At 62.4% G+C, this 224,571-nt stretch carries 221 protein-coding genes, 4 tRNA genes, 1 pseudogene and 3 riboswitches (2 of these 229 running past the window's edge); of the genes and pseudogenes, 106 read left to right on the top strand and 120 right to left on the bottom strand.

The genetic code is table 11. The features are described from left to right. From infC to ACRANW_RS05790, 3 genes are all read left to right on the top strand, one after another. On the top strand, positions 1-131 hold the 3' portion of the coding sequence (gene infC, locus ACRANW_RS05800) for a translation initiation factor IF-3 (RefSeq protein ID WP_479433582.1). 388 nt of this gene lie to the left of the window's left edge; only the last 131 of its 519 coding nucleotides appear in the window; the start codon falls outside the window, past its left edge; it ends in the stop codon at positions 129-131. A gap of 570 nt (positions 132-701) precedes the next feature. Further along, positions 702-2,141 (top strand): SLC13 family permease, encoded by a 1,440-nt coding sequence (locus ACRANW_RS05795; protein WP_479433581.1) that lies wholly within the window; start codon positions 702-704, stop codon positions 2,139-2,141. Between the two features lie 71 nt (positions 2,142-2,212). Continuing rightward, positions 2,213-2,929 (top strand): rhomboid family intramembrane serine protease, encoded by a 717-nt coding sequence (locus tag ACRANW_RS05790; protein ID WP_479433580.1) that lies wholly within the window; start codon positions 2,213-2,215, stop codon positions 2,927-2,929. A gap of 15 nt (positions 2,930-2,944) precedes the next feature. On the opposite strand, the gene ACRANW_RS05785 is transcribed toward ACRANW_RS05790, so the two are convergent. Beyond that, positions 2,945-3,478, bottom strand: coding sequence for a J domain-containing protein (locus ACRANW_RS05785; RefSeq protein WP_479433579.1), 534 nt, complete (start codon positions 3,476-3,478; stop codon positions 2,945-2,947). Between the two features lie 179 nt (positions 3,479-3,657). Here ACRANW_RS05785 and ACRANW_RS05780 point away from each other — a divergent pair, with 179 nt between their 5' ends. After that, positions 3,658-3,807: a hypothetical protein gene (locus ACRANW_RS05780; protein ID WP_479433578.1), complete on the top strand. Its 150-nt coding sequence runs from the start codon at positions 3,658-3,660 to the stop codon at positions 3,805-3,807. A 3-nt stretch (positions 3,808-3,810) separates the two neighbouring features. Here ACRANW_RS05780 and pal read toward each other — a convergent pair whose 3' ends face one another. The 13 genes from pal to hisB all read right to left on the bottom strand — a co-directional run bounded on the left by pal (position 3,811) and on the right by hisB (position 12,103). Beyond that, on the bottom strand, positions 3,811-4,329 hold the full coding sequence (pal, locus tag ACRANW_RS05775; protein ID WP_479433577.1) for a peptidoglycan-associated lipoprotein Pal: 519 nt from the start codon (positions 4,327-4,329) through the stop codon (positions 3,811-3,813). 26 nt (positions 4,330-4,355) lie between these two features. After that, entirely contained in the window at positions 4,356-5,735 is a 1,380-nt protein-coding gene (gene tolB / locus ACRANW_RS05770) for a Tol-Pal system beta propeller repeat protein TolB (protein ID WP_479433576.1), read from the bottom strand. Between the two features lie 22 nt (positions 5,736-5,757). After that, positions 5,758-6,654 (bottom strand): energy transducer TonB, encoded by an 897-nt coding sequence (locus ACRANW_RS05765; protein WP_479433575.1) that lies wholly within the window; start codon positions 6,652-6,654, stop codon positions 5,758-5,760. An 11-nt stretch (positions 6,655-6,665) separates the two neighbouring features. Continuing rightward, entirely contained in the window at positions 6,666-7,118 is a 453-nt protein-coding gene (locus ACRANW_RS05760; RefSeq protein WP_479433574.1) for an ExbD/TolR family protein, read from the bottom strand. Then, on the bottom strand, positions 7,118-7,822 hold the full coding sequence (gene tolQ, locus ACRANW_RS05755; RefSeq protein WP_479433573.1) for a protein TolQ: 705 nt from the start codon (positions 7,820-7,822) through the stop codon (positions 7,118-7,120). Before tolQ ends, ACRANW_RS05760 begins: the two co-directional genes overlap by 1 nt. A 4-nt stretch (positions 7,823-7,826) precedes the next feature. After that, on the bottom strand, positions 7,827-8,276 hold the full coding sequence (locus ACRANW_RS05750; RefSeq protein WP_479433572.1) for a YbgC/FadM family acyl-CoA thioesterase: 450 nt from the start codon (positions 8,274-8,276) through the stop codon (positions 7,827-7,829). A gap of 89 nt (positions 8,277-8,365) precedes the next feature. Further along, a complete protein-coding gene (locus ACRANW_RS05745) occupies positions 8,366-8,746 on the bottom strand; it encodes a histidine triad nucleotide-binding protein (RefSeq protein ID WP_479433873.1) in 381 nt (126 codons plus the stop codon). Continuing rightward, entirely contained in the window at positions 8,746-9,060 is a 315-nt protein-coding gene (locus tag ACRANW_RS05740; protein WP_479433571.1) for a phosphoribosyl-ATP diphosphatase, read from the bottom strand. Before ACRANW_RS05740 ends, ACRANW_RS05745 begins: the two co-directional genes overlap by 1 nt. A 14-nt stretch (positions 9,061-9,074) precedes the next feature. After that, positions 9,075-9,839: an imidazole glycerol phosphate synthase subunit HisF gene (gene hisF / locus ACRANW_RS05735; protein ID WP_479433570.1), complete on the bottom strand. Its 765-nt coding sequence runs from the start codon at positions 9,837-9,839 to the stop codon at positions 9,075-9,077. Continuing rightward, positions 9,836-10,117, bottom strand: coding sequence for a hypothetical protein (locus tag ACRANW_RS05730; RefSeq protein ID WP_479433569.1), 282 nt, complete (start codon positions 10,115-10,117; stop codon positions 9,836-9,838). Before ACRANW_RS05730 ends, hisF begins: the two co-directional genes overlap by 4 nt. Positions 10,118-10,119: 2 nt before the next feature. Beyond that, positions 10,120-10,848 carry a 1-(5-phosphoribosyl)-5-[(5-phosphoribosylamino)methylideneamino]imidazole-4-carboxamide isomerase gene (gene hisA, locus ACRANW_RS05725; RefSeq protein ID WP_479433568.1) on the bottom strand — a complete coding sequence of 243 codons (729 nt, stop codon included), beginning with the start codon at positions 10,846-10,848 and terminating at the stop codon, positions 10,120-10,122. Positions 10,849-10,875: 27 nt separating this feature from the next. Continuing rightward, on the bottom strand, positions 10,876-11,502 hold the full coding sequence (gene hisH / locus ACRANW_RS05720; RefSeq protein WP_479433567.1) for an imidazole glycerol phosphate synthase subunit HisH: 627 nt from the start codon (positions 11,500-11,502) through the stop codon (positions 10,876-10,878). Beyond that, complete coding sequence (gene hisB, locus ACRANW_RS05715; protein ID WP_479433566.1) at positions 11,495-12,103, bottom strand: imidazoleglycerol-phosphate dehydratase HisB; 609 nt, start codon at positions 12,101-12,103, stop codon at positions 11,495-11,497. Before hisB ends, hisH begins: the two co-directional genes overlap by 8 nt. 134 nt (positions 12,104-12,237) lie before the next feature. Between hisB and ACRANW_RS05710 the strand changes: the two genes are divergently transcribed. The 3 genes from ACRANW_RS05710 to gmk all read left to right on the top strand — a co-directional run bounded on the left by ACRANW_RS05710 (position 12,238) and on the right by gmk (position 13,798). Beyond that, positions 12,238-12,717: an SspB family protein gene (locus tag ACRANW_RS05710; protein ID WP_479433565.1), complete on the top strand. Its 480-nt coding sequence runs from the start codon at positions 12,238-12,240 to the stop codon at positions 12,715-12,717. A gap of 94 nt (positions 12,718-12,811) precedes the next feature. After that, on the top strand, positions 12,812-13,099 hold the full coding sequence (locus ACRANW_RS05705) for a hypothetical protein (RefSeq protein ID WP_479433564.1): 288 nt from the start codon (positions 12,812-12,814) through the stop codon (positions 13,097-13,099). 42 nt (positions 13,100-13,141) lie between these two features. Further along, positions 13,142-13,798 carry a guanylate kinase gene (gmk, locus tag ACRANW_RS05700; RefSeq protein WP_479433563.1) on the top strand — a complete coding sequence of 219 codons (657 nt, stop codon included), beginning with the start codon at positions 13,142-13,144 and terminating at the stop codon, positions 13,796-13,798. A gap of 127 nt (positions 13,799-13,925) precedes the next feature. On the opposite strand, the gene ACRANW_RS05695 is transcribed toward gmk, so the two are convergent. From ACRANW_RS05695 to ACRANW_RS05680, 4 genes are all read right to left on the bottom strand, one after another. Beyond that, positions 13,926-14,096: a hypothetical protein gene (locus ACRANW_RS05695; RefSeq protein WP_479433562.1), complete on the bottom strand. Its 171-nt coding sequence runs from the start codon at positions 14,094-14,096 to the stop codon at positions 13,926-13,928. A gap of 172 nt (positions 14,097-14,268) precedes the next feature. After that, complete coding sequence (locus ACRANW_RS05690; protein ID WP_479433561.1) at positions 14,269-15,078, bottom strand: SDR family oxidoreductase; 810 nt, start codon at positions 15,076-15,078, stop codon at positions 14,269-14,271. A 3-nt stretch (positions 15,079-15,081) separates the two neighbouring features. Next, positions 15,082-16,221, bottom strand: a complete 1,140-nt coding sequence (locus tag ACRANW_RS05685) for an acyl-CoA dehydrogenase family protein (RefSeq protein ID WP_479433560.1) — start codon at positions 16,219-16,221, stop codon at positions 15,082-15,084. 123 nt (positions 16,222-16,344) lie between these two features. Further along, positions 16,345-17,538 (bottom strand): acyl-CoA dehydrogenase family protein, encoded by a 1,194-nt coding sequence (locus ACRANW_RS05680; protein WP_479433559.1) that lies wholly within the window; start codon positions 17,536-17,538, stop codon positions 16,345-16,347. A 270-nt stretch (positions 17,539-17,808) separates the two neighbouring features. Here ACRANW_RS05680 and ACRANW_RS05675 point away from each other — a divergent pair, with 270 nt between their 5' ends. From ACRANW_RS05675 to ACRANW_RS05645, 7 genes are all read left to right on the top strand, one after another. Further along, complete coding sequence (locus ACRANW_RS05675) at positions 17,809-19,191, top strand: MFS transporter (protein WP_479433558.1); 1,383 nt, start codon at positions 17,809-17,811, stop codon at positions 19,189-19,191. A 91-nt stretch (positions 19,192-19,282) separates the two neighbouring features. Beyond that, on the top strand, positions 19,283-20,620 hold the full coding sequence (locus tag ACRANW_RS05670; protein WP_479433557.1) for an acyl-CoA dehydrogenase family protein: 1,338 nt from the start codon (positions 19,283-19,285) through the stop codon (positions 20,618-20,620). A gap of 123 nt (positions 20,621-20,743) precedes the next feature. Beyond that, on the top strand, positions 20,744-21,832 hold the full coding sequence (locus ACRANW_RS05665; protein WP_479433556.1) for a Zn-dependent alcohol dehydrogenase: 1,089 nt from the start codon (positions 20,744-20,746) through the stop codon (positions 21,830-21,832). After that, positions 21,832-22,902, top strand: coding sequence for a phosphotransferase family protein (locus tag ACRANW_RS05660; RefSeq protein WP_479433555.1), 1,071 nt, complete (start codon positions 21,832-21,834; stop codon positions 22,900-22,902). Before ACRANW_RS05665 ends, ACRANW_RS05660 begins: the two co-directional genes overlap by 1 nt. Before the next feature lie 144 nt (positions 22,903-23,046). Next, on the top strand, positions 23,047-23,883 hold the full coding sequence (dapD, locus tag ACRANW_RS05655) for a 2,3,4,5-tetrahydropyridine-2,6-dicarboxylate N-succinyltransferase (RefSeq protein ID WP_479433554.1): 837 nt from the start codon (positions 23,047-23,049) through the stop codon (positions 23,881-23,883). 125 nt (positions 23,884-24,008) lie between these two features. Then, the gene (locus ACRANW_RS05650) at positions 24,009-24,245 is read left to right on the top strand and encodes a hypothetical protein (RefSeq protein ID WP_479433553.1); all 237 of its coding nucleotides are present in this window, start codon (positions 24,009-24,011) and stop codon (positions 24,243-24,245) included. An 83-nt stretch (positions 24,246-24,328) separates the two neighbouring features. Beyond that, positions 24,329-24,490: a hypothetical protein gene (locus ACRANW_RS05645; protein WP_479433552.1), complete on the top strand. Its 162-nt coding sequence runs from the start codon at positions 24,329-24,331 to the stop codon at positions 24,488-24,490. 15 nt (positions 24,491-24,505) lie between these two features. Here the strand turns inward: ACRANW_RS05645 and ACRANW_RS05640 are convergent, their stop codons facing one another. Further along, positions 24,506-25,786, bottom strand: a complete 1,281-nt coding sequence (locus tag ACRANW_RS05640) for a dipeptidase (RefSeq protein WP_479433551.1) — start codon at positions 25,784-25,786, stop codon at positions 24,506-24,508. A gap of 76 nt (positions 25,787-25,862) precedes the next feature. Between ACRANW_RS05640 and ACRANW_RS05635 the strand changes: the two genes are divergently transcribed. From ACRANW_RS05635 to ACRANW_RS05625, 3 genes are read left to right on the top strand one after another with little or no spacing between them, the layout of a single operon-like run. Further along, positions 25,863-26,303: a cupin domain-containing protein gene (locus ACRANW_RS05635; protein ID WP_479433550.1), complete on the top strand. Its 441-nt coding sequence runs from the start codon at positions 25,863-25,865 to the stop codon at positions 26,301-26,303. Beyond that, positions 26,300-26,698 carry a DoxX family protein gene (locus ACRANW_RS05630; RefSeq protein ID WP_479433549.1) on the top strand — a complete coding sequence of 133 codons (399 nt, stop codon included), beginning with the start codon at positions 26,300-26,302 and terminating at the stop codon, positions 26,696-26,698. The genes ACRANW_RS05635 and ACRANW_RS05630 overlap by 4 nt, the downstream gene beginning before the upstream one ends. Continuing rightward, on the top strand, positions 26,695-26,928 hold the full coding sequence (locus tag ACRANW_RS05625; RefSeq protein WP_479433548.1) for a DUF3253 domain-containing protein: 234 nt from the start codon (positions 26,695-26,697) through the stop codon (positions 26,926-26,928). Before ACRANW_RS05630 ends, ACRANW_RS05625 begins: the two co-directional genes overlap by 4 nt. A gap of 42 nt (positions 26,929-26,970) precedes the next feature. On the opposite strand, the gene ACRANW_RS05620 is transcribed toward ACRANW_RS05625, so the two are convergent. Together ACRANW_RS05620 and ACRANW_RS05615 are read right to left on the bottom strand one after the other, a co-directional pair. Then, complete coding sequence (locus ACRANW_RS05620) at positions 26,971-27,222, bottom strand: SWIB/MDM2 domain-containing protein (RefSeq protein ID WP_479433547.1); 252 nt, start codon at positions 27,220-27,222, stop codon at positions 26,971-26,973. A 27-nt stretch (positions 27,223-27,249) separates the two neighbouring features. Continuing rightward, entirely contained in the window at positions 27,250-27,852 is a 603-nt protein-coding gene (locus ACRANW_RS05615; protein WP_479433546.1) for a YbhB/YbcL family Raf kinase inhibitor-like protein, read from the bottom strand. A 224-nt stretch (positions 27,853-28,076) separates the two neighbouring features. Here ACRANW_RS05615 and ACRANW_RS05610 point away from each other — a divergent pair, with 224 nt between their 5' ends. Further along, complete coding sequence (locus ACRANW_RS05610; protein ID WP_479433545.1) at positions 28,077-29,579, top strand: S41 family peptidase; 1,503 nt, start codon at positions 28,077-28,079, stop codon at positions 29,577-29,579. Between the two features lie 100 nt (positions 29,580-29,679). Here ACRANW_RS05610 and ACRANW_RS05605 read toward each other — a convergent pair whose 3' ends face one another. Both ACRANW_RS05605 and ACRANW_RS05600 read right to left on the bottom strand, forming a co-directional pair. Beyond that, positions 29,680-30,120, bottom strand: coding sequence for a COG3650 family protein (locus tag ACRANW_RS05605; RefSeq protein ID WP_479433544.1), 441 nt, complete (start codon positions 30,118-30,120; stop codon positions 29,680-29,682). 127 nt (positions 30,121-30,247) lie between these two features. Continuing rightward, on the bottom strand, positions 30,248-30,820 hold the full coding sequence (locus tag ACRANW_RS05600; RefSeq protein ID WP_479433543.1) for a fasciclin domain-containing protein: 573 nt from the start codon (positions 30,818-30,820) through the stop codon (positions 30,248-30,250). 196 nt (positions 30,821-31,016) lie between these two features. Between ACRANW_RS05600 and ACRANW_RS05595 the strand changes: the two genes are divergently transcribed. Further along, on the top strand, positions 31,017-32,252 hold the full coding sequence (locus tag ACRANW_RS05595) for an FAD-binding domain-containing protein (RefSeq protein WP_479433542.1): 1,236 nt from the start codon (positions 31,017-31,019) through the stop codon (positions 32,250-32,252). A gap of 44 nt (positions 32,253-32,296) precedes the next feature. Here the strand turns inward: ACRANW_RS05595 and ACRANW_RS05590 are convergent, their stop codons facing one another. From ACRANW_RS05590 to ACRANW_RS05580, 3 genes are all read right to left on the bottom strand, one after another. Further along, positions 32,297-32,662, bottom strand: coding sequence for an HPF/RaiA family ribosome-associated protein (locus tag ACRANW_RS05590; RefSeq protein ID WP_479433541.1), 366 nt, complete (start codon positions 32,660-32,662; stop codon positions 32,297-32,299). Positions 32,663-32,752: 90 nt separating this feature from the next. Then, the gene (locus tag ACRANW_RS05585; protein WP_479433540.1) at positions 32,753-32,965 is read right to left on the bottom strand and encodes a hypothetical protein; all 213 of its coding nucleotides are present in this window, start codon (positions 32,963-32,965) and stop codon (positions 32,753-32,755) included. Between the two features lie 84 nt (positions 32,966-33,049). After that, positions 33,050-33,259 carry a cold-shock protein gene (locus tag ACRANW_RS05580; protein ID WP_160760285.1) on the bottom strand — a complete coding sequence of 70 codons (210 nt, stop codon included), beginning with the start codon at positions 33,257-33,259 and terminating at the stop codon, positions 33,050-33,052. A 264-nt stretch (positions 33,260-33,523) separates the two neighbouring features. Between ACRANW_RS05580 and ACRANW_RS05575 the strand changes: the two genes are divergently transcribed. Together ACRANW_RS05575 and ACRANW_RS05570 are read left to right on the top strand one after the other, a co-directional pair. After that, complete coding sequence (locus ACRANW_RS05575; protein WP_479433539.1) at positions 33,524-34,276, top strand: GGDEF domain-containing protein; 753 nt, start codon at positions 33,524-33,526, stop codon at positions 34,274-34,276. A gap of 309 nt (positions 34,277-34,585) precedes the next feature. Beyond that, positions 34,586-35,065 (top strand): YaiI/YqxD family protein, encoded by a 480-nt coding sequence (locus ACRANW_RS05570; protein WP_479433538.1) that lies wholly within the window; start codon positions 34,586-34,588, stop codon positions 35,063-35,065. A gap of 5 nt (positions 35,066-35,070) precedes the next feature. On the opposite strand, the gene ACRANW_RS05565 is transcribed toward ACRANW_RS05570, so the two are convergent. After that, the gene (locus ACRANW_RS05565) at positions 35,071-36,072 is read right to left on the bottom strand and encodes a reverse transcriptase domain-containing protein (protein WP_479433872.1); all 1,002 of its coding nucleotides are present in this window, start codon (positions 36,070-36,072) and stop codon (positions 35,071-35,073) included. A gap of 186 nt (positions 36,073-36,258) precedes the next feature. After that, positions 36,259-37,047: an IS5 family transposase gene (locus tag ACRANW_RS05560; protein ID WP_479433537.1), complete on the bottom strand. Its 789-nt coding sequence runs from the start codon at positions 37,045-37,047 to the stop codon at positions 36,259-36,261. A gap of 831 nt (positions 37,048-37,878) precedes the next feature. Between ACRANW_RS05560 and ACRANW_RS05555 the strand changes: the two genes are divergently transcribed. The 3 genes from ACRANW_RS05555 to ACRANW_RS05545 all read left to right on the top strand — a co-directional run bounded on the left by ACRANW_RS05555 (position 37,879) and on the right by ACRANW_RS05545 (position 40,066). Then, positions 37,879-38,013, top strand: a complete 135-nt coding sequence (locus ACRANW_RS05555; protein ID WP_479433536.1) for a hypothetical protein — start codon at positions 37,879-37,881, stop codon at positions 38,011-38,013. 283 nt (positions 38,014-38,296) lie between these two features. Then, positions 38,297-39,357, top strand: a protein-coding gene (locus tag ACRANW_RS05550) for an IS630 family transposase (RefSeq protein WP_479431320.1) whose coding sequence is annotated in 2 segments (ribosomal slippage) — positions 38,297-38,789 and positions 38,789-39,357 — 1,062 coding nt in all. Because the reading frame shifts where the segments join, the coding sequence is not laid out codon by codon here. Positions 39,358-39,418: 61 nt separating this feature from the next. Next, positions 39,419-40,066, top strand: coding sequence for a hypothetical protein (locus ACRANW_RS05545; RefSeq protein WP_479433535.1), 648 nt, complete (start codon positions 39,419-39,421; stop codon positions 40,064-40,066). 11 nt (positions 40,067-40,077) lie between these two features. On the opposite strand, the gene ACRANW_RS05540 is transcribed toward ACRANW_RS05545, so the two are convergent. Together ACRANW_RS05540 and thiC are read right to left on the bottom strand one after the other, a co-directional pair. Continuing rightward, positions 40,078-40,656 carry a DUF3833 family protein gene (locus tag ACRANW_RS05540; RefSeq protein WP_479433534.1) on the bottom strand — a complete coding sequence of 193 codons (579 nt, stop codon included), beginning with the start codon at positions 40,654-40,656 and terminating at the stop codon, positions 40,078-40,080. Continuing rightward, the gene (thiC, locus tag ACRANW_RS05535) at positions 40,649-42,553 is read right to left on the bottom strand and encodes a phosphomethylpyrimidine synthase ThiC (protein WP_479433533.1); all 1,905 of its coding nucleotides are present in this window, start codon (positions 42,551-42,553) and stop codon (positions 40,649-40,651) included. The genes ACRANW_RS05540 and thiC overlap by 8 nt, the downstream gene beginning before the upstream one ends. A 40-nt stretch (positions 42,554-42,593) precedes the next feature. Next, a riboswitch (TPP riboswitch) is annotated at positions 42,594-42,703 on the bottom strand. 174 nt (positions 42,704-42,877) lie between these two features. Here thiC and ACRANW_RS05530 point away from each other — a divergent pair. After that, entirely contained in the window at positions 42,878-43,330 is a 453-nt protein-coding gene (locus ACRANW_RS05530; RefSeq protein ID WP_479433532.1) for a hypothetical protein, read from the top strand. Continuing rightward, positions 43,327-43,629, top strand: coding sequence for a transcriptional regulator (locus ACRANW_RS05525; protein ID WP_479433531.1), 303 nt, complete (start codon positions 43,327-43,329; stop codon positions 43,627-43,629). Before ACRANW_RS05530 ends, ACRANW_RS05525 begins: the two co-directional genes overlap by 4 nt. A 58-nt stretch (positions 43,630-43,687) precedes the next feature. Here ACRANW_RS05525 and ACRANW_RS05520 read toward each other — a convergent pair whose 3' ends face one another. Continuing rightward, entirely contained in the window at positions 43,688-44,998 is a 1,311-nt protein-coding gene (locus ACRANW_RS05520; protein ID WP_479433530.1) for a metal-dependent hydrolase family protein, read from the bottom strand. A 131-nt stretch (positions 44,999-45,129) separates the two neighbouring features. Then, the gene (locus ACRANW_RS05515; RefSeq protein ID WP_479433529.1) at positions 45,130-46,113 is read right to left on the bottom strand and encodes a MipA/OmpV family protein; all 984 of its coding nucleotides are present in this window, start codon (positions 46,111-46,113) and stop codon (positions 45,130-45,132) included. Between the two features lie 144 nt (positions 46,114-46,257). Here ACRANW_RS05515 and crtY point away from each other — a divergent pair, with 144 nt between their 5' ends. From crtY to ACRANW_RS05480, 7 genes are all read left to right on the top strand, one after another. Then, positions 46,258-47,520 (top strand): lycopene beta-cyclase CrtY, encoded by a 1,263-nt coding sequence (gene crtY, locus ACRANW_RS05510; RefSeq protein ID WP_479433528.1) that lies wholly within the window; start codon positions 46,258-46,260, stop codon positions 47,518-47,520. Next, positions 47,517-49,091 carry a phytoene desaturase gene (locus ACRANW_RS05505; RefSeq protein WP_479433527.1) on the top strand — a complete coding sequence of 525 codons (1,575 nt, stop codon included), beginning with the start codon at positions 47,517-47,519 and terminating at the stop codon, positions 49,089-49,091. Before crtY ends, ACRANW_RS05505 begins: the two co-directional genes overlap by 4 nt. Beyond that, positions 49,088-49,510: a hypothetical protein gene (locus ACRANW_RS05500; protein ID WP_479433526.1), complete on the top strand. Its 423-nt coding sequence runs from the start codon at positions 49,088-49,090 to the stop codon at positions 49,508-49,510. The genes ACRANW_RS05505 and ACRANW_RS05500 overlap by 4 nt, the downstream gene beginning before the upstream one ends. Next, positions 49,507-50,088, top strand: a complete 582-nt coding sequence (locus ACRANW_RS05495; RefSeq protein ID WP_479433525.1) for an LOG family protein — start codon at positions 49,507-49,509, stop codon at positions 50,086-50,088. Before ACRANW_RS05500 ends, ACRANW_RS05495 begins: the two co-directional genes overlap by 4 nt. A 9-nt stretch (positions 50,089-50,097) precedes the next feature. Continuing rightward, positions 50,098-51,048, top strand: coding sequence for a phytoene/squalene synthase family protein (locus ACRANW_RS05490; protein WP_479433524.1), 951 nt, complete (start codon positions 50,098-50,100; stop codon positions 51,046-51,048). Between the two features lie 137 nt (positions 51,049-51,185). Next, positions 51,186-53,054, top strand: a complete 1,869-nt coding sequence (locus ACRANW_RS05485; protein ID WP_479433523.1) for an acetyl/propionyl/methylcrotonyl-CoA carboxylase subunit alpha — start codon at positions 51,186-51,188, stop codon at positions 53,052-53,054. A 107-nt stretch (positions 53,055-53,161) separates the two neighbouring features. After that, a complete protein-coding gene (locus ACRANW_RS05480) occupies positions 53,162-54,664 on the top strand; it encodes an acyl-CoA carboxylase subunit beta (RefSeq protein ID WP_479433522.1) in 1,503 nt (500 codons plus the stop codon). Here ACRANW_RS05480 and ACRANW_RS05475 read toward each other — a convergent pair. Beyond that, a protein-coding gene (locus tag ACRANW_RS05475; RefSeq protein ID WP_479431320.1) for an IS630 family transposase occupies positions 54,610-55,670 on the bottom strand; the annotation gives its coding sequence in 2 pieces (ribosomal slippage) (positions 54,610-55,178 and positions 55,178-55,670; 1,062 coding nt in all). The two genes, ACRANW_RS05480 and ACRANW_RS05475, sit on opposite strands and share 55 nt — an antisense overlap. 46 nt (positions 55,671-55,716) lie before the next feature. On the opposite strand from ACRANW_RS05475, the gene ACRANW_RS05470 reads away from it, so the two are divergent. After that, a complete protein-coding gene (locus ACRANW_RS05470; RefSeq protein ID WP_479434003.1) occupies positions 55,717-55,881 on the top strand; it encodes a hypothetical protein in 165 nt (54 codons plus the stop codon). 3 nt (positions 55,882-55,884) lie between these two features. Here ACRANW_RS05470 and ACRANW_RS05465 read toward each other — a convergent pair whose 3' ends face one another. Beyond that, positions 55,885-57,159 carry a multidrug effflux MFS transporter gene (locus tag ACRANW_RS05465; protein WP_479433521.1) on the bottom strand — a complete coding sequence of 425 codons (1,275 nt, stop codon included), beginning with the start codon at positions 57,157-57,159 and terminating at the stop codon, positions 55,885-55,887. A gap of 129 nt (positions 57,160-57,288) precedes the next feature. Here ACRANW_RS05465 and dinB point away from each other — a divergent pair, with 129 nt between their 5' ends. After that, positions 57,289-58,428, top strand: a complete 1,140-nt coding sequence (dinB, locus tag ACRANW_RS05460; RefSeq protein ID WP_479433520.1) for a DNA polymerase IV — start codon at positions 57,289-57,291, stop codon at positions 58,426-58,428. A 3-nt stretch (positions 58,429-58,431) separates the two neighbouring features. Here the strand turns inward: dinB and ACRANW_RS05455 are convergent, their stop codons facing one another. The 5 genes from ACRANW_RS05455 to ACRANW_RS05435 form a co-directional block, all read right to left on the bottom strand. Beyond that, positions 58,432-58,905, bottom strand: a complete 474-nt coding sequence (locus ACRANW_RS05455) for an NUDIX hydrolase (protein ID WP_479433519.1) — start codon at positions 58,903-58,905, stop codon at positions 58,432-58,434. Beyond that, positions 58,905-59,531, bottom strand: a complete 627-nt coding sequence (locus tag ACRANW_RS05450; RefSeq protein ID WP_479433518.1) for a 6-phosphogluconolactonase — start codon at positions 59,529-59,531, stop codon at positions 58,905-58,907. Before ACRANW_RS05450 ends, ACRANW_RS05455 begins: the two co-directional genes overlap by 1 nt. Positions 59,532-59,603: 72 nt before the next feature. Further along, positions 59,604-60,065, bottom strand: coding sequence for a Dps family protein (locus ACRANW_RS05445; protein WP_479433517.1), 462 nt, complete (start codon positions 60,063-60,065; stop codon positions 59,604-59,606). 123 nt (positions 60,066-60,188) lie between these two features. Then, positions 60,189-60,752 carry a hypothetical protein gene (locus tag ACRANW_RS05440; protein ID WP_479433516.1) on the bottom strand — a complete coding sequence of 188 codons (564 nt, stop codon included), beginning with the start codon at positions 60,750-60,752 and terminating at the stop codon, positions 60,189-60,191. Between the two features lie 10 nt (positions 60,753-60,762). Then, on the bottom strand, positions 60,763-62,121 hold the full coding sequence (locus ACRANW_RS05435; protein ID WP_479433515.1) for an alkaline phosphatase PhoX: 1,359 nt from the start codon (positions 62,119-62,121) through the stop codon (positions 60,763-60,765). Positions 62,122-62,359: 238 nt separating this feature from the next. On the opposite strand from ACRANW_RS05435, the gene ACRANW_RS05430 reads away from it, so the two are divergent. From ACRANW_RS05430 to ACRANW_RS05405, 6 genes are all read left to right on the top strand, one after another. After that, positions 62,360-63,154: an SDR family oxidoreductase gene (locus tag ACRANW_RS05430; RefSeq protein WP_479433514.1), complete on the top strand. Its 795-nt coding sequence runs from the start codon at positions 62,360-62,362 to the stop codon at positions 63,152-63,154. 272 nt (positions 63,155-63,426) lie between these two features. Then, positions 63,427-64,383, top strand: a complete 957-nt coding sequence (locus ACRANW_RS05425) for a DUF6733 family protein (RefSeq protein WP_479433513.1) — start codon at positions 63,427-63,429, stop codon at positions 64,381-64,383. A gap of 323 nt (positions 64,384-64,706) precedes the next feature. Next, positions 64,707-65,657, top strand: a complete 951-nt coding sequence (locus ACRANW_RS05420) for a TorF family putative porin (protein WP_479433512.1) — start codon at positions 64,707-64,709, stop codon at positions 65,655-65,657. A 143-nt stretch (positions 65,658-65,800) separates the two neighbouring features. Continuing rightward, positions 65,801-68,089, top strand: a complete 2,289-nt coding sequence (locus tag ACRANW_RS05415; protein ID WP_479433511.1) for a penicillin acylase family protein — start codon at positions 65,801-65,803, stop codon at positions 68,087-68,089. 163 nt (positions 68,090-68,252) lie between these two features. After that, a complete protein-coding gene (locus tag ACRANW_RS05410) occupies positions 68,253-68,948 on the top strand; it encodes a type 1 glutamine amidotransferase domain-containing protein (protein ID WP_479433510.1) in 696 nt (231 codons plus the stop codon). Beyond that, positions 68,948-69,406, top strand: a complete 459-nt coding sequence (locus ACRANW_RS05405; RefSeq protein WP_479433871.1) for a VOC family protein — start codon at positions 68,948-68,950, stop codon at positions 69,404-69,406. The genes ACRANW_RS05410 and ACRANW_RS05405 overlap by 1 nt, the downstream gene beginning before the upstream one ends. Before the next feature lie 41 nt (positions 69,407-69,447). On the opposite strand, the gene ACRANW_RS05400 is transcribed toward ACRANW_RS05405, so the two are convergent. Together ACRANW_RS05400 and ACRANW_RS05395 are read right to left on the bottom strand one after the other, a co-directional pair. Then, positions 69,448-69,521 (bottom strand) — tRNA-Gly (locus ACRANW_RS05400). Between the two features lie 100 nt (positions 69,522-69,621). Beyond that, the gene (locus tag ACRANW_RS05395) at positions 69,622-70,593 is read right to left on the bottom strand and encodes a zinc transporter ZntB (RefSeq protein ID WP_479433509.1); all 972 of its coding nucleotides are present in this window, start codon (positions 70,591-70,593) and stop codon (positions 69,622-69,624) included. 129 nt (positions 70,594-70,722) lie between these two features. Between ACRANW_RS05395 and ACRANW_RS05390 the strand changes: the two genes are divergently transcribed. Then, a complete protein-coding gene (locus ACRANW_RS05390) occupies positions 70,723-72,096 on the top strand; it encodes a M24 family metallopeptidase (RefSeq protein WP_479433508.1) in 1,374 nt (457 codons plus the stop codon). On the opposite strand, the gene ACRANW_RS05385 is transcribed toward ACRANW_RS05390, so the two are convergent. Next, on the bottom strand, positions 72,093-73,055 hold the full coding sequence (locus tag ACRANW_RS05385; protein ID WP_479433507.1) for an SMP-30/gluconolactonase/LRE family protein: 963 nt from the start codon (positions 73,053-73,055) through the stop codon (positions 72,093-72,095). The genes ACRANW_RS05390 and ACRANW_RS05385 overlap by 4 nt on opposite strands. Before the next feature lie 150 nt (positions 73,056-73,205). On the opposite strand from ACRANW_RS05385, the gene ACRANW_RS05380 reads away from it, so the two are divergent. Both ACRANW_RS05380 and ACRANW_RS05375 read left to right on the top strand, forming a co-directional pair. Continuing rightward, entirely contained in the window at positions 73,206-74,699 is a 1,494-nt protein-coding gene (locus tag ACRANW_RS05380; protein WP_479433870.1) for a CoA-acylating methylmalonate-semialdehyde dehydrogenase, read from the top strand. A gap of 157 nt (positions 74,700-74,856) precedes the next feature. Continuing rightward, positions 74,857-76,182, top strand: a complete 1,326-nt coding sequence (locus tag ACRANW_RS05375) for a lipopolysaccharide biosynthesis protein (protein ID WP_479433506.1) — start codon at positions 74,857-74,859, stop codon at positions 76,180-76,182. Between the two features lie 17 nt (positions 76,183-76,199). Here the strand turns inward: ACRANW_RS05375 and gcvPB are convergent, their stop codons facing one another. The 12 genes from gcvPB to ACRANW_RS05315 all read right to left on the bottom strand — a co-directional run bounded on the left by gcvPB (position 76,200) and on the right by ACRANW_RS05315 (position 90,685). Then, positions 76,200-77,768, bottom strand: coding sequence for an aminomethyl-transferring glycine dehydrogenase subunit GcvPB (gene gcvPB / locus ACRANW_RS05370; RefSeq protein WP_479433505.1), 1,569 nt, complete (start codon positions 77,766-77,768; stop codon positions 76,200-76,202). Next, positions 77,765-79,141, bottom strand: coding sequence for an aminomethyl-transferring glycine dehydrogenase subunit GcvPA (gene gcvPA / locus ACRANW_RS05365; protein ID WP_479433504.1), 1,377 nt, complete (start codon positions 79,139-79,141; stop codon positions 77,765-77,767). Before gcvPA ends, gcvPB begins: the two co-directional genes overlap by 4 nt. Positions 79,142-79,396: 255 nt before the next feature. Further along, positions 79,397-79,765 carry a glycine cleavage system protein GcvH gene (gcvH, locus tag ACRANW_RS05360; protein WP_479433503.1) on the bottom strand — a complete coding sequence of 123 codons (369 nt, stop codon included), beginning with the start codon at positions 79,763-79,765 and terminating at the stop codon, positions 79,397-79,399. A 3-nt stretch (positions 79,766-79,768) separates the two neighbouring features. Then, positions 79,769-80,938, bottom strand: a complete 1,170-nt coding sequence (gene gcvT, locus ACRANW_RS05355; protein WP_479433502.1) for a glycine cleavage system aminomethyltransferase GcvT — start codon at positions 80,936-80,938, stop codon at positions 79,769-79,771. A 62-nt stretch (positions 80,939-81,000) separates the two neighbouring features. After that, positions 81,001-81,116: riboswitch (glycine riboswitch) on the bottom strand. Further along, a riboswitch (glycine riboswitch) is annotated at positions 81,117-81,213 on the bottom strand. 80 nt (positions 81,214-81,293) lie between these two features. Further along, a complete protein-coding gene (locus ACRANW_RS05350; RefSeq protein WP_479433501.1) occupies positions 81,294-82,241 on the bottom strand; it encodes a sulfite exporter TauE/SafE family protein in 948 nt (315 codons plus the stop codon). Between the two features lie 3 nt (positions 82,242-82,244). Further along, the gene (locus ACRANW_RS05345; protein ID WP_479433500.1) at positions 82,245-83,447 is read right to left on the bottom strand and encodes a serine hydrolase domain-containing protein; all 1,203 of its coding nucleotides are present in this window, start codon (positions 83,445-83,447) and stop codon (positions 82,245-82,247) included. 11 nt (positions 83,448-83,458) lie between these two features. Next, positions 83,459-86,068 (bottom strand): methionine synthase, encoded by a 2,610-nt coding sequence (gene metH, locus ACRANW_RS05340; RefSeq protein ID WP_479433499.1) that lies wholly within the window; start codon positions 86,066-86,068, stop codon positions 83,459-83,461. A 58-nt stretch (positions 86,069-86,126) separates the two neighbouring features. After that, positions 86,127-86,411: a hypothetical protein gene (locus ACRANW_RS05335; RefSeq protein WP_479433498.1), complete on the bottom strand. Its 285-nt coding sequence runs from the start codon at positions 86,409-86,411 to the stop codon at positions 86,127-86,129. Continuing rightward, positions 86,408-87,451, bottom strand: a complete 1,044-nt coding sequence (locus tag ACRANW_RS05330; RefSeq protein WP_479433497.1) for a homocysteine S-methyltransferase family protein — start codon at positions 87,449-87,451, stop codon at positions 86,408-86,410. Before ACRANW_RS05330 ends, ACRANW_RS05335 begins: the two co-directional genes overlap by 4 nt. Continuing rightward, positions 87,448-88,410 carry a methylenetetrahydrofolate reductase [NAD(P)H] gene (gene metF, locus ACRANW_RS05325; RefSeq protein WP_479433496.1) on the bottom strand — a complete coding sequence of 321 codons (963 nt, stop codon included), beginning with the start codon at positions 88,408-88,410 and terminating at the stop codon, positions 87,448-87,450. The genes ACRANW_RS05330 and metF overlap by 4 nt, the downstream gene beginning before the upstream one ends. Continuing rightward, on the bottom strand, positions 88,410-89,393 hold the full coding sequence (locus ACRANW_RS05320; RefSeq protein WP_479433495.1) for an ArsR/SmtB family transcription factor: 984 nt from the start codon (positions 89,391-89,393) through the stop codon (positions 88,410-88,412). Before ACRANW_RS05320 ends, metF begins: the two co-directional genes overlap by 1 nt. Positions 89,394-89,791: 398 nt before the next feature. Beyond that, complete coding sequence (locus ACRANW_RS05315; protein ID WP_479433494.1) at positions 89,792-90,685, bottom strand: NAD(P)H-binding protein; 894 nt, start codon at positions 90,683-90,685, stop codon at positions 89,792-89,794. A gap of 184 nt (positions 90,686-90,869) precedes the next feature. Between ACRANW_RS05315 and ACRANW_RS05310 the strand changes: the two genes are divergently transcribed. The 3 genes from ACRANW_RS05310 to ACRANW_RS05300 are packed head-to-tail and all read left to right on the top strand — an operon-like array spanning position 90,870 to position 94,536. After that, the gene (locus ACRANW_RS05310) at positions 90,870-91,370 is read left to right on the top strand and encodes a 2Fe-2S iron-sulfur cluster-binding protein (RefSeq protein ID WP_479433493.1); all 501 of its coding nucleotides are present in this window, start codon (positions 90,870-90,872) and stop codon (positions 91,368-91,370) included. After that, positions 91,367-92,347: an FAD binding domain-containing protein gene (locus tag ACRANW_RS05305; RefSeq protein WP_479433492.1), complete on the top strand. Its 981-nt coding sequence runs from the start codon at positions 91,367-91,369 to the stop codon at positions 92,345-92,347. The genes ACRANW_RS05310 and ACRANW_RS05305 overlap by 4 nt, the downstream gene beginning before the upstream one ends. Continuing rightward, positions 92,344-94,536 (top strand): xanthine dehydrogenase family protein molybdopterin-binding subunit, encoded by a 2,193-nt coding sequence (locus ACRANW_RS05300; RefSeq protein WP_479433491.1) that lies wholly within the window; start codon positions 92,344-92,346, stop codon positions 94,534-94,536. Before ACRANW_RS05305 ends, ACRANW_RS05300 begins: the two co-directional genes overlap by 4 nt. A gap of 82 nt (positions 94,537-94,618) precedes the next feature. Here the strand turns inward: ACRANW_RS05300 and ACRANW_RS05295 are convergent, their stop codons facing one another. The 10 genes from ACRANW_RS05295 to ACRANW_RS05250 all read right to left on the bottom strand — a co-directional run bounded on the left by ACRANW_RS05295 (position 94,619) and on the right by ACRANW_RS05250 (position 110,039). After that, positions 94,619-96,550 carry a CshA/CshB family fibrillar adhesin-related protein gene (locus ACRANW_RS05295; RefSeq protein ID WP_479433490.1) on the bottom strand — a complete coding sequence of 644 codons (1,932 nt, stop codon included), beginning with the start codon at positions 96,548-96,550 and terminating at the stop codon, positions 94,619-94,621. A 3-nt stretch (positions 96,551-96,553) separates the two neighbouring features. After that, positions 96,554-101,692, bottom strand: a complete 5,139-nt coding sequence (locus ACRANW_RS05290; protein ID WP_479433489.1) for a hypothetical protein — start codon at positions 101,690-101,692, stop codon at positions 96,554-96,556. 20 nt (positions 101,693-101,712) lie between these two features. Next, on the bottom strand, positions 101,713-102,762 hold the full coding sequence (locus tag ACRANW_RS05285; RefSeq protein WP_479433488.1) for a hypothetical protein: 1,050 nt from the start codon (positions 102,760-102,762) through the stop codon (positions 101,713-101,715). Between the two features lie 71 nt (positions 102,763-102,833). After that, the gene (locus ACRANW_RS05280) at positions 102,834-103,316 is read right to left on the bottom strand and encodes a hypothetical protein (protein WP_479433487.1); all 483 of its coding nucleotides are present in this window, start codon (positions 103,314-103,316) and stop codon (positions 102,834-102,836) included. A 41-nt stretch (positions 103,317-103,357) separates the two neighbouring features. After that, positions 103,358-104,350 (bottom strand): hypothetical protein, encoded by a 993-nt coding sequence (locus ACRANW_RS05275; protein WP_479433486.1) that lies wholly within the window; start codon positions 104,348-104,350, stop codon positions 103,358-103,360. A gap of 365 nt (positions 104,351-104,715) precedes the next feature. Then, positions 104,716-106,698, bottom strand: a complete 1,983-nt coding sequence (locus ACRANW_RS05270; protein WP_479433485.1) for a S41 family peptidase — start codon at positions 106,696-106,698, stop codon at positions 104,716-104,718. A gap of 68 nt (positions 106,699-106,766) precedes the next feature. Further along, positions 106,767-107,897: a helix-turn-helix domain-containing protein gene (locus tag ACRANW_RS05265; RefSeq protein WP_479433484.1), complete on the bottom strand. Its 1,131-nt coding sequence runs from the start codon at positions 107,895-107,897 to the stop codon at positions 106,767-106,769. A gap of 501 nt (positions 107,898-108,398) precedes the next feature. Next, complete coding sequence (locus ACRANW_RS05260; RefSeq protein ID WP_479433483.1) at positions 108,399-108,632, bottom strand: hypothetical protein; 234 nt, start codon at positions 108,630-108,632, stop codon at positions 108,399-108,401. Positions 108,633-109,378: 746 nt separating this feature from the next. After that, positions 109,379-109,675, bottom strand: a complete 297-nt coding sequence (locus ACRANW_RS05255) for a hypothetical protein (RefSeq protein ID WP_479433482.1) — start codon at positions 109,673-109,675, stop codon at positions 109,379-109,381. 58 nt (positions 109,676-109,733) lie between these two features. Beyond that, positions 109,734-110,039 (bottom strand): tyrosine-type recombinase/integrase, encoded by a 306-nt coding sequence (locus tag ACRANW_RS05250; protein ID WP_479433481.1) that lies wholly within the window; start codon positions 110,037-110,039, stop codon positions 109,734-109,736. Between the two features lie 168 nt (positions 110,040-110,207). On the opposite strand from ACRANW_RS05250, the gene ACRANW_RS05245 reads away from it, so the two are divergent. The 4 genes from ACRANW_RS05245 (at position 110,208) to ACRANW_RS05230 (ending at position 113,749) form a co-directional block, all read left to right on the top strand. After that, positions 110,208-110,552 (top strand): hypothetical protein, encoded by a 345-nt coding sequence (locus ACRANW_RS05245; protein ID WP_479433480.1) that lies wholly within the window; start codon positions 110,208-110,210, stop codon positions 110,550-110,552. Next, positions 110,549-111,910, top strand: a complete 1,362-nt coding sequence (locus ACRANW_RS05240; protein WP_479433479.1) for an alpha/beta hydrolase family protein — start codon at positions 110,549-110,551, stop codon at positions 111,908-111,910. Before ACRANW_RS05245 ends, ACRANW_RS05240 begins: the two co-directional genes overlap by 4 nt. Next, positions 111,907-112,494 carry a hypothetical protein gene (locus tag ACRANW_RS05235; RefSeq protein WP_479433478.1) on the top strand — a complete coding sequence of 196 codons (588 nt, stop codon included), beginning with the start codon at positions 111,907-111,909 and terminating at the stop codon, positions 112,492-112,494. Before ACRANW_RS05240 ends, ACRANW_RS05235 begins: the two co-directional genes overlap by 4 nt. A 643-nt stretch (positions 112,495-113,137) precedes the next feature. Continuing rightward, positions 113,138-113,749 (top strand): helix-turn-helix domain-containing protein, encoded by a 612-nt coding sequence (locus tag ACRANW_RS05230; RefSeq protein ID WP_479433477.1) that lies wholly within the window; start codon positions 113,138-113,140, stop codon positions 113,747-113,749. Here ACRANW_RS05230 and ACRANW_RS05225 read toward each other — a convergent pair. Next, positions 113,720-113,795 (bottom strand) — tRNA-Thr (locus ACRANW_RS05225). The two genes, ACRANW_RS05230 and ACRANW_RS05225, sit on opposite strands and share 30 nt — an antisense overlap. 51 nt (positions 113,796-113,846) lie before the next feature. Then, positions 113,847-113,920, bottom strand: a tRNA-Cys gene (locus tag ACRANW_RS05220). A gap of 152 nt (positions 113,921-114,072) precedes the next feature. Here ACRANW_RS05220 and ACRANW_RS05215 point away from each other — a divergent pair. Next, entirely contained in the window at positions 114,073-114,852 is a 780-nt protein-coding gene (locus ACRANW_RS05215) for an acyl-CoA thioesterase (protein WP_479433476.1), read from the top strand. A 178-nt stretch (positions 114,853-115,030) separates the two neighbouring features. On the opposite strand, the gene ACRANW_RS05210 is transcribed toward ACRANW_RS05215, so the two are convergent. From ACRANW_RS05210 to ACRANW_RS05180, 7 genes are all read right to left on the bottom strand, one after another. Then, positions 115,031-115,849 carry a crotonase/enoyl-CoA hydratase family protein gene (locus ACRANW_RS05210; RefSeq protein ID WP_479433475.1) on the bottom strand — a complete coding sequence of 273 codons (819 nt, stop codon included), beginning with the start codon at positions 115,847-115,849 and terminating at the stop codon, positions 115,031-115,033. A 71-nt stretch (positions 115,850-115,920) separates the two neighbouring features. Then, positions 115,921-116,307, bottom strand: coding sequence for a helix-turn-helix domain-containing protein (locus ACRANW_RS05205; protein WP_479433474.1), 387 nt, complete (start codon positions 116,305-116,307; stop codon positions 115,921-115,923). 5 nt (positions 116,308-116,312) lie between these two features. Then, positions 116,313-116,741 (bottom strand): JAB domain-containing protein, encoded by a 429-nt coding sequence (locus ACRANW_RS05200; RefSeq protein WP_479433473.1) that lies wholly within the window; start codon positions 116,739-116,741, stop codon positions 116,313-116,315. 60 nt (positions 116,742-116,801) lie between these two features. After that, positions 116,802-117,311 (bottom strand): hypothetical protein, encoded by a 510-nt coding sequence (locus ACRANW_RS05195; protein WP_479433472.1) that lies wholly within the window; start codon positions 117,309-117,311, stop codon positions 116,802-116,804. Beyond that, complete coding sequence (locus ACRANW_RS05190; RefSeq protein ID WP_479433471.1) at positions 117,311-117,655, bottom strand: hypothetical protein; 345 nt, start codon at positions 117,653-117,655, stop codon at positions 117,311-117,313. The genes ACRANW_RS05195 and ACRANW_RS05190 overlap by 1 nt, the downstream gene beginning before the upstream one ends. 26 nt (positions 117,656-117,681) lie before the next feature. Beyond that, positions 117,682-118,284 (bottom strand): hypothetical protein, encoded by a 603-nt coding sequence (locus tag ACRANW_RS05185; RefSeq protein WP_479433470.1) that lies wholly within the window; start codon positions 118,282-118,284, stop codon positions 117,682-117,684. A 119-nt stretch (positions 118,285-118,403) separates the two neighbouring features. Beyond that, on the bottom strand, positions 118,404-119,603 hold the full coding sequence (locus tag ACRANW_RS05180; RefSeq protein WP_479433469.1) for an LL-diaminopimelate aminotransferase: 1,200 nt from the start codon (positions 119,601-119,603) through the stop codon (positions 118,404-118,406). Positions 119,604-119,775: 172 nt separating this feature from the next. On the opposite strand from ACRANW_RS05180, the gene ACRANW_RS05175 reads away from it, so the two are divergent. From ACRANW_RS05175 to ACRANW_RS05145, 7 genes are all read left to right on the top strand, one after another. Continuing rightward, positions 119,776-121,680 (top strand): PHA/PHB synthase family protein, encoded by a 1,905-nt coding sequence (locus ACRANW_RS05175; RefSeq protein ID WP_479433468.1) that lies wholly within the window; start codon positions 119,776-119,778, stop codon positions 121,678-121,680. A 179-nt stretch (positions 121,681-121,859) separates the two neighbouring features. Beyond that, the gene (locus ACRANW_RS05170; RefSeq protein ID WP_479433467.1) at positions 121,860-122,654 is read left to right on the top strand and encodes a phasin family protein; all 795 of its coding nucleotides are present in this window, start codon (positions 121,860-121,862) and stop codon (positions 122,652-122,654) included. 210 nt (positions 122,655-122,864) lie between these two features. Continuing rightward, positions 122,865-123,263, top strand: a complete 399-nt coding sequence (gene clpS / locus ACRANW_RS05165) for an ATP-dependent Clp protease adapter ClpS (RefSeq protein ID WP_479433466.1) — start codon at positions 122,865-122,867, stop codon at positions 123,261-123,263. Positions 123,264-123,303: 40 nt separating this feature from the next. After that, the gene (locus ACRANW_RS05160) at positions 123,304-123,810 is read left to right on the top strand and encodes a DUF427 domain-containing protein (RefSeq protein WP_479433465.1); all 507 of its coding nucleotides are present in this window, start codon (positions 123,304-123,306) and stop codon (positions 123,808-123,810) included. Positions 123,811-123,904: 94 nt separating this feature from the next. Beyond that, positions 123,905-125,155: an LptF/LptG family permease gene (locus ACRANW_RS05155; RefSeq protein ID WP_479433464.1), complete on the top strand. Its 1,251-nt coding sequence runs from the start codon at positions 123,905-123,907 to the stop codon at positions 125,153-125,155. Between the two features lie 7 nt (positions 125,156-125,162). Then, positions 125,163-126,266 carry an LPS export ABC transporter permease LptG gene (gene lptG, locus ACRANW_RS05150; RefSeq protein WP_479433463.1) on the top strand — a complete coding sequence of 368 codons (1,104 nt, stop codon included), beginning with the start codon at positions 125,163-125,165 and terminating at the stop codon, positions 126,264-126,266. Beyond that, positions 126,263-126,775: a GNAT family N-acetyltransferase gene (locus ACRANW_RS05145; RefSeq protein WP_479433462.1), complete on the top strand. Its 513-nt coding sequence runs from the start codon at positions 126,263-126,265 to the stop codon at positions 126,773-126,775. The genes lptG and ACRANW_RS05145 overlap by 4 nt, the downstream gene beginning before the upstream one ends. A gap of 16 nt (positions 126,776-126,791) precedes the next feature. Here ACRANW_RS05145 and ACRANW_RS05140 read toward each other — a convergent pair whose 3' ends face one another. Further along, a complete protein-coding gene (locus ACRANW_RS05140) occupies positions 126,792-127,889 on the bottom strand; it encodes a fatty acid desaturase family protein (protein WP_479433461.1) in 1,098 nt (365 codons plus the stop codon). 115 nt (positions 127,890-128,004) lie between these two features. Between ACRANW_RS05140 and ACRANW_RS05135 the strand changes: the two genes are divergently transcribed. Both ACRANW_RS05135 and ACRANW_RS05130 read left to right on the top strand, forming a co-directional pair. After that, positions 128,005-129,210, top strand: a complete 1,206-nt coding sequence (locus ACRANW_RS05135) for an N-acetyltransferase (protein WP_479433460.1) — start codon at positions 128,005-128,007, stop codon at positions 129,208-129,210. A 307-nt stretch (positions 129,211-129,517) separates the two neighbouring features. Then, positions 129,518-130,318, top strand: a complete 801-nt coding sequence (locus ACRANW_RS05130) for a response regulator (protein ID WP_479433459.1) — start codon at positions 129,518-129,520, stop codon at positions 130,316-130,318. Between the two features lie 19 nt (positions 130,319-130,337). Here ACRANW_RS05130 and ACRANW_RS05125 read toward each other — a convergent pair whose 3' ends face one another. Continuing rightward, positions 130,338-132,119, bottom strand: coding sequence for a CHASE domain-containing protein (locus tag ACRANW_RS05125; protein WP_479433458.1), 1,782 nt, complete (start codon positions 132,117-132,119; stop codon positions 130,338-130,340). Positions 132,120-132,283: 164 nt separating this feature from the next. Between ACRANW_RS05125 and ACRANW_RS05120 the strand changes: the two genes are divergently transcribed. Both ACRANW_RS05120 and ACRANW_RS05115 read left to right on the top strand, forming a co-directional pair. After that, the gene (locus ACRANW_RS05120) at positions 132,284-132,514 is read left to right on the top strand and encodes a NepR family anti-sigma factor (protein ID WP_479433457.1); all 231 of its coding nucleotides are present in this window, start codon (positions 132,284-132,286) and stop codon (positions 132,512-132,514) included. Beyond that, positions 132,511-133,134, top strand: a complete 624-nt coding sequence (locus ACRANW_RS05115; RefSeq protein ID WP_479433456.1) for a sigma-70 family RNA polymerase sigma factor — start codon at positions 132,511-132,513, stop codon at positions 133,132-133,134. The genes ACRANW_RS05120 and ACRANW_RS05115 overlap by 4 nt, the downstream gene beginning before the upstream one ends. Before the next feature lie 97 nt (positions 133,135-133,231). Here the strand turns inward: ACRANW_RS05115 and ACRANW_RS05110 are convergent, their stop codons facing one another. Together ACRANW_RS05110 and ACRANW_RS05105 are read right to left on the bottom strand one after the other, a co-directional pair. Further along, positions 133,232-133,840, bottom strand: a complete 609-nt coding sequence (locus tag ACRANW_RS05110) for a superoxide dismutase (protein ID WP_479433455.1) — start codon at positions 133,838-133,840, stop codon at positions 133,232-133,234. A 74-nt stretch (positions 133,841-133,914) separates the two neighbouring features. Next, entirely contained in the window at positions 133,915-135,195 is a 1,281-nt protein-coding gene (locus tag ACRANW_RS05105; protein WP_479433454.1) for a dicarboxylate/amino acid:cation symporter, read from the bottom strand. 98 nt (positions 135,196-135,293) lie between these two features. Here ACRANW_RS05105 and glmM point away from each other — a divergent pair, with 98 nt between their 5' ends. Then, positions 135,294-136,631 carry a phosphoglucosamine mutase gene (gene glmM / locus ACRANW_RS05100; RefSeq protein ID WP_479433453.1) on the top strand — a complete coding sequence of 446 codons (1,338 nt, stop codon included), beginning with the start codon at positions 135,294-135,296 and terminating at the stop codon, positions 136,629-136,631. A gap of 13 nt (positions 136,632-136,644) precedes the next feature. Next, the gene (locus ACRANW_RS05095; protein WP_479433452.1) at positions 136,645-136,869 is read left to right on the top strand and encodes a DUF1272 domain-containing protein; all 225 of its coding nucleotides are present in this window, start codon (positions 136,645-136,647) and stop codon (positions 136,867-136,869) included. Between the two features lie 117 nt (positions 136,870-136,986). Here ACRANW_RS05095 and ACRANW_RS05090 read toward each other — a convergent pair whose 3' ends face one another. From ACRANW_RS05090 to ACRANW_RS05080, 3 genes are all read right to left on the bottom strand, one after another. Beyond that, the gene (locus tag ACRANW_RS05090; protein ID WP_479433451.1) at positions 136,987-138,225 is read right to left on the bottom strand and encodes a hypothetical protein; all 1,239 of its coding nucleotides are present in this window, start codon (positions 138,223-138,225) and stop codon (positions 136,987-136,989) included. A gap of 460 nt (positions 138,226-138,685) precedes the next feature. After that, positions 138,686-139,222, bottom strand: coding sequence for a group I truncated hemoglobin (locus tag ACRANW_RS05085; RefSeq protein ID WP_479433450.1), 537 nt, complete (start codon positions 139,220-139,222; stop codon positions 138,686-138,688). Positions 139,223-139,244: 22 nt separating this feature from the next. Further along, entirely contained in the window at positions 139,245-140,261 is a 1,017-nt protein-coding gene (locus tag ACRANW_RS05080) for a DUF3034 family protein (protein WP_479433449.1), read from the bottom strand. 142 nt (positions 140,262-140,403) lie between these two features. Between ACRANW_RS05080 and ACRANW_RS05075 the strand changes: the two genes are divergently transcribed. From ACRANW_RS05075 to thiD, 3 genes are all read left to right on the top strand, one after another. Then, a complete protein-coding gene (locus ACRANW_RS05075) occupies positions 140,404-140,988 on the top strand; it encodes a cupredoxin domain-containing protein (RefSeq protein WP_479433448.1) in 585 nt (194 codons plus the stop codon). Continuing rightward, a complete protein-coding gene (locus ACRANW_RS05070) occupies positions 140,985-143,324 on the top strand; it encodes a putative bifunctional diguanylate cyclase/phosphodiesterase (protein WP_479433447.1) in 2,340 nt (779 codons plus the stop codon). Before ACRANW_RS05075 ends, ACRANW_RS05070 begins: the two co-directional genes overlap by 4 nt. A 148-nt stretch (positions 143,325-143,472) precedes the next feature. Further along, entirely contained in the window at positions 143,473-144,294 is an 822-nt protein-coding gene (thiD, locus tag ACRANW_RS05065; protein WP_479433446.1) for a bifunctional hydroxymethylpyrimidine kinase/phosphomethylpyrimidine kinase, read from the top strand. Here thiD and ACRANW_RS05060 read toward each other — a convergent pair. From ACRANW_RS05060 to ACRANW_RS05040, 5 genes are all read right to left on the bottom strand, one after another. Further along, a complete protein-coding gene (locus tag ACRANW_RS05060; RefSeq protein WP_479433445.1) occupies positions 144,291-145,163 on the bottom strand; it encodes an LOG family protein in 873 nt (290 codons plus the stop codon). The two genes, thiD and ACRANW_RS05060, sit on opposite strands and share 4 nt — an antisense overlap. A gap of 516 nt (positions 145,164-145,679) precedes the next feature. Then, positions 145,680-147,068, bottom strand: coding sequence for an MATE family efflux transporter (locus ACRANW_RS05055; protein ID WP_479433444.1), 1,389 nt, complete (start codon positions 147,066-147,068; stop codon positions 145,680-145,682). A gap of 34 nt (positions 147,069-147,102) precedes the next feature. After that, positions 147,103-147,645 carry an enoyl-CoA hydratase-related protein gene (locus ACRANW_RS05050; protein WP_479433443.1) on the bottom strand — a complete coding sequence of 181 codons (543 nt, stop codon included), beginning with the start codon at positions 147,643-147,645 and terminating at the stop codon, positions 147,103-147,105. A gap of 26 nt (positions 147,646-147,671) precedes the next feature. After that, entirely contained in the window at positions 147,672-148,289 is a 618-nt protein-coding gene (locus ACRANW_RS05045) for a DsbA family protein (RefSeq protein WP_479433442.1), read from the bottom strand. Between the two features lie 10 nt (positions 148,290-148,299). Then, entirely contained in the window at positions 148,300-149,043 is a 744-nt protein-coding gene (locus tag ACRANW_RS05040) for an SDR family oxidoreductase (protein ID WP_479433441.1), read from the bottom strand. Positions 149,044-149,138: 95 nt separating this feature from the next. Between ACRANW_RS05040 and ACRANW_RS05035 the strand changes: the two genes are divergently transcribed. The 5 genes and pseudogenes from ACRANW_RS05035 (at position 149,139) to ACRANW_RS05015 (ending at position 153,189) form a co-directional block, all read left to right on the top strand. Continuing rightward, positions 149,139-149,936 carry an oxidoreductase gene (locus tag ACRANW_RS05035; RefSeq protein WP_479433440.1) on the top strand — a complete coding sequence of 266 codons (798 nt, stop codon included), beginning with the start codon at positions 149,139-149,141 and terminating at the stop codon, positions 149,934-149,936. A 33-nt stretch (positions 149,937-149,969) separates the two neighbouring features. Further along, positions 149,970-150,971 (top strand): annotated as a pseudogene (locus ACRANW_RS05030) (NADP-dependent oxidoreductase). A gap of 105 nt (positions 150,972-151,076) precedes the next feature. Further along, entirely contained in the window at positions 151,077-151,670 is a 594-nt protein-coding gene (locus ACRANW_RS05025; RefSeq protein ID WP_479433439.1) for a TetR/AcrR family transcriptional regulator, read from the top strand. Positions 151,671-151,749: 79 nt separating this feature from the next. Then, a complete protein-coding gene (locus ACRANW_RS05020) occupies positions 151,750-152,058 on the top strand; it encodes a DsbA family protein (protein WP_479433438.1) in 309 nt (102 codons plus the stop codon). 57 nt (positions 152,059-152,115) lie between these two features. Next, positions 152,116-153,189, top strand: a complete 1,074-nt coding sequence (locus tag ACRANW_RS05015) for a molybdopterin-binding domain-containing protein (protein ID WP_479433437.1) — start codon at positions 152,116-152,118, stop codon at positions 153,187-153,189. Here ACRANW_RS05015 and ACRANW_RS05010 read toward each other — a convergent pair. The 8 genes from ACRANW_RS05010 to ACRANW_RS04975 all read right to left on the bottom strand — a co-directional run bounded on the left by ACRANW_RS05010 (position 153,164) and on the right by ACRANW_RS04975 (position 162,544). Next, positions 153,164-155,518 carry a glycosyltransferase family 2 protein gene (locus ACRANW_RS05010; RefSeq protein WP_479433436.1) on the bottom strand — a complete coding sequence of 785 codons (2,355 nt, stop codon included), beginning with the start codon at positions 155,516-155,518 and terminating at the stop codon, positions 153,164-153,166. The genes ACRANW_RS05015 and ACRANW_RS05010 overlap by 26 nt on opposite strands. Next, a complete protein-coding gene (locus ACRANW_RS05005) occupies positions 155,515-155,907 on the bottom strand; it encodes a GtrA family protein (RefSeq protein ID WP_479433435.1) in 393 nt (130 codons plus the stop codon). Before ACRANW_RS05005 ends, ACRANW_RS05010 begins: the two co-directional genes overlap by 4 nt. Next, positions 155,904-157,979 (bottom strand): hypothetical protein, encoded by a 2,076-nt coding sequence (locus ACRANW_RS05000; protein ID WP_479433434.1) that lies wholly within the window; start codon positions 157,977-157,979, stop codon positions 155,904-155,906. The genes ACRANW_RS05005 and ACRANW_RS05000 overlap by 4 nt, the downstream gene beginning before the upstream one ends. Further along, on the bottom strand, positions 157,972-159,132 hold the full coding sequence (locus ACRANW_RS04995; protein ID WP_479433433.1) for an NAD(P)/FAD-dependent oxidoreductase: 1,161 nt from the start codon (positions 159,130-159,132) through the stop codon (positions 157,972-157,974). The genes ACRANW_RS05000 and ACRANW_RS04995 overlap by 8 nt, the downstream gene beginning before the upstream one ends. Next, a complete protein-coding gene (locus ACRANW_RS04990; protein WP_479433432.1) occupies positions 159,132-160,154 on the bottom strand; it encodes a hypothetical protein in 1,023 nt (340 codons plus the stop codon). The genes ACRANW_RS04995 and ACRANW_RS04990 overlap by 1 nt, the downstream gene beginning before the upstream one ends. Further along, positions 160,147-160,992, bottom strand: a complete 846-nt coding sequence (locus ACRANW_RS04985) for a sugar phosphate isomerase/epimerase family protein (protein WP_479433431.1) — start codon at positions 160,990-160,992, stop codon at positions 160,147-160,149. The genes ACRANW_RS04990 and ACRANW_RS04985 overlap by 8 nt, the downstream gene beginning before the upstream one ends. Before the next feature lie 8 nt (positions 160,993-161,000). Continuing rightward, complete coding sequence (locus tag ACRANW_RS04980; RefSeq protein WP_479433430.1) at positions 161,001-161,981, bottom strand: Rossmann-fold NAD(P)-binding domain-containing protein; 981 nt, start codon at positions 161,979-161,981, stop codon at positions 161,001-161,003. Positions 161,982-162,470: 489 nt separating this feature from the next. Next, positions 162,471-162,544: transfer RNA gene (locus ACRANW_RS04975), tRNA-Gln, on the bottom strand. A 182-nt stretch (positions 162,545-162,726) separates the two neighbouring features. Here ACRANW_RS04975 and ACRANW_RS04970 point away from each other — a divergent pair. Then, positions 162,727-164,031, top strand: coding sequence for a Ppx/GppA phosphatase family protein (locus tag ACRANW_RS04970; RefSeq protein ID WP_479433429.1), 1,305 nt, complete (start codon positions 162,727-162,729; stop codon positions 164,029-164,031). Continuing rightward, a complete protein-coding gene (locus tag ACRANW_RS04965) occupies positions 164,028-164,687 on the top strand; it encodes an RlmE family RNA methyltransferase (RefSeq protein ID WP_479433428.1) in 660 nt (219 codons plus the stop codon). Before ACRANW_RS04970 ends, ACRANW_RS04965 begins: the two co-directional genes overlap by 4 nt. 48 nt (positions 164,688-164,735) lie before the next feature. Here the strand turns inward: ACRANW_RS04965 and ACRANW_RS04960 are convergent, their stop codons facing one another. Continuing rightward, positions 164,736-165,476 (bottom strand): c-type cytochrome, encoded by a 741-nt coding sequence (locus ACRANW_RS04960; protein WP_479433427.1) that lies wholly within the window; start codon positions 165,474-165,476, stop codon positions 164,736-164,738. Positions 165,477-165,595: 119 nt separating this feature from the next. Between ACRANW_RS04960 and ACRANW_RS04955 the strand changes: the two genes are divergently transcribed. From ACRANW_RS04955 to bla, 8 genes are all read left to right on the top strand, one after another. After that, a complete protein-coding gene (locus ACRANW_RS04955; RefSeq protein WP_479433426.1) occupies positions 165,596-166,489 on the top strand; it encodes a prephenate dehydratase in 894 nt (297 codons plus the stop codon). Between the two features lie 84 nt (positions 166,490-166,573). Then, complete coding sequence (locus tag ACRANW_RS04950) at positions 166,574-167,284, top strand: hypothetical protein (protein WP_479433425.1); 711 nt, start codon at positions 166,574-166,576, stop codon at positions 167,282-167,284. Beyond that, positions 167,281-168,585 carry a DUF4350 domain-containing protein gene (locus ACRANW_RS04945; protein ID WP_479433424.1) on the top strand — a complete coding sequence of 435 codons (1,305 nt, stop codon included), beginning with the start codon at positions 167,281-167,283 and terminating at the stop codon, positions 168,583-168,585. The genes ACRANW_RS04950 and ACRANW_RS04945 overlap by 4 nt, the downstream gene beginning before the upstream one ends. Positions 168,586-168,587: 2 nt before the next feature. Next, on the top strand, positions 168,588-169,550 hold the full coding sequence (locus tag ACRANW_RS04940; protein WP_479433869.1) for an AAA family ATPase: 963 nt from the start codon (positions 168,588-168,590) through the stop codon (positions 169,548-169,550). A 3-nt stretch (positions 169,551-169,553) separates the two neighbouring features. After that, positions 169,554-170,912 (top strand): DUF58 domain-containing protein, encoded by a 1,359-nt coding sequence (locus ACRANW_RS04935; RefSeq protein WP_479433423.1) that lies wholly within the window; start codon positions 169,554-169,556, stop codon positions 170,910-170,912. Positions 170,913-170,919: 7 nt separating this feature from the next. Then, a complete protein-coding gene (locus ACRANW_RS04930; protein WP_479433422.1) occupies positions 170,920-171,999 on the top strand; it encodes a stage II sporulation protein M in 1,080 nt (359 codons plus the stop codon). Beyond that, the gene (locus tag ACRANW_RS04925; protein ID WP_479433421.1) at positions 171,996-172,934 is read left to right on the top strand and encodes an RDD family protein; all 939 of its coding nucleotides are present in this window, start codon (positions 171,996-171,998) and stop codon (positions 172,932-172,934) included. Before ACRANW_RS04930 ends, ACRANW_RS04925 begins: the two co-directional genes overlap by 4 nt. Next, positions 172,931-173,863 (top strand): class A beta-lactamase, encoded by a 933-nt coding sequence (gene bla, locus ACRANW_RS04920; RefSeq protein ID WP_479433420.1) that lies wholly within the window; start codon positions 172,931-172,933, stop codon positions 173,861-173,863. The genes ACRANW_RS04925 and bla overlap by 4 nt, the downstream gene beginning before the upstream one ends. Before the next feature lie 108 nt (positions 173,864-173,971). Here bla and ACRANW_RS04915 read toward each other — a convergent pair whose 3' ends face one another. Then, on the bottom strand, positions 173,972-175,072 hold the full coding sequence (locus ACRANW_RS04915) for an isoaspartyl peptidase/L-asparaginase family protein (protein WP_479433419.1): 1,101 nt from the start codon (positions 175,070-175,072) through the stop codon (positions 173,972-173,974). 75 nt (positions 175,073-175,147) lie between these two features. Here ACRANW_RS04915 and ACRANW_RS04910 point away from each other — a divergent pair, with 75 nt between their 5' ends. The 6 genes from ACRANW_RS04910 to ACRANW_RS04885 all read left to right on the top strand — a co-directional run bounded on the left by ACRANW_RS04910 (position 175,148) and on the right by ACRANW_RS04885 (position 179,818). Then, complete coding sequence (locus ACRANW_RS04910; protein ID WP_479433418.1) at positions 175,148-175,672, top strand: N-acetyltransferase family protein; 525 nt, start codon at positions 175,148-175,150, stop codon at positions 175,670-175,672. A 63-nt stretch (positions 175,673-175,735) separates the two neighbouring features. Further along, on the top strand, positions 175,736-176,893 hold the full coding sequence (gene ispG, locus ACRANW_RS04905) for a flavodoxin-dependent (E)-4-hydroxy-3-methylbut-2-enyl-diphosphate synthase (RefSeq protein ID WP_479433417.1): 1,158 nt from the start codon (positions 175,736-175,738) through the stop codon (positions 176,891-176,893). A gap of 11 nt (positions 176,894-176,904) precedes the next feature. Further along, positions 176,905-177,402, top strand: coding sequence for a thioredoxin family protein (locus ACRANW_RS04900; protein WP_479433416.1), 498 nt, complete (start codon positions 176,905-176,907; stop codon positions 177,400-177,402). Between the two features lie 13 nt (positions 177,403-177,415). After that, positions 177,416-177,961, top strand: a complete 546-nt coding sequence (locus ACRANW_RS04895; protein ID WP_479433415.1) for a manganese efflux pump MntP — start codon at positions 177,416-177,418, stop codon at positions 177,959-177,961. Between the two features lie 162 nt (positions 177,962-178,123). Beyond that, positions 178,124-179,047, top strand: coding sequence for a histone deacetylase family protein (locus ACRANW_RS04890; protein WP_479433414.1), 924 nt, complete (start codon positions 178,124-178,126; stop codon positions 179,045-179,047). Positions 179,048-179,116: 69 nt separating this feature from the next. Next, complete coding sequence (locus tag ACRANW_RS04885; protein WP_479433413.1) at positions 179,117-179,818, top strand: murein L,D-transpeptidase catalytic domain-containing protein; 702 nt, start codon at positions 179,117-179,119, stop codon at positions 179,816-179,818. 46 nt (positions 179,819-179,864) lie between these two features. On the opposite strand, the gene ACRANW_RS04880 is transcribed toward ACRANW_RS04885, so the two are convergent. Further along, positions 179,865-181,286 carry a L,D-transpeptidase family protein gene (locus tag ACRANW_RS04880; RefSeq protein WP_479433412.1) on the bottom strand — a complete coding sequence of 474 codons (1,422 nt, stop codon included), beginning with the start codon at positions 181,284-181,286 and terminating at the stop codon, positions 179,865-179,867. 171 nt (positions 181,287-181,457) lie between these two features. Here ACRANW_RS04880 and ACRANW_RS04875 point away from each other — a divergent pair, with 171 nt between their 5' ends. The 6 genes from ACRANW_RS04875 (at position 181,458) to ACRANW_RS04850 (ending at position 187,281) form a co-directional block, all read left to right on the top strand. Continuing rightward, positions 181,458-182,348 carry a DMT family transporter gene (locus tag ACRANW_RS04875; RefSeq protein WP_479433411.1) on the top strand — a complete coding sequence of 297 codons (891 nt, stop codon included), beginning with the start codon at positions 181,458-181,460 and terminating at the stop codon, positions 182,346-182,348. A gap of 128 nt (positions 182,349-182,476) precedes the next feature. Next, positions 182,477-185,149, top strand: coding sequence for an aconitate hydratase AcnA (acnA, locus tag ACRANW_RS04870; protein WP_479433410.1), 2,673 nt, complete (start codon positions 182,477-182,479; stop codon positions 185,147-185,149). 8 nt (positions 185,150-185,157) lie between these two features. Continuing rightward, complete coding sequence (locus ACRANW_RS04865) at positions 185,158-185,673, top strand: rhodanese-like domain-containing protein (RefSeq protein WP_479433409.1); 516 nt, start codon at positions 185,158-185,160, stop codon at positions 185,671-185,673. 324 nt (positions 185,674-185,997) lie between these two features. Further along, on the top strand, positions 185,998-186,531 hold the full coding sequence (locus tag ACRANW_RS04860) for a hypothetical protein (RefSeq protein ID WP_479433408.1): 534 nt from the start codon (positions 185,998-186,000) through the stop codon (positions 186,529-186,531). 60 nt (positions 186,532-186,591) lie between these two features. Further along, positions 186,592-186,858: a hypothetical protein gene (locus ACRANW_RS04855; protein ID WP_479433407.1), complete on the top strand. Its 267-nt coding sequence runs from the start codon at positions 186,592-186,594 to the stop codon at positions 186,856-186,858. Positions 186,859-187,050: 192 nt separating this feature from the next. Next, complete coding sequence (locus ACRANW_RS04850; RefSeq protein WP_479433406.1) at positions 187,051-187,281, top strand: hypothetical protein; 231 nt, start codon at positions 187,051-187,053, stop codon at positions 187,279-187,281. A 155-nt stretch (positions 187,282-187,436) separates the two neighbouring features. On the opposite strand, the gene ruvB is transcribed toward ACRANW_RS04850, so the two are convergent. Both ruvB and ACRANW_RS04840 read right to left on the bottom strand, forming a co-directional pair. Beyond that, positions 187,437-188,468 (bottom strand): Holliday junction branch migration DNA helicase RuvB, encoded by a 1,032-nt coding sequence (gene ruvB / locus ACRANW_RS04845; protein WP_479433405.1) that lies wholly within the window; start codon positions 188,466-188,468, stop codon positions 187,437-187,439. Further along, positions 188,465-188,608 (bottom strand): hypothetical protein, encoded by a 144-nt coding sequence (locus ACRANW_RS04840; protein WP_479433404.1) that lies wholly within the window; start codon positions 188,606-188,608, stop codon positions 188,465-188,467. Before ACRANW_RS04840 ends, ruvB begins: the two co-directional genes overlap by 4 nt. A 92-nt stretch (positions 188,609-188,700) precedes the next feature. On the opposite strand from ACRANW_RS04840, the gene ACRANW_RS04835 reads away from it, so the two are divergent. Further along, positions 188,701-189,063: a GIY-YIG nuclease family protein gene (locus ACRANW_RS04835; protein WP_479433403.1), complete on the top strand. Its 363-nt coding sequence runs from the start codon at positions 188,701-188,703 to the stop codon at positions 189,061-189,063. A gap of 50 nt (positions 189,064-189,113) precedes the next feature. On the opposite strand, the gene ruvA is transcribed toward ACRANW_RS04835, so the two are convergent. Continuing rightward, the gene (gene ruvA, locus ACRANW_RS04830; protein ID WP_479433402.1) at positions 189,114-189,722 is read right to left on the bottom strand and encodes a Holliday junction branch migration protein RuvA; all 609 of its coding nucleotides are present in this window, start codon (positions 189,720-189,722) and stop codon (positions 189,114-189,116) included. 78 nt (positions 189,723-189,800) lie between these two features. Here ruvA and aroC point away from each other — a divergent pair, with 78 nt between their 5' ends. Further along, complete coding sequence (aroC, locus tag ACRANW_RS04825) at positions 189,801-190,874, top strand: chorismate synthase (RefSeq protein ID WP_479433401.1); 1,074 nt, start codon at positions 189,801-189,803, stop codon at positions 190,872-190,874. Positions 190,875-190,952: 78 nt separating this feature from the next. Here aroC and ACRANW_RS04820 read toward each other — a convergent pair whose 3' ends face one another. Beyond that, positions 190,953-191,387, bottom strand: coding sequence for a hypothetical protein (locus ACRANW_RS04820; RefSeq protein WP_479433400.1), 435 nt, complete (start codon positions 191,385-191,387; stop codon positions 190,953-190,955). A gap of 68 nt (positions 191,388-191,455) precedes the next feature. Continuing rightward, positions 191,456-191,671: a helix-turn-helix transcriptional regulator gene (locus tag ACRANW_RS04815; RefSeq protein WP_479433399.1), complete on the bottom strand. Its 216-nt coding sequence runs from the start codon at positions 191,669-191,671 to the stop codon at positions 191,456-191,458. A 262-nt stretch (positions 191,672-191,933) separates the two neighbouring features. Between ACRANW_RS04815 and ahpC the strand changes: the two genes are divergently transcribed. The 3 genes from ahpC (at position 191,934) to katG (ending at position 196,759) form a co-directional block, all read left to right on the top strand. After that, entirely contained in the window at positions 191,934-192,500 is a 567-nt protein-coding gene (gene ahpC, locus ACRANW_RS04810; protein WP_479433398.1) for an alkyl hydroperoxide reductase subunit C, read from the top strand. A gap of 242 nt (positions 192,501-192,742) precedes the next feature. Continuing rightward, the gene (gene ahpF / locus ACRANW_RS04805) at positions 192,743-194,332 is read left to right on the top strand and encodes an alkyl hydroperoxide reductase subunit F (RefSeq protein ID WP_479433397.1); all 1,590 of its coding nucleotides are present in this window, start codon (positions 192,743-192,745) and stop codon (positions 194,330-194,332) included. Between the two features lie 213 nt (positions 194,333-194,545). Further along, positions 194,546-196,759, top strand: coding sequence for a catalase/peroxidase HPI (gene katG, locus ACRANW_RS04800; RefSeq protein WP_479433396.1), 2,214 nt, complete (start codon positions 194,546-194,548; stop codon positions 196,757-196,759). An 80-nt stretch (positions 196,760-196,839) separates the two neighbouring features. On the opposite strand, the gene ACRANW_RS04795 is transcribed toward katG, so the two are convergent. After that, complete coding sequence (locus ACRANW_RS04795; protein ID WP_479433395.1) at positions 196,840-197,652, bottom strand: LytTR family DNA-binding domain-containing protein; 813 nt, start codon at positions 197,650-197,652, stop codon at positions 196,840-196,842. A gap of 213 nt (positions 197,653-197,865) precedes the next feature. Here ACRANW_RS04795 and ACRANW_RS04790 point away from each other — a divergent pair, with 213 nt between their 5' ends. Next, positions 197,866-198,405 (top strand): DUF2306 domain-containing protein, encoded by a 540-nt coding sequence (locus ACRANW_RS04790; protein ID WP_479433394.1) that lies wholly within the window; start codon positions 197,866-197,868, stop codon positions 198,403-198,405. A 10-nt stretch (positions 198,406-198,415) separates the two neighbouring features. On the opposite strand, the gene ACRANW_RS04785 is transcribed toward ACRANW_RS04790, so the two are convergent. The 3 genes from ACRANW_RS04785 to ACRANW_RS04775 form a co-directional block, all read right to left on the bottom strand. Then, complete coding sequence (locus ACRANW_RS04785) at positions 198,416-200,428, bottom strand: hypothetical protein (protein WP_479433393.1); 2,013 nt, start codon at positions 200,426-200,428, stop codon at positions 198,416-198,418. 179 nt (positions 200,429-200,607) lie between these two features. Next, the gene (locus ACRANW_RS04780; RefSeq protein ID WP_479433392.1) at positions 200,608-200,856 is read right to left on the bottom strand and encodes a hypothetical protein; all 249 of its coding nucleotides are present in this window, start codon (positions 200,854-200,856) and stop codon (positions 200,608-200,610) included. A gap of 45 nt (positions 200,857-200,901) precedes the next feature. After that, positions 200,902-202,902 (bottom strand): TIR domain-containing protein, encoded by a 2,001-nt coding sequence (locus tag ACRANW_RS04775; protein WP_479433391.1) that lies wholly within the window; start codon positions 202,900-202,902, stop codon positions 200,902-200,904. A 175-nt stretch (positions 202,903-203,077) separates the two neighbouring features. Between ACRANW_RS04775 and ACRANW_RS04770 the strand changes: the two genes are divergently transcribed. Both ACRANW_RS04770 and ACRANW_RS04765 read left to right on the top strand, forming a co-directional pair. After that, entirely contained in the window at positions 203,078-203,980 is a 903-nt protein-coding gene (locus ACRANW_RS04770; protein ID WP_479433390.1) for an SPFH domain-containing protein, read from the top strand. 9 nt (positions 203,981-203,989) lie between these two features. Beyond that, entirely contained in the window at positions 203,990-204,205 is a 216-nt protein-coding gene (locus ACRANW_RS04765; protein ID WP_479433389.1) for a type II toxin-antitoxin system antitoxin, read from the top strand. Between the two features lie 82 nt (positions 204,206-204,287). Here ACRANW_RS04765 and ACRANW_RS04760 read toward each other — a convergent pair whose 3' ends face one another. The 11 genes from ACRANW_RS04760 to ACRANW_RS04710 all read right to left on the bottom strand — a co-directional run bounded on the left by ACRANW_RS04760 (position 204,288) and on the right by ACRANW_RS04710 (position 216,151). After that, complete coding sequence (locus tag ACRANW_RS04760) at positions 204,288-205,106, bottom strand: hypothetical protein (protein ID WP_479433388.1); 819 nt, start codon at positions 205,104-205,106, stop codon at positions 204,288-204,290. A gap of 10 nt (positions 205,107-205,116) precedes the next feature. Then, a complete protein-coding gene (gene tssH / locus ACRANW_RS04755) occupies positions 205,117-207,786 on the bottom strand; it encodes a type VI secretion system ATPase TssH (RefSeq protein ID WP_479433387.1) in 2,670 nt (889 codons plus the stop codon). Then, positions 207,783-208,826 (bottom strand): type VI secretion system baseplate subunit TssG, encoded by a 1,044-nt coding sequence (gene tssG, locus ACRANW_RS04750; RefSeq protein ID WP_479433386.1) that lies wholly within the window; start codon positions 208,824-208,826, stop codon positions 207,783-207,785. Before tssG ends, tssH begins: the two co-directional genes overlap by 4 nt. Beyond that, positions 208,790-210,646 (bottom strand): type VI secretion system baseplate subunit TssF, encoded by a 1,857-nt coding sequence (tssF, locus tag ACRANW_RS04745; RefSeq protein ID WP_479433385.1) that lies wholly within the window; start codon positions 210,644-210,646, stop codon positions 208,790-208,792. Before tssF ends, tssG begins: the two co-directional genes overlap by 37 nt. Beyond that, positions 210,646-211,176, bottom strand: a complete 531-nt coding sequence (tssE, locus tag ACRANW_RS04740) for a type VI secretion system baseplate subunit TssE (protein WP_479433384.1) — start codon at positions 211,174-211,176, stop codon at positions 210,646-210,648. Before tssE ends, tssF begins: the two co-directional genes overlap by 1 nt. 2 nt (positions 211,177-211,178) lie before the next feature. Next, positions 211,179-211,970, bottom strand: a complete 792-nt coding sequence (locus ACRANW_RS04735; RefSeq protein WP_479433383.1) for a type VI secretion system accessory protein TagJ — start codon at positions 211,968-211,970, stop codon at positions 211,179-211,181. A 30-nt stretch (positions 211,971-212,000) separates the two neighbouring features. Beyond that, positions 212,001-212,483: an Hcp family type VI secretion system effector gene (locus ACRANW_RS04730; RefSeq protein WP_479433382.1), complete on the bottom strand. Its 483-nt coding sequence runs from the start codon at positions 212,481-212,483 to the stop codon at positions 212,001-212,003. Between the two features lie 42 nt (positions 212,484-212,525). Next, entirely contained in the window at positions 212,526-213,650 is a 1,125-nt protein-coding gene (gene tssC, locus ACRANW_RS04725; protein WP_479433868.1) for a type VI secretion system contractile sheath large subunit, read from the bottom strand. Positions 213,651-213,720: 70 nt separating this feature from the next. Then, positions 213,721-214,245 (bottom strand): type VI secretion system contractile sheath small subunit, encoded by a 525-nt coding sequence (gene tssB, locus ACRANW_RS04720; protein ID WP_479433381.1) that lies wholly within the window; start codon positions 214,243-214,245, stop codon positions 213,721-213,723. Between the two features lie 92 nt (positions 214,246-214,337). Continuing rightward, positions 214,338-215,366 (bottom strand): type VI secretion system protein TssA, encoded by a 1,029-nt coding sequence (locus tag ACRANW_RS04715; RefSeq protein WP_479433380.1) that lies wholly within the window; start codon positions 215,364-215,366, stop codon positions 214,338-214,340. Positions 215,367-215,395: 29 nt separating this feature from the next. Then, positions 215,396-216,151, bottom strand: a complete 756-nt coding sequence (locus ACRANW_RS04710) for an OmpA family protein (RefSeq protein ID WP_479433379.1) — start codon at positions 216,149-216,151, stop codon at positions 215,396-215,398. A 227-nt stretch (positions 216,152-216,378) separates the two neighbouring features. Here ACRANW_RS04710 and ACRANW_RS04705 point away from each other — a divergent pair, with 227 nt between their 5' ends. The 3 genes from ACRANW_RS04705 (at position 216,379) to tagH (ending at position 220,777) form a co-directional block, all read left to right on the top strand. Then, entirely contained in the window at positions 216,379-218,367 is a 1,989-nt protein-coding gene (locus tag ACRANW_RS04705; RefSeq protein WP_479433378.1) for a type VI secretion system Vgr family protein, read from the top strand. A 92-nt stretch (positions 218,368-218,459) separates the two neighbouring features. After that, a complete protein-coding gene (locus ACRANW_RS04700) occupies positions 218,460-219,035 on the top strand; it encodes a DUF6931 family protein (RefSeq protein WP_479433377.1) in 576 nt (191 codons plus the stop codon). After that, positions 219,032-220,777: a type VI secretion system-associated FHA domain protein TagH gene (gene tagH / locus ACRANW_RS04695; protein ID WP_479433376.1), complete on the top strand. Its 1,746-nt coding sequence runs from the start codon at positions 219,032-219,034 to the stop codon at positions 220,775-220,777. The genes ACRANW_RS04700 and tagH overlap by 4 nt, the downstream gene beginning before the upstream one ends. Positions 220,778-220,785: 8 nt before the next feature. On the opposite strand, the gene ACRANW_RS04690 is transcribed toward tagH, so the two are convergent. The 4 genes in view from ACRANW_RS04690 to tssM are tightly spaced (at most 3 nt apart) and all read right to left on the bottom strand, a layout consistent with a single transcriptional unit that may run on beyond the window. Then, entirely contained in the window at positions 220,786-222,774 is a 1,989-nt protein-coding gene (locus tag ACRANW_RS04690) for a serine/threonine protein kinase (protein WP_479433375.1), read from the bottom strand. 3 nt (positions 222,775-222,777) lie between these two features. After that, positions 222,778-223,497 carry a PP2C family protein-serine/threonine phosphatase gene (locus tag ACRANW_RS04685; protein WP_479433867.1) on the bottom strand — a complete coding sequence of 240 codons (720 nt, stop codon included), beginning with the start codon at positions 223,495-223,497 and terminating at the stop codon, positions 222,778-222,780. A gap of 2 nt (positions 223,498-223,499) precedes the next feature. After that, positions 223,500-224,039 carry a type VI secretion system-associated protein TagF gene (gene tagF, locus ACRANW_RS04680; protein WP_479433374.1) on the bottom strand — a complete coding sequence of 180 codons (540 nt, stop codon included), beginning with the start codon at positions 224,037-224,039 and terminating at the stop codon, positions 223,500-223,502. Further along, a protein-coding gene (gene tssM / locus ACRANW_RS04675) for a type VI secretion system membrane subunit TssM (RefSeq protein ID WP_479433373.1) crosses the window boundary here: on the bottom strand, positions 224,021-224,571 show its end. 2,947 nt of this gene lie beyond the right edge of the window; only the last 551 of its 3,498 coding nucleotides appear in the window; the start codon falls outside the window, past its right edge; the stop codon is at positions 224,021-224,023. Before tssM ends, tagF begins: the two co-directional genes overlap by 19 nt.

The following is a 224,571-nucleotide window of genomic DNA, read 5'->3' as shown; positions in this document are numbered from 1 at the left end:
AAATGGCACACCAGCACCTCGGCATGGATCTGCTGAAAAAGGTTCAGGAAGACGTCGCCGAAGTGGCCAAGGTTGAAGCCTTCCCCCGGCTGGAAGGCCGCCAGATGCTGATGGTGCTCGCACCCAAATAGGCAACGGGCAATTTCATGCGATGAATGGGGGTGGATCAGCACGATTCGCCCCCTTTGTTGTTTTGGTCAGAATCTGATGCAAGCGCATCGTGAACAACATCTTGCAATCAATCGGTGCCACGTAGTCCTCCAACAAAAGGGAACGACCGATTTCAGGTTAAACTCGGCCCCGCCTAGGTCCCGTCTTGCCCCGTCCCGATGGCCTCTAGACCCACATCAGGTGCCCTGCTGGGATGCCTGCCGCGACATAAAATACCGACCTCTGGCCGTTAATGCTCTCACGCCACCTTTGCATCGCGCCAAACCAAGTGGCGCTGCTGGAACGGGCTGCCGCTGAATAGCCAATTCTCCGGCCGCGCACAGCCAAACGGCACAATAGTTGGTTCGCGAAGCCATAGCTTTGCGGCAATATGCTGCTTAATTTCTGACAGATGCCGGAATTGTAAGGAATTTGCCCTTCACATTCGGCGAAAGGCGTTGATCGGAAGGGCTGGCCGGGCGAACCTTGCGGATTGACAAATAGCCGAGTAGCCCAAGTGAGATAAACGGCACGAGGGGAGTTCGCAGCGCATGACAGCACGCCGGATCGGCCTGCTCCTTGGCCCGCTAGCGCTTGTCGTCACCCTGCTTGTCGCTCCGCCCGCTGGAATGCCGCCGGGTGCGTGGTTGGTTGCGGGCCTTGTGGTGTGGATGGCGGCCTGGTGGATGACCGAGGCGGTCCCCCTTGCTGTCACGGCGCTTCTACCCTTCGTGGTTCTTCCCTTGGCAGGCGTGTCGAATGCCAATGATACCGCGAGCACCTATTACTCGCCCATTCTTTTCCTGCTGCTGGGCGGCGCCTTCATTGCCCTCGCGATCGAGCGCACCGGACTTCACCGGCGGTTGAGCCTTGCCATCCTCAGGATGGTAGGGGCGGATGGTGGGCCTGCACGCCTGCTGCTGGCGTTCATGATCGCAGCGGCGCTTTTATCGATGTTCATCTCGAACACATCGACCGCCTTGATCATGATGCCGATGGCGCTGGCTGTGCTGGAGGGGGGGGCACCGCGCTCGGGCAGCGCAACAGGCGGACAAGAGGAGCCGCCGTTCCAAGACGGTATCTTCGGAGCCTTGCCCATGGGCATTGCCTTCGCCGCCAACATCGGTGGCCTTGGCACCATCGTCGGTTCTCCTACCAATGCCATTGCGGTTGGCCTGATGGACGAAATTGCTGGCGTACAGATCACGTTTGTGGAGTGGGCGCTCTACGGCATTCCTCTGGTGATGTTGAGTGTGCCTTTGGCTGCTGCAATCGTCGGCCGGGTGCTTCGGGTGGCAGACCACCCGTTCGATCTTGTCGCCGCGCGCGCTACGATTGCAGATCACGCACCATGGACGACGCCCGAACTGCGCCTTGTACCGTTATTCGCCCTCACCTTCGCCGCTTGGGTTACACAGCCGCTGATCGCACCACTGCTACCGCCCGGATCGTGGACGGACGGCACCATCGCCGTCATCGCCGCGCTGGCGCTGTTCCTGCTGCCCGACGGCACTGGGCGCCCGCTGCTGGTGTGGAGGGAGGCCGAGCGTGCCCCCTGGAGCGTGATCTTCATGTTCGGCGGCGGCCTGGCACTGGCTGCCGGGATGCAGGCTTCAGGCCTTGCCACCTGGGTGGGCCAGGCGCTTTTGCCGCTGGCAGATTGGCCGCTGGTGCTGGTCGCCTTGGCGGTGGTTGCGCTGGTGATCGTGGTGACCGAGTTTGCCAGCAATGTCGCAACGGCCACGGGGATCGTGCCGGTGGTTGCCGCGCTGGTCGTGGCGCTGGGCGCGGATCCGGTGCTGCTCGCTCTGCCCGCAGCGCTGGCATCGAGTTGGGGGTTTATGCTTCCTGCCGGGACGGGGCCAAATGCGATCGCCTGGGCAACCGGGCGCATCAGGATCGGGGCCATGGTCAAGGCTGGCGCTCTGCTGGATGTGGCCGGCATCGTTTTGATCGTCAGCGTGGTGTGGGGGATCGCGGCGGTGGTCTGAGGCGGACCAGGCTAAAAAGGATTGAGCCTGCGCGCCTAGTATCTCGCTCGTGCATCCTTACAATATCAGCCATGCGCTTTCGCCAAAACGACAAACCCCAACGCACGGCTGGCCCGCTGTTCCAGCCGGAAACCTATGTGGATGCCGCCACCCGGCAGCGGCGGCGGGTTCCGGGACTGGCGTTGATGGCGCCTATGATAATCGCTTTCGTCTGGATGATGTGGGAACACGGCGGCATGATCGCATGGGCCGTTTCGCCATCCCGCCTGTCCGAAGGTCGCTTCGAACTGATCGTGCTGCATATCTTTGCCCACGGCGGACTGCTGCACATCGCGTTCAATCTGTTCGCGCTTGCGGTGCTCGGGCCGGTCGTCATGGAGCGCCTCGGCCCCCTTCGGCTAACCAGCTTTGCCTCTTTCATGGTGCTGTTTTTCGGCGCTGGCCTCGGCGGTTTTGCCTTTTGGCTTGCGCTCAATCAGAACAGCGACATCCCCATGCTCGGCGCGTCCGGTGCGATCTTCGGGCTGCTGGGCTTTTTGATGCGTCAGCCTGACCCCCAGGGTAATCCGGTGCCGCTTTTCAGCCCGCAGCTTGCTCGCGCCATGGTCGAATGGATCAAACTTCATGTGCCGCTGCTGGTGCTGTTCGCGATCCCGCTGCTATTTGGCGCCAGCAATTTCGGCCTGGCATGGGAGGCGCATCTGGGCGGCTTTATCGCCGGACTGCTGCTCTGCGGCCCCATGCTGCGATGGACCGGTGGCGGGCCGGATTGGGTGGTGGTCGAGTGAAGGCAGCCTGGTGCCCTATCCGCGCCACTCCCGACGCTCTTCAGCGGCGCGCAAGACTTCATAGCTGGTCTGGATCAGTTGGAACTGCTTGGCAGCATCAGCATCGCCGGGCTTCACGTCGGGGTGTACTTCCTTCGCACGAGCACGGTAGGCCTTCTTCACCGCGTTGAAATCGGCATCCGCTTCCAGTCCCAGGACCTCGAGCGCGCGCATCTCATCGGCGGAACGCGATCCATCGCCTGATCCGGCCCAGCCATAATGCGCCGATTCGGTGTAGCCAGCGCTTTCCTGCCGCTCGGCATTGGCGCGCTCCTCTTTTTCGGCCTTGTCGAGACCTTCGAAGTAATCCCACTTGGAGTTGTATTCGGCCGCGTGCTTCTGGCAAAAATACCATCGGTCACGGCTATTGGGCGCCTTCGGCGCAGGGCTATTGCCCGGTTCGTCACAACCGTGGCGATCGCACATCCGCACATTGGTCGCCTCCTGCGAAGACCCGTAAGGACGCCAGCGCGGGAAGCCCCAGTCAATCGAACGACGCGCGCCGCTCATGCGAAGGTCCGGAAGTGGCAGGGCAGAATGTTGTTGGTCGATTTTTTCACACGCCCAACCTAGGCGCAGTGGCGCGCAATGGGAAGGCGTGAGAAGCGGGAACGGGTTGCGATGTGAAATGTTGCATTGCAGCAAGGTCCAAAAGGACTTGCCGACCGCCGCATACGAAAGATCGCCCGATGAGCCAGCAATTGACCCTTTCCAGCCTGTTCTGCGTCCTTGCGCTGGCCAGTTTGTGCGTCGTTACCGCGGCGCGCGAGCTTGGTGGTGCGAATGCACCGGTGATCGTGGAACAGGCAGCGGTCGCGTCCGGCCTGTTCCACGGCTGACGATCAGTTGATGATGACCGAAGCGGCGCGGCGGTTCTGCGCCCATGCCGATTCGTTTGAGGCGAGAGCGACCGGGCGCTCCTTGCCGTAACTCAGCACCGAAATGCGGTTTGCGTCCACGCCGAGGCTGACCAGATAGGCCTTGGCCGCGTTGGCCCGGCGCTCACCCAAGGCAAGGTTGTATTCCCGTGTGCCGCGCTCATCGGCATGGCCTTCGATGGTGAACGTGATCTGCGGAAAGCGCGCGAAATACTGCGCCTGCGCCTGCAAGGCTGCGGCATCCTGCGTATCGACATTGTAGCGATCGGTATCGAAATAGATCGTGGTTGACGATCCGACCGCCCCGGCGAAGTGCGCCTGCGTACCAACACCGGCGCCAGTGGGCTGCATGGGGCCTGTGGGCTGAGTCGAAGCGGCGGTATCGATCGGAGCCGGCGGAAGCGCTTCGGGTGCCTTCTTCGAACAGGCGGCAAGGCCCGTCGCCGAAGTCAAAAGCAGGATTGTCGCAATCTTCATATTCATCGCTTGTTGTCCTTTCACGTGAGTTATCAAGGCCGGATCGGGCCCCAGGCAGGGTCGGAGGCATCGACCGGGGTTGGCAGGCGCCGTTCGTTCTGACCGGTCAGATCGACCTGCCAGATGCCTGATCGCCCCGTGTTTCTTTCCGTACGGAAGAACTGGATGATGCGGCCGTTGGGCGCCCAGGTTGGCGCTTCGTCCTGCCAGCCGCGGGTCAAAACGCGCATCCCGCCGCCACTGGTGTTCATCACCGCAACGTTGAAATCACCTGCGATCCGCGTGAACGCGATCTGATCGCCGCGCGGGCTCCATTCGGGCGTGGCGCAACGTCCTCCAAAAAAGCTGATGCGCTTCTGATTTTTGCCGTCGGCATCCATCACATAACACTGCTGGCTGCCCGAACGGTCGCTTTCAAACACGATCTTGCTGCCATCAGGCGAATAGCTACCGCCCACGTCGATGCCGGGATTGTCGGTCAACTTGACGCTCGCCCCGCCGGTCGCCGGCACTCGGTAGATGTCGGTGTTGCCCGAGACCGCCATGGCGTAAAGGATCGACTTGCCATCGGGTGACCAGCGCGGGGCGATGGTGGGGTTGCGGTTTTCAGTCACCAGCGTCTGCTTGCCGGTTCCGATGTCATAGACATAAATGCGCGGATTGCCGTCGACATAGCTGAGATAGAGGATCTTGGAGTAGTCAGGCGAATACCGCGGGGTGAGCGCGGTGGCGCTGCCCAGCGTCAGAAAGCGATGGTTTGCCCCGTCGCTGTCCATGACCGCCAAACGCTTGACCCGGCGGTCCTTGGGACCGGTTTCCGCGATATAGGCGATGCGGCTATCAAAGAACGGGCTTTCACCGGTGAGGCGGCTGAAGATGAGGTCGGAACACTTGTGCGCCGCGCGCCGCCAGTCACCCGGCGCGACCACCCAGCCTTCGCGCACCAGTTCGTTCTGTAAGGCAACGTCATACAAGTAGCAGCCGACCACCAGCCGGCCATCGTCGCGCGCGCGGACATAGCCATGCACCAGCATCTCTGCGCTGCGCCCGCTCCATGTGCTGAAGGCAGGCGCCGTAATCTGAGTGAATTCGGGTTGTGGCAGGCTATCGGGGCCGACGGGCTTGAACAGGCCATTATTTTGCAGATTGGCGGTGATGACGCGAGCAACCTCGCGGCCCAGCGCGCCGGTGCCCGCTTCATTCGCGGGTGTGGCGCGGTCGCGGTCGGTAGCGAAGGCGGGGATGGCGATGCCGATGTCCGACCAGGCGCTTTCGTCGGTGACGGTGCCGCGGAGCGGGCCTTCGCCGTCGTCGCCCTCGACAGCCACGCTTTCGACAGGCTGGTCCACACCAATGGGAGCGCCAAGATCCTGTGCGCCAGCGGAGGCAGCCATCAGCGCGACAGAAGTCATCAGGAGAAGTTTTTTTGTCATGTCAAAGCCTTCGATCGAATACCCATTCCAGCGCTTTCCAGCGATCATAGAATTGGTCAGGAAGATTAAAAGGAGCAGCGCGCTGCACCGCCCGGATAGCACGTTCACAATGCAGGGCTGATTGCGGACGATTACTGTCGTTGATACTCGCCGCATCAGTCCGGCAACGGGGCGTGCCGCGCAGTGTCCCGTCGGTATTAAGATCCCAGGATACAGTAGAAACCAGCAATTCCGTGTCTAGCCCGGACGGCGCCGCCCAATGCGGGCGCAATTGGCGGGTAATGGCCGATGACAGGGCGGCACGTTCCGCACTGCCAAATCGGGCGGCTGGTGCGCGGGTTTCCTGCGTGGACGTCGAGGCGCCTTGGCCCTCAAGAAAATCATCCCCGATACGGCTGCCGCCACTGCGTTGAACGGGACGCGCGGGCACTGGACTGCTGGCAGGGCGCGGCGCGGGCGCGGAACTGGCGCGCGCTGCCGGTGCACGCTCTGACCGGGACTGAGCGGGCGCAGGCGCCGGGGTGGGCCGAGCTGCCCGCGAAGGCTGAGGTTGTGGCTGGGCGGCGCGGGTTGGCTGCGCGCGCGGCTGCGGTGCGGGCGCACGTTCGGCCCGCTGGGGCGGGGTTGGCGCGGGTTCGGAAGCAGGTTCAGGCGCGGGCACTGGTGCGGGCACATCCGAAAGGGTGGGCGCAATCGCGGCGCGGCTCTCGGCGACAGGGTCCGGCGCGGTGGCTTCAAGCCCTACGTCGGAGGCAAGACTGACCGTCATCCGCTCTGGATAGACCGAAATCTCGCTCCGCACGGTCTGCATCAACAGCACGGCCACCAGCGCGCCATGGAGCACCACGGCAGCGGCGAGGCCGAGCTTTTCCTCATTGCGGAACGCTATCTCTCCCATCACTTCACCGACTATGGGGCCGAAACTGAACCATCGGTGACCAGCGAAATCGAAGTGAAGCCCGCCCTGCCCAGTTCGCCCATCACGGCCATGACGCGGCCATAATCCAAGCTGCGATCCCCACGCAGCACCACCAGCGGTTGTTCGCCGCCGCGATCAAGCGCTTCTAGCGCGCGCGGGAGGCGGCCAGGCTCCACCGCTTCGTCCTCGATATAGATCACGCCCGCCCGGTCGATCGAGATCGTGATCTGATCGGGTGCCTCCTCCACCGGCGCCGCGCGGCTTTCCGGCAGTTCCACCGGCACGCCGACAGCAGGCAACGTGACTGTCAGCATGAAGATGATGAGCAGCACCAGCATGACATCGACCAGCGGCGTGACGTTGATCTCGGCCATGGCGGCACGGCGTTTGCGCTTTCCCCGGCGGCGGGAGGCCCCACCCTTGCCCATCAGCCCCATACCCATCAGGCGCGGTCCAACTCGCGGCTCAGCCCCGTATGGAGCTTGTCAGCGAACCGCTGAAGCACCGCTTCATAACGGTCCACCGCGCCGCCGAAGCGGTTGTAGGCGATCACTGCGGGGATCGCGGCAAACAGGCCAATTGCGGTTGCAAACAGTGCCTCGGCAATGCCGGGCGCGACCACGGCGAGCGAGGCGCTTTGCTGGGCGCCGATCTGGAAAAAGCTGTTCATGATGCCCCACACCGTGCCGAACAGGCCCACAAACGGCGCCACTGACCCAACGGTAGCGAGGAAGTTCAGCCGTCCTGCCAGCTCATCGGCTTCTGCGCCGATCTGGCTGTCCATTGCAGCGGCAATGCGCTGGCGGGTAGCATCACGGTCGACGGGCTGCTTGGTCGTGGACTTGCGCCATTCATCCAGCCCAGCGGCGGCCACGCGCGCGGCAGGAATGTCCTTGCGCGCCTGTTTGGTGAGCAGGCTGTCGCGATCGCGCTGTTCCCAGAACTCGTCTTCGTAGGCGCGGGATTTCGTCGTCAGCGCCCCGATCCGAAGCGAAAAGGAGACGATGATCATCCACACCCAGATGCTGGCAAGGATCAGGCCAACCATCACGGCCTGCACGATGATGTCGGCCTGCAGGAACAGTTCGACCGGATCGAGCCGGGTGGGCGTTGTAGCAGCAGCAGCACTGAGCAAATCGAGCGTCACAGGTTCAGTTTTCCTCGTTCATGAAAGTCTGAAAAGACTCGCGCCAGGGCGCAGGCTGGCGGCGGGGACGGCCATCCAGAGTGATGAAGCCGACGCGCAGATTCGCCTCGCAAAGCGTCTCTTCTCCCCGGCGCGCAATCTGGTGCATACGGCAGGACGCAGCGCCCAATTCCGTGCAGCGCGTTTCGATCACCACGTCGTCATCCAGCTTGGCCGGGCGCACATATTTGAGATTAACTTCAGACAGCGCATAGGCGCCCATCCCGTTCTCGATCGCAGCACGCTGATCGATACCGAGCAGACGCAGAAGATCGCTGCGTGCGCGTTCAAACCAGCGCAGATAATTGGCGTGGTACGTGATCCCCGAAAGGTCGGTATCCTCATAATAGACCCGCACGGCATAAAGGTGCCGCGGGCCATCAAGGACGCCGCCAGGGGGGTTGGGAGAGATCATCACAGGCCACCTAGCGCAGCGGCGAATCGCTGCAAAGTCGGCAGTTGCAATTTGTCGATGAACAGCGTCGGAACGAGGGCTGAGCGCCTTCAGCGCGGTGCGATCATCGGTCCCAGCGGCTGCCCACCGAAAATGTGAACATGCAGGTGCGGCACTTCCTGACCGCCATGTGCGCCGATATTGGCCATGAGGCGGTAACCCGGTTCCACCAGTCCCCTGGCGCGCGCCACCTCGCCCACGGCGCGCACGAAGCCGACGATTTCTTCGGCGCTGGCTTTGGCGCTGAAGTCGTCCCAGCTGACATAGCGTCCCTTGGGGATCACCAGCGTGTGCACCTCGGCCTGCGGGTTAATATCTTCAAAGGCGAAGGCCCAGTCGTCTTCGTAAACCTTCTTTGCAGGGATTTCTCCGCGCAGGATCTTCGCGAAGATATTGGCGTCATCATACGGCAAGGTCGGGTCGATCGGCATCATTTGCTCCGTGAAGCTTTTTCGGCGAGGCCGGACAGGCCTTCACGCCGGTCAAGTTCAGCCAGCACCTGTTCGAGGGCAACACCCTTTTCTGCGAGCAGCACCATCAGATGAAACACCACATCCGCCGCCTCGCCCACCAATTCGGCCTCGTCACCAGCCAAAGCGGCGATGATCGCTTCGGTCGCTTCCTCGCCCAGTTTTTGCGCGATGGTTTTCAGACCCTTGGCATGAAGCTTCGCGACGTAGCTTTGTTCTGGCGGAGCCTTGAGGCGCTGGACAATCGTGGCTTCTAGACGGGTCAGGGTATCCATAGCGCTCTTTTCGATCAAACGCCGCGCGCAGGCAAGCCTGCCGCTCGCAAGGCGGCGTGCGCTTCGGCGATAGTGTGGGTGCCGAAGTGGAAGATGCTGGCAGCCAGCACCGCGCTGGCATGGCCCTTCGTCACGCCTTCCACCAGATGATCAAGGCTGCCCACACCGCCGCTTGCAATGACCGGAACGCTGACAGCATCGGCAATCTCGCGTGTCAGGGCCAAGTCATAGCCGCGCTGAGTCCCATCCCCATCCATGCTCGTCACGAGTAATTCCCCTGCGCCCAGCGCAGCGACCTTCAGCGCATATTCCACGGCATCGATCCCGGTTGGCTTGCGTCCGCCATGCGTGAAGATTTCCCAGTTTCCGCGAGGGGTCCGACGCGCATCGACACTGGCGACCACGCACTGACTGCCAAAGCGTTCGGCAATATCGCCGACCAGTTCTGGCCGGGCAACAGCAGCGCTGTTCACGGCCACCTTGTCCGCCCCTGCCAGCAAGAGCGCACGCGCGTCCTCCGCGCTGCGCACGCCGCCGCCCACAGTCAGCGGCATGAAACACACCTCCGCCGTGCGCCGCACCATATCGAGCAGCGTGCCGCGCCCTTCGTGGCTGGCAGAAATGTCGAGGAAACACAGCTCGTCCGCACCAGCCGCGTCATAGGCACGCGCCTGCTCGACCGGATCGCCAGCATCTTTTAGGTCGATGAAATTGACGCCCTTGACCACGCGACCATCAGCCACATCGAGGCAGGGGATGACGCGGATGCGGACAGTCATCGGGCAGGGCTTAGGGTGACGGTCATTTCGGGTTCCTTGGGCGCGACGGGGGTATCACGCGACGCGTGGATCGCGGCGGGCCACAGGCAGCTAACGAAGAAGGCTCCTGCCATGCCATAAACCAGTCCGTTCTTGCCGTAGCGCGGCGAGAGGTAGCGATCCGCCAGCAGCGCGAGGCCAAGGAAGACCACAATGTTGATCAGCGCAATGGTGGCCGTCCCGACCGTGATACCGGCAAGGAAGGTGAGGCTGAGAAACATGAAGCCCATCAGGCGCATGATCAGGACCGCGAGCCGATTGCGAGCGCCGCCGCCAGATCGAGCCGTCCTTCGTACAATGCGCGGCCTGTGATCACTCCCTCGATCCCCTCATGCGCGTGCAGAGCGAGCATATGGATGTCGTCCAGCCCTTTCACGCCGCCGCTGGCGATCACCGGGATGTCGACGCGGCGGGCGAGATCGACGGTGGCTTCGATGTTCACGCCCTTGAGCAAACCGTCACGACCGATGTCGGTAAACAGCAAGGAGGCGACGCCTGCGTCCTCGAATCGGTGGGCAAGCTCGGTCACGGGCACATCCGAGACCTCGGCCCAACCCTCGGTCGCAACCATGCCGTCCTTCGCGTCGACCGCGACGACAATGCCGTTTTCCCACTCTCGCGCCATGTCCTTGACGAAATCGGGATTCTTGAGCGCCGCCGAGCCCATCACCACTCGCGCCACGCCAAGGTCGAACCAGCCCTCCACCGCTGCTGCGTCGCGGATGCCGCCGCCCAGTTGCACGTAGCCGGGGAAAGCCGCCACAATCGCCTCCACTGCCGCGCGGTTGCGGCTTTCGCCAGCAAAGCTGCCATCAAGATCGACCACATGGAGGTGCTCTGCCCCCGCATCGGCGAAGATCAACGCCTGCGCCGCCGGATCGTCGCCGTAGATTGTCGCACGGTCCATATCGCCTTCGGAAAGGCGCACCACCTGGCCGCCTTTGAGGTCGATGGCGGGGAATACGATCATGCCAAAATCCTTCTCACGCCAAAATCCTCACGGGCGCCACTCCAGAAAGCGGCGGAGCATGGCCAGACCGAACGCCTGACTTTTCTCCGGGTGAAACTGCACGCCAAGGATGTTGTCCCGCGCAACCGCGGCCACCAGCCCTGCGCCATGGTCGGTCATCGCCGCAACATCTGCGCCATTATCCGCGGCGAAATGATAGGAGTGCAGGAAATAGGCCTCACCTTCGTCGATGACCGCGTGATCGCGTGCATGGGGCATCACCGCGACATCGTTCCAGCCCATGTGCGGCACCTTGATCGCAGGGTCGGTCGGTACAATCAAACGCACTTCGCCCGGCACCCAGCCAAGGCCGGGCGTCGTGCCATGCTCAAGCCCGCGATCCGCCAGCAATTGCATACCCACGCAGATGCCCAGGAACGGCGCGCCTCCGACAAGGACGCGCTCGGCCATGGCTTCGACCATGTGCGGGATCGCGTTCAGACCTTGCGCACAGGCCTTGAAGCTGCCGACGCCCGGAAGCACGATCCGGTCTGCCGCACGCACCACGGAAGGATCGGCAGTGACCGTGACACTTGCATCGGCGGCTTTCAGCGCATTGTGAACCGAGTGTAGGTTGCCCGCGCCGTAATCGACCAAGGCAACGATCTCACCCACCGAGCTGCCCCTTGGTGCTTGGGATTGCCTCGCCCTTGCGCGGATCGCGTTCCACCGCCTGCCGCATCGCGCGGGCAAAACCCTTGTACAGGCTTTCGCAGATGTGGTGATTGTTACTGCCGTACAGCAGTTCCATATGCAGTGTGATCCCGGCCGCCTGTGCGACCGAATGGAACCAGTGCTCGATCAGCTCGGTATCCCATTCCCCCAGTTTTTCCTGCGTGAACTTGGCTTTCCACACCAGATAGGGCCGCCCGGAAATATCCAGCGCCACCCGGCTCAGCGTCTCGTCCATGGGCGAATAAGCCGCGCCGTATCGCCCGATGCCAGCCTTATCGCCCAGCGCCTGCGCGATCGCCTGTCCAAGGGCAATGGCCGAATCCTCGGTCGTATGATGCTGATCGACATGAAGATCGCCTTTCACCTTCATCGTCACGTCGATGAGCGAATGGCGGCTGAACTGTTCGACCATGTGATCGAGAAAGCCAATACCGGTCGACACATTATAAGTGCCGGAACCGTCAAGATTAACGGCAATGGCGATGCCGGTCTCGGTGGTGTTGCGCTCTACCGAGCCAGTGCGGGCGGGGATGTTGGGCATGTGCGGCGCTATAGTCCGCTGGGCTCGCAAGACAAGCATGACGCGCATGTCCCAGCGAAGCCGGGCCAAACCCGTGCGGTGGTGGCGCTTGGGGCTTGACCTCGTGCCCGTGCGGCGTCACCACTTGCCGCGACATGAACAGCGACGCGCCCGATAGCCTCATCCCCTACGACGAAATCGTGCAGGAAGCCCTGCGTGCCGTAGTTGGCCGGGTGCTGGGCTCGATTGTAAGCAGCGGCAGCACCCTGCCCGGCCCGCACCATTTCTACATCACATTCAAGACCGGCGCGCCCGGAGTTTCGATCCCGCCCCACCTTCGTGAGCGGTTTCCGGACGAAATGACCATTGTTCTGCAGAACAAGTTCTGGGATCTTGAAGTTCTGCCGCACAGCTTCTCGGTTGGCCTCACATTCAATCAGGTGCCGGCCAAGCTTTCGATTCCCTTTGCCGCGATCACCGCATTCGTTGACCCAGCGGTGGATTTCGGCCTCCAGTTCCAGGCTGCGGTCGAAGCGCTGGAACCCGAAGTCCATGACGACGCTGAGAACGACGGACCGGATACCGATCCGAATGGTTCGAATGTGGTCTCCGTCGATTTCGGACGGAAGAAGTAGGGCGATGGCGCGGCGCAAGTCTGTTGGCAGGCCCACCGCCGCGCCTCGGAAAGCAGGGGAAAGTCGAATGCCTTCGCCCAATCCCATCACAAATATGGTGATCGTCGACGTCGTTCTGCGAGGTGCCAGCGTAATCCTGCGTCGACGGGTCGAAAAGGGATTGCTGACCAACTCGTTCGCTGCCGATCAAGCGACAAAGCTGGTCGACAAGCGCGGCATTGTCAGCACATTTGCCTTGTGGGGCGCAAGCCGGCTCGCGATGCGCTCACCAATCGGGCTGGCTGTTGTCGCTGGCGGGCTCGCCGCCAAAGTGTTCTACGATCGGGGCAAACTGCTTGAACCCAAGCGTCGCTCCAGCAAACGGGTAAAGCCCGATTCCTGATCGCCGCTTGATTTAGGCCGCTGTGTTGGTGCAACGGAGCCTATGGGCGACATAACAGATCAATCCGAAGATCGGCTTCACCGCCGCGGCCTCATGTTTATTCTGTCCTCGCCATCGGGCGCAGGCAAGACCACCTTGTCGCGAATGCTGCTGGCCAAGGACACCGAGATCAAGCTCTCGGTCTCAGCCACCACGCGCACGCCACGCCTCGGAGAGATCGACGGCGTGCATTACCACTTCGTGAGCGATGCCGAATTCGATCAGATGGTCGAAGAGGACGATTTCTACGAGTGGGCCCATGTATTCGGCCATCGCTATGGCACGCCCAAGGGCAAGATCCGCGCCGCGATGAAGGATGGCCAGGATTTCCTGTTCGATATCGACTGGCAGGGCACGCAGCAGCTGTACCAGAAGGATCAGCAAGACGTGGTGCGGGTGTTCATTCTCCCGCCCTCAATCGACGAACTGCACCGCCGCCTGGCCGGCCGCGCAACCGACAGCGACATCGTGATTGCTGCCAGAATGGAGCGCGCCCGCGCCGAGATCAGCCACTGGGACGGCTATGACTATGTCATCATCAACGATGACGTGAACCTGTGCTTTGAAAAAGTGCACGCGATCCTTGAGGCTGAACGCATGAAACGCGCCCGGCAGACAGGCCTCATCCCGTTTGTACGGGGCCTGATGGGCGGCAACTGATCGCAGCACGCTGACATTCTTCAACGCGCGCAGCAGTACGATCATAAATGCCATTTCGGGTACAGGGCGCTGGGCCCGCGTCAGCGGCCCCAGCAATAATCCCTGATCTCACGAATTTTCAACCGGATTATTCCGGCGGTATCTCATCAGGCCCGCGACCTGGTTCGTCGATATCCGGCGGGGTCGGTTCGGTTTCGGGGGGTGTTGGCTCGACCGGCTCGGTCATGGGCGGCGGCGTTTCGATTGGCGGTGTGACCGGCTCGATCGTGTCGGGTGAAATTGGGGGAATTGAGGCCATGAATTGTCTCCAATGGTTTCGGGACAGTAGCTTGTATCAAGCATTCCGAACGCGGAATGTGCCACGAGCCTCGGCAACTGATCCCACACGGGCGCCGCTTTGGCCGTTGGCGATGCAAAAAGGACCGCCGGATTGCTCCGACGGCCCTTTACCTATTTCCTGGCGAAGGGCGTCAGCCCTTCCCACCGGGGTCAGCAAAGTGGTTCGGCAACAGCGCATTGACGATACCACCATCGACCGTCAGCGTTTCGCCCACCACGTAATCGCCTGCGCGGCTGCACAGGTAGATGGCAGCCGCAGCCATGTCTTCCGCCGTGCCGATACGCTTCGACGGGATCCCGGCCGCGCTGGCATCGGGTGCGTCCTTGGCGGCCTTGTTCATCTCGGACGGGAATGCTCCCGGCGCGATTGAGGTGACCACAATGTTGTCTTCGATCAGCCGCGCCGCCATGCGCCGGGTCAGCTGGATCACCGCAGCTTTCGACGCCTGATAGGCATAGGTTTCCCACGGATTGATCCGCAGGCCATCAATCGACGAAACATGGATCACCTTGGCGGGATGCCCGCTTTGACCCGCTGCAACCAGAAGATCGTGCAACTTCTGCGTGAGGAAGAACGGCGTCTTGACGTTGAGGTCCATGGTGCGGTGCCAGCCAGCCTCGTTGAAGTCGAGGTACGGCTGGCCCCAGGCAGCGCCCGCGTTGTTGATGAGGATATCGAGCTGCGTTTCGCGCGCTTTCAGTTCATCGGCAAGGCTGACCATACCCTCCATCTGGCTAAGATCGGCCGGAATGCCGATCACGCGGTCCGCGCCAAGCTCATCAATCGTGGCCTGCATCTGATCACGCTTGCGCGCCGAGATATAAACCCGCGCGCAGCCCGCCGCGAGCAGGCCTTCGACGAACATCTTGCCAATCCCGCGGCTGCCGCCAGTGACCAAGGCAATGCGCCCTTCAAGTCCGAAAAGTGATTGAATGTCCATGTGTCAGTATCCGCTCAAGGTCGCCACGCGGTTTGCGTGAAAATAGGCATCGCCCAGGAATTCGGCCAAGGCGCGGTCGCGCTTCATGTAGAGGCCGATGTCGTATTCGTCGGTCATGCCGATGCCGCCGTGCATCTGTACGCCTTCCTGCACCGCGAGCCGCGCGGTCTTGGCGACCTTGGCCTTGGCGACGCTGATCATCAGATCGGCGCTGGGCGCTCCGGCGTCGAGCAGTTGCTGCGCCTTGATCGTGGCGGCACGGGCGATCTCGACCTCCGAATAGAGGTGGCTGGCGCGGTGCTGAAGCGCCTGAAACTCTCCGATCAGCTTGCCGAACTGCTTGCGCTGCTTGAGGTAATCGACGGTCATATCCATCGCCCCGCGCGCCACGCCGACACCTTCGGCAGCGGCACCGGCGCGGCCCGCCAGCAACATTGCATCCAGCACGGCGCGCCCGCCGTCGATCTCGCCGATCACAGCATCGCCATCGAGCTCCACGGCGTCAAACCTCGTATGGGTCGCCATCGACGAGTCGACCAGACGAACCCCGTCATGGCTCATGCCGCGCGCGTCCTTGGGGACAGCAAACAGCGTAATACCATCCTCATCATCAACCCCGCCGCTGGTGCGCGCTGCGACCACGATCATGTCGGCGCTGCCACCGTACACAACGTAGCTTTTGGAGCCGGTCAGCTTGAACCCGTTGCCCGACTTTTCGGCGCGGGTGGTGATGCGGCTGGGGCGGTGCTTGGCGGTTTCGTCGATCGCTACGGCAAAAACGCTATCACCAGCGATCAAGCCCGGCAGATAGCGCCCCTTCACATCGTCTGATCCGTGCTTCAGCGCCGTGGCGGCCAGCACAGACGAGGTAAGGAAAGGCGAAGGCGTGAGGTTGCGGCCGATTTCCTCCAGCACGATCCCGGCTTCCACATGGCCCATGCCGAGCCCGCCGTCGGCTTCTTCCACCAGCATCCCGGTGAAGCCCATTTCCGCCATCTGCTTCCATAGCCCGTGGCCGAAACCGTCCTTGCAGTTGCGGTCACGCCAGTGGCGCAGTTGCTTGGCGATATTGCCTTCCTCGGCAATGAAACCGCGCGCGGTATCCGCCAGCATCGCCTGATCGTCGTCATGATACAGGGGCATTGGGTTCCTCTCCCGAATTCTGAATAGCGTCACGGACTTGATCCGCGATCATTGTTATCTGGATGGATGCTAACTTGATGACAGTGGCAAAGCGGCCCCGGACCACGCCCGGAGCCGCCTGTCTCAGGCGCCCGGAAGGTCGAGAATGCGCTTGGAAATCACGTTGAGCATGACTTCGCTGGTGCCGCCCTCAATCGAGTTCGCCTTGGTCCGCAGCCAGCTGCGCGATGGCTTGCCGCCTTCCGTCTCATCGCTCTCCCATTCAAGCGAGCGTGAACCGCCGACCGCCATCATCAGCTCGTGGCGGCGCTTGTTTAGTTCAGTCCCGGCGTACTTCATCATATTCGGCTGCGCCGGGTGCGCTTTTCCGACCTTGATCTCGTCGAGAAACTTCTCGCCCATCGCGGTGTAGGCCAGCGCGTCCACATCGAACATCGCCAGCTCGGCACGCAGCACCGGATCGAGCACGTCACCCAGCTTTCCGGCGTGGCGCTTCATCGCCGCGCCAATCCCGGCGGTGCGATCGCCGCCCTCTGCTCCGGAAATCATCTCGCGCTCATGACCGAGCAGATACTTCGCCACATCCCAGCCGCGGTTGATCTGGCCAACGTAGGCCGGGCAATCCTCGCCATAGGACTTCGGCACCGCGACATTGTCGAAGAAGGTTTCGCAGAATGGCGAGTTGCCGCTGATTAGCAGGATCGGCTTGGTGCTGACCCCTTCGCTCGCCATATCGAACAGCATGAAAGTGATGCCCGAATACTTATCGGCCTTGTCGGTGCGAACCAGACAGAAGATCCAGTCGGCCTGGTCGGCGTAGCTGGTCCAGACCTTCTGGCCATTGACGACCCAGTGATCGCCCTGATCTTCGCCAAAGGTCTGCAAGGACACCAGATCGCTGCCTGAGCCAGGTTCTGAATAGCCCTGACACCAGCGGATCTCGCCGCGCGCGATTTCATTGAGGAATCGCTGCTTTTGGCCTTCGGTTCCCAGATGGAGTAGCGCCGGGCCGAGCATCCAGATGCCGAAGCTGCTGAGCGGCGGACGCGCATTGATGCGGCCCATTTCCTCGCGCAGTACCTTCGCCTCGGCAGGCGCTAGGCCCGCGCCGCCATAGGCTTGGGGCCAGCTTGGCACGGTGTAGCCCTTGGCCACACAGGCTTCGAGCCAGGCTTTTTGCGCGGCGTTTTTGAACGTGGCACGGCGGCCACCCCAGTAGATATCGCTTTCGTCGCGAACGGGTTCCCGCATTTCGGGCGGACAATTCGCCTCTAGCCAAGCACGCGTTTCGCTGCGGAATGTTTCTAAGTCAGCCATTGACCGATTCTCCTCTCGTTCAAGCTCCCACTTGACGCTTACGTTAGTGGCATTTGCGCGTCGCCTGCAAGCGCTGTTCGCCCAATCTGCGATGCCGTAGCGTCAGTCCGTGCCCGATTGACGAGGCACGCAATCGGTCTAGGTTTGCTCTCTAAGCAGGAGAGAACACTTGGCCGAATTCGGCAAATCGCCACGCGGCAAAAGCCCGAAAGTAAAGGGCGGGCGCGGATGAGTATGATTAGCGGGCCGCTTCCAGGTAGGCTCAAATTGATGCACGGTTTTGGTGCCGTGGCCTTCGGGGTGAAGGACGGCGGCTTTTCGTTCTTTCTCCTGCCCTTCTACAATCTGGTGCTGGGCGTCGACGCGGGGATCGTCGGCGCGGCGCTGGCCACCGCGCTGGTGATTGACGCAATCGCCGATCCGCTGATTGGCCACTTGTGTGACCGCACCTACACCCGCTGGGGTCGGCGTCTGCCATGGCTTTATATCGCACCGATTCCGCTGGCGATGGCCTGGGCGTTGCTGTGGTCCCCGCCCTTCACCGGTGTGCCAACCTTCTGGGAAATCGTCGCGCTGGCGGTGGGGGTGCGCTTGCTGCTGTCGGCTTGCGAGGTGCCTTCGATCAGCCTGGTGCCCGAAATCACCAATGATTATGTCGAACGCACGACCTTGTTCCGCTATCGGTTCTTGTCGGGCTGGGTTGGCGGGCTGACGATGTCCGTACTGGCGTTCACAGTGTTCCTCCCGACCCCGGAAGCGCAATTGCAGCCTGATGGCTATGCAGTGTTCGGTATGGTCGGAGCGGTGATCATGCTGGTGTCCGTAACAGGTTCGGCGCTGGGACAACATCGCTACATCGCGCGCCTGCCCGATCACGCGCCGCCGCCCTTTTCGCTGCGGCTGGCCTTCGCAGACATCGCTGATGCCTTTCGTGAGCGTGCATTCGTGATCTTCGCCGCCGGGGCGCTTGCCGCCTATATCAGCCAAGGCGTGACGCTATCGATCACGCTCTACGTCATCCGCTATGTCTGGCAATTCAGCGAACTGGCCTTCAAGCTGTATCCTTTGGCGCTGGGCATATCGGTTGTGGCGATGTTCCTGATCGTCGGCCCGCTGCACCGCCGCTTTGGCAAGCCGGCCAGCGGAGCAGGCGGATCGCTAGCGACGTTAGCCATAGCGGGCACGCCTTATGTGCTGTTGCTGGCCGGGCTCTGGCCGCCGACGGGATCGACGCTTTCGACCGCTTTGTTCATTGGCTTCATGGTTGCGGCCAATACCGCAGGGGTGGTGTCGATCATTTCGGCCACGTCGATGGTCGCCGAAATTGTTGAGGCCTACGAAGAACGCACAGGCAAACGCGCTGAAGGGACATTCTATGCCGGCAACTGGTTGGTACAAAAATCGGCCACTGGCGGCGGCATCTTGTTGACCAGTCTGATCGTCGAAGCCATCGGGCTGGAGCCCGGCACCGCGCAGGCTGCGGTTGCCCCCGACGTGGTGACAAACTTGGCGCTCGCCTACCTTGTCGTTTCAGGAGTGCTGGCCTTGACGGCCGCCTTCTGGCTTGCCCGTTTTCCCATCACGCGCGCCGATCACGAAGCCCGCATCGCGTCGCGCTTGCAAGCCGAACGCACCGCGCCCGCTGTGCCCTAGCCTCCCAAATCAGAGCTTGGCGCAGGAGCGATGCTCTGCCACGGTCTACGCGAGAGTCGATTGCATTTAAGGACGAGAGAGGAACCTCCCTATGGATTTCGAACCCACCGAACGTCAGCTTTACTGGCGCAATCGCGTGCGCGATTTCATCGAAGCGCATGTCCGCCCCAACACGGCCGTGTATAACAGCCAGGAGCATGAAGGTGAGCGCTGGAAGGTGCTCCCCATCGTCGAAGAGACCAAGGCGAAGGCCAAGGAAGCCGGCATCTGGAACCTGTTCATGCCACCGCGCAACGACAGCCATCACCATGTCGATGACAGCTTCGAATTTGAAGGCCCCGGCCTCACCAACCTCGAATACGCCATGTGCGCCGAAGAAATGGGCCGCATCGGCTGGGCGAGCGAAGTGTTCAACTGCTCCGCGCCCGATACCGGCAACATGGAGGTGTTCCACCGCTATGGCACGCGCGAGCACAAGGAAGCGTGGCTGCGTCCACTGATGAATGGTGAAATCCGTTCGGCCTTCCTGATGACCGAGCCAAACACGGCGTCGTCGGATGCGACCAATATCGAAACCCGCATTGAGCGCGACGGCGATCACTACATCATCAACGGGCGCAAGTGGTGGTCTTCCGGCCTTGGCGATCCGCGCTGCAAGATCGCGATTGTCATGGGCAAGACGAACCCGGATGCGCAGCGCCACGCGCAGCAATCGCAGATCCTGATGCCGATCGACACGCCCGGCGTGAACATTCTGCGTCACCTGCCAGTGTTCGGTTATGACGATGCACCGCACGGCCACATGGAAGTGGAAATGGTCAACGTACGCGTTCCGGCAGAGAACATCTTGCTGGGCGAAGGACGCGGGTTCGAGATCGCGCAAGGCCGCCTCGGGCCGGGCCGCATCCACCACTGCATGCGCACCATCGGGACAGCGGAGGAGGCGTTGGAGAAGATGTGCCGTCGCCTTCAGGAACGCGAAGCCTTCGGCAAGCCGGTGTATAAGCATTCGGTCTGGGAAGAGCGCGTCGCGCGCGCGCGCATCGATATCGAGATGACCCGTCTGCTGTGCCTAAAAGCGGCTGACATGATGGACAAGGTGGGCAACAAGGCGGCCAAGCAGGAAATCGCGATGATCAAGGTGCAGGCCCCCAACATGGCGCTGCGGATTATCGACGATGCGATCCAGGCCCATGGCGGCGGCGGCGTGTCGGATGATTTCGGGCTGGCACGGGCCTACGCCAACCAGCGCACCTTGCGCCTTGCCGATGGGCCGGACGAAGTCCACGCCCGCTCGATTGCCCATATCGAGTTTTCCAAGCACGCCCCGCGCTCCGGTCCTACCGCCAACGCGCTGCGCGGGGACCACGGGCGAGCCGCCAATGACGCCACGAGCTTCAGTTCGGGCGACATGGGCGTGGCCCGCTAGGCCAGCGTTCCTTAGGAAGCAGATTGTGAGGGCGACTTTGAACAAGAGTCGCCCTCAAATCCTGCATTGGGCTTCCTGCGGGAACCGCCCAGTGGCAATCTAATACAAGAGAAGAGGAATCGCATGGCCAAGGCAGCCATCCTTGAACAACCCGGCCAGGGCCTGAAAATCGCAGAGGTCGCCTTTGCCGATCCGGCCCCCCATGAGGTGCTGATCGACACCAAGGCGTGCGGCCTTTGCCATTCGGATCTGCATTTCATCGATGGGCATTATCCCCATGCACTTCCGGCTATTCCGGGGCATGAGGCGGCAGGGATTGTCCGTGCAGTCGGCAGCGAAGTGCGCACGGTCAAACCGGGCGATCATGTCGTATCCTGCCTTTCGGCGTTTTGCGGCCATTGCGAGTTCTGCGTGACCGGCCGCATGGCGCTGTGCCTTGGCGCAGACACCCGCCGGGCCAAGGGCGATGCGCCCCGTATCACCTTTGCTGATGGCGGCTCGGTGGCGCAAATGCTCAACCTATCGGCGCTGTCGGAACAGATGCTGATCCACGAACACGCCTGCGTCGCGATCGACAAGGACATGCCGTTCGACCGAGCCGCGCTCCTCGGTTGCGCGGTTACAACCGGAGCGGGCACGATCTTTAACGCCTGCAAGGTAACGCCGGGCGAAACCGTGCTGGTGGTCGGCTGTGGCGGCGTGGGCCTGGCTGCGATCAACGCGGCCCGGATTGCCGGCGCGGGCAAGATCATCGCTGCCGATCCGCTGCCCGAAAAGCGCGAGCTTGCAAAAGTGCTGGGCGCGACTCACACCGTCGATGCCCTGGCGGACGATGCCGCCAAGCAGATCATCGCGATCAGCGGCGGCGGGGTCGATTGGGGCATCGAGGCGGTCGGGCGGCAGGCGTCTGCCGATCTCGCAGTCGCCAGCCTCAAGCGCGGTGGCACTGCTGTGATCCTCGGCATGATGCCCCTGGACTGCAAGGTCGGCCTTGGCGCGATGGATCTTCTGGGCGGCAAGAAGCTGATGGGCGCGATCATGGGGATGAACCACTTCCCCGTCGATCTGCCGAGCCTGGTCGATTTCTACCTGCGCGGGCTGCTCGATCTCGACACGATTATCGCTGAACGCATTTCGCTGGAAGAGGTCAATGAAGGCTTCAACACCATGCGCGCAGGTCATTCCGCGCGCACCATTGTGGTGTTCGATTAATGGACATTGATTACGACAAGGAAATGGTCGGCACGGTCGAGGTGACCGAGAAAGATCAGCTTGATCTGCCGGTGCTGACTGCATGGTTCGAAGCCAACGTCGAAGACTTTGCTGGCCCGATCAGCTACACCAAGTTCAAGGGCGGCCAGTCGAACCCGACCTATCGGATCGACACGCCGCACGCGTCCTACGTGCTGCGCCGCCAGCCTTTCGGAAAACTGCTGCCATCCGCACACGCGGTCGACCGCGAATACGCGGCAATGACGGGGCTTTATCCCACCGGTTTCCCGGTGCCGCGCACCTTTGGCTTGTGCGAAGACGCTGGCGTGATCGGGTCGAAGTTCTTCGTGATGAGCATGGCCGATGGCCGCTCGCTCTGGAATGGCGCACTGCCCGGCATGGAGCCGGATGAACGCCGCGCGCTCTACCACGCGCTCATCGATACGATGGCCGATTTGCACCTCAACCAGCCCGACGCCATCGGCATGGGCGATTATGGCAAGCCGACCGATTATTGCGCACGTCAGATCGCTCGTTGGTCCAAGCAGTATAAGTTGTCCGAAACCGAGTTGATGCCCGAAATGGAGCGGCTGATCGAATGGTTGCCGCAGACCATTCCGCCGCAGCACGGATCTTCTGTAGTCCACGGCGACTACCGGCTCGACAATGTGATTTTCCACAAGGACGAAGCCCGCATTATCGCGGTGCTCGATTGGGAGCTGTCGACGCTGGGCGATCCGGTTGCCGACTTCAGCTACCTGATGCTCAACTGGTATCAGCCTGCCGATGGGCGCGCCGGGCTGATGGGTCTTGATCTGGAGGCTCTGGGCATCCCATCGGTTGAGGACGCGGTGGCACGTTACGTGGCGCGCACCGGCTATCCGGTGCCGCCGATGGACTGGTATTTCGCCTATAATCTGTTCCGGCTCGCAGGCATTATGCAAGGCATCAAGAAGCGGGTGATCGACGGCACCGCATCGTCCTCTCACGCGCAGGCGATGAGCGAGCGCGTGCGTCCGCTGGCGGAACGGGCCTACCAGTTCGCCTTGGCCGCCGGGATGCCTGCCTGATTTTCAGGCAGATTTGCGAGACTTACGTATGCGTGCCCCTTAAGCGTGCCCCTTAAGCGTGCCCCGTAAGCCTGCAGCGCATGCTTGCCGCTGCCAGCAAGTCAAGCTACGCGCAACGCCGCATTTTGACCGCCGGAGAACGTCATGAGTGACAAGCTGATCGCCGCCATTGAAGAAGCGTGGGAAAACCGTGCCGAGATCGCCCCTGGTAACGAGGTGCGCCATTCCGTCACAGATGCGCTGGCGCTGCTGGACAGCGGCGAGGCGCGGGTGGCTCAACCGGACGGCAATGGCGGCTGGATTGTCAACCAGTGGCTTAAAAAGGCTGTGCTTCTGAGCTTCCGTCTCAGCGACAACCGCGTGATGGAAGGCGCAGCGGCCGGGGAATCGGCGTTTGACAAGGTGTCCATCAAGTTCGCCGGTTGGGGCGATAACCGCTTCAAGGAAACGGGTTTCCGCGTCGTTCCCGGCGCGGTGGTGCGGCGCGGCGCCTTCATTGGCAAAGGCGCGGTGCTGATGCCCAGCTTCGTGAATATTGGCGCCTATGTTGGCGAGAACACCATGATCGACACCTGGGCCACAGTCGGCTCGTGCGCTCAGATCGGCGCGAACGTCCATATTTCGGGCGGCGCCGGGATTGGCGGCGTGCTTGAACCGTTGCAGGCCGAACCTGTCATCATCGGCGATGGCGCATTCATCGGTGCCCGCTCAGAAGTGGCGGAAGGCGTGCGGGTGGGCGAAGGCGCGGTGCTGTCGATGGGCGTCTACCTTGGTGCGTCGACCAAGATCGTCGATCGCGCAACCGGCGAAGTGCACATGGGCGCCGTGCCGCCCTATGCGGTGGTGGTTCCCGGATCGATGCCGGGCAAGCCCCTGCCCGACGGTTCGCCCGGCCCCAGCCTTTATTGCGCGGTGATCGTCAAAACCGTAGACGCGCAAACCCGGTCCAAGACGGGTATTAACGAATTGCTGCGCGACTAGCGTTACGCCGCGCGCCCTTTGCAGGTTCGCTCTATCCCATTTCCGCGTCTGCTTGACCGGTCCGCACGAAACACCGGAACCCTGGCGGACGCAGGCGCTTAATCTTGAACAAGCAGGAGACCTAAGTGCAGAATAACGAGCCCGACAACCGCATCAGCGATACAGACGCAAGCGCAGGCAGCAAAACCGGGACGGTACGCTGGATCCTTCTTATCAGCCTCAGCCTTGCTATTGTTGCGATGACCGTGATCTGGGTGACTGGCGCCTTGACGCAGGACGATGTCGAAAGCCAAGGCACCACCACCGGCCGCGTGGAAGCCGAAACCGAAGCCGGCGCACAAGGCGCTACTGACCCGAACTGATTGGCTCGAATCCGCTCCGCTTGACTCGATTGACCTAACGGAAGACACTTCCCTTACGTCAATCAAGGTCAGGGAGGGCAAAAATGGCCGATCAGGACGACATCATCCGCATCAGTGACGACGCTGCGCGCGGCGCAGTGAGCAACACCGGCCTGCGTTATGTGCTGGCCTTCAGTCTGGCCTTCGCTGTGATTGCGATGAGCCTGGTCTGGATTATCCCGGCTCTCGCCCGCGCTAGCCATTGATGACGCAGCCGCGGCCTAACTGCCGATCAGCGTTTCGATCGGTGGCTCGCCCGCCACGCTTGCGGCAAAAGCTTCCGCCGCACGCATAACGCGCAGCGCGTTGCGGCTTGCGATCATTTCCAGCTCGACTTGCGAATAGCCGCGCCGCGCCAATTCGGCGAAAAGCAATGGATAGCCGCGCACGTCTTCAAAGCCGACTGGCCCTGACGGCAACCCATCGAAATCACCGCCGATGCCGATCGATTCGACCCCCGCGACCTTGCGGATGTGGTCGATGTGATCCGCCATGTGCTTGATGGTGGTGGCAGGCTCAAGATTGGCTTTGTCCCACGCCGCCATCATCGTTTTCACCGTGTCAGGCTGGCCCTGATACAATGCCTTCAGCCGTGCTTCCTCGGCCGAGCGCTTGGCGAACCATTGCCGCCGCTCCTCATTGAGAAAACCGGGCAACGCCACCACCATCACTATACCGCCATTTTCGGGCAAGCGCGCCAGCGCACTGTCAGGCACGTTGCGCGGATGGCCGTTGATTGCTCGTGCGCCCGAATGGCTGAAAATCACCGGAGCGCGTGCCACATCCAGCGCATCCAACATGGTCGTCTCGCTCACATGACTTAGATCGACCAGCATCCCAATGCGGTTCATTTCGCGCACCACGTCCATCCCGAATGCGCTAAGACCGCCATGTATCGGTGTATCCGTCGCCGCGTCGGCCCACGGCGTGTTGCTGTTGTGGGTAAGCGTCATGTAGCGCGCGCCCAGCGCGTGAAGCTGGCGCAGCACCGCAAGGCTTGATCCGATCGAATGGCCGCCCTCCATCCCCAGCAGCGACGCGACCTTGCCTTCATTCATCGTGCGTTCGACCTGATCGGCAGTCGTCGCGAAGCGCAAGGCATCGGGATAGCGGGCAATCAGGCGCTTGGTCACGTCGATCTGTTCTATCACTTGCTGCACCGCTTCAGGCTCGTCGGGGTTGGACGGAACATAGACCGACCAGAACTGCGCGCCCACCTTGCCTTCCTTCAACCGCCCCAGATCGGTCTGCATCACCGCCCCTTGCGGGTGCGCCTCGCCCGTATCGGTGGTATCCGCAAAATCGAACGCGTTGATCTGATTGGCGACCCGCGCGCGCAGCTGATTGGGGACATCATTGTGCCCATCGAAGATCGGCGCGGCATCGAGCGCCGCATTGGCCGTCGCGGTGGCGGCATCGACAGGTGCCTCCTGCGCAGCCAGCGGACTGGCCAGCATGAGCGCGGCGGCAAGGGCGGCAAGCGAAGGCGCGAAAGGTTGCATGGATGAAGCTCCCGAAGCTAGTGCGCCCGCACCCAATGGTGTCATGCAATGACATGGGGCAGGCAAGGACAGGTACATGGATAGCGCGGCTGCATTGATCGAACAATTGGACCTGATCGCTCACCCCGAAGGCGGTTGGTATTGCGAAACATGGCGAGGCGAGCCTGGCGATGATGGGCGGGCGTGCGGTACGGCGATCATCTTCCTGTTGCGCGCAGGCGAAGCGTCGCACTGGCACAAAGTCGATGCTGCGGAACTGTGGTTGTGGCAGGCAGGCGATCCGTTAGAATTGCGGCTGTCGGCGCGCGATGAAGGCTCGGCTCGCGCCATAACGCTCGGCAGCGATATAGCTGCGGGCCAGCAATTGCAGGGCGTTGTCGCACCGCACGAATGGCAGGCGGCGCGCCCATCGGGTGCGTCCGTCCACGGCTACAGCCTTGTCTCCTGCGTGGTGGTTCCGGGGTTCGACTTTGCGGGCTTCACGCTTGCTGCGCCGGACTGGGAGCCAGGCGCATGATGCGCGCTGTCCTGCGGTGGGTGCTAGCCGTGTTCTACTTCGTGGCAGGCGTCATCCATCTTGTTCGCCCTGACCCGTTTCTCACCATCATGCCCGCATGGGTGCCCGCGCCCTATTTCGTAGTGCTGCTGACAGGCGTGGCGGAGATCCTCGGGGCAATCGGACTGGTGCAGCCATTTTCCAAGCGATTGCGGCAGGCGGCAGGGTGGGGGCTGGCGCTTTATGCGCTGTGCGTGTGGCCGGCCAACATCAATCACATGATGATCGACCTCGCCCGTGCAGACAGCGGATTGGGCTTGGGCTATCATGTTCCGCGTATGTTTGCGCAGCCGGTTATCATCTGGCTGGCCCTGTGGGTGGGAGAATGCCTGCCACTGCGCCGCAAAATTGCATGACACCCGACGACGCGATCCTGACGCTGCTGGCGGAACGCGCTGTCGGCGCCACCATTTGTCCAAGCGAGGCCGCACGCCGCCTCGCCGGGGCTGACGGCGATTGGCGCATGCAGATGGACGCCGTACACACCGCCGTCGACACGCTGGTGGCATCAGGCGCGATCAGTTTGTTCTGGAAGGGAGCGCCAATGCAAAAGCGGCGCGGACCCTATCGGATCGCGCGCCGCTGATACGTGGCAAACCGCCGGGCGCTGCACGAGCGCCCGATGGCGTTACGTGAGATGCTTAGAGACCGCTGCGGTCATCTTGAACATCGAGATCTGCTCTTTGCCGATCACCGCGCCAAGCTTGTCATCCGGATTGATCTGACGCTTGTCCTTGGTATCCTGCAGGTTGTTCCCCTTGATGTATTCCCACACCTTTGAGGTCACCTGAGCGCGGGTCATCGGACCCTTGCCAATCACCGCTTCGAGATCCCCCGAAAGCGTCACCGGCTTCTGCAATGCGTTGGTCGTGCCAGCCATCATCTACTCCCTTATGTAAGTGGCAGGTTATTCGAGAACATCGTCTTCCCAACCCGCATCATCATTTGCGCCACCTGTAAAGGTGGCGTGAAGCACTGCGCAGGCCGTAACGGTCCCTTGCAATGATGCGAGCAGTTCCGCTCGTCCCGCGCCGGGCATTAGCGCCAGCGGCAGATCGGTCGCGAACAGTTGAAACAGATAATGGCGCGTCTCACCCTGGGGCGGATCGGGTAGCAGCCATTCGGAATTGCCGACAGCGTTCTTGCCCGTGCGAGGCGGCACTTCACCTTCCAGCAGCTTGCCACGCTGACCGGCCAGACCCCACACAAGCCAATGGCAGGCCGGCTCGGCACCATCCTTGCCCAGCGTCCCGGACGCGTCTTCCACCACCAGCACCAGTTCCTGCGAACCGGGGGGCGGCGCGCTCCATTCCAGCGGCGGGGCGACAGCATCTTCTTCGGTCGCGGTAAAGCTTGGATCCAATGCTTCACCGGCGGCAAAGGCGGGACTGGTAAGCGCGAAACCCCCGCGTGCAAAAGCCTGCGCCGAACCCAGCTTTGCAATCGCGAGTCCGGGGTGACGGGCAGGTACGGGCACGTGGGGTGCAAGCCAGGCGGGAAATTCAGTCATGATTCTGTTGGTTCCTTGCTGTTGTGCTAGTCCGTTCGGGGGCGCGATACGAGACTTGGCGCGCCAATTTTCGGCACTTTCTGAGGAAAACCCTGCAAATGCAGACAAAAAGGTCACGCTTTTATGCGTTTTGGATCTTTTTCGCGGTGCCGTTCTTGCTCTCAACCCCTCGCCATTGCATCCCTATGACGTAGCCCCCTACTCTCCGGCCACGCCATCCCCCCATGGAGTTGCACAGATTCATGAACCTTGGTCGCACTGCTTTGAGCCTTCTCGTGTCTGTCAGCCTGGTGGCCTGCGGTGGCGGCGGCTCTTCACCAACTCCCCCGGCAACCGGCGGAGGCGGAAGCCCCACACCGACACCCACACCAACACCGACGCCGCCCTCAACCGCGTGCGCGCTGCGTGCGCAGCAGGACTTTGCGAATGCCGTGCTGAACGATTGGTACCTGTTTCCAGATCTGCTCGCTCCAGCCGATCCTGCAAGCTTCAACTCTGTCCAATCCTTTCTGAATGCCCGCGTCGCCCCCGCCCGTGCGCAGGGCCGCGATCAGGGCTTCACCTTCGCCACTTCGATTGTCGAAGAAAACGCGCTGGTTAATTCAGGCTCCAGCGCCGGTTTCGGCATACGGCTTTCGTTCGATAACGTGGCGAGACGCCTGTTTGTGGCCGAAGCTTACGAAGGTGCGCCAGGGTTTGCTGCCGGTCTCGACCGAGGGAGCGAGATCACGGCGATCGGCACCACCAGCGCCAATCTGCAGACCGTTTCGAGCCTTATCGCAGGTGGCGGAACGCAGGCGGTGATCAATGCGCTCGGGCCATCGGACGCCGGTGTTACGCGGGTGCTGCGATTTGTGCAGCCAGGCGGCGCCGCGATTGAAAGCAGCGTCGTCAAGAACGACTTCTCGCTCGACCCGATTTCCAACCGCTATGGCACGCTGATCCTCAATGACGGCGGACGGCGGGTCGGCTATCTCAACCTGCGGACCTTCATCGTCGCGGACGCGGCAGACCAGCTGCGGGAAGCTTACGGACAGTTTGGCGCGCAAGGTGTGACCGATCTGATTATTGATCTGCGTTACAACGGCGGCGGGCTTGTGTCCGTGGCCGAGACGATGGGGGATCTGATGGGGCAGGGCCGCGTCGGCCAGGTGTTCAGCCGAACCGTCCTTCGACCTTCGCGCGCATCGGAAAACAGGCAGCGCGATTTCCGCAGCGAAGTTAATGCCATCGCCCCAACGCGCATTGCCTTCATCACGACCGAGGCGAGCGCTTCGGCGAGCGAGTTGGTCATTAACGCGATGCTGCCGTATCTTGGCAACAACATCGCGCTGATCGGCTCGGACACTTCGGGCAAACCGGTCGGACAATTTGCCTTCGATCTGGCCGCCTGCGATCTGCGGGTGCGCGCTGTGACGTTCCAAACCGTGAATGCTGCGGGACAGGGCGATTACTTCTTCGGATTGGGGCCATTCGTTCCCAATACCTGCCGCGCCGGTGATGACGTGACCCGTCCCTTTGGCGACCCGCGTGAAGCTTCGACGGCTGTAGCGCTCGATTTTCTGGCGGGACGCTCATGCTCGGCGTTCCCTACATCGGCTGTAGCTACGCAAAGCGGAGCGGATTTCAGCCAGAGCGGTAGCGGCACGGCACGAATACCAGCGCGGCGGATGCTACAGCCAGACCAGCCGAACCGCGCACAGCAGGACATTCCCGGCCTGTTCTAACGTCTTTGAGAGTAGATCACCTTACGAGATTTCACACCCATACTTCCCATTGTGCATATCGGCCTGGCCTCCGGGGATGCGAGCGCTTGCCTAATTCCGCTTAAGGCGCTTCGCCGCCGGTGAAAGGCTGCTGCGTAGTGTAGGCGCAGCCTTCCAAGGTCGCTGCACCCATGGCGAGCGTGGCCACGTAAGGGAACCGCCGGTCACTCATCCCGTCGCTGCATTCGCCGGGGGTGAGTGTGGCGGTAACGTTCTGGCCATCAAGCGCACCAGAAAAGCCGAGCCCATTGTTGCCAGCAAAGCGCGTGATCGCAAACGGAGTGCCAGACGGATTTTCAGGTGTGGTCCAGACGCCTTCCTCGTCTTCAATCACAAGACTCCAGAACGGCTCGGTCCCGGTGAGCGTGATAACCTCGTCGGCGGCGACATCATCGAAGGTTTTGCCTTGCGGGTCGATCCCTTCGCCAGCCTGACTGCAGGCCGCCGTCAGACTGGCGGCAATCAACAGGGATATGGCAGTAGGGCGTTTGTTCATTGTCATGGCGCGGCTCCTTTGTCTGCGAAGTTTAAGCGCCGTTCGGGGCGATGGCAAAGGGCTACAAAAACAAAAGGCGGGTCCCGCTTTCGCGGCGCCCGCCCTTGTTCAGGCCTCTTGTGAAGCCCGAAGCTTACATCGGCATCAAAACGGTGTCGATCACGTGGATCAGACCGTTGGAGGCTGCCACGTCGGTCGCGGTGACCTTCGAGGCGTTGCCAGCCGCATCGGTCAGCACCACGCCGCCGTCGACGATCGTGGCGGTCAGATCACCGCCGTTGACAGTCTTGACGACATAACCGGCTTCGCCTGCTTCGGTGATGGCAGTGGTCAGCGTTGCGGCATCAACCGAACCTTCGACCACATGGTAGGTCAGGATCGACTTGAGCGTTTCCTTGTCTTCAGTGGTCAGCTTTTCCACGGTGCCGGCGGGCAGCTTTTCAAAGGCCGCGTTGGTCGGCGCGAACACGGTGAACGGACCGGCGCCCGAAAGCGTTTCGCCCAGTTCAGCGGCCGTCACGGCGGTCACCAGCGTCGAGAAATCGGCGTTGCCCTGAGCCACTTCAACAAGCGTGCCAGCAGCGGTGGCATCGTCAGCGACGGCGGTGGTGTCTGCGGTGGTTGTGTCTTCAGCCGGGGTTTCGGCGGCGCATGCCACCAGAGCGATCCCAGCAACCGAAGTGAGCATGACATTGATGATCTTCATAGGGTATTCCTTGATGTAGGCCCGAAAGGCCAGGGATTCCCCGGATGCGTATAGATCCGAGGCGAGCGCGCGTATCGCCAAGGCGGCGCGCACTCATACAAGAACGAATGGTTTTGACGGTTGGATGTTCCGGCCGTTTTATTTTTAGGCCTCCATTCGTCTGGAACTATGACCGGTTCAGCGGGTTCGCCTTTTTATGAACGCAAAAACCACTCGCGCTGCTGCGCTTGAACGCCTCGCACAGTTTCTTCCCTCCGCAGGACGCCGCTATGCCGACACTCGCAATGCCGATGGCGGTCCGGCGCCTGCTGGGCGTGCAAATGTCAGCGAACTTTCACCCTGGCTTCATGCCGGCGTGCTGAGCGAAACCGATGTGCTAGAAGCGGTGCTCGCCCAGCACACCCCGCGAACAGCCGAAAAGTTCATCGCCGAAGTATTCTGGCGCATTTATTTCAAGGGCTATCTGGAACAGCGCCCCGCGATCTGGGACGATTATCGGGCCGGACGTGATGATGCGCTGGCCGCGCTTGCACGCAACGCCGGTCTGCAAAAAGCCTATGCCGAAGCAACCGAAGGCCGCACCGGGATCGAGGCCTTCGATGTTTGGGCGCAAGAGCTGCAGGACACAGGCTATCTCCACAACCATGCCCGCATGTGGTTCGCGAGCATCTGGATCTTCACCCTGAAGCTTGATTGGCGGCTGGGCGCGGATTTCTTCCTGCGGCACCTTATGGATGGCGACGCGGCGTCGAACACGCTGTCGTGGCGTTGGGTTGCGGGGCTGCACACCAAGGGGAAGAACTATCTTGCCCGAGCCGACAATATCGCCCGCTACACGTCCGGTCGGCCAGGCGGAGCCTTGGCGGCGAAGGGGCTGGCAGGCGATGCCGAGCCTTTGTCTGAAGCGAAAGAATATGGCCGGCAAAAGCTTGATTTGCCCGGTCCTGTCCGTGCGGACCATCTGGTCGGGCCGTTTGCGCTGCTGCTGCATGACGAGGCGGCCCACCATATCCCGCTCGCCCTGCCATCCGCACCGTCGCTTGTCATTGGTGCAGCGCGACCCTCAGCCCGCTCGACGGGCTCGGTCGGCGGTTTGGCCCACAATTTCGCCGAAGGGGCCGTTGCCCATGGCATGGCCGACGCAGCCGCGGCCTATGGTTGCCCGACGAGCGAATGGCGCAGTGGCACGTCGCTTGCCCCACTGATGGCTGATGCCGGTGTTACCCGGATCGCCGTTCCATATCTGCCAACAGGCTGGACGCGTGACGCGCTGTGGCCAGATTTGGCCGATCTTGCAGCGCAGGGCCGGGTTGTCACCATTCTGTCCGATCTTGATCGCGCAACATGGCCTCTCGCCAAAGCTGGGTTCTTTGGCGTTGCCAAGGCCATCGAGGGCGTTTTGGGAGAATGTGCTATAACCGGGCACAAGTGAGGCGGTAACGCGCTCTACGGTTGCGTGCGGCCTGAACGCCTAGATCAGAGAAGCTTGTGTGGGGACGCATCATGGCGGTGGCGCTCAGCCTTGCCGAGCACCCGCTCAAGCCGTTCGGCCATGGTGTTGGCAGCGATCCGGGCCGCGGCATCGACGTCGGACGCTTTGCCGGTTACGCCTATCGGGCGGCTGCCGCGCGGCCGCGCCTCAATTGTACAATGCTTGTCATCCGCACCATGCTTGCGGCCATTCACGTCCGACACGTGCACTTCAATCCGGGTCAATCGCGCAGAAAAGCGCTCCAGCCGCTTGCGCACCTGCGCTTCGATCCGCTGGGCGACCTCTTGCGTACCCATCACCGAACTATCGGTGTTGAACTGGAATTGCACATTGCTCATGGGTGTGCTCATGAATATCTCTCCTTTGGCACCAGTATCCGGTTGCTCAAGAAGAGTGTGGTCCGCCGCGTTTCACCAATCCAGCGAAATCCGGCGAAACGTTCAAGACAGGAGTTGATCGCTCGCCCGCTTTTCAGCGCGAACGATGTCAGCCTTCACGCGCTCTTCAGCGGTCTTGCGCGCCTGCTCGGCGAGGCCGCGCCAGGTCTTTTCCGAGCGCAATTCGCGATCACGCACGTTATCGAGCGTTGCTTTATCGGCCAGCGTCGCGGCTTCATCAGCGCGTTCGTTGTAGAATTCGTAAGTCTGGGCCATCGGTGTATCCTGCATTGAGAGGGAGTCGCTGGGGACCAGGTGGCTGGCGGGACGCTGGTAAGCGCCCCGCCCCGCCGGTATTATTTAGGCAGCTGCCAAGTTAACGGCGCTTTCCTTGCCGTTGCGTCCGCGCTCGAGATCGAAGCTCAAACGCTGATCCTTTTCGAGGCTGTGCATACCAGCAGCCTGAACGGCCGTGATGTGGACGAAGCTGTCCGACGAACCGTCGTCAGGCTGGATGAAGCCATAGCCCTTGTCGGTGTTGAAGAACTTTACGGTTCCGGTCTTGCTCATAACGTGTTCCTTTCAAGAACATTGTAGTGCCCCGCCGCAACGCGCAGCAGGGTTAGTGCGTCGTATCGTCCGATGAAAGGAAGTCGTCGTCTGGTTAACGCCGGGGGCCGTGAGGCCAAGCGGCGGAGCGCAAATTTCGAAGTCCGTCGCAAATTTCGACGTCAGCGGGGATCATGTAGCACGCTTTGCCCGGATTACCTAATCACTGCTTCTGCCCGCGCCGTTAAGACATTCGCCAGAGGTCGCTATTATGCTGCGACAGCCATGGCACCGCGCCCCTCCTTTTGCGCCGCGCGCGCTGATTCCGCCCTGCGCTTGCAGCTAGGGCGCACCGGGCTGATCGTGGTTGGCGGATCAGTGCTGGCCTCAACCTCTTTTGCCCATCTCGCCTTCGTCTGGTTGGGCGATGTCGATTATGCCGGCACCATGCTGGTCGCGGTGCTGATCCCGCTGATCGTGGCGAGCCTTGCCTTTGGGTGGATCGCCGCGCTGACCCTGCGGCTCGATGCGTCCCGCCGCGAGCTTGAGCTGCTGGCCTTGCAGGATGCGCTCACTGCCCTTGCCAACCGCCGCGCGGCGATGGCGCAGCTTGACGCTTGGGGGGCGCACCTGCCGGAGGGCGGCATTGCGCTGGCCATTGCCGACATCGACGATTTCAAGCGCGTCAACGACCGGCTCGGCCATGACGGCGGGGATGCGAGCCTGATCCATTTTGCCGCCATGCTCCGCAACCTGCTGCCCGCCGATTGGCTGGTGGCGCGGATCGGGGGGGAGGAGTTCCTGATCGCCGCGCAGGCCTGCGATTTTGCCACCTTCGCCGCCCGGATCGAAGCCTTGCGCGCTGCGGTGGCCGATACGCCGCTGATCACCGCCGCCGGTCCCCAGGGCCTCACCGCCAGTTTCGGTCTGGCCGAGCGGCGCGGGGCTGAAGCGATCGACCGGCTGATCACCCGCGCCGACACCGCGCTTTATGCCGCCAAGCAAGCGGGCCGCAACCGCACCGAACGCGCGGCCTAGAGGGGGTCTAGCGGGGCCAAGAGGGGGTCTAGCGCGACCTAACCCGGGTCTAGCGGAGCCTGGCGCGGGGCTGGAGCGCGGTGTTTATCGGCTATCCCCCCTGAAATTGCGAAGCTTTGAATGTTTCACGCCTGAAAACAATCCCCAGCGTGTCGCGCCAGCGCCTGTGCGGCAGCGGACCTGATTGGCGCGGGCCGGGCGCGTAGGAAAGCGCGCCGCCCTATTTACCGCAAGGCCCCATTTACCGCGAGGCCCCATTTACCGCGAGGCCCATTTACTGCGAAGGGTCTGCACGGCTAAACAGAGGGCATGGCCCCCCTCACCATCCTGATCGACGCCGATGCCTGCCCGGTCAAGGACGAGATCTATCGCGTGGCCGAACGGTTCCGGGCCGAAGTGCGCGTGGTCAGCAATTCGCCGTTCCGCATCCCCGATAGCCCACGGGTCAGCCGCGTGGTGGTGAGCGACAGCTTTGACGCCGCGGACGACTGGATCGCGGACGCCGCCGCAGCCCTGCCCGCCAACACCTGCGTGGTCATCACCGGCGACATCCTGCTGGCCGACCGCTGCCTGAAAGCGGGGGCGCGGGTGCTGAAACACAATGGTGACGAATACACCGCCGCCAGCATCGGCGGCGCCATCGCCACCCGCGCCATCATGGCCGACCTGCGTGCCGGGATGGACGGACCCACAGGGTCAGCGGGAGGCGGCCCTGCACCATTCAGCAAGGCGGACCGATCACGGTTCCTGCAGGCGCTGGATCGGGTGCTGGTGGGGTTGGCGCGGTAATTGGATCAATCGATCCCTAAAAACTTCTTCCGCTTGCCTGTCAATTTTTTGATTGCAACGCCAAATATTTCTTCAAGAACGTTCTCGACAATCGGATCAGAGACGCCTGCAATTCTCTGCTTCAAATGAGATAAGTTTTCAGCCCCATGATAAGCCGCAATATATCCGCGCTTCATTTCTGCAATTCTCGCACCAAGGAAGGGAAGTGTGATATTTTTCTGCAACAAGTTGTCTATGTCACACATTGCTGCCAAGTTTGACTCGACGCCTTGAATAGTCTTTTCACTTACACTCAGTAAGCAACGGCCATTTTTGTCAAATTTCATTTCCATTCCAAGGAAATCTGCAGGCTGTTGAGGAGTATATATCAAGGTCTTCGATCTCGGAGCCCCTATCAATCCCAAGGTTAAATGCAATTCAGAAAGCTTTTCACGTAGATATTTGTCAAAGCTTTCGCACTCAGCTTGAGATCTAAAAAAACCAATGATATCGTCGACATACCTGATTACCGGTAGTCTGCGCTTTTCTAAATCTCTGTCTAAATCTCGCAGAATGATCCCTGCGAAATAAGGCGACAATGGCATCCCCTGTCGCACGCCCTCACCAACCTTAATGCCAGCGGCCTGAACGATTTGCTGCCAGTTAGGGGCGAATCCATCGCCTATCTCGACGTTGACGAAAGCGTCCAAAACGGAATGAAGTGAGCGATCTGCCACCACTCGCCGCAAATCTCTGTGTAGTATCTCTCTCGGGATTCTATCAAAGAACTTTTGAATGTCCGTTTTATAAACGAATTTTCCCGATTCCCTTAGATGGGATGCTCTTAGCCGAGCATCTTGGACAGTACGCGCTGAATGTGCAGTTAGTCCGTAACTTATCTCATTTAAGAGACCCCTATGCTTCAACTTTTCCCGAATCTCAAAGAGTATCGAAAACTGTATGATCCGATCTTCAACGGTTGGGACGCAAATGATGCGATACCCTCGGTCTTTCTTCGGCCTAGCAATTGCAAGCAGAGAATGGGGCAGGAACCCGCCATTCAGACGCCGCTCTTTAATAGAAGGAATGCGCCAAGCGCGTTCGGCACCGTACTGCTTGCCAGATATTCGATCTAAGCCATAGCAACTCGAAAGAAATCGACTCCGCTCCGCGCTCCAAACTTCGTGGAGTTTAGAGCCCGATTCAAAAGTTTGTCATGCGTAGCAGTATCTTGCGGTTCTGCGTGTGAGCATACGGATGCTGGCGATGTGCGCCCAAGCGGTTGACGAGGCGATGGATGTTTCCCAGTCTTTGGCCAATCGGCGACATCTGCCTAGCCAGGCGAAGGTGCGTTCGACGACCCAGCGGCGGGGCAACAGGACGAAGCCTTTGGCGGTGTCGGACCGCTTGATGATTTCCAGCGTCCAGTCTCCATGCCCCCTGAGGGCGTCCCGAAGCTTGTCGCCAGCATAGCCGCCATCGGCGAACACGTGGCGCAGCCAAGGGAAGCGATATCTGATCGCCTTGAGCACATCGACGGCGCCATCGCGGTCCTGAATATCGGCGGCGTGGACGAGAATGAAGATCAGATAGCCGCAGGTGTCGGTGACGATATGGCGCTTTCGGCCCTTGACCTTCTTGCCTGCGTCATAGCCGCAAACCCCGCCGCTTTCCGTGGTTTTGACGCTCTGGCTGTCGATCACGCCAGCGCTCGGCGAGGCTTCGCGTCCCTCGACCTCGCGCAGGTTCATCACCAGCACCGTGTTGATGCTGGCGAACAATCCGTTGTCACGCCATGCGTAAAAATAGCGCTGCACGGTCGACACCGGCGGGAAACATTTGGGCAGCATCCGCCAAGCACAACCACCCGAGCCGATGTACAGCAGCGCGTTCAACACCTCGCGCATGTCGGTGCTGCGTCGTCGGCCCCCGGTTTTGGCGGGCGGAATGAACGGCGCCGTCAGCGCCCATTCTCGCTCCGTCAAATCGCTTGGATACCGCAACCCATCCCGGCTATGTTCTCAACGGGCAATACCAGTCCATGTCATGTGCCACTCCATCTGCTCGCACAGACGGCTGAATCACATATGGCTGGTATTGCTCAACAACTTTCGGATCGGGCTCTTAGACGCATCAAAAACCCGATTAAGAGTATTTCTTCGCTTAGCTGCCGCCAGCTTCACCTAAATTACCCAGACCGGCGGTTCACCAGGAGCCGACCTTCAGCAAGCGGAGTGTCGGTATTTGCCATGTGCCCCAGCACCCGGCTTACGGCCACAAGACCGCGTCGCGCCGTGTCCTGAACCTGACTCTCAGCGAAATCCGCCGCCAGAGTCAGAGCACACCATAGCATCAAGGCCACCGCGAAGACAAGGACGCTTTGGAACAAACCAAGAACGGTGCCCTGACTGGGCGCGGTGGCCCTTGGCGATCCGGCATTGTGCGCCGGAAGATTCGGCTTCCCTCGAGAAGGCCCCTCATGGAATTGGCTCCGAACCTCGCCGGTTCTGGTGGTAAAGCGAGGCATGTGTCGTTCCCTTTCATCAGTCTGACTCCGACCTTCCGCAAGCGGAGTGTCGGTATTTGCCATGTGCCCCAGCACCCGGCTTACGGCCACAAGACCGCGTCGCGCCGTGTCCTGAACCTGACTATTGGAACGGGTGAACCGCATCCACAGGCCAACCCATAAGGAGTCGTCTGCCTAGTCAACTATGCGAGCTTTTGAGCGACTTTCAAGGGGTCTGGCTCAATTGGTCGTGAATGAACCCACATTGACACCTCCCCCCATCAGGCGCACCCCTCGCTCTAATCAACCCACCTGACAGGAGCATCCCATGGCCAAGGGTCAACAGAAGAAATCCAAGGAAGCCCGCAAGCCCAAGGCGGACAAGGGCCCCAAGACCAACGCCAGCCAGCCCAGCCTCAAGGCCGGCGGGATCAAGGGCCTGGAGAACATGAAGAACAGTTGAGGGGTTTCAGCCCCTTCCCTCGGGGGGAAGCGAAGCTGACGCGCTGCGTCAACGGGTTGGGGATGGGTTTGCGACAGTTGCTCTGTCGCGTTGCCTCGTCACCGTTGAGCCCCCACCCCCTGCCCCTCCCCGCCGGGGAGGGGAGTTAAGGGCGCCCCTCCTGTTGCAGGAGAGGATTGTACCGGCGTTTCGATTTATACCAAATCCCGATGAGGCTGACTCATGGGGGATTTCCAAGGCGCTGATTTTCTGATTCACCGGAGCAAGCACGAGGAGGCTTGCGATGGCGACGGCGATTGGTGTTCGATCAGATTTCACTTCGCGGGATTTGAGCCGATTTTCCCGACGATGTGACGATCCGGATCAGGTACGGCGGTTGTTGGCGTTGGGCTTGATCCTGGACGGCAGCAGCCGGAGCGAAGCGGCCAAAGCGGCTGGCGTGACGCTGCAGGTCGTGCGGGATTGGGTGATCCGCTTCAATGCTGATGGCCCGGACGGGCTGATGTCACGCAAGGCCCCCGGCAAAGTCTCGATTCTGAGCGATGAGCAGCGCCGCGCTCTTGCGCAGCAAGTTGAAGCAGGCCCGATTCCTGCGGCGCACGGGGTTGTCCGCTGGCGTCTCATCGATCTGGCGCAGTGGGTGTGGGATGAGTTTGGCCTGTCGATTACCAAACAGACGCTGAGCCGTGAGATGCGCGCGCTGGGCTTCCGCAAGCTCTCGGCCCGCCCTCGTCATCGTGGCCAGAAAGCGGATGACATTGCCGATTTTAAAAAAACTTCGCAGGCCAGTTGGCAAAAATCCGACTATCCTTGCCGCACGGCACCGCGATAGAACTGTGGTGGCAAGATGAGGCGCGCATAGGCCAACAGACCAAGCTCACCCGCCGCTGGGCCAAGCGCGGAACCCGGCCCTGTGCGCCCAAAGACCAGCGCCGGGCCTCAGCCTGGATCTTCGGGGCCATCTGTCCCGCCGAGGGCAAGGGTGCTGGCATCGTCATGCCCCGTTGCAACAGCGAGGCCATGAGCATGCACCTCGAAGAGATCGCCTTCCACGTCGCGCCGGGGGCGCATGCCGTCTTGATCCTCGATCAGGCCGGATGGCATGGCTCGGCGGAACTGGTCGTGCCCGCCAACATCACTCTCATGCCGCTGCCGCCCAGGTGCCCGGAGCTCAACCCCGTCGAAAACGTCTGGCAGTTCATGCGCGACAACTGGCTCTCCAACCGCATCTTCTCATCCTACGACGACATCGTCGACCATTGCTGCTTCGCTTGGAACAAGCTCGTCGATCAGCCCTGGCGCATCATGTCCATCGGCATGCGCCAATGGGCGCATGGGTTCTGATCAATGGGACTTGGTATTAGCCCCGTTTGCGTTTTGTGCGCGCTGTCGTCACGGTGGTGGCATGAGACATTCCGTCACGCTCCGCGCTTCGCTTCGTTCCGCTGCCGTGCTTGCGCTGCTGGCGCTGGGGGCTTGCGTTTCGCCCACGTCAAGCGAGCGCGCTTCGGCCGACGCTTCGGCCATCACCGACGCGCAAGGGGCGTTCATGGCCACGCTCGCCCGCCATTGTGGCAAGGCCTATGCGGGCCGCCTTGTCTCCAGCGATGCTGCCGATGCCGATATGGCGGGCCGCGCGATGGTGGTGCATTTCCGGACATGTTCGCCCACCCGCATGGCGATCCCGTTCCATGTCCAGAACACCGATGGCACGTGGGACCGGTCACGCACCTGGCTGATTACCCGCAACGGTACCGGCCTGACGCTCAAGCACGATCATCGCCATGCGGATGGCTCCGCCGATGTGGTCACGATGTATGGCGGGGATACGGCGGGCAGCGGCAGCGCGGGCGCGCAGGACTTTCCGGTGGATGCGGAAAGCATCGCGCTGTTCCGCGACAATGGCCTGACTGCGTCGGTCACCAATGTGTGGCGGGTGGAGGTGGATGCGACCACCTATGCCTATCAGCTCAGCCGCGAAGGGCGCTTGTTCCGGGTGGCGTTCGATCTGACCCAGCCCGTGACGCCGCCGCCCGCGCCGTGGGGGTGGTAGAAGCGCGCAGCCTAATTGCGCACGATATCCTCGACAAACACCGCCGCAGTCACGCCCAACTGGCTGGCGCGCATGACATTATGGGCGCGGCGGCCATCGGGTGACAGGGTGAGTTCCTGGCGCACTTTGAAGCTGCCTTTGACCGGGAACTCCAGCACCAGCTGGTTGCCATCGACATGGCCCGTCACCGGCCCGATCGCGCTGGACAGCGTGCCCTCGTACATCCCCGGCGCGGTTTCGGTGAGGCGCCACTGGCGTTTGCGCGGGGGCTTGTCCCCTTCATGCACCACCTGATCGAGCACCATCACCCGGCGCGGCGGCGCGGCCCAACTGGACTCGCGAAAACCTTCAGTCACGATTGTGCCGTGGCTTTCCACCCGCACCGGGACCGGATCGGTGAAGGCCTTGGTCAGCACCCCTTCCCCGCGGCTGGTGCCGAGGAAGAAGGTGAAGGGATCGAACTGCGGTGCCTCGGCCCGGGCGATGGGCGCAGGCGCTTCGGGCGCGGTGATGCATCCGGTCAGTAGCAGAGCGGGCACGGCGAGCGCCGCCGCGCCCGCCCGCGCCAAGGCCTTGCGCAGGTCAGTCATGCTCACGGTCGCCTGGGCCCACATAGAGCTGTTTGCCGGCTTCGCGGTACTTGGCGCTCATCTGAGCCATGCCCTTGAGCGCGGCCTGACGGCTGGCCTCGGCGGTGTCAGCGCCCAGCTTTTCCGAGGCGAGGAAGGTTTCGGGGCTGGCGTTCTGCTTGGCGGCAAAGTCGCGCACGTCCTGGCTGATCTGCATCGAGCAGAACTTGGGCCCGCACATGGAGCAGAAATGCGCGGACTTCGCGCCTTCCGCCGGCAGCGTCTGATCGTGATATTGCTCGGCGGTTTCGGGGTCCAAGCTGAGGTTGAACTGGTCGCGCCAGCGGAATTCGAAGCGGGCTTTGGAGAGCGCATTGTCGCGCACCTGCGAGGCGGGGTGGCATTTTGCCAAGTCCGCCGCGTGGGCCGCCAGCTTGTAGGTGATCACGCCGACCTTCACGTCGTCCCGGTCGGGCAGGCCCAGATGCTCCTTGGGCGTGACGTAACACAGCATCGCACAGCCATACCACCCGATCTGCGCCGCGCCGATGCCGCTGGTGATGTGGTCGTAACCCGGCGCGATGTCGGTGACGAGCGGCCCGAGCGTGTAGAACGGGGCCTCGCCGCAGACCTGCAGCTGCTTTTCCATATTCTCCTTGATCTTGTGCATCGGCACGTGGCCCGGCCCTTCGATCATCACCTGCACATCGCGCGCCCAGGCACGATGAGTGAGCTCGCCCAGCGTGTAGAGCTCGGAGAATTGCGCTTCGTCATTGGCATCGGCGATGCTGCCGGGGCGCAGACCATCGCCGAGGCTATAGGCGATGTCATACGCCTTCATGATCTCCGTGATCTCGTCGAAATGCTCGTAGAGGAAGCTTTCCTTGTGATGGGCAAGGCACCATTTCGCCATGATGCTGCCGCCGCGTGACACGATCCCGGTGACGCGCTTGGCCGCCATCGGGACATAGGCGAGCCGCACGCCGGCGTGGATGGTGAAGTAATCCACGCCCTGTTCGGCCTGTTCGATCAGCGTGTCGCGGAAGATGTCCCACGTCAGCTCCTCGGCCACGCCGCCAACTTTTTCGAGCGCCTGATACAGCGGCACGGTGCCGACCGGGACGGCAGAGTTGCGGATGATCCATTCGCGGGTGTCGTGAATGTTGCGGCCCGTGGACAAATCCATGATCGTGTCCGCACCCCAGCGGGTCGCCCACACCATCTTGTCGACTTCGGTGGCGACATTCGATGCCACGGCAGAGTTGCCGATATTGGCGTTGATCTTGACGAGGAAATTGCGCCCGATCGCCATCGGTTCGCTTTCGGGGTGGTTGATGTTGTTAGGGATGATCGCGCGCCCGCGAGCAATTTCATCGCGCACGAATTCCGGCGTAATGATCGTGGGGATTGTCGCGCCCCAGCTTTCGCCGTCGCGCACCATGTCGGCAGCGATTTCGCGGCCCAGGTTCTCGCGTTCCGCCACATATTCCATTTCCGGCGTGATGATGCCGGCCCGCGCATAGTGCATCTGGCTGACGTTCATGCCGGCTTTGGCACGCAAGGGGCGCTTGACCGGATTGGGAAATTGCGGGACGCCGCCTGAACGATCGGGGCCAAGTTGTCCGTTGTCCTCAGGCTTGATCTCGCGGCCTTCGTAAGCCTCGACATCGCCGCGGGCCATGATCCAGTCACGGCGCAGCTGAGGCAGGCCGGCGTTGATGTCGATATGGGCATCGGGGTCAGTGTAGGGGCCGGAGGTGTCATAGACGCGCACGCTCGGCTCGCCGCCCTCAAGATCAATCTCGCGCATGGCGACGCGGATGCCGGAGCCGGTGCGCGCACCGACATGGATCTTGCGGCTGCCCCGGATTGGCCCGGTGGTGACGCCGATTTCGACGGGGCTATTGATGTCGGCCATGTTACGCTCTCTCCTCAAGGCGGAAAGCGAGCGGGGTTTTGGCGCGACGACCAGCCCACTCCCTCCGCCGATGCTAATCGGTTCAGGTTCAACGGGTCGGGCGATGCTAACCGCCCCTCTCAGCGCGAGCGCGCTCCCCGGGGATTGCGCTTTATTAGAGGCTGTTTGCGGCCATGTCGAGGCGATTGCAGGCGCATCAAGCGAAACTTTCCAGTATGGAAACTTATCACTTTCCGAATCGGAAAAAGATGACTATCTCACTTTCCATCATGGAAACTGACGAGCAGCCGCGCCCGGCCAACCGTCCCCTGAAAGGAGCATAGCGTGACCGATATCGACGAAGCCCGCGCCGCGATGGCCGAAATTCGCGCCACCGAGCAGCGCCTTGCGCAGCGGATGGTATGGCCCTTCTGGCGGCATCTGGCTGTGGGCCTTGCCATGGGCGCGCTGATGGTCAGCCAGACGCTGGACAGCGGATTATCGGTTGTCGCCAGCTTTGGAGTGGTTCTGTTTGCGCTTTACCTCAAGAACCACGACAGGAAGCGTTACGGGATGTTCGTCAGCGGCTGGACGCCGGGCCGGACCCTGTGGGTCTCCTTTCTTTTTCTCGCCCTCGCGGTGGCTGCGTGCCTCTATGTACGGCTGGGCATGTCCGAGCCGCAGCGCGAACAGCCGGTGTTCTGGATCCTGCTGGCGGCGGTGATCATAGGCGCCACCGCGCTCAGCTACTTATGGCAAGGGTTCTACGGCCGCGACCTACGGGGCGAAACGCTATGACGGGCGAAATCGACACGGTCCTGCACGCGCCCGCCCGGCTCCAGATTGCGGCTGTGCTGGCGCAGGTCGAGGACGTGGAATTCGCGACCTTGCGCGACATCACGCAGGTCAGCGATTCAGTGCTGTCCAAACACCTCTCGGCCCTTGCAGAGGCGGGCTATGTCACCTTGCGCAAGGCCGCTCAGGATGGGCGGCAGCGGACCTGGGCGGCGTTCACTCCCAAGGGAGCCAAGGCTTTCCGGGCACATATGGCCGCGCTGCAGGCATTGGTCGACAGCGCGCAGGCGGCGATTGGCTAAGCTTTGCGCAGGACGGCCGGTCCCAGCCATGAAGGCATGAAGGACAGCGTGTCACGCCTCACTCGATCACCCGCCCCCGCACCATCACGAAATCGACCTGCTCCAGCACGCTGACATCGGCCAGCGGATTGCCGTCCACCGCGATGATGTCCGCCGAGTAACCTGGGGCGAGCTTGCCGATCTGGTTTTCCATGCCGAGCACCTTCGCCGCGGCAGTGGTGGCGCTGGCAAGGACTTCGCGGTCGGTCATGCCCTGCTTCTTCATCAAGGCCAGTTCTTCGGCATTGCGGCCATGCTGATACACGCCCGCATCTGTGCCAAAGACAACCGTCACGCCGAATTGGCGAGCGCGGCTTACCAATGAGGCCATCAACGGCTGCACGGCGCGGATCTTGTTTTCGACCACGGGGGTGTAGATGCCTTTGCCCAACCCTTCGGATACGCCCTCCAGCGCCATCAGGGTCGGCACCAGCACCGTGCCATTGGCCTTCATCGCGCGGGCCGCAGCTTCATCAAGATAGGTGCCATGCTCGATCGAATCGATCCCGGCTTCGGCGGCCTGCTGGATGCCGCGTGCGCCGTGGGCGTGGGCCATGACTTTCAGGCCGAGCGAATGGGCGGTGTCGGCAATCGCCTTCATTTCCTCGGGGGTGAAATGCGCTTCAAGGCCGCGGCCCTGCTGGCTCAGCACGCCGCCGGTCGCGGTGATCTTGATCACGTCCGCGCCGTTCTGGCTGGCGAGCCGCACTTTGCTCGCACATTCCACCGCGCCGGTGCAGGTAAAGCCGCTGTCGAGCAGTTCGTTGACTTCGGGCCGGAACCCGTTGACGTCGGCGTGCCCACCGATGATCGCCAGCGCCGGGCCGGCGGCCAGGATACGCGGGCCGGGCACCATGCCTTCCGCCGTGCCGCGCCGCAGCGCAAAGGCGGTGTCGCGCCCGCTGCCCGCTTCGCGTACGGTGGTGAACCCGGCCAGCGCGGTCAGGCGCGCATTCTTGGCGCCCACGACCACGCCCCATTCGTCGGCCTCAGTCGCTTCCTTCCAAAAGTCGCCGCCCGGATCGCCGGTCAGGTGGGTGTGGAGGTCGATCAGGCCGGGCAGCACGGTCTTGGTCTTGAGGTCGATCTCGCGGTCAGCGGTTACACCGTCTGCGAGCGGGCCGTGACCCGGCGTGATCGAGACGATCGTGCCATCAGTGACAAGGATCGTGGCCGCGCCCGTGGGATCGGCGGCGGCGTCGGTCAGCACACTGCCCGCGCGGATCGCCACGGTTTCGGCGGCGAGCGGCGTGGCCACCAGCGTCGTTCCGGCCAGCATCGTCCCGGCCAGGGCCAACCCTGCGATAATCCTGTTGCGCACTGCCTGCATGATCGTGTCTCCCCTTGCCATACGGTAACTCGGCCCCCTGATGGCGCGAGTGTATCGGCAAGGCAAGCGGGTCGGGACGAATCGCGGACCGGGGCATAGACACGCCTCGCCTGCCCTACGTCAGCACAGCATCAGAAGGTGTAAGCCAGCCCCGCGCCGACGATGAACTGGTCGGCATCGCCGCGCAGCCGGGTGTAAGGCGTGTTGGCGCTATCACCGATCAGGCGGGAATAGCCGCCGACACCGGTCAGGCTCCACCCACCATTCAAGGGGTTGCGGTCAAGATCATAGGCGAGGATCGCGACCGTGCCGATCCGATTCAATCCGCCATCAGCCCGGAATCCCGCAAGTCCCGTGGCCGCCGCCTGCGCGGATCCGACGGAGAAATAGTAATCGGCAAAATTATTGTCGACGACTTCAGCACTGACCTGTGCCTGCAAGGTGATCGCCTTGCCGACCAGCGCGCGGTAACCGATTTGCGGTTCGATGATCATGCCTTCATGCGCGCCCAGCACATCCCAGCGCGCCTGCACGCCAACGCTGACCTGATCGAACGGCTTGAACACGCCCGGAAAACTGACCGCGACATTGCCGCCAACTTCCAGCGCCGCATCCAGCTTGCCCGCGCGGGCCACCACTTCGTCACGGATGCGGTTGTTGCGATCATTGCGGAAGCGGAAGGCAGGGCCAAAGCTGAGCCGCGGGCCCTTGCGCGGCACAAGGCCGGGCTTGCCGGGGTTCAGGTCGAGCACGAAGCCGGGGCCATTGGGGCTGATCCCCACTCCGCCCAACCGGCCTACAATCAGGGGCAAGGGGAACGCTATGTAATCATCCGACCCGGCATAGCTTGGTACCATGCCGACACCGATGCCGATCGTGGCCCACGTCTCATCAAACACCGGCTTGCTGAATGTGAAAGGCGGAGCACCGGCAGGCGAGGTTTGCGCCGCAGACTGCACCGATACTGCGACCGTTTCGGTATCGGTGTCGGTAGCGGCTGCGGCCACGCGTGTCTCGGTCGTTGCCTCGCCTTCGGAGGCAAAAGCTGGGCCGGCGCAGAAAGTGGCACACCAAAGTGCAACGCCAGCAGGGCCGATAGAGAAACGATGCTTCACGGGTGCGATCCTTGGCAAGGGGGTTTGGGGACAGAAACCCGGCTCCGCTCTATTGTTTCCGCGTTATGTTGCAACATGCAATTTGCGAAGGTCTAGCGTGCGAGCGATTGCCGTATGCCGCGCCCTCGCGTAGGGCATAACGAGATGGTCGATTCACCGCAAACCAATGACACGCCAAACACGGCCCCTCATGACGTTATCATCGTCGGCGGCGGGCTTGCTGGCGGATTGATTGCACTCGCGCTGCATCGTCATGCCCCTGATTGCCGTTTTGTCGTGATTGAGGCCGGGCGCAGCTTGGGCGGGCACCACCGCTGGAGCTGGTTCGAGACCGACATTCGCCCCAAGGCGCGTGGATTGATGGCAGGCTTCGATCTCAATGGCTGGGATGAAGGCTATGACATCACCTTCCCCAGCCTGGGCCGTACGTTGCCGACCGCCTATCGCTCGCTAGCCAGCGCTGAATTCCATACCAAGCTTATGGCCGAACTGCCGGCTGACCGCGTGATGCTGCACACCAAGGCCGCAGCGCTCGACGCCAGCGGCGTGACCTTGGCCAACGGCACGCGTCTTGCCGCGCAGCGTGTGATTGATTGCCGTCCGTTCAAGGCATCGGCAGCGCTGTCGGGCGGCTGGCAGGTGTTTCTTGGCCAGCAATTCCGGTGCGAGACGCCGCACGGCCTCACGCGGCCCATCATCATGGACGCCAGCGTCGACCAGCTCGCCCCGCACGGCAACGGCGCGGCTTACCGGTTTGTCTATGTCCTGCCGCTGTCACCCACCGATGTGTTCATCGAAGACACCTATTATGCCGATCAGCCCAAGATGGATGCCGATGTGCTGAAGGGCCGGGTGGCCGAATATGCGCATCGCAACGGCTGGAAGGGCGAAATTGTCGATTCCGAGGCAGGCATCCTACCCGTGATTTCAGGCGGAGATTTCAATGCCGCGCTGGCCGAAGTCGCGATCCCCGGCGTCGCGCTGGCGGGCGCACGCGGCGGCTTTTCGCATCCGCTGACCAGCTACACCTTGCCCTTCGCGGTGGATAATGCGCTGGCGATTGCACACCTTATCGCCAGCCGTCCGGCGCTGACCGGCGCGGAACTGGCGGCCTTTTGTCAGCGCCGGTCCAAGCGCCACTGGAGGGCCACCGCCTATTACCGGATGCTCAGCCGGATGCTGTTCGAGGCCGCGGAACCGGCCAAGCGGGTGGTGGTGTTCGAGCATTTCTATGCCTTGCGCGGCGCGCTGGTCGAACGGTTCTACGCGGGCCGATCAACTTGGTCTGATCGCCTGCGCATCCTCACAGGCAAGCCGCCCGTAGCTGTTCCGCGTGCTATCCGTGCGCTATTTTCCTCCGGGAAACCCCTGGACACCAAGCCTTACAACATGGAGACCCCGGCATGAACGCCGATGCAAAGCTCAACCTTTCGGGTGCAACCACGGGCAAGGGTGTGAACCCGATCCTTGCCGAACGCTATGCGGGCAAGACCGCCTGCGTGATCGGTTCGGGCTTTGGCGGCATGGCGCTCGCACTGCGGCTGCAGTCCGCGGGGATTACCACTACCGTGATCGAAAGCCGCGACAAGCCGGGCGGGCGCGCCTATTTCTGGGAACGCGATGGCTTCACCTTCGATGGCGGCCCGACCGTGATCACCGATCCGCCCTGCCTTGAGGAATTGTGGCAACTGACCGGCCACGACATCGCCGAAGATGTCGAACTGATGAAGGTCATGCCGTTCTATCGCCTCAACTGGCCCGATGGCACTAACTTTGAATATTCGAACGACGAAGACGAACTCAACGCCGAAATCGCCAAGCTGAACCCGGCGGATGTGGCAGGCTATGCCCGCTTCCTCGAATATTCGGCGCGGGTGTATGAGGAAGGCTATCTCAAGCTAGGCACCAAGCCGTTCCTCGATTTCAAATCGATGCTGAAGGCTGCCCCGGCCTTGATCAAGGAGCAGGCCTGGCGCTCGGTCTATTCGATGGTATCGAGCTACATCGAACACCCCAAGCTGCGTGAAGCCTTCAGCTTCCATTCGCTGCTGGTGGGCGGCAACCCGATGAACACCTCATCGATCTATGCCTTGATCCACAAGCTGGAGAAAGATGGCGGTGTCTGGTGGGCGCGCGGCGGCACCAATCGCCTGATCGCCGGCATGGTGCGCCATTTCGAGCGGCTCGGCGGCACGATGCGGGTCGGCGATCCGGTGGTGCAGGTCCACACGCTGGGTACCAAGGCCACCGAAGTCGAAACCAAGAGCGGGTTTCGCCAACGCTTTGACGCCGTGGCATCCAACGCCGACATCATGCATTCCTACAAGGATCTGCTGTCCGGTTCAGAGCGCGGCAAGAAGATGGCCAAGAGCCTGAACCGCAAGAGCTACTCGCCTTCGCTGTTCGTGGTGCACTTTGGTCTGGAAGGCACCTGGCCCGGTATTCCGCACCACATGATCCTGTTTGCCAAGCGGTATAAGGGTCTGCTCGACGACATCTACAAGAACGGCGTGGTGCCGGAAGATTTCGCGATCTATCTCCACCATCCCACCGTGACCGATCCGAGCATGGCGCCTGCGGGCAAGAGCACGTTCTACGCGCTCGTCCCCGTCAGCCACATGGGCAAGATGCCGCTCGATTGGGACGAAGTCGGGCCGAAGCTGGAAAAGATGATCCTCGATGAACTCGGGCGTCGCCTGATCCCCGACATCCACGACCGGATCGTCACCAAGTTCAGCTACGCGCCGAAGGACTTCAAGCAGGACTTGAACGCCCACATGGGCAGCGCCTTTAGCCTTGAGCCGGTCTTGTGGCAAAGCGCCTACCTGCGCGGCCACAACCGCGATGACGTGATCGACAATTACTACCTCGTCGGCGCTGGCACCCATCCGGGCGCGGGTATTCCCGGTGTCGTCGGCAGCGCGAAGGCAACCGCCGGTCTGATGCTGGAGGATCTGGCGGTCAAGGTGAACGCATGATCGGTGCGCTGCTGGCGCTGGCCGCTTCGGCGGCGGCGCTGGGCCCCTCGCCGCTAGCTGCCGGAAGCCATCAGGCAACATGGAAACCTGTTGCGATCGACGATGCCGGCGAAGGTTGGATCGACTCGGCATGGCATGACAGCGGCGCGGTGGACGGCCGCCCGGTGGCGCTGGTGATGATGCGCATGAACCTGACCGACAGCGACGGCGCGCCGATGGTGTTTGATGCGATCATGGCGGTGGATTGCGCGGCGCAAACGATCGGAATGAAAGAATCCTGGTTGTTCCAGTCACGCTATGGTGACCAGTTCCGGCCTGCCATGACGAAGGTGACAATGGACTTCAACGATACACCGCTCTCGCAGGGCGATCTTGCCATTCTGGCCCATGCCTGCGCCGAGGCAGAGCCGACGAAATGAAACGTCTCGCCGTCTATTGCGGTTCGGCTTCGCCCGAAGATCCGCGCTATATCCAACTGGCCTACGATGTCGGCGCACAGTTGGCCGGGCGCAGAATCGGCGTTGTCTATGGCGGGGGCAAGCTGGGTCTGATGGGCGCGGTGGCGAAGGGCGCCAAGGACGCCGGCGGTGAAGTCATCGGCATTATCCCTGAACATCTGGTCAAGGCCGAAGTCGCCAATCACGATTGCGATGAACTCCTCACGGTCAGCGGGATGCACGAGCGCAAGCAACGTTTTACCGATCTGTCGGACGGCTTTGTCACCATCCCCGGCGGGGTGGGCACGATGGACGAGCTGTGGGAAGCGATGAGCTGGTCGCAGCTGGGCTATCACTCCAAGCCTGTGGGCCTGCTCAACGCGTTTGGCTTTTATGACGATCTGCTCGCCTTCAACGCGAAGATGGCCGCGGTAGGTTTCGTGCGGCCCGCGCATCAGAACATCCTGATCGCAGCGACCTCGATCAACGAACTGCTCGCCAAGATGGCCGATTATCAGCCGCACAGACCGATCTTCCACATGAAGGCTGAGGAACTCTAGGTTCGCACAATGGCGGTTGATGCCACCACCCGCGCCGCGCTGGTCGAACATGCGCGGCTTTCGATCAAGCGCGGATCGCAGAGCTTTTCGGCGGCTGCCCGCCTGTTCGACAAGCAGACGCGCGAGCGGGCTTGGTTGCTTTACGCATGGTGCCGCCGCGCAGATGACATTGCCGACAATCAGGACATGGGCGGGGAACTGGGTGACCAGACCGATCTGGCCGAGCGCCTCGCCCGCATCCGCCGCCTGACCGCGCTGGCGTTTGCGCAGCAGCCGACCGGCGATCCGGCGTTTGACGCGCTGGGCGTGGTGGCTCACGAAGTGGGTCTGACCCCGCAGATGGCCGAGGACGTGATCGCCGGGTTCCAGCTCGACGCCGAAGACTGGCGCCCGCGTACCGAAGCCGACATGCTGCGCTATTGCTATCACGTGGCCGGCGCGGTCGGCGTGATGATGGCGGTGGTAATGGGCGTTTCGCCGGACGATAAGGAAACGCTGGACCGTGCCAATGATCTGGGGCTGGCCTTCCAGCTTTCCAACATCGCCCGCGATATTGTCGAGGATGACGCGGCGGGGCGGTGCTATCTTCCCGAAATCTGGCTGGTCGAGCAGGATATCGAGCCGGGCCAGCACACCAAGCCGCACCACCGCAAGGAACTCGCCGCGATGACCGCGCGGCTGGTGGCGCTGGTGGAAAAGCACGAAGCCGCAGCGCGAGTGGGCGCGGCCAAGTTGCCGTTCCGCAGCCGCTGGGCGGTGCTGTCCGCGGCGCGCATTTACGGCGCGATCGGGCGCAAGGTGCGCAAGCGCGGTCCAGAGGCATGGGCGACCCGCACTTACGTGCCGCGGGCCGAGAAGGCGCTGTATGGCGTGCGCGCGTTTCTTTCGGCGGTGATCAACCGTGAGAAGATGCCGCAAGGCGGGATCGACTGGGGCATCGTGGATTACCGGCCGAGCTAACCCCCATCCATTCATGCTGAGCTTGTCGAAGCACTGGTTTTCTGGGCTTGCGCGCTTGATCAAAAAGGAAGGGCAGCCCTTCGACAAGCTCTGGGCGAACGGTTTTCTTTTGGGGAAAGCTGGACTACTCCCCTCCCATGATCACCAAACTCCTCATCGCCAATCGCGGCGAGATCGCCTGCCGCATTATCCGCACTGCGCGAAGCATGGGGATCGCGACCGTCGCGGTCTATTCCGATGCCGATGCCAAGGCGCTGCACGTGCGCCAAGCGGACGAGGCAGTGCATATCGGCCCCTCGCCCGCTGCTGAGTCGTATCTGGTGGGCGCGAAGATTATTGCGGCGGCCAAGCAGACGGGGGCTGATGCGATCCATCCGGGCTACGGCTTCCTCTCCGAGAATGCCGATTTTGCGCAAGACGTGCTGGACGCAGGCCTCATCTGGGTCGGCCCCAAGCCCGCCAGCATCCGCGCGATGGGCCTGAAGGATGCAGCCAAGGCGCGCATGATCGAGGCGGGCGTGCCGGTGACGCCGGGCTATCTCGGCGCGGACCAGTCGCTCGAACGCCTCACCGCCGAGGCCGAAGCGATCGGCTACCCGGTCCTCATCAAGGCTGTCGCGGGCGGCGGCGGCAAGGGGATGCGCAAGGTCGATGCGCCGGAAGATTTCGCCGCGATGCTGGAAAGCTGCCGCCGCGAGGCCAAGGCCAGCTTTGGCAATGATGATGTGCTGCTGGAAAAGTGGATCACTGCGCCCCGCCATATCGAGGTGCAGGTGTTCGGCGATACCCACGGCAATGTCGTCCACCTGTTCGAACGCGACTGCTCGCTCCAGCGCCGCCACCAGAAGGTGATCGAAGAAGCCCCCGCCCCCCGCATGGACGCGGCCACCCGCGAAGCAATCTGCGCCGCTGCCGTGCGCGCGGCACAAGCGGTGAATTACGAGGGCGCGGGCACGATCGAATTCATCGCCGATGCCAGCGAAGGCCTGCGCAGTACCCACATCTTCTTCATGGAGATGAACACCCGGCTTCAGGTCGAGCATCCCGTCACCGAGGAAATCACCGGGGTCGATCTGGTCGAATGGCAGTTGCGGGTCGCGAGCGGGGAGCCGCTGCCCCTCGCCCAAGAGGAGCTGTCGATCAACGGCCATGCCATCGAGGCGCGGCTTTATGCGGAGGACCCTGCGAAGGGGTTTCTGCCGAGCATTGGTCGGCTCGAAATGTTCTCGATCGACGATGGCCACAGCCGGATCGAGACCGGTGTTGAACAGGGCGACGAGATTTCGCCTCACTATGATCCGATGATCGCCAAGCTGGTGGTTCACGCAGATGACCGCGAAGCGGCGATCTGGCGGATGGAGGACTGCCTCGAAGAACTGCTGGTCTATCCGGTCAAGACCAATGCGCCGTTCCTGCTGCGGGCGCTGACGTCGGATGAATTTGAAGGGGGCCTGCTCGATACCGGGTTAATTGCGCGGCACCCGCACTGGGCCGAGGCGGTTGAACTTTCGCCTGCCGCGATCGATCAGGCGGCCTTGCCGTTTCTTCGGCGTGGGAGCGATCCCGCTGGTCTTGCCCCGACCGGGTTTCGATTAAACGCGACCCCGCGCACGGCCGTGGCAATGATGCATGGCAGCAATGTCGTGATGGGCGATCCTGCGCGTCCGTTCGATGGCGTGCTGCAATATGATGATGGCGCAACGGTGTGGGTCAACGAAGCGGCCGAGACCTTCGCATTGCGCCCGTTCGCCGCACGCGGCACCGGCCAAGCCTCCGCCGCAGACGGCGCGATCATCGCGCCGATGCCGGGGAAGGTCATCGCGGTCGATGTCAGCGAAGGCCAGACCGTCACCAGCGGGCAGCGGCTCATGGTGCTCGAAGCGATGAAGATGGAACACGCGCTGGCCGCGCCGTTCGACGGGGTGGTCGAAGGGCTGTCAGTCACAGCGGGCGGGCAGGTGCAGGTTGACACAGTCCTGTGCCGGGTGGTGCCTGCTAGCGAATAACCACCTCGTCACCCTGAACTTGTTTCAGGGTCCATTTCGCCCCATGCACCATGGCGCGAAGCCGAAGGATGGATGCTGAAACAAGTTCAGCATGACGGGAGTGGGCGTTGAGCTGGCAGAAAGAACTCGAAGAACTGCGCGCCCGCGAGGCGCTGGCCGAACAGATGGGCGGCGCGGACAAGGTTGCGCGCCAGCATGGGCGCGGCAAGATGGACGCCCGCGCGCGGCTTGCGGCATTGTGCGACGAAGGCTCCTTCCGCGAGATCGGCAAGATCGCGGGCTCGGCGAAGTATGACGCCAACGGCGATTTACAAAGCGTCACCCCCGCCCCGTTCCTGTTCGGCAAAGCGCTGATCAATGGTCGCCCGGTCGTGGCCACCGCCGACGACTTTACCATTCGCGGCGGCGCGGCGGATGCAGGCATCGCGCGCAAGATGGTGCAGGCCGAGATGATGGCGCACCAGCTGCGGCTCCCGATCATCCGCATGATCGACGGGACGGGCGGCGGCGGCAGCGTCAAGACGCTCGAACAGATCGGCGCAACCTATATCCCGGCGGTGCCCGGCTGGGGCGATGTGGTGACCAACCTCGATACCGTGCCGGTGGTGGCGCTGGCGCTGGGGCCGACGGCGGGCCTCGGCGCAGCACGCACCGTGGCCAGCCACTATTCGATCATGGTCAAAGGCCTCAGCCAGATCTTCGCTGCCGGCCCCGCTGTGGTCGATGGCTTGGGCGAGGCTTACAAAGGCGGTGCGGCCAATCACGAGGAGGCCAAGGAAGCGCTCGGCGGCAGCGCGATCCACACCCGCAACGGCGTGGTCGATGACGAGGTTGCCAGCGAGGCCGAAGCCTTCGCCCGCGCGCGGCATTTCCTCAGCTTCATGCCCGAATATGTCGGCCAGCCCGCGCGTCGTTCGGCCTGCGATGATCCGGCAGATCGCCGCGAGGAGGCGTTGCTGAGCCTCGTCCCGCGTGACCCCAAGCAGGTCTATTCCATGCGCCGCTGCATGGAGATGCTGTTCGACACCGGCACCATGTTCGAAATCGGCAAGCACTGGGGCCGCGCCGCGATCACTGCCTTTGCGCGGCTCGATGGCTGGCCGGTGTGTGTGGTGGCGAGCGATCCGAGCTATCTGGGCGGATCATGGGAAGCCAAAACAGCTGAGAAGGTCGAACGCTTCGTCCGCCTCGCCGACCAGTTCCGCCTGCCGATCGTGCATCTGGTGGACAACCCCGGCTTCATGATCGGACGCGAGGCGGAAATGGCCGGCACGATCCGATACGGGGTCAATGCCATGAATGCGATCTACCGCGCCACCGTGCCGCTCGCCAGCATCGTGCTGCGCCGCGCCTATGGCATTGCGGGCAGCGCGATGAGCAACGCCGACCGCTACCAGTACCGCTATTGCTGGCCGAGCGGCGATTGGGGAAGCCTTCCAATCGCGGGGGGCTTGGAAGTCGCTTACAAGGCCGAATTGGAGGCCGCCGATGATCCCGCTGCGCTGCTGGAGGAGATCCACGACCGGCTGGGACGCGTAATACCAAGTCCCATTGATCAGAACCCATGCGCCCATTGGCGCATGCCGATGGACATGATGCGCCAGGGCTGATCGACGAGCTTGTTCCAAGCGAAGCAGCAATGGTCGACGATGTCGTCGTAGGATGAGAAGATGCGGTTGGAGAGCCAGTTGTCGCGCATGAACTGCCAGACGTTTTCGACGGGGTTGAGCTCCGGGCACCTGGGCGGCAGCGGCATGAGAGTGATGTTGGCGGGCACGACCAGTTCCGCCGAGCCATGCCATCCGGCCTGATCGAGGATCAAGACGGCATGCGCCCCCGGCGCGACGTGGAAGGCGATCTCTTCGAGGTGCATGCTCATGGCCTCGCTGTTGCAACGGGGCATGACGATGCCAGCACCCTTGCCCTCGGCGGGACAGATGGCCCCGAAGATCCAGGCTGAGGCCCGGCGCTGGTCTTTGGGCGCACAGGGCCGGGTTCCGCGCTTGGCCCAGCGGCGGGTGAGCTTGGTCTGTTGGCCTATGCGCGCCTCATCTTGCCACCACAGTTCTATCGCGGTGCCGTGCGGCAAGGATAGTCGGATTTTTGCCAACTGGCCTGCGAAGTTTTTTTAAAATCGGCAATGTCATCCGCTTTCTGGCCACGATGACGAGGGCGGGCCGAGAGCTTGCGGAAGCCCAGCGCGCGCATCTCACGGCTCAGCGTCTGTTTGGTAATCGACAGGCCAAACTCATCCCACACCCACTGCGCCAGATCGATGAGACGCCAGCGGACAACCCCGTGCGCCGCAGGAATCGGGCCTGCTTCAACTTGCTGCGCAAGAGCGCGGCGCTGCTCATCGCTCAGAATCGAGACTTTGCCGGGGGCCTTGCGTGACATCAGCCCGTCCGGGCCATCAGCATTGAAGCGGATCACCCAATCCCGCACGACCTGCAGCGTCACGCCAGCCGCTTTGGCCGCTTCGCTCCGGCTGCTGCCGTCCAGGATCAAGCCCAACGCCAACAACCGCCGTACCTGATCCGGATCGTCACATCGTCGGGAAAATCGGCTCAAATCCCGCGAAGTGAAATCTGATCGAACACCAATCGCCGTCGCCATCGCAAGCCTCCTCGTGCTTGCTCCGGTGAATCAGAAAATCAGCGCCTTGGAAATCCCCCATGAGTCAGCCTCATCGGGATTTGGTATAACATCACCGTTTCGCTCGGCCGAACGCTTCAATGTCGAAGACATCATCGACCCGCGCGACACGCGCCCGTTGCTGTGTGAATTTGCAGGCCTTGCGTGGCGGCGGTTAGAGAGCGACGGCTGACCGCTACTCGAACACCTTCGCGGCTCTTTGTCCCTCGGCCATGTCGGGCGACGACGCCCCGAACAGCTTGCCCTTTTCGCTGAACAGCACCAGCAGCAGACAGGCAAGCCCGCTTGCCAGCAGCGCCAGCGCTAACGGACGGGCCGTGCCATCAAACGCATAACCGATGCCAGCGCCCAGAACTGCGGCCATTGTCATGCGCACAAAGCCGTGCGCCGAACTGGCCGCGCCCGCGATAGTGAAGAACGGGTTCATCGCAATCGCGCCGAAATTGCTGCCGATAAAGCCCAGCAGCGCCATGTTGATCGCCATCATCGGCACGAACAGCCACAGGCTGTCATTGTCACGAAACGCGAAAACCACCTGCAACGATGCCACCGCGATAAAGGCAAACAGGGCCGTGTGGCTCACCCGGCGCGCGCCGAACCGTTCGACAATGCGTGAATTTGACCAACTGGCAATCGCCATGGAGCCGGCGCAGATGCCGAAGATCTGCGGGAAGATGTCGCCTGCGCCAAAGGTTTCGGAAATCAATTGCTGCGAGGAATTGATGAAACCGAACAGCGCACCAAACACCAATGCGCTGCCAAAAACGTAACCCACCACGCTGGTCATGCTCAACGCGGTTCCCATGTTGGCCGCGATGGCGCGAATTTCGATCTTCTGGCGATTTTCGGGCGACAGGCTTTCGGGCAGGCGGAAATACACCCACGCGCCGATCACCACGCCTTGGATTGCCATGGCGGCAAAAATCGCGCGCCAATCCGCCACCAGCAGAATCAATTCCCCAAGGGTGGGCGCAATCGCAGGCACCATCAGGAAAATCACGAAGATCAGGCTCATCATGCGGGCCATTTTGTCACCGCCGACGCGGTCACGGATAATGGCAGGCGGCAGCGCGATGATCGCCGCGCCAAAAAACCCCTGCATCGCACGGATCGTGATCAATTCGGCAAACGTGCCGGCCAGCGCACTTGCCAGCGACAGCGCGATATAGGCTGCAATCGAGGCCAGCAGGATCGGGCGACGGCCAAACCGGTCGGCCAGCGCGCCGGGCACCAGTGCGCCGATGCCCGATGCCAGCAGATAGGCGCCAATCACGAATTGCCGGTCATTGCCCTCGACCGACAGCGCGACGGCAAGCCGATCAAGCGCCGGCAGGATTGCGTCAATGCCAAACGCCTGCAACGCCATCAACATCGCCATCATCCAGATAAGCTCACGCTCACCCAGCGGCTTGTGCGCCGCATCAGCGGGAGATGATGCCTGGGTCGCCATACCGCCCCCCTTGCCCAATGGCGCACCGCTTGCACAGACTTCTTTTCGCATGTGCAGAAAAGTGATGGAAACCGCAAAGGTTCCGCCCCCGTGGTTTCGTGCAGGCGTGCGCGCCGCTATTGAGGCACTATGGTTTCGCGCAGCTTGGACGAGGATGACGAAAACGTCAGCGGGCACGGCAGCGGGCTCAGCGGCTTGCGCAAGATCATCCATGTCGACATGGATGCCTTCTTCGCCAGCGTGGAACAGCGCGACGACCCATCGCTCAAGGGCAAGCCGGTGGCGGTGGGCGGCGCGGGCGGGCGCGGCGTGGTGGCCGCCGCCAGCTACGAAGCGCGGGTGTTCGGCGTGCGCAGCGCCATGCCGTCGGTCACCGCCAGCCGGTTGTGCCCCGATCTCATCTTCGTGCGCCCGCGCTTTGATGCCTACAAGGAAGCCAGCCGCCAGATCCGCCGTGTGTTCGAACATTACACGCCGATCATCGAGCCGCTGAGCCTGGATGAAGCTTATCTCGATGTGACCGAAGACCGCCTCGGATTTGGCAGCGCAACGCGCATCGCCACCCTGATCCGGCAGGAAATCCGCGCCAAGACGCGGCTGACCGCCAGCGCAGGTGTGAGCTACAACAAGTTCCTCGCCAAGCTCGCCAGCGATCAGAACAAGCCCGATGGGCTGTGCGTGATCCGCCCGGGCGAAGGTGCGGCTTTCGTCGCGGGCCTGCCGATCCGGCGTTTCCACGGGGTCGGCCCCAAGGCGGAGGCCAAGATGCAGGCGCTCGGCATCGCCACCGGCGCGGATCTGGCGGGCAAGGACATCGCGTTTTTGCGCAGCGCCTTCGGCAACATGGCCGATTACCTGTACCGCGCCGCCCGCGGCATTGATCTGCGCCCTGTATCCGCGCACAGGGTGCGCAAGTCGGTGGGCGGGGAGCGGACCTTTTCGGACGATATCGGCAGCGGCGCGGCCTTGCGCGATACGCTGGAGACGATCATCGACATTGTCTGGGACCGGATTGAAACAGCGGGGGCACGGGGGCGCACGGTCACGCTGAAACTGAAGTTCACTGATTTTCAGATCATTACGCGCAGCACGTCGCTGTCTGATTACGTCAGCGGCAAGGCGCAGTTTGCAGGCGTGTCACGCGCACTGCTGGAGGCCGAACTGCCGTTGCGCGGGCCGATCCGCCTGATGGGGCTGACGCTGGGAAATCTGGAAGGCGCGCAAATGGAAAAGCCCGCCCGCGATACGGCGCAGCTGTCGCTGCTCTAGCTTTTATCCCGTTCCCCGCGCCCGCCACGCCGCAATCCGCGTTCGGGTGGTGCGTCCCAGAGGTTCAGGCAGCGAATGCGACGGGAAGAATCGCGCCTCCAGCACTTCGCGCCGATCGGGCTGTGGTCGATGATCACACACAGCGGCAAACACGTGGGCGGTGTGGGGCGATCCGGACAGCACTTCTTCAAGAATGCCGATCGGCTCAATCCGGGCGAGTTCCACGCCCAATTCTTCGCGCACTTCACGCCGGGCCGCGGCCTCCGGATCTTCACCGCGAGCAAGGCCGCCGCCCGGCAGGCTCCAGACATCGGCACCGTAAGAATGTTTCAGCAGCAGGACATCGCCGGTCAGATTGGTGATCACCACGCTGACCCCCGCAATCGGTGTTTTGCGCCAACGCCGCCAGCGATGCCGCACCCGATGCGCGATTGGCATGAGGGCGCGGTGCAGCGCGGCAGGGAGCAGGTTTGCCATCAGGTGAAGACAGTCACCGGGATGCCGCGCGCCTGCGCGGTGCGCAGCAGGCGTGCCACGGGAAGGTCGTTCTCGCCCGCGAGCGCCGCTTCGAACACGGGGCGCTTGTCCGCCGCGCCGCCCAGCGTGAACAGGACTTCGCCCGTCGCCGCAAGCGCGGGGATGGTCAGCGTGATCCGGTCAAACGGCGCGTGTGGGGGAAGCGGATCGGGGGTCAGGCGGCGGATCGCCTGGGTGTCATCAGCTTTGGGATCGGTGTTAGGAAACAGCGAAGCAATGTGCCCGTCCGGCCCCATGCCAAGCCATGTCAGGGCAAAGCGCGGCGGCACCGCACCTTCGCTGAGCGCCATGATCCGCGCGCCCGCAGGCTCCAGCAAGGCGCGCATTTTTCCGGTGTTGGACGCCTCATGCGCCTCGGGCACGATCCGGTCGTCATTGAGCCAGACCTGCCGCCGATGCCAATCGACAGAGCCGCCATCAATCAGCGCACGCATGATCGGAAACGGCGTCGAACCGCCGGGGACGGTGATGGCACTCTCCGCCGCATCTGTCCCGTTCAGCCGCGACGACAGCCATTCCGCAATCGCGGCGTTATCTGCGCCGTCAACAATCGTCACACTTTTCATAGTCGCAGCATAGCAAACGGGCCGCCCCCGGCAAAGGGGACGGCCCGTTTGTGAACCGCTAATGCAGTCGTATTAGCCCAGGATTGAGGACAGGAACCACACGCGCTCTTCCGCCATGTCGGTCCAATCATCCAGCAAGCCATCGGTGGCGTTGTCGCCTGCCTGTTCGGCAAGATCCTTCATCGCCTTGAGACGATCAATAACCTTCTGGTTATCGTCCCGCAGTTCGGTGACCATGTCATCAGGCGAAAGCGATGTGCTGTCCTGATCCTTGATCTTGGTGTGCTTGGCGATTGAGCCAATCGAGGTCAGCGTTTCGCCGCCCTGCTTGCGCACGCGCTCACCGATCACGTCAATCTGGTCGCGGATTTCGATGGCGTGTTCGTCAAACAACAGGTGAAGATCGCGGAAGCGCGGGCCTTTCACATGCCAATGAAAGTTCTTGGTCTTGGTATAAAGCGCGAAGTGATCCGCGAGCAGGCCGTTGAGTTCGGCAATCAGCGCGGTCTTCGAATTGGTTTCGGTTTTAGCCATAGGGGGCTCCTGTACGATTATGGCGGCGCCAAAGCATCGGCGCCGCACCGGTGTTGGTAAGAATAAGCGCAAACTTGCGCGAATGTTTCATGATGGGCGCAATTTTCTTCACCCCATCAGCAATCAGTAGGCGGCGAAACGTGCGTTCAATCCGGCGAAGATGGCTATGAGCATCAGGCCCGCAGCCAGCGCCCACCGCACCGGGCGCAAGGGCCAACGGGCAAGGCCCGCAGCACCAGCCGACCAGCCGATCGCCACCGCCGCCGCGCCGCCCAGCGCTCCGCCGATGGCGGCGGTCACCGGCACCACCGTCCACGCGGCGAGCGCGAATACCGCAAAGCGCGCGCCGTCTCCCATCTGGCGGGCCAGCAAGACGATCGCGATGGCCCCCAGCGAACGGGTCGGCTCGCGCGGCGGCGTGATCCGCACCGGCAGCGCCAGTTCCACCGCCGCCACGCCCAACGCGAAGGCGACCAGCATCTGGGCGGCGCGGCGCGGTAACAGGGCGGCAAACTCGGCTCCCAACCACGCCATGGCGCCGGCGCTGAGGAACGCGCAGACCTCGGCGACCACCAGCAGCGCGGTGCTGCGATTCAGGCTGTCCGCCCACTGCGCCACCAACCCCTGATCGCGCCCGCCCATCGCCAGCGAAAAAACCAGCACAAATGCGAGCAGGAACCCGTCCACGCCTAAACGATCACGCCGCCCAAGGCCCCGTGATCGCCAGCGTTGCCGTCGGCCCATAGGCATTGACGAACAGCAACGCGCCATCGGGTGAGAAGCAGGCCCCGGCCAACTCGCACTGCGCGGTCAGACGCGCCAGGGTATAAGCCTCCCCTGCCGGGGTGATGCCGCGAATGTGGTTGTCGACCACGTCGGTATACTGGTCTTCACACACGATCAGGTGGCCGTTGGGGGCAACGGTCAGATTGTCGCCGTAATCGAACTGCGCCTTGTTTTCGCTTTCGAAGAACAGCTCGATCGTGTCGCCTGCCCCGGCAAGGCCCGGAGTGAGCTTGAGGATCTGGCCCAGATGCTGCGCCCCGCCGCTGGTGCAGCAGGCGAAAACGGCGTTGTCCCCCATGTGCAGGCCTTCACCGCGCGCAATCATTGTCGCCCCCTGCATCGCCGCGCGGAGGCGCAGATCATCCTTGGGCGCTTCGGGTTCGTCAAGATCGACCCAGGTGACAGGATAGCCTTTGCGCAGCGGCATCAGCCCGGTCGCCCAATTGCGCGAATCCGGCAGGCCTTCGATCACCATTGCCTGAAAGCGCCCGCCTCCGGCCAGCCTGCCCGGCACCTTGGGGACAAAGCGGTAGAGCACGCCATCGTCGCGGTCCTCGGTCATATAGACGATGCCGGTGGCCGGATCGACGGCGGCGGCTTCATGATTGAAGCGGCCCATTGCGGTCAGCGGCACGGGATCGACCAATCCGCGTGCGGATGCCGGGACTTCAAATACCCAGCCGTGGTCACGCTCCAACCCGTCGCCATAAGGCTGGCCGGGGCCGGTGGGCGCTTCCTCGCACGTGAGCCAGCTGCCCCACGGCGTTACACCACCCGAACAATTGCGGATCGTCCCACCAAGGCTGCGGAACTGGCGCTTGACGGTGAGGGTCGCGGCATCAAGCACGATGGTGGTGGTGCCGCCGGGCACAAACTCGCCATTGCGCTTGCCGAACCCCTTGGCGATTGGTCCGCCCGCATCGTGCTTGGGCTGAAGCTCGTGATTGCGCACCAGCGCGATCTCACCGTTACCAAGGTCGAAGCAGCCCATCCCGTCGGCCCGGTCAGGCACAGTGCCGCCATCATCCATCGCATCGCCCAGGCGCGAAATCACCCGGTAGGAAAAGCCCTCGGGCAGATCGAGAAAGCCCGCCGGATCGCGCACCAGCGTGCCGTAACCCGCAAAGCCGCCCGCTGCGGACCGCGAGGCGGCGCTCGCCGTGGCCGCGCCGCGTGTCATGCACCCGCTTGCCGTCAGCGCGGCAAAAGCGGAAGCGGTCGCGCCGAGAAACCGGCGGCGATTGGGTGCAAATGCAGGAGCCTTGTTCATGCCGCGCGGATTACAGGCCCGCCTTGTGTGCCGCAAGCACTTCGTCCCAGCGGAGGTAAGCGGAAGGTCTGCGTGCAAAGCGGATTGTTCCCGCCCGGCCCGGTTTGGTGCAAGGCCTTTGCGCGGGTCAGCAATGCGCCAGATCGCCATCGTAATTCAAATGCGGCAGATGAGGAGCTAGCGCCGGGCAAACGATCAGGATAGCGATCGTCAAAACACATCGAGGGAGAGAAGTGTCATGAAGATCGAACCCGGCATGGCCGCAGTGGTCACAGGCGGCGCAAGCGGGCTAGGCAAGGCGAGCGCCAAGGCCTTTGCCGATGCGGGCATGAAGGTCGCCATTTTCGACATCAATGATGACGCGGGCGAAGCGCACGCAAGGGATATTGGCGGCACCTTCAACCATGTCGACATCATGGACGAAGACTCGGTCGAGGCAGGGTTCGCCGCCGCCCGCGCCGCCCACGGGCAGGAGCGCGTGACGCTGCACTGCGCTATGGCATCGCGGCGCGGCAAGACGCTGGGGTGGGACAAGGAAACGGGGGCCTACAAGCGGCTCTCGACCGAAGATTACGCCTTCGGCGCGCAAGGCATTCTGGTCGCCAGCTACCGTATCGCCAGCATCTCCGCGCTGGGGATGGCCAATGCCGATGCGGTGAATGATGATGGCGAGCGTGGCTGCATTATCCTCACCGCCAGCGTGGCCGCGCAGGACGGACAGATCGGTCAGGTGATCTATGGCAGTTGCAAGGCCGGCGTGAATGGCCTCGTCCTGCCGATGGCGCGCGATCTGATGGACATGGGTATCCGGATCAATTCGGTGATGCCGGGCATTTTCGCCACCCCGCTGATGCTGGGGATGAAAGGCCGCAACCCGCCGATGTGGGCGCAGCTGAACGCCAGCGTCCCGTTCCCCAAGCGGCTTGGCGAGCCGGAGGAGTTTGCCTCACTGGTGCTGGAAATTTCGCGCAACAGCTACATCAACGGCCACCAGTTCCGGCTGGACGGGGCAATCCGGATGCCGCCGAGGTGATTTGCCATCAGGGTGCGGATTGATGAATAGAAATCTTCAAAGATATTAATATATGCTTATTTATATCTGTAATGATAAGTGAAATTGAATTTGTTTCTTCGGCGCAACAATGAAGCCGTAATGTGACAGCATCCAGAACATAATGAATTGTACGAAGCGCATCTGACGTTATGTCACATTCTTGCTGCGGATGAGGCTCGCTCGAAAGAAAAAGAAGCCAAAGTGCAGCACGCAGGCGGAACGGTCCCACCTCTCTTACAGGAGCGTTCCTTATGACAGTTCGTTTTGCTTGCGCCGCATCGGCGCTGACTTTGGCATCAGCCCTGTCGGCCCCGGCCTTTGCGCAGGGTCCGGACCTGGCCATTGACGCCGCCGCTACCACTGCGGTCGTCACAAAGACGGCCAATGCCGCCGAAGACGATGCCGGCCCATTTGATCTCACACTCGCTGCTGCTCCCGCAAGCCCGGGCATTGCCGTGGGTAATGGCGAAATCACCGTTTCGAGCGCGGCCATCGCCACCGCCGCCGCCGCCGCGGCGCAGGGCAGCGCAAACGGGGGTCGTTCAGACTCCTTTACCGTAACGCTCAATCAGGATTCGTTCTTCGGCTTCTATCCGGCATTCAACGGCCTGATCCCGGTCAGCGAGAGTGTTGATTTCAGCTTTTACGGCATCATCTGGACCACCGACGCCTTCGGCACGGCCCTGGGTTCTGACCTGTGGACCGAATTCGGCGTTGGCGCTGCGATCTACAGCGGCAATTTCGTCATCAAGCCGCAGGTCGGCCTCACCAACGGGTCGCTGCTGTCGGGCGGCGCACGTGACCCCAACGGCGTTCCGAACGGAACGGGCGGCAATTTCGCTGACGGCATCGTGCCGAGCCTCACCGTCAACTATTCTGACCCGACGTTCGAAGCGGAATATTACGGCGGCTATTACGCTGCGCTGCGCAACCGCAACGATGACGCCGCGCTCGACTTCCTGCACACCTGGATCAATGCAGGCTACAAATTCAGCGACAAAGTCTCAGCCGGCGCGCACTACGAATTGCTCAGCAACACCCGCAACACCTTCCCCGGTGGCGCGACTGCGCGCGCGTACCAGTGGCTTGGCCCTTACGTGCAGTTCAAGACCAGCAACGGCTTCTTCGCCCGCTTCACTGCCGGTGCCGACATCGAAAACGGCAACGACGGCGACTTCTACAAGCTGACCGCTGGCTTCACGTTCTGATAAGCTGACAGTTCGACACTACCGGACTCCACACCAACGGGGGCGTTGCGACCGAAATCGGGTCGCAGCGCCCCCTTTTGCCGCGAGGAACAGAAGCACAAGCAAACCACATATCTCCAGATTATTGAATCTTCATATATGCAAACTGTTGCAGCAAAGACACGCAATAAGATAATATGGCAGCCCATTTTCACATAAGCTTTGTGCGCGCATTGCGCTTGGATGATTATGATCGCGGCGTGATGGGGACCCGATCTATCGGACAATAATTCCTGCACGCCGCGCAGGTGGAACGATCCAAACCTCTCTATGGAGCGTTCCTTATGTCCATTCGTTTTGCCTCGGCCGCATCGGCCGTTGCCCTCATCGCCTGCTTTGCCACGCCTGCCTTTGCAGGCGATACGCAAGCCGCCTCCGCTGGCCCGGTTGACGACACTGAAACCGTTCTCCCCAGAAGCGAGCCGACTGCCGCCTCGCAGCGCGCCATCGCGCCGATCGATCTTGCCACCGCCACCGGCCAGGAAGATGCCGCATCCCCGATCACGGTTTCGGGTTCAGCCACGCTCACCAGCGACTACCGCTTCCGCGGTGTATCGCAGACCGATGAAGGCATGGCGGTGCAGGGCGGCTTCACCATCGGCCATAAAAGCGGCTTTTATGTCGGCACGTGGGGTTCCAACCTCGCCGGCTGGGGCACCTTTGGCGGCGCCAACATGGAACTGGATCTCTTCGCAGGCTACGCCATGCCGGTGGGTGAAGGCACGCTGGATGTCGGCCTGACCTGGTTCATGTATCCCAGCGGCGCGGATACCACCGACTTCGCTGAACTCTACGCCAAGCTTTCAGGCGATGTCGGCCCACTCGGACTGACAGCCACGGTTGCCTATGCGCCGCAGCAGGAAGCGCTGGGCAATGTCTTTCCCGTCGGTGGCGGCTTTGATCCGGGCGACAAGGAAGACAACCTCTATCTTGCGGGCGATGCGGTTTATGGCATCCCCGACACGCCGGTCAGCCTGAAAGCCCATATCGGCTATTCGGACGGCAACCCCGGCCTTGGCCCCAACGGCACCAGCATCGCGCCCACCGGCACCTATTTCGATTGGCTGATCGGCGCCGATATTTCGCCGCTTGATGGCCTGACGCTGTCAGTCGCCTATGTCGATACCGACATTAGCGAAGCCGAAGCCAGGCTTTACCGCCCCAACTTTGCCACGCTGGCGGGCAACTCCATCTCGGACGCCACAGTGGTGTTCTCGGTCACCGCCGCGTTCTGATCGTGCCCGCCTGACATAACGGCCTGACAGAAAGGCCTGACAAAAGGGGGCGCCCTGCCATGCGGCGGGGCGCCCCTTTACTTTGCCCGCCCCCTTGCCGATAGGTTGCACACGACAACCGGAAACAAGTGTGCGGGAGAGCAATGATGAAGCGGATGGCGGTTCTGGCAGCAAGTGCGGCTGCGCTGACACTGATCCCGGCAAGCGAGGCGCTGGCGGGCAAGCGTTATGACGCCACGATCACGCGCACCACCTACGGCATTCCGCATATCGAAGCCAAGGACTGGCGCGGCGTGGGATACGGCGTCGCCTATGCCTATGCGCAAGACAATTTGTGCCTGCTGGCCGAAGAGTTTGCGACCGTCGCGGGCACGCGATCGCTCCATTTCGGTCCTGAAGGCACCGCCACGCTGGGGTTCGAGGAAGTCGATAACCTGTCCTCGGACGTGTTTTTCCGCACGATCATCGATCTGCCCGCCCTGCAGGAAGGCGCCAAAACGCTGACCCCTCGGGTACTCGGCCTGTTGGACGGCTATGTCGCAGGCTACAACCGCTTCCTCAAGGATGCCGGCGCTGACGGTATTCCCGCGGATTGCCGGGGCAAGGCCTGGGTCCGCCCGATCACCCGCGACGATATGCTGCGCCTGAATGAAAAGCAGATGCTGCTGGCCAGCTCGCTCAACCTGGCATCCGCCATCGCCAATGCGGCGCCTCCGGGCAGCGCTGTGCCCGCGCCCACGGCCGCCATCACCATGCCCAAACCCGGCGAACTGGGCATGGGCAGCAACGGCTGGGCCTTTGGCGGCGATACGACCGCAGACGGACGCGGCATGGTAGTCGGCAATCCGCACTTTCCTTGGAAGGGCCCCAACCGCTTCTGGCAGATGCACGTGAAGGGGCCAGACGGTTACGAAGTGATGGGCGTGGGCCTGGCCGGCAACCCGATGCCGACGCTGGGCTTCAACAAGGACATTGCCTGGACTCATACCGTGACCGAGGCAAAGCACTTCACGCTGTATCAGCTTGCGCTCGATCCGGCTGATCCCACCCGCTACATGGTCGATGGGCAAAGCATGGCAATGACGCCGCAGACCATCACCGTGCCGATGCCCGAAGGCACCCCGGCGGTGACGCGAACGCTCTATTCCACGCGTTTCGGCCCGGTGTTTGTGGTCCCCGGGCGCGGCATCACCTGGAGCACGGCAAACGCCTTCGCGGTGCGCGATGCCAATCGCGGCAACCAGCGCGGGATCGAGGCATGGTTGCAGATCGGTGAAGCGAAAAACGTCGGTGAGATCAAAGCCGCTGTAAGCGAAACGCTCGGCATCCCCTGGGTCAACACCATCGCGGCCGATCGCTACGGCGATGCGCTGCACGCCGATGTCACGGCGATCCCGAATGTCTCCGCCGAAATGATCACCACCTGCTCGACGCCGATTTCGGGCCTGTTTGCCGAACTTGCGGTGCTGCTCGACGGATCGAAGCAGGCCTGCGACTGGGCCGTGGCGGAAGGCACGCCTGCGCCCGGCCTGATGCCTGCCAGCGATCAGGCAACAACGATCGTGCGCAGCTACCTCACCAATTCAAACGACAGCTACTGGATCAGCAATCCGGCGATCCCGCACCGGCAATTGTCGCCGATCCTGGGCAAGTACGAAACGGCGCGCAGCCTTCGCACCCGGTCCAACTTCACGGAAACCGCTGCGCTGCTGGCGGGCGGCAAGGTCGATCATGCGCGCGCGCAGGCCCACGCCTTTGCGAACAAGAGCCTTGCTGCCGACATGGCGATGGATGCGATCACAACCTTGTGCGCTGGCGACGCTGGGCTGCCCGAAGCAGCGGTGCGCGGCTGCAAGACGCTGACCGGCTGGGACCGCCGCTTCGAGGCGAGCAGCCGCGGCGCGGCGCTGTTCCGCGCCTTCTGGCCCAGGGCAGCCAAGCTACCCGGCTTGTGGGCGGTGCCTTTCGACACGACCGACCCGGTCAATACCCCGCGCAACCTTGCCACCGATGGGGCGAAGCGCGAAAAGCTGCTGGCTGCGCTGGGCGAAGCCGTGGAGGATCTCGAAAAGGACGGAGTCGCGCTTGATGCGCCATGGGGTGATGTGCAGCGGGTGATGGCGGGCAATGACGCGATCCCGATCCATGGCGGCCCCGGCACGCTGGGCATCCTCAACATGCAGGAATCCGTGCCGACACCGAACGGCCTGACCCCACGCCACGGCACCAGCTACATCCAGATCGTCGGCTTTGACGAAAACGGCCCGGTGGCAGACGCGATCCTGAGCTATTCGCAATCGACCGACCCGGCCTCCCCCCACGCCGCCGACCAGACCCGCGCTTATGCCGCCAAGCAATGGCATCGCCTGCCGTGGCACCTTGCGGATATTCGCAAGGCCCGCATCGGCAAGCCCAAGCGGATCGCGCAGTAGACTGGTCACTGGGGACCGGCGAGCCGCTCGGCACGCCGGAAACCACCAACACCCCGCCGCCGCCGCGCCGGCCCACGGAAACATTCTCGGCCTATGTGGCTTTTGTCTTGCAGATGCTTGGGCCTGCGGGCCCAGTAACCAATCTGTTCAAGGATATTATCCCATGCCCCGTATTTTGATGATCGCCACCTCCGCCGACCGGATGACCCCCGGCACCGAACCAACCGGCGTCTGGCTTGAAGAACTGACCACCCCCTATTACGCTTTCCGCGATGCGGGCGCGGATGTGAAGCTGGCCTCGATTTCCGGGGGCGCGATTCCGATCGATGCGCGCAGCCTCAATGCCGACGGCAAAAACGATGCGTCAGTCGAACGCTATTTTAAAGATGAGGCGTTTCAGGCCGAGGTTGCCAATACGCTCGCTTTTACCAGCATCGACACCTCCGGTTTCGATGCGGTCTTCCTGCCCGGTGGGCACGGCACCATGTTCGATTATCCCGATAACGAGGAACTCGCGCGCCTGATCGAGCGGCTTGACCGGCAGGGCAAGATCGTTGCGGCCGTGTGCCACGGGCCGGCCGGACTGGTTTTGGCCATTGGGCCTGATGGCAAGCCGCTGGTCAATGGACGGCGCGTTGCGGCCTTCACCGACAGCGAAGAACGTGCCGTGGGTCTTGCCGAAGCCGTGCCGTTCCTGCTCGAAACCCGCTTGAAGCAGCTGGGCGCCAAGCATGAAAGCGGCCCGGATTTTGAACCCTTTGCGCTGCGCGATGGCAATCTGATTACCGGCCAAAACCCGGCCTCCGCAACCCGCACCGCCGAACTGGTGATGGACGTTCTGAAGACCCAGGCGCGCTGATCATGCACTATCTTCACACCATGCTGAGGGTGTCCGACCCGGACGCTTCGGTCCGCTTCTTTGAACTGCTGGGGCTGAAAGAAACCCGGCGAATGGAAAGCGAAGCCGGACGTTTCACCTTGATCTTCCTGGCCGCCGATGAAGATTATCGCGGCGAAGGCGAACGCGCCCAGGCCGAGGTCGAACTGACCTATAACTGGCCGCCCGAAGATGGCAGCGCGCCGGAAAGCTACACAGGCGGCCGCAATTTCGGCCATCTCGCCTACCTGGTGGACGATATCTACGAAACCTGCGCCCGGCTGCAAGCCGGGGGCGTGACGATCAATCGCCCTCCGCGTGATGGCCATATGGCATTTGTCCGCTCGCCCGATGGCATCTCGGTGGAACTGCTTCAAATGGGCGAACACAAGGCACCGGCAGAACCGTGGGTGTCAATGCCCAACACCGGCGCGTGGTGACAGCGCGACAATCCGTCAGCGCAGTTTGAGGTGCAGGATTGTGGAGCGGGTGAAGGGAATCGAACCCTCGTCGTCAGCTTGGGAAGCTGCTGCTCTACCATTGAGCTACACCCGCATGGCGGCCGCGGCTGTACGCCTGCGGTCACGATCAGCGCCGTTGCCACGATTCCCCGCGGCTGGTCAACACCGGATCGCTGCCCTATCGCTGCCAACGCTCAGTCCTCAAGCCAATGTCGCCACGCGAACCAGCCCATCACGACGGCGCCGATCAGCAGGCAGAAACCCACCACGCCCCAGAATGCCCAGGGGTGAGAGGCAAAGGGAATGCCTTCGACATTCATGCCGAGCAGCCCCGTCACGAAGGTCAGGGGCAAAAAGATAAACGCCGTCACGGCAATGCCCAGACTGCGCTGGTCGATCTTTTCTGCGCGCAGATCGGTCAGCTGCTCGTGCAGCAGCGCGGCGCGCTCGCGCACGGCCTCCAGTTCCTCGGCCATGCGCGCAAAGCGGTCTGCCGCCTCGCGCAGATGCATCCGGTCCTCCTTGCTGATCCAGGCGAATTCCAGTTGCGCCATCGCGCCCAGCGCATCGCGGTCGGGCGCGACAAACCGCCGCAGGACAATCGCCTGACTGCGCAGCCCGGCAATCTTGCGTCGCAGTGCATAGATATCGCCACCATCGAGCATCCCTTCGCAATCATCAAGCTGGTCACCCAGATCGGCCACTTGCGGATCGAGCTCGGTCGAAATCGCCTGCGCCAGCGCGGCCACGAAATCGCCGCCGTCCATCAGCCGCCCGGCGCGCATAGCGGCGTCGACCTTGCCCAGCGCGGCGAGGCGGTGACGGCTGACCGATGTGACCCGCCGCCCTTCGACCCACACGCGAATCGACACCAGCCCGTCGCTGTCCTGCATCGTGTCCGCTGCGGTGCCACGCAGGTTGATGAGTGCGGCCTCGTCCACCTCGTCACAACGCGGGCGGGTCTCCTGCGCCACCAGCGCGTTGGCTGCCATCGGCGGGACATAGGCGGGCAGATCGTCACGGCTGGCCTGCGCCGCGCTCTCGGCATGAAGCCATACGAATCCCAGCCCCGCATAGGTCACAACCGCGTGCGGCGGGATTTCGGTGACATTGCCGTTTTCGGCAACCAGGGCGTGCAGGCGCGGCGCGGCGGACGGCTGTTTCATGCCGCCCGCGTTAGCCCCGGCCCACGGCCAACGGCAAGCGCCGACACACCAGCGCGCCGATCGCGCAAACGCTTGATCCTGCGTTGTGCCTTCGCCAGAACACTGATTTTAAGGCAGAGGGACTTCGGCATGATCGGGCAGCACGTTATTTCCGTAGGCGCAATCGCAGGCCTGCTGGCGGCTGCGGCGGTCCCGGCGGGCGCCCAAGCGCAGGCGCCGCTGACACTCAGCCAAACCGAGGTCGCGGCGCCCGAATTGCCACCAATCCTCAGCCCACGCGCGCGCGCTACACTCGAAAACCGCATCCTGGCCGAGCGGCTTGACACCCTGATCCCGCAGATCATGCGCGAAGAGGGGATCGACCTGTGGCTGCTGGTGGCGCGCGAATATTTCGAGGAACCGGTGGTCGCCACCATGCTCGATGCCGAAAACATGCACGCCCGCCGCCGCACGATCCTCGTGTTTCATGATCCGGGCGAAGGCCAGCCGGTCGAGCGGTTGACAGTCAGCCGCTATGGCCTTGGCGGACTGTTCGCGCCAACCTGGAACCCTGACGCGCAGCCCGATCAGTGGCAGGCCGTCTCCGATCTGATCGCGGCGAAAAACCCGGAGAAAATCGCGATCAATTCCTCCGATCTCACCCAGTTCGCCGACGGTATGACGCTGAGCCAATATGATCGCTTCATGGCAAAGCTGCCCCCTGCCCTGCATGACCGCGTGGTCAGCGGCGAGGGGCTGTCGATCCGCTGGCTTGAAACCCGCACGGCCAGTGAGATGGCGCTGTATCCCACCATTGTTCGCACCGCCCACGCGGTGATTGGTGAGGCATTTTCGCGGGCCGTGATCACGCCCGGCGTCACCACCGCACAAGAGGTACAATGGTGGTATCGTGACCGGCTGATGGGACTGGGCCTTGATCCGTGGTTTCATCCTTCGGTGGCGATCCAGCGCGCCGGCGTGACGGGCATGATCGAAGGCGACGAAGTGATTCAGCCGGGCGATCTGCTGTGGACCGATTTCGGCTTCACCTACCTGCGGCTCAACACTGATACCCAGCATCTCGCCTATGTGCTGAAGCCGGGTGAAACCGAAGCCCCCGCCGGACTGCGCGCTGGCCTTGCGAACAGCAACCGGGTGCAGGATTACCTCACCCGCGCCTTCAAGGTGGGGATCAGCGGCAACGACGCGCTTGCACAGGCCCGCGCCGATGCGATCGCAGCGGGGCTTGATCCTTCGATCTACACCCACCCCATCGGCTATCACGGCCATGGCGCGGGGCCGAGCATCGGGTTCTGGGACAATCAGAACCCCGACCCGCGTGGGCAAGGCCCGATCCGGGCCAACACGGCATGGTCGATCGAGCTAACATCCTATGCGTCGGTGCCCGAGTGGGGCGGGCAGCGGGTCGATTTCCGGACTGAGGAGGACGCCTTCTTCGATGGCGAAACCGTGCGTTACATCGACGGACGCCAGACCGCGATTACGCTGATCCCGTCAGACTAGCGGCTCGACGATCCAATCCCGCGCGCGCGGGTTTTCACGCGGTACACATCGGTCAGCGCGGTGATGTACAGCTCCGACAGGTCCGGCCCGCCCCATGCCAGATTGGTGGCGCGCTTGGGCGTTTCCAGCCGCGCCAGGACGGCGCCTTTGGTCGGATCGACCACGCAGATGCCGCCGGGGCACGTGAACCACACCCGCCCATCCGTATCCACCCTGACGCCATCGACCCGGCCGGGCTTGCTGTCATCGGTCACATCGACAACCACACGCTTGCCCGACGCGGTGCCATCCGCCGCGATGTCATAGGCCCACAGCGTCTGGGTGGCGGTGTCTCCGACATAAAGCACGCGCTCGTCCGGCGAAAAGGCGAGGCCGTTGGGCCGCGAAAGCGCATTGTCGATCAAGGCCATGCGACCACTTGCCTCGTCAAAGGCAAAGACGCCCGAGAAATCCAGCTCTGCCGCGCGTTGGCCAAGGCCGTAGGGCGGATCGGTGAAAAAGATCATCCCGTCGCGGCGCACCACCACATCATTGGGGCTGTTCAGGCGCTTGCCCTGATAGGTGGAAACGATGGTCTGGCGGCCGTTTTCTGGCGTCCAGCGGGTGACTTCGCCACTGGCGTGTTCGGCGTTGATGAGGCGCCCGTCGCGGTCAAAGGTATGGCCATTGGCCATCGCGGACGGCGCATAGAGCACTTTGGGCGCGCCCTCTGACAGGACGAGCGCATAAACGGTGTCCCCCGGAATATCGCTGAAAATCAGCCGCGATCCATCCCACGCCGGACCTTCGGTGAAGGTGTATCCGGTAGCAGCCAGTTCGAGGCTACCGGGTACAAACAGCGCGTCGTCATCAGCGATGGATGCCGGAGGGGAGGTGGGCGGTGATGCAGAAGGCGTCAGGGCGCAGCCTGCCAATGCCGCCGCCATACCGACCATCAACTGCCATGTCTTGCCCATCATCGCTTCCCTCTCGACCTGTTCAGCGCACAACCTGCCCGCCCGCCCCCTTGCGCGCCAGCATTTTCGCGAAGGTCGCAAGACTTGCCAGCGTAGGTCCGCATCGCCATTGGAGGGCCAGAGACAGGAGAGTTCCCCCCCATGACCCAGACCCTGCGTCAGATCGACCACTTTATCGTCGGCGATACGCCCGCCCCCACCCGCAAGCACGCCATCTGGAACCCATCGACCGGCGAAGTGCAGGCCGAAGTCGCACTGGGCGATGCCGCGCTGCTGGCGCAGGCCGTTGCCGCCGCCCGCCGCGTCCAGCCCGAATGGGCCGCCACCAACCCGCAGCGCCGTGCGCGGGTGATGTTCGCCTTCAAGGCGCTGGTCGAAGCGAACATGCAGTCGCTGGCCGAAATGCTGTCGTCCGAACATGGCAAGACCGTGCCCGACGCGCGCGGCGATGTGCAGCGCGGGCTCGAAGTGATCGAATATGCCTGCGGCATCCCGCAGGTGATGAAGGGTGAATATACCCACGGCGCGGGGCCGGGGATCGATGTCTATTCGATGCGTCAGCCACTCGGTATCGGGGCGGGCATCACCCCGTTCAACTTCCCGGCGATGATCCCGATGTGGATGTTCGGCATGGCCTGCGCGGCAGGCAACGCCTTCATCCTCAAGCCTTCGGAGCGCGATCCAAGCGTGCCGATGCGGCTGGCCGAACTGTTCCTGGAAGCGGGCGCGCCTGAAGGGCTGTTGCAGGTCGTCCACGGCGACAAGGAAATGGTCGACGCGATCCTCGACCACCCTGATATTGCCGCGATCAGCTTCGTCGGCTCGTCCGACATCGCGCAATATATCTACAGCCGCGGCAGCGCCAATAACAAGCGGGTGCAGGCCTTTGGCGGGGCGAAGAACCATGGGATCGTGCTGCCCGATGCAGACTTGGATCAGGTGGTGAACGACCTCACCGGCGCGGCCTTTGGTTCGGCCGGGGAACGCTGCATGGCGCTTCCGGTGGTGGTGCCAGTAGGCGAGGAAACGGCAGAACGGCTCAAGGCCAAGCTGTTGACCGCCATCGCAGGCTTGCGCATCGGCGTCTCCAACGATCCCGATGCGGATTACGGCCCCGTCGTCACGCCCGAACACAAGGCGCGGATCGAACAGTGGATCGACGTGGCCGAGGCCGAAGGCGCGGAGATCGTCGTCGACGGTCGCGGGTACACGCTGCAGGGCCATGAAAAGGGCTTCTTCGTCGGCCCCACCCTGATCGACCACGTCACCCCGCAGATGAAAAGCTATCAGGAAGAAATCTTCGGGCCCATGCTCCAGATCGTGCGCGCCAAGGACTTCGAAGAAGCGGTACGGCTGCCGTCGGAGCACCAGTATGGCAACGGCGTCGCGATCTTCACCCGCAACGGCCACGCCGCGCGCGAATTTGCCGCGCGGGTCAATGTCGGGATGGTCGGCATCAACGTGCCGATCCCGGTGCCGGTTGCCTACCATTCCTTTGGCGGATGGAAGCGATCGGGCTTTGGCGATATTGACCAGTATGGCACCGAGGGCCTCCGGTTCTGGACCAAGAACAAGAAGATCACTCAGCGCTGGCCCGATGGCTCACCGGATGGGTCAAACGCCTTTGTGATCCCAACGATGGGGTGATGATCAAAAGCGTCTGCCGCTCAGGCCACCGCATTTGTTGCTTCTGATGCGCCGTCGATGCTTGGCGGGATGCGTGATTTGCGGCAGAGGCTTGCGCGCTATGGTCACCCCGCCCCTGATCGCTTCGGCAACCCAATAAGGCCGTCCTGGACACCGCATGAAGCAGGTCTTCGCAAACATGGGCTGGCTGCTGGGCGGGCGCGGTTTCAACGCGGTGCTCAGCCTTGTCTATCTCGCCATCACGGCGCGCACGCTGGGCACGATCGGCTTTGGCCAATTTGCGCTGATCATTGCGCTGGGGCAGGCGGTCACCGGGTTTTCCAGTTTCCAGACCTGGCAATTCATCGTGCGCTGGGGCGCGAACCCGTTCGAACCGGGGGTCGATATCGCCCGCGCGCGCGAAGCGACCGGGTTCGCCGTGGCGCTCGATGGGGTGTCGATGGCGGTCGGCACGCTGGCGTCAGCGGTGCTGGTGCTCACCGCGCCGCTATGGCTGGATGTGCCGCCCGAACTGATGTGGCTGACTTTCATCTATTGCGTGGTCTCGCTGCTGGCGATCCGCACGACGCCCACCGGGATGCTGCGGCTGCATTCGGAATACGGCAAGGCCGCCGGGGCCGAAGCGGTGCAGCCGGTCATCCGCACCGGGGGCACCCTGCTCGCCTGGTGGCTCATGCCCGATGTGATCGGCTTCATCCTCGCCTTTGCGCTGTCCGAAGTGACAACCGCGCTGACGCTGTGGGTGGTCGCCTTGCGCGTCCAGCCGGTCACGCTGGCCTCGATCAGCCTGCGCGCTATCCCCTCGCGCCACAAGGACGCGTGGAAGTTCGTGTTGTCGACCAATATGTCGGGTAGCCTCGCGGTCGCGGGCAAGCAGGTGATGATCCTGCTGGTGGGCACGTTCGGCGGGGCGTATCTTGCGGGCGGATTCCGTATCGCCAACCAGCTGGGCGTGGCGCTGATCGCGCTGGCGCAGACCATCTCCAAGGCGATCCTGCCCGAACTGGTGCAATCGCGTGACGGCGCGGTGGACATCGCGCGGCGCATGGCAAACATTGCCGCGCTGGCGGGTGTGACCGCCGTGATCACCGCGATCATGCTGGGCCGACCGGGCATTGCCCTGATTGCGGGCGAGGAGTTCACCGGGTTCTATTGGGCGATGATCATCCTCAGCATCGCGGGCGCAGTGGAGCTGGTGGGGGCGAGCCTCGAATCCCTGCTGGTATCGGCAGGCAAGGCGCACGTGGCCTTCCTGGTGCGCCTGTTCCCGACGATCCTTGCACTGGTCATGCTGGAAGCCGCGATCGGCTGGAAAGGCGCGCAAGGCGCAGGCTTTGCCGTTCTGGGATCAAGCGTGCTGACCGTGGTCGGCTTTTATCTGGCAATCATGAACCTCAAGCAGTTCAGGATCGTCGTGGTGCCGGAAAACGGGCCGGAGATAACCGAAGGGGCGGACAACACGCCCGCCCCTCCCAAATCCTGATCCGAACCTAGGTTCGATTACCCCTCATACGCCAGCTTGGGCTTGCGCGCCGCGCCCGTTTCATCAAGCCGCCGCCGGGGCGCGTAATAAGGCGCCTGCTTCAGCGCCTCGTCACCCGCCAGCGCCCGTTCCACGACACTGCGGAAGGCGGTGATGAATTGGTCGATGGTCGCCTTGCTTTCGGTTTCGGTCGGCTCGACCAACATCGCGCCATGGACCACCAGCGGGAAATAGACGGTCATCGGGTGATAGCCTTCGTCGATCAGACCCTTGGCAACATCGAGCGTGGTGTGGCCATTGGTGAACTCCTTGTCGCCAAACAGCGCCTCATGCATGCAGGGGCCAGAGCCTGCGAAGGGCGCATGGAGAATATCTTCCATGCCGCGCAGGATGTAGTTGGCGTTGAGCACTGCGTCCTCTGCCACCTGCTTCAACCCGTCAGCGCCGTGGCTGAGGATGTAGGTAAGCGCGCGGGTGAACATGCCCATCTGCCCGTGGAACGCGGTCATGCGGCCAAAGGTCGGCCCGCCTTCCTCCCGGTTCTCCTCTTCGACGAGGTAGAACGCGCCGGCACCGTCTTTGCGCACGAAAGGCAGCGGCGCATAGGGAGCCAAGGCCTCGGACAAAACCACCGGACCTGAACCTGGCCCACCGCCACCATGCGGGGTGGAAAAGGTCTTGTGCAGGTTGATGTGCATCGCATCCACGCCCAGATCTCCCGGGCGTACCTTGCCAACGATGGCGTTGAAGTTGGCGCCATCGCAATAAACATATCCGCCAGCAGCATGCACGGCATCTGCGATTTCACGCAGATCAGCTTCAAACAGGCCGCAGGTGTTGGGATTGGTGATCATCACCGCTGCCACATCCGGGCCAAGCCGGTCTTTCATCGCTGCCAGATCGACGCGGCCTTCGGGAGTCGCGGGAATATTTTCGACCCGGTAATTCGCAAAAGCGGCCGTGGCAGGATTGGTGCCGTGCGCGCTTTCCGGCACCAACACAACCTCACGCGCATCACCGCGCGCTTCCAACGCGGCGCGGATGCACAGCATTCCGCACAATTCGCCGTGCGCCCCTGCCTTGGGGCTCATCGCGACGGCATGCATGCCCGTCAGCGTAACCAGCCAGTTGGCAAGCTCGTTCATCACCTCGAGCGCGCCCTGCACCGCAGATTGCGGCGCGAGCGGGTGGATGTCGGCAAAGCCGGGCAGGCGCGCCATCTTCTCGTTCAAGCGCGGATTGTGCTTCATGGTGCAGCTGCCGAGCGGGAAGAAGCCCAGGTCAATCCCGTAGTTCTGGCGGCTGAGGCGGGTGTAGTGGCGCACGGTTTCCGGCTCAGTCAGACCGACGAGGCCGATTGGCTCTGCCCGGCCAAGTCCGCCAAGCCGATTGGGTGCGTCCGGATCAACCGCAGGCAGATCAACGCCGGTCACATCGACACGGCCGATTTCAAACAGCAGCGGTTCTTCCAGCATCAGCGCGCGGTTGCCGGTGGTGGTAGTGGGGCCGCCTGCAACTTGGGTGTTGCCGTCATGATCGGCCAATTCCATCGCGGGCTTCCAGCCAGACTTGTTCGGGGCGTTCATTGCACGGTCTCCTTGATGCTGGCTTCCAGTTCCTGCGCGAGGCGCTCGATATCGTCTTCGGTGGTGGTCTCGGTCACAGCAACCAGCAGCGCATGTTCCAGCGCCGCAACGCCCGCATACAACCGGCCCAGTGACACCCCGCCCAACACGCCGCGATCCGCCAGATCGCGCACGATTTCGCGCGCGGGCTTGCCTTCGAGGATCAGGGTAAATTCGTTGAAGAACGCAGTGTTGAGCAGGCGTACCCCCGGCACCTTTGCCAGACGGTCGGCGGCCTGGCAGGCCAGGCGGTGGTTCTCCGCTGCCAACTGGCGCAGGCCCTTTTCTCCCAGCAGCGTCATGTGGGCGGTAAAGGCCAGCGCGCACAGGCCGGAATTGGTGCAGATATTGCTGGTCGCCTTCTCGCGGCGGATGTGCTGTTCGCGGGTGGACAGCGTCAGCACGAAGCCGCGCTTGCCTTCGGCGTCGGTGGTCTCGCCGCACAGGCGGCCCGGCATCTGGCGCACATGCTTGGAATCGCGCACCGCAAACAGGCCAAGGTAAGGACCTCCGAATTGCAGGCCGACGCCCAGCGATTGCCCTTCGCCCACCACAATATCCGCGCCCATTTCACCGGGGCTCTTGATTGCCCCCAGCGCCACAGGCTCGGTGTTGACCACCACCAGCAGCGCGCCCTTGGCGTGCGCGGCTTCGGCCACGGCGGTCAGATCGCTGATCCGGCCCAGAATATCGGGGTATTGCACCACAACGCAGGCGGTGTCCTCGTCAATCCGCGCCATCAGGCCGTCCAGATCGGGATCGGCGCTGATCGCAGGCTGCGCGTCGGCGATGGTGTCCCCGGTGAAGTGCGCCATGGTCTTGACCACTTGGGCGTAATGGGGATGCAGCGCGCCTGACAGCACCGCGCGGCTGCGCTTGGTCACGCGGGTCGCCATCGCCACCGCCTCCCAGCACGCGGTCGATCCGTCGTAAAGCGAGGCATTGGCCACTGCGCAGCCATAGAGGCGCGCAACCTGAGTCTGGAACTCGAACAGGACCTGCAGCGTGCCTTGCGCGATTTCGGGCTGATAAGGCGTGTAAGCCGTCAGGAACTCGCCGCGCTGGATCACTGTGTCAACGCTGGCGGGGACGTGGTGGCGGTAAGCGCCTGCCCCGAGAAAGAAGGGGACGTCGCCCGCCACCAGGTTCTTGGCCGCCAGCTTTTTCATGTGCCGTTCCACCGCCATTTCGCTGGCGTGCATCGGCAGTCCATGGATCGGGCCATCGAGGCGCGCCACTTCAGGCACATCGACGAACAGATCGTCGACCGTGGCTGCGCCAATCTTCGCCAGCATGGCCTGCCGGTCGGTGTCGGTGAGAGGAAGGTAGCGCATGGGAGAGGTGCTTCCGTGGCTGGGGGTGAAAGGGTCAGGCGTGGCCCGCGCTGTGCGCGGCAAAATCGGTGAGCGCCCCGGCGAAACGTGCAAGGCCGCTATGAGTGGTACGTATCCACGGGGCGAGCCAGATGCGATGAACCGCTCTTGCGCCCCTATCAGACTGCCCCGGACGGTCCATTGAGTGGCCACCACCCCGCCAACCCTCCTGCGAGGCGGCGGCGGTCACGCGGGTCGTCAAGGCCGCAAGGTTCCTCACAGGCTTTCGACGAACGCCTTGTACGCGGCGTCGTCCATCAGCCCGTCAAGCTGGCCTGCATCGGCGATGGTCATCTTGAAGAACCAGCCTTCGGCCTCAGGCGCGGAGTTGACCAGCGCAGGGTCTTCTTCGAGCGCGGGGTTGGTTTCGGTCACTTCGCCGGTGATCGGCGCATAGACGTCCGATGCCGCCTTGACGCTTTCGACCACGGCGGCGTCCTTGCCCTTTTCGACGCCGGTGCCCACCACGGGCAGTTCGACGAAGACGATATCCCCCAGCTGGCCTTGCGCATAATTGGTGATGCCGACTGTTGCGACGTCACCGTCAACGTCGATCCATTCGTGTTCTTCCGTGAAATAGCGCATCGGTCAGGTCCCTCGGTGATAGCGGTGGGGTACAAAAGGTGTGGGCGAAACGGCGGCGGCAAGACGCTTGCCCCGGACTTCGACGTCAAGTGCGGTGCCGGGCGCGGCATGGCCACTGGCGACATAGGCCATGGCGATCGGCGCGCCCAAGGTGGGGGAAAAGCCGCCGCTGGTGACAGTGCCGACATGGTCGGCGCCGCTGAACACCTCGGCGCCTTCACGGGCAGGCAGGCGGCCTTCGAGCTTGAGGCCGACCCACCGGCGCGGTGTGCCGTCCGTGATCTCGCGGATGATGCGGTCTGCGCCGGGGAAGCCGCCTTCCGTTCTGCGACGCTTGTTGATGCCGAAGATCAGGCCCGCTTCAATGGGCGAGGTTTCGGGCGTCATGTCATGGCCGTAAAGCGGCAAGCCCGCCTCCAGCCGCAACGAGTCCCGCGCGCCAAGGCCGATGGGCTGCACTTCCGGCTCGGCGCACAGCAGGTCCGCAATCTCGGCGGCAGCTTCGGCGGGGAGCGAAATCTCAAACCCGTCCTCGCCGGTGTAGCCCGAGCGGCTGATCCACACATCGACGCCGGCGCCCGTAAAGGCAAAGGTCGCGCCCTTCATGAAGGTCAACGCGCCCAGTGGTGTGTTACCGGCCACCAGCCGGTCAAGCGCCGCAAAGGCCTTTGGCCCCTGCAACGCCAGCAGCGCGGAATCGTCCATGTGGCTGATCGTCACTTCATCGGGCAGGTGTTCGCGCAGATGAGCGATATCGTCCCACTTGGTCGCACCGTTAACGACGAGGTAGAACCCGTCTTCCCAGCGCGTGACCATCAGATCGTCAAGCACACCGCCGTGTTCGTCCAGCAACAACGAATAGCGTGGATTGCCATGCTTGAGTGTCGAAAGATCGATGGGGAGCACCGCTTCCAGCGCGGCTTCCACCCCTTCGCCGCTGATGAGCAATTGCCCCATGTGCGACACATCGAACAGGCCTGCGTTTTCCCGCGTCCAATTGTGTTCAGCCACGATGCCGCCGTGGGGCCCAGCATACTGGATCGGCATGTCGTAACCTGCAAACGGCACCATCCGCGCGCCGCGCGCCCGGTGCCAGGCATCCAGCGGCAGCGCGTCCAGCGGCAGGTCTTCCAGCTGCTCGTCACTATGGGCTTGGGTATCGTGGTCAGTCACAGAAAATCACCCCGGCAAGCAGAAACGGCAAGGCCAGCGGAGCCGAACGGCGCCGCTATGAACCTGCCCCCTCTGTCGGGTGAACCTGAGAGACTGAACCCGCGACGCAAATCCTGCGCGTGGGCCTTACCCCTTCGGTGGCCGCGGGCGATGGCCCGAGACGCTTTCCAGAGTGTCACGCAGCCGAGCGGTCCGGTGGCCTGAGAGTTTCCGGGGCGGTTGCTCCTTCGGCGCCGCTACTTTAGAAAAGCAACGAGCTCTCCCGCTCGCCTGCCCGAAACAGAATCGCTTCTGCCGCGGAAGACCCCTGCGCGATGCGCGATTTGCTGCACCGCGTCAATCGGGCGAATGGCGGTTATTGCGCGTTCAGCCACAGCAAATAGAGCGCCGAGAGCACAATCCAGCTGCCATCCATGGTTTTCAGCCGTTTTGCCCCCAGCCACAGCGCAATCGGCCGTGCCAGAAAGCCGCCCAACACCGCCGTAGGCGCAGCGAGCAACAGCACCTCCCACGCGATCGTTCCTGCGTCGATATGCCACACCACCCCGGCAATACAGCTCACCGCTGAAATCACGCAGGCTGCGCCGGTGCACAGCAGCACCGGATAGTGGCGGATGAACAGGTACAGCGCGACCAGTTCGCCCATCCCGACCGAGAACAGCGCAGTCAGCACGCCGCCGGGAATGGCCAAAACAAGCAGCACGATCAGATCGCCGCGCGCCAATCCGTTTCGTTCAGGCCGGGCGGCGTTGATGGTCCAGGTCGCGGCAATCAGCGCCAGCCCTAGGGCAATTGAAAATGCCTTGTAGCCATAGAGCACGGTCTGCTGATCGAAGCTGCTGAGCCGCTGGGTCGCCAGCATGGCCGGGAGCGACAACGCCAGCACGCCCAGCACCACTGTGGCAAAGTCTTTCAGCCGCACCTGCGCCTCCAGTGGACCGGGCGCGGGCTGGTGCAACAGTCGGTCAGTCCAGCGCAAGCTGCCCATGGTCATACCGAAGCTCTGAATCGCCATCGACACGCCTACTACGCTGAGCGGGGTAAGTGTCATCACGCCCAATTCGCGCAAAGCGTTGAACACCGGCACGAACACCACCCCACCGCCTGTACCCGACGTGTTGGCAATGATAGCGCCGATTACGCCGACACCGGGGAGGAACCACAGCTTGGCGAGCAACGCCGGATCGGCAGGGACGAGCACCGCAAGCGCGATATAGGCGGCCAGCAGCACCGCGCTGCCCACCCAGACGATGCGCCCGGGCGGCAACACGAGGCCAGGCCGGGTTTCAGCGATTGCGGTCACGGCCTAGTCGTCGCTTTTCGCCAACAGGGCTTGCGCCCGCGCCATCAACGCCTTTTCGCGCTCCGTGAACCCGCCGGTGTCCTCACCGCCTGCCGGGGGCGGGACTTCGGTCGTGAAATAGGCAAAGCCCTCTCCTCGCTCGAAATCAATCCATAAACCCGATTGCAACCCGTAAGCTTCACCCGAATGGCCCATCCGCGCGCGGCCATCGCTGAACAGCTTATCGAGACAACCGTCAGGCACAGCCTCGATCATGTGGACGCCAAGACCGTAGGAGCAGAAGAATTCCTCCCCCTCATTTTCGCGCGCCATTGAAAACAGCCATTCACCGAAAGGAACATCGGACAAAAAGCCGCCACGCGGCCCTGCCATCAGTGCCTGCCCGATCTTTGCCAGATCCATCATCCCGATCCGCACCCCGCCCTGCGGTGAGAAAATCGAAGCATTGGTACCGGGCTTATAGGCTTCAATGTCACACGCCTGCCCTTCAGCAAGCGGGATCGCGCAGTTCGGGGGCATATCCGCCGGATCGTCACGCGCCACTTCGCCGGTGTCACGATAAAGCGTCACCGCGCGCGCTTGCATTTCGGCGTCGCAACCGATCCAGTTGAGGCAGGCCTTCACTCCCAGCGGCGCGAACACCAGCCGCTCCACCAAGCGGTCATACCGCTCGCCCGACGCCGCTTCGAGCGCAGTGGCGACCAACGGCGCGCCCAGATTGGCATATTCAAACGAGTCCCAGTTCGGCGAGCCTGTTTCGCGCCATGCCGCCGGGTCCGACAGCTTGGCCTCCAGACTGTCTCCAAGCGAAATGATATAGCCCGCCCGGTCGCTCAACCCGGCGCGGTGCATCAACAGATGCAGAAGCGTGATCGGATCATCCGGGTTGGAAGGCGCGCGCAATTTCCACCCGAGATAGTCCGAAACATCGCGCTCCAGATCAACCTTGCCTTCGTCCGCTAGCCTAAGCGCGGCGAGCGCCATGATGAGCTTCGAGATCGAGGCGATCCGCACCGGATCATTCGCCTCCACCGCGCGCCCGCTGTCCTTGTTCGCCAACCCTTCGACGATCAACGGGCGAATGGTGTCGCGATCGAAAGCGACCACAACCGTCGCGGGCGGCGGGGCAGCATGGGTTGCGACAGGGGCGAACAACGCAAGAAGGGCGATGATGCAGCGGACCATGCCGTGCAACATCGCCGCCATCCCGTCTGCAATCAATCCAAATTCGGCCGTAGCCAGCGCTCGGCGGTCGCCATGTCGACCTCGCGGCGGCGCGCATAGTCCTCAACCTGATCGGGGCCGACACGGGCAACCCCAAAATATTCGGCCTGCGGATGCCCGAAATAGAAGCCCGATACCGCCGCCGTCGGCCACATCGCAAAGCTTTCGGTCAGGGTCAGGCCGGTGTTCTTGGGCGCATCGAGCAGATCGAACAGGATCGGCTTGATCGAGTGGTCGGGGCATGCAGGGTAACCCGGCGCTGGCCGAATGCCGCGATACTGCTCCTTGATCAGCGCCTCGCCGGTGAACTGTTCGTCCGGCGCATAGGCCCACAGCGTGGTGCGCACGTGCTGGTGCAGCGCTTCGGCAAAGGCTTCGGCAAAGCGATCCGCCAGCGCCTTCAGCAGGATGTCCGAATAATCGTCCTTGTCTGCCTGGAAGCGTTCGGAGTGCGAGTCGATCCCGTGAATGCCGACCGCAAAGCCGCCGATCCAATCGCCAGATGGGTCGATGAAATCGGCAAGGCACATATTGGCCCGGTCACGCGACTTTTTCACCTGCTGGCGCAGCATCGGCAGGCGCACGCCGTTGTCGAGCACAATGTCATCGCCGTCGCGCCCGCATGGCCACAATCCGGCCACGCCGCGCGCGGTCAGCCACTTTTCGGCGATAATCTGGTCGAGCATTGCGTTGGCGTCGGCAAACAATTGCGTTGCGGTTTCGCCCACCACCTCGTCGGTCAGGATCGCGGGGTAATTGCCATGCAATTCCCAAGCGCGGAAAAACGGCGTCCAGTCGATGAAGTCCCGCAGGTGCGCCATGCTCCAGTCGTCGAACACGTGCAGGCCGGGCTGCGCGGGCGCGGGCGGCTTTTGCGCGATATCGCAGGGGAAGGCATTGGCGCGGGCATCGGCGAGGCTCAGCAGCGCGCTGACGGTCTTGCCCGCACGCGCATCGCGCACGGCGATATATTCGTCTTCAACTTCCGCGACGTAGCCATCGCGCTGCGTGTCGGACAGCAGTTTGGACGCGACGCCCACGGCGCGGCTGGCATCAAGCACGTGGATCACCGGGCCTTCATAGGCGGTGTCGATCTTGAGCGCGGTGTGCACCTTGGACGTGGTCGCCCCGCCGATCAGCAGCGGCATGGTCATGCCGGCGCGCTGCATTTCCTCAGCGACCGTGACCATTTCGTCGAGCGAGGGGGTGATGAGGCCTGACAGCCCGATCATATCGACCTTGTTGTCGTTGGCCAAAGCAAGGATCGTCGGCCACGGCACCATTACGCCCAAGTCGATCACGTCATAGCCGTTGCACTGCAACACCACGCCGACGATGTTTTTGCCGATGTCGTGTACATCGCCCTTCACCGTCGCCATGATGATCTTGCCCTTGGCCTTCCGCTCGGCTTCAGGGAGCAGGTCCTTCTCCGCCTCGATATAGGGGATGAGGTGCGCGACCGCCTTTTTCATCACGCGGGCGGATTTCACCACCTGCGGCAGGAACATCTTGCCGCTGCCGAACAGGTCACCGACCACGTTCATGCCGTCCATCAACGGGCCTTCGATCACTTCGATCGGTCGACCACCGGCCTTGGCAATCGCGGCGCGCATGATTTCGGTGTCGTCCACGATATGCGCGTCGATCCCCTTGACCAGCGCGTGCTCAAGCCGCTTTTCCACCGCCCAGCCGCGCCATTCCTCGGCGGCTTTTTCATCCGCAACCGACTTGCCCTTGAAGCTTTCAGCCAGCGCGATGAGGCGTTCGGTCGCATCGGGATCGCGGTTGAGGATCACATCTTCGCACGCGTCACGCAGCGCCGGGTCGATCTGGTCGTAAACGTCCAGTTGCCCGGCATTGACGATCGCCATGTCGAGGCCTGCCGGTATCGCGTGGTAGAGAAACACCGAATGCATCGCGCGGCGCACGGTCTCATTGCCGCGGAAGCTGAAGCTGAGGTTCGACAAGCCGCCAGAATAGTGTGCGTGCGGGCACAGTACGCGCAGTTCCTGCACCGCTTCGATGAAGTCGACGCCGTAGTTGTTGTGTTCTTCAATTCCGGTCGCCACCGCGAAGATGTTGGGATCGAAGATGATGTCTTCAGGCGGGAAGCCCTCGGCCATCAGCAGATCATAGGCGCGCTTGCAGATCTCGATCTTGCGCGCCTTGGTGTCGGCCTGGCCTGTCTCGTCAAAGGCCATGACAACCGCGGCCGCGCCATAATTCATGCAGACGCGCGCGTGCTGGAGGAATTGCTCCTCACCTTCCTTCATCGAAATCGAGTTCACGATCGGCTTGCCGCTGACGCACTTCAACCCGGCCTCAATCACGTGAAACTTGGAACTGTCGACCATCACTGGCACGCGGGCGATGTCGGGTTCGGCGGCGATCAGTTTCAGGAAGGTCGTCATGGCGTGAACTGCATCAAGCAGCCCTTCGTCCATGTTAACATCGATCACCTGCGCGCCGTTTTCGACCTGCTGGCGCGCCACTTCGACCGCCGCCGGATAATCGCCCGCCATGATCAGCTTCTTGAACGCGGCCGAGCCGGTGACGTTGGTGCGCTCACCGATATTGATGAAGTTTGAAGCCGATGTTGTCACGTTCGTCACTGCTTTCTTGAAAACTGCCAACTAATTAAAACCATGCGTTTGCGCGCCATCACCACTGCTTGCGGACAAGGCAAAGGCCGCCTGCCACAACAGCGACCACCATCAGCGGGATGATCGCGAAGGATGCGAACATGGCCGCAAGCCAAGCCCCAAACAGCAATTCGGCCACCTCGGGGCTGGTGTAATAACAATGCGCCCCGCCAAAGCCGACACCGCATTCCAGCACATTGTTCATTCCCGTGAATAATAACGCCATACCAGCGATCACCAAGCTGATCAGAACCGTAACCTTACAGACGCGGCCCGCCCTCGTTTGCGGCCGCAGCAGGCTCATGCCGCAATAAATGCCTCAAGCCCGGCGAGCCGCATTTGCGGTTTGGGCGATGGCACCACGCGCGGGGTCGATTGGGCCACCGCCTTGGCAATTGCACCAATATGCGCCGGACTCGATCCGCAGCAGCCGCCCAGAATATTGACCTGCCCGTGGTCCGCCCAATCCGCCACTAGCGCCGCGGTGGTTTCGGGCTGTTCGTCATATTCGCCCAGCTCATTAGGCAGTCCGGCATTGGGATAAATCATCAGCAGCGTATCGGCGATCTGCGACAGCACCTTGACGTGCGGGCGCAGCTGTTCTGCGCCAAAGCTGCAATTGAGGCCGATCGTCAGCGGCTTGGCGTGGCGCACGGCATACCAAAACGCTTCCACCGTATGGCCCGAAAGGTTGCGGCCCGAAAGATCGGTCAGCGTCATCGAGATCATCAGCGGAATGTCCCGCGCCAGATCATCCTCCAGCTGCTTGACCGCCATGATCCCGGCCTTGGCGTTGAGCGTGTCGAACACCGTCTCGATCAGGATGAAATCCACCCCGCCCTCAACCAGCGCGGCGGCCTGTTCCTTGTAGACCGCGACGAGTTCATCGAAGGTGATCTCGCGGTAGCCGGGGTCTTCGACATCGGGGCTGAGCGACAGCGTCTTGTTGGTCGGCCCGATCGCGCCAGCGACAAAGCGCGGGCGGCCATCCCGGTGCGAATATTCATCCGCCAGCGCGCGGGCGATCTTGCCGCTCGCGATGTTGATGTCCGCGACCAGGCCCTCGGCGGCGTAATCTGCCTGACTGATGCGGTTGGCCGAGAAGGTGTTGGTCGAAACAATATCCGACCCTGCATCCAGATAGGCGCGGGTGATGTCCCCGATTACGTCCGGGCGGGTTAGCGCCAGAATGTCGTTATTGCCCTTTTGATCCGCCGGAAGGCCCAGATCGCCCGCGTAATCGGCTTCGGTCAACTTGCGGTTCTGGATCTGCGTGCCGAACGCGCCGTCGGAAATCAGGACGCGTGCCTTGGCGGCTTCGAGAAGTTGCTGGCGAGCGCTCATGCGGCTTGCTCCGTGCCACGATCGGCGGTGTGAGGGCGTTTGCCGAGCATATGGCAGATTGCATAGGCCAGCTCGGGGCGGTTCAGGGTGTAGAAGTGGAAATCGCGCACACCGCCCGCATACAGGCGGCGACACAATTCGGCAGCCACGGTGGCGGCGACCAGCTGGCGCGCTGCGGGCTTTTCATCCAGCCCGTTGAACAATCCGTCCATCCACGCCGGAAATTCCGTGCCGCAAGCTTGCGAAAACTTGCGCGCCTGCGCCACATTGGTGACCGGCAGGATGCCGGGCAGGATCGGGGCATCAATGCCCGTTGCGGCGCAGGCATCGCGGAACCGGAAGAACGCTTCGGGCGAGAAAAAGAACTGGCTGATCGCACGGGTCGCGCCGGCATCCAGTTTGCGTTTCAGATTGTCGATGTCGGCCTGCGGGCTCTGTGCATCGGGGTGCGTTTCGGGGTAGGCCGACACCGAGATTTCGAAGTCGGCGATTTCTTTCAGACCCGTCACCAGTTCCGCCGCACTGGCATAGCCTTCAGGATGCGGGGTGAAGGGTGCGCCCGGCTCACCCGCATCGCCGCGCAGCGCAACGATGTGGCGCACGCCTGCTTCCCAATATTGTTCAGCCACGTCGCGGATTTCCGCCTTGGAGGCGGCTACGCAGGTCAGGTGCGCCGCGGCGGGCAGACCTGCTTCGCCGATAATCCGCGCGACCGTGGCATGAGTGCGTTCCCGCGTGGAGCCGCCCGCACCATAGGTGACGGAAACGAAGCTTGGCTCCAGCGGCTTCAACTGCGTCACCGCGTCCCACAGCTGTTCTTCCATCTTTTCCGATTTGGGCGGAAAGAATTCAAAACTCACCGCAACATCGCCCGGCAGGCCGGAAAACAGCGGGGTGTCCGTGGCGGTGCGGTATTCGTGAAGCTGGTGAAGGCTAGGCGAAGATTGGGTCGGGGTCATCAGACGGTTTCCGTAAGGCTTGCAGGGGTTTTCAAAGCGGGCGCGGCGCGGCGTTTGGCCGTCCAGATCTTGACGACAAGCGGGCCGCCATCAAGCGCGAGCGGCGGGCTGGAAATGAACCCGGCGGCGCGAAGCAATTCGGCCATCTGGCGATCGGAAAAGCCCAGCCGCACGTGCTGGTGCCGGGTGCGCAGATCTTCGTGATCGTGGCTGGCAAAATCGACAATCGCGATCCGCCCGCCCCCGCGCAGCACCCGCGCCGCTTCGGCCAGGACCGGGGCAGGATCGGGGGCGAAGTGCAGCACCTGATGCAGCACCACCGTATCGAAGCTGGCATCGGCAAACGGCAAGTCGGCAAAATCGCCCTGCACCAGTTCGATCTGTGCGGTGGGCAGATGTTGCAGCTTGGCGCGAGCCACGCGCAGCATTTCGAGGTTCTTGTCGAGCGCGACGACGCGTTCGGCCCGGTCCGCAAACAATTCCGCCATGCGGCCCGTGCCGGTCCCGATATCGAGCATGGCGCCCAACGGCGCGTCGGCCAGGGCTTCGGACAGGCGGCGTTCGACATCGGCGTCAGCGCTATGGAGTGCGCGCAATTCGTCCCAGTCTCCGGCATGGCGGGCAAAATAGGTTTCGGCCGCCGCCTCGCGGGCGTCACGGATCGCGGCAAGTTTGCGCCGGTCGGCATCGCACAGCGCGGCAAAGGCAGGCTCGTCGATCTCGGCGAGCGCGAGCAGGCGCTGCACCGCCTCGATCAGAGGCGCGCTCGATTCGCTTTGGCGCAGGAACACCCAGCTGCCTTCACGGCGGCGTTCGGCCAGGCCCGCATCGCACAGAATGCCAACGTGACGCGACACACGCGGCTGGCTTTGCCCCAGCACCTGCGCCAATTCACCCACGGCCAGCTCCATCGCGCCCAAAAGGCGGGCGATGCGCAGCCGGGTGGGATCGCCCAGCGCCTTGAAGATGTCCTCGATCACCATTGCGAGACCATCATATAAAGATATTTTTATATCTGTAAATCGTCCGCCGAGGAAACACCCTTGCGAAATTTGCGCAACCGCTCTGTTGGCCAGCCCTTGCCCTATCCATGGTGCAACACGCCAAGGCCCAGCAGCATGGAGGATGCCCGGCGATAGCCCCGACATTTTCCTACGCGGCAGCGTCGGTGCTAGCAACGCCGCCGATCGATCAACGCTTTGCCCATTCGCGAATGCCATACTTGGAGTGTTCGGCATGCAGGCAAAGAAAGATGCAGCCGTGTGCTTGCGCGCCGGTAGCACCTAGACCCGCGCTAGCCTCGTCTAGCCCCCCGTTAGACCCCGGCTAGACCCCGGCTAGACCCCGGCTAGGCCCCTGTTAGACCCCCGTTAGACCCACCCTAGCCGTCTTCCAGAAGCGTCCGGTAGTGATCTTCCAGCGTGTCCTGCCCGAATTCCGGGGTGAGATCGGCGGAATAACGGCCGTTCACCGGATCGCGCACCAGCATCGATTCCGTGGCATAATAATGCGCGATGCGGGCATATTCGGCCTTCTCGGCAAACCAATCGGAAAACGGCGCGCCCAGGCTCAGCGCCCGTCCGGCACCGACGAAAAGCCTGGGCGAGATCGCCTTGAACCGGGCGGGTTTGCCTGAGATTTCGAACAGCAATTCGCCCTGCTCGCGCAAGGAAATCGCCGGGCCGGGACCGCCGATGGGCAGGATTTTTCCTGACATATCAACATTATCAATGGCCGAAACGATAAACCGCGCCAGATCGCGATCGCTGATCGGCTTGCAGCGCGTCAGCCGACCATCACCAAAGATCAGGAAGGGCTTGCCCGCCTTCACCCGCTTCACCTGCCCCGAAAGCGACTTGAAAAAAGCCGTGGGCCGGATGATCGTGAAACCGATCCCGCTCGCCGCAAGCGCCGCCTCAAACGCAAGCTTCGCGTGCTGAAACGCCAGCAGCGGCTTTTGCACGCAGATCGCTGACAGCAGGATAAACTGCGTTGCACCCGCGGCTTTCGCGGCCTCAAGCAGGGCAATATTTATCTCGTAATCAACAGCTTGCGCATCCCGAGGCGAGCCCGAGCGTGAGGCAATGCAGGAGATCACGACCTGCGCCTCAGTCAAGGCCGCTGCGAGCGTTTCGCGATCCACCAAAGCGGGGCGGCTTAGCACCGTGACGACGTGTCCTTGCGCTTCAAGCTCGCGTTGCACCGCCTGCCCGATCGTCCCGCTCGCTCCGGCAAGCGCAACACGGCGCGATGTGGTGGCAACAAGGTGCGTCATGCCTATCCCCTTAGCGCGAGCTGGCTGGATGCAATAGTGTTCACCGCCCAATTGCGCCGGGGGGCTCCTGGACCGCAGGCTCACACGGGCCGCCCCAAAAGATGATAGAGGTTAATGCGCGAAGCGGACGGATGCGTAGTCTTTTTTGCAACCGAAGCGCTTCGCCAGACCTATAGGGGGCTCCATGACCATTTCGATCAATGGACACGATTACCCGCTGCCCGCAGATCCCCGCACAAGCCTGCTGGACTTCATCCGCCGGGACGCAGGCCTGCCCGGCACCAAAAAGGGCTGCGATCACGGGCAATGCGGCGCGTGCACCGTGCTGGTCAACGGGATCAGGATCAATTCCTGCCTGTCGCTGGCCGTGACGAACGACGGCGACGAAGTGACCACCATCGAAGGCCTCGGCACGCTGGCGGCACCCGGCGCAATGCAGAAGGCATTTGTGATGCATGACGGCTTCCAGTGCGGCTATTGCACGCCCGGCCAGGTCTGTTCGGCGACCGCGATGTTGCAGGAACTGGCGGTGGGCTGGCCCAGCGATGCCACCGCCGATCTTGAAGCCGCGCCGCAGCTGACAGACGAAGAAATTCGCGAGCGGATGAGCGGCAATCTGTGCCGCTGCGGCGCCTATGCCAACATTGTTGCGGCGATCCGCGACGTCGCCGGAGAACCCGTATGAGGCCGTTCGATTATCAGCGGGCCGAGCGGCTCGCCCACGCAGCGCAGCTTACCGCGCAGGCCGGCACATTGGCGCTGGCCGGAGGCACCAACCTTGTCGATCTGATGAAATTGCAAGTGGAGACTCCCAGAGTACTGGTCGATATTGGACGGCTCTCGCTCGGCGGCATTGAACCTGATGGCGAAGGACTGCGGATCGGCGCGCTGGCGAGCAACACCGAAACAGCGGTGCATCCGCGCGTGCGCGCACACTACCCGGTGCTGTCGCGCGCAATCCTGGCGGGCGCCACGCAGCAGCTGCGCAACAAGGCCACCACCGGCGGCAACCTGTGCCAGCGCACGCGCTGCTATTATTTCACCAATATCGACCAACCCTGCAACAAGCGCGAGCCGGGCTCAGGCTGCGGCGCGATTGACGGGGTTGCGCACATCCATGCCGTGCTGGGCGCAAGCGTAAACTGCATCGCGACCTATCCCGGCGATATGGCGGTGGCGATGGCCGCGCTTGATGCCACGGTGGAGATCGCGAGTGAAACGTCCCGCCGCAGCGTACCGGTGCGCGCGTTCCACCTGCTGCCGGATGCAACGCCGGAGCGCGACAACGTGCTGGAACCGGGCGAAATTATCACGGCAGTTACCCTGCCCGCGCCGGTCGGTGGTACCCAGCTTTATCGCAAGGTGCGTGAGCGTTCGTCCTATGCCTTTGCCCTGTGCTCGGTTGCTGCGGTGATTGCCCTTGAAGACAATCGCTTCACCCGCGCCGATCTCGCCTTCGGCAGCCTGGCGCACAAGCCGTGGCATGATCCACGCATCGCCGACCTGCTGGTCGGAAGCGAACCTTCGCTATCGCTGTTCGACAAGGCGGCAGACCTTCTGCTGGAAGACGCGCAAGGCTATGGCGAGAATGATTTCAAGATCCCGCTCGCCCGCCGAACGCTTGCCGCAGTCCTGTGCGAAGCGACGGGAGTGGACAGATGACCGCGCATCTGAAACAGGATGCGCCTGACAATCGCAATGTGCTCGACACCACCGTTCAGGGGGTGATTGGCGCGCCGCTGCCGCGTCCCGAAGGACTGCTCAAGGTCACCGGCACCGCCACCTATGCCGCCGAATACGAGGTTGAGGGCTGCCTTGAAGGCGTGCTGGTAACGGTGCCGATCGTCCGCGGCGAAGTGCTGTCCATCGACGAAGCGTCCGCGCTCGCTTTTCCCGGCGTTGTGGCCGTGATCTCGGATAGCCGCATGACCGGGCGCGCTGCGCAAGGCACTGCGGGCGAAGCGCCGTTCCAACCTGCGCAAACGGTTTGCTACTGGGGCCAACCGGTCGCGTTGGTGGTTGCCGAGACCTTTGAACAGGCCCGCGATGCGGCCAAGCATCTGGTGATCGAGACACGCAGCGAGGACGCGCCGCTCGATCCTGCTGCGGTGGATACCGAGGTCGAGGAAACCACCCGGACAGGCGATCTGGCGCACGCGATGGCCGAGGCCGCGCACAGCGTCGATGTGACGTTCACGACCGAAGGCCACGCCTCTGCCGCGATGGAGCCACATGCGGCGATCGCACAGTGGGACGATGAAAGCCTGACAGTCTACGCCTCGCTCCAGATGCTCAAGTTCAACCGCGCTGAACTGGCGGACGCGCTGGGGCTGAAGGAAGACCAGGTGCGGCTGATTTCGCCCTATGTCGGTGGCGGATTCGGATCGAAGCTGGGGGTGAGCCAGGAGGTCGTTGCCGCCGCGCTTGCTGCGATGCATCTGGGCCGCCCGGTGCGCGTGGTGATGAGCCGCCAGCAGGTGTTCCAGACGATCATGCGCCGTTCCGAAACGCACCAGCGCGTTCGTCTCGCTGCGGGTAGCGAAGGCCGCCTGACCGGTTTTGGCCACGAGGCGCGCGTGTCGAACCTCCCCGGTGAGAGCTTTGCCGAGCCGGTGCTCCAATCGAGCCAGTTTCTTTACGCAGGCGAAAACCGCCTGCTGCAACTCGAAATCGCGCGCGTTCACCGCATGACCGCCGGATCGGTGCGCGCACCCGGCGAGGCTGTCGGCGTGCAGACGGTCGAACAGGCGATGGACATGCTGGCGGAAAAGGCGGGGATCGATCCCATCGAACTGCGCCTGCGCAACATTCCCGATAAACACCCGGCCAATGGCAAGCCGTTCAGCTCGCGCAAGCTGGCCGAAGCCTTGCGCGAAGGCGCGAAGGCGTTCGGTTGGGAGCAGCGCCCGCGCAGCCCGCGCCACACCCGCGAAGGCGAATGGTGGATCGGCACTGGCGTGGCCAGCGCCGCGCGCGTCCACTCTGCGATGGAGGCCAAGGCCCGCGTCACCCTGCGCCCTGACGGGACTGCGGTGGTGGAAACCGACATGACCGACATCGGCACGGGCACTTATGCGATCCTTGGCCAGGTTGCCGGTGAGATGCTGGGCCTGATGCCCGGCGATATTGATGTGCGTCTGGGCGATACGGATTTTCCAGCCGGTTCAGGGTCCGGCGGCAGCTGGGGCGCAGCGTCCTGCGGTTCCGCAGTGTTCCTCGCTTGCGAAGACCTGCGCAAAACGCTGGCAGGACTGGTCGGCATGGTGCCCGACGCGGTCACCTTCAAGAACGGCTTTATCCGGTGGGACAGCGGCGAAAAGGCACTGTCCGATGTTCTGGCGGGCACGCGGCTGGTCAGCACCGGACATTATGAACCCGGTGCCTCCACCGAGGACAAGGCGATTTCAAGCTACGGCGCGTTTTTCGCCGAGGTCGCAGTCAACCACTGGACGGGCGAGACACGGGTGCGTCGCATGACAGGCGCCTTCGGCATCGGGCGCGTGCTCAACGCACGCACCGCCCGGTCGCAGTGCCTTGGCGGGATGACCTGGTGCATCGGCAACGCGTTGACCGAAGCGCTGATGTTTGACCCTGTCGATGGACACTTGGTCAATTGCGATCTGGCCGAATATCACGTGCCCGTGAACCGCGACGTGCCGGATCTGGAGGTTCTGCTGCTCGAAGAGCGCGATGCCTCGGCCAGCCCGATCCAGGCCAAGGGTGTGGGCGAGCTGGGCCTGTGCGGCGGCGCGGCGGCCATAGCCAATGCGATCTACGACGCCTGCGGCGCGCGGGTGTTTGCCTATCCGATGACGCCCGGCAAAGTCATTGCCGCTATGCCGCAAGACTGATTGCGGGGCGGTTGCAGGCCGCCCTTCAAACCAATCGCGCAAGGAGATATTCCAGACCAAAATTTCGCCCTTGCCCACGAGGTTATTGCACGCGGGCCCTGAAGCGGATCGTGAAGCTGGACGGGGCGCTTGTGGAAGCCGCGCGCATCGTGCCGGTTGGCGCGATGCGGATGCCGCGCACATTGCTATCAAACTGTCCGGTGGGCGCGTAGGCGTAGGGTGCCAATCCGCCCGCTTCAGAAGAAAAGCGCACCATCGTTGCGGCATTGAATGCGCTCAGCCCGCTAGACCTGCTGCCGTTGGTGAAGGTTATCGGCGTGCCCGTGGCAAAGGCCATGTCAGGCGGCATGATATCGATGATAACGATCGAGCTTGAATCCACGGAGCGCGTTCCGACGTTACTCACGGTAATAGCATATTCGACGATCGCACCGGGAATGGCCTTCGGATTGACCGTGCCGTTGATCGGATCAGAAATGATCGTGCCGATTTTGTCGACGATCAGAAGGGCCGTGGATGGGCGGGTGTTGGTGATGACACACGTAACGGCGTCGCCGGGGCGAAGCGTGATCGTCCCGCCAACGCTGTCTGGTAATGCCGTAGCCGACCCGCTCGTGGCATTGGTGCAGGCGATGGTTGCGGTGTAATTGCCAAGGGTAGCAGATCCAGCCGCAATCTCGTCGACGGTATAGGCCACGCCGCTGACGACTTGAATCAGGTTGGTGTCGCCTGCGCCAACTGTGCCAGAACTCCCGGTCGTAGTGGAGGACGCTACAACCGTATCTCCATCGCGGATGCGCACAGTGAACTGGTCAAGGCTGAATAAGCGTCCGCCTGATCCCAGCAGCTTGCGCACCCGCAACCGGGGCTGCGCGCCGTTGGCGAAGGTGCATACCAGATATTCTCCAAACTCCAGCGGGCCGATGCTGACGCTGGTGGCCGCCACATTGTTCGGCAGGTTGGCGCGGGTGGTCCCGGCGGTGTTCACGCAGGTCAGCGTCGTGGCGTATTGGGACAGGGTGCTCGCGCTGCCGGACGCCATCACCTCTCTCAACGTGATAGGAACACCAGCAGAAAGGCTGAGCGGCGATGTCGAAAACGGTCCGCCGCCCGATCCGGTGGTGGTGCCACTGGTCACAGTCGCACCGTTTGCCGTGTTGACGATCTGATAGGTGAATTGATCCGCGGCGTTCAGGCGCGCGCCGCTGACCGTCGTCTGAAGCCGGATTGTGGCAAAGCGGATTGCGAACATTATCCCTTGCAGCCCGCCCGCTTGCGTCTGCACCGTAACGCTGGTGGGGCTGTTGCTGCCCAGAATATAGGCGCCGACGGTGCCCGATGCGCCGGTAATGTTCACATTGCTGGTGCCAACTCCGGTGATCGGTGGGAAAGCCGATCCGCCAATGGGTGCCACGGAATCGAGCAATTGCCAGCTTCCCCCATTGGTCGAAAGGCGCAAAGCTTCGTTTTCATTGATGGATTCCGCGTCCGCAACAACGAAGGAGTAGATCGTTGCACTCGCACCTACAGGCGGCGTCACCGTGATGTTCGTCAAGGCGATGGTCCGCGTACCTGCTGCGGCCGTGTACAGCACAGGCCGACCAGGAATGCCAACGAACGCCCCATTGCCGACCGCCGATCCCGTCCACGAAGGCGATGTGACCGCATTATAGGCCGTAGTGGTCCCGCCGGTCACGCGGGCGTTAAAGGTCAAGATCGAACCATCCGGGAGCGTGAAGCTGAGGTTCTGGCCCGCGGCTGATCGTGCCGTGACATCGTTGTAATTGGTGAGGTTGAGCCAGCAATAGGTCTCCCAGCTGGCAGGCGCTCTGCCTTGCACGGTAGCCTGACCGCAATTTTGCGCCTGCACGGCCGGGCTCCACATCAGTCCGCACATCAACACCGCAAGGCCAATCAGGCGGCGCAAGGGGAACGGTGCAGCAATCATCCGTTGGATGTAAGAAAACGTGGTAAATACCGCGTTAGCGCTGAGGCGAAGGCTGGTGTTTTGCATCGCTTAGCGCCCCAATCCGAGGAAGCTGAAGCTGTCGGTATCGAAGGCCATCCGCACGGCGGCAAACGCGCCCTCGCTGGTGTTGCGGGCTGCGCCAAAGTCGCCGTCGCGAAAGCCTTCGATGTTGTATCCTACGGTCACCAACATCCCCTTTGCCGGGACCACGCCGAGCGTCGGGCCAAAGGCAAAGCTTGTGACCTTGTCGGTCAGGTTGGAGCGCACCGTGGCGCTGGCGCCAAGCTCAAAACGCTCACCGATCCCGATGCGTGCATCGGACCCAACCAGCACACTGGTTCCGGAAAACTCGGTATCTTCGAACAGATCGAAATTGTGGCGTGCGCCAAGGAACAGTGCGACCTCATGACGGCGAACCTCGGCTCCGCCTTCTTGACCGCGTGGACTGAAATTGGTGGAAAGGCTGGCGACCATGCGGCGCGCGGTTGCATCGCCACTGACCACCAAGGCGGTCCGCCCGGCACCCGCGCCGCCGCCGATTTCGCCTGCCACGCCGCCCGTGATCTGGTCGCTGCGATATTCAAGCCGCCCCAGCATGGCGAGCGGCGACGCCGATGGGCGGTGTGCGAAAGCGATGCTGGCATCAAGGATCTCAGCCCTTGCCCCGCCAGCAGCTTGTGAAAGCGTCCAAGTCGCCCCCGAACCAACGAGGCTGCCTTCGCCGAGTTGGCGGATCGCGCCGAAGGTGACACCCTTGCGGTCGGCCATTTCGCCATCGCGCAATTCGCCGCGGGCGATGACGCTCCAGCGGTCCTTGCGCCACGCGGCGCCAAAGGTGACTGCGGTGAAATCTTCGAACAACAGCCCACCGGTGATCTGGCCGCCGCTGGCTGTGGGCTGGCCAGGGTTGACGACGCTACCAGTTCCCGGATTGCTGCCAAGTGTGCGATTGCCGTCAATCGTGGCATCGATCGTCAACGCCGGACTAAGAGCAAGCGTCTGCGACAGGCCAAAGGCAGCAAAGCTGCGGTTGCCGTTCTCCCCGATGGTTTCCTCACCCAGCGTGGTGACGACCTGCCCGCCCTGCCACGGCGAAACCTCGATCCCTCCGCGCAGCTGACGCGCCTTGAGGGTTTCACCATCGGCAATCTCGTAAGTGCCGACCAGGCGCACATCCTGCGTCACAGCATAACGCGCGCCGAGCCGGTGCCGCGCTGGTAGATCAAGGCTTTCGGCCTTGCCTAGCGCGACGGCCGTGCCCGCCGAAAGCTCCAGCTTGTTGTCAAACAGTCGTTGAGTCGCGCCGGCCTCCAGCACCGTGGATGCTGCGTGGGTGCCACCGGCCAGACGGTCGTTGAAATGCACAAGGCCAAGCCGCAGGTCTGTGCGCTGGCGAACCAGAAGCAATTGGCCCTGCGCTGCGCGGCGGCGGCTGCTGTCGCCTAGCGTTTCGTCCTGCCACAGGCTGCCGACAAAGCTCAATTCCTGGCTCAACAGCACCCGCCCATCGATACCGGCCTTACGGCGCCCACGCTCAGCGGCGTTCTGCTGGCCGATGCCATAATCGTTGTCGACCTCGCGGGCGTAAGCCAGCAGATCGAGCGTCCCGGTCTGGTGTTGCGCTTCAACCAGCCAGCCGGTTGCAGCTTCCCCCTCGCGGCGGCTGATGCCGAGTTCGGCGCGGATTTCGGTATTCTCGTCTACCCGTGCAAGCACATCGACCGCGCCTAGATCCGTGCGCTGCGCCTGACCGTTGCGTCCTGTCAGACCCGCATCGCTGATTGCACTGGCACCGACGCGGATGGCCCCATCATCGGTGGTCCAATCGGCGCGCACCCCGGCGTTCCATTCCGCATCGCCTGCACCATCGACCTCAAATTCGATCACAATAAATTGCGGATTGAGGTTCTCGTCGCGGCTGAGAACCGGCGCGGCAAAGCTGATCGCGCCCGACAACAGATCGATGTCATAATCGGAAAAGCGGGTCAGCTCGCGGGTTGAAACAATCAGTTCAGGACGGAAGCGGTCGCGCACTTCAATCGTAACGCGTTCGGAATTGGCCAGAATCCGGCGGCTGGCGAGGCTATAGGGGCCAGAGATACCCTGCCCCTGGATTTCCTGACGCTGGAACCGGCTGGCGATCTGGGCGGCAAAGCCCTGCGTCTTGATTTGCCCGATCCGCGCTTCGCCCTTCACGCCCGTGGCGGTGCGGTTGTAATTGGCCAGCAGGGTCTGATTAAAGGCCGTCTGGAAATCGCCGTAGAGCGCGTAGAAGGTCGCGGTTTCGACGCGGACATACAGTTTTTCGCGGCTGGCGGCATCAAAGCGCCGAGCCGATGCATCGCCGAAAACGGTGTAATAGGCCTGCGGGTCGATTGCGCCCAAAACGCGCTGATCCTCGCGCTGCTTGGCACTGTCATAGGCGAGCGTCAGCAGATACTTCCCCAGCACCCGGCCCTTGGCATAGAGCGCAATACGCGCATCATCGCCAAGATCGCTGTCAAACTGGCCGGCCCGCTCCATGTTGTCGGCCACCGAACGCGCGCCGAGCGTGCCTTCGGCCAAGCCCACCACGGTCCATTCGACATCACCGGGCTCGATCCAGGCTTCCAGTTCCTGACGGCGGGTGATGGTGCCATCATCGAAAGCGAAGGCGAGGCGCAGCGATCCGCTGACCATGGTGGGCGCCAGTTCGATCCGGGCAACGCCGTCTTCGCCTTCTACCACCCAGCGCGCGGCCATTGGCGCCATCCCGGTAAGCTGATTGAGCTGCTGGCGATCGATCTGCTCGGCGCTTTCGTAAGGGGCGTTGAGTGTGAAGCTGCCCGAAATCCCTTCGCGCAGCGGACGGCCGTTGCGATCAAGCACACGGATGGCGATCACCGGGCGGGTGCGACCATCGGCAATCAGGTTGGACTGCGCGGGCAGAAACGCGACCTTCGCCGGTGTGCGGGTAAAGAACACCTCGCGCGTGAAGCTCTTGGTCATTTCACCAAAGCTGTTGATAATGCGCGCCTCGATCACCGTGCGATCATTGATAAGCGGCACCCCGCGCCACTGGCTGACAGCAAACTTGCCCTTCTCCGGGTTCTGCGTTCCATCGAAGGCGAGCGGGTCGACAGGCTTGCCATCCACCAGCAGTTCGACGCTTTGCCCGCGGCGATGGCGGATCGCAACGCGTACGGCGGGCGCGCGCGGATTGGCATCTTCGGCCGGAGCGAGGAAGCCGTCTTCCCCATCACCAAGCGCGAGGAGATCCGCAGGAGCGGTAACGCGATCGGTGGGCGCAGCGGGCACGACAGGTGCAGCTTCTGGGGCCGGGGCGGCAGGGGGGGTGAGCGCGCCTTCGGGCAAGGCCACATGGAAATCCGCCACCACCAAGCTGCCACCCTGACCGATCGCGAAGCGGGAAGACGCGCTGCCCGCATTGCGGGTTGAACGCGAGCAATCGACCAATCGTGCGCCGTCGGGTAAAGTGATGCGAGACACCTGCACCAGATGGGAACCCGGCACGACGCCTTCGAAATGGTAGCGGCCGTCGGCATCGGTGATTGCGAAGCTGCCGTCTTCCAGCATCACGCGAATGCCCCCCAGTCCTCGCCTTTCAGCGTCATTAAGGTGGCATGCGCCCGCGGTGATACGACCGATGATGGTCATCCGGTCGGAAATACCATCGCGCACGAGGTCGACCACGGCACTTGCGCGCGACTGACGGCCCAGCGCATCACGCACGCTTGCTGCATTCACCGCACGGCCCGGCCGCGCGTCTGGGCGCACGGTCATGGCATAGGTCACCCGCACGCTTGCGCCACCCGCCACGTCGCCAAGCGCGATGGTCAGCCCGCGACCATCGGGCGATACCGTCACCGCCTGCGGGGCAGCTACGCCGTTGATGCGGATCGTATCGCGGCGCAAACGCAGCCAGCGTGACGGCATATCGGTCAAGACGACATCGCGCTTGATCCGTGCAGGATCAGCGTTGCGCACGACCACGGTGTAAAAAATCGCGTCGCCCGGCGCCGCATTGGTGCGCGAGGCCGACTTGGTGATCGCCAGATCAAGGCTTGGCCGATCGATCGGAATATCGACTTCGAAGGGCACCGGGTTGTCGAGCACGAAGGCGTCACCGAAAGATCCCTCACGGATGACATAAGGGCGCCCGTCAGGCCTGTTGACCCGCGCCAGCAATTCGCGCGGCGCGGCAGATGGCGCGGTGTAAGGTGCAGGCGCTTCAACGGCGAGGCGGAACCGGCCCTGCGCCGTGAGCGGGAACCAGAATTCTCCCGGCCCCATCGGCACAACCCGGCCTGCGCCGTCAGTCACTGCCGTGCCGGTTGTCACCGTTGAAGGCCATGCGGTTATGCCGTCCTCGGCAAACACTGTTGCAGGCGCGCCTGTGGCGGCGTCCACCAGCGTTACGCGCACGTCATCGACCGGCTCTCCGGTCTCGCTGTCAAAGACAACGCCAAAAGGGTCAACCAGCACGCGGATATCGGCCTGAACCAAGACAATGTCGGTGTCCTGGCGCATCGCGGCCACCGTCACGCGCGAATCCGGCCCGACGCTGAGGCGGCAGTCCCCCTGCACCAGTGCCGGAGGCAGGCGGAAGGTGTTGATCACACCGGAGAACACACCACTGTCGAAAGCGGTTTCGAACACTGTCATGGTCTCGCGGTCGCCATCGGCGGAGGTCAGCACCACGGTCAGGCTGTCGATCGCACCCGGATCGCGATTGGCGCCGGCTGCGGTCACTTCGAAATACAGCGGTTCGCCCCCGCGCAATTCGTCAGTCTGCTGAACGATGGCTGTGGTCACGACCGAAACGGCGTTGGATCCGGGGGTTGTGCTGGCCGTGGCGGCACCGCGGTTCAACTGATCGGGCGCGGTCGTTACCCCGCAGCTTGGCGGTCGATAGACCAGTTCGGCGCCGCCACCTTGCGCGCGGCGAAACACCAGTATTTTCGGCGGGTCAAACGCAGCCGCGCTGACATCAAATCGGACCGGATTGCTGACAATCCTGCGGCGTGACCCAGCTTCGTCCCACGTAGCTTCCGCGATGTTGGTGATCGCGCGGATCACCTGATCATCAGAGCTTTGCGCGTTTACTCCCTCCTGGATCAGGCCAAGCGACAACAGCACTGCAAACAGTACCGCAGCGATCCGCCGCCAAGAGGGAGTAACACACAAGACCTAAATCCAGATCGCGATTAGTCGATCACGACTTGGAAGTAGAGCGAGCGGGTCTGGCCGCCAGCGACGTCGCTCAGGTCGCCCGTAACCCGATCTTCTCTGTCCGGGCCTGCTTCGGGTGTGAAGGTTCCGCCAGCGGTACCGTTAGCGCAGTTCGCATCGCCATCGACGAAGATCGAATTGGTCACGAACGTCACGTCGAACGGCAGGTCATCGGTCACGTCCACACCGGTCGCCGTCGCAGCGCCGCTGGCATTGGCCACGGTGATGCAATATTCGACCGTCGCCCCCGGAATCGCCTTGGGATTGTTCGTTCCGTTGACCGTATCACTGACAACGCGGCTCGACTTGGCGACTGTCACCACAGCGCCTGCCACGGTGTATGTACCCGTATCGGAGAACGCACCGTCACGCAGCGCGTCGGTATCGCCCCGCCCGTCAAACAGCACGGTATCGATACCGTCGGTATTGGTAGCGGATTCGACCAATTCGTCACCCAGCGTACCCACAGTATTGCCTGCATGGGCATTGGCGGTGAGCGTTACGCCGAAGGTATCGGCATTGTCCGCGTTGAGGCCGATGTCAGCGAGTACGATGACTGAGATAGTCACCCCCGCGGCTGCCGTGCCAACCTCATCGAGATAGGTGATGGCGCCTGCTTCCGATTCTGCCGCGCTGAGAACACCGTCGCCATCGGTATCACGATAGATGCGGAAATTGCTGATATTGGCTTCTGTCCCGCTTTGAAAAGCGGCCCTCAGATCAAGGTCGACCGTGCTGTTGGACAGGTTGGTGACATCGAACGCGATCGCTGCATTGTTTTGGCCGGGATTCACGGTGGTCGCGGTGCCGACAAAGTTGACGTTCACATTGACGCGCTGGTCGACCATGAATGTATCGGTCGCCGTTTCGGCATTCTGTGTTACGCCGCCGACGTCATAGCTGACGGTGACACTATTTCGAATGGTGGTGCCCGCGCTGGTCCCTTGGGCCAGAGCAGGCGCGCTGGACATTGCGACGAGCGCAAACGCGCTCACCGCACCCAGCAGCTGCTTGGTGGTCTTCATGGTTTTGGTCCTGAGTGTGTGCCCCGCGTGATCATATCCGCCCGCAGGACGTGGCGGTTATCTCCCGCTTGTCAGCGGATGATGGCTGGATAGGTAAGCCTGCCGGTTTCACCGGGCGCGATGCTCGCCAGCACCCAGCGGATGTGAGTCACATCGGCATGTGCGGCGGGACGCACGGTTCCGTCTGGGTTGGTTACGCCCAGCGCGGCCAAGGCGCCAAAGGTCTCGCCGGCGTCGACCGACACCATGAGCGCTGGATCGGCATCAGGTGCAAGGCGAACAGCCGCGGGCAAAGGATTGGTGACGACGAAATTGCTCACCGCTTCGGTCCCGGTGTTGGCGTAATCCGTGCCGAAAACCAGCCGGTCTCCCGGAATAATCGCGGTCGGCTCGACCAGTGCAATGCTTTCCTTGCCTTCTGGACTGATCACGACCTTTTCGGCCATAACGTCGCCAGTAAGCGAGATGGGCGAACTTGCGGTTTGCGCAGCAAGCGGCGAGGCAAGCGTTAAGGATGCGGCAATCACGATTGCCAGCCGGTTGATCCGATTCATGTTTTAACCCCTGATGATATTGTTTTTTGTAATTTATTTATTCAATCGACGATGACGTTGAAGGTGACCCTTTGCGTGACTTCTGCGGCCACCGTCCCGAGCGTGACGAAAATTCCTGATGTATCCGATGCGGCCCCCGCATCCCCATCGGCGGCATCGCTCAAGCCGACACCATCCAACGCCAGTGTGCCCGGCGCATAAGTGGTGCCTTCGGGGATGACGTCGGTGACAATGAGGTTTTCAATCGTGCCGGTCCCGCTGACCCGCGCTTCGATGGTGAAGGTCGCGACTGTGCCGGGCACAGCGCTGGTGCCTCCGAACGGATCGCTCAGAACCACAGACTTGACCAACGCAACATTGGCGATCCCGGCGATCATCGTCCCGCGGGCCGTGGCCTGTGCACCTGTAGCACCAACGATAGCATTGCCGCCGTCCACACCGGCGCCTGCAAAGGCGGTCCCGGGCGCGCCGATCCCGGTTACAGCTTCGGCCGAAAGGGTAACTGCGCTGGTCTGTTGGTCGCCAACGCCATCGGGAACCGTGACCAGCACGAACAGCGTCAACCGTTGATCGGGCGCCAAGACAGCGGTGGTTTGAGGCTGCCCGAGAATTTCGTCGATGCCTTCGTCATAGATCCCATTGCCATTGCTATCGTTTGCAATCGCACGAAATGAAGCATCAAAATCGTTGCCCCCAACGGCCGCGTTAGCGACCAGCCTCAACGCCTCGGGGCCGTTACCCTGATTGGTCAATTCAAATGAATGAACCGCCCCGCCCGCCCGCGATGCGACAGGTCCGGGATCGAGCGAGGTCAATGTGACATTCACGAGTTCGTCGACGCGCACGGTGACCGTATTGGAATTGATGCTCCGGACCACGCCGCCTTCATCATAACTTGTGACGGCGGTGTTTTCGATCAGCGTTCCCGCGGTTACGCCACCTGCAAGTAGAGGCGCAGACACCAGAGTGGTTGCGACCGTGACCCCGGCGAGAGCCGTGGAGAGGAAATGCTGAATGGATGTGTGCGTGTTCATACCACGGTTGAAATACGGGGAGATCGTTAGTTTTTCGTTAGTGACGTTCGCACTTTGATTACCCGCGACTGATCGGTTTGGCCGCAGGCGTATCCAACCACACCCGAGCGAGCATGCATTTTTCTTATTTTCCGGTTAGATGTCAGTTCCTTGCATCGCAAACTGTTGCAAAAGCGCCTCCCTAATCACCGTTTGCAATAAGCGCCTTATTTTAGTCGACCGCGCCCTAGCATTCAGAAAAAATGAAATCTCGAGGTCGGATGGCGGGCCGCGGACGCGCAGAAAACGAATTGCAGCCCTTCGCTCCCAACCCTGCGCACCCGATTCACACTCAGAGAGGGACGGATGACTGGCAACGACAGCGTTCACTGCCGCAGTTCATAGCTTTGCCGCATCAAAAACGGCTCGCCCGCCGCACGCGTCTGCTTTGTAATCCGCAGCCGATTGCTATCACGGGTAAGGATCTTGCGGGCAATCACCTCGCGCCCGTTCTCCGTGCCTGTCCCGTCCAGCACGATAGTGAGCGAGGCTCCGTCGGCAGAGGTGTGGGCTTCGACCACGCGCCATTGCTCGGGCGCGTTGGTGCCGGCGGTGATGGTAAGCATTTGGCCCGCAGCATCAAAGGCCCAGGTCTCGGACGAACGAATGGTCTTGCCCGGGCCATCGTCAAACGTCCAAGCCAGCACCGATCCATTGCTTTGCATCAAGGTGGGCAGCGTTTCACGCGTGTCATCACTGAAATCCCGGTAATCGAGCGTTCCGTTCCAATCGCCCACCAGTGCTTTGGCGACTGCGGCAGGCGTATCAGCGAGGGCGGCCAGCAGGCCTTGGGCAACGGCAATTGTGCGGTCTCGCCCCGCCTCGAAATCGGCCATAGTGGGCACGACAAGCTGGTCGACCGCAACGCCCTTGCCCGGATCAAAGCTGGCTATCGCCGTGCGGTTCCAGGCGTTGGGCACACGCACCTTGATGCCGCTTTCAGGAAGTGTGAACAGCAAGCTTCGCCCCGCGGTCGGCCCTTCGGCACTACCGCCGCTATTTTCCCCGATAATGGTGGCACCTGCTTTTTCCTTGAAATGCGCCATCGCCATGGTGGTGGCAGAGCCAGCGCGAGGGCCGCTGAGGAGCGTGATCCGCCCGCCAAATCGGTTTTCGCTAACAGGCTGCTGTTCGAATTCGGTGTCGCTTTCACTGACCGCGTCACCCTGCATCACCGGGATGCGATCGTACCAGCCGTCCGCCGTTTGCGTGAAGCCATCGAGCGGTGGGTTGAACAACGCATCCCGGTCGCCATAGGCGCTGATATATTGCGGCAGATCGCCGTACCGCACGGCCTTCAATCGCTGTGGCTTGGCCCAGACAAACGGTTGATCGATCAGGTACCGTCCCAGCGCCACCGGCACACTGTCCGAACCACCGCCATTCTTGCGCAGGTCGATAATCAGGTGCTCGGTCCCGGCCTCTTTCATCGCGGCGAAAAACCCCCCGAGAAACGCGGTTGCTTGCACCGGGTTGCGATAACTGACGAAGGTATCGATGCCGAGCCGCGCGGTCTTGCCGTTCATTCTCCAGCTGACACTGTTGTAAAACTCGCTGCGATATTTCGCGCCCGGCGCGGTAAAGGCAGTCCATTGCGCAAACCGGATGGGCTGGAGGGAGGCGGTGGTTGGCTCGGTGCCGCCCACAGGCTTCCATTCGACCCGCCAGTGATCGGGAAAGCCGAACAGCGCCGGGTAGTTCTCGTTGAAATCATCACCCATAAGGTCACTATCGTCGGCAAGCTTGGCCGCAATCGCCTGATCGGTGCTGCCATCATAAGACACCAGCGGAGCGAGCTTGAGCAACAGCGCAGGCACCGCCATGTCATTGATGCCGAGGATCTCGCTCCCAACCGGAGGCGCACCGGCCTGACCGTCGTTCGACACCACGATCATCCGCCCCTCAATCAGTTGGAACCGCAGCGGCAGGTGAGTGGGGTTGGTGGTGCGATAGGCCGTCAGACTGTCTGACATTTCCGCCTTGGTGTGATCGCAATGGATTACGGCGAGCAGGCGGGCCACCTCCGCGTGCAGCGCCAGATCGGTTATCGGCTTGGCGGCGGCCGCTTCGAGACGCGTGAACGCCAACGCGATGTCCGCTTTGGCGGCGTAGCGATAAAGGCCAGGATGCACGGTCTCCAACGCGCGTCGCAGAATGGCAACATCGCTGGTCGCCTGCTGCGCGTTGAGCAGGCGCGGCACAAAACGCGAGGCAACAGGGGTCTGGGCCGCACCCGATTCCACCTGACTGGCGGCAAGCGGCAAGGGCAACGACATGAGCGTTGCGGCAACAAGATAAAAGCATTTCATCACGATCACTCCAAGGGCGAGAACACACCTTGAAGTGACCCAAACACCGCGCCGCCGCGCCTCAATCGTCAGGCAGCCAACGATTTTTGTGATTTGAGCCGCCATGCACTCGGGCTCATGCCAGTAAAATCCTGAAACGCGCGGTTGAAGCTTGCCTTGGAATTGAATCCAACCTCGAACGCCAGCGATAGCAGATCGCGGTGCTCGCCGGGCGCAGCAAGCAAACGCTGCAATTCGGCTACACGGTGGCGGTTGATGATGGCGTTGAAATTTTCACCTGACGCTGCGCTCAGCCCGCGTGACAGATAGGTGGTGTTGGTGCCGATGATCCGCGCAAGACCCGCCAGCGTCAGCGTCGGATCGCGCCACAATTGCTCTGCTTCAATGCGTGTCAGCCAAGCGCTGCCTTGTGCGGTCCAGTCACGCCCGGTTGGCGAGGGCGCTGTCTGGAGCGGCAATTCTGCGGGATCTGGCAGCGCGTCTGGTCGGGGGAATTGCGCGTCGGAATGCCGCCATCCGCCGATGCCAAGGTACAGCACCAGCACGGAAAATCCGAGATACAGCGGGAACTGATCAAAATAGTCGCGCGCCGGATCAGCCCACTTTGCGATCAGGAACCCAGCCCAGATAATGGCGATCAGGCCCAGCGCGGCGAGGAAGTTGCGGATCCAGTTCGGCTCGAAATCAGCGCCGTCTGTACGATTTTCGCTCAACCACATACGGTAAGCGCGGTATCGGTGATAGGCAGCCATACTATATACCGCGATGCTGACCACAGCAGCAACATCCAGCGCAGGATCAATGATCGGCCCGTGCGCCACCACATTCCACCAGTCCTTGGTCGCAAGCGGCAAGGGGAATACGGCAGAATAGGCGAGGAATTGCCCCGCCACAGGTACAAAATGCAGCCACACCACCGCCGGGCGTGCCCCAGTCAGCGTAACCGTGTAAAGAAAAAGTAACGGACCAAAGGCGAGCGTGTAGGAAAATGGCGCAAAGCTCAGCCAAGGAAACTGATCGTAGAACCCTGCAAAACCAATAATGTAAGGCGTCATGAGCGCGGCCACCGCCGCGATCAGCAGCGCCAGGCAACGGTTCGCCGTGCGGTTAACATTCCCCCGCCAAAGCAGGGCCGCCAGAACCAAGCCCTGCACCGCGCATATCAACAGCGTGATGCTTAAGGGCCCGAGCGAAATCATCGTCGCCTCCATGCCGCAACATGAGCGATTTTGAAATGTCGATTGCGTGGTCGCAACCGGGAAAATCCGGCGTTGCTGATATAGCTTGCGTTATGCCAACTCGGCAGGAAAGCCCTCCCCTCCAATCCCAAGCGCCCACCACAGGGAGCCTATGATTTTCCTAAGGAAAGTGCGGAAAAAAGGTGGTGCCGCTTACAGGATTCGAATCTGTGACCCCATCATTACGAAAAAGGCTCTTACTTTCGGTAATTTAGATGCATTTCTTGATCTTGCAGAACCCAATTCACACCAAAAACCGCGCTGCCCAGTTTCTGCCCAAATTCGCTTAGAGCGGCTCGCCGGGAGATCAAGGGGAACGATCGTTCGGAAGGCAAAGCTTTGGTGGGGTGACCCACGCCAGACCCACAATCGGGCAAGGTCACGAGGGAAGCTAAGCCCACGTCGTCTCTGCGCTTTTGCTCGGCAGTGCAGACCATGGAATGAGCAACTTCAAGGGTGAGCCTAAACGGGAAGCTTTGAATTCGTCAGGATCGTTTCAGCCTCGGCAAAAATGCTCTTAGCCCATTGCTGCAGTTCGTGGGCCCTTCGATCGGCGGCTAGCGACAACCGATGAATAGACAGAGAAGCGATAAAACCATCATCATCCTGTGACCAGCCCTCTGGCGGCGGGTGATCAGTCGTAAGGCAACCAGAATCCGACATGATGATCACTGCGAAGTGCGGATGCTCTGACATCAGCAATTCCTGATATCACTGTGAATGCTCAGGAAATCGAAGAGCAAGAGCTATGTACGAACGATCAGGAGTACGATCAGCAACACCATATCTGTATTGCCAAAAGAGCCCACCCTCGATGTGAAATGCTAGGTCGGAGGTCCTCGGCCTAAGGAAACTCCTGCAAACTTCGTCTGCACTCGACCACATGGTGGAGAATGATGAACGCCAGCGTTCCATGGTCGGCAGCATCAATGAGGCTGCAGCCAGATCCGCCGACGTAAAAACTTCACTGTTCAATTTCTTCTCCTTGAGAAAATCGACAAGGTCCCCGGCCAAGCTCTTCCAAGGGGCTAGCCCACTTACGCTGGATTGAGTCTCTGCCTGCAGCCATCGCCCGAAAGCGGCCCACGTCACTTGAGCGCGGGACGCCACGGCGAACTTATCGTCGGCATGGTAGCCCTCCGGAGCCTCGGTCGTACCGGTAATGAGCAACATTGCTCTCGGCCCCGCTTTGTCCGCCGCCGACCTTAGCCAATTGCAATAAGTGGTAACCTGTGTCGCTGGCTGGTCATTGGTGCCATGGTCTTGATACCCGCTCCAAGTCTTGTTCTCGATTACGAGAACCGGCTTGCCACCGACGAATAGAGGCCTTGACCGCACTTGCCGAGCAGGGTTCGATCACAACAACGGCAAAAAATAGACCGTTCCCCCGCCCTCGAACGCGAACGCCAGCAAGGCGAACACATCCGGATCGGGGGCATTGCTCAGGCAGCTTCGGGATGCTTCTGGTAGGTGGCCTGATCGTCACGGTAGCAATAATGTAGCTCGGGGTCGGAACCTGTTAGCGTGCGCAACAGAAGGCCGATGTAGCGCGGGTTGAAATCACGGTACTTCAAGACTTGGATGATGCGCGTGCCGGTATTGATGCCGTGCTCGATGCAGAGGCGAATGCAAATGACAGCTTTGTCGTGTTTGCTGGTCCCCTTGAGGGCCTCTAGGAGGGCATCAAGCTTGCCGAAGATCGCATTGCGGTCCTTGGGGTGCGGGTTTGTAGGGTTCATGCTCATTCCTCCAGAAAATGGGCCGCACGCGCGAGAACGAACGGCCAGGTGGGGTGGGTTATGCGGGGCTGGTTTCGGCATCAGCCGGGGTGGCCCGGCTGACATTCATTTTTGCTGCCCCCGCCTCGACCGCCCGCAACAGCGTTTCGTTGGCAAGATGGAAGTAGCGCATGGTCGATTGATGGTCGGCGTAAGCGAGAATCCGGCCCACGGCGAACAGATCGATCCCAGCGTTGATCATGAACGACGCCGCCGAGTGGCGAAGGTCATGGATCCGGAGCCCATCGAGCCCAGCCGCCTCTTGCGCGGTTTGAGGCCTGCCCCCTCCCCCTGCCCATCCGCGCCAATCGATACCCTGAGGCACGCCGCCCGCGCCGTGGTCAGAACAAGCATTGGTATCTCCAAAACAAAAAAGCCTCCGGAAGTCATCCGAGGGCGTGGTGGGCGGCACCCACTTCGGCGCAGTGCGTCATGATCGGACCGAAGAATTTTGAATCGACAGCGAGGGAGCTAGTAATATAATACTTGCACTATGTTGATCATCTCGCCCCAAGCATATTCGGCGTTCACATCGGCGAAGCAGACTGCCTTCCAGAGAGAGCTTTGCTCGTCTCTATGGGCAGATTTCAAAGCACAGATACGAACACCCGAACTGCTCTCGGACTTTGTCGCTGAACAAGTTGAAGCGGCGAGCCGAATGGGGATTACTTCAGCTCGAACTACCGCGCTTTTCACTTTGGCTGCCCTGCTTTTGGGGACGGAACTAGAAGCCGATTCTGGATTCCAAGACAGGATGGCAGGATTCGGTACAGATGAAGCGGCGAAGGCGGAGTGGATCGCGGCGTTGCTCATCAGCCTCGATGAAATTTTCGCATGAGCGTGATCCTCGGTTGGCTGACGCGGAAGACGGTGGCTAAGATTGCTCAATCCGAGACGGCGAAGATTGCCGGACGGTGGCTCGTGGAAAAGGCTTCGCAAGCCACTGACTACGTCATAAAACAAGCCAAAGCGGCCGCCGACGCAATCGATACTAAGGCACGAGAAGTCGTTCGTCAGACGTTTAACGATATCGGGACCGGCCTTGCAGATACAGCAGGTGAAGCGTCCGAGGCCTACCACGGCGGCAAGGATGCTGCGTTAGCCACGCTCGATCTAGCCAAGCAGACGTATGGCAAAGTCGAAGGCGCCGTCGTTAATCTCGCTAAGAAATTTGGCTATGAACCGGTTGCGAGTCCAATCGGAGAGTGCCCATATGCAGCGGCAGAGAACCCTTCAGCGGGCCCGACCGACGGCGGCTTCTTGGTACCGACAGACTCTTGTCCGGCAGATCATGTGCCGATCGAGCCAACCAATACTGGTGTGGTGGAGGCTCTGGCAAAGGCGAAGGGTTTATCGGCCAGAAGCAAATATGATGCAAACAAACAAAAATCGTCCATTCCACCCAGAGATTGCGGAGCGACAAATTGCGCTGAGGAGAAGAATAAGCTTACCCTTTATGTCAATGGAATTAACACGAATGCCCAAACTCATTGCAAGACATTGCAAGACATTCAGTCGATGACTTGCAATACTGTAGTAGGAGTGCTCAACGACACTGAAGGCGGCGCTGTAGATGTAATGAGGGCAGCCGACGCCAAGCGAAAAATCGCCAAAGAAATAGGCGCGTCGCAAAAGCGGATTGCAGACGAGGAAATCAGGTCATCTCTAGAGGACAAAAAACATCCAAAGGATTATGCCGGTTTTTCTCCGTCAGTGAAAACAATACATGACGCGATTTACTCGGAAATGATAGCCGGGCGCGAACTGAACATAATAGCCCATAGTGAGGGAGGGGCCATCGCTAGCTTGGCAACATTAAGGGCGAAACAAACCTTGAGGCAAACAGGTCACGGTGGCAAAATAGTTAATCTTTCGGTGACGTCGTTAGGTTCGGCTGCACAGGCTTGGACCGATGGCCCTCGATACACACACTACCTTCATGTCGAGGATCCGGTGTCCCACTTCGTTGGACTGTCCGATGCCGCGACACACCCCGGGGCCAACGCGATTATCGAGAGGTTCGGCGGGAAGGAAGGCTCATTCTACAACGACGCTGATCGAACTAAACGCCCATACCTACCAATCGGAGAGGGATTGAAGGGGGCGATTGATCCGCATTTGGCAGACACATCGTACCTGCCTTACATGACCGAAAAACGAGGCAAGGAAGGCAAAATCTGCATGGCAGCGAAGTGAGGTCATTTCAAAAGATTGCGGCGTCGGTACTTTTCGTTCTGGCGATTTGCTCGATCTACAGTTTTGCTGCCGGAAGCCCCAATCAAGGTAAAGATATGACAAATCGCGAAAGGGCAGAGGCGCTCGTCATCCAGGTGGAGAAGCTCCGCGACTACAAAGTGAGAGGCCTATCCGAGCGTGGAACGGTAGCGTATGGCAGCGTCCAGTTCGGGCACGATGGTGACAATGAGTATATATACGTCGCTGTTATGGTTTCCCAGAATTCGCTTTGGAACTCGGTCGGCGAGGAGGTAGCCAACCGTCAGCTTGAATTTGTTAGGGCGCTTAGCGATCAGCGCACCGGTGGCATGTTCGATGACGGGGGCGGCACTTGGTGGTTCGACGAGGGCAGTGGCAAGCTTTTTCTGTTTAGAAATTTTCCGCTGGACGCTCCTCCGAAACAGATTTCCGCTTCGCTGGATGTCCTTCTTGATGTGGCGACGCAGTGGATTTCGGTGTGGACAGATGCTCTAGCCAACATCTTGTTCCATGGTGCTCAGCCGCCCCAGCGGAAAGTGACGGTCCAAAACAATCCATTTCGATGACAGCGGCTGTCACGTATCACGGGCGCTGTGGTCGAAATGAGCATGGGGATTTCTCCAACAAAAAGCCTCACGCAAATCATCCGGTGACCTGGTTCAGGGTGGGAGGTGGCAGCAGCTTAGGCTACTTCACATATGATACCCACGTTTGCGCGGTTACTCCGGCTGGGACACGTCTAAAATTTCGAATGCACCCACCGACTATTTGTGGCTGGATGGTCGATTGGCAATGAGCACGGGATGCCCCACCCTTCCCGGTCGGCGGCCACCGCCTCATAGAGGCCGAGGACGTAAGCCAGGTGGTCGGTAATGGTTTTGTACTTTTTGCTCGAGCCTGCCGAAACCTGCGTCGCGGATCCGCTGGCTTAGTCCGATGAGCCGGAAGACCCTCCGGTCGCTTTCGCGCTGGTTGCCGTGAGCTGCTCAAGCAGCAGAAGATGCTCGCCGTACCCCTGAATTCCCCTGCGTTCGGGTCACGCTGCCGGACCCTCATTCGTGACCCATACCTGCAATGGCGTCGACAGTGGGCTGGGCACCAGCCGCCGTCACACGAGAAATCCCTCGCCGGGGCACAGGGAAGTTGCCTCGCCGGAAAGGCCTACACCGCGCACCCTGACTGTACCCACAGCAAGGAGGAGCAGCAGCGATGGAGCGGATTTACATTTCGATCAGTGAAGCTGGCAGCGCGCTTGGGGTCAGCCGGTCAACGATCTACCGCCTGATGGATTACGGCGAACTGGAAGCGGTCAAGATCGGGCGCAGACGGCTGGTCAAGCGGGAGGAAATCGAAGCGCTTGCAGATCGGGGTTCGATCGACACGACCGCAAAACAAGAAAGGCACTCCCGCCCCACACACGACGGCCCACAAGGCGATCGCGTTCGGGGCGGGAGCTTGGGTCAGGCAACTTCGGGATGGCAGCGCAGAAGGCCGTCAGCGTCGGCGAACCAATGGTCAACGGGAAATGCCAACCGCGGTGCAGCTATGACCCAAGCTCAACCCACTTTGGCGGCTGGTACAAGTGAAAGCCTAGCTGGCTTTAGTGAGCGTATGGGACCAGCCGTAAGTGCCTTCAACAGCACGTTTTGCATGAGTAAGGCTAGCGCCTTTTGGCTCATTTACAGGCTTAAAATGGGTTTGGGCCATTTCAGCAGGCAAAACCGCCCCACCAAGCCCAAAGGCCTTCCACAGGGAGCCTATGATTTTCCTAGGGAAAGTGCGGAAAAAAGGTGGTGCCGCTTACAGGATTCGAACCTGTGACCCCATCATTACGAATGATGTGCTCTACCGACTGAGCTAAAGCGGCATTCCCACAATCGGCCCTAATAAAGAGGGCACGCTCGCGCAAATGCAAAGGTGGAGGCCCGAGCCGGAATCGAACCGGCGTGCGAGGATTTGCAGTCCTCTACGTAACCACTCCGCCATCGGGCCGAGCCTAGGGAAGCCTACGCCTCTCAAGGAAGCGGCGGATTAGCGATTCGGGGGCAACTTTGCAATGCATGTTTCTGCCGCGCGCTTGGGGTGACCTGCTTTACGCAACGTCGGTCTGGACCCCGCGCTCATCTCGCGGCAAAGATTTGCGTATGACTATTGCCAGCCTGCTCGAACCCGTCACCGGCCAGCCCGGACCGATCCACCTCGCCCACGCCGCTGACTGGATGCAAGGCCGAACGCTGTACGGCGGCGCGTCGGCGCTGGTGGCTTACACCATGGCAACACGCGCCTTCACCGGGCTGCCCCCTCTGCGCGCAGGCCAAGTCGCCTTTGTCGCGCCGGTGGGCGAAAAAATTACGATGACCGCCGAGATCATCCGCCAAGGGCGCAATGTCACCCAGGTCCGCAGCGAAATCATAAGCGATGGCAAAATCGCCCTGAGCGCGTTCTGGCTGTTTGCCGAAGGACGCGAGACCAACGCAGAGCAAGCACCGGCGCAGCCCGAAGACTGGCCCGGACCGCCCGAGGATCACGAGGTGGCAACGCACCAATTCGCTCCGCAATTCATCCAAAGCAATTTCGAATTGCGCCGCGGTCAGGCCAAAGGCGCGGACGTAGGGGCGACGATCCGGCGCTGGGCGCGGCTGACCGAGGCTCATGATCTGGATCCGGTGTCCCGCCTGGTACTGATGGGCGATGTGATGCCGCCGGGCGCAATGCGCGTGATGCAACGCAAAGGCCCGATCAGCTCGATCAACTGGTCGTTCAACGTGCTCGACCCGGAAAGCCGTTCACGCGATGGCTGGTATCTAGCCGAGAACGCGAGCCAGCATGCGGCGGCAGGCTATTCTTCGGAGCGGCTGCGGATGTGGGACGCCGATGGCCGTCAGGTGCTTGACGGCATTCAATGCGTGGCGGTGTTTGGCTAACGGCAGACCGCGAGGCGGTCATATGGCGGAAGCATTTGGCTGACCGCGTTTATCTGCGCCGGCTAAACGTACCTGTCACTGCCCGTACAAAGGCCGAAATTAGCGGTGTGTGCTCATGAAAAAAGCCGGCGTCCCGTGACCATTGCCGCGCGTCTGCAAGCGAGTGGTCGCAGCCATCCTAAATGTCCTCGAATTTGGGCGTGCGCCGCTCCATTTCGGCCATCACCGCTTCCACCTGATTGCGGCTGCGCATGATGCCGTGCTGCTCGATGCTTTCTTCGAGCAGGATCGCATCGGTTTCGCGCTCCAGCATTCCGGCCTGAAGGCGCTTGGCAGCGCGGATTGCGTGGGGGTTCTTACTGGCAATCTGGCGAGCGATGGCAAAGGCCCGATCGCGAGGATTTTCGTCCACGTAAGTCGCAAGGCCGAGCGTCTGGGCTTCGGCTCCAGTGAATTCGCGGTTGGTGTAGATTAGCTCGCGCAGCACGTCATCGCGCACCAGCCCCCGCCACAGGGCATAGCCGCCCATGTCAGGGACCAGGCCCCAGCGTAGTTCCATGATCGACATGCGGGTTTCCGGGTGCGCGATGCGGATATCCGCGCCGCTGGCAATCGCCAGTCCGCCGCCAAAGCATACGCCATGCAGCGCAGCAATCACGGGCACGGGCAGCTTTCGCCATTGCATCGACACCTGCTGAAACTTGTTGGCGTTTCCATAGGTGCGCTCGGTGAGGCTTGGTTCGTCCTCAGCGGGCCTGCGCGAGAAGTTCGACAAGTCGAGCCCCGCGCAAAACGCGCGGCCTTCCCCGGATAGCACGACGGCGCGCAGACCCTTCATCCGCTGGAGTGTGCTGCCTGCCTCGATAATGCGCTGAAACATCTCCGGATCGAGCGCATTCATCTTGTCACCGCGCGTCAGGCGTACGTCGGCGACACCATCGTTGCCCAGTTCGATAGCAATGCGGTCATTGGCGGTCGTCGTAGGACTGGCGGACATGACGAGGTAATCCTTTGATGCGTGGTAGAGCCAAGAAGATTACCCATCCATCCCCTCCTGTCCAGCGCCGCCTAATCGGTGCGCAGACCATGAGGCAACGACAGGTCGCTAGCAGTTGTTAGATCGAGGGCGTAGAGGCCATCAGGGCTTTGGGCGATGACGCATGAAAAGCCGCAAGGCGCAAGTTTGGCGCGCAAGCTTTCGATTTGCAGAGAAAGGTTGGGGGTGTCCGGTTCGACACCGAGGCCCCACATCACAGCCACAAGTTGCTCGGGTGCAAGGGCCTTCCCCGGGTCCTGCGCCAGCCGCCACAACAGCTCAAATTCCTGGCGATTCAGGGCGAGCCAGCGATCTTCGACCCGGCCATCACTGTAAAGCAGATCAAGCGTGAGATCACCTGCCTCTCGAAAGCGCGGGGTCGATACGGTATTATCGGTGAATGGGTGGGGGGGCGACATCGCGTTCATAGCACCCCTCCGGCTCGCATCGAATAGGTCTCATCAGTGGTAAAGATCAGATGGTCGATCAGCACGATATCCAGCGCGCAGGCCACATCGTTAAGCCGGCGCGTGGCCGCGATGTCGCAGCCGCTCGGTCGGCAATGGCCCGACGGGTGGCTATGCGCCAAAATCATGCCCGCCGCATCGCGGCGTAGCGCCTCACCCAGCAAGCTCCGCATCCGCACGGTCAGCGCGCTCATGGTTCCAACCCCACAGGGTGCATCGCCGCGCCAGCAGCCCTCACCGTCCACAAACACCGCATGAGCGCGCTCATGCGTTACCGGAGAGGCCAGGATCACATCGCGCAAATAGGCAACCATGGCGCCCGCGCGCTCTTCCTGGAATCGCCCCCGCGTACGCGAAACTGCCCGCGCCAAAGTCGGGATCGGCATTGAAAAAGGGATCCAGCCAACGCGCGCCGTCGCAACAGGCATCTGCAATCTCCCCGATGATTATACCCGCAGCCAGCGCAAACCCGGCGAGGATAGGCGCCAGTCACGATAGGCCCCGAAGCGCCGCTCACGCTGTCGATGGCGCACAAACCCCACAAGCAGGGCGAACAACTGGCAATAGGAAGGCCCGATCACCATGATCGCCAAGGCCAGCGGCGATATGCCGTCAAACATCGTTTCCGCCAGATGCCCCCCCAAAGCGACAAACTGGAACCCGGCGATCCACAGCGGGTAATTGCGGTTCGCCTGCAGTGCGATGGCCGTAAACAGCGAGGCCGCAATCACATCGACTGCAAACGCCATCGACCAATAGGTCGCGACTTCGACAGACCCTAGGCTCAGCCATCGGATCACATAGATCGGGATCACCATCGTTGCCAGGAAGGATCCGATCAGCCAGCGCTCCGGGCCACCGCCCCGTCGCCAGATCGCGCCTGCCAGAAGGATGGCGACGATATGTTGAGTGGTGGCCCGGTACAGGTTGAAGAATTCGACGATGTCGCCCAGCATCAGGCCTGCATACGCTCGGCGATGGCGGGAACCGCATTGAGTTCCGCATCGGGAATTTTGGTGGGCATTCCGGTATCACCCGCCGCATGAACGCGCGCGACCTTGCTCAATTCATCATGCACTCTGAGCAGATTGGACGACATCGCCAGCGCCTGGCTTTCCGCCTCGGTCAGCCGAACCAGTGCGCGCTGTCCGGTATGGACCTCGATCAGCGGGTTTTGCCGCGCGGCGAGCATGGCCTGCTTGAGCCGCGCCATGGCGATGATTGATTCATCGGCAAGCGCTTCGGCTTCACGGATCAGTTTCTTGAGATTGTGCGCGTCAGTGAAGATACGATTTTCCATCAATTTTTCTCCAGCGAACCCGGCGCTCACCCGGCCTCGGCCCCAATTTCCGCGGAGTAGGTCGCCTTGCCGTCGGTTGCTTCGCTGAGCGTCTTTGCGGCCAGTCCCGCAAGAATTACAGCGGCCAAAATGCCCGATGCAATTCCGACGATCGCCCCCAAGCGAAGCAGGGCGGCATGCTCCCCATCGAGCACTCCCGGGACAACCTTTGGTTCACCTTGGCTCAGCCACGGCGCCTGCTGGAACAGAGGCATCGAATCGCTAAGAACAAGGTGTCCCGGATCATCCTGCCGCCGCAATTCGGCCAGAACAGGCGCCTGGCTAATCTGCGAATTTCTGTATGCAGCTTCACTCAAGGGCTTATGCAAACCTGTACCCGCAGAACCGCTCAGATCTATTTCGTCTAAAATATCAATCATTTCGACGCTTAAAGTCGCACGGTAATTTTCGACAAGCTCCCCCAGGCTTCCCGCTTCGTACAGGTTCTTAAGCGCACGAATATGCTGATTGATGCGGGTTTCGGACACGCCGAGATCCTGGGCAATCACCTTGATTGGCACCCTCCGATCAATGCGCTCCATCACGGCACGCTGTCTGTCGGTCAGCCGCCGTGCGGCTCCGGACGTCATGTCTTTCTCCCCTAGTGCCCCTGCGGAACTACAACATGACTAACGCAAATTGGACAAGATTGCTCCCATTTTGGACGAGTAAGCATTTCCGCCCGTCGAATCACATCAAGACAGGGCCGTCAGGCAGCTGAGCTGTTGATGCCCTTGGACTGGAGATAACGCTTGATGTTGCGGGCGGCCTGCCTGAGCCGCTGTTCGTTTTCGACCATCGCGATGCGCACGAAACCCTCGCCGTTTTCGCCGTAACCCACACCAGGTGCAACAGCGACCTGCGCCTCGGTCAGGAGTTGCTTGGAGAATTCGAGACTGCCCATACTCTTCAGCGCAGGCGGCAAAGGTGCCCAAGCAAACATTGAAGCGGGCGGCGCAGGAATGTCCCAGCCAGCGCGTCCAAACGCTTCAACCATCACGTCACGGCGCTTGTGATACAACGCGCGGTTGGCATCCACGATGTCCTGCGGCCCGTTCAGCGCCGCGCAGGCCGCCGCCTGCACCGGCGTGAAGGCACCATAATCAAGATAGGACTTCACCCGCGTCAGCGCTGCGATCAGCTGCTTGTTGCCGACCGCGAAGCCCATCCGCCAACCGGCCATCGAATAGGTCTTGGACATCGATGTGAATTCGACGGCCACGTCCTTCGCGCCGGGCACCTGCATGATCGATGGCGTCGGCTTGCCGTCGAAATAGAGCTCAGAATAGGCCAGATCGCTGACGACCCAAACCTGATTGTCTTTCGCCCAGGCCACCAATCGTTCGTAGAACGCCAGGTCTACGATTTCCGAGGTAGGATTGGAAGGGTAACTCACCACCAGCACGCTCGGGCGCGGGACGGTGTAGTTCATCGCCCGCTCCAGCGATTCCCAGTAATAATCATCCGGCGTTGCCGGCACTGACCGGATCGTGGCGCCGGCAATGATGAAGCCGAAGGTGTGGATCGGGTAGGACGGGTTAGGCGCCAGTACGACGTCACCCGGAGCGATGATCGCTGTGGCGAGGCTGGAGAGCCCCTCCTTCGATCCCATCGTCACCACCACTTCGCTGTCGGGATCAAGATCGACACCAAAACGGCGCGCATAATAGCCTGCCTGTGCGCGGCGCAGACCGGGGATGCCCTTGGACTGCGAATAGCCATGTGCATCGGGCTTTGCCGCCACTTCGCACAGCTTGTCGATGACGTGCTTGGGCGGGGGCTGGTCAGGGTTGCCCATACCCAGATCAATGATGTCCTGCCCCGCCAGTCTTGCGGCATGGCGCATGGCGTTGACTTCGGCGATGACATAGGGCGGCATGCGCTTCATACGGTAGAATTGGTCATTCATCGTCTGTCATCACCTTGTTTCGTGCGGGGTCTTCAACTGGCCCGATCATACCGCCGCGCTGTCTTCCTAGGCTAAACCTGCGGATTGTGGGAAGGCGTTTTCGGCAATTGCGGCTTGGCCCGGTTGCCGACGCTGGTATGACAGTGCGGTAGCAAAGGGATAGTTTGACGCAATGGCACAGGATACCGACCTTACGGTGGCAGCGGGCGAGGGTCTGAAGGGCTTCTTCACCATGCAGGGTGACGCCATGCGCGAAATGCTGTCCGGCAAGGGTTTCGAATCGCTGCCGATAAAGAGTATGGACGCTGGCGAAGTGTCCGAATGGGCGGCAACCGCAACGCAGCTTCAGCAATTGTGGTTCGACTTTGCGACCCATCAGGCACAGGCCGCCGCCGAAAAGGCGGCCAAGGGCACCAACATGCTGGACCCGGCGCATTGGCTGGTCATCTCGCAGTCGATGCTTGGACAAATGCCCAAAGGCATTGTCGAAGCCTCGGCCAAGATGGCGCAAGACCAGATGCAATTGTGGTCGGGTGTGATGCAGAGCTTTGCTGCAGGTGCGACCGGCGGCAAGCTAGCCGAAGCGCCCGACGCCGCCGCCCTGCCAAAAAGCGACCGCCGCTTTGCCGACCCGGCCTGGCGCGAACATCCGGCGTTTGTGTTGCTGCATCAAACCTATCTGATGCTAGCGGACTATTTCCGTTCAAGCGTGCGGCAGATGGACGGTCTCGACCGGGCCAAGCGCCAGCAGCTGGAATTTGCCGTTTCGGCCCTTGCCGAAGCGATGAGCCCGGACAATTTCATCAGCCTCAATCCGGTGGTGATGAAGCGCACAATCGAAAGCCGCGGGGCCAATCTCGTACGTGGGATGCAGCATCTCATCAACGACTTGAAGCGCGGTCAGCTGACCCACACGGATCCCGACGCGTTCAAGCTGGGCGAAAACCTCGCTGCAACACCGGGCAAGGTGGTGCACGAGACGCCGCTGTTTCAGCTGATCCAGTACAGCCCTTCGACCGAGGAGGTGCTCGACGTACCGCTGCTCATCTTTCCGCCATGGATCAACCGCTTCTACATCCTCGATCTCACACCCAAGAAGAGTTTCATCAAGTGGGCGGTGGATCAGGGGCTCACCGTGTTCGTGGTCAGCTGGAAATCGGCTGACGAAACCATGCGCGATGTGGTGTGGGACGATTACATCCGCGCTCAGATGGAAGCCATCGACCACGTCCGTGCGCGGCTCGATGTGCCTGCGGTACACACCATCGGTTACTGTGTGGCCGGCACCACGTTGGCCGCAACGCTCGCGATCCTGAGCCGCCGGGGCGAGGCAGACAAGGTCAAAAGCGCGACCTTCTTTACTGCCCAAGTCGATTTCGAGAAGAGCGGCGATCTCAAGAACTTCATCGATGATGGCCAGATGGAGATGATCGGCCAGCTATCACCCCACGGCTATCTTGACGGGCGCTATCTGGCAGCGGCTTTTAACGCGCTGCGTGGGCGCGATTTGATCTGGAACTATGTCGTCAACAACTACATGATGGGTGAGGATTACCCCGCCTTCGATCTGCTGCACTGGAACGGCGATGTCACCAACCTGCCCTCCAAATGGCACAATGCCTATCTGCGCGATCTCTACCGTGACAACAAGTTGGTGGTGCCTGATGCGATGGAAGCGGATGGGACGCCGATCGACTTGACCAAGGTCACTACGCCCAGCTTCGTGCAGGCAGGGCGCGAAGATCACATTGCGCCGGCGGAAAGCGTATGGCGGATCACGCGACATTTTGCCGGACCGATAGAGTTCCTGCTGGCCGGCTCCGGCCATATCGCGGGCGTGGTCAACCCCCCTGCGGCGGGCAAGTACCAGTACTGGGTTGGCGACAGCGCCGCACCGTCGCTGAAGGCCTTTGTCGAAAGCGCAGTCGAACATCCGGGCAGCTGGTGGCCGCATTGGCTGGAGTGGCTCCAGCGCCAATCTGAAGCCCGCGTTCCCGCCACCGGCAAGCGCGCGCCCGGCGGCAAGGGTGACACGGTGATCGAAGACGCACCGGGAGGATATGTGAAGACGCGATGATCACGTGCATCTTCAGCAAGGGGATTTCAGCGCCAGCGCCAAGCCTCTAATTTTCGGGCAACTTCATCATTATGGTGCAGCGCACAAAAATGCTTGACTTCGCATCCGCATTCACTATTTTGTGCAGTGCAACATGAAGCGAGGTCATCATGCCCGAAACCGAAACCAATGCAGTCCCAATGAAGCCCCCGATCTCCAAGATCGATGCGGCTGCCGAAAAGGCGATTGCGCAAGCAGCCGCCAAGGTGATTGAAGCGCCAAAGGCGGATGCTGTTCCGGCACAGACGAAGGCCCCCGCTTCCGAGGATGTGACGACGGCTTCTTCTCCGAAGGCGATCATCGCAGCCAAGACGGCGCCAGCCGCAAAGACAGCGGCCAGTGCCAAGAAGCCTGTTGCCAAGCCCGCCAAGAAGGTGGGCGCTGCAAAGACTGCTGCGAAGAAGCCGGTGTTGGCCCGAAAAGCTGCCGCCAAAACGGGCAAGCCCACCGCCGCACCCAAGACCAATCCCGTCATCAAGCTGAAGGATACCATCATGGCCACTGCCAAGAACACCGACATCACCGCCACCACCAAGAACGTCATCGCCGACGTCCAGACCCGCGCCAAGACTGCTGCCGCCAAGGGCACCGAACTCGCGTCAGAAGCGACCGAGTTTACCAAGGCGAACGTCGAAGCGGTTGTTGAAAGCGGCAAGATCTTCTTCACCGGCGCGCAGGAACTGCTCAAGGACAACGTCGAAACCGGCAAGACTGTGATCGAAACCGTGACGCAGGACGCCAAGAAGGTCGCCGCCGTCAAGTCGCCGACCGAACTGATGCAGCTGCAGAACGAAATCGTTCGTCGCAACTTTGATGCGATGGTTTCCTACGGCTCGAAGCGCACTGAAGCCTGGGTGAAGCTTTACAACGAAGCCTTCGCACCGATCTCGAACCGCGTCAGCGTTGCCGCCGAGAAGATCAAGACGGCTGCATAAGCAAAACGTTTCTGAACCGGGCCTCTCTCCTCTCTCTCCCAACCCGGTTCACGAAAGAGCGCTGAAAAGCGCGGGCCGAGCAAGCATCGCTTGTTCGGCCCTTTTTCGTTCCGGCGCGGGATACGCCGCGCGCTACCAATGGTCCGGAAAGAGAATCGCATCAAGCGCTTGCGATTACCGGCGCGGTTCCCATAAAGAAGGCTCATGCCAATGCCGCCGCTCCCTTGTCTGCCCGCCCTCGCCGCGCCGGATGTCCGGCTGACCATCAGCGTGCGCGCTGAAGATGACAAGGACGGTAAGGATGGGGATGGTCAGGGCCAGGTCGGCATCGCCACCAAGACCCGCGCCAAGCCGAAGAAGCCCAGCCAGTACAAGGTGCTGATGCTTAACGACGATTATACGCCGATGGAATTCGTGGTGCTCGTCCTGAAGCGGTTCTTCAGCATGGACCTGGAACAGGCCACCCGCGTTATGCTGCACGTGCATCAACGCGGTGTCGGCGTTTGCGGAATCTTCACTTACGAAGTGGCTGAAACCAAGGTCAACCAGGTGATGGATTTCGCCCGCCAGAACCAGCATCCGCTGCAATGCACGCTGGAAAAGGCGTGACGGGGAACAGCGCGTCTCGGCAAAGACTGGGCGTGCGTTGATGCGTCAGCCGCATCACCCCAAACCCGATACCGTCGCCCCAGGTCAGGAAAGCGTGTGGGATTATCCCCGCCCTCCGATCGTTGAGCCAGCAGCCCGCCAGATCCGGATTATCCATGCCGGCATTGCGTTGGTCGACACACGCGACGCTTGGCGCACGCTCGAAACCAGTCACCCACCGACCTACTATATCCCTCAGTCCGATATTGCGATGGCGCATCTTGTGCCCAATCCGGCGCGCTCGATCTGCGAATGGAAAGGTCAGGCGGTCTATTGGGACGTGGTCATCGGTGACTCCGCGATTGCCGCTGCCGCCTGGAGCTATCCTTCGCCCACGCCCGCTTTTGCCGGGATAAAGAATCACATCGCCTTTTACGCGCAGCCGTTCGAACATGTCCTCGTCGATGGCGAACAGATCACGCCTCAGCCCGGCGGCTTTTATGGCGGCTGGATCACTTCGCGTGAAGCGGGCCCATTCAAGGGCATTCCTGGCAGCCGTTTCTGGTAAATCGGCCTATTCGGCTCGCGGCCTGCCGCATTGGGGGCATGACGCCGCCGCGCGACGGCGCTATGGCCGTGTTGCAATCGACGGAAAGCCTCTCTTGTTCAACCTGATCCCCAGCATTGACCGCTACATTTTGCGGCTGGTCATCGTTCCGATGCTGGGCGTGTTCGCGCTGGCGGCGTCGCTGCTGACTCTCGACAAGATGCTGCGCCTGTTCGATTTTGTCGCGGTTGAAGGCGGGCCGGTGGGCGTGGTGTTCAAGATGCTGGGCGCCCTGATCCCGGAATATGCCAGCCTTGCGATCCCGCTGGGGTTGCTGCTGGGCGTGTTGCTTGCTTTCCGCAAGCTGGCGACATCGTCCGAACTCGATACCATGCGCGCTGTAGGCCTGTCCTATAACCGGCTGCTGCGGATGCCCTATCTGATCACGGTCGCCATGGTCGCGCTTAACATTGCGCTGGTGTTCTACATCCAGCCGATCAGCCGCTATTATTACGAACAGATGGAATATGATCTGCGCTCGGGCGCGCTGGGCGCATCAATCAAGGTGGGGGAATTCACCACCATCGCGGATCGCATGGCGCTGCGGATCGAAGAAAGCGAAGATGACGGGCGCCGCCTCATCGGCATCTTCGCCCGCGTCGCCAATGCCAAGGGGCAGGTGTTGTCTATCTCCGCGCGCGAGGGCGCGTTCCTGTCCACCAGCGACAATCCCGACACCATCATCCTGCGGTTGACCGAAGGGACCATCATTCAGGATACCGGCGGGAACGCAGACGGTGATCAGACCCCGCGCGTGCTCAGCTTCAGTCGCCACGATCTGCCGATTGATCTGCCCGCCATCGAGAAGTTCCGCGCGCGCGGCGATGCGACGCGGGAATATATCCTGCCCGAACTGCTGCGGATGGGCTGGGACCGCGACGGTGCGCCCGATCAACGCGATGCGAGCGTCGCCAGTTTCAATTTCCGCCTGGTGGAAGTGCTGATGATGTTTCTGATGCCGCTGCTGGCGGTGGCGCTGGCGATCCCGCCCAAGCGGTCCACCAGCGCGCTTGGCGTGTTCCTGTCCATCGTGATGGTGGTCGCCTATCACAAGGTCAATCAATACGGGGAGGACGTGGCCTCACTTGGTCGGCTTGATCCGATTGTCGCCTTCTGGGTGCCCTTCGTACTGTTTGCGAGCCTGATCCTCTGGATGTATTACCGGGTCGCCTTTGTCCCCGGCGGGCAGGCGATCGGCGCGCTGGAGGCGGTCTTTGCCAAGCTGGCGAAGGGGGTCGGTAGGCTGTTCAGGCGCCGCCGTGCGCACGCCGGCAAGCCAGCGGCCGAAGCGGCACCGGCAGAGTAACGGGGCCATGCAGTTCGACTTCTTCCCGTCGCGCACGCTGACCGTGTATCTTGCCAAGACGTTCGTGGTGCGCATCCTTGCGGTGCTTGTCATGCTGGTGCTGGTGCTGGTGGCGCTCGATCTGCTGTCGGCAACCGGCGATATTCTGGCCGCGCCCGGCAATGGGCAGGCCGAAATCCTGCAATATGCCGGCCTGCGTCTGCCGCAACTGGCCTCACGCTTCCTGCCCTATTCGGTGCTGCTGGCGACGTTAATCACGCTGGTGACGCTGAACCAGAACAGCGAGGTGGTGGCCATGAAAGCCGCAGGCCTCAGCGCGCATCAGGTGCTTGCCCCGTTGCTGTTGACGGCAGCGGTGATTGCTGTCGGCAGCTTCGCCTTCAATGAAAGCGTGGTGACCCGCGCCAACGCGACGCTCAAGGCATGGGAGGCTGCGGAGTTCGGCCCGATCCCCCCTGCGACAAGCGGCGGTGTACGATCCAGCGTCTACCTCACCGATGGCGATAATATCCTGACAGCCGCGACGCTGATCGGAACAGGCCGGGACATCGAGCTGTTCGGCGTGACATGGTACGCCCGCGCGCCCGGCGGGATCATCCGCGAACAGGTGCGCAGCCCGCGGGCCACCTTCGCCGCGCCCGGCTGGACATTGGAAAGCCCCGTGCGCTTCGATGTTGCCGGGGCCATCACTGAACGCCCCGCCACGCTGATCGTCGGCGAAGGCCTGACGCCAGAAGGGATCATGCTGCAATCCTTCGATCCCGATGCACAAAGTTTCTGGGAGCTGAGCGACAGCATTGATACCTACGCCGCCGCCGGCCGCAACACCGATGAGATGCGCGCCAAATGGTGGCACCGCGTGTCAGGCCCCTTGTCTGCCCTGCTGATGCCACTGCTCGGCTCGATCGCTGCCTTCGGGCTGGCGCGATCGGGGCAATTGTTCGTGCGCGCCGTCATCGGCATGGCGTTGGGATTTGCCTACTTCGTGGTCGACAATGCTGCGTTGGCGATGGGCAGCTTTGGCGGGTATCCGCCTTTCCTAGCCGCGTGGGCGCCGTTCCTGCTGTTCTTGCTGTTAGGTGAAACCGTGCTGATCCGGACCGAGGAATGAAGGGCCAATGGTCGCTTCGTCTTGCACGTCTGCCGGATGCCGAAGCGATGCCGGGGATCAAGCGCGCCGCTGCGATTGCCTTTGCCGATGAGCCCGCCATCGCCCCGGAATCGACCCGCGTGAGCGCCGACTATGCTCGCCTGATCCGTAAGGGGCACAGCCTCGTCGCCCATGTCGGCGAGGCAATGGCGGGGTTTCTGGTGGCAGAGCCCTTCCGGCGCGAACTGCACATCTGGGAGATGGGTGTAACACCGGCGTTTCAGCGGCGCGGAATCGGTGCAGGGCTGGTTCGCGCCGCCGTGATCGACGCGCGCAACACCGGCTTTAGCGCGCTCACCCTCACCACCTTCCGCGATCTGGGTTGGAGCGCGCCGTTCTACGCCCGACTCGGCTTTGAAGAAGTCACCGCGCTTGACGCCCATTTGCGCCTATCGGGGGAGCTTGCGAACGAAGTGGATGACGGCCTGCCCGCCGACAACCGCTGCGCCATGATCTATTTCTGCGATTGAGCAAGCGGACGCAGGCTCAGGCTCTCTTGCCCATCGTGCTCTTGGCGATCCGTCCAACCAGCACCAACATACCGGGATGGTTCGCCCCGTCATAGCTTGACCCTGTGCCAAGCTCCCGCGCCAGACGGCGGTGCGCTTCGGGCAGATCATGATAAGGCATCGACGGCATCAGGTGATGCAGCGCGTGATACCGCAGGCCCACCGGCGCCCAGATTTCGGCCAACGGGCCGGGCGGAGGCACATTCACACTGTCAAGGAACTGAGCGGTCACGGTCATCGCCACACCCTCGTTTTCCCACAGGTGGGCAACAAGCGTGCGCAACTGGTTCAGCAGCGCGGTGAGCGACAGGATCGCTAAAGCGATGACAAGCGGCTTCCATCCGATAACGAAGGTGCTGCCAATCAGCGCGACAGCCCATAGGCTTGCGCCCGCCTGTTGCCAGCGCACACGGCCTACAAAGTCACCCTCGGGCGCCTTGCGGCGGAAGACCGGGTTGATCGACAGGGCCGAGAACCGCTCCCATGTGAACGTCCGCACCGCCGGAATCACCAGACCCAGCGGATAGAGCACGCCAAACCGCACCAGCAGGGCCACCGGCGCCAGCAAGGCGACCGCCACAAACAACGGCAGGCTCCACGGCTTCATCAGCGCGAGCGGCAGATATTCCGGATCTTCTACCGTGCCGTATTGCGTGCGCTTGTGGTGGATCGTGTGGACGCCTTCATACATGAAACTGGGGGTGAGCAGCGGTATCCCGACCAGCAGGTTCCAGCCAGTCCGGAAGCCCGGCAGGGCATCGCGGTGAATGTGCGTCAACTCGTGGATGAACATCAGCGCGCGGTACATTGCCAGCGCTGCCACCAGACCTGCCACGATCTGCACCGCAAGATTGACTGAAAGGATCGCGGTCGCAATCCCGCCGTAGCCGACACCGGCCGAAACCAGCATATCGGTCCAGTAAATCGCGGGCTTCGCCTCGCCCAATCCCTTGGTCAGATCACGCGCGGCGCGCAGCATCACCTTGTCATCCGCAGCCATGAACTGGGCGCGGGTTGCCTTGACGGGCGGTGCCGCTTGGGTGCGAGCAGGGTCAATGGTCTGGTGCATGGTCATAATGGGCAATTCCTGGGGCCTGCCCTACTCCAAATCGAGGGCCGAGCCAAACACGCGTTGTTGGTGACAGTGATCGACAGCCTTGCGTCAATGGCCTTGGCGGGACACAGACACCTTGATCAAAAGCAAATACGAGGATGGCACCGTGACGGATGTGGCACGCTGTGACGCAGAAATAGAGATCGAACCCGTCATCGACAAGCAGGGACGGGCCGCTTTCGTCGATCTGGGCCGCGCTTTTTCTGACCGGCTGGCACATTTCGTGCCGCAGATCCGCTCGGAACAGATCGAATTGGTTGATCCGGCCAAAAACCCGTTCTTCGGTCATGCGCGGGTGCAATTGTTCATGGCAAAGCGCGGCGGCAAACCGGTGGGGCGGATTTCCGCCCATATTGATGAACTGGCGCTCGCGATGCCGGCGGATCAGGGCTTTGGGCCCGGCACGGGCTTCTTCGGCTATTTCGATGCTGAGGACGAAAATGTGGCCCGCGCGCTGCTGGCCGCAGCCGAGGCATGGTTGGCAGGCGAAGGCATGACCCGTGTGCTTGGCCCGATCTCGCTCTCGATCTGGGAAGAACCAGGCCTGCTGGTGCGCGGTCAGGATCACGCGCCGATGCTGTTGATGGGCCATCACCCTGCGCATTACGCGGGCTGGATCGAAGCGGCGGGCTTCACCCGCGCCAAGACGCTTTACACCTATAACCTCGATATCACACACGGCTTTGGCCCGCTGGTAGACCGATTGGTTCAAACCGGCAGGCGGAACCCCCGCATTCATCTGCGCCGCGTCGACAAGAGCCGCTGGGACGAAGAGGTTGCAACCATTCTGGCGATCCTCAACGATGCCTGGTCGGACAATTGGGGCTTTGTCCCCTTCACCCCCGCCGAGGTTAGCTATGCCGGAAAGAAGCTGCGCAAGATCATCCACGAGGAGTTGAACGTGATTGTCGAGGTCGACGGGCGGCCTGTGGCCTTCATGCTGACCTTCCCCGATGTGAACGACGCGCTCGCAAAAATCCGGGGCAAGCTGCTTCCCTTTGGCTGGATCCACATGCTGCGTTGGCTGCGCCATCCCAAGGGCGCAGGCATGCGTGTGCCGCTGATGGGCGTGCTCAAGGAGCTTCACAACACCCGGCTCGCCGGGCAGCTCGCTTTCATGATGATCGAAGCCATCCGGATGGAGGCAATCAACACGTTCCATTCGACCCGTGGCGAGCTGGGCTGGGTGCTGGACGACAATCAGGGCATGTTGGCGATTGCCGACACGATCAAAAGCAAGGTTAATCGCGAATATGCGATTTACGAAAGGAAGCGGGGTTGATCGGGTTGACTGTTCGGTAAAGCACAAGCGCTTTGAACGGAAAAAAGGCCTCCGCTCAGTTCAGAGCGAAGGCCTTTCGGGATCGTGCCACCAGCCGCTTGGACGGGAGGGGGGTCGCGGTGGTGACGAAGACATAATGCTCGTGCCAAATCCCAGTTCCCGACCGCCGAGAAATAATTTTGGACGTAACGGAAGCCTCAATTATATCACGGCAGATCAATATATTGACAGATAGCCGCGACGGCGATGCGGAGAACCGCTATGGCGGCACATCTATTGTGTCGTCACACCCATCGAAAGGTGCCTCATGTCTTTAGGAAGCCAGATTGCGGCCCGCCTGCCCTTCCTGCGTCGCTATGCCCGCGCATTGACCGGATCGCAAACCAGTGGCGACGCCTTGGTGCGCGAGATGCTCGAAGCGGTGCTTGCCGACGAGAGCCTTATGGAAAGCGTCGCTGGCGGGCGCGTGCCGCTGTATCGCGCTTTCAGCAAGGTCTGGGCCAGCGCGTCGGGAACGGCGGCGAGTGGTACTGCACCGGACGACATCGCAAGCGAACACGAAGCCGGTGCGCAAGCACGACTAGGGGCAATCACCCCGCCCACGCGTCAGGCGCTGCTGCTCACCACGCTTGAAGACTTTACCACAGCCGAAGCCGCCGCGATCCTTGATCGCACCCCCGCAGAGATCGAACACATGGTCGCCGAAGCCATCGCCGGGATCGAGCGTGAACAGACCACCTCGGTGCTGATCATCGAGGATGAGCCGCTGATCGCGATGCAACTGGAAGATGTGGTCACCAGCATCGGCCATACCGTCAGCGGCACCGCCGCGACACGCACCCAGGCCCGCGACGCCGTGGCAAACGCCATGCCCGGGCTGGTGCTGGCAGATATCCAGCTTGCCGACGGATCATCGGGCCTTGATGCGGTGGACGATATTCTCAGCGTCGGCGCGGTGCCCGTGATTTTCATCACCGCCTATCCCGAACGCCTGCTGACGGGCGACCGGCCCGAGCCGACCTATCTTGTGACCAAACCGTTCCAGGAAGCCGCCGTGCGTGCGGCGATCAGTCAGGCTCTGTTCTTCGGATCGACACGGCCGCTTTAGAGCGGATCGAAGTTCCAGCCTACTTTTCGCGGATTCGGAAGTCGGCAAGGCGGCGCACGGGCACACGCAGCACGCAGCGCACGCCGCCAGGTGCGAAATCCAGCGTGACCGGCTGGCGCAGTTCATGCGCGACGATCTTCTCGATCAACTCAGTGCCGAAGCCACGGCGGCGCTGACCGGCAACGGGTGGGCCGCCGGTTTCCTGCCATTCTACCTCGGCCCAAAAGGCTTGGGCGCCGTGCTCGTCTCCGCGTTTCCAACGCACTGAAACCTGCCCGCCCGCCACACTGAGCGCGCCGTATTTCGCAGCGTTGGTCGCAAGTTCATGCATTGCAAGGCCAAAAGAGAGCGCATCATTGGGCGCCAGTTCGAGGTCCGGCCCTTCGAGCAAAATCGTGTCGTCGATTGCAGAGCGGAACGCCTGGACTTCCGCCTCGATCACGGCGCGGATCGGGGTGGCGCCCCAATCCGTGACGGTGAGCAGGTCGTGCGTTGCCGACAGCGCCCGGATGCGGCCTTCCAGACTGTCAGCGAAATCATCGAGCCCGCTTGCCCGCCGGCGGGTGAGTGACAGGATCGACAGCACGTTCGCCAACGTGTTTTTGACCCGGTGATTAAGCTCGCGGGTTAAGGAGTTGCGGATCGAATGCTGTTCCTCGAACATGGCGAGCCGCGCCTGATCCTCGTACGCCTGCTGGGTCAGGAGCCGCGACAATAACATCAGCAGGCTCGCCAGCGCCAACCCGAACACCAGCGTCACCATCGACAACAAAGACAGCACCTGATGATCGGCCCGTTCGATCACCAGCATCAGTTCGCGATCTGCGATCGTGACTTGCTGCTCAACCGTCTCTGTTGCAGACCCGCCGACAGATTGCGCGACCAGCAGGTGCCCCGTGCTGGACTCACCATCATACAACCGCACGCCAAAGCGGCCCCCGCCCTGCCGATCAATGGCTGCTTCCAGAAACTCGCGGGCCCGGAACGGCGTGTAGACAAAGCCCATCAGCCGCCCCTCGCCCGGCGCGCCCCGCCGGAACACCGGCATATAGATCGCAAAAGCCGGCGCAGTGCCGCTGGTTTCCTGCACCAGCACGATCCGACCGGAGGCCGCAGGACGCAACGTCAGTTCGGCCTCGGCCATCGCAGCGGCGCGGGCGGGGTCGGAATACATGTCGTACCCCAATGCGCGGCGATTATAGGGCGCGGCCGGAGCGAACATCGCCACCGGCGCGACCCGCCCGGTGTTACTGGCAGGCCGGGGAAAAATATCGGGAAAGGCGGGCTGGGTTTGGCGGGCCTCGGCAAGAAATTCGGGCAGCTCGCGCGCTTCCAGCACCGGAATCCACCCGATTCCTTCTGCGCCTGAATATTCAGTATTCAGTTTCAGCGCCCGGACGAAACTGTCGAAGGTTTCGGGGCTGACATTGTCCATGCTGGAAAACAGCGCCGCGCCCGCCCTGAGGTAGGAGGCAAAGCCACTGCCGCTGCGATCCAGCCCCGCCGCCGTCCCCTGCGCATATTCGCGCATCACGGCCCGCTCACGGGCGCGGGCGTTGCTCTCGATGGCAAACACGCTGAGCGCCGTGATCGCGGCCAGTGCCAGGAAGATCACCAGTGGGATCGCACGGGGATACAGCACCAGCCAGCGGCGCGCTCCTCCGGCTGAGGCTGGCGGCGGCGCGGTTGCATTATCAAGGTAAGAACGATGTGCGTGCGGGTCGATAGGTCGAAATCCTGTCAGGATCATGGCGGGAGGCAAAGCACCCATGCCGCAGCCGGAACCAAACTGATAGCGCATCGTTCCCAACCCGTCCAAATACGGGCCAGACGTATGCTCAGATTCTGGCTCGGACTCAGGGCGTGCCAAAGCACCAATAGGCGTGCTATTGCATAGCGAGTAGACGGTGAAATCAGCACCATCGAGGTACTCAAACCACGCGATTAGGAACATACTGCAATATCATGGCCTCAAACCACAGACAGGACGGCAGCAAGGACGGGGGCAACGCCAATCCCCAGCGCCGCACACCAGAATGGGCCGATGGGCTGAAACAGCTTTACGATTCTGTGGTCGAAGAGGCGCTTCCCGATAATTTCAAGGATCTGCTCGACCGGCTCGACGCGCAAGACAACGGCGGCCCCCCGCCCGGTAGCAACGACAATGGCATACGCGTAGCGGGTGACGCCACGTGAGTGACGCGGACGGTCCCGGCGCAAAGCTGTCGGCGATTGACAAGGCGAGCTTCAAGCGGGAGCTCACGCAGGTCGTCCCCCATCTGCGCGCTTTTGCTCGCGGGCTGTGTGGGCGGCCCGATCTGGCTGATGATCTGGTGCAGGAAACCATGCTCAAGGCCTGGGCCGCGCAAGACCGCTTTGAACCGGGCACCTCGATGCGCGCCTGGACCTTCGTGATCTTGCGCAATGCCTATCTCACCGACATGCGCCGCAACCGTTTTCGCGGTGAATATGATGAAGGTGTGGCCGAGCGCATCCTGACAGCGCCAGCCGGGCAGGAGGAACCGATCCACCTGTCCGATCTCCACCGCGCACTACTCACGCTGCCAGCCGAACGGCGCGAAGCCTTGCTGCTGGTGGGCGCCGGCGGTTTTTCCTACGAGGAAGCCGCCCAGATCTGCGGCTGCGCGGTTGGCACAATCAAGAGCCGTGTGGGCCGCGCCCGCGCGGCGCTGACCGAAATGCTTGCCAGCGGTAACATCCCGCGCCGATCGATTGACGATGACATTGCCCATCGCGCGATCCTTGAGGAGTTGGACACGGTGGCCGCAGGCAAAGGCGTCAGTTCGAGGAGCTAGAAAAAATCCGCGCCATTTCGTCATCATGTCCGGACAATAAAAAGGCCCGCCTGCGTCACCGCAGGCGGGCCTTTCGCAATCTCAAGACGATAAAGACTTAGGCGTAGGTCCACACCGTGCCGCGCGCGAGATTCTCGCTGGCGAAGGCCCAGTTGAGCTTGTTCTCAACCACGGCGTCAAGATAGGCAGGACGCTTGTTCTGGTGATCGAGATAATAGGCGTGCTCCCACACGTCGAGCACCATCAGCGGGTTCATGTCGCCATCCGCCAGCGTATCGGCATCGTGGCTTTCTTCGATCGAAAGCTTGCCGCCCTTTTCCGCGAGCCAGACCCAGCCCGATGCAAAGTGGCCTGCGCCACGGTCCTTCAGCTTCTGCTTCAGTTCGTCCACCGAACCAAAGGAGTCGTTGATCTTAGCGAGCAGATCGTCAGACGGCGCGGTGGTCGAAGGGGCCAGCGAATTCCAGTAGAACGCGTGGTTCCAGGTCTGCGCTGCGTTGTTGAATAGGCCATGGTTGCTGCCGCGCGCAGCGGCGATGATCGCTTCGAGCGACGCGTCGGCGTGATCGGTGCCTTCAATCGCCGCGTTGGTCTTGTCGACATAGGCCTGATGGTGCTTGCCGTGGTGAAACGACAGCGTGTCGGCCGAAACGGCGGGATCGAGGGCGTCAGCGGGGTAAGGTAGTGGGGAAAGTGCGAAAGCCATAGTATTCTCCAAGGTTTGGGTGAAATTAGAAGATCTTGTTGAGGTAACGCAGATGTGGCCGTTTTGTTCACGCTTCAAGACGCTGCGTCTTCCAATCTTGCGGCGCGGTCGACGGCGCTGGTCACGGCGACGTTCATAGTGACATTGCCCAGCGTGCGCATGAGGTCGGGTAGCATTTCCACCGCCACCAGCAGCGCCAGCGGCTCAACCGGCACGCCCATCGCCAGCGCAATCGGCCCGATCGAGACCACGAAGCTGATCGATCCGGGCAGGCTGACTGCCGATAGGCTGATGACGCTGGCGATCAGGATACCCGCCACGGCCACGCTCACCGGCACGTCCAACCCTGCCAGCGCGGCGATGTAATAGACCACGGCCAGGTTCATGGCCGCGCTGGTTGCCCGAAAGATCACGACAGCCAGCGGCAGCACGAACTCGGCGGTCGAAGCCTTCAGCCCGAGCCGCCCTGCACTGTCGAGCATCGCGGGCAGGCTGGCGAGCGAGCTTTGGGTGGACAATGCCACCGCCTGCGCCGGCAGCACCGCGCCCGCAAAGCCCAGCAGACGGGTGCGGCCCAGCGCCGCAGCCACGACATAGGCCAGCACAAGGATGAAGGTGCCCATCGCGGTCACGGTAAGCACATAATGGCCAAGCGCGGTGAAGGCCCCGCCTCCGCTCTGCACGCCCACGCCGTACGCTAGCGCAAATACGCCGGCCGGCGCGATGGCTAGCACCCAACCGATAATCAGCAGCATCGCATTGCCCAGCGCATGAAAAAAGCCCAGCAGCCGCTCGCTCTGGTCGCCCGGCAGACGGGTGATGGCGACCGCGAACATCACGAAGAACAGCGTCAGCGGCAGCATCGCGGTTTCGGCGGCGGCGGCAACGATATTGGGCGATACCAGCGACGCCATGAAGTCGAGCACGCCCGGAACCTCGCCCACGGTGTCCGGCGTCTGTGCCAGAAACGCGCTGGCGCCCGCCGGAACCGGAAAAGCGGTCAGCAATGCGGGCATAGCAACCGAGGCGAAGGCAGCGCCTGCCAGTTGCACCGCGACCATGATCAACAGCATCCGCCGCGCCACCGTGCCAACCCGCGCGGCCAGGATCATCTGCACCAGCCCCAGCACCAGCAGCGCCGCCACCAGCGGGATGATCGTCATCTGCAAGGCGCGCAGCCATAGCCCGCCCAAAAGACCCGCAATATCGGTCACAGCCGCCGGCGCATCTGCCGCTGCGCCCACGATGCCTGCCAGCAACCCGCCGATCAGGGCGGCGAATGTCAGCGCCACCGGCAGGCGGATCGACACCAGCGCAAATTTGCCCTGACCGCCCGCGTCTTCACTTTCCAGCAATGGCCTATCCTTAAACGGGCCACGCGCCCTTCACATTGCGCGATAACCGCGCCAGAAGCGCGACACAATCGTTAGAGCGGGCGTAAAGGCGGGATATAATGACACGCAAATTGTTCGGGACCGACGGAATCAGGGGCCGCACCAATGCCGGCGTGATGACAGCGGCAACCGCGATGAAGGTCGGGCAGGCCGCCGGACGCCATTTTGTGCGCGGTGGACACCGGCACCGCGTGGTGATCGGCAAAGACACGCGGCTTTCGGGCTACATGATGGAAAGCGCGCTGGTGGCGGGCTTCACCAGCGTCGGGATCGACGTGATCATGACCGGGCCGCTGCCCACGCCTGCGATCGCGCTGCTCACCCGCGAAATGCGCGCCGACATGGGCGTGATGATCTCCGCCAGCCACAACCTCTTTGCCGATAATGGCATCAAGCTGTTCGGCCCTGATGGCTTCAAGTTGTCGGACGAGGCCGAAGGCGAAATTGAGCGGTTGATGGATACCGACATTCCGCTCGCGCCCGCCGAGCGCATCGGCCGTGCACGCCGGATCGAGGATGCGCGCGGGCGCTACATTCACGCGGTCAAGCAGTCGGTGGCCTCCGAAATCCGTTTCGATGGCCTCAAGGTGGTGGTCGATTGCGCCAATGGTGCGGCCTATCAGGTGGCGCCGTCTGCGATCTGGGAGCTCGGCGCGGAAGTGGTGGCGCTGGGCGTGTCGCCCAATGGCATCAACATCAATGACGGGGTGGGCTCCACCGCCATCGCCGCGCTGCAAGCCAAGGTGGTCGAAGAAGGCGCAGACATCGGCATTGCGCTGGACGGCGATGCGGACCGGCTGATCGTGGTCGATGAAAAGGGCCGCGCGGTGGACGGTGATCAAATCATGGCGCTGATCGCGGGACGGATGCAGGATCGCGGGTCTTTGCGCGGCGGCGGCGTTGTGGCGACCGTGATGAGCAATCTTGGCCTTGAACGATACCTAGCCGGTCGCGGCCTCGATCTGGTGCGCACCAAGGTGGGCGACCGCTATGTGCTCGAAGCGATGAAGACCGGCGGCTACAATATCGGCGGCGAGCAATCGGGCCACATGATCCTGCTCGATCACGCCACCACCGGTGATGGCACGGTCGCGGCGCTGCGGGTGCTGGCGAGCCTGATCCGTTCGGGCAAGCCGGCGAGCGAACTGCTGCACGTCTTCGATCCGGTGCCGCAATTGCTCAAGAATGTCCGCTACGAAGGCGGCACCCCGTTGGGCAATCCGCAGGTGCAGGCCGTGATTGCACAGGCCGAGGCTGCGCTGGCGGGCAAGGGCCGGCTGGTGATCCGCCCGTCAGGCACCGAGCCTGTCATCCGCGTGATGGCCGAAGGGGACGATCAGGGCCAGGTCGAACAGGTGGTGGACGCCATCTGCGCAGCGGTCCACGCGGCGGTCTAGAAAGGCGTACCCCATGCTTGAAATGCGCCCCGATTGTGAATTGTGCGGCATCGGCCTTCCCGCCGACGCGCCGGGCGCCTTCATCTGCTCGCTGGAATGCACCTATTGCGCCGAATGTGCCGAAGACCTCGACGACCGCTGCCCTGCTTGTGGCGGCGAATTGATGGACCGTCCGACCCGCGCGCGGACACTCCACGCAAAGTACCCGCCCTCGACCGAGCGCAGGCACAAAGGATAGGGCAGAGCGAAGGCGTCTGTTGTGACGACGTTTTGGAGATCAGCTGCCGTTTGTGAAGCGACCTCGAAGCTGCTTCCTCCAAACCCCTTCGGGCCGTAAGAAAGAAGACTGAAATCATCAAACTTGGCACCACTCCCAACCGCCGCAAAGAGCCGACGAGGCTTCTGGCGAGCGGACCCGGACAAACAGGTTGCCCACAAGTTCAGTGCCGTCACCGGAGCGCATTCGGTACCGGACCGATGTCAGTCCGGTGTAGTTACCCGATCGACGAATGGTTAACGCTTGCCCTTGCAGGGTTACAGCCAATGCCGCCGGGTCAAAACTTACGATTTCGGTCAGGGGAGGAGGGTTTGGATCGGTTGCCCCGCCGTCCCGGTCATTACATGTTGGCAAGGGCGTCGATCGTTCTTCGCAACCGTTTAGCGTCAGTTGATAGGATATCACGGTCCTCCCGACAGGGTTACGGGTCTTTTCGACCAATTCGACGTAGTCCGGCGCAGCGAAAAGCGCCCCTCGCGACTGCGGAATGATTTGGCCCAGTTGTGTGGCCATCGCCGTCATTTCTTGCGCCGACAGGGGGGCAAAAGCGTTACTGGCCTCGACGTTTGAGCTTCCCAAAGCCAGGTAATCAGGGAAGATCACATATCGGAAAAGGTAAAGCCATCCACGCGCCGTTGCGGCATCTGAAATGCGAGGAGGGACTGCAGACATGTAGCGAGCTACCAGCTCGGCTCGCCGACGAAAATTGGACAGCGGAAATTCCGAAAATCGACGTTGCAGCAGAAGATCAATATCGTCTGGATTAGCTAAGTCTATGCTGCGCCCACCTTCAAGAGTGCCAGCCACGACCCTCCCCATCGTGTCGAACTCGTATCCTGAATTCAGCGGGTCACCGCTAAACCTTCGCAAGACGCCAGCCAGCGCCACCAGCTGGATGTTCAAGCTTATCAGCCGGCCGGCATCGCGAGCGATAATGGCGTTGCTATTGCCAAGCTCTGCCCAGGGATTGATACCAAGCGCGTCGGTAGCTTGATCAAGGGCAAATGGACCCTGGTTAAGGCCGAGCTGCTCTCTTGCACCAAAACCCCGATAGAACGTGATCGCCGACAATGGTGAAACCACACGAATTAGGTTGGGAGTCTGAAGTTCCGAATAAGACATACCCGTCAATGAATCGGTGCCGTTTAAAATTCGCACCTCGCGCGAATTCACGCGAGGCAGTTCGGATCCGAAACGTGCATCAACCGGAGCGACACCGGGCCCCACTAAACCACCCGCCGAAGTAAATTGCTGAGGAAAGCGATCAGGAATAGTGCTTACGCCTGAAGGCTCTAGCCATGTAAGAGTTCCGATCAACGGCCCACCCGCCATGGCGAAAAAGATCGCAGCTGCCGGTGCAGGAGATGGTGTCGGAGCCGGAGTGGGGGTGGGTGATGGACCCACCGACGCTCCTCCGCCTCCAGAGCCAGAAGATTCGCCTCCGCCGCAGCTGGCAAGAGAAATCGCCAACGCGCTCGCCCCCAAAACGCGCAGCATGTGTCGCGCCAAAAAAGGCTGCATCGAACTCAACATTTCTTACGACCCCTGGAAGAATCTCACTTGAGACGCCCAAACTCACGCGCACTTTCAAAGCACTACACACGGCAGGGGAATACCGGCTGTTCTCTTGGCGGATAAGATCCAATTCGACTGCGGTTGCGTTTTCCTGTGCAAAACCAGTTATTTTGCTTCCTCTTCAACTCCCGCCATTCGAAGCGCCGTTGCGAGATCTGGAAACCTGCCGGGCCGCTCAGCCTACTCGGCATGATCGCCAAGCCTATCGTTCGACCACCTTCCCCGACATCGGCGCGAGTTTCGCCAGCAGGCGGTTCTGCGCGGCGAACGGCACATCGGCTTCGCGCATGGCAGCTTGCAGGTTTTCGACCAGCGCATTCATGTCGGCCTTGGTGACACCCATGTCGGCGTGGGCGGTGCGCATGTCGCGGCCGGAATAGTCGCAGCCTGCGCCCAGGAGATAGCAGAACTGTTCGCCCAAGGTGCGCTTGAGCCGCACCATGTCATGCGCGTCGAAGATTGCGGCGATGCGCGGATCGGCGTGCGATAGGTCCACCGTGCGTGCAGCGATCCGGGCAATGCCATCGCGCCCACCAAAAGCGCGCACCAGCCCGGCGCTGTCATAGGGCGTGGCCCCGGCATTGGCGTTGGACTGTTCGTAAGGGTCAACCGGAAACTCGCCGGTGAGAGGATCGCGTTCCTTGACCTCGACCCCGAACTCTGAGTCCCAATCGATCCCTTCGGCAGGCGTCTGCTGGAGCATCATGAGGGCAGCGGCAGCGGTGGCAGTCAACGGCATGGGAAAGGCTCCGGGGACAGGATCAGAACGCAACCTGCGCGGACACGAAGCCGCCGCGCTGGTTAGGGAAAGTGGCGATTGAGCCGAGATCGACATAGGCCGCGCTCAGCGTCAGATGGTCGGTCAGCGCGTAGGCGGCAAACAAGTCCATCCAGTCATCCTCCCCCAGCCCGAGATTGTCGGGCTTGGAGCGATATTCCGCGCCCACCACCGCACGGCGTGACAGCTGGTAGCCCAGTGACCCTTCAAATTGCAGCCTGTATCCCGCCCCTGCCGCTGACCCGAAGCCAAGCAGGCCCAACTGGTTCGCTTCGGTGTAGCGCAGCGTCGCGTTGACCAGCAGGCTGCGCGCCAGCAGCAGCTTGGTTGCGCTGATGGTGATATCGGTGCCTTCGTCATCGGCAGCGCCCAGCGCGCGCACCAGAGCGCCATCGCGGCTTTGCTTGTGTTCGATGCCGACAGCGATCTGCGGCAGCCAGGCCGCGCCATAGACAAGGTCGCCTGCCACCCTGACTTTGGCGCCGTAGGTGTTGACGTTGAAGGTGTAGCCCTGTCCGATCCCCAGCGCAGCGCCGACATCGCGGGTGTCGAAATCGGCGCGGGCAACGCTCAGTTCCAGCCGATCGCCAAAGCCGATCGCCGCGCCATAGGATCGCCAACCAAAGTCCGGCAGTTCAATGGCGGTGGCATGGGCCGAGGCACCGATCCCGCCCGGCATCTGCCGCCCGGCAATGGTGGCCCAGCGCGCAATCCCGCCGCCGGACGAACCTTCGACGGTGCTGATCCCATTGGTCAGCAGCAGCTTGTCACCACGCACACGGCGGGGCTTGCCGATTGGTTCGCCGTCTTGCTCGCCCAGCGCATTGGTCGTGCCCAACGGCGCCACTGCGCGCGCGGTGGCCTTGGCCGCTGGATCAGGTGCCGGATCATGGGCATCGGGCACCGCATGATAGGCAATCTGTGACGGCTCTTCAGAGCGAACGGTCGCTGTGACCGTGGCGGTTTGGGCAAGGGCGAGGAGGGCGTGCGGCAGGCTCATGCAACACGAGGTAAGCGATCAAGGTAAATGCGCCTTAAAGGATGGTACGACAAATTCTTAAGGTATGGCGCTTATGCGATGCCCCAACATGCCGCGCCCCCGGAAACCTCCTCGTCTGTTTATCCTGGGACTCGTTTCTCTCGTGGCGGTTCCCGGCACGATGGTCGTCGCTGCGGTGGCCGGGCCTGCAAGCCTGCGCGTACAGATTGTCGACGACGCGGGCTTGCCGGTGCGCGACGCCGTGGTTGAACTGCACGTCACGAACGCCGCACCAGGCCCGATCCGCTTTCCGTGGAAAATGGGCATGGCGCAAAAAAACCTGCAATTCACCCCCGGCACACTGGTGATCGCCAAGGGCAGCACCGTGGCCTTCCCCAACCTCGATAATGTGCGCCATTCGATCTACAGCTTTTCCAAGCCAGCTCGCTTCGCGATCGAACTTTATGGCCGCGATCAGACCCGGACCCACACCTTTGCCGTGGCTGGCAGCGTCAAGCTAGGCTGCAATATCCACGATCAGATGCGCGGCTATATCCGCGTCACGGATACGCCTTACGCGGCCAAGACCGATCACAACGGCTATGTCACGCTGTCGGGCCTGGCTGCCGGTGGAGCAAAGGTGACGGTGTGGCACCCGCAGCTGCGCGCGCCCGGCAATGAGACCACATCCGCAATCACGATCAACGGCGCTGCGCACACGCACAAAGTGAAAGTCACGTTACGATGAGCCTCGTCAAAGTGCTTGGCACCCCCGCCAAGGGGTTCCTCGCACAGCTTTCGGATCTGCGCTTTGGTTCTCTCAGTACCCGCATTGCGCTGCTGTACGCCGCGCTATTTGCTTTGGTGCTGGGACTGGTGGTGGCGCTTGCTGCAGGCGCGCTGGTCCGTTTCGGAGAAGCGAGCGCGGCGCGCGATCTCTCTGCCAATGCCCGCGTGTTTGACGAAATTCTCGGCGCGCGCGCGCGCCAAATGGGCGATCAGGCGGGCGTTCTTGCCCATGATTTCGGCTTCCGCGAGGCTGTGGCCACAGACGACACGCCAACCATCGCCAGCGCACTGACCAGTCTGGAAGGCCGCGTCCGCAGCGACATGGCATTCGTGGTAACTCTGGAAGGCGAAGTGCTGGCCGCCGATACCACCGGCGTGCCCGCAGCACAAAGCCTGTGGGCGCAGCTCGATCAGGGCGGCAAGCGCGGAATTATTCTTTCAGAACGTGGCTTTGCACTGGCGGCAGCAGCACCGATCGAAGCGCCCGATTTGATCGGCTGGCTGGTGATCGCTCAACCGCTTGACCGCAATGAACTGGACCGGCTGGTCGAACTCGCGCCGATCGCGCTTGATGCCACAGTAGTTGACGCCGCGCGCCAGCCCGCCTGGCTGCGCGATGCCGGCACCGATACCGTGTTTGAGCGCGATGAACAGGGCCGCTTTCTCTATCACGTGTCCGATCTTGCCATCTTGCAGGATGGCATTTCTCCGCGTTTGGTGCTGCGCCATTCGCTTGATGCTTCGATGGCCGCCTATGCCAGCCTGAAGTGGTGGCTCGCGATTCTGGCATTCGGCGGAATCGTGTTGGTGCTTGGCCTGGGCTGGAAGGTGGCGCGCAGCGTCACCGAACCGCTCCTTCAGCTTGACGAGGCGACCCGTCTGATCGGTGAAGGTCGCGAGGTCAGTCTGACGGTCGGCAGCGATGACGAAATCGGGCGACTGGCGCAAAGCTTCAACACAATGGTTGCCGCCATTGAAGAGCGCGAGCGTGAGATCATCCACGTTGGACTGCACGACGGCTTGACCGGCCTGCCCAATCGCAAGCTGTTCACCGAACAACTCGCCAATACCCTCGCCCGCCGTCGCAAGGACGAACAAGTGGTGGTCGCCTATGTCGATCTTGATGACTTCAAGATGGTCAACGATACGCTTGGCCACCCCGCCGGTGATGCGCTGCTGCGGAAAATTGCAGAACATCTTACAGAGGACCTGCCCGATGCAATGATCGCGCGGCTGGGCGGCGATGAATTTGCGATGCTGTTCGCCGGGATCGATCCCGATCAGAACCTCGCCACCATCGCCGAATGCCTGCAACGCAGCTTTGATCGGCCGGTAACGATCAACGGTCAGGCCGCAAGATGCGGCGCAAGCATCGGTATTTCCGTCGCGCCAACCGATGGCACAGATGGCAACACATTGATGAAGAACGCCGATCTGGCGCTTTACCGGGCCAAACACGAAGGCAAATCAACCTACCACTTCTTTGAACCCGCGCTGGACGAAGCCGCTCGCTGTCGCCGGCAGCTGGAATTGGACCTGCGCGCCGCGATCAAGGAGGGCGGGTTTGAACTCAATTTCCAGCCGCTTTACAGTCTGGCCGAACGGCGTCTGACCGGGTTTGAGGCTCTCATCCGTTGGAACCATCCGACGCGCGGGCGCATCAGTCCGTCCGCGTTCATCCCGCTGGCAGAAGAAACCGGCCTGATCGTTCCCATCGGTGAATGGGTGCTGCGTGAAGCATGCCATCAGGCCACCACCTGGCCGGCCGATGTCTCGGTCGCGGTCAATGTCTCGCCCAAACAATTCGCTGCAACCGGCATCGCCAGCACAGTGTTGTCCGCCCTGTCCGCCAGCGGATTACCGCCAGGGCGCCTGGAGCTGGAAATCACCGAAAGCGTCTTCATCGCCGATGTCGATACCACAATGGCGACGCTTCACTCATTGCGCAATATCGGCGTGCGCATCGCGCTGGATGACTTTGGTACAGGCTATTCGTCGCTCAGTTATCTGCGCTCCTTCCCGTTCGACAAGGTCAAGATCGACAAGAGCTTTGTCGAGGATCTGGGAACCAGTGAAACCGGCCACGCCATGATCCGTGCCATCACGACGCTGGCCAACGCGCTCGGTATGGAAACGCTGGCTGAAGGGGTGGAGGACATCGCGCAGTTCGAAGTGCTCGAACGCGAAGGCTGCCAACATATTCAGGGCTACCTGTTTTCCAAGCCTGTCGCCGCCGATGCTGTCGCCGGATTGCTGCAAAATGGCGCTGGCTACCAGCAGCGGTTGCGATCCTGACAGCGCGCACGTTTGACCCAAACAGTCGCGCAAATTCGGCCTGTCCCGTCTCTTTCTGCTGCGCGGTAACCTTCTTGAACGTGGTCCTTCGACGCCGTGCGTTCAAAAACCGTGACCGGTATGGGGTGGGCTTGCTACAGCGCCAGATATGACCACCCCCATACCACCGCGCATCCTCAGCATTGCCGGATCCGATTCCTCTGGCGGCGCCGGGATTCAGGCCGACATCAAGACTATCACGATGCTCGGCGGTTACGCCATGACCGCGCTAACCGCGATCACGGCGCAAAATACCGTCGGCGTTCAAGCAATCACGGCCATTGCGCCTGATATGGTGGCGCAGCAGATCACGTCATGCCTCAGCGATATCGGGATTGATGCAATCAAGATCGGAATGTTGCACGATGCCGCAGTCATTGCTGCGGTCGCCAAAGCGCTGGAGGGCGTGACAGCGCCGATCGTGCTTGATCCGGTCATGATCGCGACCAGCGGTGCAGCGCTGATTGCACCCGACGCCATCGCTGCCATGCGCGCGCATCTGTTCCCGCGCGCGGCGCTCATCACCCCCAACCTGCCCGAACTGGTCACGCTGGCCGGTCGCCCGCTGACGAGTACCCAAGATATTGCCACAGCCGCTTCGGTGTTGGCGGAAACGACGGGTGCCGCGGTGCTGGCCAAGGGCGGACATGGCGAAGGCGGCCGGATTGTGGACGTGTTGTTCCTGCCAGCAGACGCAGATCAGGGGGAACGCGCCGTCGCCTTCGACCACGCCCGGATCGACACGGTTCACACCCACGGCACCGGCTGCACGCTATCCTCAGCTATCGCGACGTTGATCGGTCATGGCCAATCGCTGGAGCACGCCGTGCGGCTGGGGCGGCAATTCGTGATCCGTGCGATTGAACACGCCCCCGGCCTTGGCGCAGGCCACGGCCCGCTCGGCCATCAGGCGGTACGCAGTCTTGGCTAAGCCGTGATTTCGTAGAAGTCGGCGATGCAGGCCCACGCATCTTCGGCCGTCTCGCACCATTGGAACAGGTCCAGATCGGCTTTGGAGATGGTGCCTTCCTCGGCCAGCGCCTCGAAATCGATCACGCGGGTCCAGAAATCCTTGCCGAACAGGATGATCGGGATCGGCTTCATCTTGCCGGTCTGGATGAGGGTGATGAGTTCGAAAAATTCGTCGAACGTGCCGAACCCGCCGGGAAACACCGCCACCGCGCGGGCGCGCAGCAGAAAGTGCATCTTGCGCAGCGCGAAATAGTGGAACTGGAAGCTCAGGTACGGCGTCACGTAGGGGTTGGGCGCCTGTTCGTGGGGCAACACGATGTTGAGGCCGATCGATTCGCTGCCAGCATCCGATGCGCCGCGGTTGCCTGCTTCCATGATCGAAGGCCCACCGCCGGTGGTCACGACAAATTGGCGCAGGCCGTTCTCTATAATACCTTTTTCGCTGACGAGGCGCGCCAGTTTGTAGGCTTCATCATAATACTTCGCCTTCTCGGCCAGGCGCTGAGCGACCTTCTGGTCATATTCGCTGCCGCTCTGCGCCGCCTCCAGCCGCGCTTCCGCCTGCGCCGGGCTGGGAATGCGGGCCGATCCATACATCACCAGCGTCGACCCCACCCGCGCTTCGTCCAGCAGCATTTCAGGCTTGAGCAGTTCAAGCTGGAAGCGCACCGGGCGCAGTTCATCGCGCAGCAGGAAATCAGTATCACGGAAGGCCAGCTTGTAGGCGGGATGCGCGGTTTGCGGCGTGCGCTCAGGGCCGGCTTCGGCAAAACGGGTTTCTTCGCCAGCGCGATAGAACTTGCGGTCGGACAGATCTTTTTCGGTCATGGGCAGGCCCCTGCCAGACCCCGGTTAGAGCCGCAATAGCCTTGGGGTCGCGCAGTGTTCCACGTGAAACATTTGGCCAGACACCAAGCTGAAATGCGCCAATTGCGAAACAAGCGTGAATGCTTCAGCGCGTTACAGTCTCGCGCGGGCGTTCGCTCCCCTGGACGCATCGTGAACGAAACGGTGCCGCAAACTTGCCTAACACCCTCCGCCAAGTCGTCTGCGTGAATGCTAACCTTTGGTACAGGCCCACTTCTTGGCGCTGCGTATTCACACCGTACAAAAGGTTCAATATCGAAACGTGGCTTCATGCAGAGTTGCCTGCATTGGCCGAGATCAAGCTGGTGTTGCTACACCAAGACGTCAGTCGGCAGACGTCTTCTCGGTAGCCATTATGGCCAGAAGAGAACAATCAAGGAGATGCGGCCGGCGGTGAAGGCCTTTTCGGCCCATGAATTGCCTACTTCCACGGGCACGTTGACGCAGCACGATCAGCAATGCGGACGTTGGATAATGTCATCGCCACTTGGCGACCTTTACCGCCAGAGCGGTGCAGAGCCCCATCACCACCATCGCGATTGCCGAAAGCAGAAAGACCTCTTCTGCCCGAGCATCAGGACCGAGAATCAAGGTGCCGCCCGCCACGATGATCCCGAATCGGGCCGCTTGCGCAAGGATCACGCCGCCCATGCGCCCCGCGCCCTGCGCGGCGAAATAGAGGCACAAGCCAAGCCCAAAGAAGCCAAAGCCATAGCCCGCAATCCCGAGATAGGCATAAGCCGCCTCTCGCACCGGCGCGGCGTCTGTGAACAGATCGACCCACAGGCCAGGCATCCAAGCCATCACGAGGCCGATCATGGCCAAAACGGCAAAGGCCATCGCGCCCGATGTCCACGCGACTTTGCGGGCACGCTCCCAATTGCCTGCCCCCAGCGCAGTTCCGACCATCGGCACGGACGCCACGCCGACGGAAAAGGCGATAGGAATGAGAAGGAACTCCAGCCTCACCCCGATCCCGTAACCCGCCAATGCTGCCGGCCCCACGTCAGCAACGAGGCGCGTCAGTACCAGCACTGAGCCAACTGACAACAGGGGGGAGAGCATGGCGATGCACCCTACCCGCAGCAGAGCCGCAAAATGGGAAGCCTTGAGTGCGTTGGCATCAAACCTGAGACCGACCGTAGCACGTCCTGACCTCAAATAGATGAGCAGGAACAGCGCCGCCGCCCAGAACGCCGCCACTTGGCCCAAAGCCACACCTGCCATCCCGAGTTTCGGCAACGGACCAATGCCAAGGCCTAAAGCCCCGCCCACCGCAACCTGTAGCAGCCCTGCGAGAAGCAGCGTCGACGCAGGAATACCCATGTTCCCCGATCCGCGCAGGATCGAAGACAGCGTATTGGCCAGCCAGATTCCGGGGATCGCCCATGCTGCGACATTCGAGAAGGCGAGCGCCTGATCCAGCACGGCGGCGCTCCCGCCGAGAGCGCTGAAAATGGGCTCTCCGAAAACCCGAACCAGCAGTGCCAATGTCAGGCCTAGAGCGATGCCGATCACCACAGCGCACAGCGCAAGGCCGCGCGCCGCATCGGTGTTTCCCGCCCCCAACGTGCGGCTGATGGCGCCGGAAATCGTGCCGCCCATCGCGCCTGCCGAAAGCATCTGCATCAGCATGAAGATCGGGAATGCCAGCGCGATCCCTCCCAGTGCTGCGACTCCGATGCTGCCGACATAGGCTGTCTCAGCGATCGAAACGATGGCAGACGACCCCAGCGCGATCAGATTGGGCAAGGTTAGCAACAGCAGCGTCGGGACGACCGGTCCGGATTTGAGCATTTCCGCCCGCTTGTCTGCTGGCAAGACGGCCACAGCTACGGGGGTTTGGGAGGGCAAGGGCCGCGTCATAGCGCGTTCGCCTGCACAGCCGATGCTCTTGTCGTCAATCTCTGATGCCTCCACTTTGCTGACCGGCCTCCAGCTCACGGTTCCGCGTCTTCAATGCGCAAAGTCTCGCCCGGTCGCCCTCCGCCGGATCGAAGGCCGCGCCCATTTCCGTCATAAACGCCGCGGGTCGCTGCCAGATCGATATCTTTCCGCTATCCTGCCCCATCGCCATAGCGTCCCTTGAATCACGGCGACGCGGCGGTCGACGGTAGCAGACGCCCCGCACCGCCGTAATGATTGGCTTGGTGCACTGGTTGGCAAGGCCGAAGGGATCGATGTTGCCTTCCGGATCGGGCTTGATCGTCGCAGTCGGCCCGAAGAACTTGGGCATATCGAGCCCGGCGGTAAAGGCGCTGCCTTCGGCGCACAGTACGCCCACCCACAGATTGTCGTCACACTCAAGCGCGGGTAGCGCGTTGGACAATTGTGCCATCATCTCGCGGCTGAAGGCGTTCTTTTTCGCCGAATTGTCGATCACGCTCTTGAGGATGTGGCCGTGCGTCTCGGTCCGCACACAGCCAATGGTGGGTTCGCCCATGGTCTCACTCCCTTTGTGCAGCGCCGTCAGACCGCAGCCAGTTCGGCCAGCAAGTCATCGATTTGGCCAAGCCGCTCCTTGCCGAAGAACATTTCATCGCCGACGAAGAACGTCGGAATGCCGAACGCCCCGCGCGCGACCGCAGCATCGGTGTTAGCGGCGAGTTCACCCTTGATTTCGGGCGTTGCGGACAGCGCGATAAGCTCTGCCCCATCGATTCCTGCACGGTTCAGCACAGTAAAGAACGCGTCGGGGTCATCAAGCTTCTCGCCATCCTCCCATATCCCGCGCAGCACAGCGTCGAGATAGGCCTCAGCCACCCCCATAGGCTGGGCCGCCACCATCCCGCGCATCAGCGCAAGCGTGTTGATCGGGAAGTGCGGGTTCATGCGGAAAGCTGTGAGGCCATGGCGTTTGACAAAGCGCGCCAGTTCCAGACGCTCGTAATCAAGCTTGCCCTTGATCCCGGCAAAAGCATTGAACGGCGCTTGATTGCCGGTCAGCTTGAATAATCCGCCGAGCAAACAGGGGATCAGCTTGATTTCCGCCCCATGGCGCACCGCGATACCGAGTAGCACCTTCAGCGCGAGATAGGCATTGGGGCTCGCGAAGTCGAAGATTACATCAATGCGCGGCGTAGTCATGGCGGGTTCCTCACCAGGCTTCGCGCCAGGGGCGCAGGTCGAGTTCGTGGGTCCAGGCAGACCGCTGCTGGCGATGGAGCATCACGTAATTACGGGCGATTTCATCGGGCTTGAGGATCAGATCCTCGTCGAGCAGCGGCTGCACGTCATCAAAGCGCGTACGAGTAAAGGTGCCATCGATTGCCCCGTCGCAGATGACGTGGGCGACATGGATACCCTGCGGCCCTAGCTCGCGCGCCATTGATTGCGCCACAGCGCGCAGGCCGTTCTTGGCGGCAGCAAAGGCGGCGAGGTTTTCGCGGCCCCTGATGCTGGCCGTCGCGCCGGTGAAGATTACCGTACCAGCGCGGCGCGGTACCATCACCTTCGCGGCTTCTCGTCCGGCGAGGAAGCCGGCAAAACATGCCATTTCCCACACCTTGGTAAACACCCGCGCGGTGGTTTCGCGGATTGGGAATTGCACGTTAGCGCCGATGTTGAAGACAACCACGGTGATGGGACCGATGTCGCGCTCGATCGTCGCGAACAGATCGGCGGTCTCGGCCTCGGACCGGGCATCAACCCCAAAGGCATGGGCGGTGCCGCCCTGAGCCCGGATCGTTTCCGCCAGAATTTCAAGCTGAGGAAGATTGCGCGCGCGGCGGGTGACGCAAACGGCCATGCCTTCGGCAGCAAAGGCGCGGGCGATTGCACCGCCAACGCCCTCGCCCGCGCCGATGACGAGACAGACGTCCTTTGATGTTGCTTGCGGCAAATGCGCCTCCCTTGACGTTCTGTATGACGATTATCATATTGACCGTCAAGCGCTCAACCTTAGTGGCTAGAGCATCGCAAAAGAGGGATACTACTATGCCCGTCGCTATCGTCACTGGCGCTTCGTCAGGGATCGGCAAAGCCACAGCCGAGGCGCTCGCAAACGCCGGCTACCGGGTTTACGGCACGAGCCGCAAAGACGGCACAGCAGACGGCGGAGTGACCATGCTCGCTTGCGAAGTCACTGACCAAACCTCCATCGAAGCACTGGTGGCCCGCGTACTGGCCGAGGCTGGGCGCATCGATCTGCTGGTCAACAACGCAGGGCTGGGCCTGATCGGCGGAGCAGAGGAGTCCTCGATCGCGCAGGTGCACGCGCTGTTCGATGTCAACTTCTACGGTGCGGTGCGCCTGATCAATGCGGTGCTGCCGGAGATGCGCAGGCAGGGTGCGGGACGGATTCTCAATGTCAGTTCCGCGCTCGGCATCGCGGCCGGGCCTTATCTGGCGCACTATTCCGCGACCAAATATGCGCTGGAAGGTTACTCCGAAGCGCTCGACCACGAAGTGCGCGGCTTTGGCGTGCGCGTCTCGCTGATCGAGCCCGCCTATACCCGCACGTCAATGGAGGCGAACTCGTCGAAGGGCGATCGGCCCTTGCCTGAATATGCGGAGGCCAGCGCGCGGATGTTTGCGCTGAATGCCGAGTTTCTGGAGAAGGGTGATGATCCCGCGGTGATCGCCGCCGCCATCGTCGGTGCCGCACGCGACCGCGCGCCGCGCATCCGCTATCCTGCCGGAAAAATCGCCAAGCAAATCAGTATTTTGCGTAAGTTCATGCCCGCGCGGATGTTCGACAAGGCACTGCGCAAGAACCTCGGCCTGACTTCCTGAAAAATCTGCCCGCCTGATACGGATACCGACCGCATGAAAGCCTTCATCCTCGATAAATATGCCCGCGGCGCGAAGCTGCGGCTGGGCGAATTGCCCGATCCGGTAGTGACCGCTACCGGGGTGCTGGTGGAAATTCATGCCGCCGGATTGAACCCGCTCGACTACAAGATCCGCGATGGCGAATTCAAGCTGATCCTGCCGTTGAAGCCTCCTTTCGCGCTGGGGAGCGACTTGGCAGGCGTGGTGGTGGCTGTCGGTTCCAAGGTCAGCGCCTTCAAACCCGGGGACGAGGTTTTCGCCCGGGTCAACGCGCAAACTATTGGCACGCTTGCCGAATTTTTCGTGGTCGATCAGGCTGATTGCGCGCTAAAGCCCGTTTCGCTGTCGATGGAGGAAGCAGCGTCCGCACCGCTGGTCGCGCTCACCGCATGGCAGGCCCTGTTCGACACAGCAGACGTGAAGGCGGGCGACAAGGTGTTCATTCAGGCAGGGTCAGGCGGCGTCGGGACCTATGCTATCCAGCTCGCCAAGCACGCCAAGGCCTTCGTTGCGACGACCGCTAGCGCGAGCAGCACCGAGCTGGTCAAAGGCCTGGGCGCAGACCTAGTAATCGACTATCGCAACGAAGATTTCGGCGTGATCCTGGATGGTTACGATATTGTTCTGCACAGTCAGGGTGCACCGGAACTGACGAAGTCACTCGCCATTCTCAAGCCCGGCGGACGGCTGGTGTCGATCTCCGGCCCACCCGATCCGGCCTTTGGCGAGGCGAACGGTGCAAACTGGGTGATGCGGCAAGCGATAGGGCTGCTCAGCCGCAAGGCGCGCAAGCAGGCGGCGCGGCGCGGGGTGAGTTAAAGCTTCCTGTTCATGCAGGCCAATGGTGCGCAGTTGCAACAAATCGCTGCGCTGTTCGATGCGGGCATGCTGCGCACGGTCATTGACCGCGTGTTCCCGTTTGCCGACACCAACACGGCCCTGGCCCATGTCGAGAGCGGGCGAGCCAAGGGCAAGGTGGTGGTGAAGCTGCGCTAGCGGCAGGCTAAGGCCCTCTGATGAGCACTCGTGGTGCGTCAAGGCTGGAATTCTGGATGTCATATATCATATGGTGCAATGAACCGCCGCTGATGGAGACTGCAAGTGGGCCATTCCAAAGCTGACAAAGCATTGAGTCGAAAACGGATTTTGTCCGCTGCTGCGACCCGTATCCGCGAAGTTGGTCTGGACGGCGTCAGTGTTGGAGAGCTCATGAAATCGGTCAATCTGACCCATGGTGGCTTTTACGGACACTTCGAATCCCGCGATGGCCTGATTGCCGCCGCGCTTGAACAGGCGTTGGCTGAAAGCGAGAGGACCTCAGCCGATTATGCCGGTGGACCCGGCAACATGACGGTTAAGGCGTTCGTCAACAATTACCTGAGCCCCGCCCACCGTGATCGCCCAAGCAGCGGCTGCGCGATTGCGGCGCTGGCGGGTGATGTCAGCCGCGCCGATCCCCAAGTGCGTGCAATCTTGACAGAACAGCTCAAAAAATCATTTGGCCAGCTGGGCGACACGCTGGGCGCGGGGGATGACAACGCTGAGCAATTTGCGGTGTCTGCCTGGGCGATGATGATCGGCGCGCTCATGATGTCGCGGGTGATGGCTGATGATCCGGCGGCGGACAAGGTGCTCTCACTTGCCCGCAAATCAGTGCTGGAACTGGCTGAATTGCACGCCGCGCCCAAGGAATAATGGCTGCGCCCGAGCCACTTGCGCGAGATCATCCTTAAATGTGCATGATATAAATCATACAGATCGGTGATCATCGAGGATGGGGAGGCGACTCGTTGCCAAACTGGCGTTCCATTTCGATTACCGCAGCCCTTATTCCTATCTCGCGATAACGCAGTTGCGCGATGTCGAGATGGACTTGCACCCTTTCGATATTGTCGATGTGATGCGCCGGGTGGGCAACATGCCGACCACCGTCATGTGCAAGGCCAAGGGCGCCTATGCGACCCGGGATATTCATCGCTGGGCCGCCCGCGATGCAGTGCGGCTTGATGCTCTGGCAGCGGAATTGCCCGATGCCTTCGCGATGCCTTGCGATGTGAGCGGCGGGTTTGACGAAATCGGCTAGGATCAGGCGATCGGCGAGATTGCCGAAAAGCTGAACCACATCCGCGCCGCCCACGGCGTGCAGGCCTTCGGCAATTATGGCGGCGGCGGGCAAGACAGCGTGATGGGCGGGGTGTTCGGTCAGGCCTTGCGCGGGGTGATGGGCAGCGGGCCTTACTTCAGCGCGGTTAGCCAAGAGAAGTCCGGTGATTTCTGGGTCAACGGCCACATGTTTGGCGCACACAATATCCACACCGCAAAGGATGTGCACGGTGCAGAATTGACGATCGTGCTGGGCTGCAACCCGTGGATGGCGAACGGTTTTGTTCGGGCACGCGATGCGATGAGCGCGATTGGCAAACATGCCAGCCGCCGGATGATCGTGAGCGACCCGCGCCGCACCGAAGTGGCCCATCTTGCCGATATTCATCTGGCGCTGCGCCCCGGCACCGATGCCTTTCTCCTGGGCGCGCTACTGGCATTGATCGTGGCACGCGGGGGCGAGGATACGGCGTTTCTGGCGGAGCGCACCAATGGCTGGCACGCGGTGAAGGCGGTGCTGGAACGCGTGCCGGTCGATGAATGGGTCGCCGCGGCCGACATTTCCCGCGCTCAGGCCGAAGCGGGGACGGACATGATCATGGCGGCAGCGTCGATGACTGTGCGTGCTGATGTGGGCGTGCAGCAATCACGCAATTTGACACTGAACGCTTACCTCGAAAAGCTGCTGTTCCTTGTCACCGGCAACTTCCTCAAGCCGGGCTGCAACGCGTTGCACACCTGGCTCGCGCCCATGTGGGGCCATTCGCGCCCCGGATCGGTGGATCTGGCGACGGGGCAGGCGCGGATAGCGGGCCTCTCACCGCCCAATGATCTGCCCAAGGCAATCTTACGCGACAAGTTCACCCAGTGGCCGGGCGTGGGCGGCGATTTCGAGATTGGCGCGACTTCGGCAGGGCGGCGTTACCGCCAGCAGACCGGGAGCGAAGTGATGGGCGCATTCGTGCCGAGCGCGAGAACGCCCGCCGCCACCTTGCCTCAGGTAAGCCCCCTCGGCAATTCGGCAGCAGCAGCCGTTGAAAAATGTACCATCGCAACAGCCCCTGTGGCCCTGAGGCACGGAGGTATCACCTTGCAACCTGATAAAGCGTGAAGTCGCAGCCAGTCACTTCGACAACGGGAAGGTTCACCTCTGCCCATTGCGCTCGTGCCGGGCTTGTGGGGAGTACGTAATCGACGTGCCACTCTGAAACAAATGCGCGGCTGCCCTGCGGGCCAAGCCGTCCGTCCGCCATGTTGCGCGGCTCCATCAAGGTCGCAAACCCGCCCAAAGCTCCGGCACGGGCGGCGAATGTGTCATCGCCCAGCACCAGAATTCGCGCAACCGGGCTATCCTTCAGGCAGGCCTTCAATGCGCGCAGATCGTCGGGTTCGCTGAAACGGGCCCATTGCGCATGATCCATTCGGCCCGCACTCACCGCGTGAACGACCTGCATGCCTGTCAATGCTGTCATCGCCAAAGCTACGCTTGCAAAGCCCAACCGCGCGGCGAGCCTGCGCTGATGAAGCGTGCGTCCCTGAGCAAGGCCCCAGCATCCTGTCGCCAGCAGGCCGGCCCAGATCAGCGCCGCGAAATAGCGGTATTCAAGATAGCCGGTCACCACCTGTGGCACCAACAGCAAGGCGGTGATCACAGCAAAACAGATTAGCACCTTCAGGCTATCATCTCCGCGCGGCCGTACAACGGCGAGGGCAGAGAGCGCCGCAGGGGGCGCCAGAAACGCCGCAGCAGTCAGGCCCATCGCCGTCGCCAGCAGCGCGGCAAATGTATAGAAATACCCCCATACATTGGCAGCTACACGCGCAGCCCATGCCGCAGGGTCATCGGCCATTACCGGCTGCGGCGATGGCCACCAATCGGTCACAAAAGCGGCCGGGTCCAAAGTGGTGGCAATCCCGCTGTTGTCGGTCGCAAACGCCGTGCCGAAGGTTATGAGCGAATAGGCCACCCACGGCGACACAGCGACCCCCGCCGCCGCCACAGCCGCCAAGGCACGCTTGGGGCTGCGCGTCAGCCACAAGATCATTGCCGTGATAAGGAGTGGCAGCAGTACCGCATCAAACCGGTTGAGCACTGCAAGGCCGGCGAGGAACCCGATCCACCCCGCGCCAACCAGACTGATCCGTGCACCGTGCAGCAGGCCAGTCAGGATCAGCGCAAACAGCAGCAATTGCAGCGGAATCGTGCGGCCCGCACCCAGTTCAGCAAACAGCATATTGGGGCCGAGCAGCCCGATCAAGGCGGCTCCCAGCCCGATCCAAGGCACGCCGATGACAGACCGCCCAATCCGTTCCGACACCAGCGCAAACCCAGCGAAGGCTGCGAAGGCGAGATACAGCCCGGTGCGCGGCCCCGTGCCGAGTAGTGCGTCGATGGATGCGATCAATACGGGGGTCAGAGCCGGGAAGCTGGCGGAATAGGGCGCGGTGCTGGCATAGCTGCGCCAGTGGTTGAAGCGATAGAAATCACCGAACACCGTCTGCGACAATTCGTAAAGCGCCCAGGAATCGGGTGAGTAAGGTGGCGAGGTGGCCACGCTCATCAACAGTGGGGCCAGCACCAGCAGCAATGCCAGAAGCGCCCAACCGAAGGAGGTCTGCCTGCGCATTGCAGTATCGGGTGTGTAGCCACCGGTCGCAGCGGTCACGGTTTCCTTGAGCAGCGCCAGCTTGGACGCAAGGCCGCCGATCTTGGTCGGCACCTTGCCGTCTTCAGGATAGCGCCGCACCACCGGCACCTGCGCGACCTTCAACCCGAGCTGTCTGGCGCGAACGGTAAGGTAGAACAGCAGGTTATAGACCTGGAATTCCGCGCGGAACGGGCGCACATCGGGGTGGGTCAGGTAGGCGGCGGAATAAGCGCGGAACCCGTTGGTGGTGTCGGTGAACCAGTGCCGCCCCGACAGGCTCAATAGCGGGGCGTGGATACCCCGATTGGCGATGGTGCGTTCCAGCGGGGTATTCTCTGCTGCGCCTCCGGGCAGATAGCGCGAACCCTGCACATAATCGCAGCCTTCCTCCAGCGCCGCGACCATGTCGGCGATCGCCTCGACCCCGTCCTTGCCATTACCGTCGATGGTGACGATCCCGGCGTATCCCTGCCGCAGGCACCAGGCATAGGCCATGCGCAACTGCGCGGAGAGCTTGCCCGGCCCGGTCTTGGTCAGCACCGCGCGCACGCCTGCGCCCGTCACGAAATCGGCATCAAGCGACCCGTCAGTCGATCCGCCATCGGCCACGATCACATCCACCGGCAGGGACGCGGCCTGAATGCGCCGCAATTGCCCGCGAATCCGATCGCCTTCGTTGATCACCGGGATCACCAGCGCATGGCGGTGCCGCCGATCGGCGTAAATCGCGGTTTCGTGAGTGGGCACGTTCCAATCGCTATCGTCGAGGACCGGGGCGGGATGCATGGTCATGGCGTATCCGATGCTGCCGTAAAGACGACAAATTTGCTCAAGGCAAAGTTGACGAAAAACGATCCGCCCGCCCCCGCAATCAGGATCGCCAGCGGGTATGCTCCGGCCATGGTGCGGTCGAGCAGGGCGACAATCGCCACCCGGACCGCCAGCGTGGCGAGCGCGACGGCTGCGTAAAGCCCGGCGCGCCGGGCCGAAAGGCCGCGCGGGCCGCGCTGGAAGCTCCAAGTCTGGTGAATGACGTAATTCGCAGCTGCCGCCACGGTAAAACCTATAGCAGCCGCCAGCGATAACGGCACGCCGAGCCCGGTGTGCAAAGCAAAGGCGATGGCGAGGTCGATCATAACCCCCAGCACTGTCACCACGAAGAAGCGCGCCATTTCGTTCATGGTGCACCTTGCGCCAGATAGCGGGCGATGCCTTCAGGCAGGCGCGGCAGCGCGGCGGTATCGACCGGGGCAATGACCTGCGCAGTGCAGGTGGCTGCGCCGATGGCCGACCCGTCCAGCACGTCCAGCGTAAGCCTGCTTGTGGTGCCCGCAGCGACAGGCGTAACCAGCGACACAAGCGCAGTATTGCCAATGCCATAGCGCGGGAAATCAGCCCAGCGGTCGGCGTTGGTCACGGTATCTGGCGAAGCCTCACTGACGGTCAGCATCGCGCTGCGCCCGGTCGCGAAAGGCGCTTGGCGGGAGAGATCGACCGAGGCCAGCCCCGTGGTAGGCGCTGTTATCTCGACCGCCAGTGTGCTTCGCGACAAGGCAGACACGCGGCAAGCGGCAGCGGGGCCGGGCGGTACAGATTGCTCTGCCAGCACCCACAGCACCTGCTGATCATTGCGGGCGATGGGGGTGTAGTTTTCGTGCAAGGCGCGGAAAAACGGCCAGTTGGCGCGGCGTATCCACCCCTCCCACCCGCTGTAATCGGGCGCGATGGTTGTGACGGCGGCGACCTTGCGCTGCGCCACCATCGCGGTGAAGTCGGCACGGGGTTGCGGCCCCAGCGCATGGATCAGCGATCCGACCGGGGCGGGGCTTTCCACCCCGGCAACAATATCCAGCGGCGAGGTATAGACCGACAGCAGGCGGCGATCCTGCGGGATGGCTTGCGCATCCCACGCCGCCGCCAAACGCCGCATCGCCGCCAGATCCGCCGCATATTCGGGCGTCACATGAAACCCCAGTGCCACGTCATGGACCGTGCGGTCGGTATTCGCCCAGACGTTCGCAAAGCGCTCCGCCTCAATCCCCACCATCGCCAGCGCCGCCACACCAACAGCAACGCCGGTCTTTGCTGGAGTGAGCCACCGCAGCACCGGCTTGGCCCACCGCATCAACACCCGCTGGCCCACCATCAGCGGCGCGCAAAGGCCCAGCACAAAGGTGATGGCGTTATATTCCGCCCCGATATGCCCGCCGATCTGCGGGATCAGCGCGGTGCCGATCACACTCGCGCCGACAAATACAAATGCGGCCCCGCGCACTGGCGCACCCCGCCCGCGCATTCGCTGGAGCATCGCCCACAGCACGCACGCGGTCAGCACGATCAGGCTGGCGGTGGACAGCGGATCGCCGTGGCGCAGGATGTTGGGCAGGTCGGCGAGGCCAAGGATGCGGGTGCTGCGATCCCACGGGGCGAAAAACCAGAACTGGTCGCCCGCGACGTCGCGGAAGTTGTATTGCAGCCACGGACCCGGCGCACCGTGGGTCACCGCCAGCAGGATCGCGCTGGCCGACGCCATGACGCCCAGCCCGATTGCCGCCAGCGCGCGCGCCAGCAGGCCGATATGCCGATGCAGCGCGAGTCCCAGCCCCAGCACCAGCGCGATGATCAGCGGAATCCCCGCATCATTCGACCACAGCAGCCCCGCGCCCGCAACCAGTCCCAGCGGCAATCCGCCCGCCAGCGCCCGACGTTGCAGTAGCACCCGACGCACCAGCGTGACAAAGAACGGCAGCACGATGAACGGCAGAAACCCGCGCAAGGGCCGCAGCGAAACGCCCGGATCGAAAGTCGCAGGCCAGCGCAGGCCCACGCCTTCGGCCACCAGTGGCGCGGCGTAGTAGAACCCGAAAACCAGCATTGCCGCCGCCTGCCACCGCCCCCGCGGCGGCACCGCCCGGATCAGCCACACGGTCGCATAGGCCGCGCCAAAGGCTCCCGCCACCACCGCCACATTTGCCGCCATTGTCGAAGCGAACAACGTCTGGCCAAAGGCCACAAACACCGGCAGCAGCGCCAGCACTATTGTTATGCCCAGATAGGACTGGAACTCTGTCCCCAATTGATCGCCATCAGCAAAGTGATCGAGCGCAAACCATGTCTGCAGTGCCCCGTCGATCGAATTGAGGCTGTGGTCGAACAGCAGAATGCCTGCACGCAAGACGCAGATTAGCGCCGCCAGCCCCGCCAGCGCCCACCACCCGCGCGCGGGCGCACCTGTTCGCATCCGATCAGGCATAGGCGTGCCCGAACACGAAACCCGAATTGAGGGATGCGAATTCGGGCGCTGTATCCTTTACCGCTTCAAACAGGTCGTAGATATTGTCGATCTTGCCGCCGAGGATCGAAATGACCCGGCTTGTCTCCGGCTTCTGATGATACAGGATCGGGCGGCCATCATCGGCCTCGTTCTTGATCAGAATGGTCTTCACATCATAAATCGACCGGCGATATTCGGCCCCCGCAAGGCACGGCAGATAGCGCTGGGCATCGCGCTGCATGAAGGCAAAGCGGGTGTCGGGATCAAGGCTGGCGAAATGGCGATAGGGATCGCGCCGCGCCGGATCATCGGCCCAGCTTTCATGCGGGGTGTAACGCACATGGGTGAGTGAATAGAGGCTTTCCGACGGGTAGGGCATGGCCGAAAAGAACGGCCCGTCCATCACGGTCACGCCAATTTTGTCCAGCTCTTGTGGCGGTTCGATCAGCGCCAGTTCGGCGATTTCGTGCTTCAGTTGCGCTTGCGGCAGGCCCGCCTTGGCCAGCACCGCATTGATCTGGGCATAGGTGATGTTGAAGGCATAGCGCGCGGTGACCTCGCTGCCGTCCGACAGCGCCGCGATCACGCCGCTGTGGTGGTCAGCCAGCCCGACCAGTTCGGTTGCAAGCCGCACCTCGATGCCGGCATCGGCCAGTCGCGCAGCGACCTGCCTGCCGAGGATCGCGTGATCGAAGGCGACTTCGTGACAGGCGAACACGTCTTCCACCATGTCCGGATTAAACAGCGCCCGCTGGCTTGCTGTGGCCAGGTCGATCGGGGCGCCCATGTCACGAAACATGCGGTGGAATTTCTTGGCCGTCACCTTCGACCGGCGCCGGGCGATGGCATACAGCATCTGGAAATCGTCCACCACGGCTTCGGGGAAATCGGCCAGAAAGCGGCGGTGCAACAGCATCGATTTCACCGCCGTCGCGGCGGATCGGGGATAGTGGAACCCGGTATGCACCCGCGCCTGATTGACCCGCGAGGCGCGGTTCATCAGCCGTGGCCCGGCCTCCACCACCAGCACCCGCGCCGCAATCGAGCGCAGATACAGCGCAAGGCAGCAGCCATAAAAGCCGCCGCCGATCACGACGTAATCATATTGGGTGGGGGCGGTTGTGGGCGGCATCAATCCGGCCCTGCCGGGCCCGTGCGGACATCGCTTTCCAACTCGACATTGAGATCAAAGGCAACCTGATGGAACAGATCGATCCGGTTGACTTCCTCGGGCACGATTCCGCCTTTCAACCGCCGCTGCTGCTTCAGCAGGTGTTGCAGGCCAAGGCTGAGGCCCAGCGTCGACATCCCCATGAACACCGCGCTGATCGCCAGCATCGCATTGGTGGTCAGCCAGCCGGGTGCAAGGGTGTCAACCACAAACACCGCGCCCACAATCCAGGCGGCATAGGCCATGCCAAGCAGCGTCAGGATGGTTGATGAGATGGCCACAACCGACAGGATCGTCGGCGTAAGATAGACAAGCAGCGTTTGGAGCAACTGCACGCGGCGGCCCACCCCCATGAAGGCGGTGCGCGCGGGCACATTGCGGTCGGTGCGGAACCAGTCGAGCGGCAGGCGCGGATCGCGCGGGGGGAAACGCAGCGCAAGGCGCGGCTCGTCATGCGCCAGCAGCAGGTTGATCAGCGTGCGCGGCACGGCGATGGATTGAAAGTCGCTCGGATCGACATTGAACCCGGCCAGCTTGCCCAGCGCGATAAACGGCCAGGCCAGCAGCCGCTTCACCGGGCGACGGACGGCGCGAAAGGCCATCGTCACAGTGTTCTCACGCTCGGCATGGCTCAGGAAGGCGATCAGGTCGATCTGCGCGATTTCATCGAGATTGCCGATCACCACCAGATCGCCGATGGCTTCCTCGGCGGCGATAACCCGCCGGTCGTAATATTCGGTCCCCCGGCGGACGACGAACAGGCGGCAGTTGGGCACCTCGGCAATCAGCGGCAGGAAGGCCTCACGCTGGGTGTCATCAACCACAAGGATGATCTCGCGGAAACGGAAAGCGCGGTCGAGCGTGGCGGCGACATCGCGCAAGGCGGCGAAGGTTGCGCAGGTTGCCGCAAGGTCGGAAAAGCACACCGAGACGACCACGTCCTCGCGCGGTTTCTTGAACTGCTGGGCGTCGGGTTCACGCATGGATTGCCCCCTCCGTCCGATGCGCTGCCGTTTGTGCTTCGACCAAGCGGGCCACGGCATGCCGGACATCGGGTAGTCCGCCCGCCGGGCGCTTCATTTCAATCGACACCGCCTTGGCATAACCCGCGCTGCGCAAGGCTCGCAGCACCGGCGCCAGGGCCGCGGCATCGGCCGGGGCCGGGGCCAGATCAGGCTCGCTGACATGGACATGATTGAGGCGCGGGGCGAGGTCAGGCAGGCGCGCAGGAACGCTGGCAAAGTTGCCATTCATGTGCATTGCGCCCAGATCGAGGATCAGGGCAATCGCAGGGTGATCGACGCGGGCGACAAACGCCTCTGCCTCCTCCAGCGTAGTGAGGAAATTGGTGCCATAGGCAGCCGGATTGGCTTCGATGGTGATGCGCGTCCCAGCGGCAGCGGCGGCATCGCCCAGACGGTGGAACACGGCGGCGGCCTCTGCGAGCGCGTCAGCCATCACCATGTCCGCAGGCACGCGGCGCTGCGTGGGGGAACCGAACACCAGATTGGGAATGCCAAACCGCCCAGCAAGCGTGATCGCGCGGTGCATCCCGCGCTCGAAGGCTGCGCGCTTGTCTGGCCCTTCAAACAGGGCCGCGCCAGTCACGCCGAACAACAGCGATTGCATCGATACCAGCGAAAGCCCTGCGTCTGCCGCCTCGCGCAACGTCTCGCGGGCGATCGCCGCGTCAGGCACAAACGGATCGGCGGCGGCGTGGAAGAAGATGCCCGGCGCGATTTCAAGGCCCGTGATCCCGGCTTGTGCCAGGATCGTATAGGCATCCAAGCGCTCCGCAGCCGACCAGGCGATGTTGGACATGGCCAGCCTCATGCTGCCGCCCTTTCATTGGCGAAGAAGGCGGTCAGCCGATCGAGCGTCGTGGCGGCGCTGAACTGATAGGCCCCTTCAGCCCCCCACAGCGCAGCGTGGCGCGTGCGCATATCCTCGTGGTGCAGGCGTGCAGGCGTTGCGGGCATGGGCCGCCCCATCAGCCGCGCATGGATCGCGGCGGCGGTAAGCGGTTCTGCCACCAGATGCAGGTGCGACAGCCCGGCTTCCAGTGCGGTCCCGATGTCCTGCCACAGCCGGTCGATGGGATAATATTGGTAGGTCGTATCGGGGTGGTGGAACTGCGTCGCCGAAGCGCCCAAAGCGACCGCCGCATCTTCCAGCGCCGCACGCCGACGGTCGGCATTCAGCGCCGCGCGGTCGAGCCGCAGCAGTCCGGTGGCCGGATCAGGGGCGTAAAGCGTGTCCGTCCACACAGCGAGACCGGGATCAAGCGCGCCGATCAACGCGTCGCGCTTCGCCTCGGTCAGCATGGAAGGCACCGGGTTCAGCAGATCGAACAGGAAATTCTTGCGCAATCCCGGCCCGAACAGCGCGGGCAGGCGGATGATCAGGCTGCCGGGAAACGCGCTTTCGACAAAGGCTTCGAGCGCGCGGCGATGGCGGCCATAGGCCAGTTCCTGCTGGAACGCTTCGGTGGTCTCGTCATCGCCTCCGGCAAAATCCGCCAGCACCGCGATAGAGGAAATCAGCACGAACCGTTCGGCCCGCACATTCACCAACCGCTCGCTGAGCGCGTCGATCTGCGCCGCATCGCGTTCGGGCGCGCGATTGGCTTCGAGCATGGAGCCTGGTGCTGCAGCGCAGACCAGCGTGCCGAAAGACTGCCCCTCGATGGCAGCAATGTTGGTGCTATTGTAGCGGACCGCGAAGCGGGTTTGCCGCAGCAGCGCGCCGCCGACAAAGCCGGAGTGGCCGATCAAGCCAGTATCGTAGCGGGCGTTTCCGAAACTTTCCATCGCGTCTTGGACCCATTATCGCTTTCGTGTTTAGGGTACTGGCCTCTTCGATCAGGCAAAGGCAGGTCGGCTGCTATCCGAAGGATTGCGTGGTCTTGCTGATAATTAAGAATGATATCCATAAGGTTAACTAAACCTCTTCGCGATTGGGATGCGGATTGCGAGCCGGTAGGACTGGTTCTCGCTTTGCTGGCCGACACAGCATAACTTCGTGGTGCCGCTCAGGTATATTCATGAGCGGGACCGATGCGCGGTTTCGACAACAGCCTGAGGCTGTCTACCAGTCGATGAGATCGTGCCAGAGCGCTCTCGATCCGCCCGATGGAACGCTTAGGCGCTGAAACAGCTCAGCGTGTTGCACCAGTGTTGCATCGAGCCACCGAGACAGCGCGGGAATCGATGAGAAACCGCAGAATTCTGCGGGAAATGACAGGACAGCCCCGCGAGGGGCTGTGACGCAGATAAATAACTGATTTTTCGAGAAAAGGCTGGATGCCCCGCAAGGATTCGAACCTTGATTGACGGAGTCAGAGTCCGCTCTCTTACCATTAGAGGACGGGGCATGAGCTTTCGGGCGGACGTGGTCCAGCAGCGTCAGCACGCATGGTCCCTAGTTTCACGCAAGGCCAAGGTCAAGCGCCGGTTGTACCTGCGTCGCTTGCTCTTGATCCATGCTTGGGTTAGCGTGACGCCAAGTGCCATGCACCCGACGCGGAGTGCATGGTGATATGAAAGTATTGTGATCATGGCGGACACACTCCCGCCGGACAAAAATAGAAGAACTGGGAAAAACCGGGGCGGCAAGTCCGGCAAGGTAGCCGATTTCCGCTACAAACGCCCTCCCCAGCCCGATCCTCGCGCAAACGGTCGCACCGGCCGAGCCAAAAGCGCCGACGCCGGTCTCCCTCATACGGCGCGGTCCGGCCATGGCGAAGCCAATGGCGCCGGTAATGCCGCCGGCCGCCCTAGGCCCGATCTGGCAGACATCGGCGCGATGAAGCCCAATGGTCACGGGGAAGCCTATGCCGCGCTGGACCTGGGCACCAACAATTGCCGCTTGCTGATCGCCCGCCCATCGGGCCGCGATTTCACAGTGATCGACGCCTTCAGTCGCGTGGTGAAGTTGGGCGAAGGCTTGGCCACCAGCGGGCGATTGTCCGAGGCAGCGATGGACCGCACGCTGGGCGCGCTCAATATCTGCGCCGACAAATTGCAGCGCCGCAATGTCCGCCTTGCCCGATCGGTTGCGACCGAGGCGTGCCGCCGCGCGGAGAATGGTCTCGAATTCATCGAGCGCGTGCGCCACGAAACCGGCATTGCGCTCGACATCATCAGCGCTGAAGAAGAAGCCCGGCTTGCGGTTCTGGGTTGCCACATCCTGTTGGAAGAAGGCACCGGCCCTGCGATGATCTTCGATATTGGCGGCGGCTCAACCGAACTGGTGTTGGTTGAAGCGAGCGGGGCCGAGGCGAGCCGCGTGCCCCGCATTCTCGATTGGCAAAGCGTACCGTGGGGCGTGGTCTCACTCACCGACACGGTTGGCCGGACCGAAGACAGCGAAGCCGCCCGCGTCGTCCGGTTCGCCCGCATGAAACAGATGGTGGCAGACAGTTTCGCGCCCTTTACGGCTCGCGTGGCGGACGCGGCGAGGGACGCGGATATCCGCCTGCTCGGCACCAGCGGCACGGTCACGACACTGGCGAGCCTCTATCTCGAATTGCCGAGCTATGACCGCAAGGCGGTCGACGGGTTGATCGTTCCCGCGTCTGAAATGCGCGGGATCAGCGCGCGGCTCTCTGTGATGACGCCTTATGAACGCTCCACCTTGCCCTGCATCGGGCAGGATCGCGCCGATCTGGTGGTCGCAGGCTGCGCGATCCTGGAAGCGATTCTGGACCTGTGGCCCGCGCGGCGGCTGGGCGTGGCGGATCGCGGAATTCGCGAAGGCATCCTGCGCAGCATCATGGCAGCCGAACGCCAATCGGAGCGCTCCTTGAAAGCGCTGCACAAGCAACGCTGCCGCCAAACGCCGGAAAGGCCCGCTCAATGACCCGCGGCGAAAAGGCTCCCAGCAAGCGGGTAAAGACCGCCAAGGGTCGCACCGCCAGCCAGGTGCGCTGGCTCGAACGCCAACTCAACGATCCCTATGTGCGGGCCGCCAAGGCTGATGGCTATCGCAGCCGCGCAGCCTACAAGCTGATCGAGCTCGACGAGAAGTTCGGACTGCTCAAAGGCGCCAGCCGCGTGGTCGATCTCGGGATCGCGCCGGGTGGATGGAGCCAGGTGGTGCGTGCCAAGCGTCCCAAGGCGGAAGTCGTGGGGATCGACCTTCTGGAGGTCGAGCCACTGGAAGGGGTCACAATCCTCCAGATGGATTTCATGGCCGATGACGCACCGGGCAGGCTGGCCGAGGCACTGGGCGGACCGCCAGATCTGGTGCTGTCCGACATGGCGGCCAACACCGTCGGCCACAAGCAGACCGATCACCTGCGCACGATGGGGCTTGTTGAAGCAGCCGCGTGGTTTGCGACCGAGAACCTCGCACCCGGCGGCGGTTTTGTGGCCAAGGTGCTCGCAGGCGGGACAGACAGCGATCTGCTCATGCTGCTCAAGAAGCATTTCACCACGGTCAAGCATGCCAAACCTCCGGCGAGCCGTAAGGGCTCGTCGGAATGGTACGTTATCGCTCAGGGATTCAAGGGCTAGGCGAGGCGGGCAGCGGGAAGCCGCTGCCGCCCTGCCATCTCGCCTGTCTTACTGGCCTGCGCCGGGGTTCGAGGGAACGGGCTGGTCAGCGCTGGCACCGCCAGCAGCTTCGGCTGCACTGGCATCTTCACCTTCAACCGGCGCTGCCGAATCGGCTGGGTCAACCACAGCAGGATCGGCTTCTTCAGCCGGCGCTTCAGGGGTGAAGGCCGGAACCGGAATGTTGCCGCCCTTGGAATTGAGATAAGCGGCAATGGCCGCGCGGTCTTCAACCTTGGAAAGCCCCGCAAAGCTCATCTTGGTGCCCGCGACATAGCCTTTGGGATTCTTGAGCCAGGCATCCATCTTGTCCCAGTCCCAATTGCCGCCAAGTGCCTTCATTTCGGCGCTGTAGGCAAAGCCACCCTTGGCCGCGATTGGTCCGCCCATCACGCCGGCGAGGTTCGGGCCGATACCATTGGCGCCGCCTGCATCGATTGTGTGGCAGCTCTGGCACTTGGAATAGGCTTTCTCGCCTGCAGCGACCAAATCGGCGACTGGCATGGCGTTGAGCGCTTCGGCAATCGTAACTTCCGCCGGGCCAGCGCCAGCTTCCACCACGCCTTCGATCACGTAGCCAAGCTGTTCGGGCCGATCCGGCTTGTCACCGTGAAAATAGCCTTTTGAAAGCTGCGCAAGGCCAAGGCCCACGACTCCAGCAAACAGCACCCAGCCTGCGGCTGTATTGAAAAGATCCCCGCCTCCGGTCTGGGCTGCGGGGGTTTCTTGCGTCGAATTGTCCTGTGTCATCCCGAGCGTCCAATAGTGGTGGTGGCCCGTACGCGCAAGACCGATCGTGGCACGAATTCTTGCGCCGTTTGCAAGCGGACTTGTGTGCCTGCGTATGCAGCTCTAGGCGCGCAGCCATCATGCGATCCTTTCCGGCCCCTGCCCTTGCTATTGTTGATCGGATGCGCGCGGTTGCCGTATCCGAGCCTGCGCGCGCGATTGCGTTTCAGGGCTCGCCCGGCGCCAATTCGCATCGCGCCGCCACCGAAGCGCGTCCTGACATGCATCCGCTGCCCTGTTTCAGCTTCGAAGACGCGCTGGAAGCGGTAAAAGACGGGCGGGCGGGCCAGGCGATTATCCCGATTGAAAACTCGCAGCACGGACGCGTGGCGGATATCCATTTTCTGCTGCCTGAAAGCGGGCTGCATATCATCGGCGAATATTTCATGCCGATTCACCATGCCCTGATGGCCTTGGGGGACGGCCCGTTTGAAGCGGCGTATTCTCATCCGCAGGCGCTAGGCCAATCGCGCCATTATCTGCGCGCCCGCGGCATTGTGCCCCTGAGCCATGCCGATACCGCCGGCGCGGCGGCCTATGTGGCCGAACGCGGCGATCTCGATGTGGCCGCCATCGCCCCGGCGCTTGCAGCGGAACTTTACGGGTTGCGGATCATCGCCAACAATGTCGAAGACAGTGCGGACAACATGACCCGTTTCGTCATCCTCGCCAGTGCGCCGAATGACGTGCGAGCGCTGGAATCAAGGCCAGTGATGACCACTTTCATCTTCGAGGTGAAGAACATTCCGGCAGCGCTGTACAAGGCGCTGGGCGGGTTTGCCACCAACGGGGTCAACATGACAAAGCTGGAAAGCTACCAGCAGGGCACCAGCTTTTCCGCGACGACTTTTTATGCCGACATCATCGGCGCGCCAGGTGACGCGGCGGTGGACCGCGCGCTGGAGGAATGCGCATTTCATTCCAAGGAACTGCGGATTCTGGGTAGTTACGAACTGGCCCGCGCCAGAGGTTAGGACGCGGCCAAGGCGGCCCTGACGCGAGCGGCAGGCGCTTTCCCGTTGCGTGAGGGCAGCCACCGTGCCACCACTTGTAGTGGAATGACCGCAACGGCCGCTTCTTCACCAACCGAAACATCAGCCAATTCAGGCGGATCGCCTCCCGCCGGATGGGAGGCGTTGCGTGCTGATGGCGATGTGCAATTCGCTCCGGTCGAAATACCTCCCACGCCCCCGGTCGAGCCGGGCTGGCTTGAAATCATGCTGTCCCGGCTGGCCGATTTTCTGGCCGAACTGTTTGCGCCGCTGGGACGCGCGCTAGGCGATTCGTGGTGGTGGCTACAGTGGGTGATGGTGGGCGTGGTGGCCGTGTTTGCGCTGGTGCTTCTGGCTCGTCTGATCGATCCTGCTCTTTTCCGTTCAGGGAAGGCTGACCCGCAAACCGCAGGCGACACGTGGGCACCGGATGAAGCGGCAAGCCTTGCGCTGCTGGAGGATTCCGACCGGTTGGCTGCGGAGGGGCGGTTCGATGCGGCAACGCGCCTGTTGCTCCAGCGCAGTGTCAGCCAGATCGCCACCGCCCGGCCCGATTGGGTGGAGCCATCGAGCACCGCGCGCGAATTGGCAGCCCTGCCTGCTCTGCCCGATGCTGCGCGTAAGGCCTTCGCGGTGATTGCGGAACGGGTCGAACGCTCGTTGTTCGCACTGCGGGCGCTTGACCGCGCCGATTGGGAAGCCGCCCGCACCGCCTATGCGCAGTTTGCGCTCACCCGGATTGATCCGCGCATGACAACGCAAGCCCGCGCCGCGTGAGTAACGGCGCGGCCTTCTCACGCAGCGGCGTGCTGGCGCTGGTGCTGGGCGGCTTTGCCCTGTTCCTGGCCGCGCTCTATCTGATCGGCGCGGGCGCGGATCTGGGCGGCGAGCGCGGCACAGGCCAGGCCCATGCCGCCAGCAATGGGCTCAACGGCTATGCCGGGCTGGTGCGCTTGGTTGAAGCGCAAGGGTATGACGTGGAGCGTTCGCGCAACCCGCAAGGGTTGGAAACCGATGGCTTGCTGGTGCTCACCCCATCGGCCTTTGCCGAACCCGGTGAGATCGACGAAATCCTCCAGGACCGCAGCTTCACCGGCCCCACGCTCGTGATCGTGCCCAAGTGGCGGGCGACCCCGCCGACCGACCAAATACCCGCCGAAGCGCGCGCGAAATTCAAGCGCGGCTGGGTCATGCGCGGCCCGGCCTTCGCAACGCGCTGGCCCGAAGAATTGTCGGGACCCTATCGGTTCCGGCATGGCATCTTCCCCGCGCCGGTGATCGACCAGGACAGTCCACTTTCACCCACGCGCCCCACACGTCCCGGCCGCTGGCGTGGTCTGGGCCTTGCTGGCGCATTGCCGAGCGCACCGACCCTGTTTGCCGAGCCTGCCGACCCAGCACATGATGCCCTCATCAGCGATGCTGCCGGACGGACGCTTGCGTTCTCCGTCAATCCTGGTGACGGGAACGACACCGACAGCCCTGCCTATCCCGTGATCTTTCTTGCCGAGCCGGATCTGGCGAACAATTACGGTCTGGCAGACCCCGCCCGCGCGGCAGCGGCGATGGCGCTGGTGGATCTGCTGACCGAGGATGGCAACATCTACGAAGTCACCTTCGACATGACCCTGAACGGCTTTGGGGCGTCGGAAAACCTGCTGACGCTGGCTTTCCGGCCACCCTTCCTTGCCGCCACGCTCAGCCTGCTGGTGGCGCTGTTGATCGTAGGCTGGCGGGCTTTCCAGCGTTTCGGCCCGCCCGCGGCACCCGCCGGCCCCGATATCGCGTTTGGCAAACGCCAACTGATCGCCAATGGCGCTGGCCTGATCGTGCGCGCACGACGCTTCGCCCTGCTGGGCGCGCCTTATGCCGCGCTATCGGCCCGGCGCGTGGCGGATCGGCTGGGCCTTGCGCGGGCCGACCGTGCCGCGATTGACACCGCACTTGCGCGCCGCCTGCCGCAAGAAGAGCCTTTCTCGCGCCGCGCCGCGCGGATGGAAGCGGCGCAAAAGCCTGCCGACATTCTCGTCGCCGCACAAAGCCTCGACGATCTCAATGCCAAGCTATCCCAGGGATAATGATGACCATGACACTCGACGATGTCCGCAGCCTCGCAGGCGCCATCCGCGCCGAAATCGCCAAGGCGATTGTCGGGCAGGAGGCGATGGTGGACATGCTGCTGACCGCACTGCTGGCCGAAGGGCACGTGTTGCTGGAAGGCCCGCCGGGAACTGCCAAGACCTTCCTTGCCAATGCCTTTGCCACCGCACTGGGCCTTGATTTCGGGCGCATCCAGTTCACGCCCGATCTGCTGCCGGGCGATATTCTGGGATCGAACCTGTTCAACTTCCAAACCAGCCAGTTCACGCTCACCCGTGGTCCAATTTTCTGCGATCTGCTGCTGGCCGACGAAATCAACCGCACCCCGCCCAAGACGCAGGCTGCGTTGCTCGAAGCGATGCAGGAACGGCGCGTCACGCTGGACGGGGAAACCTATCCGCTGGCCGCGCGCTTCATGGTCGTGGCAACACAAAATCCGATCGAGAATCAGGGCGTCTATCCGCTGCCCGAAGCGCAGCTTGACCGCTTCTTGTTCAAGCTGCTGGTGCCCTACCCTTCCGAGGATGAGGAGGCCCGGATCGTCACGACCTATGGCCAACGCTCCGGCCCGCAACGCCCTGCCGATCTGGGTGTCGCGGCGGTCACGAATGCTGCGGGCCTCGTTGCGGCCAGCGGCGCTCTGTCGCAGGTGACAGTGGCGGAGGAAATCACCCGCTATGTCGTGCGGCTGATCCGCGCCACGCGCGACCATGCCGAATTGACCGTCGGTGCCTCCCCCCGCGCCGCCGTGTTGCTGGCCGGGGCGGCCCGCGCCCGCGCGGCGCTCGAAGGCCGCGCCTATGTGATCCCCGATGACGTCAAGGCGCTTGCCGTGCCGGTGCTGCGCCACCGCCTGACTCTGAGCCCCGCCGCTGAAATCGAAGGTCGCGACATGGAAGCGCTGGTGGCCGATCTGGTCGAAGCGACCGAAGCGCCGCGGTAAGGCATGGCGCGCTTTGCCCTCCCCCGCGTAAGCCTGCCGCCGCTGCCGCTGGTGCCGACCGAACGCGCGGCGTGGGTGGCGGCGGGCCTCGCCCCGGTAGCGGTGGTAATCGCCGCCACCGCACCGGGCGCATGGGTGATCGCACCAATATTCGGTCTTGCGCTGCTGGCGGTGATCGCGCTCGATGCGCTGCTGGCCGGCCGGCTGGCGGCATGGGAATTGCACACGCCCGGCGATATCGAGGTCGGCCAACCGGGCATGACCGCAATTGCAATACGCTTTGCGGGACGGGCCCCTTCCTCCGTGGCGGCGATGCTGGCCTGCGATCCGCGTATGGCACCCGAGGGCCGCGTCACGATTAACCTTTCGCCGCAACCCTATGAACCCGGCTGGCGCGGCGAGACGCAGATCGTACCGAGTCGGCGCGGCACCGCCGAACTTACGCGTGTCTGGATTCGCTGGGAGGGCCCCATGCGGCTGGGTGCTCGGCAGATCGAGCGTCCGCTGGATCGACAGGTCCGGATCTGGCCCGACCTGTCGCCGGTACGCTCGCCCGATTTGCAGACCTTCCTGCGCAATGCCCAACTGGGCCTGATCGCCCGGCGCATCCGCGGGGAAGGCACGCAGTTCGAAGCCTTGAGCGAATATGAAGCCGGCATGGACCGCCGCCGGATCGACTGGAAGGCCAGCGCCCGCCACACCCGCCTGTTCGCCCGCGAGAACGAAAGCGAGCGCAACAACCAGATCGTTTTTGCCTTCGATTGCGGCCAGGCGATGTGCGAGCCGGTGGATGGCCTGCCGCGCATCGACCGCGCTGTCAGCGCGGCGCTGACCTGCGCCTATGTCGCGCTGAAGGGCGGGGACAAGGTGGCCTTGTTCGGCTTTGCGCGCACGCCGCAGATCATGACGCCGTTCATCGGCGATCCGCGCGCTTTTCACCGATTGCAAAGCGCCGCCGCCGGCCTCGATTATCAGGCGGCAGAGCCCAATTTCACGCTGGCGCTGGCGACACTGACCGCCAAGCTTAAGCGCCGGTCGCTGGTGGTGGTGTTCTCCGATTTCACTGATCCCACGGCCGCCGAACTGATGGTCGAAAGCCTGGGCCGCTTAGTGGGAAAGCATCTGGTGCTGTTCGTCACCATGACCGACAGCGACGTCGAAGACCTGATCGCCGCCCCGCCCAGTGACATTGCCACGCTGGCCCGCAGCGTCACGGCCGACAGCATCGCGCAGCAGCGCAAACTGGTGCTGACCCGGCTCAGGCGGCTGGGGATCGATGTGCTCGAAGCGCCGTGGGCCACCATCGGGCCGCGGCTGATAGACCGCTATCTGGCGGTCCGAGGCAGTGAAGCGATAGGGTGATGGGCGCATGAAGACCCCCGACATTGCCGCATGGTTCGGGCGCGGCCAAGTCGCCGCCCCGCCCGATATCGAAAGCGCGGCGCTACGATCGGACCGCTTCCGGCTGGAGCGTGAAAGCGAATGGCGCAGGCTTGAGGATATTCTTGCGCGGATGGAACGCGGCGGTTTGCGGCGCATCCCCGACGCCGATCTGATCGCGCTGCCGGCCTTGTACCGCACCGCCGCCTCCAGCCTCTCCGTCGCGCGCGAAACCAGCCTTGATGCCGCGACACTGACCTATCTCGAAGCGCTGGTGCAGCGCGCATGGTTCCAGGTCTATGGCCCGCGGGAGGGCTTTATCCGCTGGCTGCGCGGCTTTCTGCTGGGCGGCTGGAGCCGCGCCGTGCGGGCCTTGTGGCTCGATATGTGTATTGCACTGTTCGTGATGGTCGCAGGCGCCATCGTCGGCTGGCTGCTCGTAGCGCAGGACGAGGCATGGTATTATCGACTGTTTCCGGCGGGATCGGGCGATCCGCGTGCGCCGGGTGCCAGCCGCGAACAATTGCTCGAAACCCTGGCGACCGAAGAAAGCGCCTCGGGCCTCTCGGCTTTTGCCGCGCAGTTGTTCGGCAACAATTCGGCGGTGTGCATCCTCGCCTTTGCGCTGGGCTTTGCCTTTGGCATCCCGTCGCTGCTGCTGCTGGTGCACAACATGGCGCTGCTGGGCGTGCTGCTGTGGCTCTTCAGCGGGCAGGGGCTGGGGGTGGAACTGGCCGCATGGCTCAGTGTCCACGGCACCACGGAACTATTCGGCATTCTTCTGGCCGGCGCCGCGGGCCTGCATATCGGCCGCGCGATGGCTTTTCCGGGCCGGCTAAGCGTGCTGGATGCAGCCGCGGCAGCCGGGCGTCGCTCGGCGGTGGTGATGGTGGGGGTGGTCATCATGATGATTGTCGCCGCCCTGCTTGAAGCCTTCCCGCGCCAGTTGGTGGACGGCACCGCCGGACGCTTTCTGATTGGCGGGACGATGCTGGTTTTCTGGCTGTCCTACTTCTTTCTATACCGTCCGGCTTCCTCTGACGACACCGCAACGGCAGAGGCCGGATGAGCACGCGCGCGGCCCCCCTTACCCCGATCGACAAGCGCGCCCGGACGCTCATCACGCCTGAAGGTCTGGCGCTGCCCCTGACCCTTGCCGGACGCGGGGGCCGCGCAGGGGCATTGCTTATCGACATGGTGATCGTCGCAGTCGGCCTGCTTGCCTTCAACCTGCTGATGCGGTGGCTGTTCCAGGGCTTGATAGAAGGCATGGGGATGGAGGAGACCCAGCTTGCGCCCGGTGCGGCGGAGTTTCTGGTGATCGTGTCTGTGCTGATCGGCTTTGTCACGTGGTACGGCTATTTCCTGGTGCAGGAACTCGGGCCGCGCGGCGCGACCTTGGGCAAGAGGATCGTCGGCATCCGCATCGCGGCGCGTGGCAGTGCGCGCCTGACGCCCGAGGCGGTGATCGCCCGCAACCTGCTGCGCGACGTGGAGATCTTCTACCCGCTGATCGCGCTTGCGGTCCTGCTGGTGCAAAGCACCCAGAACGAGGACATTGGCGTGCTTGGCTGGGTGGTCACCGGCTGGCTTTTGCTGTTTGTGCTGTTCCCGTTCTTCAACCGCGATGGCTTGCGGGCGGGCGACATCATCGCCGGAACCTGGGTGGTCGAGCGCCCGCGCACCCGGCTTGCCGCTGCGCTCAGCACGCAAGGCGCGGCCAGCACTGCAAGCGCCAGCGACGTCACCGGAGCGCGCTACGATTTCGGCGAAGCGGAGCTCTCGGTTTATGGTGAGCGGGAACTGCAGACACTTGAACGCCTGCTGCGCGATGCGCAGCCCGATGCGCTGAAGGCGGTGCATGGCACGATTTGCCGCAAGATCGGCTGGGATCCGGGCGCAGGCGATGAAAGGGCTTTTCTCGAAGCCTTCTATGCGCAATTGCGGGCCAAGCTCGAAGGCGAGATGCGGTTCGGCAAACGCAAGGCGGACAAGTTTTCATGACCATGGATCGGCGCTTTTTCATCGGTGGAACGCTGGCTCTCGGCGTCTCGGCCTGCATCCCGCCCGATCAAAGCCCGCTGGGCAGGCTCGCCGCAGAACTGCGCATTATCGAAGCGGCTGGCGATGGCACATTGGGGGTGGAGCTGTTCAACACCGCCACCGGCATGGCGGTGGGGCTGAACCGGGACCGGCGCTTTGGCCATGCCTCATCGTTCAAGTTTTCGCTCGCGGCGCTGGTGCTGCAACGCCATGCGGCGGGTTTGATCGATGCCGACAGGCGCGTGACATGGAGCGAGGCCGACATGCTGGCGCACGCACCCTTCACGCAGGAACGAATCGCCAGCGGGGCGACTTTACGCGAACTGGCGCGGGCTATTCAGACGACATCGGACAATCCGGCAGCCAATATCCTGCTGCGGGAACTGGGCGGCCCTGCGGCGCTGACCGCGTTCTGGCGCAGCATCGGCGACGATATCAGCCGGATCGACCGCACCGAGCCATCCATGAATATCGTCCCGCCAACCGAGTTTCGTGACACCACCACACCGGCGGCGATGGCGCGGACGGTGGCTAAAATCATCTATGGCGATGTGCTGCCAGAGCCGGCCCGCGCGGAATTGAAAGGCTGGATGCTCGAAACCGAAACCGGTCGCAACCGCGTGCGTGCAGGATTGCCCGAAGGCTGGGTGGCGGGCGACAAGACCGGCAGCAGCGGGCTGGTCGGCAGCGAATACACCTTTGTCGACATCGGCTTTGCCGAGGGGCCCAAGGGCGAGCCGCCGATTACCTTCGCCTGCTATTTCCGCGCGCGGCAGGCCGAAGACGATCTGTCGGCCCGCGGCGAATTGACGCTGTCGCGGGTGGGCCGGATCATCAAGGAATTCGCCGAGCCGGAACGCGGGCTGCCGCTGGTGGGGAAATTGTACTGAAACCTCCAATCCGTTCGCTCTGAGCCTGTCGAAGGGCTGTCTTTCTATCTGACCTCGCTCGAAAGGAAGGACAGTGCTTCGACAGGCTCAGCACGAACGGTGTGTGGTTCAATGATCGGGCGTGGCCGATACCTGCGCCTCACCGCCGAAGATCGCCACCTCGTTCACGCCTGCGCTGGTGGCGCGGCCGCGATACATGCCGGTGGTGTTGAAACTGAAGATCGCGTGGCCCTCGGGCGTGACGAGGATCACCCCGCCATCGCCGCCGAGTTGTTTGACGTCGGCCATCACCTCGTCGGCAATTCCTTGCACATCATCATAATCGATTGGCGCTGGCGGAGCCGCTATCACTTGACCTTTGGAATTGAGGCCATGTGTAACAGTGCCATAATCATTCGCCATCATCCGCAACTGCGCACAAATCTCATGCGCCACCCCGACGCGCAGGAAGTATTCGCCCCACCCCGTCGCTGACACCGCACACGCCCGGTTATCCGCATAGGTTCCCGCGCCGATCACCGGCGCATCGCCCACGCGGCCCCAGCGCTTGCCGGTCATCCCGCCGGTCGAGGTGCCTGCGGCCAGGTTGCCGCTCTGGTCGAGCGCCACCGCGCCCACCGTGCCGAACTTGTGATCGACATCCAGTGCCGAGAGCTTCTCCGCCTTCATCCGGTCAAGCGACTCGCGTCTTGCTGGCGTGGCAAAGTATTCGGGCGGCGTGACGGCAAAGCCCTTTTCGACCGCAAATTCCTCCGCGCCTGCGCCCATCAGCATCACATGCTCACTGTCTGTGCGCACCGTATCGGCCAGCAGGATCGGGTTCCTGACCGTCTTCACCCCCGCAATCGCCCCGGCGCTGCGATCGCGCCCGTCCATGATCGACGAATCAAGCTCGTTCGTCCCGTCCCACGTGAACACCGCGCCGCGACCTGCATTGAGCAGCGGCGAATCCTCCATCGGCATGATCGCTGCCTTCACCGCATCCATCGCGCTGCCACCATCGGCCAGCACCTTGGCGCCTGCATCGAGCGCAAGTTGCAGGGCCGCCTCGTATTCCGCCCGCCGTTCCGGAGTCATCGCCTTGGGATCAAGCGTCCCTGCCCCGCCGTGGATCGCAATCGACCATTTGGGCGTATCGGGCGCAGGCTCCTGGGCCAGCGCGGCGACAGGGGTCAGGGCGAGAGCGATCAGCGCAACGAGCTTGTTCATGGCACCAAGGTCTAACGCGCTCTTTCTCCTTTCGCCAGCTTAACAGAACACCGGCTGCACGCTAATGCCCCGCCCATGATCCTGCGCCCCGCCACCCCCGCCGATGCCCCCGCGCTTGCCACACTGGGCGCGGCCACCTTCGTGGCGGCGTTTGGCGAATTGTACCGCCCCGAAGACCTCGCCGCCTTCCTCGCCGAGGTTCACAATCCCGGCGCCGTGGCAGGCGAGATCGCAGGCGACGCTTGCCGCCATTGCCTGGTGGAACAGGACGGCGCGCTGATCGCCTTTTGCAAGCTCCGCTATCCGAGCCACTACACCGCCTACTCCCCTGCGAAAACGCCGCTGGAATTGGCGCAGCTTTACGCCATGCCTGGCCATACCGGCCGCGGGATCGGTGCGCGGTTGATGGACTGGGCGCTGGCACAGGCGCACGCCGGGGGGCATGATGCCATCCTGCTGTCGGTCTATGCCGAAAACTTCGGCGCGCAGCGGTTCTACCAGCGTTACGGCTTTGCCAAGATCGCCGACATCACCTTCCGCGTCGGCGCGCAGCTTGACCCGGAATTACTGTACGAACTGCGGTTGCCGCCATCCGCTTGAACCAATTGCGCACACGCGCGACGGGTCATTGCCCCGTCACCTTCGCATGGCTATATGGCGGCTATGTCCAGTATCCGCCCGTGGCGCACAATCGAGCGGCGCAAATCGCGCCAGATCATGGTGGGGAATGTCCCCGTTGGCGGTGATGCCCCCATCACCGTGCAGACCATGACCAACACCCCGACAGAAGACGTGGTCGCCACGCTCGATCAGATCCGGCGGTGCGAGGAAGTAGGCGCAGACATTATTCGCGTGTCTTGCCCGACCGAGGAATCCACCCGCGATTTCAAAAAAATCACCCGTGCTGCGCGCATCCCCATCGTGGCGGACATCCACTTTCACTACAAGCGCGCTCTGGAAGCGGCAGACGCAGGCGCGGCGTGCTTGCGCATCAACCCCGGCAATATCGGTTCGGCCCAGCGCGTGGCTGAAGTCGTCCGCGCCGCCAAGGCCAATGGCTGCGCGATCCGCATCGGCGTGAACGCCGGCAGCCTTGAAAAAGACCTGCTCGAAAAATACGGCGAGCCGTGCCCCGAAGCCCTGATCGAAAGCGCGCTGGATCACATCAAGTTGTTGCAGGACCACGATTTCCACGAATTCAAGGTGGCGGTGAAGGCCAGCGACCTCTTCTTGGCGGTCGCAGCCTATCATGGCCTTGCCGAAACGGTCGATTGCCCGCTCCACCTCGGCATCACCGAAGCCGGCGGACTGATCGGTGGGACGGTGAAATCCAGTATCGGCATAGGCAGCCTCCTGTGGGCCGGCATCGGTGACACTATCCGCGTGTCGCTCTCCGCCGAGCCCGAGCAGGAGATCAAGGTCGGGTTCGAGATGCTCAAAGCCCTTGGCCTGCGCACCCGCGGCGTACGCGTTGTGTCGTGCCCCTCATGCTCGCGGCAGGGGTTTGACGTGATCCGCACGGTCGAGGCGCTGGAAGCGCGGCTTGAACACATCAAGACGCCGATGAGCCTCTCGATCCTTGGCTGTGTGGTCAACGGGCCGGGCGAAGCGCGCGAGACGGACATTGGCCTGACCGGTGGCGGCGCAGGCAAGCACATGGTGTACCTGCGCGGCGTGACCGATCACACCATCGAGAGCGAAGATATGCTCGAACACATTGTGCGTCTGGTCGAAGCCAAGGCGGCCGAAATAGACGCAGGGCAAGCGACCGCCTTCGATCCCCACGCCGCACCGCCCCTGGCCACCGAAGCCGCCGAGTGATCCGGCCTGCGATGGCAGTCGGACTCGCGCTGACGCTTGCAGCTTGCGCGTCGGTACCGGTGTCCGGCGCGTCCACTGCGGCCCATCCAGAGGCGCGGGTCTATGATCCCACGCCCGAAGCCATGCGCGATGTCGACGCCGCGCTCGTCCGTGCGTCAACCCATGACAAACGTGTGCTTGTGGTGATGGGCGCGAACTGGTGCCACGACAGCCGAGCGCTCGCCGGATGGCTTGAAACTCCGCGCTTTGCCGCGCTGGTGGGCGAACGCTACGAGCTCGTTTTCGTCGATGTTGGCGTGCCGCAGACCGGCAAGGGCCGCAATCTCGACATTGCGCAGCGGTTCGGCATTGATGCCCTCACCGGCACGCCGGCCGTCCTCGTTCTCACCGCCAGGGGCGAGCTGGTTAATGCGGCCACAGCCGCATCCTGGCGCAACGCCGCCAGTCGCAGCGAAGACGCGATCTACGCCGAACTTGCCGCATTGGCCCAAGCGCCGCTCGCCGAATAAAGCCCGCAGTGTCATGACCGAAGTCCTCCTGCTTGCATTCGCTCTTGCCATGGACGCCTTTGCCGTTGCCCTGACCCAAGGCGCACGCTTTCGGCCCGGCTGGCGCGCAGGCGGTGCAATCGCGCTCACCTTCGGGGTGTTTCAGGCGCTGATGCCGCTCGCCGGCTGGGGGGTCGGCGCTGTTGCGCTTGGGTATGTCGAAGCGGTCGATCACTGGATCGCCTTTGGCCTGCTGGCCTTTCTGGGCGGGCGGATGCTGGGCGGACATGCAGGCGACGAGCAGGCGGCACGCGCGCTGACCGGCGCGGCTTTGCTGATTGCCGGTGTAGCCACCAGTATTGATGCGCTGGCTGCGGGAATCACTTTGCCGGCGCTTGGCATTGGGCCGATCACAGCCGTTGCCACGATCGGCGGGATCACTGCCGCCATGAGCGCCGCGGGCGTGATGCTAGGCCGCCGCGCGGGCGATCACCTAGGCGAATGGGCGGAACGTGCGGGCGGAATCATTCTGATTGGCTTGGGGTGCAAAATCCTCGCCGAACATTCCGGCTGGCTGTGAGGCTGTCCTACACCGCATGATGCTGGCATCACCCTACGCATGAGCACCCTGCCGCCCTCTCCGCGCCCCGCCTGCAACCAAAGCCGCGCCATCGCCGTATTTTCGGTTTCTGGACAGTGTCTCATGTGTCTCCAACACACAGGAACGGAAGCGCGAGGCTGAATGCTCCACGTCGTTCACCACGCCGATTACATGGCCCCGCGTCCCGAGCGCGGGACGTTCCGTTTCGACAAATACTACCTTGTCATGGAAGAACTGCGCAGCAGCGGCGCGCCCATCACTGAACACGCGCCAGAGGCGATGCCACGCGAATGGCTCGAAGCGGTGCATTGTCCCGATTACGTCGATCAGGTGTTCCGGGCCGACGTCCCGCGGGACAAGGAACGCCGGATCGGCTTTCCTGTGACGCCTGCGATCACGAGCCGCGTGCGTCACACCAATGGCGGCACATGGCGCGCTGCGCAGCTCGCCATGCACCATGGCTATGCGGCCAATTCCGCCGCCGGAAGCCACCACGCGCTACACGATACCGGCGCTGGCTATTGCGTGTTCAACGATCTGGCTGTCACCGCCAATCGCCTGATTGCGCAAGGCGATGCACGGCGCGTGTTGATCGTGGATCTCGACGTGCATCAGGGTGACGGCACCGCCAGCCTCACCGCCGGGCGGGAGGACATTTTCACGCTGTCACTCCACGCCGAGAAGAACTTCCCGGTCAGGAAAGCGCGCTCCAGCCGGGATGTCGCGCTGGCCGATGGCACCGATGATGATGGCTACATGGCTGCGCTGACCGGTCACCTTCCCGAAATCTTCGCCGACTTCGCGCCGGACTTCGTGTTGTATCAGGCAGGGGTTGACCCGCACCACGACGACAAGCTCGGGCGGTTGGGCCTGACCGATGCCGGGCTGGCGCTGCGCGACCGCTATGTCGTGACCCAAGCCCGCCGTCGCGGCCTGCCGATTGCGAGCGCGCTGGGCGGCGGTTACGGCGATGATCCGCGCATCGTCGCGGCGCGCCATGCCGCCTCGATGCTGACCATGGCTGCGGCGAACATCGCATTTCCCGCGCATCCGTCCACGAGTTGACCCATAGCTGCGATGAACCGTTATAGCCCTTATTGGGAACGCAGCCCTTCGGGTTTACCTTGCAGGTCGATGAAGCGGCGCGACATTCTCAAGGGCACTGTGGGGCTGGGCGCGGCGATCGCTTTGCCCGCCCGCGCATTTGCGTCTGTCGCATCCGGCACACCGCGTGACCGGATCCTGTTTGACATTGCCGCCCGTGAACTGGCCCGTGCAGGCAATGCGATCTGGAAACAGGACATCGTCGGCATTGCGGATTTCGGTTTGCATTCGGCCAAGCCACGCTTTCACTTCGTCAATCTCGAGCGTGGTGCGGTGCAGTCCTACCATGTCAGCCACGGCACCGGCTCCGATCCGCAGCATGATGGCTGGCTCAAGCAGTTTTCCAATACCGAAGGATCGAACGCCACCAGCCGCGGCGCCTATGTGACGTGGGAATGGTACAAGGGCCGCTATGGCACCTCGGTGCGGCTGGGCGGGCTCGATCACAGCAATGAGGCCGCGCTGCGCCGCTATATCGTGATGCACCGCGCTGACTATGCCGAGCCGTCGCATATTGACCGCTGGGGCCGGCTTGGCCGCTCCAATGGGTGCTTTGCCATGGGCGAGGAACAGTTCCGCATCGCGCTGATGCATCTATCGGGCGGGAGGCTGCTGTTTGCTGACAGTTTGGGGCTGGAAGAGGACGGCAGTATACAGCCGGTGCCCGAACTGGCGTTGATTGATCGCGCGCCGCTCGATCTTGCACCCCGGCCCGGCTTCAGCGCCTTGTGACAGAACGGTCGGGCATTCCGCCCGTCCCGATCAGTCCGGTGCAGCTTTAGCCGTCCTGCAGATCATCCTCGATCACGATCACCTCGTCTGTCGGAAGCGTGCTGCGATTACGCACGCGCGGTTTGTCCAGGCTGGCGAGCACTTTGGTATCGCGGCCATAGATGTCCTTGAACGTCGCCATCTCGCCATTGATGTCGGACGCCATCGTGAAATAGGTGATGTAGGCGGGCCACTGCTTTTCCAACATTACCTTGGTGTATTTGCCAGAGGTCGAGATTGCCACGGCTTCGTCCTTGGTCGCGCCCTTGCCCAAAATCGCCATCGTCATGGCCAGCTCCAGCGCGCGTTCGGTGCGGATGCAGCCGTGGGATAGGGCGCGGCTGTCATTGGCGAACAGGTGCCGCGAAGGCGTGTCGTGGAAGAAGATCGCGTGTTCGTTGGGCATTTCGAGCTTCATCTGGCCCAGCGAATTGCCCGGCCCTGGCTGCTGCACCACAGAGATATAACCATTGGCGCCCTTGGTAGCCACATAGCCGTTGCGCTTCCCCCATGCCGGGTTGGCGAGCACCTTTGCGCCCAGTCCTTCTCCCTTGACGATGGATTGCGGCACCGTCCAGGTCGGGTTGAACACCACGCCTTGAACCATCTCGGCCAATTGCGGCGTTGCGGTGCGCCCCGGCTTGCCCACCACGGTGCGGTAAGTGCTGATAATGCGGTTCCTGACCGTCAGGCGCAGCTGGAACTCGGGCACATTGGTGATGAGGTACTGCGATCCCAGATCGCGGCCCAGCCAGCGCCAGCGGTCCATGTTCGCGCGAATCAGCTTGCGCTTCGCTGCTGCGGTCGCGGGCGTTGCGGCCAATTCGGCCTTCAGTTTGGCGTAATCGGGGTGGGCCGGGTTGAGCTTCATCAGCGCGCCCGCGATGTCCCCACTAGCCAGCGCGTCTTCCATGACCTTGCCCGCCGGATTCAGATCGCGGTCAGGATCGACCACGAACCATTGCTCGCGCGCGTCCATCGGCGTGCGCCCGTCACGTAGATCCTCGACCAACCAGACAAAGCTTTGCGAAGCCATCTGGTTCAACTCATCCGAAGGACCGGATGCCAGCGCGACTTTGAGCGGTTCGAGATCATAGTCCTTGGGTTCAAGCCCTTCAGCGCCGATCCCTTCGATCACCGAAACCAGCCTTGCTGCCTGCTCAACGGTCCATGTCTGCAACTGCGGCGCGATGTCTTGCGCGCCCTGCACCACCGGTTCGGACACGGTCTGGCCGAACACGTCGGCAACGGATTCACGCGGTGGTGGCGGTGGCGGTGGCAGCATGGTGGCCGGAAACGGGCCGCCACGCTGCTCGCTCGGAACCGGCTGCTGGCTTGCGGGCGTGCGATCGCTTTCCTGCGCAAACGCGGTACCTGCCACAAATGCTGCGGTGGCGATGCCGCTTGCCAATTTTCCCGGAAACTTCATTTCAATACTGCCTTTTCGCCCCGTGCCGCCAAACGTGCGGCCGAATACATTGGTTTTGCCATACCCCTTGGGTCACGCCCCTTTCAACCATCTTGGCTTTCGCTCGCATTAATGTTCATGCGCCTGTGTCCAGAACGTGACCTTGAAGACACCAATGCCTAAGGCTCCGCTATGCCGTTCCTTCGCCCTGCCCTGCTGCCGTTTGCTGTCGCTTTGGCCGGGGTTGGGTTCATGTCATTGATGGACGCTTTCATGAAGGAAGCGGCACTGCTGATCGGCGCCTACACCGCCACGGTGCTGCGCGCCTTCATCGGTGCCGCCATGATCGCACCGGTGTGGCTGGCCCGCGGGGCGCGGATGCCATCGCGCGCCGTCTGGACGCTGCACGCGATCCGCGGCGTCGTATCGGCCTTCATGGCGCTGACGTTTTTCTTTGCGCTCACCCGCCTGCCACTGGCCGAGGCCATTGCCCTCAGCTTCATCGCCCCGTTAATTGCGCTCTATCTGGCCCGCGTGCTGTTGGGCGAGACAATCAGCCGCGCGGCAATTGCCGCTAGCGCGCTGGGCTTTGCCGGCACGCTGGTGATCGTCGGCGGCAGGATCGGACAGGGCAAATTCGATGAGAGCGCAGCGCTGGGCGTGGCATCGCTGTTCATTTCGGCGCTGCTTTATGCCTACAACTTCATTGTGATCCGCAGACAGGCCCAGGTCGCGGGGCCACTGGAGATCGCAACCTTCCATAGCGGTATCGGCGGGGTGGTGCTGCTGACGCTCGCACCGTTCCTATGGGCGCCGCCTTCGGGCGAAGCGGTGATACCGCTGCTGGCTGCGGGCGCGCTGACGGTGGCGGGATCGCTCGCGATCGCATGGGCCTATGCGCGGGCCGAGGCCCATGCGCTGGTGCCGACCGAATACTCCGGCTTTGTCTGGGCCAGTCTTTTCGGATGGCTGTTCTTCCGCGAGGCGGTGGCCTGGCCGACGCTGGCCGGAACCGCGCTGATCGTGGCAGGGTGCTGGCTTGCCACCCGCCAGGCTCGGCCCGCACCGATCCCGGTCATCTAAGGCCAATTGGCAGCGGCGATATGCCCCTGGCCCCCTTGACCTTGGCGGCGTGAGAGCGCAGTGCGCCCTTCGAAAACCGCGCCCTTGGTGGATCGGGGGCGGGTCAATCATAAAGGATGAAGCCCCCCATGACCGCAATCGGCCAGGACTCGCTCGGCACCCGCGAAACGCTTGACGTTAACGGCAAGCAGTACGCTTACTATTCGCTCGCCAAAGCCGCTGAGCAACTGGGCGATATTTCGCGCCTGCCCATCTCGATGAAGGTGCTGCTGGAAAACCTGCTGCGCTTCGAGGATGCGGGCTTCACTGTGGGCCGTGAGCACATTCAGGCCATCGTGGATTGGCAGAACAACCCGGCCACTGGCGAAGAAATTCAGTACCGCCCGGCCCGCGTGCTGTTGCAGGATTTTACCGGCGTGCCGTGCGTGGTCGATCTCGCCGCGATGCGCGATGCGATCAAGAAGCTCGGCGGCGATACCGCCAAGATCAACCCGCTGGTGCCGGTCAACCTCGTGATCGACCACTCGGTCATGGTCGATGAATTCGGCCACCCCAAGGCGATGGAAGCCAATATGGCGCTCGAATATGAGCGTAATGCCGAACGGTACGACTTCCTCAAGTGGGGCAGCAAAAGCTTCAAGAACTTCACCGCCGTACCGCCGGGCACCGGGATCTGCCATCAGGTAAACCTTGAACACCTCGCGCAGGCCGTGTGGTCTTCGGAAGGCCCGGACGGCGTGATGGTCGCCTATCCTGATACCTGCGTCGGCACGGACAGCCACACCACCATGATCAATGGTCTGGGCGTGCTGGGCTGGGGCGTCGGCGGGATTGAAGCCGAAGCCGCGATGCTTGGCCAGCCGGTGTCGATGCTGATCCCTGAAGTGGTCGGCTTCTATCTTGACGGCGCAATGGCTGAAGGCGTGACTGCGACCGATCTGGTGCTGACTTGCGTGCAGATGCTGCGCGAAGTCGGCGTGGTGGGGCGGTTTGTGGAGTTCTACGGTCCGGGCGTTGCCAACCTCACGCTGGCCGACCGTGCCACCATCGCCAACATGGCGCCCGAATATGGCGCGACCTGCGGCTTTTTCGGGATCGATCACAAGACCATCGAATATATGCGCCTCACCGGTCGCAGTGAAGAAAACATCGCGCTGGTCGAAGCCTATGCCAAGGCGCAAGGGATGTGGTTTGACCCCGCCAACGTTCCGGTCTTCACCAAGACCCTCAGCCTCGACATGGCCGCGGTGGTCCCAAGCCTCGCCGGACCCAAGCGCCCGCAGGACAAGGTGGTTCTGCAAGAGGTCGACGATCTGTTCAATTCCGACCTGACCAAGGTTTACGGCAAGGCCGCTGCCGCCCGCGTGGGCGTTGAAGGCGCGGCGCACGACATTGGTGATGGCGATGTTGTGATCGCAGCAATTACTTCTTGCACCAACACCTCCAACCCCGATGTGTTGATTGCTGCTGGTCTGGTGGCGAAGAAGGCCAATGAAAAGGGCCTGAAGCCCAAGCCGTGGGTCAAGACATCGCTGGCTCCCGGATCGCAGGTTGTCACCGACTACCTCGTGAAGTCGGGCCTGCAACATCACCTTGACGCGCTCGGCTTCGACCTGGTCGGCTATGGCTGCACCACCTGCATCGGCAATTCCGGCCCGCTGGCCGCTCCGATCAGCCAGGCCATCAACGGCAATGACATTGTTGCGGCAAGCGTCCTGTCGGGCAACCGCAACTTCGAAGGCCGCGTGTCGCCCGATGTGCGCGCCAACTTCCTCGCCTCGCCGCCGTTGGTGGTGGCCTATGCGCTGAAAGGCACCGTCACCGAAGACATCACCACCACGCCAATCGGCCAGGATCAGAACGGCGACGATGTGATGCTGGCTGATCTGTGGCCCACCAATGCCGAAATCGCAGAAAACCGCGCCGCCAACATCGACCGGTCGATGTTCGTGAACCGTTACGCCAATGTCTATCGCGGGGATGAACACTGGCAGGCCATCACGGTCGAACCGTCGGACACCTACCAGTGGCGCGCCGGATCTACCTACGTCGCCAACCCGCCTTATTTCGATGGTATGACCATGACGCCGGCGCCGATCGTGGACATTGTCGATGCCAAGCCGCTCGCGATCCTGGGCGATTCAGTCACCACCGATCACATCAGCCCGGCCGGTTCGATCAAGGAAGACAGCCCGGCGGGTGCCTTCCTCAAATCAAACCAGGTCGCACGGGCAGACTTCAACTCCTACGGCTCGCGCCGTGGCAATCATGACGTGATGATGCGCGGCACCTTCGCCAATATCCGCATCAAGAATGAAATGGTGCCCGGCGTCGAAGGCGGCTTTTCGACCTATGCGGGCGAAACCATGCCGATTTACGACGCGGCCATGAAGCACAAGCACGATGGCACCCCGCTGGTGGTGATCGGCGGTAAGGAATACGGAACCGGATCGTCGCGCGACTGGGCGGCCAAGGGCACGATCCTTCTGGGTGTGCGGATGGTGATCGTGGAAAGCTTTGAGCGGATCCACCGCTCCAACCTTGTCGGCATGGGCGTGCTGCCCTTGCAGTTCAAGGAAGGCGACACCCGTGAAACGCTGGGGCTGTCGACCACCGACACCTTTTCGATCCGTGGTCTGGCCGACCTTGTTCCCGGTCAGGACATCGCGGTCGAAGTCACGCGCGCTGACGGCACCGGCTTCACCTTCACCGCGCTATGCCGCATCGATACCGCCAACGAGATGGAATATTACCGCCATGGCGGGATTCTCCATTACGTTCTGCGCAAGCTTGCGGCATAAGGAGAGGCATGACACCCGCACGCCTTTCGCTTTTGCTCCTCCCGGCTTTGCCACTGGCGCCGGTTCTGCTGGCGTTGGCCGCTTGCGGGGGTGGAGAAAATCGGACGAACGAAGGCCAGGCTCCCTCGGCGCCGTTTGGTTTTGAACTGGCGGCGGCCGGGGTTGCCCCGGATGCAGCCGATGATGCGGCCGCGGCGGTACTCCAAGGTTCTCTGGTCGCACTGACACCGCAGGAACTGGCTGCACGGATTGAAACCGGTAACGTCCGCCTGATCGACGTGCGCACCGATGCCGAGGTGGCCGATGGCGTAATCCCCGGCGCCGAGCACATTCCGCTCGACCAGTTCGATCCGGCGGCGCTCGACCTGTCGGATGGGCGTGAAGTCGTGCTCTATTGCCGCTCGGGCCGCCGTTCGGCCGTGGCTGGCGAGAAACTCGCGGCAGTGACGGGCGCACCTGTGGAACATCTAGACGGCGGAATGCTCGCTTGGGAAGCTGCGAAGCAGCCGGTCGAGACACCTTAAGCCGTTCTGAAGTTGAAACAAAAAGGGCGGACCGTGGTGGTCCGCCCTTTTTTGTTTTGCGTGATGGTGACGCCTCAGCCCAGGATTTTCCGACGTCCCAGGATCGCAGCGGCGGCGAGGCCGAACAGGATCATCATCGGGGGCGCAGGCACATCATGACCGCCCGAAGACGATGAGGATGAGCTGCTGCTGCTCGACGACGACGATGATGACGAAGAGCCGCTCGACGACGAACTCGAACCCGAAGACCCGCTGCTGCCTGAACTCGACGAACCGCTGGAACTGCCACTCGACGATGACGATGACGAGCCTGATGAACTGGTCGTGCTGCTGGTCAGGTCGCCCGAGGACGAAGACGATCCGCTGCTCGATGAGGACGACGACGAACTGCCCGAGCTTCCCGAACTGCCCGAAGACGTCGTACCAGGCTTACCCGGTTTGCCGCTGCTGCCGCCCGATGAGGAAGACGAGGATGACGAGGACGATGACGATGAGGAGCTCGACGAGGAGGACGATGAACTGGAGCTCGAAACGGCACCCGTCGATGAGCTGACGTTGCCCGAGGAGCTTGAGACGTTGCCCGAGGAGCTCGAAACCGCACCCGTGCTGCTGGACACGCTGCCGGTTGAGCTCGAGACCGCGCCCGTGCTGCTCGAAACGGTACCCGTGCTGCTCGAAACCGCGCCGGTCGACGAACTGACATTGCCCGACGATGACACCGCACCGGTGGAAGACGACACATCACCGGACGATGACACCGCGCCAGTTGATGACGAGACATTGCCCGATGAGCTGGTGCTGGACACCTGGCCCGTGCTGCTGGAAACCTGTCCGGTCGACGTCGACGTCGAGACCTGACCGGTCGACGAGCTGATTTGACCCGAAGACGAGGTAGTCGAATTGTCGATATTGATATCGATGACGACGCCGCTTGAACCGTTAGATCCGCTTGATCCACCGCTGGAGGAAGCGACCTCGCCCGAAGACGATCCCGAGGTCGATGTGGTGGTGGACACCGACACATCGCCCGACGATGAGCCGCCACCACCGAAGAAGCCACCGAAGAAGCCGCCCCCACCGAAGCCGCCGCCAAAGCCGCCACCGCCGAAGCCGCCGCCAAAACCACCGCCAGGGCCACCACCGCCCGAAATTGGCGGAAGCGGAGGCAGCGGCGCGGGCATATAGGCCACCTGCGCAATCGGCGGGCATTCGGCGGCGTCGTAGTAAGCCTGTACCGCACCAGCCGGAGCGCTGGCCGCTACGACGGTGCCGGCAGGGCCGACCGGCTGGCATTCAATCGTGCGCTCGACAATCCGGCGACGGCGCTGTTCCGGCAACGGGATCTCGCGTTCGCGGGTCTTGATGTAGCGTGCGCCTGTGACCGGATCGACCTGCACCAGCTTGCCATCGATGTTGGTCGAATATTCCGGAGCCTCGGTGTTCATCGGTTCGGCCATGCGCACGGCGCCGCCTTGCAACAACGCGACACCCGCAGCAGCGGCGGAAAGCTTGGCGATGGCCAGTTTGAGCGACATAGTCGAAACCCTGTTTGCCTGTGGTGACGAATGCAGACGGTCTGCACCTCTCCCAAATCCAGAGTTCTTTTGATGGCAGAAGCGGCGAGCGGGCAATCCGATTAACTATGCCCGAGCCGGCTGACGTGGCGGAATCGCTCGGGAATCGCCGCATTTCAGGGTCGCTGTCCCGAACTGACACCGAAAACGGGGCCGGGGTTAGCTCAATTGTTAAGCCGAACGCCGAACTCAGTCTTCGAACAGCCCGGACTGGCTAGGGGGCGATTCTCTGGGTGGGTTCATTTCCAGATGCGCCCATCCGCCATCGTTCAGCACCCGCCCGCGGGCAGTGCGGGCAATCAGACCCAGCTGGATGAGGTAAGGTTCAACCACTTCCTCCACCGTGTCACGCGGCTCGGCAAGGCCCGCCGCGAGCGTCTCGATGCCCACCGGGCCACCTTTGTATGTGGTGGCGATCATGGTAAGGTAGCGGCGGTCCATCGCATCGAGGCCGAGCCGGTCGATCTCCAGCCGGGTCAACGCTTCGTCCGCGACATGGCGGGTGACGCTGGCCGCGCCCGCGACATCGGCAAAGTCGCGCACGCGCCGCAGAAGGCGTCCCGCCACACGCGGTGTGCCACGCGAACGGCGGGCGATTTCGTGCGCGCCATCGGGCTGGATCGCGAGGCCGAGCAGGCCAGCGGCGCGGGTGACGACGCGTTCGAGTTCCTCATGCGTGTAGAAATTGAGGCGCACGGGAATGCCAAAGCGGTCGCGCAGTGGCGTCGTCAGCAGGCCTTGCCGGGTGGTTGCGCCGATCAGGGTGAACGGCGGCAGATCAATGCGAACAGAACGCGCCGATGGCCCCTCCCCGATGATCAGATCGAGCGCGCGGTCCTCCATCGCGGGATAGAGCACTTCCTCGACCACAGGGGACAGGCGGTGGATTTCGTCAATGAACAGCACGTCGTGCGGTTCAAGATTGGTCAGCAGCGCAGCCAAATCGCCCGCCTTGGCGATGACGGGGCCGGACGTGGCGCGAAAGCCCACCCCAAGCTCGCCCGCAATGATTTGCGCCAGCGTGGTCTTGCCAAGGCCGGGCGGGCCGAAGAACAGCGTGTGATCCATCGCCTCGCCGCGCGCGCGGGCTGCCGCGATGAAGACTGCAAGGTTCCCCCGCGCCGCCTCCTGCCCGACGAATTCCGCGAGGCGACGCGGGCGCAGCGCGGCGTCCTGGTCACCCGGCTGGCGATCGGGGGTGTGGAGCGGGGTGTCAGTCATTCATACCTACATGCATCGCGCTGGTAATCCCACGCTCCACCGCCGTCGAGGCATGTGTCGATGTCGAGCCAACCGTCAACCGACACGCCTGTGAATATGCCGGCGACAAAGATGATCAAGGCGAGCGAGGCGCGCTTCATTGCCAACTTCCAAGATCTGCGATGGGGGTCGCGATGGATCCTGAAACAAGTTCAGGATGACAATGAATTGACTGAATTTCTGATAAATCGTCATGCTGAACTTGTTTCAGCATCCATGGTGCAGCACCCTCAGCGGTATGCGACAAGAGCGCCAACCCTGCGTCTATATCCTGGCCAGCCAGCGGCATGGCACGCTCTATATCGGTGTCACCAGCGATCTCATCGGCAGGCTGTGGCAACATCGAAACGGGACAAACGAAGGCTTCGCCAGGCGCTACAACGTCCTCCGCCTCGTCCGCTACGAATTGTTCGGCGACATGGAGCGCGCCGTCACTCGCGAAAAGCAATTGAAGCGCTGGCACCGGCAGTGGAAGATCAACCTGATCGAGAGCGAGAACCCTGACTGGCATGACTTGGCGGTGGGTTTGGGGTTGCCGCCTATCGGACTGCGCTAATCGCCTGATGGATGCTGAAACAAGTTCAGCATGACGAAGTGGAGTATACATCACCCCGCCGCCTTCTTCAGCGCCACGCGGATCAGATCGCCCTCGCTGGCGCCTTCGCCCAATTCCTCGATTGCCCGCGCCACCGCCTGCGCCGCCACGGCGGGCTTGAAGCCGAGGTTCTCCAGCGCGCTTGCCGCGTCCGCGCCCACGCTGCCTGCCGGGACCGCCGCTGCGCCCATCGCGAAGCCGCCCGCGCTGCCCGGCATTCCGCCGGCCTTGTCCTTCAACTCGTTGACGATCCGCGCCGCTAGCTTCGGGCCGACGCCATTCGCCCGCGTCACCATGGCGGCGTCACCCTTGCCGCAGGCATCGCGCAGTTCGGCAGTCGAGAGCGCCGAGAGGATCGCCAGCGCGACCTTGCTGCCCACGCTTTGCACGCCCGTCAGCAGCCGGAACCAGTCCCGCTCGGCACTGTCGGCAAAGCCCAGCAGGCGCATGTCGGTCTCGCTCACCTGCATCTGGGTGTGGACGGTGCAGAACTCTCCCACCGTTCCCAGCGCGGACAGCGTGCGGCTGGAACACTGGACGAGATAGCCCACCCCGCCGACATCGACGATGGCCCAATCCTCGCCCGTGCTGTCGAGCCTGCCTGAAAGTTTGGCGATCATGGTTTGTTCGTGCCGTAAGGCCTGCCAAGCGTCCAGCCTTTATGGACAGATGCCCACACTTGCGCCAGATGGCGAGGCATGAGCTGGAACACCTTCGGGCGCGTGCTGCGCTTTACCACTTGGGGCGAAAGTCATGGGCCTGCGCTGGGCGCGGTGGTCGACGGGTGCCCGCCAGGGCTGGCGATTTCCGAGGAATTCATCCAACCCTTCATGGATGCGCGCAAGCCCGGCACCAGCCGCTTCACCACGCAACGGCGCGAAGATGATCTGGTGCGGATCCTGTCGGGCGTGTTCGAGGGGCGCACCACCGGCACGCCGATTGCGCTGCATATCGAGAACACCGATCAGCGGTCGAAAGATTACAGCGCCATCGCCCAGCAGTACCGCCCCGGCCATGCCGATTACGCCTATGACGCCAAATACGGCATCCGCGACTATCGCGGCGGCGGACGGTCCTCCGCACGCGAAACAGCGGCGCGGGTGGCGGCGGGCGCGGTGGCGCGGTTGGTGATCCCGGAAGTCACCATCACCGCCTATGTCTGCGAGTTGGGCGGTGACCGGATTGATCCGGCACGGATCGACTATGCCGAAATCGCCAACAACCCGTTCTTCTGTCCTGATCCCGAAGCAGCCAGGCGCTGGGCGGCCCAGGTTGATGAAGCGCGGCTGGCCGGATCGTCCTTGGGCGCGGTGGTCGAATGTGTCGCCACCGGCGTTCCCGCCGGCTGGGGCGCGCCGATCTATGCCAAGCTCGACAGCGATCTGGCCGCCGCGATGATGAGCATCAACGCGGTCAAGGGCGTGGAGATCGGTGACGGGTTTGAAGCCGCGCGCCTGACCGGCGAACAGAATGCCGACCGGATGCGGCCCGGCGGCGCACAAGGCGCGCCGGAATACCTCTCCAATCACGCAGGCGGCACCGCGGGCGGCATTTCGACCGGGCAGCCGGTGGTGTGCCGCGTGGCGTTCAAGCCGACCTCGTCGATCCTCACCCCGGTGGAATCGATCAACAGCGCAGGCGAAGCGGTGGAAGTGGTCACCAAAGGCCGCCACGATCCGTGCGTCGGCATCCGTGGCACGCCGGTCGTGGAAGCAATGATGGCGCTGGTGCTGGCCGACCACAAGCTGCTGCACCGGGGGCAGGTGGGGTAGGCGGCAGCGCGAATGGGGCTCGCCGACAGGGGGGGATAGAGGTTTCGCGGTCAGGGACCCGCTCAGTAAGGTTAAGTATCACTCCTCGTGCAGCAGATCGCCGGCATAGGCCGGCGTCATCCAGCCCTTCGCAATGCTGCTGAGCTGCAGTGCCAGCCCCATGGCGAACATGGACACGGCGCTCCAATCGTCGGGCTGTGCCGGGTGCCACATCCCATGGTCGGCAAAGGCATCAAGCAGGTGCATCCACGAAACGAGGATCAGACCCGGGATGGCGGCACCAATGGCCCAGGCTTTCCAATGGATGGCGTCCTCGCGTTCATCGCGGCGCGCGTAGCCTCTTTCTCTGAATTCCACCGCTGCCTTGTGAAGGACACTTGCCAACGTCGCGTAAAGGATCAGCTTGTACATGGACGGACCCATCATTGTGCCGACCATTCCTGTCAGGCCGCAAACGAGAAGCAGGGCATTGATGGCTATCGTCATATGCGGCCCGGTGAAGCCCGTGTTCACCGGGCTACCGATCAGCCGGATCGCCAGACGATCAAGGCGCGAAACAGCGCTCTTTTGTTTGTAACCCATCATTCGCGTCCTTTCTGCAAAGCCTGCGAGAGCGAGGGGAACGGCGCAAACGAAAACAGCAGCTCCACCGACACACCGAACACCTCGGCCATCGACAGCGCCAGTTCCAGGCTGGGCTTGTAATCGCCGCGTTCGAGAAAACCGATGGTCTGGGGGTTGACCCCGACGGCCTCGGCCAGCTCGCGGCGCGTCATCCCCGCATCGGCGCGGAACATGGCGATTCGGTTATGTATTTCCCTCGTCATGCAGTTCAAATATACGATGTGTTGCGTTAACACAACATTTACATGGAGATGCCAGCAAGGTCGAGAGTTGCCGTGGCTGCTGAACGGCAAATCCGATGGGTTCCCGCATCAGCCATTGAAAAAAGCGATTTGTGCAATCGCACAAATAACCTTTTGTGCAGCGCAATAATCCCTATTTGAGCAGGACAAGTTTCCGCCCAACCTCTTCACCCCATCACAAGGACAAACTCCCATGGGTATTATCGGTTCGACACTTCAGCCCTTCAAGGCCACAGCATTCCAGGCTGGCAAGGACTTCTTCGACGTCACCAGCGAAGATCTCGCCGGCAAGTGGTCGGTGTTCTTCTTCTACCCTGCCGACTGGACCTTTGTCTGCCCGACCGAACTGGAAGACATGGGCGAAAAGTACAGCCAGCTCCAGACCATGGGCGTTGAAGTATTCGCCGTCAGCACCGACACGCATTTCAGCCACAAGGCATGGCACGACAATTCGGACAAGATCAGCAAGCTGACCTTCCCGTTCCTGGGTGACCAGAACCACGTATTGTCGAACCAGTTTGGCGTGCTGCGTCAGGATTCGGGCCTTGCTGACCGTGCAACCTTCGTGGTCGATCCGGACGGCGTGATCCAGATCATGGAAATCACCTGTGAAGGCGTGGGCCGCAATGCCAACGAACTGACACGCAAGATCAAGGCCGCGCAATATGTGCGCGCAAACCCCGGTCAGGTCTGCCCGGCGGCGTGGGAAGAAGGCGGCGATACGCTGGCCCCCTCGCTCGACCTCGTCGGCAAGATCTAAGACCGGCGTCACGAATACGGTCAGCGCGCGGCTCTCCCCCCTCCCCCACGCCGCGCACTGACCGAAAAATCCCGAGAGCCTCGAAGCCCTCGGGTCGTAGCCGGGACCGGATGTCTCTTACGCCTCTCCCCTCCCCCCCTTAGTCGGGCGAGGCGACGGCATCCGGTTCCGCGTTACCTGCTTACCGAACACCCCAGAATTGACGCGCGGGCGGTTCCCCCTGCGCCACGGAGGACATCATCATGCTCGACGCCGCCATGCAGGCCCAGCTCAAGACCTATCTCGCCAACTTTCGCGAAGGCGTGGAACTGGTCGCCTCGCTCGATGACAGCGAAAAGTCGCGCCAGACGCGCGCGCTGATCGAACAGATCGCCGCGCAGCACGATCTTGTGACCGCGCAGTTCGATGGCACGGACGATCGCAAGCCCAGCTTCATCATCCGCCGCGCCAGCGACGCGGCCAAGTGGGTGCGCTTTGCCGGGCTGCCGATGGGCCACGAATTCACCTCGCTTGTGCTCGCGCTGCTGTGGGCCGGTGGCCACCCGCCCAAGGTTGACGCTGACCTGATCGAACAGGTCCGCGCACTGGAAGGCGATTACAATTTCGAAATGTTCTTCTCACTCACCTGCCACAATTGCCCCGATGTGGTGCAGGCGCTGACGCTGATGGCGCTGGAAAACCCGCGCATCACCGCAACGCTGATCGAAGGCGGCACTTTCAAGGACGAAGTCGAGCGGCGCGACATCATGGCCGTGCCGGCGACCTTCCTGAACGGGGAGAGCTTCTACAACGGCAAGCTGGAACTGGCCGAGATCCTGGCCAAGCTGGACGTGAACGCCGGTGCCAAGCAGGCAGAAAAGCTGGCCGCCAAGGATGCGTTTGAAGTGCTCGTCATCGGCGGCGGCCCTGCCGGTGCCGCCGCTGCAGTCTACACCGCGCGCAAGGGTTTCCGCACCGGGATCGCGGCTGAACGCTTTGGCGGGCAGTTGATGGACACGCTGGGGATCGAGAACCTCCCCGGCACGGTGTACACCGAAGGCCCCAAGCTGACCGACAGTCTGAAAAACCAGATCGGTGAATATGACATCGATCTGATGGATCTGGCCCGCACGGTCGAGCTCCGGCCCGCTGCCGAAACCGGCGGCCTGCATGAAGTCGTAATGGCCAACGGCGCCAGCCTCAAGGCGCGCTCACTGGTCCTGTCGACCGGTGCGCGCTGGCGCAATCTGGGCGTTCCGGGCGAAGCGGAGTATCGCAACAAGGGCGTGGCCTATTGCCCGCACTGCGATGGCCCGCTGTTCAAGGGCAAGCGCATCGCGGTGATCGGCGGTGGCAATTCCGGCGTCGAAGCGGCGATCGACCTCGCCGGGGTGGTCAGCCATGTCACGCTGGTCGAATTCGATACCAAACTGCGCGCGGACGAAGTGCTGCAACGCAAGCTGCGCTCAATGCCGAATGTCGAGATCATCACCAATGGTCAGACCACCGAGGTACTGGGCGACGGCACGCGCGTGAACGGGCTGGTGATCAAGGACCGTGCCACGGGCGATGAACGCACCATCACGCTGGCAGGCGTGTTCATCCAGATCGGTCTGGTGCCCAACACTGAATGGCTGCGCGATATCGGGTTGGAATTGTCCAAGCACGGCGAAATCATTATCGACGGTCACGGCGCGACCAATCTGCCGGGTATTTACGCGGCGGGCGATTGCACCACTGTGCCACACAAGCAGATCGTGGTGGCGATGGGCGAAGGCGCCAAGGCTGGCCTGGGCGCGTTCGACTTCCTGATCCGTAACGAACCAGTCGCAGCGATTGCCGAAGCTGCGTAAACCGCTTCAAACCATGCCATACAACGTGAACGGGCTTCCGATCGGGAGCCCGTTTTCGTTTGGCCCGCCTCTCTGCACAGCATACACCCTCTAATCGCCTTACTCGCTTAAAAAGCGCGTATTAATCGATTGGACGCACCGTCCTGAAAAAGCCATTGTTGCCTCACAGGTTCGCCGCACTGGTGCGAGTCTGGATCTACGAGGAGACATATCATGGACGCAAAGACCGGAGATATCAGCGGTTGTCCGTTCCACGGCAGCAACGAAATGCGCAATCTGCTGGGCCGCACCAACCGCGATTGGTGGCCGCAGGCGCTGCAGGTCGACATCCTGACCGAACGTGGCCGGAGCGCGAACCCCTATGGCGAAGATTTCGACTACGCCGAGGCGTTCAATACGCTCGATTACGCCGCGCTCAAGGCCGATCTGACCGCGCTGATGACCGACAGCCAGCCTTGGTGGCCGGCCGATTACGGGCACTATGGTCCGTTCTTCATCCGCATGGCCTGGCACGCGGCGGGCACCTACCGCACCGGTGACGGGCGCGGCGGCTCGAACAGCGGCCAGCAACGATTTGCCCCCCTCAATTCCTGGCCTGACAACGGCAACCTCGACAAGGCGCGTCGCCTGCTGTGGCCGATCAAGCAGAAGTACGGCAAGAACATCAGCTGGGCCGATCTGTTCATCCTGACCGGCAACGTCGCGATCGAAAGCATGGGCGGACCCGTGTTCGGTTTTGGCGGCGGCCGTGCCGACGTCTATGAGCCGGAAAGCGTCTATTGGGGCACTGAAGAACAGTGGGTCAACGAAGATGCGCCGACGCGCATCTACCCCAAGGAAGGCCGCGCGCTGGAAAACCCGCTCGCCGCGATCCAGATGGGCCTCATCTACGTCAATCCCGAAGGACCGCAGGGCAACCCGCATGATCCCGAAGGTATGGCCCGCGACATGCGCGAAACCTTCGCCCGCATGGCGATGAATGACGAGGAAACCGTGGCGCTCACCGCTGGTGGCCACGCCTTTGGCAAGTGCCACGGCGCGCATCCCGCCGACAGCTTCGGCGGCGCACCGGAAAGCGAAGACCTGCACCTGATGGGTTTTGGCTGGCTGAACGACGAGGAAGAAATCGCCCGCGGCAACATCACCACGTCGGGCATTGAAGGCGCGTGGACACCCAACCCGACACAGTGGGGCGGCGACTATTTCCGGCTGCTGTTCAAATATGACTTCGAACTGGTGACATCGCCCGCCGGTGCGCATCAGTGGACGCCGATCAACCCTGATCCGGAAGACATGGCGCCCGACGCACGCGATCCATCCAAGAAGGTGCCGACGATCATGACCACCGCCGACATGGCGTTGAAGCGTGATCCGGAATATCGCAAGATCTCCGAGCGGTTCCTGAACGATCAGGCCGCGCTGGACGATGCCTTTGCGCGCGCATGGTTCAAGCTGTGTCACCGCGACATGGGGTCCAAGGTCAAGTATCTCGGCCCCGAAGTGCCGGAAGAAACCTTGATCTGGATGGATCCGGTCCCCGAAGGCACCACGCCTGCGGATGCCGACATCGCCCGGTTCAAGGAAGTGATCCTTGGCAGCGGTCTTTCCGTGCGCGAGTTGGTCAAGGCGGCGTGGGCGTCAGCCTCGACCTATCGCAACTCGGACCATCGCGGCGGCGCCAATGGTGCACGCATCCGGCTCGAACCGCAGCGGTCATGGGCGGTCAATGACCCGGAGGAACTGGGCAAGGTGCTCGATACCATCGAAGCGCACCGTGGCAGTCTGTCCATGGCCGATGCGATCGTGCTGGCCGGCAATGCCGCGGTCGAGAAAGCCGCGCGCGACGCGGGGCATGACGTGACCGTACCCTTCATGGGCGGGCGCGGCGATGCGACCGACGAACACACCGACGCTGAAAGCTTCGAGGCGCTGGAGCCGTTTGCCGATGGCTTCCGCAATTACCTCAGGACCAAGGCGCAGGTCCGCACCGAAGAAATGATGATCGACCGGGCCCATCTGCTCGGGCTTTCGATCCCGGAACTGGCGGTGCTGGTCGGCGGAATGCGAGCGATGGGTGCCGTCAGCGATCATGCTCAGCACGGGCATCGCATCGGGGTGTTGACCGACACGCCAGGCTCGCTGACGCCGGACTTCTTCCGCAACCTGCTCGACATGAACACCAAGTGGGCGCCGGTCGATGAAAGCGGTGACGAAGAATATGTCGGCACCGATCGCGCAACCGGCACGGAAAAGTGGCGGGCCACCCGCACCGATCTGGTGTTCGGATCAAACTCGCTCCTGCGAGCGCAAGCGGAAGTCTATGCCGAGACCGGAAACGAGGGCAAGTTCGTGTGCGACTTCATCTCGGCCTGGAACAAGGTGATGAACGCGGACCGCTTTGATGTGAGCTGGGCCAAGTATCACTGAGACGCAGTGATGCGCTGACTTCAGAAAAGGCCTCCGGTGGCGACACCGGGGGCCTTTTTCGTTGCCGCTATAAGGGCGGCTCAGATCCAGCGCGCCTCACGCAAGACAGCGACATTGGCGCGGGCCACGGGCGCTTCGGTCCCGCGGGCAAGCCTCAGCCGGATATTGCGCCCGTTGCGCAGCACATCCTCGACCGCGTGGCGTGCCACCCACCAGCTGCGGTGCACCTGCATCCCTTCACCCTCGACCAGCGCCATCGCATCGCGCAGCCGCATCAGCACCAGCGCCGAGCCGAGCGCAGTGTGGACACGGACATAGTGATCCTCCATCTCCAGCGCGATGATATCGCTACCGATTTCGGCCGGAAGCTGATCGACCAGCGGATTGGGCGGCGGATTGGGCGGCGGCGTGGATGAAGGCGGCGGCGGTGCGGGCGCAAACACCGGCGACAGCATCGGCGCGGGGATAGGGCCGGGCGCTGCCATCGGCGGCGGCGCAGCATCGGTGACGGACGCGTGCTGCCCCGGCTTGGCGAGGTTGAAAAAGACCGTCACCGCGCCGCCGATCACCAGCACCGAAAAATAGGTCGCCAGCGCCGATTCCAGTCCGGGCCATGAGGGTGCATCGGGCAGACTGCTGACCGCGATGACGGCGAACGACATCGGAAAGGTCGCAATCAGACACGTGCCGATCAGCAGCGCCCAGCGCGGCAAATCGAGTGCGCGATGCGCCCAAGTCGCGAGCGGGTCCATCGGGCGGTAGAAAATATAGCCGAGCAGCGCAAAACCGATCCAGCTGGCAATCCGCACCGGCAGCGGCGCGGCGATACTGCCAAACGGTCCGATCACTCCCAGAAACACGCCGATCGCCGCCATCACCGTCAGATCGATCATGATCCGTCGGATGAGCAAGCGGCGTTGCGGGGCAAGCTGCGGGTCCATCACCAATAGGTGCCTGCCCATTCACGCTTCGTAAAGTGGCAGAGCGCCGGTTTTGCGGGACATTTCGCGCAAAGCCCGCACGATTGACGAAGGCACGGTTGCCCGCAAACGGCGCGGCAGCATCCTGATCCGGCAAGCAACACACCGCCTTCAAGGAGACCTGCCATGACCGCCATCACCCTGCCCTTCGGCGCCGCCGCCGCTTCGAAATCCATCCATTTCGACATCGGCCCCGTGGCCCGCACCGCCGTCAGCCTTGCGTGTTTCACCATGAGCTTTGCGGTCGTGCTGGCACTGGGGCGGGCGGGGCTGGGGATGGTCGACAATCTGCATCACTACAACAAGCTGCCCGTCATCATCCATGTCGCCGCCGTGCTGCCGACGATCCCGCTGGGCGGCTGGTTGCTGCTGGCGAAAAAGGGCACCGCGCTGCACAAGCAGCTTGGCAAGCTGTGGCTGGTGCTGATGCTGATCACCGCGACATCGGCGATCTTCATCCAGACCTCGGGGGGCTTCAGCTGGATCCACCTGTTCGTACCGATGACATTCCTTGCCGCCTGGAAGGTCGTGGCGACAGCGCGGCGCGGCGATATTCAGGCGCACAAGCGGCATCTGGTGTTCACCTATCTGACTGCTCTGATGCTGCCGGGTCTTGCCGCCTTCCTGATCCCCGGACGGTTGATGAACGTTATGCTGCTGGGCTGAAGCGCAGGCGTCAGGCAGGAAGCGCCAGATGCTTGGCACCGAACACCGATTGCCAGCTCGCAATCTCCTCCACCACCGCATCATCAAGCGCATGGATCAGATCGGCCGTCGCAGGATAGGTCAGCGCATCGGGCGCACCGGACAACAGCAAGCCGATGCGCACCTCGATCTCACCCAGCTTTTGTGCCGCCGCCTTGGAGATCGCGGCAAACCGTTCAAAGTCCCCGAAATAGCGGATCCCGGCGAGGTTCGCGCCCAATGTCGGGAACGCGACCCCGAGGAATGTAAAGAGGGGCGATAGGTCTGCCGCCAACGCCTTGGGCAGCATCCCCGCAAGCCCTGCGCCCTTCAGCGCCAGATAGGCCGCGACCGAGGCGACCGCGAGCGCGAAACAGGCCTCTGCTGTCTTGTCGAGCCGGTGGTGGACCCGCTCCAGCCGGTGGGCCTTGGCCTCGTGATAGGCGCGCTGCTCCGCCACATGGGGCAGCACCGTGCCCGTCAGCCCGGCGCGCAGATAATCGCGCGTCACCCTGACCTGCGGCAGTCCGACATCGCGCAAGGCATGGCGGGCGAAGTGTTCGGGCCATTCAGCGCCTTCTCCGCTGCGCGCCCAGCGCCCCGTCGGGCGGGCCACGCCCATCAGCAGCAGCGCCGGCGCGTGGCGCAGATATTCCGCCACCCGCCGCATCGCGAACCAGCGGCGGTGCCAGCCCAGTCGTGATCCCGCCGCCGTCATCACCAAGATCCCGCCGAGCAGCACCAGCTCCACCAGCGCGAAGGCCCACTTGATCTCGCCCAGCCCGGTGGGAAGGAAGGCAATGCCGATAATCACTGCCAAAATCGCCAGCACGAAATTGACCATCATCCCGCTGCGATAGGCATCGGCAAGGCGGCTGGCTATGCCATCGGCCCAAGCGAACATCGGCAGCACCTCGCGTGCCAGCTGGCGCACCACATTCGGATCGCCGCCCGGCATCGCCTGCGCTGCGGCGATGACCCCTGCATGGCTTCCATCGGCAATGGCATCGGGCGCTTCATAGGTCAGCCGGAGCGATCCGAACACCCGCCCCCCGCCTCCAAACACCCGTTCGATCCGGCGGTAGAAGCCAAACGCGCGCGCGCTGTGCGGGCGCCAGTGTTCCTTGGCGAGCAACGCCGGGCTCCAGTCCTCCACAAGCGCTGCGGCGCGGATGATCGCTTCCAACCGGGCGGCGTCAGCCCCTCCTTCGGGAACGGGCTGCGCCAGTTCCTCGGGCCGGGCGAGGATGCGCCACGCCTCGGGCGTGGCCGGATTGATCAGCAACACCGGCGTGCCCATCTGCAAGGCGGCAACGATGGTATGCCCCGTCCCGCCCGGAAGATTGGCGACCCTGCCGTCCCACACCGCGATCACGAGATCGGTGCGCTCGATCATCACGCGCCCGGCCAGCGCGACATTGCCCGAGGCCAGCGCGTCGAAACTGCGTGCAGCGGCGCGGTTGCCCGGATCAGCGATGACAGCGCGCCACAGCGCCGCGATCTCGGCATCGCGGTCGGCCAGTTCGAACAGGCTGGCCGACCGCGTCACGGCGCGGATTGCAGCGGCTCTGGCCTCGACCTCCGGGTCGCTCGCCATGCCGCCCGCCAGCAGCGCATCAGCATCCTCCAGCGTTGTGGGGTGCGCATTGATCGCGATATTGAGCGCCGCGCCAAAGGGCATCGGCACTGCCAGCTCCCAGCCCTGCGCCAAAGCCTGCTCGGCCGCGACCTGATCGGCGCCGTCCACCATCAGGCTGTGCAATCGCACCGCCCCGCGGCTGCCGGGAAGGCAGATGGCGATGGCTTCAATGCGGGCAAACAGCGCCGCAAGCGCCGCCGAAATCGCGGCTGAATAGGCGTGGTAAGCCGGGTTTGATGCGCGATGCCCGGTAATGCCGAGCGCGATATGCGGCTGCCAATTGTCACGAATATGGGGAGGCAGGCTCGCTGGTATCGGCATGTCGTATCCCCCCGGCGATGCCTGCCGCCGCACGCATCGGCTCATGCATAACCGTACGCCTTGCCTGCTTACAAGCATCGAAGGGTCATGGTGGTCGGCGCGGTTGCGAACGTTCCGGCAGTTACCCGTCGGTCAGGGTCAGGTTAGACCCTCTCTAGACCCATCCAGCCCTGCCCCTGCGCCATGTTTCATGTGAAACATCGCGCAGGAGTGAGGCCCGTTTCTTACTCCGCCGATGCCGCTTCGGCGCCCTCAGACGCCGGGGGCGCGCCCATTCCGATCGGATTGCCGGTCGGGTCCATCTCAGCTTCGCCAGCGGTCGCATCATCGCCTGCCATCGACATTGTTTCGGCAGGCGCCATCATGTCCGTTGCGGTGGGATCGACCGCCGGCACTTCTTCCGTCTTGTCCCCGCAGCCACTCAGCACAAGCGCGCCTGCAACCAGCGCCGCCGCCGTGATCATTGTCTTCATGGTCTTTCCCCTGTTGCCGCCCCCTGCGGGCCGCGGCGAAAGCTATCATGAGGCTAGCCGCAAAAGCAAATCCTTGAACGCAGGCTCCCCTCGCAGCGGATCGAGCAGCGGGTCATTGGGGGCCCACAGCAGGCCGGGATCAAGCGCTGCCAACGCGCCGTTCAACAAGCCCATTGCGGTGTCCGTTGCGCCGCGCTGGGCATGGACTTCGGCCTGCTGATAGCGACTGTCGCCATACCCCTTGACCAATGCCGCCAGCGCCGCGTTCGATCCGGCAGCATCGCCCAGCCGATGCGCAGCAATCGCCTGGGCGGTAAGTGCATAGGCCTCCCCCTGCTCTGCCTTGGCTGCCTCCAGCGCGCCGGCGGCATCGCCTTGGAGCAACCGCGCGATCGCAATGGCAAACTGCGCGCTGGCAAGACTGGGGTTGAGCGCCAGCGCCTTTTGCATCCGGTCAATCACCGCCGAATAATCACGCGCGAACAACGCGATATATCCAGCGGACCGAAATGCGCGCGCATTGAGCGGATCGAGTTCGAGCACCTGATCGATCATCCGCGACGCCTGCGCCGGGTCTTCGCCATAGGCCAGAAAACTTGCCACGGCGCGCAACACATCGGCATCGCCCGGTGCGAGTTCCCGCGCCGCTGTGTAATGGGGCATCGCTTCAGCCCGCTTGAGCCAGCCATTATTGCGCACGAACCCCAACGCCAGATGCCCGCGCGCCAGCCGCTGTTCCAAAGCCAGAGACCGCTGCGCCGCTGCCATCGCTTGCGTAAACAGTTGGCGCGATTCCGGGCCATCGCTGGCGGCGTTGTTCGCGATCGAGGCCAACATGCTCGACCGCATGGCATGGGCGGCGGCATATCCGGCATCGGCAGCAATCGCAGCATCAAACTGTTCGAGCGCGGCGCGATCGGTCTGTTCACCGGCGCCAAGATCATACAGCGCCATGCCGCGCAGGAACGCTTCATAGGCGGCGACCGATTGCGTCCCGCCGATGTCCTGCTGCGCGCCAGCGGCAGCCTTGGCCTCACGGTCGCCCGCAACTTGCGCCACAAGCGAAAGCGCCACCGTTTGCGCGATTTCCGATTGCACCGCGAAAACATCTTCCAGCGCGCGGTCAAAGGTTTCCGCCCACAGCACCAGACCGCCATCAATCGCGAGCAGTTCTGTCGTCACCCGCACCCGCGCCGTATCGCGCTGCACACTGCCGCGCAGGATATTGCCGACGCCAAGCGTGCGACCGATGGCAAAATCATCCTCCCCCTCGATCGCGTTGGAGGACGTCGGGGCTGCCACCCTGAGACGCGGATTACGGGCAAGGATGCTGCGCAATTCGCGGGCCAGCCCGTCGGAAAAATACTTCTTGTCCGGATCGCCGGTTTCGTTGGCGAAGGGCAGCACCACCATTGAAATCGCCGCTGTCGCTGGGGACCCGAATATCCCGAACTGCCATACGCCCAGCACGCCGACACCCCCAACAGCCGCTGCGCCCCCCAGCATCACGGCGCGGCGTGAGAGCGTGAAACCGTCGCTTCGCGATGAGGTGGACGGCGGCTCAGCAGGCGGCAGTGGGACACCGGCTGGCCGGACCAAGGGAAGCGCTGGCGCGGGCGAGACACCGCTGACCTTAGCCCGCACAGCCACCAGAATGCGCGCGGCCTCGGCGCTGTCCGCCGATCCATCCCATTCGCTGATATCGAGCAGCTGAAACTGGCGAAACCCGAGCGGTGCCATCGTCCCGTCGATTGTCAGCGGAACCAGACAGCCGCGTTCGCGCCCACGCTGGGCCTCATCGCGGGCCCAATGGGAATTGACCGCAGTGGCCGACCACAGCACCACCACACAGGCCGCTTCCTCCAGCGCGGCCTCGGTGGTCTGGAGAAAGTTCTCGCCGCCCTCCAGCCGCCCGTCCCACCACACGTCAAACCCGGCCTGTTCGAGCAGGTCGATAACCTGCCGGGCACGGGCCACATCTGCGCGCGCGTAGCTCATAAACAGCAGCGGGGGCGCGCTGGCTGGACTGTCGTCGCCGCTCTCCATATTGGCCCACCCCCCTTTGCGCACGTCCCCTGTGTCCCCGTGCTACCGCGAAACGGCCCTTTGCGCGAATCAATCATGCCTACGCACCGGCAGCCGGCGGTGCCGGTTTTGCTTGACGATCCTGATACATGATATAATCGTGATATCGTAATTATATCGCATAAGGAGCTTCGTCATGTCCTCTTCCGATACCCATGCCCTGAACCGCAGCCGGGAAGTTCCAGCGTCGACGCAGAGCGGCTATGTGATGTTGCTGGTCAGCCTTGTTCTCATTGCGCTGGCGGTCTGGCTGTTCTTCGCCGCCGTCTCCCCCGAGGAGGCCAATGGCCTGATGGTGACCGGGGCGATCATCTCTGCCGTGGTCGGCTTGCTCATCCTGTGCGGCTTCTACATGATCAATCCGAACGAAGCCGCGGCGATCCAGCTATTCGGCGCTTACAAGGGCACCGACCGAACCGAAGGCCTGCGCTGGGTGCTCCCGTGGCTGACCCGCAGCAAGATCGCGGTGCGCGCCAACAACGTCATCTCCGAAAAGATCAAGGTCAACGACGCGCGCGGCAATCCGATCGAGATGGCGGCGCAGGTCGTCTGGCGTGTCACCGACACCGCGCAGGCGCTTTATGATGTCGATGACTACCGCGAATTCGTCACCGCGCAGATGGAAGCGGCCGTGCGCGCGATCGGGTCACGCTACCCCTATGACGATATCGAGCATCTCGAAATCACGCTACGCGGCAATCACGAGGAAGTCGGCGTAGAACTGCGCGCCGCCCTGATCGAGCGCCTGACCGTGGCGGGCATCACGGTCGATGAATGCGGCCTCACCCACCTTGCCTATGCCCCGGAAGTCGCCAGCGCGATGCTGCGCCGCCAGCAAGCCGAGGCGGTGATCGCCGCGCGTGCCAAGCTGGTCGAGGGCGCGGTGTCGATGGTCGAAATGGCGCTTACGCTGCTGAGCGAAAAGGGCGTGGTGGAACTCGACGATGAACGCCGCGCCGCGATGGTGTCCAACCTGATGGTCGTGCTGTGCGCCGAGCAGGAGGCCCAGCCGGTCATCAACGCGGGATCGCTTTACTGACACCACCCCATGCCGTCCAAGAAAGCCTTTCCCCTGCGCCTTGATCCGGCGCTGCACGATGCGGTCCAGCGGCTTGCCGATACCGATTTGCGCAGCGTGAACGCCGAGATCGAGGTGCTGCTGCGCGAAGCACTGGCCCGGCGTGGGGTAAAGGTGGCCCGCAGCGAAACCCCGCGCCGCGGGCGGCCGTTGGCGTCAGACCAGAAGCAAATAAAGAGCAATTGACCGCGTTTCCGACGAGGAAATTGTGTTAAAATTCCGCGGTTACGCGTGATCGCTGCAGCTTCGTCCTACTATTTGAAACTTCCTATGCGACCTTACTAAGCGTTTCTCGACATGACATGATTTGCGCTTCAAGTTTTTTCATTCTGTCACGCTGTTCCTTGAGCAACCTAATTACACCCTTCTTGCTTTCGGAAGCACCCCGATTGGCTTCGTCTTCGACCAGATATTCGTCGAAAGCTTTCTCAAGTTCGGAATTGTATTTGTGAAGTGTGAAGGCTGTGTCCGCGGCAACATTGAAGCTTTCGGCGGCCTTTTGTAGCACTTGCTTCGTGGCACTAGTGTATTCGTTTGTTTTCAAGACTTGGAAGGCACTAGCGCAGGCAATACCTTTTACACTTTTTGCCACTTCGCCAAGCACACCCATCTTGTCGTTGGCAAGGCCAGCCGAGAAGGTTTTTGAAACGGCCGAACTGAATTCCGATAAGCATTCTTCAACCTGAGTCTTGCCTCCGCCTTGGGCAATGGCATCTACGGTACCATCATAGAACCCGCGTCCGTCGAAAACTCCGGCAGCCGCCTCGCCAATCGGCGTGGCAAACCCTTTGTAACGCTGCAGCAGATCGAGTTGCTTCGCCGCCATTATCGATTTTCCTGCCACTTTCTGTGGAATGAAATTCGAAGCCATATCAACAAACGCCTCGGCAGTAGCTGATATCAGGCGCAGCGCGAGCAAGCCCTGGTTAGCGATCTTTTTATGGTCATTGCCCGTTTCGAATTCCGTGATGGCCTTCTCCAATTCGCCGATTCGGGACTGATAATCATCAACCTTCTTCTGCATCAAAGGAAGGTCGGCATAAGAGCACGAAACGGCACTTTTCGAACTTGTAATTTCATCGACCATTTTCTTCCCCTCATCCAAAATCGTAATTAAACCCGCTGTCGCCAGCCTTCACCGCAATGCTGCTCACCGCTGCGCCATCCATCTGCTTTTCCAACAGTTGCACCGACATTTCGGGCAGCATGGTGTTGGTCAGGATGTTGTCGATCATGCGGCCGCCTGAATCACCATCAGTGCAGCGCGCCACGATGTGTTCGACCACGTCGTCGCCATAGGTAAAGGCGATCTTGTGGTTGCCTTGGATGCGCTTCTTGATGCGGTTGAGCTGAATCCGCACGATCCCGCCGAGCATTTCCTTGCTGAGCGGCACATAGGCAAGCTGAACTGTTCGCCCGATCAGCGCCGGCGGAAACACCTTCAGCAATTCGGGCCGCAGCGCAGTTGCCATGGCTTCGGGTTCCGGCGTCAATTCAGGATCGGACGTCATGTCCATAATCAGATCGGTACCGCAATTGCTGGTCAGCAGGATCAGGGTATTCTTGAAATCGATGTAGCGCCCCTCGGCATCGTTCATGAAACCCTTGTCGAACACCTGGAAGAACATCTCATGCACATCAGGGTGGGCTTTCTCCACCTCGTCGAGCAGCACCACCGAATAGGGCCGCCGCCGCACCGCCTCGGTCAACACCCCGCCCTGCCCGTAACCGACGTAACCGGCCGGCGCGCCCTTCAGCGTCGAGACGGTGTGCGCCTCCTGAAATTCGCTCATGTTGATGGTGATCATCGATTCCTCGCCTGCAAAAAGCAGCTCGGACAGGACCACCGCGGTTTCGGTCTTGCCGACACCGGACGGGCCACACAGCATGAACACGCCCACCGGCTTGTTCGGGTTATCGAGCTTGGCACGGCTGGTCTGGATACGCTTGGCGATGGCGTCCATCGCGTGATCCTGCCCGATCACGCGGGCCTTCATGCGTTCGGCCAGATCAAGTGTGGACTTGATCTCGTCCTTGACCATCCGCCCAACCGGAATGCCAGTCCAGTCCGCGACCACGGCGGACACGGCATCGCTGTCAACCACGCCGAACACCATCGGATCATCGCCCTGCGCAACATGAAGCGCATCAAGCGCTTGCGCCAACGCGGCCCGGGCGGCGGCTTCATCTCCTGCAGTTTCAGCCCCCTCCTCCACCGGCGCGCGGGCGGCGGTCAGCGCGTCGCGGGCTCCGACCACCTTGGCGAGCGCGACCTTCTCACCTTCCCACTTGGCCATGGCGTCATCCAGCGCCGCCTTGGCCTCTTCGATTTCGGCCACGATCTTCTCGTGCCGGTCATCATCGCGATACTGCGCCCCGCGCTCGCGCTCGACCACGTCCTTTTCAACTTCGAGCAGTTCTAGCCGCCGCTTGCGATCCTCGACCCGCGCTGGCGTGCCGTGCTGCGATACCGCGACACGCGCGGCGGCGGTATCAAGCAGGCTCACCGCCTTATCGGGCAGTTGGCGGGCCGGCACATAGCGCTGCGACAGGGTCACGGCGGCATCGACCGCTTCGTCAAGCACCACCGTCTGGTGATGTTTTTCCATCATCGGCGCGATCGCGCGGATCATCAGGATCGCCTTCTCCCGGTCCGGCTCGGCGATGTCGACGGTCTGGAAGCGGCGGGTCAGCGCCGGATCTTTTTCAAAATACTGGCGGTATTCGGCGTAGGTGGTCGCGCCAATGGTGCGCAGGTTGCCCCGCGCCAGCGCGGGTTTGAGCAGGTTGGCGGCGTCGCCTGTCCCCGCAGCGCCGCCCGCGCCGACCAGGGTGTGAATCTCATCAATGAACAGGATGATCGGCGTGGCCGACCCTTCAACCTCGTCGATAACGGCACGTAGGCGCTTTTCAAACTCGCCCTTCACGCTCGCGCCCGCCTGCATCATGCCGATGTCGAGCGTGCGCAGCGTCACCCCGCGCAGCGATGGCGGCACATCGCCTTCGGCCAGCCGCTTGGCAAAGCCTTCGACCACCGCGGTCTTGCCCACGCCCGCCTCACCCACCAGAATCGGGTTGTTCTGGCGGCGGCGCAACAGGATATCGACCAGTTGGCGCACCTCGGCATCGCGGCCGATGATGGTTTCGATCTTGCCGTCCTTGGCCGATTGCGTGAGGTCGATGGAGTATTGCGCCAGCGCGCTGCCTTCGCCCGTCGCGCCGCCTGAACCGGCACCAGCCCCGCCGCCGCCCCCGCCCGCATCGGCGGCCGCACCCGCCACTTGCGTCGTTTCGGTCGAGCCGCGCATCACGTTCTCAAAATCGCTTGCCAGTCTGTTGGCGTCGATCTTGCGGAATTCCAGGCTGACGTTCTGCAACGCGTTGCGCAGCGTGTTGGTTTTCAGCATCCCGTAGATCAGATGCCCGGTGCGCACCTTGGCCGCGCCGAATTGCAGCGAGGCGTAAAGCCAGCCCTTCTCAATCGCTTCCTCGATCTGCGGCGAAAAGTCCGAAATCGCGCTCGCCCCGCGGGGTAGCGCATCAAGCGCTGCCACCGCATCACGCGCAAGCTGCGCATCGTCGATATTGAAGGCGCGGCGGATCGCAGCGACATCGTTCTGGGAATCCTGCAACAGGATATGCAGCCAGTGCACCAGTTCGACATAAGGGTTGCCGCGCATCTTGCAGAAGCCGGTGGCGCTTTCGATGGCCTTCAGAGCCGTCGGGTTGAGGCGCCCGAACAGGGCAGATCGGCTGATTTCGGTCATGTCATTCGTCCCCCAAGACGCGCGCTCTTCTGCAATCCGGCAGAGGAGCGGCGCAAATGCACATTGTCGCGAAGATCGTCATTGGCCGGCTGGCCAATCCACGACGACCAGCCAAGCTGCGCGGTATCGCCCAGCCGCACAGGGCGTACCTCGGCCTGCGGCAGGCACAGCGTCATGCCCCATTCGAGGTGCGAGGGCGCCAGCGCATCGAGCGCCTGTGCTGCCAGCGCAAACTGATCGCCACCGGGCAGCAGGCGGCGGAATTGCTGATGGGTCTGCGCGGTAATCCGCACTTCAAAGCGGTCCGCCACGAGATAGACCTGCCGCCCCAGCAGCGCATCGCCAAGCCTGTGATGGCACACGCCAAGCCGGGTCTGATCCTCCGCCGCGATATCGCGCATCACCGGCACGAATTCGCGCAAGCTCACCGGCAGGCCGAGAAGGTGCTGCAATCCGCCGGTGATTGCGCCTGCGCTGCGACGCGAGGCGAACAGGGCGGCATAATGCAGCCGGGCGCTGGCCGAGAACGGCGATTGCTCGCTCGCCCCTTCGCGTGCGCCTGTCAGCGCGCCGATGAAGTCGGCAAAATGATCATCCTCCAGCCGGTCCGCCTGCACCGCCGGCTGCGACACGGCCCAGGCACGGTAGAACAATTGCAGGAAGCGCCCGGCCAACAGATCGAGAAAATCGCCAAACGGGTAGGATTTGGCAAAGCGGCGCTCATAGGCAGCAAATTCGGTCAGATGCAGCGGCAGTGGCGACATTGGCCCCGTCAGGCCAAGCCAATACCCCGATGCCTCGGCGCGCCCGGCCTCAATCACGACCTGGTCCAGCGTCGAGGCGGGAAAACGGGTGTGGGGCACCTGTCGCAGCCGTACGACGTCCTGCGAAGGGAGCCGGCTGCGCCCGACGCCGGGCTTGCCCAACGCCCGCGCCGCCAGCCCGCGCACCAGCGCGAACAGGCTGAACCGCTTGGGCGCGGCAGCCGCGCGTTCCGCAAAGGTCAGATAGGCTCGCGCGTCCCGATCCTCGGTGGCCATTTGGCAACCTCCCCCTGCTGCTTGGAATAGAAATGGGTTTCGGTGAAGGAATTGACCGTCACGAACCCGGCGAGAAATCGCTCGATCACGGCGCTGAACAGGAAGATGCGCGATTGATCGAAGGCGGCATCGTCCAGTTCGATATCAATCCGCAGCCCGCGGGCGAGCGCCATGCGCCCCAGTCCCGGCACCCGGCGGGTCACGTGCGTACCCTTGACCCCGACAATCCCGTCGATCTGCGAACGCATCACCGGATCATCCGCCCGGCCGTAAAGCGCGAGGTGGTTGCGCAGCATCTCGCCATCACCGCCGCCTTCACCCACTAGGCTGGCATAATTGGGTGTCAGGTGGCCGATCACGCGCCACGCCGCATCACCCAGCCCCAACGGCGGCAGGGGCCGGGTGGGCGAGCGCACGATCTTGATTGCACGCGCTGCCACGCTGGGCGCCGTCAGATGGAAATCACCCGACACCTTCAGATCGACCGGCAGTTCGCGATTGGTGACCAACGCCCGCAACGCCAGATCATGCACGCTTTCCAGACGCCCCGGATCACCCGGACTGGTCAGTGAGATGAACATATCGGTCCCGATATAATCCTCCCGCCCACGCATCCGCCGTTCCTTGCGCGACATCTGCCGCAACCGCAGCCGCGTGGTGTAATACAGCGCGGAACGGTAATCATACAGCAGTGAGCCATAGGAATAGAGCGGCGCCACTTCGCGCGGGTTCTGGTTCTGCCGATCGAAGGCTTCGACCTTCAGCAGCCGGAACACCTCGAAATCCAGCGGCCCATCCCGATCAGCCACCACCTGAAATTCGTGGTTCTCCTCACTGAACGTGACCCGGCTCAACGGCTTTTCGAACAAGTTGATCGCCGGGGTGGCGAACAATCGCAGATTGTTGGTCCCCACCGATTGCACCAGTACGTCGGACGACCGGGCGAACAGGATGGTGATCTCCACCGCCTTGCTCGACAGCGCCAGCGCGCGCTGCAAGGACCGCAGCTTGATGAAACGGAAACGTTCCGGGCAGGCAAAATATTCGGTCAGCAACCGGTAAGCCGACAATGTGCGGCCATCCCCCGGCAGGAGCGCGCAATCCTCGCCAAAGCCGTGCTGCACCGGCGTGTCGAGCAACACCGAGGCCGCCCCTGCCACATCGAGCGGTCGGGCCACCACCGCGATCGCCTCGCCAATCAACTGGCGGTACAGTTCGTTTGCCACGCCTTCACCGCCATCGAGATAGATGGGCAGGTCATCAGCGGCGATGGCCGAAAGGTCGGCCCCGTCCTGCGCCTCAAGCCGGATCGTCAGCGCCGCCTGCGCCCGCACGCCGGCCTGATCGGCAAAGCGCGCTGCCCCGGCCCGGCTGCCGACATATTCTGCCGAAGCGATGGTCAGCGGCCACAAGGTGACGTCCTGACCGCTTTGGAAGATCACCGGTGTGCGCGATTTGCCCTGCGGTTCAGCCGAAAACGGCGTGCCACGCGGGATCAGATGCCCGCGCGCCAGGCCCGGATCGCCCAGAACCGGGTCGATCCCGATGACGCACATTGACGGCGTCGGCGCGAGGTAATGCGGCTGGACCGCTTGCAGCAGGTGCTGGGTGAACTCGGGAAACTGATCATCGAGCTTGAGCTGCACCCGGCTCGAGAGGAACGCCACGCCTTCGAGCAAGCGTTCGACATAGGGATCACGCTCACCGCCAGTCAGGCCCAGCCGGGTTGCTACGGTTTCATGCTTGGCGGCAAATTCAAGCGACTGGACCCGCAAATACTCCAGCTCGGCCTCGTAATATTCGACCAGCCGGGGATCCATCACTCGCTCACTTCGACATTCATGGTCTCTAGATCGACATCGGTTTTCAGCCGGATCGGCAGTGCCTGCGGGCCGCCCATAATCTCGCCCTCGATCACGAAGCCGACCTTGCCTGATCCATCCACGCGCCCGCGCGGTTCCACGCGCAGACTGGCAGGGTTGATGCGCGGTTCGAAGCGCAGGATCGCGCGGCGGATTTCGCGTGCCTGCTCGCGCGCGGCCTCACGCCCAAGCGTGCGACCGGCAAAATCGCGCACTCCGAAATTGAGGACGGAATCGCGCACATGCGGATGGCCCGACAGATCCTGCGTCGATTCAAACGAGATCGTGTTGAGCAGCCACGCCAGATCGCGTGTCACCGAGGCGCGCAGCGATTTTTCGGTAAAGCGTTCAAGGTTGGCGACCGCGAAATTACGGAAATCCTCACGCCCGACCGTGGGCATGTCGGCATCAACAGACAGGCCACCGAAATCATTGCCCGACGCCAGCTTGTCGAACAACGTGGGCGTGAGACGGATCTTGACCGCCATCGTCAGCCCGTCCGCAAGGTCAATTCGCGCAATTCCTGCACCGGCACTTCGCTGCCGTCGGAAAAGGCGAACAATCTGTGGCCCAACGGGTGTTCGCCGCGTTCGTCGGCGACCCAGCCCGTGGCAGTGCCGCGTACCATCGCGGCGTCATCCGTCGCTTCACTGCCGGGATAGCGCAGCGGGATGAACCCTGCCACCCGCGCGCCCTGAACCAGCCCGAACTCGGCTTGTATCCACACCGTATCGCGCAGGTCGACAGGCTCGTTGATCGTGAGACTTTCGAGCGCGCAGAACGGCATCAGTCCATACCGCCCGGCGATAATCGCTTCGGTCACCGGGCCAAGCCGCGGGTCGGCATCGGCAATCCAGTCAAAACTCAGACCGGCATCAGTGGTGCCGGAGGTGGTGGGCGCAGCATCGAAGACCTGCGCATAAAGCGCCTCGGCGTCCGCGCTGCCATTCTGGCGCGCCAACAGCGCGGCCGACAGCGCCTCGCCCCATGCAATCTTGGCAAGAAGGGTCGCCGGCTGCGTTCCGGCAAACACCTGCGCGCGCACGGCTTCACCGGCGATGCACTGGGTGTAGGCGACCGACAGCATACGCGCTTCGGGATCGAGCTTCGCCAGCGTTTCCAGCTGCGCCTTGGCCCGATCCCATTCGCCCAGCAGAGCGCACATCTGGAACAGGAACATGCGAACCCCGACACTGCCGGGGTTCGCACGCACTTCTTCGATCAGCTGCTGGCGGGCACCAGCGACATCGCCCGAGGCAAGCAGTTCGTCAGCCTTGACCATCCATTGCCTCGCTGCCCACCAGAGGGCTGATTAACCGGCCTTGTTAAGCAGAACGTCGAAGAAGCCTTCGACCTTGCCCTTCGACGTGCCCTTTTCATCGCGCTGATCGTAGATCTGGCGAATTTTGGCATAGGTCAGGCTGCCGCTTTCGTCGGCGTTGCTGGATGCCGAGAAGTTGTAGGTGTTCACCACCACGTTCTCGAGCTCGTACTTGAGAAAGTCGATTTTCTTGTCGTCACCGACGTTCGACTGGAACGCAATCACACCCTTGGGGATCACCTTGCCAGCCGCGCAGGCCTTGAACAAAGCAACGGACGTCTTGTCGACTTCCTTCGAAAAGGCGATGTCGCCCATGTTCGCCTGGCCCTTCGAAACGGTCTTTGAAGCGTTGTTGTAGGACGAGGAATTGAACGCCGAAAAGCTGAAGCTGGCCAGCTTGATTTCGTTCGGGTGCGCCTCATCGGTGGATTCACCCTCAATCCCGTCGAGTTTCAGAAAGATCGAAACTTCCATGTTAGTTCTCCATCGCTTGGAAATGCATCACGCCATTCAATCTTATTTGCCCTGAGGCAGCTGCGACACCATGCTGACGCTCACGTCCATGCCTTCCAACTGGTGGTGGGGCACAAACAGGAAGCGGCTTTTATAGTAGCCCGGATTCTCGGGATCCGGTTCAACAGTGACCTCGGCACGCTTCAGCGGGAGACGTGCCTTGGTTTCTTCAGTGGCCGAATCCGGGTCGGCGGTAACATACTGGTGAACCCAGTCGCTGAGATCGGCCTGAAGCTGCGGCCCTTCGCGCGTGCCGCCAATCCAGTCGCGCACCATGCACTTGAGGTAATGGGCAAACCGGCAGCTGGCGAACAGGTAGGGAAGCCGCGCCGCCAGCCGCGCATTGGCTGTAGCATTGGGATCATCATATTTGGCCGGTTTGTGCACGGTCTGCGATCCGATGAAGGTCGCATCGGTAGTGCCCTTGCGATGGATCAGCGGGATCAGCCCTAGATCGGAAAGCTCAGCCTCACGCCGGTCGGAAATCGCCACTTCGGTCGGGCATTTCTGGTCGACCCCGCCATCATCGGTGGGGAAGGTGGCCAGTGGCAGATCCTTGACCGTGCCACCCGATTCCACGCCGCGGATGCGCGTGCACCAGCCATATTCGCGGAATGCGGCATTGATGCGCACGCCCATCGCATAGGCAGAGTTCACCCACAGGTGCTTGTCATGTTCGCCGTCGGTCACTTCGTCGAAGGCGAACTCGTCGATCGGGTTGTCCTTCATCGAATAGGTCGCACGGCCCAAAATCCGCGGCATCGTCAGCGCCAGATACTTGCTATCGTCCGAGCTGCGGAAGGCGTTCCAGGCAGCGTGTTCGGTGGTGTCGAACCGGTTGGCCAGATCGCGCGGGTCGGACACTTCGGTCCAGGTATCCATGCCCAGCAGGTTGGAATCCGCCGCCGAAATCATCGGTGCGTGCGAGGCCGCGCCGATCCGGGCGAGGCCTTTCATCACGTTCAGGTCTTTGGACGAATGGTCGAAATACATATCGCACACAAAGGCGCCGAACGGCGTGCCGCCCAGCTGTCCGAACTCGGACTCGTAAACCTTCTTGAACAGCGGGCTCTGATCCCACGCATTGCCGCGATCGCGTCTGCGACCTGTGCGTGGTCCAGCTTCGATGGATCCGATGCCATCATATCCTCCGATACGAACACGAGAAAAATGCGCCCGGCGGACGCATCACAAAACCTTATTCGCTTGCTTCAGCGGGGCCGGCGCCCTGGTCAGCGCCCTGCGCTGCACTGAGGGCCTTGAGCAGGCTTTCGTCCTGCATCACCTTTTCGAGCAATTCGGTGGCGTTCTGCTTGCCATCCATGGCGATCAGCAGATCGTTCAGCTGGCGGCGCGCCTCGAGCAGCTTGGCAAGCGCAGGCACCGCCTCGGCGATCTTGCCGGGGTCGAAGTCGTCCATTTTCTTGAATGTCAGATCGACCGCCAGTTTGCCTTCGCCTTCGATCGCATTGTCCACGAAGAAGGCCGCGCGCGGTGCGATGGCGGACATGCGCTTGTCGAAATTGTCGACATCGAATTCGAGGAAGTCACGATCCTTGAGGTCTTTCTTGGCAACTTCGCTTTTGCCGGAAAGATCGGAGATGACGCCCATGACAAACGGCAGTTCAACCGATTTTCGCGCACCATAGGTTTCGACGTCGTAAGAAATGTGCACCCGCGGCGAACGGTTGCGACTGATGAACTTCTGTCCGGAATCCGACATTATATTCCCCCCTTGATCGGTCCTGAAACTGTTTCAGCAAATACGAACTGCGAATCGCCTTACCGACCGTTGAAAGACTTGATCAACTACGTTCATTCCACATCATTGCGCTCAAGCAAAACACTTTTTACTTCATCGAGACTTCGCGGAGCGATGTCTTCAAGGATTTCCATGAAATCTTTGTTGACCCAACTGCGCATACGGCCCATTGCCAGACGCATTGGGTGTCCCGGTTCTGCGCGGGCATAATATTGTTCGATCGCATCCAATGCCTTGACTACATCAGTGCGTGACTTGACTGCACCACCAAAGCTCGGGCCGCTCGTTTCTTCACGCGCTCCATCGGTGTCGACCACGGACCCGTCATCTTCATTATCCGGGTTATCCGGTTCAGGCGCGGCAAGGCCGGCAAGCGCGGTATAGGCTTCCTGCGCCATGCTGATTGTCAGGCGCAGCGTGCTGAAATCGGGCCGCCCGGCGAGATCTTTTTCACGCAGAACGCCATCAATCCGGTCCAGCGCATCCAGCATTGAAGACAGTTGCGTCGCAACCGCCAGTCGGGCTTCGTCGCCAAGCTGGTCGATCGTGCCGCGCACAATGGGATAATCATCTGACGCGCCACTATTCTCATGCACGTCAATCAGTTGTTCGACCTTGATGCTCCCGCGATTGCCGAGCACCAGCGGCATTCCGAGAAATGGCATCGCGAAGGCGCCACGACGGGCTAGGTCTTCAAACAGAGGGCCGCGCAAACGACCGCCCGGATCATCCATCACCGGATGCACCGTGTCCCAGCGCTCTTCCAGCAGTCGTGCGGCGAAGATCAGACCTTGTTCGACAATATCTGGATCGCCGCGCACAATACCGCAGCGCGCGTAGCTGACGGCAAGATAGAGGTCCTTGGTCTGTTCGCAAAGCGCCTCGATATTGTCGAAGGTATCTGACCAATTGACTGGAGAAAGTCGCTTTTCGCCGTCGGACAAAGACGCCATGCCCGTGTCGAGCGCGAAATCTTCATCGAAGGCCGCGCGCAACGTATCGAACTCCAGACTCTCGTCCAGATCCTCCCCGCACGGCTGAACGTCCGATACGGGCGCCAGCAGTTGTTCGATTGTCTTCACACGCGCTGCCCCCCAAATCAGCCGGTCGTTTATTCGATAACGACCGCCTCGACCCGGCGATTGATGCCGTGCGTGGGCGCATATCCATCAATGGGCTGGCTGCTACCAAAGCCCTCGGCTTCCAGCATATCGGCCGCGATACCGCGATCAAGCAGCACTTGGCGAACCGCCGCTGCGCGTTCTGATGATAGCTGCGTGTTAGCCGCATCATCCCCTGTCGCATCGGTGTGGCCGGCGATCCGAACCCGCTTGAGCTTGCCCGATTCGCTGTTGAGGCGAATCGCTTCGGCCAGCGTGCTGATTTCCTTCAGCGCCGAAGGCTCAAGCTCAGCCGAGCCCAGACGGAACGTCACAAACAGATTGGCACGGTTGGTCACATCGGCAGCAACCTCGACGGCACCACCGGACAGACGCCGCTTACCGACTGTCGGCGCAGCCATATCACGGCGCGCAACGCGCTGCACATTGGCCGCGAGCATGGTCGACGCCGAAGGCGCGGGACGCGCGGTGGCGGCCTTTCCCTTGCCGCGCATTTCCTTAAGCTGTTCAAATGTCAGGAACGGGCTTGCCTTGCGGCCGTCTGCACCCCGCGAGCGCACATCAACAATCACGTCATCCTGATCGGCCGCGACATCGATGACTTCGGCCTCTCCACAATCACCGCCAAGCTGACAGCGAAGTTCGGCGAGACGCACAGGATCAAGCTCCTGTTCGGCGGCTTGCGCAAATATTGGGGTGGTTAGCAGAGCAACTGCTGCAATCATCGGGACACGGGTCATCATCATTCGACTCCAGATCGAATAGCCCCAAACATAGGGGCGGGAAACACTGTTGCGACCGACTGATTTTGGATTTGTCTTTTCTTAGTCTTCCGGTAACACCTTGCCGAACGACTTACAAGCCGAACGAGAGCGGCGCGTCCCGTTTAGGTGCAGCCTTAATTGGGAAACCTGATCGCCAACGGAACTGGGTAGCACCGCATATCGACTATTATTGTGGGGGGCTTTTCGCGATGACATCCGAATACCGCGAAATCAGACTGGCGGTGGACCTTGGCGGGGAGCAGGTTGACTATGTCTCGCTCGCCACACGCGAAGAATTGTCCAATCCGTTTGAAATCGAATTGCAGATTGTCGCTTCATTGGGAGAGATCGACTTGGTGCCCCATATCGGTGAGCCGGTATGTGTTACAGTCTTTGAAGAACAGGAGATTGTCCGGTATTTTCACGGTCTACTGGTCGAAGCGGCGCATCTCGTCGAAGATGGCGATGGGTTCCATTACAACCTTTCACTGCGACCCTTTACCCACTTTATGGCAAGCAAGCGCGGCTTTGGGATCTTCCAAGAAAAGACTGTGATTGACATCATCAAGGAGGTTTTGGCGTCTGCCGGGATCACCGATTATGAATTGCGCGTTAGCGAAAATTACGAGCCATTTGAATACTGCGTCCAATATGCCGAAAGCGATTTTCACTTTCTTTCGCGTCTGATGGAGCAGGAAGGGCTGTATTACTTTTTTGAACATTCCGAACAGAAACACCTAATGGTGATCTGCGACAAGGCCAGCGCTCACAAGCCCAGCATGCATCCGATTCTTGCCTTTAACCCTGCTGCAAGCACGGCGCAGGCCTACCATGTCAGCGCAGAGCTTGGCGGTTACCACGCTCTCAATAACTGGTCGGAGCGGGTTGCGAGCACGGGCCATGAACAGGTGGCGTTGCGCGATTACGACTTCAAAAAGCCGGTCGATCCGGTCGATGGCAAGGCCGTGGACGACGCGCAGCATCCCAGAGATGCGCAGGAGCATTATGATTACCCTGGCCAGTTCATCACCGCTGCCCGTGCCAACCGGTTGAGCAAGGTTCGCCTCGAGGAGTTCCGCGCCCGGCGCCGTACCTTTATCGGCCGGACCAGCGCCAAAAGCCTGTGCGCCGGCTCCACCATCAAGATCACCAACCACCCGGTTGATCGCTTCAATGACGAATACCTGGTCATCACGACTCAACACAGCCTGCGCGCGCAAAGCTATCACTCGGGCACCGGCGGCCTTGGCGAAGATGATGTCGGTTTTCTGGCAATCCCGGCCAAAACGCAGTTCCGCGCCGTGCGCCGGACCGAAAAGCCCCGCGTGGTTGGAGTCGAATCCACGATTGTTACCGGCCCTTCAGGCGAAACCATCTTCACCGACGAATATGGCCGTGTCAAAGTGCGCTTCCATTGGGACCGGGCGCGCACCCCGGACGAGAAATCCACCTGCTGGATCCGTGTTTCCCAAACCGGCGGGCTAGGCAACATCATTTTGCCCCGCGTGGGGCATGAGGTGCTGGTCGATTTCCTCCACGGCGATCCCGATCAACCGGTGGTGATCGGACGCGTGTTCAATGCCGAGCACATGCCCGTGTACGCTCTACCCGGCAACAAGACCAAGGCGGTGTGGCGCACTCTGACTTATGGCGATCAGAAGGCCTATACCAAGGCCGAAAAGCTCGACACGGGCGAGCCGAAGGCCAATGAAATCCGGTTCGAGGACAAGGGCGGATCGGAAGAGCTGTTTGTCCACGCCGAACGGGACATGAATGTGCGGGTGCGCTACGACACCAGCACGCATATTGGCCATGATGAAGAACTGAGGGTCGGCCACAATCGCCAGCGTTACGTCAAGGAAGACGAAAAGGTCACGATTGACGGCAACCGCAGCTACACTCTGAAGAAAAACGAAACCAACACCATCACCGATGGCAATCGCAAGACCACCATCAGCAAAGGCAATGACGAGCTGACCATCAGTCAGGGCAATCTTACCATCAAAACCAGCATGGGCAGGGTCACGATCGAAGCGATGCAATCGATTGAGCTGAAAGTGGGACAAACCGTGCTCAAGCTGACCCCGACCCAAGCCTCGCTCACGTCGCTGATGGTCAACGTGAAAGGCAACGCCACAACCGAGGTTTCCGCAGGCGGCATTTTGACGGAAAAGGGCGCGCTGATTAAGATCAATTGATGCGGCAGAATGTCACGCCGCATCCCGATTGCAGCACTTCTGGGTTCGAACGACACAATGATGGATTGCAACAAGGATTTGTCCGGCACGCCATGACCGACTGGACCATAGTCTTCTGGAGTTCCGCCCGGCAGATTGCCGAAGAGGCCAAGCTCGCGCCCGAGTTGCAGCCGGCTGACGATGTAGCGCCCGGTGTCTTCTTCCGCGATCTGCGCAAACGCGGCGAATTGATGCCGGCCATCTCCTACGTCGCAGCCGCGCTGCCTAAGCTCGAGGCAATCGACTGGGCGCTCGCCAGCCTGCCGAGGATCGAGCCGACAGCGCCCGACTTTTCCGCAAGGATGCTGCTGCGCGACACCATTCAGCGCTGGCTGGGGGAGCCGGACGATGACAATCGCCGCGCGGTTGAACGGCTGGCCGAGCAGTCCGACCGAGATTGGCCCGAAACCCTGATCGGCCTGGCGGTGTTCTTTTCGGGCGGTTCAATCGCGCCGGAAGACTGCCCGCCCGTGCCAGCCGAGCCGGGCCTGATGGGACAACTGGTGGCTGGCGCCGTGCAATCGGTGGTGGCCGCCGGGGCCGGCCGGGAGCCGGCGCTTTCGGGCCGCATTCTCGATTTGGCCAATAAGCTCGCCACCAATGGACGCACGCCGGCCGCAAACCCATGACCCTGACGCTCAAGATCACCAATGGCGCCGCGCTGGAACACGGCATCAATCCCGAGCTGGTACTCAACAACCGCGGCGCCAATATTGGCCGTTCGCTGACGTGCGAATGGGTGCTGCCGGACGAAACGCGTGTCGTTTCCAGCAAGCATTGCGAAATCCAGTTTCGCAACGATGCCTATTACCTAATCGACTATGGCAGCACCAACGGCACATTCGTGGGCACATCGGAGCAGCGACTGGAAGGCACCCACAAGGTAGGCCCGGGCGATCGCTTCCGTATCGGGCCGTATCTCATCGAAGCCCGGTTGAGCGGCACAGCCTTGCAGCAGCATCAGGCTGAACAGGAACAGGTCGCCGCTGCCGCGCGCGGGCCATCTTGGCAGGAATGGGATGATGTTCCTGGCGGCCGACCTGCCGCGCCCAAGCCCGTGCCTGTCGCTAACGGCTTTCCAGCAGATGGCGGCTGGGACATTCCCGGCGGCGGCCCTGCACCGGAGCGCAATTCAGTCTGGTCGGAGGACGTTGCCCGCGCCTCGAACCCACCCAGCGCCGACGACATCTTCAGCGATTTCACCGCCAAGAACGAAATCGACTGGAGCAACGCCTCGTGGTCGGTCGACCCCACGTTCGATCCCTTCGCAACTGGTGACAGCGAGCCTTCAGGCTTCGCGCCGCTTAACGCAGGGACGCCGAGCAGCGGCCTGAACGCCGCACTTGCCGCTCCTTTGAGCGGCAGCAGGTTCGATCCCTTGCCCAGCGGATCGCCGTCGTCGCCTGAATTGGGTGGCGGGTTTGCGCCGCTGCCGGATGACCCCTTTTCTTCCCCGTCACCGCCTAATTTCGTATCGGATTTGGGCTCGCCGCCGCCCGCAGCGCCGCCGACAGGGGGAAGTTTCGCGCCGCTCGATCCGATCAACCAGCCGCCCTGCCCCAGCGCCTGCGCAGACCAGCCGACCGCTGGCCCATGGGGGCAGGAGAGCGGCTTTGCGGCCACGCCCTCGCCCGTCCCTCCGGCGCTGACCACGCCGCTGCCGGTAAGGGTCAGGCCTTCGCCGGTTCCGCACGATCCGCGGCCGGCGCACGCCACCGGACCTTTCACAGGTACAGCGTCTTCGCCTCCTCCGGTGTCCGAACCTACGCCGCCCTCGCACGCGAGTCCCGATGCCGTGTTCGGCGCGCTGCTGGGCGAGCTTGGCGTCCCGGCCAGCCAGATCAAACTGACGCCCGAGGAATCCGCTGCCAAGACCGGGCGAATGCTAAGACACCTTTTGGCCGGGCTGATGATCCTTCTCGAAGCCCGTGCCCGCGCCAAGGACGAGATGGGTGCCGCCGGCACCGCGCTCGGCTTTGATGGCAACAATCCGCTCAAGTTCGCGCGCAATGTCGATCAGGCCTTGCAGATGATGCTCAATCCCAAACTGCGCGGCTACATGGAGGCCGAAGACGCGATCGAGGAGGCCTATCGCGATCTGCAGGCGCACCAGATTGCAACCCTGAAGGCGATGCAGGGGGCCTTGCGCGAAACGCTCAACCGGTTCTCGCCTGCTGCGATCAAGGCGCGAACCAAGGAACAGGGCCTCCTGTCCAAGGTGCTACCCGGCCAGCGCGAAGCCGCCTTGTGGAAAGCCTATGAAGCCCAGTTCAGCGGCGTGGCTGAAGGTTCGGCCGAGGCGTTCTTGGAGGTGTTCTCACGCGAGTTCCGCAAGGCCTATGACGAGGCCAACCAGCGTCCCCGGCGCTAATGTGATCCTTACCCCGGCTGACGATCCTCGGCGGTCGCCCACATCACGTCGGCAGCCCAGTTCTTGTTGCGCACACCATCTCGGAACCGCTCGGCCCAGGTGGAATCGAAAGTCTGAATGCTGTCGGGCAGCGGCGTGGGGCTGGTGACAACAATCAGGCCGAAATCGAACCGTTTGGCGTCTGTAATTTCTGCTGGATAATACATCGAGTATCCATCGTCCGTCTCATTACCTTTGACGAAATCGACAAACTCGGCGAGCCTATTGCGGTGCGAAAACAGCACGACAGGCTCAAAAACATTGGTGATAACCAGCAGAGCCACATCGTCCCCCGCCTTTAACCCATTGATGTTGAACGGCACCTTAGCATGCAAGCTTTCAATGGCTTCGGGATAGGTTGGCTCCATCCGTGCTTCGTAATTCAGTTGTGGCGACGTAATCGTGACCCCTTTGCCGCGCGCTTCGCGAAGCGCATCCACCAGCGCACATTCCTCCGGCGCAAATCGCACCACATTGCCGAAGTCGAGCGCCGGCACGCTGGCGCCTGCGCTTTGGAGCGACTGCGCCAAAGCGGCCTGCGCCTCGGCTGGAACCGCCGCTGCCCCGGTGAACTTTACAGAAACCCCGTCCGCGCTTGCCAGCGTCAGCCATGAACACGGAACCCCATTGGCGACCCGTTCAGCCAGCGCGGCGAACTCGGGCGACTCCGGGGCGATACCCGCGACTGCGCCGCCATCAACCTCGGCCAAAGCGGGTGCCTGCGCCGACGGGACATCATCGCCGCCAAGGCTGACCGCGATGACCGTGCCGACCAGAGCCAGCAACATCAGCGCCCCGCCGCCGATCATCACCGGAAGGCGGTTGTTGCCGAGGCTATCGGGAAGCAGGCCAGCAAGCCGTGCGGCCACCCCCGGTGCTCCCGTTACTCCCGGTGCCTTGAGCGAAGGTTTCCTTGCCTTGCCCGCCTTCGCGCCCCCCCCTGCCGCCGTGACAAGCGTGTTGCCGCCGCTGTGCGCGCCTTCGGTCAGCATCACGTTGAAGGCTGCCATGGATTGCGGGCGCCGCGCGGGATCGGGTTGCAGCGCGGCTTCGAAAGCAGGCCGAAACTGCACCGGGATGTCCGAAAGATCGGGCACCGCCATGCGCTTGCGCACCGCATCGGACAGCGAACCACCCATGTCGGAATGCTTGCCCGCCAGCACCGCCCGCAGTGTCAGCGCCAGGCTGTAAATGTCCGACCACGCGCCGACATTGCGGCCATATTCGCCCAATTGCTCAGGCGCGACATAGCGCAGCTTGCCCGCAAACCCATCCCCCACGATCGTGGCGGAATGATCACGCGCATCTTTGGCGATGCCGAAATCGATGATCTTGGGCCGTGCCGGATCGTCACCTGCCAGCAGAACATTGTCGGGCGCGATGTCGCGGTGGATCGCCCCCAGCGAATGCGCGGTCCCCAGCCCGGCGGCGAGCTTCTGGGCCACGGCCAGAAACTGCGCGTCCGATAGCTTGAGTTTGCCTAGCCGCGCCTCAAGGCTTGGCCCGTCGATGAATTCGGTGACGATATAGGGCCGCCCCAGCGTATCGCGCGCGGCAAGGCGATATTGCACGATCGCTTCGTGATGCAGCCGGGTCAGCGTGGCCGCTTCCTTGGCGAACATCGCGGCCACAAGCTCATCTTGCGCCAGATGCTGGAGCATGACCTTGACTGCGACCTTTTCCGCCGGCTGGTGGACATTGACCGCCTCATAAACCTCGCCCATACCGCCGCGCGCGATGAAGCGGGTGATGCGGTAGATCCCGTTGAGCACTTCGCCATTGGCGATCTGCTGCCCGGTAGAGCCTTGCCCGCCCGCTTCGGGCGGCAGAGGCGGCTCGGGCAGCGGTGGCTGGGGCAGCGGCGAAGGGGTCGATGTCGGCGCGGGCGATGGCGCCGGTGTGGGCGTACCCTTAGGCTGGTAAACTGTCCGGTCTTCGTCTTCTGGGGGAAGGCTCATGGTCTAGACCGCCCCGATGTCGATCACGATCGCCGTGACATTGTCCGGCGCACCATTGGCATAGGCGCGTTCGATCAGCGCGTCGACCGCGGCTTGCGGATCCGGAGCCTCCAGCAGATCGCGGATATCGGTGTCCGGTACCGGCCCGCTCAACCCATCGCTGCACAGCAGGAACCGGTCACCCGGTTCGACCTCGTCCTTGATGATGTCGACCTGCACTTGCGGCGCCACCCCAAGTGCGCGGGTCAACACGTGCGACATCGGGTGGCCGATCGCGTCAGCGGCGCTCAGGATGCCTTCGTCGATCAGATCCTGCACATGGGTGTGGTCCACCGTCAGCTGAAACAAGCCGCCGCGCCGACAGATATAGGCGCGGCTATCGCCGACCCAGCCAACCGCGAATTCGCGCCCGCGCAGGATCAACCCGACAGCGGTTGTGCCCATCGTGCCGCCACCATTGGCCTGCGCGACCTCACCAATCTCGGCATTGGCGCGGTGAACGGTATCGGCAAAACTGGAAATCGCGCTGTCGAAGGGGTCGGGCAGATCCACCGCTGCAAAGGCGTGGGCCGCCATACGCGATGCTGCGGCGCCGTTCTGATGGCCGCCCATGCCGTCACACACCAGCCAGAATCCCGTGTCATCGTCGAGCAGCATCGAATCTTCATTTTGCGCCCGGACCAAGCCGGTTTCGCTGCGGCCGGCCGCGCTGAATGGTATCATTGTCACACGAAGCATCCTTCCACCGAAGGCCAGGATCCCACGCTGTCCGGCGCAGGAAGCGACGGCGCTGCGCCGTCCGGCAAGAACCATTGCGCGTGTCGCTCACCGACCGGCGCGGCGCGTTCGAGTGCGGCCAAAGCGCCCTGCAGGGCGTCGACGGAGGCACCGCCCACCAACGCGCCGATCATCGCGTCATAAATCTGCTGCGTCACCTGGTCGGGCAGGGCGAGCACCAGCAGCGGAAAGCGCCTGCCGACCGCGTCCATGCTGGGCAGCACTATCGCGGTGGTGCGCGGCCCTTCCCACAACCAGGGCGCCGCAGTTTCATAAGCGGCCTCAAAGCCTGCGCCACAGGTTGAGCGTGCCGCGGCGAGCCACTCGCTCAGCCACAAGTCGATACCCTTGCGTAAATCGGTGCGCAGGCCGCGGCTGATGAAATCGCCGTGCCCGGGCAGCTTGCCGAAGATCGCGGGCCGATCCAGCACGGCGTCGGCCGGTTTGGAGCCAAGGCCCACCGAGCGGATCAAAGCATCTGCGGGCATTTGACCGACCATAGCCCGCCCAGGCTGAAGGGGTTGCGATCTTGAGGGAAGGATATCCGGAACACCGCGCGCGCCGGGCCCGGATTGAACACCGCTTCCACCTCGCCTTCAGAAAGGTTGCGGATGCGTGCGCGCTCCAGCAGGCGGAACAGCGACCATGGCCCACTTTCGGGCCGCCGCCACAGCACCTGATCGGAATCATTGAGCCCGTCGATCCCGCCATTGCCGATGATCTTCAATTCGGACGATTGCACCATCCCGCCACCCACCTGCCAGGTCAATTCCTGTTCGGCCGCACTGTCGAGATCGAACTGCAAGGGGATGCCGCCGGTGGTCAGCTCCACCCGTCCCGCTTCGCGCCCCAGTTGCACCAACGCGATCCGCATCGGCAGCCCTTCACCGATGGTAAGCGTCAATGCCGAGGCTTTCTGCATATTGCCGGGCGTGACAGGATTGAAGCTGGCGACCACCGGATCGCCGCTGACCCAGCGCCAGTAATCGCCGCTGCGATCAAGATAGGCGTCAAGCCGCG

Source organism: Erythrobacter sp. 'gip.4 top 5', assembly GCF_056495765.1.
Note: the sequence above shows the minus strand (reverse complement) of the source record. Positions and strands in the feature narration are given on the sequence as shown.

Excerpts from the sequence above, each read along its gene's own strand:
- ACRANW_RS05795 (WP_479433581.1), top strand. The coding sequence starts at position 702 with ATGACAGCACGCCGGATCGGCCTGCTCCTTGGCCCGCTAGCGCTTGTC.
- ACRANW_RS05790 (WP_479433580.1), top strand. The coding sequence starts at position 2,213 with ATGCGCTTTCGCCAAAACGACAAACCCCAACGCACGGCTGGCCCGCTG.
- ACRANW_RS05785 (WP_479433579.1), bottom strand. The coding sequence starts at position 3,478 with ATGAGCGGCGCGCGTCGTTCGATTGACTGGGGCTTCCCGCGCTGGCGT.
- ACRANW_RS05780 (WP_479433578.1), top strand. The coding sequence starts at position 3,658 with ATGAGCCAGCAATTGACCCTTTCCAGCCTGTTCTGCGTCCTTGCGCTG.
- pal (WP_479433577.1), bottom strand. The coding sequence starts at position 4,329 with ATGAATATGAAGATTGCGACAATCCTGCTTTTGACTTCGGCGACGGGC.
- tolB (WP_479433576.1), bottom strand. The coding sequence starts at position 5,735 with ATGACTTCTGTCGCGCTGATGGCTGCCTCCGCTGGCGCACAGGATCTT.
- ACRANW_RS05765 (WP_479433575.1), bottom strand. The coding sequence starts at position 6,654 with ATGGGAGAGATAGCGTTCCGCAATGAGGAAAAGCTCGGCCTCGCCGCT.
- ACRANW_RS05760 (WP_479433574.1), bottom strand. The coding sequence starts at position 7,118 with ATGGGTATGGGGCTGATGGGCAAGGGTGGGGCCTCCCGCCGCCGGGGA.
- ACRANW_RS05750 (WP_479433572.1), bottom strand. The coding sequence starts at position 8,276 with ATGATCTCTCCCAACCCCCCTGGCGGCGTCCTTGATGGCCCGCGGCAC.
- ACRANW_RS05745 (WP_479433873.1), bottom strand. The coding sequence starts at position 8,746 with ATGCCGATCGACCCGACCTTGCCGTATGATGACGCCAATATCTTCGCG.
- ACRANW_RS05740 (WP_479433571.1), bottom strand. The coding sequence starts at position 9,060 with ATGGATACCCTGACCCGTCTAGAAGCCACGATTGTCCAGCGCCTCAAG.
- hisF (WP_479433570.1), bottom strand. The coding sequence starts at position 9,839 with ATGACTGTCCGCATCCGCGTCATCCCCTGCCTCGATGTGGCTGATGGT.
- ACRANW_RS05730 (WP_479433569.1), bottom strand. The coding sequence starts at position 10,117 with ATGCGCCTGATGGGCTTCATGTTTCTCAGCCTCACCTTCCTTGCCGGT.
- hisA (WP_479433568.1), bottom strand. The coding sequence starts at position 10,848 with ATGATCGTATTCCCCGCCATCGACCTCAAAGGCGGCCAGGTGGTGCGC.
- hisB (WP_479433566.1), bottom strand. The coding sequence starts at position 12,103 with ATGCCCAACATCCCCGCCCGCACTGGCTCGGTAGAGCGCAACACCACC.
- ACRANW_RS05710 (WP_479433565.1), top strand. The coding sequence starts at position 12,238 with ATGAACAGCGACGCGCCCGATAGCCTCATCCCCTACGACGAAATCGTG.
- ACRANW_RS05705 (WP_479433564.1), top strand. The coding sequence starts at position 12,812 with ATGGTGATCGTCGACGTCGTTCTGCGAGGTGCCAGCGTAATCCTGCGT.
- gmk (WP_479433563.1), top strand. The coding sequence starts at position 13,142 with ATGGGCGACATAACAGATCAATCCGAAGATCGGCTTCACCGCCGCGGC.
- ACRANW_RS05695 (WP_479433562.1), bottom strand. The coding sequence starts at position 14,096 with ATGGCCTCAATTCCCCCAATTTCACCCGACACGATCGAGCCGGTCACA.
- ACRANW_RS05690 (WP_479433561.1), bottom strand. The coding sequence starts at position 15,078 with ATGGACATTCAATCACTTTTCGGACTTGAAGGGCGCATTGCCTTGGTC.
- ACRANW_RS05685 (WP_479433560.1), bottom strand. The coding sequence starts at position 16,221 with ATGCCCCTGTATCATGACGACGATCAGGCGATGCTGGCGGATACCGCG.
- ACRANW_RS05680 (WP_479433559.1), bottom strand. The coding sequence starts at position 17,538 with ATGGCTGACTTAGAAACATTCCGCAGCGAAACGCGTGCTTGGCTAGAG.
- ACRANW_RS05675 (WP_479433558.1), top strand. The coding sequence starts at position 17,809 with ATGCACGGTTTTGGTGCCGTGGCCTTCGGGGTGAAGGACGGCGGCTTT.
- ACRANW_RS05670 (WP_479433557.1), top strand. The coding sequence starts at position 19,283 with ATGGATTTCGAACCCACCGAACGTCAGCTTTACTGGCGCAATCGCGTG.
- ACRANW_RS05665 (WP_479433556.1), top strand. The coding sequence starts at position 20,744 with ATGGCCAAGGCAGCCATCCTTGAACAACCCGGCCAGGGCCTGAAAATC.
- ACRANW_RS05660 (WP_479433555.1), top strand. The coding sequence starts at position 21,832 with ATGGACATTGATTACGACAAGGAAATGGTCGGCACGGTCGAGGTGACC.
- dapD (WP_479433554.1), top strand. The coding sequence starts at position 23,047 with ATGAGTGACAAGCTGATCGCCGCCATTGAAGAAGCGTGGGAAAACCGT.
- ACRANW_RS05645 (WP_479433552.1), top strand. The coding sequence starts at position 24,329 with ATGGCCGATCAGGACGACATCATCCGCATCAGTGACGACGCTGCGCGC.
- ACRANW_RS05640 (WP_479433551.1), bottom strand. The coding sequence starts at position 25,786 with ATGCAACCTTTCGCGCCTTCGCTTGCCGCCCTTGCCGCCGCGCTCATG.
- ACRANW_RS05635 (WP_479433550.1), top strand. The coding sequence starts at position 25,863 with ATGGATAGCGCGGCTGCATTGATCGAACAATTGGACCTGATCGCTCAC.
- ACRANW_RS05630 (WP_479433549.1), top strand. The coding sequence starts at position 26,300 with ATGATGCGCGCTGTCCTGCGGTGGGTGCTAGCCGTGTTCTACTTCGTG.
- ACRANW_RS05625 (WP_479433548.1), top strand. The coding sequence starts at position 26,695 with ATGACACCCGACGACGCGATCCTGACGCTGCTGGCGGAACGCGCTGTC.
- ACRANW_RS05620 (WP_479433547.1), bottom strand. The coding sequence starts at position 27,222 with ATGGCTGGCACGACCAACGCATTGCAGAAGCCGGTGACGCTTTCGGGG.
- ACRANW_RS05615 (WP_479433546.1), bottom strand. The coding sequence starts at position 27,852 with ATGACTGAATTTCCCGCCTGGCTTGCACCCCACGTGCCCGTACCTGCC.
- ACRANW_RS05610 (WP_479433545.1), top strand. The coding sequence starts at position 28,077 with ATGGAGTTGCACAGATTCATGAACCTTGGTCGCACTGCTTTGAGCCTT.
- ACRANW_RS05605 (WP_479433544.1), bottom strand. The coding sequence starts at position 30,120 with ATGACAATGAACAAACGCCCTACTGCCATATCCCTGTTGATTGCCGCC.
- ACRANW_RS05600 (WP_479433543.1), bottom strand. The coding sequence starts at position 30,820 with ATGAAGATCATCAATGTCATGCTCACTTCGGTTGCTGGGATCGCTCTG.
- ACRANW_RS05595 (WP_479433542.1), top strand. The coding sequence starts at position 31,017 with ATGAACGCAAAAACCACTCGCGCTGCTGCGCTTGAACGCCTCGCACAG.
- ACRANW_RS05590 (WP_479433541.1), bottom strand. The coding sequence starts at position 32,662 with ATGAGCACACCCATGAGCAATGTGCAATTCCAGTTCAACACCGATAGT.
- ACRANW_RS05585 (WP_479433540.1), bottom strand. The coding sequence starts at position 32,965 with ATGGCCCAGACTTACGAATTCTACAACGAACGCGCTGATGAAGCCGCG.
- ACRANW_RS05580 (WP_160760285.1), bottom strand. The coding sequence starts at position 33,259 with ATGAGCAAGACCGGAACCGTAAAGTTCTTCAACACCGACAAGGGCTAT.
- ACRANW_RS05575 (WP_479433539.1), top strand. The coding sequence starts at position 33,524 with ATGGCACCGCGCCCCTCCTTTTGCGCCGCGCGCGCTGATTCCGCCCTG.
- ACRANW_RS05570 (WP_479433538.1), top strand. The coding sequence starts at position 34,586 with ATGGCCCCCCTCACCATCCTGATCGACGCCGATGCCTGCCCGGTCAAG.
- ACRANW_RS05555 (WP_479433536.1), top strand. The coding sequence starts at position 37,879 with ATGGCCAAGGGTCAACAGAAGAAATCCAAGGAAGCCCGCAAGCCCAAG.
- ACRANW_RS05545 (WP_479433535.1), top strand. The coding sequence starts at position 39,419 with ATGAGACATTCCGTCACGCTCCGCGCTTCGCTTCGTTCCGCTGCCGTG.
- ACRANW_RS05540 (WP_479433534.1), bottom strand. The coding sequence starts at position 40,656 with ATGACTGACCTGCGCAAGGCCTTGGCGCGGGCGGGCGCGGCGGCGCTC.
- thiC (WP_479433533.1), bottom strand. The coding sequence starts at position 42,553 with ATGGCCGACATCAATAGCCCCGTCGAAATCGGCGTCACCACCGGGCCA.
- ACRANW_RS05525 (WP_479433531.1), top strand. The coding sequence starts at position 43,327 with ATGACGGGCGAAATCGACACGGTCCTGCACGCGCCCGCCCGGCTCCAG.
- ACRANW_RS05520 (WP_479433530.1), bottom strand. The coding sequence starts at position 44,998 with ATGCAGGCAGTGCGCAACAGGATTATCGCAGGGTTGGCCCTGGCCGGG.
- crtY (WP_479433528.1), top strand. The coding sequence starts at position 46,258 with ATGGTCGATTCACCGCAAACCAATGACACGCCAAACACGGCCCCTCAT.
- ACRANW_RS05505 (WP_479433527.1), top strand. The coding sequence starts at position 47,517 with ATGAACGCCGATGCAAAGCTCAACCTTTCGGGTGCAACCACGGGCAAG.
- ACRANW_RS05500 (WP_479433526.1), top strand. The coding sequence starts at position 49,088 with ATGATCGGTGCGCTGCTGGCGCTGGCCGCTTCGGCGGCGGCGCTGGGC.
- ACRANW_RS05495 (WP_479433525.1), top strand. The coding sequence starts at position 49,507 with ATGAAACGTCTCGCCGTCTATTGCGGTTCGGCTTCGCCCGAAGATCCG.
- ACRANW_RS05490 (WP_479433524.1), top strand. The coding sequence starts at position 50,098 with ATGGCGGTTGATGCCACCACCCGCGCCGCGCTGGTCGAACATGCGCGG.
- ACRANW_RS05485 (WP_479433523.1), top strand. The coding sequence starts at position 51,186 with ATGATCACCAAACTCCTCATCGCCAATCGCGGCGAGATCGCCTGCCGC.
- ACRANW_RS05465 (WP_479433521.1), bottom strand. The coding sequence starts at position 57,159 with ATGGCGACCCAGGCATCATCTCCCGCTGATGCGGCGCACAAGCCGCTG.
- dinB (WP_479433520.1), top strand. The coding sequence starts at position 57,289 with ATGGTTTCGCGCAGCTTGGACGAGGATGACGAAAACGTCAGCGGGCAC.
- ACRANW_RS05455 (WP_479433519.1), bottom strand. The coding sequence starts at position 58,905 with ATGGCAAACCTGCTCCCTGCCGCGCTGCACCGCGCCCTCATGCCAATC.
- ACRANW_RS05450 (WP_479433518.1), bottom strand. The coding sequence starts at position 59,531 with ATGAAAAGTGTGACGATTGTTGACGGCGCAGATAACGCCGCGATTGCG.
- ACRANW_RS05445 (WP_479433517.1), bottom strand. The coding sequence starts at position 60,065 with ATGGCTAAAACCGAAACCAATTCGAAGACCGCGCTGATTGCCGAACTC.
- ACRANW_RS05435 (WP_479433515.1), bottom strand. The coding sequence starts at position 62,121 with ATGAACAAGGCTCCTGCATTTGCACCCAATCGCCGCCGGTTTCTCGGC.
- ACRANW_RS05430 (WP_479433514.1), top strand. The coding sequence starts at position 62,360 with ATGAAGATCGAACCCGGCATGGCCGCAGTGGTCACAGGCGGCGCAAGC.
- ACRANW_RS05425 (WP_479433513.1), top strand. The coding sequence starts at position 63,427 with ATGACAGTTCGTTTTGCTTGCGCCGCATCGGCGCTGACTTTGGCATCA.
- ACRANW_RS05420 (WP_479433512.1), top strand. The coding sequence starts at position 64,707 with ATGTCCATTCGTTTTGCCTCGGCCGCATCGGCCGTTGCCCTCATCGCC.
- ACRANW_RS05415 (WP_479433511.1), top strand. The coding sequence starts at position 65,801 with ATGATGAAGCGGATGGCGGTTCTGGCAGCAAGTGCGGCTGCGCTGACA.
- ACRANW_RS05410 (WP_479433510.1), top strand. The coding sequence starts at position 68,253 with ATGCCCCGTATTTTGATGATCGCCACCTCCGCCGACCGGATGACCCCC.
- ACRANW_RS05395 (WP_479433509.1), bottom strand. The coding sequence starts at position 70,593 with ATGAAACAGCCGTCCGCCGCGCCGCGCCTGCACGCCCTGGTTGCCGAA.
- ACRANW_RS05390 (WP_479433508.1), top strand. The coding sequence starts at position 70,723 with ATGATCGGGCAGCACGTTATTTCCGTAGGCGCAATCGCAGGCCTGCTG.
- ACRANW_RS05385 (WP_479433507.1), bottom strand. The coding sequence starts at position 73,055 with ATGATGGGCAAGACATGGCAGTTGATGGTCGGTATGGCGGCGGCATTG.
- ACRANW_RS05375 (WP_479433506.1), top strand. The coding sequence starts at position 74,857 with ATGAAGCAGGTCTTCGCAAACATGGGCTGGCTGCTGGGCGGGCGCGGT.
- gcvPB (WP_479433505.1), bottom strand. The coding sequence starts at position 77,768 with ATGAACGCCCCGAACAAGTCTGGCTGGAAGCCCGCGATGGAATTGGCC.
- gcvPA (WP_479433504.1), bottom strand. The coding sequence starts at position 79,141 with ATGCGCTACCTTCCTCTCACCGACACCGACCGGCAGGCCATGCTGGCG.
- gcvH (WP_479433503.1), bottom strand. The coding sequence starts at position 79,765 with ATGCGCTATTTCACGGAAGAACACGAATGGATCGACGTTGACGGTGAC.
- ACRANW_RS05345 (WP_479433500.1), bottom strand. The coding sequence starts at position 83,447 with ATGGCGGCGATGTTGCACGGCATGGTCCGCTGCATCATCGCCCTTCTT.
- ACRANW_RS05335 (WP_479433498.1), bottom strand. The coding sequence starts at position 86,411 with ATGAGCCTGCTGCGGCCGCAAACGAGGGCGGGCCGCGTCTGTAAGGTT.
- ACRANW_RS05330 (WP_479433497.1), bottom strand. The coding sequence starts at position 87,451 with ATGAGCGCTCGCCAGCAACTTCTCGAAGCCGCCAAGGCACGCGTCCTG.
- metF (WP_479433496.1), bottom strand. The coding sequence starts at position 88,410 with ATGACCCCGACCCAATCTTCGCCTAGCCTTCACCAGCTTCACGAATAC.
- ACRANW_RS05320 (WP_479433495.1), bottom strand. The coding sequence starts at position 89,393 with ATGGTGATCGAGGACATCTTCAAGGCGCTGGGCGATCCCACCCGGCTG.
- ACRANW_RS05315 (WP_479433494.1), bottom strand. The coding sequence starts at position 90,685 with ATGACGCACCTTGTTGCCACCACATCGCGCCGTGTTGCGCTTGCCGGA.
- ACRANW_RS05310 (WP_479433493.1), top strand. The coding sequence starts at position 90,870 with ATGACCATTTCGATCAATGGACACGATTACCCGCTGCCCGCAGATCCC.
- ACRANW_RS05305 (WP_479433492.1), top strand. The coding sequence starts at position 91,367 with ATGAGGCCGTTCGATTATCAGCGGGCCGAGCGGCTCGCCCACGCAGCG.
- ACRANW_RS05300 (WP_479433491.1), top strand. The coding sequence starts at position 92,344 with ATGACCGCGCATCTGAAACAGGATGCGCCTGACAATCGCAATGTGCTC.
- ACRANW_RS05295 (WP_479433490.1), bottom strand. The coding sequence starts at position 96,550 with ATGCAAAACACCAGCCTTCGCCTCAGCGCTAACGCGGTATTTACCACG.
- ACRANW_RS05285 (WP_479433488.1), bottom strand. The coding sequence starts at position 102,762 with ATGAAGACCACCAAGCAGCTGCTGGGTGCGGTGAGCGCGTTTGCGCTC.
- ACRANW_RS05280 (WP_479433487.1), bottom strand. The coding sequence starts at position 103,316 with ATGAATCGGATCAACCGGCTGGCAATCGTGATTGCCGCATCCTTAACG.
- ACRANW_RS05275 (WP_479433486.1), bottom strand. The coding sequence starts at position 104,350 with ATGAACACGCACACATCCATTCAGCATTTCCTCTCCACGGCTCTCGCC.
- ACRANW_RS05270 (WP_479433485.1), bottom strand. The coding sequence starts at position 106,698 with ATGAAATGCTTTTATCTTGTTGCCGCAACGCTCATGTCGTTGCCCTTG.
- ACRANW_RS05265 (WP_479433484.1), bottom strand. The coding sequence starts at position 107,897 with ATGATTTCGCTCGGGCCCTTAAGCATCACGCTGTTGATATGCGCGGTG.
- ACRANW_RS05260 (WP_479433483.1), bottom strand. The coding sequence starts at position 108,632 with ATGTCAGAGCATCCGCACTTCGCAGTGATCATCATGTCGGATTCTGGT.
- ACRANW_RS05255 (WP_479433482.1), bottom strand. The coding sequence starts at position 109,675 with ATGAACCCTACAAACCCGCACCCCAAGGACCGCAATGCGATCTTCGGC.
- ACRANW_RS05245 (WP_479433480.1), top strand. The coding sequence starts at position 110,208 with ATGTTGATCATCTCGCCCCAAGCATATTCGGCGTTCACATCGGCGAAG.
- ACRANW_RS05240 (WP_479433479.1), top strand. The coding sequence starts at position 110,549 with ATGAGCGTGATCCTCGGTTGGCTGACGCGGAAGACGGTGGCTAAGATT.
- ACRANW_RS05230 (WP_479433477.1), top strand. The coding sequence starts at position 113,138 with ATGGAGCGGATTTACATTTCGATCAGTGAAGCTGGCAGCGCGCTTGGG.
- ACRANW_RS05215 (WP_479433476.1), top strand. The coding sequence starts at position 114,073 with ATGACTATTGCCAGCCTGCTCGAACCCGTCACCGGCCAGCCCGGACCG.
- ACRANW_RS05210 (WP_479433475.1), bottom strand. The coding sequence starts at position 115,849 with ATGTCCGCCAGTCCTACGACGACCGCCAATGACCGCATTGCTATCGAA.
- ACRANW_RS05205 (WP_479433474.1), bottom strand. The coding sequence starts at position 116,307 with ATGTCGCCCCCCCACCCATTCACCGATAATACCGTATCGACCCCGCGC.
- ACRANW_RS05200 (WP_479433473.1), bottom strand. The coding sequence starts at position 116,741 with ATGCCGATCCCGACTTTGGCGCGGGCAGTTTCGCGTACGCGGGGGCGA.
- ACRANW_RS05195 (WP_479433472.1), bottom strand. The coding sequence starts at position 117,311 with ATGCTGGGCGACATCGTCGAATTCTTCAACCTGTACCGGGCCACCACT.
- ACRANW_RS05190 (WP_479433471.1), bottom strand. The coding sequence starts at position 117,655 with ATGGAAAATCGTATCTTCACTGACGCGCACAATCTCAAGAAACTGATC.
- ACRANW_RS05185 (WP_479433470.1), bottom strand. The coding sequence starts at position 118,284 with ATGACGTCCGGAGCCGCACGGCGGCTGACCGACAGACAGCGTGCCGTG.
- ACRANW_RS05180 (WP_479433469.1), bottom strand. The coding sequence starts at position 119,603 with ATGAATGACCAATTCTACCGTATGAAGCGCATGCCGCCCTATGTCATC.
- ACRANW_RS05175 (WP_479433468.1), top strand. The coding sequence starts at position 119,776 with ATGGCACAGGATACCGACCTTACGGTGGCAGCGGGCGAGGGTCTGAAG.
- ACRANW_RS05170 (WP_479433467.1), top strand. The coding sequence starts at position 121,860 with ATGAAGCCCCCGATCTCCAAGATCGATGCGGCTGCCGAAAAGGCGATT.
- clpS (WP_479433466.1), top strand. The coding sequence starts at position 122,865 with ATGCCGCCGCTCCCTTGTCTGCCCGCCCTCGCCGCGCCGGATGTCCGG.
- ACRANW_RS05160 (WP_479433465.1), top strand. The coding sequence starts at position 123,304 with ATGCGTCAGCCGCATCACCCCAAACCCGATACCGTCGCCCCAGGTCAG.
- lptG (WP_479433463.1), top strand. The coding sequence starts at position 125,163 with ATGCAGTTCGACTTCTTCCCGTCGCGCACGCTGACCGTGTATCTTGCC.
- ACRANW_RS05145 (WP_479433462.1), top strand. The coding sequence starts at position 126,263 with ATGAAGGGCCAATGGTCGCTTCGTCTTGCACGTCTGCCGGATGCCGAA.
- ACRANW_RS05140 (WP_479433461.1), bottom strand. The coding sequence starts at position 127,889 with ATGACCATGCACCAGACCATTGACCCTGCTCGCACCCAAGCGGCACCG.
- ACRANW_RS05130 (WP_479433459.1), top strand. The coding sequence starts at position 129,518 with ATGTCTTTAGGAAGCCAGATTGCGGCCCGCCTGCCCTTCCTGCGTCGC.
- ACRANW_RS05125 (WP_479433458.1), bottom strand. The coding sequence starts at position 132,119 with ATGCGCTATCAGTTTGGTTCCGGCTGCGGCATGGGTGCTTTGCCTCCC.
- ACRANW_RS05120 (WP_479433457.1), top strand. The coding sequence starts at position 132,284 with ATGGCCTCAAACCACAGACAGGACGGCAGCAAGGACGGGGGCAACGCC.
- ACRANW_RS05110 (WP_479433455.1), bottom strand. The coding sequence starts at position 133,840 with ATGGCTTTCGCACTTTCCCCACTACCTTACCCCGCTGACGCCCTCGAT.
- glmM (WP_479433453.1), top strand. The coding sequence starts at position 135,294 with ATGACACGCAAATTGTTCGGGACCGACGGAATCAGGGGCCGCACCAAT.
- ACRANW_RS05095 (WP_479433452.1), top strand. The coding sequence starts at position 136,645 with ATGCTTGAAATGCGCCCCGATTGTGAATTGTGCGGCATCGGCCTTCCC.
- ACRANW_RS05085 (WP_479433450.1), bottom strand. The coding sequence starts at position 139,222 with ATGCCGTTGACTGCCACCGCTGCCGCTGCCCTCATGATGCTCCAGCAG.
- ACRANW_RS05080 (WP_479433449.1), bottom strand. The coding sequence starts at position 140,261 with ATGAGCCTGCCGCACGCCCTCCTCGCCCTTGCCCAAACCGCCACGGTC.
- ACRANW_RS05070 (WP_479433447.1), top strand. The coding sequence starts at position 140,985 with ATGAGCCTCGTCAAAGTGCTTGGCACCCCCGCCAAGGGGTTCCTCGCA.
- thiD (WP_479433446.1), top strand. The coding sequence starts at position 143,473 with ATGACCACCCCCATACCACCGCGCATCCTCAGCATTGCCGGATCCGAT.
- ACRANW_RS05060 (WP_479433445.1), bottom strand. The coding sequence starts at position 145,163 with ATGACCGAAAAAGATCTGTCCGACCGCAAGTTCTATCGCGCTGGCGAA.
- ACRANW_RS05055 (WP_479433444.1), bottom strand. The coding sequence starts at position 147,068 with ATGACGCGGCCCTTGCCCTCCCAAACCCCCGTAGCTGTGGCCGTCTTG.
- ACRANW_RS05050 (WP_479433443.1), bottom strand. The coding sequence starts at position 147,645 with ATGGGCGAACCCACCATTGGCTGTGTGCGGACCGAGACGCACGGCCAC.
- ACRANW_RS05045 (WP_479433442.1), bottom strand. The coding sequence starts at position 148,289 with ATGACTACGCCGCGCATTGATGTAATCTTCGACTTCGCGAGCCCCAAT.
- ACRANW_RS05035 (WP_479433440.1), top strand. The coding sequence starts at position 149,139 with ATGCCCGTCGCTATCGTCACTGGCGCTTCGTCAGGGATCGGCAAAGCC.
- ACRANW_RS05020 (WP_479433438.1), top strand. The coding sequence starts at position 151,750 with ATGGGGAGGCGACTCGTTGCCAAACTGGCGTTCCATTTCGATTACCGC.
- ACRANW_RS05010 (WP_479433436.1), bottom strand. The coding sequence starts at position 155,518 with ATGACCATGCATCCCGCCCCGGTCCTCGACGATAGCGATTGGAACGTG.
- ACRANW_RS05005 (WP_479433435.1), bottom strand. The coding sequence starts at position 155,907 with ATGAACGAAATGGCGCGCTTCTTCGTGGTGACAGTGCTGGGGGTTATG.
- ACRANW_RS05000 (WP_479433434.1), bottom strand. The coding sequence starts at position 157,979 with ATGCCTGATCGGATGCGAACAGGTGCGCCCGCGCGCGGGTGGTGGGCG.
- ACRANW_RS04995 (WP_479433433.1), bottom strand. The coding sequence starts at position 159,132 with ATGCCGCCCACAACCGCCCCCACCCAATATGATTACGTCGTGATCGGC.
- ACRANW_RS04990 (WP_479433432.1), bottom strand. The coding sequence starts at position 160,154 with ATGCGTGAACCCGACGCCCAGCAGTTCAAGAAACCGCGCGAGGACGTG.
- ACRANW_RS04985 (WP_479433431.1), bottom strand. The coding sequence starts at position 160,992 with ATGTCCAACATCGCCTGGTCGGCTGCGGAGCGCTTGGATGCCTATACG.
- ACRANW_RS04980 (WP_479433430.1), bottom strand. The coding sequence starts at position 161,981 with ATGGAAAGTTTCGGAAACGCCCGCTACGATACTGGCTTGATCGGCCAC.
- ACRANW_RS04970 (WP_479433429.1), top strand. The coding sequence starts at position 162,727 with ATGGCGGACACACTCCCGCCGGACAAAAATAGAAGAACTGGGAAAAAC.
- ACRANW_RS04965 (WP_479433428.1), top strand. The coding sequence starts at position 164,028 with ATGACCCGCGGCGAAAAGGCTCCCAGCAAGCGGGTAAAGACCGCCAAG.
- ACRANW_RS04960 (WP_479433427.1), bottom strand. The coding sequence starts at position 165,476 with ATGACACAGGACAATTCGACGCAAGAAACCCCCGCAGCCCAGACCGGA.
- ACRANW_RS04955 (WP_479433426.1), top strand. The coding sequence starts at position 165,596 with ATGCGATCCTTTCCGGCCCCTGCCCTTGCTATTGTTGATCGGATGCGC.
- ACRANW_RS04950 (WP_479433425.1), top strand. The coding sequence starts at position 166,574 with ATGACCGCAACGGCCGCTTCTTCACCAACCGAAACATCAGCCAATTCA.
- ACRANW_RS04940 (WP_479433869.1), top strand. The coding sequence starts at position 168,588 with ATGACCATGACACTCGACGATGTCCGCAGCCTCGCAGGCGCCATCCGC.
- ACRANW_RS04935 (WP_479433423.1), top strand. The coding sequence starts at position 169,554 with ATGGCGCGCTTTGCCCTCCCCCGCGTAAGCCTGCCGCCGCTGCCGCTG.
- ACRANW_RS04930 (WP_479433422.1), top strand. The coding sequence starts at position 170,920 with ATGAAGACCCCCGACATTGCCGCATGGTTCGGGCGCGGCCAAGTCGCC.
- ACRANW_RS04925 (WP_479433421.1), top strand. The coding sequence starts at position 171,996 with ATGAGCACGCGCGCGGCCCCCCTTACCCCGATCGACAAGCGCGCCCGG.
- bla (WP_479433420.1), top strand. The coding sequence starts at position 172,931 with ATGACCATGGATCGGCGCTTTTTCATCGGTGGAACGCTGGCTCTCGGC.
- ACRANW_RS04915 (WP_479433419.1), bottom strand. The coding sequence starts at position 175,072 with ATGAACAAGCTCGTTGCGCTGATCGCTCTCGCCCTGACCCCTGTCGCC.
- ACRANW_RS04910 (WP_479433418.1), top strand. The coding sequence starts at position 175,148 with ATGATCCTGCGCCCCGCCACCCCCGCCGATGCCCCCGCGCTTGCCACA.
- ispG (WP_479433417.1), top strand. The coding sequence starts at position 175,736 with ATGTCCAGTATCCGCCCGTGGCGCACAATCGAGCGGCGCAAATCGCGC.
- ACRANW_RS04900 (WP_479433416.1), top strand. The coding sequence starts at position 176,905 with ATGGCAGTCGGACTCGCGCTGACGCTTGCAGCTTGCGCGTCGGTACCG.
- ACRANW_RS04895 (WP_479433415.1), top strand. The coding sequence starts at position 177,416 with ATGACCGAAGTCCTCCTGCTTGCATTCGCTCTTGCCATGGACGCCTTT.
- ACRANW_RS04890 (WP_479433414.1), top strand. The coding sequence starts at position 178,124 with ATGCTCCACGTCGTTCACCACGCCGATTACATGGCCCCGCGTCCCGAG.
- ACRANW_RS04885 (WP_479433413.1), top strand. The coding sequence starts at position 179,117 with ATGAAGCGGCGCGACATTCTCAAGGGCACTGTGGGGCTGGGCGCGGCG.
- ACRANW_RS04880 (WP_479433412.1), bottom strand. The coding sequence starts at position 181,286 with ATGAAGTTTCCGGGAAAATTGGCAAGCGGCATCGCCACCGCAGCATTT.
- ACRANW_RS04875 (WP_479433411.1), top strand. The coding sequence starts at position 181,458 with ATGCCGTTCCTTCGCCCTGCCCTGCTGCCGTTTGCTGTCGCTTTGGCC.
- acnA (WP_479433410.1), top strand. The coding sequence starts at position 182,477 with ATGACCGCAATCGGCCAGGACTCGCTCGGCACCCGCGAAACGCTTGAC.
- ACRANW_RS04865 (WP_479433409.1), top strand. The coding sequence starts at position 185,158 with ATGACACCCGCACGCCTTTCGCTTTTGCTCCTCCCGGCTTTGCCACTG.
- ACRANW_RS04855 (WP_479433407.1), top strand. The coding sequence starts at position 186,592 with ATGACGACGCCGCTTGAACCGTTAGATCCGCTTGATCCACCGCTGGAG.
- ruvB (WP_479433405.1), bottom strand. The coding sequence starts at position 188,468 with ATGACTGACACCCCGCTCCACACCCCCGATCGCCAGCCGGGTGACCAG.
- ACRANW_RS04840 (WP_479433404.1), bottom strand. The coding sequence starts at position 188,608 with ATGAAGCGCGCCTCGCTCGCCTTGATCATCTTTGTCGCCGGCATATTC.
- ACRANW_RS04835 (WP_479433403.1), top strand. The coding sequence starts at position 188,701 with ATGCTGAACTTGTTTCAGCATCCATGGTGCAGCACCCTCAGCGGTATG.
- ruvA (WP_479433402.1), bottom strand. The coding sequence starts at position 189,722 with ATGATCGCCAAACTTTCAGGCAGGCTCGACAGCACGGGCGAGGATTGG.
- aroC (WP_479433401.1), top strand. The coding sequence starts at position 189,801 with ATGAGCTGGAACACCTTCGGGCGCGTGCTGCGCTTTACCACTTGGGGC.
- ACRANW_RS04815 (WP_479433399.1), bottom strand. The coding sequence starts at position 191,671 with ATGTTCCGCGCCGATGCGGGGATGACGCGCCGCGAGCTGGCCGAGGCC.
- ahpC (WP_479433398.1), top strand. The coding sequence starts at position 191,934 with ATGGGTATTATCGGTTCGACACTTCAGCCCTTCAAGGCCACAGCATTC.
- ahpF (WP_479433397.1), top strand. The coding sequence starts at position 192,743 with ATGCTCGACGCCGCCATGCAGGCCCAGCTCAAGACCTATCTCGCCAAC.
- katG (WP_479433396.1), top strand. The coding sequence starts at position 194,546 with ATGGACGCAAAGACCGGAGATATCAGCGGTTGTCCGTTCCACGGCAGC.
- ACRANW_RS04795 (WP_479433395.1), bottom strand. The coding sequence starts at position 197,652 with ATGATCGATCTGACGGTGATGGCGGCGATCGGCGTGTTTCTGGGAGTG.
- ACRANW_RS04790 (WP_479433394.1), top strand. The coding sequence starts at position 197,866 with ATGACCGCCATCACCCTGCCCTTCGGCGCCGCCGCCGCTTCGAAATCC.
- ACRANW_RS04785 (WP_479433393.1), bottom strand. The coding sequence starts at position 200,428 with ATGAGCCGATGCGTGCGGCGGCAGGCATCGCCGGGGGGATACGACATG.
- ACRANW_RS04780 (WP_479433392.1), bottom strand. The coding sequence starts at position 200,856 with ATGAAGACAATGATCACGGCGGCGGCGCTGGTTGCAGGCGCGCTTGTG.
- ACRANW_RS04775 (WP_479433391.1), bottom strand. The coding sequence starts at position 202,902 with ATGGAGAGCGGCGACGACAGTCCAGCCAGCGCGCCCCCGCTGCTGTTT.
- ACRANW_RS04770 (WP_479433390.1), top strand. The coding sequence starts at position 203,078 with ATGTCCTCTTCCGATACCCATGCCCTGAACCGCAGCCGGGAAGTTCCA.
- ACRANW_RS04765 (WP_479433389.1), top strand. The coding sequence starts at position 203,990 with ATGCCGTCCAAGAAAGCCTTTCCCCTGCGCCTTGATCCGGCGCTGCAC.
- ACRANW_RS04760 (WP_479433388.1), bottom strand. The coding sequence starts at position 205,106 with ATGGTCGATGAAATTACAAGTTCGAAAAGTGCCGTTTCGTGCTCTTAT.
- tssH (WP_479433387.1), bottom strand. The coding sequence starts at position 207,786 with ATGACCGAAATCAGCCGATCTGCCCTGTTCGGGCGCCTCAACCCGACG.
- tssG (WP_479433386.1), bottom strand. The coding sequence starts at position 208,826 with ATGGCCACCGAGGATCGGGACGCGCGAGCCTATCTGACCTTTGCGGAA.
- tssF (WP_479433385.1), bottom strand. The coding sequence starts at position 210,646 with ATGGATCCCCGGCTGGTCGAATATTACGAGGCCGAGCTGGAGTATTTG.
- tssE (WP_479433384.1), bottom strand. The coding sequence starts at position 211,176 with ATGGCGGTCAAGATCCGTCTCACGCCCACGTTGTTCGACAAGCTGGCG.
- ACRANW_RS04735 (WP_479433383.1), bottom strand. The coding sequence starts at position 211,970 with ATGGTCAAGGCTGACGAACTGCTTGCCTCGGGCGATGTCGCTGGTGCC.
- ACRANW_RS04730 (WP_479433382.1), bottom strand. The coding sequence starts at position 212,483 with ATGGAAGTTTCGATCTTTCTGAAACTCGACGGGATTGAGGGTGAATCC.
- tssB (WP_479433381.1), bottom strand. The coding sequence starts at position 214,245 with ATGTCGGATTCCGGACAGAAGTTCATCAGTCGCAACCGTTCGCCGCGG.
- ACRANW_RS04710 (WP_479433379.1), bottom strand. The coding sequence starts at position 216,151 with ATGATGATGACCCGTGTCCCGATGATTGCAGCAGTTGCTCTGCTAACC.
- ACRANW_RS04705 (WP_479433378.1), top strand. The coding sequence starts at position 216,379 with ATGACATCCGAATACCGCGAAATCAGACTGGCGGTGGACCTTGGCGGG.
- ACRANW_RS04700 (WP_479433377.1), top strand. The coding sequence starts at position 218,460 with ATGACCGACTGGACCATAGTCTTCTGGAGTTCCGCCCGGCAGATTGCC.
- tagH (WP_479433376.1), top strand. The coding sequence starts at position 219,032 with ATGACCCTGACGCTCAAGATCACCAATGGCGCCGCGCTGGAACACGGC.
- ACRANW_RS04690 (WP_479433375.1), bottom strand. The coding sequence starts at position 222,774 with ATGAGCCTTCCCCCAGAAGACGAAGACCGGACAGTTTACCAGCCTAAG.
- ACRANW_RS04685 (WP_479433867.1), bottom strand. The coding sequence starts at position 223,497 with ATGATACCATTCAGCGCGGCCGGCCGCAGCGAAACCGGCTTGGTCCGG.
- tagF (WP_479433374.1), bottom strand. The coding sequence starts at position 224,039 with ATGCCCGCAGATGCTTTGATCCGCTCGGTGGGCCTTGGCTCCAAACCG.